Origin of the sequence: Pseudomonas sp. S34, assembly GCF_009866745.1 — a bacterium.
Lineage (GTDB): Bacteria > Pseudomonadota > Gammaproteobacteria > Pseudomonadales > Pseudomonadaceae > Aquipseudomonas > Aquipseudomonas jessenii.
This window is the reverse complement of the sequence record NZ_CP019398.1, coordinates 459,304-689,989: the sequence shown is the minus strand read 5'-3', so window position 1 is coordinate 689,989 and position 230,686 is coordinate 459,304. Positions and strand designations below refer to the sequence as shown.

Annotated in this window: 187 protein-coding genes, 2 tRNA genes, 2 pseudogenes and 1 riboswitch (2 of these 192 running past the window's edge); of the genes and pseudogenes, 98 read left to right on the top strand and 93 right to left on the bottom strand. The window is 60.4% G+C overall.

Annotation, left to right across the window (positions count from 1 at the left end):
• The 7 genes from PspS34_RS02970 to PspS34_RS02940 all read left to right on the top strand — a co-directional run.
• Positions 1 to 371, top strand: partial view of a DUF3426 domain-containing protein gene (locus PspS34_RS02970; RefSeq protein WP_154861084.1) — the 3' end only. The gene continues 883 nt to the left of window position 1, outside the view; the window shows 371 of its 1,254 coding nt (coding positions 884-1,254); its start codon lies beyond the left edge, outside the window; it ends in the stop codon at positions 369 to 371.
• 184 nt (positions 372 to 555) lie between these two features.
• Positions 556 to 1,566 (top strand): tRNA dihydrouridine synthase DusB, encoded by a 1,011-nt coding sequence (dusB, locus tag PspS34_RS02965; protein ID WP_057712163.1) that lies wholly within the window; start codon positions 556 to 558, stop codon positions 1,564 to 1,566.
• On the top strand, positions 1,563 to 1,883 hold the full coding sequence (fis, locus tag PspS34_RS02960) for a DNA-binding transcriptional regulator Fis (RefSeq protein ID WP_015093301.1): 321 nt from the start codon (positions 1,563 to 1,565) through the stop codon (positions 1,881 to 1,883). The genes dusB and fis overlap by 4 nt, the downstream gene beginning before the upstream one ends.
• A gap of 82 nt (positions 1,884 to 1,965) precedes the next feature.
• The gene (gene purH, locus PspS34_RS02955; RefSeq protein ID WP_102669203.1) at positions 1,966 to 3,573 is read left to right on the top strand and encodes a bifunctional phosphoribosylaminoimidazolecarboxamide formyltransferase/IMP cyclohydrolase; all 1,608 of its coding nucleotides are present in this window, start codon (positions 1,966 to 1,968) and stop codon (positions 3,571 to 3,573) included.
• A gap of 156 nt (positions 3,574 to 3,729) precedes the next feature.
• Positions 3,730 to 5,025, top strand: a complete 1,296-nt coding sequence (gene purD / locus PspS34_RS02950) for a phosphoribosylamine--glycine ligase (protein ID WP_090452915.1) — start codon at positions 3,730 to 3,732, stop codon at positions 5,023 to 5,025.
• A gap of 100 nt (positions 5,026 to 5,125) precedes the next feature.
• Positions 5,126 to 7,903 carry a hybrid sensor histidine kinase/response regulator gene (locus PspS34_RS02945; RefSeq protein ID WP_154861085.1) on the top strand — a complete coding sequence of 926 codons (2,778 nt, stop codon included), beginning with the start codon at positions 5,126 to 5,128 and terminating at the stop codon, positions 7,901 to 7,903.
• A 65-nt stretch (positions 7,904 to 7,968) separates the two neighbouring features.
• A complete protein-coding gene (locus PspS34_RS02940; RefSeq protein ID WP_150813560.1) occupies positions 7,969 to 8,565 on the top strand; it encodes a MarC family protein in 597 nt (198 codons plus the stop codon).
• Between the two features lie 206 nt (positions 8,566 to 8,771).
• On the opposite strand, the gene PspS34_RS02935 is transcribed toward PspS34_RS02940, so the two are convergent.
• From PspS34_RS02935 to cobG, 5 genes are all read right to left on the bottom strand, one after another.
• Positions 8,772 to 9,617, bottom strand: a complete 846-nt coding sequence (locus PspS34_RS02935; protein ID WP_154861086.1) for a hypothetical protein — start codon at positions 9,615 to 9,617, stop codon at positions 8,772 to 8,774.
• 186 nt (positions 9,618 to 9,803) lie between these two features.
• On the bottom strand, positions 9,804 to 11,513 hold the full coding sequence (gene cobJ / locus PspS34_RS02930; protein WP_154861087.1) for a precorrin-3B C(17)-methyltransferase: 1,710 nt from the start codon (positions 11,511 to 11,513) through the stop codon (positions 9,804 to 9,806).
• Positions 11,513 to 12,244, bottom strand: a complete 732-nt coding sequence (locus PspS34_RS02925) for a precorrin-2 C(20)-methyltransferase (protein ID WP_154861311.1) — start codon at positions 12,242 to 12,244, stop codon at positions 11,513 to 11,515. The genes cobJ and PspS34_RS02925 overlap by 1 nt, the downstream gene beginning before the upstream one ends.
• Entirely contained in the window at positions 12,244 to 12,870 is a 627-nt protein-coding gene (locus PspS34_RS02920) for a precorrin-8X methylmutase (protein ID WP_057712171.1), read from the bottom strand. The genes PspS34_RS02925 and PspS34_RS02920 overlap by 1 nt, the downstream gene beginning before the upstream one ends.
• Positions 12,863 to 14,170 (bottom strand): precorrin-3B synthase, encoded by a 1,308-nt coding sequence (gene cobG, locus PspS34_RS02915; protein WP_154861312.1) that lies wholly within the window; start codon positions 14,168 to 14,170, stop codon positions 12,863 to 12,865. Before cobG ends, PspS34_RS02920 begins: the two co-directional genes overlap by 8 nt.
• Positions 14,171 to 14,472: 302 nt before the next feature.
• Between cobG and PspS34_RS02910 the strand changes: the two genes are divergently transcribed.
• From PspS34_RS02910 to PspS34_RS02870, 9 genes are all read left to right on the top strand, one after another.
• Entirely contained in the window at positions 14,473 to 15,120 is a 648-nt protein-coding gene (locus PspS34_RS02910; RefSeq protein ID WP_154861088.1) for a hypothetical protein, read from the top strand.
• Positions 15,121 to 15,258: 138 nt separating this feature from the next.
• Positions 15,259 to 16,470, top strand: a complete 1,212-nt coding sequence (gene cbiE, locus PspS34_RS02905; RefSeq protein ID WP_154861089.1) for a precorrin-6y C5,15-methyltransferase (decarboxylating) subunit CbiE — start codon at positions 15,259 to 15,261, stop codon at positions 16,468 to 16,470.
• Positions 16,463 to 17,560 (top strand): cobalt-precorrin-5B (C(1))-methyltransferase, encoded by a 1,098-nt coding sequence (locus PspS34_RS02900; RefSeq protein WP_154861090.1) that lies wholly within the window; start codon positions 16,463 to 16,465, stop codon positions 17,558 to 17,560. The genes cbiE and PspS34_RS02900 overlap by 8 nt, the downstream gene beginning before the upstream one ends.
• The gene (locus tag PspS34_RS02895; RefSeq protein WP_150813565.1) at positions 17,557 to 18,273 is read left to right on the top strand and encodes a cobalt-precorrin-6A reductase; all 717 of its coding nucleotides are present in this window, start codon (positions 17,557 to 17,559) and stop codon (positions 18,271 to 18,273) included. The genes PspS34_RS02900 and PspS34_RS02895 overlap by 4 nt, the downstream gene beginning before the upstream one ends.
• 201 nt (positions 18,274 to 18,474) lie before the next feature.
• Positions 18,475 to 18,777, top strand: a complete 303-nt coding sequence (locus tag PspS34_RS02890; RefSeq protein WP_150813566.1) for a type II toxin-antitoxin system RelE/ParE family toxin — start codon at positions 18,475 to 18,477, stop codon at positions 18,775 to 18,777.
• A gap of 3 nt (positions 18,778 to 18,780) precedes the next feature.
• Positions 18,781 to 19,071 carry an addiction module antidote protein gene (locus PspS34_RS02885; protein ID WP_057397803.1) on the top strand — a complete coding sequence of 97 codons (291 nt, stop codon included), beginning with the start codon at positions 18,781 to 18,783 and terminating at the stop codon, positions 19,069 to 19,071.
• Between the two features lie 97 nt (positions 19,072 to 19,168).
• A complete protein-coding gene (locus PspS34_RS02880) occupies positions 19,169 to 19,567 on the top strand; it encodes a DUF2946 domain-containing protein (RefSeq protein WP_150813567.1) in 399 nt (132 codons plus the stop codon).
• 47 nt (positions 19,568 to 19,614) lie between these two features.
• Positions 19,615 to 20,094: a copper chaperone PCu(A)C gene (locus tag PspS34_RS02875; RefSeq protein WP_150813568.1), complete on the top strand. Its 480-nt coding sequence runs from the start codon at positions 19,615 to 19,617 to the stop codon at positions 20,092 to 20,094.
• Positions 20,095 to 20,115: 21 nt separating this feature from the next.
• Entirely contained in the window at positions 20,116 to 20,559 is a 444-nt protein-coding gene (locus tag PspS34_RS02870) for a DUF2946 domain-containing protein (protein WP_150813569.1), read from the top strand.
• A gap of 46 nt (positions 20,560 to 20,605) precedes the next feature.
• Here PspS34_RS02870 and PspS34_RS28430 read toward each other — a convergent pair.
• Positions 20,606 to 20,695, bottom strand: a pseudogene (locus tag PspS34_RS28430) (DUF4381 domain-containing protein); the annotation flags it as partial.
• 56 nt (positions 20,696 to 20,751) lie between these two features.
• On the opposite strand from PspS34_RS28430, the gene PspS34_RS02865 reads away from it, so the two are divergent.
• The 5 genes from PspS34_RS02865 to PspS34_RS02845 all read left to right on the top strand — a co-directional run bounded on the left by PspS34_RS02865 (position 20,752) and on the right by PspS34_RS02845 (position 27,268).
• A complete protein-coding gene (locus PspS34_RS02865; protein ID WP_154861091.1) occupies positions 20,752 to 22,869 on the top strand; it encodes a TonB-dependent copper receptor in 2,118 nt (705 codons plus the stop codon).
• A 111-nt stretch (positions 22,870 to 22,980) separates the two neighbouring features.
• Positions 22,981 to 24,360 (top strand): PepSY domain-containing protein, encoded by a 1,380-nt coding sequence (locus PspS34_RS02860; RefSeq protein WP_154861092.1) that lies wholly within the window; start codon positions 22,981 to 22,983, stop codon positions 24,358 to 24,360.
• A 156-nt stretch (positions 24,361 to 24,516) separates the two neighbouring features.
• Entirely contained in the window at positions 24,517 to 25,305 is a 789-nt protein-coding gene (locus PspS34_RS02855; protein WP_154861093.1) for an ABC transporter ATP-binding protein, read from the top strand.
• The gene (locus tag PspS34_RS02850) at positions 25,302 to 26,261 is read left to right on the top strand and encodes an ABC transporter substrate-binding protein (RefSeq protein ID WP_154861094.1); all 960 of its coding nucleotides are present in this window, start codon (positions 25,302 to 25,304) and stop codon (positions 26,259 to 26,261) included. Before PspS34_RS02855 ends, PspS34_RS02850 begins: the two co-directional genes overlap by 4 nt.
• Positions 26,258 to 27,268: an iron ABC transporter permease gene (locus PspS34_RS02845; RefSeq protein ID WP_154861095.1), complete on the top strand. Its 1,011-nt coding sequence runs from the start codon at positions 26,258 to 26,260 to the stop codon at positions 27,266 to 27,268. Before PspS34_RS02850 ends, PspS34_RS02845 begins: the two co-directional genes overlap by 4 nt.
• A gap of 23 nt (positions 27,269 to 27,291) precedes the next feature.
• Here the strand turns inward: PspS34_RS02845 and PspS34_RS02840 are convergent, their stop codons facing one another.
• On the bottom strand, positions 27,292 to 30,654 hold the full coding sequence (locus PspS34_RS02840) for a hypothetical protein (RefSeq protein ID WP_154861096.1): 3,363 nt from the start codon (positions 30,652 to 30,654) through the stop codon (positions 27,292 to 27,294).
• A 279-nt stretch (positions 30,655 to 30,933) separates the two neighbouring features.
• On the opposite strand from PspS34_RS02840, the gene urtA reads away from it, so the two are divergent.
• From urtA to ureC, 11 genes are all read left to right on the top strand, one after another.
• Positions 30,934 to 32,199, top strand: coding sequence for an urea ABC transporter substrate-binding protein (gene urtA / locus PspS34_RS02835; RefSeq protein WP_007996683.1), 1,266 nt, complete (start codon positions 30,934 to 30,936; stop codon positions 32,197 to 32,199).
• Between the two features lie 161 nt (positions 32,200 to 32,360).
• The gene (urtB, locus tag PspS34_RS02830) at positions 32,361 to 33,863 is read left to right on the top strand and encodes an urea ABC transporter permease subunit UrtB (protein WP_150813576.1); all 1,503 of its coding nucleotides are present in this window, start codon (positions 32,361 to 32,363) and stop codon (positions 33,861 to 33,863) included.
• Positions 33,863 to 34,942 (top strand): urea ABC transporter permease subunit UrtC, encoded by a 1,080-nt coding sequence (urtC, locus tag PspS34_RS02825; RefSeq protein ID WP_154861097.1) that lies wholly within the window; start codon positions 33,863 to 33,865, stop codon positions 34,940 to 34,942. The genes urtB and urtC overlap by 1 nt, the downstream gene beginning before the upstream one ends.
• Complete coding sequence (gene urtD, locus PspS34_RS02820) at positions 34,939 to 35,808, top strand: urea ABC transporter ATP-binding protein UrtD (protein WP_154861098.1); 870 nt, start codon at positions 34,939 to 34,941, stop codon at positions 35,806 to 35,808. The genes urtC and urtD overlap by 4 nt, the downstream gene beginning before the upstream one ends.
• A 134-nt stretch (positions 35,809 to 35,942) precedes the next feature.
• Positions 35,943 to 36,641, top strand: a complete 699-nt coding sequence (gene urtE, locus PspS34_RS02815) for an urea ABC transporter ATP-binding subunit UrtE (RefSeq protein WP_154861099.1) — start codon at positions 35,943 to 35,945, stop codon at positions 36,639 to 36,641.
• Between the two features lie 161 nt (positions 36,642 to 36,802).
• Positions 36,803 to 37,642 (top strand): urease accessory protein UreD, encoded by an 840-nt coding sequence (locus PspS34_RS02810; RefSeq protein ID WP_154861100.1) that lies wholly within the window; start codon positions 36,803 to 36,805, stop codon positions 37,640 to 37,642.
• A gap of 157 nt (positions 37,643 to 37,799) precedes the next feature.
• Positions 37,800 to 38,102, top strand: coding sequence for an urease subunit gamma (gene ureA / locus PspS34_RS02805; RefSeq protein WP_123367600.1), 303 nt, complete (start codon positions 37,800 to 37,802; stop codon positions 38,100 to 38,102).
• A 9-nt stretch (positions 38,103 to 38,111) separates the two neighbouring features.
• Complete coding sequence (locus PspS34_RS02800) at positions 38,112 to 38,645, top strand: GNAT family N-acetyltransferase (protein ID WP_150813580.1); 534 nt, start codon at positions 38,112 to 38,114, stop codon at positions 38,643 to 38,645.
• A 6-nt stretch (positions 38,646 to 38,651) separates the two neighbouring features.
• Positions 38,652 to 39,185, top strand: a complete 534-nt coding sequence (locus PspS34_RS02795; RefSeq protein ID WP_150813581.1) for a GNAT family N-acetyltransferase — start codon at positions 38,652 to 38,654, stop codon at positions 39,183 to 39,185.
• A complete protein-coding gene (locus tag PspS34_RS02790) occupies positions 39,185 to 39,490 on the top strand; it encodes an urease subunit beta (protein WP_154861102.1) in 306 nt (101 codons plus the stop codon). The genes PspS34_RS02795 and PspS34_RS02790 overlap by 1 nt, the downstream gene beginning before the upstream one ends.
• Positions 39,491 to 39,631: 141 nt before the next feature.
• A complete protein-coding gene (gene ureC, locus PspS34_RS02785; RefSeq protein WP_150813583.1) occupies positions 39,632 to 41,332 on the top strand; it encodes an urease subunit alpha in 1,701 nt (566 codons plus the stop codon).
• A gap of 66 nt (positions 41,333 to 41,398) precedes the next feature.
• On the opposite strand, the gene PspS34_RS02780 is transcribed toward ureC, so the two are convergent.
• Positions 41,399 to 46,657, bottom strand: coding sequence for a DUF6543 domain-containing protein (locus PspS34_RS02780; protein ID WP_154861103.1), 5,259 nt, complete (start codon positions 46,655 to 46,657; stop codon positions 41,399 to 41,401).
• 248 nt (positions 46,658 to 46,905) lie between these two features.
• Here PspS34_RS02780 and PspS34_RS02775 point away from each other — a divergent pair, with 248 nt between their 5' ends.
• Positions 46,906 to 48,033: a HAMP domain-containing sensor histidine kinase gene (locus PspS34_RS02775; protein ID WP_154861104.1), complete on the top strand. Its 1,128-nt coding sequence runs from the start codon at positions 46,906 to 46,908 to the stop codon at positions 48,031 to 48,033.
• Between the two features lie 181 nt (positions 48,034 to 48,214).
• Here the strand turns inward: PspS34_RS02775 and PspS34_RS02770 are convergent, their stop codons facing one another.
• Both PspS34_RS02770 and PspS34_RS02765 read right to left on the bottom strand, forming a co-directional pair.
• Positions 48,215 to 48,520: a chaperone modulator CbpM gene (locus PspS34_RS02770; protein WP_154861105.1), complete on the bottom strand. Its 306-nt coding sequence runs from the start codon at positions 48,518 to 48,520 to the stop codon at positions 48,215 to 48,217.
• Positions 48,521 to 48,547: 27 nt separating this feature from the next.
• Complete coding sequence (locus PspS34_RS02765; RefSeq protein WP_159389507.1) at positions 48,548 to 49,495, bottom strand: DnaJ C-terminal domain-containing protein; 948 nt, start codon at positions 49,493 to 49,495, stop codon at positions 48,548 to 48,550.
• 298 nt (positions 49,496 to 49,793) lie between these two features.
• Here PspS34_RS02765 and PspS34_RS02760 point away from each other — a divergent pair, with 298 nt between their 5' ends.
• Positions 49,794 to 51,068 (top strand): Hsp70 family protein, encoded by a 1,275-nt coding sequence (locus tag PspS34_RS02760; RefSeq protein WP_008001051.1) that lies wholly within the window; start codon positions 49,794 to 49,796, stop codon positions 51,066 to 51,068.
• Positions 51,069 to 51,204: 136 nt separating this feature from the next.
• Here the strand turns inward: PspS34_RS02760 and PspS34_RS02755 are convergent, their stop codons facing one another.
• The 4 genes from PspS34_RS02755 to PspS34_RS02740 form a co-directional block, all read right to left on the bottom strand.
• Complete coding sequence (locus PspS34_RS02755) at positions 51,205 to 52,218, bottom strand: hypothetical protein (protein ID WP_056725372.1); 1,014 nt, start codon at positions 52,216 to 52,218, stop codon at positions 51,205 to 51,207.
• Between the two features lie 249 nt (positions 52,219 to 52,467).
• Positions 52,468 to 52,776 carry a PsiF family protein gene (locus tag PspS34_RS02750; RefSeq protein ID WP_057712202.1) on the bottom strand — a complete coding sequence of 103 codons (309 nt, stop codon included), beginning with the start codon at positions 52,774 to 52,776 and terminating at the stop codon, positions 52,468 to 52,470.
• Between the two features lie 90 nt (positions 52,777 to 52,866).
• Entirely contained in the window at positions 52,867 to 57,288 is a 4,422-nt protein-coding gene (locus tag PspS34_RS02745; RefSeq protein WP_223510937.1) for a DUF6543 domain-containing protein, read from the bottom strand.
• A gap of 110 nt (positions 57,289 to 57,398) precedes the next feature.
• Complete coding sequence (locus PspS34_RS02740; RefSeq protein WP_154861106.1) at positions 57,399 to 58,181, bottom strand: helix-turn-helix transcriptional regulator; 783 nt, start codon at positions 58,179 to 58,181, stop codon at positions 57,399 to 57,401.
• A gap of 97 nt (positions 58,182 to 58,278) precedes the next feature.
• Between PspS34_RS02740 and PspS34_RS02735 the strand changes: the two genes are divergently transcribed.
• Positions 58,279 to 59,166, top strand: a complete 888-nt coding sequence (locus PspS34_RS02735; protein WP_150813589.1) for a DMT family transporter — start codon at positions 58,279 to 58,281, stop codon at positions 59,164 to 59,166.
• A gap of 114 nt (positions 59,167 to 59,280) precedes the next feature.
• Here the strand turns inward: PspS34_RS02735 and PspS34_RS02730 are convergent, their stop codons facing one another.
• The 3 genes from PspS34_RS02730 to PspS34_RS02720 form a co-directional block, all read right to left on the bottom strand.
• Positions 59,281 to 60,171 carry a triacylglycerol lipase gene (locus tag PspS34_RS02730; RefSeq protein ID WP_154861107.1) on the bottom strand — a complete coding sequence of 297 codons (891 nt, stop codon included), beginning with the start codon at positions 60,169 to 60,171 and terminating at the stop codon, positions 59,281 to 59,283.
• Positions 60,172 to 60,267: 96 nt separating this feature from the next.
• Positions 60,268 to 60,573 (bottom strand): multidrug efflux SMR transporter, encoded by a 306-nt coding sequence (locus PspS34_RS02725; RefSeq protein WP_046039891.1) that lies wholly within the window; start codon positions 60,571 to 60,573, stop codon positions 60,268 to 60,270.
• Positions 60,574 to 61,212, bottom strand: a complete 639-nt coding sequence (locus tag PspS34_RS02720) for an NAD(P)H-dependent oxidoreductase (RefSeq protein ID WP_154861108.1) — start codon at positions 61,210 to 61,212, stop codon at positions 60,574 to 60,576.
• Positions 61,213 to 61,321: 109 nt separating this feature from the next.
• Between PspS34_RS02720 and PspS34_RS02715 the strand changes: the two genes are divergently transcribed.
• From PspS34_RS02715 to PspS34_RS02705, 3 genes are all read left to right on the top strand, one after another.
• A complete protein-coding gene (locus PspS34_RS02715) occupies positions 61,322 to 62,236 on the top strand; it encodes a LysR substrate-binding domain-containing protein (RefSeq protein WP_174245500.1) in 915 nt (304 codons plus the stop codon).
• Between the two features lie 215 nt (positions 62,237 to 62,451).
• Entirely contained in the window at positions 62,452 to 63,231 is a 780-nt protein-coding gene (locus tag PspS34_RS02710; RefSeq protein WP_154861109.1) for a hypothetical protein, read from the top strand.
• An 87-nt stretch (positions 63,232 to 63,318) separates the two neighbouring features.
• Positions 63,319 to 63,993, top strand: a complete 675-nt coding sequence (locus PspS34_RS02705) for a hypothetical protein (protein ID WP_154861110.1) — start codon at positions 63,319 to 63,321, stop codon at positions 63,991 to 63,993.
• A 69-nt stretch (positions 63,994 to 64,062) separates the two neighbouring features.
• Here the strand turns inward: PspS34_RS02705 and PspS34_RS02700 are convergent.
• Positions 64,063 to 66,126, bottom strand: a pseudogene (locus PspS34_RS02700) (AsmA family protein); the annotation flags it as partial.
• A 387-nt stretch (positions 66,127 to 66,513) separates the two neighbouring features.
• On the opposite strand from PspS34_RS02700, the gene PspS34_RS02695 reads away from it, so the two are divergent.
• From PspS34_RS02695 to PspS34_RS02665, 7 genes are all read left to right on the top strand, one after another.
• Positions 66,514 to 66,984: a hypothetical protein gene (locus tag PspS34_RS02695; protein ID WP_057712211.1), complete on the top strand. Its 471-nt coding sequence runs from the start codon at positions 66,514 to 66,516 to the stop codon at positions 66,982 to 66,984.
• Between the two features lie 172 nt (positions 66,985 to 67,156).
• Positions 67,157 to 67,789, top strand: coding sequence for a TetR family transcriptional regulator (locus PspS34_RS02690; RefSeq protein WP_057712212.1), 633 nt, complete (start codon positions 67,157 to 67,159; stop codon positions 67,787 to 67,789).
• A 267-nt stretch (positions 67,790 to 68,056) separates the two neighbouring features.
• Entirely contained in the window at positions 68,057 to 68,557 is a 501-nt protein-coding gene (ureE, locus tag PspS34_RS02685; protein ID WP_154861112.1) for an urease accessory protein UreE, read from the top strand.
• A complete protein-coding gene (locus PspS34_RS02680) occupies positions 68,554 to 69,228 on the top strand; it encodes an urease accessory protein UreF (protein WP_154861113.1) in 675 nt (224 codons plus the stop codon). The genes ureE and PspS34_RS02680 overlap by 4 nt, the downstream gene beginning before the upstream one ends.
• A 23-nt stretch (positions 69,229 to 69,251) precedes the next feature.
• Positions 69,252 to 69,866 (top strand): urease accessory protein UreG, encoded by a 615-nt coding sequence (gene ureG / locus PspS34_RS02675; protein WP_090452850.1) that lies wholly within the window; start codon positions 69,252 to 69,254, stop codon positions 69,864 to 69,866.
• A gap of 29 nt (positions 69,867 to 69,895) precedes the next feature.
• Positions 69,896 to 70,468 (top strand): HupE/UreJ family protein, encoded by a 573-nt coding sequence (locus tag PspS34_RS02670; RefSeq protein ID WP_150813599.1) that lies wholly within the window; start codon positions 69,896 to 69,898, stop codon positions 70,466 to 70,468.
• Between the two features lie 187 nt (positions 70,469 to 70,655).
• On the top strand, positions 70,656 to 71,789 hold the full coding sequence (locus PspS34_RS02665; protein ID WP_154861114.1) for an AGE family epimerase/isomerase: 1,134 nt from the start codon (positions 70,656 to 70,658) through the stop codon (positions 71,787 to 71,789).
• 99 nt (positions 71,790 to 71,888) lie between these two features.
• On the opposite strand, the gene PspS34_RS02660 is transcribed toward PspS34_RS02665, so the two are convergent.
• The 10 genes from PspS34_RS02660 to PspS34_RS02615 all read right to left on the bottom strand — a co-directional run bounded on the left by PspS34_RS02660 (position 71,889) and on the right by PspS34_RS02615 (position 83,031).
• Positions 71,889 to 72,794, bottom strand: a complete 906-nt coding sequence (locus tag PspS34_RS02660) for a cation transporter (RefSeq protein ID WP_154861115.1) — start codon at positions 72,792 to 72,794, stop codon at positions 71,889 to 71,891.
• A 172-nt stretch (positions 72,795 to 72,966) separates the two neighbouring features.
• Positions 72,967 to 73,737, bottom strand: a complete 771-nt coding sequence (locus tag PspS34_RS02655) for an SDR family oxidoreductase (RefSeq protein WP_150813602.1) — start codon at positions 73,735 to 73,737, stop codon at positions 72,967 to 72,969.
• A gap of 297 nt (positions 73,738 to 74,034) precedes the next feature.
• Positions 74,035 to 74,283 (bottom strand): hypothetical protein, encoded by a 249-nt coding sequence (locus PspS34_RS02650; RefSeq protein WP_154861116.1) that lies wholly within the window; start codon positions 74,281 to 74,283, stop codon positions 74,035 to 74,037.
• 296 nt (positions 74,284 to 74,579) lie between these two features.
• Complete coding sequence (locus PspS34_RS02645) at positions 74,580 to 75,296, bottom strand: ABC transporter ATP-binding protein (RefSeq protein ID WP_057712220.1); 717 nt, start codon at positions 75,294 to 75,296, stop codon at positions 74,580 to 74,582.
• Positions 75,293 to 76,165 carry an ATP-binding cassette domain-containing protein gene (locus PspS34_RS02640; protein WP_090452841.1) on the bottom strand — a complete coding sequence of 291 codons (873 nt, stop codon included), beginning with the start codon at positions 76,163 to 76,165 and terminating at the stop codon, positions 75,293 to 75,295. The genes PspS34_RS02645 and PspS34_RS02640 overlap by 4 nt, the downstream gene beginning before the upstream one ends.
• Entirely contained in the window at positions 76,162 to 77,445 is a 1,284-nt protein-coding gene (gene livM, locus PspS34_RS02635) for a high-affinity branched-chain amino acid ABC transporter permease LivM (protein ID WP_090452840.1), read from the bottom strand. Before livM ends, PspS34_RS02640 begins: the two co-directional genes overlap by 4 nt.
• 3 nt (positions 77,446 to 77,448) lie before the next feature.
• The gene (locus PspS34_RS02630; protein WP_007979705.1) at positions 77,449 to 78,363 is read right to left on the bottom strand and encodes a branched-chain amino acid ABC transporter permease; all 915 of its coding nucleotides are present in this window, start codon (positions 78,361 to 78,363) and stop codon (positions 77,449 to 77,451) included.
• Positions 78,364 to 78,603: 240 nt separating this feature from the next.
• Complete coding sequence (locus tag PspS34_RS02625; protein WP_008048115.1) at positions 78,604 to 79,737, bottom strand: ABC transporter substrate-binding protein; 1,134 nt, start codon at positions 79,735 to 79,737, stop codon at positions 78,604 to 78,606.
• Positions 79,738 to 80,099: 362 nt separating this feature from the next.
• Positions 80,100 to 81,383, bottom strand: coding sequence for an FAD-binding oxidoreductase (locus PspS34_RS02620; protein ID WP_057712223.1), 1,284 nt, complete (start codon positions 81,381 to 81,383; stop codon positions 80,100 to 80,102).
• Between the two features lie 157 nt (positions 81,384 to 81,540).
• A complete protein-coding gene (locus PspS34_RS02615; RefSeq protein ID WP_102669255.1) occupies positions 81,541 to 83,031 on the bottom strand; it encodes an aldehyde dehydrogenase family protein in 1,491 nt (496 codons plus the stop codon).
• A 174-nt stretch (positions 83,032 to 83,205) separates the two neighbouring features.
• Here PspS34_RS02615 and PspS34_RS02610 point away from each other — a divergent pair, with 174 nt between their 5' ends.
• The 3 genes from PspS34_RS02610 to nadE all read left to right on the top strand — a co-directional run bounded on the left by PspS34_RS02610 (position 83,206) and on the right by nadE (position 86,382).
• Positions 83,206 to 84,117: a LysR family transcriptional regulator gene (locus tag PspS34_RS02610; protein WP_150813606.1), complete on the top strand. Its 912-nt coding sequence runs from the start codon at positions 83,206 to 83,208 to the stop codon at positions 84,115 to 84,117.
• A 206-nt stretch (positions 84,118 to 84,323) separates the two neighbouring features.
• Complete coding sequence (gene pncB / locus PspS34_RS02605) at positions 84,324 to 85,550, top strand: nicotinate phosphoribosyltransferase (RefSeq protein ID WP_090452834.1); 1,227 nt, start codon at positions 84,324 to 84,326, stop codon at positions 85,548 to 85,550.
• 4 nt (positions 85,551 to 85,554) lie between these two features.
• Positions 85,555 to 86,382: an ammonia-dependent NAD(+) synthetase gene (gene nadE, locus PspS34_RS02600; protein WP_057712227.1), complete on the top strand. Its 828-nt coding sequence runs from the start codon at positions 85,555 to 85,557 to the stop codon at positions 86,380 to 86,382.
• A 174-nt stretch (positions 86,383 to 86,556) separates the two neighbouring features.
• On the opposite strand, the gene azu is transcribed toward nadE, so the two are convergent.
• On the bottom strand, positions 86,557 to 87,003 hold the full coding sequence (gene azu, locus PspS34_RS02595; RefSeq protein WP_057712228.1) for an azurin: 447 nt from the start codon (positions 87,001 to 87,003) through the stop codon (positions 86,557 to 86,559).
• 344 nt (positions 87,004 to 87,347) lie between these two features.
• Here azu and PspS34_RS02590 point away from each other — a divergent pair, with 344 nt between their 5' ends.
• Together PspS34_RS02590 and PspS34_RS02585 are read left to right on the top strand one after the other, a co-directional pair.
• Positions 87,348 to 87,935, top strand: a complete 588-nt coding sequence (locus PspS34_RS02590) for a TIGR00730 family Rossman fold protein (protein WP_057712229.1) — start codon at positions 87,348 to 87,350, stop codon at positions 87,933 to 87,935.
• Between the two features lie 68 nt (positions 87,936 to 88,003).
• Positions 88,004 to 88,183: a hypothetical protein gene (locus PspS34_RS02585; RefSeq protein ID WP_057712230.1), complete on the top strand. Its 180-nt coding sequence runs from the start codon at positions 88,004 to 88,006 to the stop codon at positions 88,181 to 88,183.
• Between the two features lie 224 nt (positions 88,184 to 88,407).
• Here the strand turns inward: PspS34_RS02585 and PspS34_RS02580 are convergent, their stop codons facing one another.
• The 11 genes from PspS34_RS02580 to rnr form a co-directional block, all read right to left on the bottom strand.
• Positions 88,408 to 89,298 (bottom strand): transglutaminase family protein, encoded by an 891-nt coding sequence (locus PspS34_RS02580; RefSeq protein ID WP_154861117.1) that lies wholly within the window; start codon positions 89,296 to 89,298, stop codon positions 88,408 to 88,410.
• Positions 89,298 to 91,784: a circularly permuted type 2 ATP-grasp protein gene (locus PspS34_RS02575; protein ID WP_154861118.1), complete on the bottom strand. Its 2,487-nt coding sequence runs from the start codon at positions 91,782 to 91,784 to the stop codon at positions 89,298 to 89,300. The genes PspS34_RS02580 and PspS34_RS02575 overlap by 1 nt, the downstream gene beginning before the upstream one ends.
• Positions 91,785 to 91,872: 88 nt before the next feature.
• On the bottom strand, positions 91,873 to 95,148 hold the full coding sequence (locus tag PspS34_RS02570) for a transglutaminase family protein (protein ID WP_154861119.1): 3,276 nt from the start codon (positions 95,146 to 95,148) through the stop codon (positions 91,873 to 91,875).
• Positions 95,149 to 95,533: 385 nt separating this feature from the next.
• Positions 95,534 to 97,837, bottom strand: a complete 2,304-nt coding sequence (locus PspS34_RS02565) for a YgiQ family radical SAM protein (protein WP_008048090.1) — start codon at positions 97,835 to 97,837, stop codon at positions 95,534 to 95,536.
• A gap of 194 nt (positions 97,838 to 98,031) precedes the next feature.
• A complete protein-coding gene (dnaB, locus tag PspS34_RS02560) occupies positions 98,032 to 99,429 on the bottom strand; it encodes a replicative DNA helicase (protein ID WP_007915846.1) in 1,398 nt (465 codons plus the stop codon).
• Positions 99,430 to 99,552: 123 nt separating this feature from the next.
• Positions 99,553 to 99,999 (bottom strand): 50S ribosomal protein L9, encoded by a 447-nt coding sequence (gene rplI, locus PspS34_RS02555; protein ID WP_007973276.1) that lies wholly within the window; start codon positions 99,997 to 99,999, stop codon positions 99,553 to 99,555.
• A gap of 19 nt (positions 100,000 to 100,018) precedes the next feature.
• Positions 100,019 to 100,912, bottom strand: a complete 894-nt coding sequence (locus tag PspS34_RS02550; RefSeq protein WP_056725445.1) for a hypothetical protein — start codon at positions 100,910 to 100,912, stop codon at positions 100,019 to 100,021.
• 36 nt (positions 100,913 to 100,948) lie between these two features.
• Complete coding sequence (rpsR, locus tag PspS34_RS02545; protein ID WP_002551829.1) at positions 100,949 to 101,179, bottom strand: 30S ribosomal protein S18; 231 nt, start codon at positions 101,177 to 101,179, stop codon at positions 100,949 to 100,951.
• Positions 101,180 to 101,207: 28 nt separating this feature from the next.
• Entirely contained in the window at positions 101,208 to 101,630 is a 423-nt protein-coding gene (gene rpsF, locus PspS34_RS02540; protein ID WP_008048087.1) for a 30S ribosomal protein S6, read from the bottom strand.
• A 318-nt stretch (positions 101,631 to 101,948) separates the two neighbouring features.
• Complete coding sequence (gene rlmB / locus PspS34_RS02535) at positions 101,949 to 102,716, bottom strand: 23S rRNA (guanosine(2251)-2'-O)-methyltransferase RlmB (protein WP_007973273.1); 768 nt, start codon at positions 102,714 to 102,716, stop codon at positions 101,949 to 101,951.
• On the bottom strand, positions 102,713 to 105,340 hold the full coding sequence (gene rnr, locus PspS34_RS02530) for a ribonuclease R (RefSeq protein WP_159389506.1): 2,628 nt from the start codon (positions 105,338 to 105,340) through the stop codon (positions 102,713 to 102,715). Before rnr ends, rlmB begins: the two co-directional genes overlap by 4 nt.
• A 225-nt stretch (positions 105,341 to 105,565) precedes the next feature.
• Here rnr and PspS34_RS02525 point away from each other — a divergent pair.
• The 5 genes from PspS34_RS02525 (at position 105,566) to PspS34_RS02505 (ending at position 108,755) form a co-directional block, all read left to right on the top strand.
• Positions 105,566 to 105,652 (top strand) — tRNA-Leu (locus PspS34_RS02525).
• A gap of 167 nt (positions 105,653 to 105,819) precedes the next feature.
• Positions 105,820 to 105,906 (top strand) — tRNA-Leu (locus PspS34_RS02520).
• Positions 105,877 to 106,161: a hypothetical protein gene (locus tag PspS34_RS02515; RefSeq protein WP_159389505.1), complete on the top strand. Its 285-nt coding sequence runs from the start codon at positions 105,877 to 105,879 to the stop codon at positions 106,159 to 106,161. The genes PspS34_RS02520 and PspS34_RS02515 overlap by 30 nt, the downstream gene beginning before the upstream one ends.
• An 18-nt stretch (positions 106,162 to 106,179) precedes the next feature.
• Entirely contained in the window at positions 106,180 to 107,190 is a 1,011-nt protein-coding gene (locus tag PspS34_RS02510; RefSeq protein ID WP_154861122.1) for an extracellular solute-binding protein, read from the top strand.
• Positions 107,190 to 108,755 carry an iron ABC transporter permease gene (locus PspS34_RS02505; protein ID WP_159389504.1) on the top strand — a complete coding sequence of 522 codons (1,566 nt, stop codon included), beginning with the start codon at positions 107,190 to 107,192 and terminating at the stop codon, positions 108,753 to 108,755. The genes PspS34_RS02510 and PspS34_RS02505 overlap by 1 nt, the downstream gene beginning before the upstream one ends.
• Before the next feature lie 120 nt (positions 108,756 to 108,875).
• On the opposite strand, the gene PspS34_RS02500 is transcribed toward PspS34_RS02505, so the two are convergent.
• From PspS34_RS02500 to PspS34_RS02445, 12 genes are all read right to left on the bottom strand, one after another.
• A complete protein-coding gene (locus PspS34_RS02500) occupies positions 108,876 to 110,810 on the bottom strand; it encodes a methyl-accepting chemotaxis protein (protein WP_150811890.1) in 1,935 nt (644 codons plus the stop codon).
• A 150-nt stretch (positions 110,811 to 110,960) separates the two neighbouring features.
• Positions 110,961 to 112,250: an adenylosuccinate synthase gene (locus PspS34_RS02495; protein WP_154861124.1), complete on the bottom strand. Its 1,290-nt coding sequence runs from the start codon at positions 112,248 to 112,250 to the stop codon at positions 110,961 to 110,963.
• Between the two features lie 54 nt (positions 112,251 to 112,304).
• Positions 112,305 to 113,492 carry an ATP phosphoribosyltransferase regulatory subunit gene (locus tag PspS34_RS02490; RefSeq protein WP_007973265.1) on the bottom strand — a complete coding sequence of 396 codons (1,188 nt, stop codon included), beginning with the start codon at positions 113,490 to 113,492 and terminating at the stop codon, positions 112,305 to 112,307.
• Between the two features lie 312 nt (positions 113,493 to 113,804).
• Entirely contained in the window at positions 113,805 to 114,674 is an 870-nt protein-coding gene (gene hflC, locus PspS34_RS02485) for a protease modulator HflC (RefSeq protein ID WP_007973264.1), read from the bottom strand.
• On the bottom strand, positions 114,674 to 115,849 hold the full coding sequence (gene hflK, locus PspS34_RS02480) for an FtsH protease activity modulator HflK (protein WP_057712240.1): 1,176 nt from the start codon (positions 115,847 to 115,849) through the stop codon (positions 114,674 to 114,676). Before hflK ends, hflC begins: the two co-directional genes overlap by 1 nt.
• Before the next feature lie 96 nt (positions 115,850 to 115,945).
• Positions 115,946 to 117,247, bottom strand: coding sequence for a ribosome rescue GTPase HflX (gene hflX / locus PspS34_RS02475; protein ID WP_057712241.1), 1,302 nt, complete (start codon positions 117,245 to 117,247; stop codon positions 115,946 to 115,948).
• Positions 117,248 to 117,259: 12 nt separating this feature from the next.
• Positions 117,260 to 117,520 (bottom strand): RNA chaperone Hfq, encoded by a 261-nt coding sequence (gene hfq / locus PspS34_RS02470; protein ID WP_003221112.1) that lies wholly within the window; start codon positions 117,518 to 117,520, stop codon positions 117,260 to 117,262.
• Between the two features lie 93 nt (positions 117,521 to 117,613).
• Positions 117,614 to 118,585, bottom strand: coding sequence for a tRNA (adenosine(37)-N6)-dimethylallyltransferase MiaA (miaA, locus tag PspS34_RS02465; protein WP_150812098.1), 972 nt, complete (start codon positions 118,583 to 118,585; stop codon positions 117,614 to 117,616).
• A complete protein-coding gene (gene mutL / locus PspS34_RS02460; protein WP_174245499.1) occupies positions 118,585 to 120,483 on the bottom strand; it encodes a DNA mismatch repair endonuclease MutL in 1,899 nt (632 codons plus the stop codon). Before mutL ends, miaA begins: the two co-directional genes overlap by 1 nt.
• A gap of 8 nt (positions 120,484 to 120,491) precedes the next feature.
• Positions 120,492 to 121,919 carry an N-acetylmuramoyl-L-alanine amidase gene (locus PspS34_RS02455; RefSeq protein ID WP_202982170.1) on the bottom strand — a complete coding sequence of 476 codons (1,428 nt, stop codon included), beginning with the start codon at positions 121,917 to 121,919 and terminating at the stop codon, positions 120,492 to 120,494.
• Between the two features lie 3 nt (positions 121,920 to 121,922).
• A complete protein-coding gene (gene tsaE, locus PspS34_RS02450; RefSeq protein WP_007973252.1) occupies positions 121,923 to 122,393 on the bottom strand; it encodes a tRNA (adenosine(37)-N6)-threonylcarbamoyltransferase complex ATPase subunit type 1 TsaE in 471 nt (156 codons plus the stop codon).
• A complete protein-coding gene (locus PspS34_RS02445) occupies positions 122,381 to 123,880 on the bottom strand; it encodes an NAD(P)H-hydrate dehydratase (protein WP_154861125.1) in 1,500 nt (499 codons plus the stop codon). Before PspS34_RS02445 ends, tsaE begins: the two co-directional genes overlap by 13 nt.
• Positions 123,881 to 123,943: 63 nt before the next feature.
• Here PspS34_RS02445 and queG point away from each other — a divergent pair, with 63 nt between their 5' ends.
• On the top strand, positions 123,944 to 125,023 hold the full coding sequence (gene queG / locus PspS34_RS02440; protein ID WP_057712246.1) for a tRNA epoxyqueuosine(34) reductase QueG: 1,080 nt from the start codon (positions 123,944 to 123,946) through the stop codon (positions 125,021 to 125,023).
• On the opposite strand, the gene PspS34_RS02435 is transcribed toward queG, so the two are convergent.
• Both PspS34_RS02435 and orn read right to left on the bottom strand, forming a co-directional pair.
• A complete protein-coding gene (locus PspS34_RS02435; protein ID WP_154861126.1) occupies positions 125,005 to 125,616 on the bottom strand; it encodes a trimeric intracellular cation channel family protein in 612 nt (203 codons plus the stop codon). The genes queG and PspS34_RS02435 overlap by 19 nt on opposite strands.
• A 194-nt stretch (positions 125,617 to 125,810) precedes the next feature.
• Positions 125,811 to 126,353, bottom strand: coding sequence for an oligoribonuclease (orn, locus tag PspS34_RS02430; protein WP_008035288.1), 543 nt, complete (start codon positions 126,351 to 126,353; stop codon positions 125,811 to 125,813).
• A gap of 107 nt (positions 126,354 to 126,460) precedes the next feature.
• On the opposite strand from orn, the gene rsgA reads away from it, so the two are divergent.
• The 5 genes from rsgA to PspS34_RS02405 all read left to right on the top strand — a co-directional run bounded on the left by rsgA (position 126,461) and on the right by PspS34_RS02405 (position 130,368).
• Entirely contained in the window at positions 126,461 to 127,492 is a 1,032-nt protein-coding gene (gene rsgA / locus PspS34_RS02425; RefSeq protein ID WP_007978809.1) for a small ribosomal subunit biogenesis GTPase RsgA, read from the top strand.
• A gap of 206 nt (positions 127,493 to 127,698) precedes the next feature.
• Complete coding sequence (locus PspS34_RS02420) at positions 127,699 to 128,106, top strand: TIR domain-containing protein (RefSeq protein ID WP_154861127.1); 408 nt, start codon at positions 127,699 to 127,701, stop codon at positions 128,104 to 128,106.
• 2 nt (positions 128,107 to 128,108) lie between these two features.
• Positions 128,109 to 129,068: a caspase family protein gene (locus PspS34_RS02415; RefSeq protein ID WP_154861128.1), complete on the top strand. Its 960-nt coding sequence runs from the start codon at positions 128,109 to 128,111 to the stop codon at positions 129,066 to 129,068.
• Entirely contained in the window at positions 129,068 to 129,559 is a 492-nt protein-coding gene (locus PspS34_RS02410; RefSeq protein ID WP_102669283.1) for a toll/interleukin-1 receptor domain-containing protein, read from the top strand. Before PspS34_RS02415 ends, PspS34_RS02410 begins: the two co-directional genes overlap by 1 nt.
• Positions 129,560 to 129,933: 374 nt before the next feature.
• Entirely contained in the window at positions 129,934 to 130,368 is a 435-nt protein-coding gene (locus PspS34_RS02405) for a hypothetical protein (protein WP_154861129.1), read from the top strand.
• 109 nt (positions 130,369 to 130,477) lie between these two features.
• Here PspS34_RS02405 and motB read toward each other — a convergent pair whose 3' ends face one another.
• On the bottom strand, positions 130,478 to 131,518 hold the full coding sequence (gene motB / locus PspS34_RS02400) for a flagellar motor protein MotB (protein WP_154861130.1): 1,041 nt from the start codon (positions 131,516 to 131,518) through the stop codon (positions 130,478 to 130,480).
• 3 nt (positions 131,519 to 131,521) lie between these two features.
• Positions 131,522 to 132,373: a flagellar motor stator protein MotA gene (motA, locus tag PspS34_RS02395; RefSeq protein ID WP_015093220.1), complete on the bottom strand. Its 852-nt coding sequence runs from the start codon at positions 132,371 to 132,373 to the stop codon at positions 131,522 to 131,524.
• Between the two features lie 167 nt (positions 132,374 to 132,540).
• Between motA and PspS34_RS02390 the strand changes: the two genes are divergently transcribed.
• Genes PspS34_RS02390 through asd form a run of 3 tightly spaced genes read left to right on the top strand, consistent with a single transcriptional unit; the run spans position 132,541 to position 135,815 of the window.
• Positions 132,541 to 134,079 (top strand): HDOD domain-containing protein, encoded by a 1,539-nt coding sequence (locus PspS34_RS02390; RefSeq protein WP_154861131.1) that lies wholly within the window; start codon positions 132,541 to 132,543, stop codon positions 134,077 to 134,079.
• Positions 134,080 to 134,120: 41 nt separating this feature from the next.
• The gene (locus PspS34_RS02385; RefSeq protein WP_150811899.1) at positions 134,121 to 134,936 is read left to right on the top strand and encodes a rhodanese-like domain-containing protein; all 816 of its coding nucleotides are present in this window, start codon (positions 134,121 to 134,123) and stop codon (positions 134,934 to 134,936) included.
• 18 nt (positions 134,937 to 134,954) lie between these two features.
• A complete protein-coding gene (gene asd, locus PspS34_RS02380) occupies positions 134,955 to 135,815 on the top strand; it encodes an archaetidylserine decarboxylase (RefSeq protein ID WP_154861132.1) in 861 nt (286 codons plus the stop codon).
• Between the two features lie 121 nt (positions 135,816 to 135,936).
• On the opposite strand, the gene serB is transcribed toward asd, so the two are convergent.
• Positions 135,937 to 137,151 (bottom strand): phosphoserine phosphatase SerB, encoded by a 1,215-nt coding sequence (gene serB / locus PspS34_RS02375; RefSeq protein WP_057395688.1) that lies wholly within the window; start codon positions 137,149 to 137,151, stop codon positions 135,937 to 135,939.
• A gap of 135 nt (positions 137,152 to 137,286) precedes the next feature.
• Between serB and PspS34_RS02370 the strand changes: the two genes are divergently transcribed.
• Positions 137,287 to 138,804, top strand: a complete 1,518-nt coding sequence (locus PspS34_RS02370; protein WP_154861133.1) for an AhpA/YtjB family protein — start codon at positions 137,287 to 137,289, stop codon at positions 138,802 to 138,804.
• A gap of 252 nt (positions 138,805 to 139,056) precedes the next feature.
• Here the strand turns inward: PspS34_RS02370 and PspS34_RS02365 are convergent, their stop codons facing one another.
• The 9 genes from PspS34_RS02365 to PspS34_RS02325 all read right to left on the bottom strand — a co-directional run bounded on the left by PspS34_RS02365 (position 139,057) and on the right by PspS34_RS02325 (position 148,489).
• On the bottom strand, positions 139,057 to 139,770 hold the full coding sequence (locus tag PspS34_RS02365) for a PqiC family protein (protein WP_102669292.1): 714 nt from the start codon (positions 139,768 to 139,770) through the stop codon (positions 139,057 to 139,059).
• A 175-nt stretch (positions 139,771 to 139,945) separates the two neighbouring features.
• The gene (gene parC / locus PspS34_RS02360) at positions 139,946 to 142,213 is read right to left on the bottom strand and encodes a DNA topoisomerase IV subunit A (RefSeq protein WP_057396215.1); all 2,268 of its coding nucleotides are present in this window, start codon (positions 142,211 to 142,213) and stop codon (positions 139,946 to 139,948) included.
• 7 nt (positions 142,214 to 142,220) lie between these two features.
• Positions 142,221 to 142,745: a TIGR02281 family clan AA aspartic protease gene (locus PspS34_RS02355; protein ID WP_057712259.1), complete on the bottom strand. Its 525-nt coding sequence runs from the start codon at positions 142,743 to 142,745 to the stop codon at positions 142,221 to 142,223.
• Positions 142,742 to 143,731: an esterase-like activity of phytase family protein gene (locus PspS34_RS02350; RefSeq protein WP_154861134.1), complete on the bottom strand. Its 990-nt coding sequence runs from the start codon at positions 143,729 to 143,731 to the stop codon at positions 142,742 to 142,744. The genes PspS34_RS02355 and PspS34_RS02350 overlap by 4 nt, the downstream gene beginning before the upstream one ends.
• Positions 143,731 to 145,635: a DNA topoisomerase IV subunit B gene (gene parE, locus PspS34_RS02345; RefSeq protein WP_090452794.1), complete on the bottom strand. Its 1,905-nt coding sequence runs from the start codon at positions 145,633 to 145,635 to the stop codon at positions 143,731 to 143,733. The genes PspS34_RS02350 and parE overlap by 1 nt, the downstream gene beginning before the upstream one ends.
• Before the next feature lie 50 nt (positions 145,636 to 145,685).
• A complete protein-coding gene (locus tag PspS34_RS02340) occupies positions 145,686 to 146,294 on the bottom strand; it encodes a YqiA/YcfP family alpha/beta fold hydrolase (protein ID WP_090452792.1) in 609 nt (202 codons plus the stop codon).
• Between the two features lie 206 nt (positions 146,295 to 146,500).
• Positions 146,501 to 147,316: a 3',5'-cyclic-AMP phosphodiesterase gene (gene cpdA / locus PspS34_RS02335; RefSeq protein ID WP_057712263.1), complete on the bottom strand. Its 816-nt coding sequence runs from the start codon at positions 147,314 to 147,316 to the stop codon at positions 146,501 to 146,503.
• 112 nt (positions 147,317 to 147,428) lie between these two features.
• Positions 147,429 to 147,881: a DUF1249 domain-containing protein gene (locus PspS34_RS02330; RefSeq protein ID WP_007977461.1), complete on the bottom strand. Its 453-nt coding sequence runs from the start codon at positions 147,879 to 147,881 to the stop codon at positions 147,429 to 147,431.
• Entirely contained in the window at positions 147,872 to 148,489 is a 618-nt protein-coding gene (locus PspS34_RS02325; RefSeq protein ID WP_150811903.1) for an NUDIX domain-containing protein, read from the bottom strand. Before PspS34_RS02325 ends, PspS34_RS02330 begins: the two co-directional genes overlap by 10 nt.
• Before the next feature lie 224 nt (positions 148,490 to 148,713).
• Between PspS34_RS02325 and PspS34_RS02320 the strand changes: the two genes are divergently transcribed.
• Positions 148,714 to 149,460, top strand: a complete 747-nt coding sequence (locus PspS34_RS02320) for an RsiV family protein (protein WP_154861135.1) — start codon at positions 148,714 to 148,716, stop codon at positions 149,458 to 149,460.
• On the opposite strand, the gene cytX is transcribed toward PspS34_RS02320, so the two are convergent.
• Together cytX and thiC are read right to left on the bottom strand one after the other, a co-directional pair.
• Positions 149,429 to 150,721, bottom strand: coding sequence for a putative hydroxymethylpyrimidine transporter CytX (gene cytX / locus PspS34_RS02315; protein WP_154861136.1), 1,293 nt, complete (start codon positions 150,719 to 150,721; stop codon positions 149,429 to 149,431). The two genes, PspS34_RS02320 and cytX, sit on opposite strands and share 32 nt — an antisense overlap.
• A 167-nt stretch (positions 150,722 to 150,888) precedes the next feature.
• Positions 150,889 to 152,778, bottom strand: a complete 1,890-nt coding sequence (thiC, locus tag PspS34_RS02310) for a phosphomethylpyrimidine synthase ThiC (RefSeq protein ID WP_008063536.1) — start codon at positions 152,776 to 152,778, stop codon at positions 150,889 to 150,891.
• Positions 152,779 to 152,943: 165 nt separating this feature from the next.
• Positions 152,944 to 153,049: riboswitch (TPP riboswitch) on the bottom strand.
• 205 nt (positions 153,050 to 153,254) lie between these two features.
• Between thiC and PspS34_RS02305 the strand changes: the two genes are divergently transcribed.
• Positions 153,255 to 154,694 (top strand): TolC family outer membrane protein, encoded by a 1,440-nt coding sequence (locus tag PspS34_RS02305; protein ID WP_154861138.1) that lies wholly within the window; start codon positions 153,255 to 153,257, stop codon positions 154,692 to 154,694.
• A 118-nt stretch (positions 154,695 to 154,812) separates the two neighbouring features.
• On the opposite strand, the gene waaA is transcribed toward PspS34_RS02305, so the two are convergent.
• Both waaA and PspS34_RS02295 read right to left on the bottom strand, forming a co-directional pair.
• On the bottom strand, positions 154,813 to 156,090 hold the full coding sequence (gene waaA / locus PspS34_RS02300) for a lipid IV(A) 3-deoxy-D-manno-octulosonic acid transferase (protein ID WP_154861139.1): 1,278 nt from the start codon (positions 156,088 to 156,090) through the stop codon (positions 154,813 to 154,815).
• 11 nt (positions 156,091 to 156,101) lie between these two features.
• A complete protein-coding gene (locus PspS34_RS02295) occupies positions 156,102 to 157,004 on the bottom strand; it encodes a LysR family transcriptional regulator (protein ID WP_174245498.1) in 903 nt (300 codons plus the stop codon).
• Positions 157,005 to 157,107: 103 nt separating this feature from the next.
• Here PspS34_RS02295 and PspS34_RS02290 point away from each other — a divergent pair, with 103 nt between their 5' ends.
• The 4 genes from PspS34_RS02290 to PspS34_RS02275 all read left to right on the top strand — a co-directional run bounded on the left by PspS34_RS02290 (position 157,108) and on the right by PspS34_RS02275 (position 160,624).
• Positions 157,108 to 157,440 carry a multidrug efflux SMR transporter gene (locus tag PspS34_RS02290; RefSeq protein WP_150811907.1) on the top strand — a complete coding sequence of 111 codons (333 nt, stop codon included), beginning with the start codon at positions 157,108 to 157,110 and terminating at the stop codon, positions 157,438 to 157,440.
• A gap of 201 nt (positions 157,441 to 157,641) precedes the next feature.
• Complete coding sequence (locus tag PspS34_RS02285; protein WP_057712272.1) at positions 157,642 to 158,817, top strand: FAD-dependent oxidoreductase; 1,176 nt, start codon at positions 157,642 to 157,644, stop codon at positions 158,815 to 158,817.
• Positions 158,814 to 159,626, top strand: coding sequence for an aldo/keto reductase (locus PspS34_RS02280; protein WP_057712273.1), 813 nt, complete (start codon positions 158,814 to 158,816; stop codon positions 159,624 to 159,626). The genes PspS34_RS02285 and PspS34_RS02280 overlap by 4 nt, the downstream gene beginning before the upstream one ends.
• A gap of 32 nt (positions 159,627 to 159,658) precedes the next feature.
• On the top strand, positions 159,659 to 160,624 hold the full coding sequence (locus PspS34_RS02275) for a hypothetical protein (RefSeq protein ID WP_057712274.1): 966 nt from the start codon (positions 159,659 to 159,661) through the stop codon (positions 160,622 to 160,624).
• A gap of 181 nt (positions 160,625 to 160,805) precedes the next feature.
• Here PspS34_RS02275 and hldE read toward each other — a convergent pair whose 3' ends face one another.
• Both hldE and msbA read right to left on the bottom strand, forming a co-directional pair.
• Positions 160,806 to 162,230, bottom strand: a complete 1,425-nt coding sequence (gene hldE, locus PspS34_RS02270; RefSeq protein WP_090452776.1) for a bifunctional D-glycero-beta-D-manno-heptose-7-phosphate kinase/D-glycero-beta-D-manno-heptose 1-phosphate adenylyltransferase HldE — start codon at positions 162,228 to 162,230, stop codon at positions 160,806 to 160,808.
• A 210-nt stretch (positions 162,231 to 162,440) separates the two neighbouring features.
• Positions 162,441 to 164,243, bottom strand: coding sequence for a lipid A export permease/ATP-binding protein MsbA (gene msbA, locus PspS34_RS02265; RefSeq protein WP_057712276.1), 1,803 nt, complete (start codon positions 164,241 to 164,243; stop codon positions 162,441 to 162,443).
• Between the two features lie 154 nt (positions 164,244 to 164,397).
• Here msbA and PspS34_RS02260 point away from each other — a divergent pair, with 154 nt between their 5' ends.
• Positions 164,398 to 166,260 (top strand): bifunctional O-antigen ligase/aminoglycoside phosphotransferase family protein, encoded by a 1,863-nt coding sequence (locus PspS34_RS02260; RefSeq protein WP_154861140.1) that lies wholly within the window; start codon positions 164,398 to 164,400, stop codon positions 166,258 to 166,260.
• Positions 166,260 to 167,483, top strand: coding sequence for an acyltransferase (locus PspS34_RS02255; protein WP_154861141.1), 1,224 nt, complete (start codon positions 166,260 to 166,262; stop codon positions 167,481 to 167,483). The genes PspS34_RS02260 and PspS34_RS02255 overlap by 1 nt, the downstream gene beginning before the upstream one ends.
• Positions 167,484 to 167,549: 66 nt before the next feature.
• On the opposite strand, the gene PspS34_RS02250 is transcribed toward PspS34_RS02255, so the two are convergent.
• The 15 genes from PspS34_RS02250 to glnE form a co-directional block, all read right to left on the bottom strand.
• Positions 167,550 to 168,434 carry a glycosyltransferase gene (locus PspS34_RS02250; RefSeq protein ID WP_102669306.1) on the bottom strand — a complete coding sequence of 295 codons (885 nt, stop codon included), beginning with the start codon at positions 168,432 to 168,434 and terminating at the stop codon, positions 167,550 to 167,552.
• Positions 168,431 to 169,585 (bottom strand): glycosyltransferase family 4 protein, encoded by a 1,155-nt coding sequence (locus tag PspS34_RS02245; RefSeq protein ID WP_154861142.1) that lies wholly within the window; start codon positions 169,583 to 169,585, stop codon positions 168,431 to 168,433. The genes PspS34_RS02250 and PspS34_RS02245 overlap by 4 nt, the downstream gene beginning before the upstream one ends.
• A complete protein-coding gene (locus PspS34_RS02240; RefSeq protein WP_154861143.1) occupies positions 169,582 to 171,024 on the bottom strand; it encodes a PIG-L family deacetylase in 1,443 nt (480 codons plus the stop codon). The genes PspS34_RS02245 and PspS34_RS02240 overlap by 4 nt, the downstream gene beginning before the upstream one ends.
• Before the next feature lie 8 nt (positions 171,025 to 171,032).
• Positions 171,033 to 171,929 (bottom strand): GNAT family N-acetyltransferase, encoded by an 897-nt coding sequence (locus PspS34_RS02235; RefSeq protein WP_102669307.1) that lies wholly within the window; start codon positions 171,927 to 171,929, stop codon positions 171,033 to 171,035.
• Positions 171,929 to 173,059 carry a glycosyltransferase gene (locus tag PspS34_RS02230; protein WP_057712282.1) on the bottom strand — a complete coding sequence of 377 codons (1,131 nt, stop codon included), beginning with the start codon at positions 173,057 to 173,059 and terminating at the stop codon, positions 171,929 to 171,931. Before PspS34_RS02230 ends, PspS34_RS02235 begins: the two co-directional genes overlap by 1 nt.
• Positions 173,043 to 174,800, bottom strand: a complete 1,758-nt coding sequence (locus PspS34_RS02225) for a carbamoyltransferase (protein WP_150811915.1) — start codon at positions 174,798 to 174,800, stop codon at positions 173,043 to 173,045. Before PspS34_RS02225 ends, PspS34_RS02230 begins: the two co-directional genes overlap by 17 nt.
• A 166-nt stretch (positions 174,801 to 174,966) precedes the next feature.
• Positions 174,967 to 175,302 (bottom strand): YceK/YidQ family lipoprotein, encoded by a 336-nt coding sequence (locus tag PspS34_RS02220; protein WP_154861144.1) that lies wholly within the window; start codon positions 175,300 to 175,302, stop codon positions 174,967 to 174,969.
• A gap of 239 nt (positions 175,303 to 175,541) precedes the next feature.
• Positions 175,542 to 176,993 (bottom strand): lipopolysaccharide kinase InaA family protein, encoded by a 1,452-nt coding sequence (locus PspS34_RS02215; protein WP_154861145.1) that lies wholly within the window; start codon positions 176,991 to 176,993, stop codon positions 175,542 to 175,544.
• A complete protein-coding gene (locus tag PspS34_RS02210) occupies positions 176,993 to 177,745 on the bottom strand; it encodes a lipopolysaccharide kinase InaA family protein (RefSeq protein ID WP_057712286.1) in 753 nt (250 codons plus the stop codon). Before PspS34_RS02210 ends, PspS34_RS02215 begins: the two co-directional genes overlap by 1 nt.
• Positions 177,742 to 178,476, bottom strand: coding sequence for a lipopolysaccharide kinase InaA family protein (locus PspS34_RS02205; protein ID WP_154861146.1), 735 nt, complete (start codon positions 178,474 to 178,476; stop codon positions 177,742 to 177,744). The genes PspS34_RS02210 and PspS34_RS02205 overlap by 4 nt, the downstream gene beginning before the upstream one ends.
• Entirely contained in the window at positions 178,476 to 179,282 is an 807-nt protein-coding gene (gene rfaP / locus PspS34_RS02200) for a lipopolysaccharide core heptose(I) kinase RfaP (RefSeq protein ID WP_057712288.1), read from the bottom strand. Before rfaP ends, PspS34_RS02205 begins: the two co-directional genes overlap by 1 nt.
• Complete coding sequence (locus PspS34_RS02195) at positions 179,283 to 180,404, bottom strand: glycosyltransferase family 4 protein (protein WP_102671102.1); 1,122 nt, start codon at positions 180,402 to 180,404, stop codon at positions 179,283 to 179,285.
• Positions 180,404 to 181,465 (bottom strand): lipopolysaccharide heptosyltransferase I, encoded by a 1,062-nt coding sequence (waaC, locus tag PspS34_RS02190; protein ID WP_154861147.1) that lies wholly within the window; start codon positions 181,463 to 181,465, stop codon positions 180,404 to 180,406. The genes PspS34_RS02195 and waaC overlap by 1 nt, the downstream gene beginning before the upstream one ends.
• 1 nt (position 181,466) lies before the next feature.
• Entirely contained in the window at positions 181,467 to 182,501 is a 1,035-nt protein-coding gene (gene waaF, locus PspS34_RS02185; protein ID WP_154861148.1) for a lipopolysaccharide heptosyltransferase II, read from the bottom strand.
• A 216-nt stretch (positions 182,502 to 182,717) separates the two neighbouring features.
• On the bottom strand, positions 182,718 to 185,657 hold the full coding sequence (gene glnE / locus PspS34_RS02180) for a bifunctional [glutamate--ammonia ligase]-adenylyl-L-tyrosine phosphorylase/[glutamate--ammonia-ligase] adenylyltransferase (protein WP_154861149.1): 2,940 nt from the start codon (positions 185,655 to 185,657) through the stop codon (positions 182,718 to 182,720).
• A 383-nt stretch (positions 185,658 to 186,040) separates the two neighbouring features.
• Between glnE and aceE the strand changes: the two genes are divergently transcribed.
• The 5 genes from aceE to msrA all read left to right on the top strand — a co-directional run bounded on the left by aceE (position 186,041) and on the right by msrA (position 196,131).
• Positions 186,041 to 188,686, top strand: coding sequence for a pyruvate dehydrogenase (acetyl-transferring), homodimeric type (gene aceE / locus PspS34_RS02175; protein ID WP_057712293.1), 2,646 nt, complete (start codon positions 186,041 to 186,043; stop codon positions 188,684 to 188,686).
• Positions 188,687 to 188,697: 11 nt separating this feature from the next.
• Positions 188,698 to 190,665, top strand: a complete 1,968-nt coding sequence (gene aceF / locus PspS34_RS02170) for a dihydrolipoyllysine-residue acetyltransferase (RefSeq protein WP_154861150.1) — start codon at positions 188,698 to 188,700, stop codon at positions 190,663 to 190,665.
• 274 nt (positions 190,666 to 190,939) lie between these two features.
• Complete coding sequence (locus PspS34_RS02165; protein ID WP_154861151.1) at positions 190,940 to 192,334, top strand: alkaline phosphatase D family protein; 1,395 nt, start codon at positions 190,940 to 190,942, stop codon at positions 192,332 to 192,334.
• A gap of 234 nt (positions 192,335 to 192,568) precedes the next feature.
• Entirely contained in the window at positions 192,569 to 195,262 is a 2,694-nt protein-coding gene (locus PspS34_RS02160; RefSeq protein WP_150811923.1) for a GGDEF and EAL domain-containing protein, read from the top strand.
• 218 nt (positions 195,263 to 195,480) lie between these two features.
• Entirely contained in the window at positions 195,481 to 196,131 is a 651-nt protein-coding gene (gene msrA / locus PspS34_RS02155) for a peptide-methionine (S)-S-oxide reductase MsrA (RefSeq protein ID WP_090452759.1), read from the top strand.
• A gap of 110 nt (positions 196,132 to 196,241) precedes the next feature.
• On the opposite strand, the gene rlmJ is transcribed toward msrA, so the two are convergent.
• Entirely contained in the window at positions 196,242 to 197,081 is an 840-nt protein-coding gene (gene rlmJ / locus PspS34_RS02150; protein WP_057712298.1) for a 23S rRNA (adenine(2030)-N(6))-methyltransferase RlmJ, read from the bottom strand.
• A gap of 178 nt (positions 197,082 to 197,259) precedes the next feature.
• Complete coding sequence (gene putP / locus PspS34_RS02145) at positions 197,260 to 198,744, bottom strand: sodium/proline symporter PutP (protein ID WP_057712300.1); 1,485 nt, start codon at positions 198,742 to 198,744, stop codon at positions 197,260 to 197,262.
• 461 nt (positions 198,745 to 199,205) lie between these two features.
• On the opposite strand from putP, the gene putA reads away from it, so the two are divergent.
• Positions 199,206 to 203,156 (top strand): trifunctional transcriptional regulator/proline dehydrogenase/L-glutamate gamma-semialdehyde dehydrogenase, encoded by a 3,951-nt coding sequence (putA, locus tag PspS34_RS02140; RefSeq protein ID WP_150811925.1) that lies wholly within the window; start codon positions 199,206 to 199,208, stop codon positions 203,154 to 203,156.
• Positions 203,157 to 203,412: 256 nt separating this feature from the next.
• Complete coding sequence (locus tag PspS34_RS02135) at positions 203,413 to 205,215, top strand: acyl-CoA dehydrogenase (RefSeq protein ID WP_154861153.1); 1,803 nt, start codon at positions 203,413 to 203,415, stop codon at positions 205,213 to 205,215.
• Between the two features lie 140 nt (positions 205,216 to 205,355).
• On the opposite strand, the gene PspS34_RS02130 is transcribed toward PspS34_RS02135, so the two are convergent.
• The gene (locus tag PspS34_RS02130) at positions 205,356 to 207,293 is read right to left on the bottom strand and encodes a methyl-accepting chemotaxis protein (protein ID WP_102671116.1); all 1,938 of its coding nucleotides are present in this window, start codon (positions 207,291 to 207,293) and stop codon (positions 205,356 to 205,358) included.
• A 340-nt stretch (positions 207,294 to 207,633) separates the two neighbouring features.
• Between PspS34_RS02130 and PspS34_RS02125 the strand changes: the two genes are divergently transcribed.
• A complete protein-coding gene (locus PspS34_RS02125; RefSeq protein WP_154861154.1) occupies positions 207,634 to 208,413 on the top strand; it encodes a hypothetical protein in 780 nt (259 codons plus the stop codon).
• A 125-nt stretch (positions 208,414 to 208,538) separates the two neighbouring features.
• On the opposite strand, the gene PspS34_RS02120 is transcribed toward PspS34_RS02125, so the two are convergent.
• Positions 208,539 to 208,841, bottom strand: coding sequence for a cell division protein ZapA (locus PspS34_RS02120; protein WP_154861155.1), 303 nt, complete (start codon positions 208,839 to 208,841; stop codon positions 208,539 to 208,541).
• Positions 208,838 to 209,068 carry a hypothetical protein gene (locus tag PspS34_RS02115; RefSeq protein ID WP_090452750.1) on the bottom strand — a complete coding sequence of 77 codons (231 nt, stop codon included), beginning with the start codon at positions 209,066 to 209,068 and terminating at the stop codon, positions 208,838 to 208,840. Before PspS34_RS02115 ends, PspS34_RS02120 begins: the two co-directional genes overlap by 4 nt.
• A gap of 369 nt (positions 209,069 to 209,437) precedes the next feature.
• Between PspS34_RS02115 and PspS34_RS02110 the strand changes: the two genes are divergently transcribed.
• From PspS34_RS02110 to trxC, 5 genes are all read left to right on the top strand, one after another.
• Entirely contained in the window at positions 209,438 to 211,063 is a 1,626-nt protein-coding gene (locus tag PspS34_RS02110; protein WP_102671119.1) for a methyl-accepting chemotaxis protein, read from the top strand.
• A 282-nt stretch (positions 211,064 to 211,345) separates the two neighbouring features.
• Complete coding sequence (locus tag PspS34_RS02105) at positions 211,346 to 213,088, top strand: potassium/proton antiporter (RefSeq protein ID WP_154861156.1); 1,743 nt, start codon at positions 211,346 to 211,348, stop codon at positions 213,086 to 213,088.
• 34 nt (positions 213,089 to 213,122) lie between these two features.
• Positions 213,123 to 216,491, top strand: coding sequence for a mechanosensitive channel MscK (gene mscK, locus PspS34_RS02100; RefSeq protein WP_154861157.1), 3,369 nt, complete (start codon positions 213,123 to 213,125; stop codon positions 216,489 to 216,491).
• Between the two features lie 48 nt (positions 216,492 to 216,539).
• Positions 216,540 to 218,003 (top strand): YdiU family protein, encoded by a 1,464-nt coding sequence (locus PspS34_RS02095; RefSeq protein ID WP_154861158.1) that lies wholly within the window; start codon positions 216,540 to 216,542, stop codon positions 218,001 to 218,003.
• A 73-nt stretch (positions 218,004 to 218,076) separates the two neighbouring features.
• Complete coding sequence (trxC, locus tag PspS34_RS02090) at positions 218,077 to 218,511, top strand: thioredoxin TrxC (RefSeq protein ID WP_154861159.1); 435 nt, start codon at positions 218,077 to 218,079, stop codon at positions 218,509 to 218,511.
• Positions 218,512 to 218,640: 129 nt separating this feature from the next.
• Here the strand turns inward: trxC and PspS34_RS02085 are convergent, their stop codons facing one another.
• Positions 218,641 to 219,411: a ParA family protein gene (locus PspS34_RS02085; RefSeq protein ID WP_015093167.1), complete on the bottom strand. Its 771-nt coding sequence runs from the start codon at positions 219,409 to 219,411 to the stop codon at positions 218,641 to 218,643.
• A 355-nt stretch (positions 219,412 to 219,766) separates the two neighbouring features.
• Between PspS34_RS02085 and PspS34_RS02080 the strand changes: the two genes are divergently transcribed.
• From PspS34_RS02080 to PspS34_RS02025, 12 genes are all read left to right on the top strand, one after another.
• A complete protein-coding gene (locus PspS34_RS02080) occupies positions 219,767 to 220,492 on the top strand; it encodes a beta-ketoacyl synthase chain length factor (protein ID WP_090452742.1) in 726 nt (241 codons plus the stop codon).
• The gene (locus PspS34_RS02075) at positions 220,468 to 221,280 is read left to right on the top strand and encodes a lysophospholipid acyltransferase family protein (RefSeq protein WP_154861160.1); all 813 of its coding nucleotides are present in this window, start codon (positions 220,468 to 220,470) and stop codon (positions 221,278 to 221,280) included. Before PspS34_RS02080 ends, PspS34_RS02075 begins: the two co-directional genes overlap by 25 nt.
• Positions 221,258 to 221,533: a phosphopantetheine-binding protein gene (locus PspS34_RS02070; protein WP_090452740.1), complete on the top strand. Its 276-nt coding sequence runs from the start codon at positions 221,258 to 221,260 to the stop codon at positions 221,531 to 221,533. Before PspS34_RS02075 ends, PspS34_RS02070 begins: the two co-directional genes overlap by 23 nt.
• Before the next feature lie 9 nt (positions 221,534 to 221,542).
• A complete protein-coding gene (locus PspS34_RS02065) occupies positions 221,543 to 221,797 on the top strand; it encodes an acyl carrier protein (protein ID WP_007992314.1) in 255 nt (84 codons plus the stop codon).
• Positions 221,794 to 222,339, top strand: a complete 546-nt coding sequence (locus PspS34_RS02060) for a hypothetical protein (protein ID WP_090452738.1) — start codon at positions 221,794 to 221,796, stop codon at positions 222,337 to 222,339. Before PspS34_RS02065 ends, PspS34_RS02060 begins: the two co-directional genes overlap by 4 nt.
• Positions 222,336 to 224,015 (top strand): acyl-CoA synthetase family protein, encoded by a 1,680-nt coding sequence (locus PspS34_RS02055; RefSeq protein ID WP_154861161.1) that lies wholly within the window; start codon positions 222,336 to 222,338, stop codon positions 224,013 to 224,015. Before PspS34_RS02060 ends, PspS34_RS02055 begins: the two co-directional genes overlap by 4 nt.
• A 146-nt stretch (positions 224,016 to 224,161) precedes the next feature.
• On the top strand, positions 224,162 to 224,896 hold the full coding sequence (locus PspS34_RS02050) for a glycosyltransferase family 2 protein (RefSeq protein WP_159389503.1): 735 nt from the start codon (positions 224,162 to 224,164) through the stop codon (positions 224,894 to 224,896).
• Positions 224,893 to 225,834: a glycosyl transferase gene (locus tag PspS34_RS02045; protein ID WP_154861163.1), complete on the top strand. Its 942-nt coding sequence runs from the start codon at positions 224,893 to 224,895 to the stop codon at positions 225,832 to 225,834. The genes PspS34_RS02050 and PspS34_RS02045 overlap by 4 nt, the downstream gene beginning before the upstream one ends.
• On the top strand, positions 225,815 to 227,359 hold the full coding sequence (locus PspS34_RS02040) for an aromatic amino acid ammonia-lyase (RefSeq protein ID WP_057712318.1): 1,545 nt from the start codon (positions 225,815 to 225,817) through the stop codon (positions 227,357 to 227,359). Before PspS34_RS02045 ends, PspS34_RS02040 begins: the two co-directional genes overlap by 20 nt.
• Positions 227,352 to 227,777, top strand: coding sequence for an acyl-CoA thioesterase (locus PspS34_RS02035; RefSeq protein ID WP_057712319.1), 426 nt, complete (start codon positions 227,352 to 227,354; stop codon positions 227,775 to 227,777). The genes PspS34_RS02040 and PspS34_RS02035 overlap by 8 nt, the downstream gene beginning before the upstream one ends.
• Positions 227,774 to 228,478 (top strand): outer membrane lipoprotein carrier protein LolA, encoded by a 705-nt coding sequence (locus PspS34_RS02030; RefSeq protein WP_154861164.1) that lies wholly within the window; start codon positions 227,774 to 227,776, stop codon positions 228,476 to 228,478. Before PspS34_RS02035 ends, PspS34_RS02030 begins: the two co-directional genes overlap by 4 nt.
• Positions 228,462 to 230,686 carry the 5' portion of an MMPL family transporter gene (locus PspS34_RS02025; protein WP_154861165.1) on the top strand. The gene runs 115 nt beyond the window's last position, so the window shows 2,225 of its 2,340 coding nt (coding positions 1-2,225); its start codon is at positions 228,462 to 228,464; the stop codon falls past the right edge of the window. Before PspS34_RS02030 ends, PspS34_RS02025 begins: the two co-directional genes overlap by 17 nt.

The window sequence follows — 230,686 nt, the reverse complement described above, 5'->3', positions numbered from 1 at the left end:
GCCCGTGGTTCCAGCAACTGTGCCCGCAAATCGGCTGCACCGTGCCCTCCAAAGTCGACATCGCGAAAATCAAAAGCAGCAATCTGGTGGTGCGCAGCCACCCCGAGTTCAATGGCGCCCTGGTGGTCGATGCGATCATCTATAACCGCGCGCCCTTCTCCCAGCCCTTCCCGCTGCTGGAACTGCGTTTCGCCGACCTCAATGGCCATCTGATCGCCAGTCGTCGCTTCAAGCCTGGCGAGTACCTCAATGGCGATCTCGAAGGCATGGCGGAGATGCCTCCGCAAACGCCGATCCACATCGCCCTGGACATTCTCGACCCAGGTGCCAAGGCCGTGAACTACAGTCTGAGCTTCCACTCTCCGGAGTAAAACGCTTCGTTACTCCCGGATTAACGCCGGCTTTCTGACTGCTCCAGGCAAACCAAACCACGGGTAATAACAGAATAACTGTTCAGAATTTGTTCAATTCAGCCTTTATCCAGTCATCGAGAGCGGGTATCATGCCAACCCTTTTTCGAACTCTCATGATCCGGCCCCACAACAGGGAAGTCCTATGTCGGCGGTACGCATCGGCCCATACACATTACATAACAGCTTGATTCTCGCCCCCATGGCGGGTGTCACCGACCAGCCCTTTCGTCAGCTGTGCAAGCGCTTGGGCGCGGGACTGGTCGTCTCGGAAATGGTCACCAGCGACATGAGTTTGTGGAACACCCGCAAGTCGCGCATGCGCATGATCCACGAAGGTGATCCCGAGCCACGCTCGGTACAGATCGCCGGTGGGGACGCGCAGATGCTGGCGGACGCCGCCCGTGCCAACGTTGAAATGGGTGCGCAGATCATTGATATCAACATGGGCTGTCCGGCAAAAAAAGTCTGCAACAAGGCTGCCGGTTCCGCACTGTTGAAGGATGAACCCCTGGTAACCGAGATCCTGCAGGCCGTCGTGGCTGCGGTCGATGTGCCGGTTACCCTGAAGATCCGGACCGGTTGGGACCGGGACAACAAGAACGGCCTGACGGTGGCGAAGATCGCCGAACAGGCAGGCATTACGGCGCTGGCGGTGCATGGCCGCACCCGTGCCGACCTGTACACCGGTGAAGCCGAGTACGACACCATTGCCGCAATCAAGCAGGCGGTGTCGATTCCGGTCTTCGCCAATGGCGATATCGATTCGCCAGAAAAAGCCCGGTACGTGCTCGACGCGACCGGTGCCGATGGCCTGTTGATTGGCCGGGCTGCCCAGGGGCGGCCATGGATTTTTCGCGAGATCGACCATTTCCTGCGTACCGGCGAGAAACTCCCGGCGCTGGAACTGATCGAGGTGGAACGCATTCTGCTAGAGCATCTGGCTGCCCTGCACGCCTTCTATGGTGATGTGATGGGCGTACGCATTGCTCGAAAGCATGTGGGCTGGTATCTCGCAACCCTGCCGGGCGCCAGGGAGTTTCGCGCCCACTTCAATCGTTTGGATGGTACGGATGCACAATGCGCCAACGTTCGGGCGTTTTTCGCCGAGCGTTACAAGAGCCTGACAGGGGACGGAGAGTGGGTGGCCGCATGACGATGATGACCGAGACTTTAGTGAGTGGAACAACACCCGTGAGCGACAACGTGAATTTGAAACAGCACCTCAATACGCCAAGCGAAGAAGGTCAGACCCTTCGCGGGAGTGTCGAGAAGGCGCTGCACAATTATTTCGCCCACCTTGAGGGCGCTGCCGTCACGGATGTGTACAACCTGGTGCTCTCCGAAGTCGAGGCTCCCCTGCTCGAGTGCGTGATGAACTACGTCAAGGGCAACCAGACCAAGGCCAGCGAGATGCTCGGGCTTAACCGGGGCACGCTGCGCAAGAAACTCAAGCAGTACGATTTGTTGTAAGCATTCAATCAAACCAGAAAGGCGCCCGCGTAAAACCGGTCGCCTTTTTTGCTGACTTCCTTTGCTTTTGATGGAAATTGAGATGACCGACCAGACTACCCGCCTGCCGATCCGCCGCGCCTTGATCAGCGTTTCCGACAAGACCGGGATCCTCGAATTCGCCAAGGAGCTTGAAGCCCTGGGCGTCGAGATCCTCTCCACCGGCGGGACGTTCAAGCTGCTGCAGGACAACGGCGTTGCCGCAGTGGAAGTCGCGGATTACACAGGCTTCGCGGAAATGATGGACGGCCGGGTGAAGACCCTGCACCCGAAAATCCACGGCGGGATCCTTGGTCGTCGCGGTATCGACGACGCCATCATGAACGAGCACGGCATCAAGCCGATCGACCTGGTAGCGGTCAACCTGTACCCGTTCGAAGCCACCATCAACAAGCCAGGCTGCGACCTGCCGACCGCCATCGAAAACATCGATATCGGCGGCCCGACCATGGTCCGTTCCGCCGCCAAGAACCACAAGGACGTGGCCATCGTGGTCAACGCCAGCGATTACGCCAGCGTCCTGGAAAACCTCAAGGCCGGTGGCCTGACCTACGCCCAGCGTTTCGACCTGATGCTCAAGGCCTTCGAGCACACCGCCGCCTACGACGGCATGATCGCCAACTACATGGGCACCGTGAACCAGTCGGCCGACACCCTGAGCACCGAAGGTCGCAGCGAGTTCCCGCGCACCTTCAACAGCCAGTTCATCAAGGCCCAGGAAATGCGCTACGGCGAGAACCCGCACCAGAGCGCGGCGTTCTATGTTGAAGCCAAGCCTGCCGAAGTTGGCATCGCCACTGCGACCCAGCTGCAAGGCAAGGAACTGTCGTACAACAACGTGGCCGACACCGACGCCGCGCTGGAATGCGTGAAGAGCTTCGTCAAGCCGGCTTGCGTGATCGTCAAGCACGCCAACCCGTGCGGCGTGGCTGTCAGCCCTGATGCCGAAGGCGGCATCCGCAAGGCCTACGACCTGGCCTACGCCACCGACACCGAATCCGCCTTCGGCGGCATCATCGCCTTCAACCGCGAACTGGACGCCGAGACCGCCAAGGCCATCGTCGAACGTCAGTTCGTCGAAGTGATCATCGCTCCGTCGGTCAGCGAAGAGGCCCGCGCCATTGTCGCTGCCAAAGCCAACGTACGCCTGCTGGCCTGCGGCGAGTGGTCGGCTGACCGCGCTGCCGCCTGGGACTACAAGCGCGTCAACGGTGGCCTGCTGGTACAGAGCCGCGACATCGGCATGATTGGCGCCGACGACCTGAAAGTGGTGACCAAGCGCGCACCGAGCGAGCAGGAAATCCATGACCTGATCTTCGCCTGGAAAGTTGCCAAGTACGTGAAGTCCAACGCCATCGTCTACGCCAAGAATCGCCAGACCATCGGTGTCGGCGCCGGCCAGATGAGCCGCGTGAACTCCGCGCGTATTGCTGCTATCAAAGCGGAACATGCCGGTTTGCAGGTAGCCGGTTCGGTGATGGCTTCCGACGCCTTCTTCCCGTTCCGCGACGGTCTGGACAATGCGGCCAAGGCAGGCGTGACTGCCGTGATCCAGCCAGGCGGCTCGATGCGTGATGCTGAAGTGATTGCAGCTGCCGACGAAGCCGGCATCGCCATGGTCTTTACCGGCATGCGCCACTTCCGTCACTAAGTACGACGATCAACTGTGGGAGCGGGCTTGCTCGCGAATGCAATCTGTCAGCGACATTGATGTTGACTGACACACCGTTTTCGCGAGCAAGCCCGCTCCCACAGAAAAGCGGCTCCAGTGCCGCCTCCAGAATTAGCGTCATCCGAGGTTTTTGAAATGAATGTTTTGATCATTGGCAGCGGTGGCCGTGAACACGCCCTGGCCTGGAAAGTGGCTCAGGATCCGCGCGTGCAGAAGGTGTTCGTGGCTCCGGGGAACGCCGGTACCGCCATCGAAGCCAAGTGCGAGAACGTCGCCATCGACGTACTGGCGCTTGAGCAACTGGCAGACTTTGCCGAGAAAAACGTTTCCCTGACCATCGTTGGCCCTGAAGTGCCGCTGGTTGCCGGTGTTGTAGACCTGTTCCGCAGCCGTGGCCTGGACTGCTTCGGTCCGACCGCTGGCGCTGCGCAGCTGGAAGGCTCGAAAGCCTTCACCAAGGACTTCCTGGCTCGCCACAAGATTCCGACTGCCGACTACCAGAACTTCACCGAAATCGAGCCGGCCCTGGCTTACCTGCGTGAAAAAGGCGCTCCGATCGTGATCAAGGCCGATGGCCTGGCCGCCGGTAAAGGCGTGATCGTCGCCATGACCCTGGCCGAAGCCGAAGACGCCGTGCGCGACATGCTGGCGGGCAATGCCTTTGGCGATGCGGGTTCGCGCGTGGTCATCGAAGAGTTCCTGGACGGCGAAGAAGCCAGTTTCATCGTCATGGTCGACGGCAAGAACGTCCTGCCGATGGCCACCAGCCAGGACCACAAACGCGTCGGCGACGGCGACACCGGTCCAAACACCGGCGGCATGGGTGCTTACTCCCCGGCGCCAGTGGTCACCGCCGAAGTGCACAAGCGTGTCATGGATCTGGTGATCTGGCCGACCGTGCGCGGTATGGCCGAGGAAGGCAACGTCTACACTGGTTTCCTGTACGCCGGTCTGATGATCGACAAGGCTGGTAACCCAAAAGTCATCGAATTCAACTGCCGCTTCGGCGACCCTGAGACCCAACCGGTGATGCTGCGCCTGCAGTCGAGCCTGGTGCTGCTGGTCGAGGCTGCTCTGGCCCAGGCGCTGGACAAAGTAGAAGCGCAATGGGATCCACGCCCGAGCGTCGGCATCGTGCTTGCCGCTGGCGGCTATCCTGGTGACTACGCCAAAGGCGTGGCCATCAAGGGGCTGGATGCAGCCGCCGCACTGGAAGGCAAAGTCTTCCACGCCGGTACTGCGCTCAAGGACGGTCAAGTCGTAACGGCCGGCGGTCGGGTGCTTTGCGCAACGGCCATGGGTGCCAGCGTTGACGCTGCACAGCAGCAGGCCTACAAGCTCGCGGCTTCGATTGACTGGGAAGGCTGCTTCTATCGCAAGGACATTGGCTACCGCGCCATTGCCCGCGAGCGTGGCGAAAATCAGGAATAAGGTAAACACCGCGCCAGGCAATGAACACCGTTTATTGCCTGGCTATTCCGGCGCCGCGCATCGTTATATTCTGGCATCAACCTAACGAAGGGATTTCGCCGTGCGCTGGCTCAGGATTGCCATAAGCTTGACCGTCACTTTGCTGACCTTGCTCTGCATGCTACCGGCCCAGGCCGCGCAAGGCAGTGGCTGGGCGGTATTGCTCGACGAACAGGGCGACCTGCAACTGAGCGACATCCGTTCCGCACGTTACACCAATCAATTCAGCCCTATCGAACTCGACCGCATTACCGCCGCCGAACCCGATGGCGCGTTATGGTTGCGATTCAAGCTTGCACCGGGCAAACATGAACAGTTGCTGCGCGTGTTCGCGCCTGACCTGCGCCAGTTCAACATGTACGTACTGGACGGCGACAAGCTGATCGATCAATCCAGCACGGGCAACGAACACCCCCAATCCGAGCGACCATTGCCCAGCAGCGACTTCATGCTGGCCCTGCCGCAAAGCGACACCCCCCTCGACGTATACCTGCGACTGGCCTCCGACCACCAGTTACGACCCTACATCACCCTGCAGTCAGCGATCATCTCGGCCGCCAACCAGAACCAGACGCTGATTTATGGCCTGCTGTTCGGTTGCATCGCCATGCTGATCCTGCACAACCTCATCCGCTACGCCTACACCCGCTCGCACAGCGCCCTCTGGTTGGCGACATGCGAAGGGCTGTTGATGCTCAGTCTGCTGTTGTTGCTGAATCTCGCCGGCCCCTGGCTGCCGGACTGGCATGCACTGCAAACGCCAGGGGCTTACCTGGCATTATTAATGACCGCACCCTGCGGCCTGATGCTTGCCTATCGTTTCTTCGCCCCGCTCGGGCCACATCCGCTGAACCGGTTGCTGCTTGGCGAGGTCCTGCTGATCACCGCCTGCGGCCTGATGCTGCTGTTCGTCAATACCTTGCCGCTGAACTTCATTACCTACGGCCTGGTCGCCCTGGCTGGCCTGACCATGCTGTTCATCAGCGCCTATCACTGGCAAAAAGGTTATCGCCCGGCTCGCCTCTTCGTGGCGGCCATGGTGGTGTTCAACCTCGGGACACTGGTCATCCTGCCTGCTCTGTTGGGGCTGACCCTGATCGAACCCCATGGCCTGATCACCACATTGCTGGCGTTCATCTGCATCAGCGGCCTGTTGATGAGCATCGCACTGAGCGAGCGCCAGCGACGCATCACCGAAGACCGCTTCAGCATCAGTCGTGACCTGGCGGCCAGCAACGCCGAGATCAACGCCAAGGCCGAGTTCCTGGCGAAAATCAGCCATGAAATCCGAACCCCGATGAACGGCGTCCTCGGCATGACCGAACTGCTGCTGGGCACACCGCTATCGGTCAAGCAACGCGACTACGTACAGACGATCCACAGCGCCGGCAACGAACTGCTGACACTGATCAACGAAATTCTCGACATTTCCAAACTCGAGTCCGGACAGATTGAACTGGACGACGTGCAGTTCGACCTCAACGCGCTGATCGAAGACTGCCTGAGCATCTTCCGCGCCAAGGCCGAGCAGCAAAACGTCGAGTTGATCAGTTTCATCCAGCCGCAAGTGCCGCGGGTGATCAGCGGTGACCCGACACGCTTGCGCCAGACGCTGTTGAGCCTGCTTGAAAACGCCCTGAAAAAAACCGATGAAGGCGAAATCCTGATCGTCGTGGCGCTCGACGAGCGCAACACCAAACCACGCCTGCGTATCGCCGTGCAGGACAGCGGCGAGCCCATGGACGCCGAAGAGCGCGACGCCCTGATGCACGCCGAGCTGCACAGCCGGCATTTTCTTTCAGCCACCCAACTGGGCGGCAATCTGGGGCTCGTGATTGCCCGTCAGCTGATCCGCTTGATGCAGGGGGAATTCGGGATCAAGAGCGGCAACAACCAGGGCAGCACCCTGTGGCTGACCCTGCCGCTGGACCCGGATCGCCTCGAACACCCGACCTCCGACCTCGACGGCCCGCTGCAAGGTGCGCGGGTATTGGTGGTGGATGACAATGACACCTGTCGCAAGGTGCTGGTGCAGCAATGCAGCGCCTGGGGCCTGAACGTCAGTGCCGCATCTTCCGGCAAGGAGGCGCTGGCCCTGCTGCGCACCAAGGCTCATTTGCGCGATTACTTCGATATAGTCTTGCTGGACCAGAACATGCCCGGCATGACCGGCATGCAACTGGCGGCCAAGATCAAGGAAGACCCGAGCCTGAACCATGACATCCTGCTGATCATGCTCACCGGCATCAGCAACGCACCGAGCAAGATCATCGCGCGCAACTCCGGGATCAAGCGCATCCTGGCCAAGCCGGTTGCCGGCTACACCCTCAAGACCACTCTGGCCGACGAACTGACTCAGCGCAACAAAGGGCTCGTCGCGACCCAGCCCGTGCCAATCGGCCCGATGCTGCCGGTCAAGGTCCCCTGCGACTTCCGCATTCTGGTGGCTGAAGACAACAGCATCTCGACCAAGGTGATCCGCGGCATGCTGAGCAAGCTCAACCTGCAACCGGATACCGCCTGCAACGGCGAAGAAGCCCTGCAGGCGATGAAAGCCCAGCGTTACGACCTGGTGCTGATGGACTGCGAAATGCCGATCCTCGACGGCTTCTCGGCCACCCAGCAATTGCGTGCCTGGGAAGTCGGCAACCAGCGGGTTCGCACCCCTGTGGTGGCGTTGACCGCCCATATCCTTGCCGAACATAAAGAGCGTGCGCGCCAGGCTGGCATGGACGGACACATGGCCAAGCCGGTGGAACTGTCGCAGTTGCGCGAACTGATCGAACACTGGGTCGCCCAGCGTGATCAGCAGAAACGCACGACGACCCCAACGTCCTGAGCCGACAGACTTCGCAACCCCTGATAGACTCCCCCTCGACTTCCCTCGCCAGTGAGCCCGGCACCATGCTCCATGTGTTGTTCAGCGTTTATCTGAAGATGCTGGTGCTCTATAGCCCATTCTTCGTGTTGTCCTGCTTCATCAGCCTGACCCGTGGTTATTCGCGCAAGGAACAGCGTCGGCTGGCCTGGAAAGTAGCGGTCGCCACCCTGGTCTCCAGCGTTCTGCTGTACTTGTTCGGCCGAGTGATTTTCAGTGTGTTCGGCATTACCGTGGACGCCTTTCGTATCGGTGCCGGTAGTGTGCTGTTCATCTCGGCGCTGGGCATGGCACAAGGCAAATCGGCGGTACAGACCGACAATGTGCAGCAGGATGTCACCATCGTTCCACTGACCATCCCGCTGACAGTCGGCCCCGGCACCATCGGTGCCTTGCTGGTGATGGGCGTGAGCCAGCCGCACTGGGACGACAAGCTCACGGCCATTGTCGGCATTGCCCTGGCCAGTTTTACCGTGGGCGTGGTGCTGTTCTTGTCCAGCCGCATCGAACGGATTCTCGGCGACCAGGGGTTACAGATCGTCAGCCGATTGATGGGGTTGTTCGTGTGTGCACTGGCGGCACAGATCATCTTCACTGGGGTCAGGGGCTACCTGGTACCTTGAACATCAAGCACTCCGATTCTGGCCAATCGTGGGGCCAGAGGACTCGAAGCATCCAGATGTCGCCGTGTGCCTCACCGCTGTACGGCGTCTGCTTCGTACTCCTCGCAATCCCCATGGACGCAAACCGGGTAACCCTTCCCCCTCAACATCCCTACATGTTTCAAACAGACCAGAGACAATCAGCCTCTGACCCGGCTTGATTGAATTCACTGCCTGCGACGCACAAATCTTTTAGCCAACACTTCTTTCCGATTCTGCGCCAGGATAAATTCGACATCATCTTTCACTTCGGCGTAAGCAGAAGGATTGAAGACGAGAAAGTTGGAGCCCTGGTAAATATCGAGACTTGCAATTTTCAGATCCAAAAACAAAACCCCACCACCCACTTGATCTCCGACATGATTAACGGATGAAAACGAAACCATAACCAATCCGCTCTTCGTTTGTTCGCAAGGCAGCAAGGCCAGCTTCACACCCTTGGCCTTAGTAACTTCATAGTTGAAAACCTTGATTGTCTCAGGCTCTTTTTCCAATGCTGACAATGTGCTGTCTGCGACGGCACTTAACACGGTTGCACCAGGAATAGCAGCTTTTACCGCTTCAACGCCCGCCTGGATAATAGTGCTGACAACATTCCTCATTGTCCCGCTGCCAGACCTCTTTTTGTATTCGATGCTCGCGTTGATGGGAACAGAACACCCCATATCCTCCATACACTGGAGAAAGGCTCGGTGCCAAGCGGCGGGGCTATGACTCTCTTTAGTCTCGCGATCGGCCTCCAACTTCGAAAACTTTATGAGATTTTCGATAATCGTCATATTTTCAAGCGAAATATTGTCGCCATAACCAATGAGCGTATTACCCAAAACCAAAGCATCCAGTTCCCTGGTAGGACTTGAATCGCCCAACGCCTTAAGTGAACTCGACGAGGTGGTCGACATTAATGCTTTTGCACGAGGAACACTGTTCAACAACGCCTTTGACCTGGCAAGACGCGCCTTCCCAATTTCGGTGCATTGCTTGTGAGTAATAAAACCTTCCACGACTTCCATATCGGACAATTCCTTTTAAGTTCGTTTAAGTCTCCAACAGAGACAAAACGAATCTAAACCACTCCAACTCCGTCATCAAACCCGATTAAATGTCGACATATGTAAGCATCCATCAACCTTCACAAACGTGCAGCAATTGTCGAGCCATTCGGCTCGAACAACACTGCACTGAACCTTGATATTAACCTAGTTGATATCGCTTAATTTATCACCATAACTACGCGGCGTATAAACCCACGGCATTCCTTGCGAACGATGAAACACACGAGTCGTGGATGAACCAATCAACACCATGGTCCGCATGTCGACCTGGTCTGGAGTCAATTGAGAGAGGGTCGTCACGCGCAATGTCTGCCCCGGGCGTCCGACATCACGCCCAAGCACGACTGGCGTTCCAGGTGCGCGATGTTGGGCGACGATCTCCAGCGCACGCCCCAATTGCCAAGGTCGGGAACGTGAGATCGGATTGTAGAACGCCATTGCCAGATCAGCTTGCGCTGCCAGATCCAGACGTTTTTCAATGATCGACCAGGGTTTGAGGTTGTCCGATAGCGACAGAACACAGAAATCATGACCCAGCGGCGCACCGGCCTGAGCAGCCGTCGCCAGGGAGGCGGAAACACCCGGCAGAATTTCCAGATCGACGTTGTGCCACTGGACGTCGGTGGACTCGTGCAGCGCTTCAAGCACAGCCGCGGCCATGGCGAAAACCCCGGGATCGCCTGAAGAAACCACCACCACCGAACGCCCCTGGGCCGCCAGTTCAAAAGCGTGGCGGGCACGCTGCATCTCTTCGCGGTTGTCGGTGCAATGCAGCACCTGATCGTCGCGAAACGGACCGGCCATACGCACGTAGGTTTCGTAGCCCAATACATCGTTGGCGCGGGCCAGTTCAGCCTTCACAGCCGGCACCATCAGTTCTGCAGCCCCCGGCCCAAGGCCGATCACCGCCAGCCGTCCACGCGGACGGCCGATCTGCAACGGGTCCAGCGGCTGCTCTGCTATCGCAATGGCAACAGTGTCGTTACCAAGCATGGAAACGGGCTGACCCATGGCAGTACGCAGACGCTCGCCAAGCACCTTCCCTGCATGGGCAAAGCGCAACGGCACGCCCAATTCAAGCGCTGCCTCACGCAACGCCGCGCTGGCCATTTCGGTATCGGCGGCCAACAGGCAAGCCAGCGACTGCACGGCGATTCTTGCCTGATGCAATGCCTCGCGCACCGCTCCCGCGACGTTCACCAGGCCAGCGTCCACGGCGACCACCACATTGCGCGGGTAGATCAACAACTCGTTGGCCGCGGGTGTCCGTTCGGCATGACTGACATGCACCGCCAGTCGGGCCTGCGCATCTTCGGGCAACTGCGCCTGCGCCAGCCACGGAGCCTCACCCTCAATGCGCACCGTTTCGCCGGCGAGCAAATCGGAAACGAAACGCTTGCCCAACTCCAGATCACCAAGGGCATAGCCACTGGGCGGGTTGAGCAGGCACGTGCCGAAACGCAACTCGCCGCTGGTGGTGATCGCCGCCGCGACTTCCAGCGCGGCGGCAATCTCCCGCGCCATCACATTTACCCCACCAAGACCACCCAGCAGTGGAACCACTGCGCTGCCGTCTTCGGCTACCGCCAACACCGGTGGTTCGACGCCTTTTTCCAGCAACAAGGGCGCCAGCGTGCGGATCACGATCCCGGCCGCGCACAGGGCAATGATCGGCGTGCCCTGTTGATAGAGTTCGCGCAGGGTCGCACCGAACTCCTGATAGACCCGATCCGCGCCTTCGACCCGTTCGGCCAAGCCATGGATCAGGGCGTCGGGATACACCTGCTGAATACTACGCGCGGTGGCGAGGCTGCCATTGCCAAGAATGACAATCGCCGGAACTGGACGGGTCATCAGCCTTGCCACCTTTCACCAGGAACGATGATCAACGAGAAGTACGGCGAGGACATCGGCTCGACCTGATCCAGCGGCACGATCTTCTGATTGGCCATGGTCGCGCGCTCGACGTACAACGCGCGCTCGGCCAGGCCGAGTTCTTCCAGCACTTGGCGAACCTTGGGAAAGTTGCGCCCAAGCTTCATGATCACCGCCGCATCGGCATCGGCCAGGCGACGCTTGAGTTCGTCATGCGGCAACACACCGGACAACACCGACAGACTCTGATTGCGATACACCAGCGGCGCACCGAGCACCGAGGCCCCGCCGAGCATCGAGCACACACCTGGCACGACTTCGGCCTGATAACGCTCGGCGAGTCGGTCGTGCAGGTACATGTAGGAGCCGTAGAAGAACGGATCGCCCTCGCAGATCACCGCCACGTCGCGACCGGCATCGAGATGCGTCGCCAATTCGTCGGCTGCGTCATCGTAGAAGTCGCTGATCACTTGCTCGTAGGACAACGGTGCCGGCAAGGCTTCGGTGGTCACCGGGTACACCAGCGGCAACAAATTCTGCGCTTCCTGCAGATGCGCCTCGATGATGCCGAAGGCGTTGCCTTTCTTGCCCTTGGCCACGAAGTACGCCACCACTGGGGATTCGCGCAGCAAGCGCAGGGCCTTGATGGTAATCAGTTCCGGATCACCGGGACCGACGCCGAGGCCGATCAAACGTCCAGGTTGCTGCATCATTCGATCTCCGTGGCGAGGGCATTGACGGCGGCGGCGGCCATGGCGCTACCGCCCAGGCGACCCTGCATGATGACAAAAGGCACGCCACGGCTGTCAGCCGCCAGCGCGGCCTTGGATTCGGCGGCACCGACGAAGCCCACCGGAAAACCGAGGATCAGCGCCGGTTTTGGCGCACCGGCGTCGAGCATTTCCAGCAAGTAAAACAGCGCCGTCGGAGCGTTGCCGATGACCACCACGCTGCCTTCCAGATGCGGGCGCCACAGTTCCAGCGCAGCGGCTGAGCGGGTGTTACCCAAATCACGAGCCAGTTCCGGAACACTCTCGTCGCGCAAGGTGCAGATCACCGGATTGTTCGCCGGCAACCGCGCACGGGTCACGCCTTCGGAGACCATCCGCGCATCGCACAAAATCGGCGCGCCGGCCGCCAGCGCATCACGCCCGGCCTTGCCCGCACCTTCGGAAAACTGCAGGCCGTCGATGGCCTCGACCATGCCGCAGGCGTGAATGACACGGACCGCGAGTTTCTCCAGATCGTCCGGGATTCGGTCGAGGTTGGCCTCGGCGCGAATGATCGCGAAGGAGTTGCGATAGATCTCCTGACCGTCGCGGATGTAATCAAGCATCAAGGGGGCTCCGTGAGCGGGCGTCGAGCAGGGCCGCGACCGCTTCAATAGTAAGGTTGCGTGCGTGCAGTGCGCCAAAACCCGGCTGCGCTGCATCGCGAAAATAGAGGTCGTAGTGACCGTGGGCGACGGCCAGTAATGTGACAGGCGCCGTATGCGCGGCGGCGCAGGAGCGCGCGCACCCGCTCAAATGGACACTCGGCGTTTGTCCGTGACGTTGCAGCAATGTCGCCAGTTGCAAGGCATCACCCTTGGTCTCGGCCAGGCTTTTACCGCAGCCGTTTGAGCCGGTGCAGGCAATCAACCGGGACAATGGCAGATCGGCTTCGCACTGCAAGCCCAGACATTGCAATTGCCGAATGACCTCAGCGGCGTTTTCCGTGCGGACATTGGGCAACAGCAGGCTTTGCCAAGGCGTGAAGCGCAGACTGGAATCACCGAACTCCCGCGCCAGTTGTGCCACACCCCGCAGCATCGCCGGATCGAGTCGCCCCAGCGGCGGGACGGCTCCCATATAGACAACACCGGACTCGGCCTGGGGATGGGCACCCATGTGCAAATCACTGGAGCCCGAAACCCGTTGCCAACCGATAACGGCCTGCAGCGGCACTCGCTCAGCCAGTCGAAGCACAATGCCCCCGATCGGGTACTCGGCCAGCAAATGGCGCATTCGCGTCTGCTCGGGGCGCGCCAGTTCAAGGAACAACTCAAGGACCGCGACTACCAGCGCGTGCCCGTCAGCCAGTGCAACCGAACCGGCGGGGCTGTCCGTCGGACATCCCGCCAGACCGAACGCCAGCCGTCGCTCGCCGTCTTGTTCAAACGCCGAGAGCCACAGGTCATGGGGATGCTCGAGCATCGTCAGGTCTTCACCGCCATCAAGCTGCACGGCGAACTTGGCACTGAGGTCGTGGAACGCTTCCTGGTTTTGCAGTGTGGCGAGGATCTGCCCGGCCAGCGGGCGGGTGTCGAACAGCATGCGCCGATCGATCCCGGCACCGGGGCTGAGCATCAGGTTGCGCACATCGTCGCCAGCCGCCGTACGCGGCCCCAGATCGGCGGCCAGCAGGCTGTCGATCAATGCCGCTTGCTCGTTGCCAATGCCGCGGATCTGCAGGTTGGCCCGGTTGGTCGCCTCGATCGCTCCGCTGGCATATCGCTCGGAGGCATCGGCCACAGCGATTGCCTGGTGCGCACGGATGGCGCCACCGTCGAGTTTGATCCGGCAAATACCACCGTCCAATGCCTGGACGACACGCAACAACCCGGGACAGGCGGAAGGGCGCAAGCGGTTGGGTATCTGACGTGACTTCACAGGACGACCGGTACAAGACGAAGGACAGCATTATGCCTGCTTTGTCCGGCCTGATGAAAAGCCCTGGCAGGTTGACGACGAAAAGCGCGTGATCCCCAGCCCAGGCTTTTCGCCTCAAGACTGAATCGCCATCGCAAGTTCTGATTGAACACTCAGTGAAAAACGCTAACAGCAAGAATCAATTCAACCAACCAGACATATTTAAACCACACACCAACCCTTGTACTTTTCACCACAACCCGAATTAAAACAACGGCAAAAAACCAGCTATTTCAAGGGAACAAAAAATGATATATGAAAAAACAACTGGAATATTGACTGCCCACAACCTTATTTCATGCATCGAAGAAATTTCATTGCAGGATTACGACGACTTCACCCATTGCACACAAATAGCCACCCAGTCCGCAGACAGGGTTGGCAGTCGCTTCGCCGACTCGACAACGTGGCTGAATGAATACGTTGCGACGTTGAATTTTTTCGGCTGGTCTGTCTTTCAGGATGCCATCTTCACCCGCACTCAACACTCCGTTTCGAAAAGCATTGCCGAGTTTCTGGTCCAAAGCGCTCAAACCATGCCGGACAGCAGGCAAGGGAACGCTATGATTGACACACTCGACGCATTGAAACCCAACCAGCCGGCGCTTTATTCACTGGACCAACAAAGTTCCCTGGGAGAGCGCTTTCAAGTAATACCCACACGCTACGACTCAAAGGGGTTTCTTGAAATTGCAGTCTTTAATCTTGAGTTAGTTACCACGATCAAAAAAAGTAGTTTTCTATTCTGGAACATGGAAGATCACGCTGCAAAAATCATCCAGCAACGTGCTTATCTTAAACTGGACAAAAACATACTCGAAAGCAAAAGATCGCTCATCGAACGCAAGCGGCTCGAAATCAGAATGAAGAGATTCGACCTGAAAAAGAACCATTAACTGGATAAGCCCTGATCACGTTTACAGACACCAGCGACAGGCGAACTCAATCCACACCGCGCTATGATGCACCACCGCACAGGTCGACACAGACCGGCAGCGTGATGATTTGGCTTCGATTGATAGAAGAGGAACAGCATGACCCCCTGGCTGACAGTGGTAGGCATTGGAGAAGAAGGCTTCAAGGGGCTTGGCAAAAATGCCCGACACGCTCTGCTGAACGCTACGCGGATCATTGGCGGTCAACGGCAACTGGACTTGTTGCCAGCCTGCATCTGCGGCGTACGGCAATTGTGGCCCAGTCCTTTCGCCCTTGACCCGGTTTTGGCGAAACAGGGAGAACCCGTTTGCGTCCTGGCCAGCGGTGATCCGATGTTTTTCGGGGTGGGAGCCAGTCTCTCCCGACATTTATCCAGCGATGAAATGCTTGTTCTGCCCGCTCCCTCTTCCTGCTCGCTCGCCGCGGCGCGAATGGGCTGGCCTTTGCAGGAAGTGGTCACGTTGTCGGTGGTTGCCCGCCCCGTCGCCGCACTCAACGCGCAATTGTCCAGTGGCGTGCGCTTGCTGGTGTTGAGTAACGACGGCCGCAGCCCCGCCGCCATCGCCGCACTGCTGCGTGAACGTGGTTTCGGCCCGAGCCGGATAACGGTGCTCGAACATTTGGGCGGTGAAGCCGAGCGACGTGTCGACGGCATCGCCAATGACTGGACCGATCCTGTGATCGCCGACCTGAACCTGATCGCTATCGAGTGCATCGCCGAGCCGAACACGCTACGCCTGTCGCGACTGGCCGGCCTGCCGGACTCCGCCTTCAGGCACGACGGCCAACTGACCAAGCGCGATGTGCGCGCCATCACCCTCGCGCGCCTGGCCCCGATCCCCGGCGAACTGTTGTGGGATGTCGGCGCCGGCAGCGGTTCGATCGGCATCGAATGGATGCGCGCCCACCCCGGTTGCCGCGCACTGGCCATCGAGGCAGATGCGGGCCGACAAGCGTTGATCGAACACAACCGCGATGCCCTCGGCGTTCCCGGCCTGCAACTGGTTCGCGGCAGCGCGCCGCAGGCACTGACCGGGCTGGAGCGGCCGGATGCGATTTTCATCGGCGGCGGCGTCACCCGCGAGGGCGTGCTCGATACCTGCTGGGCCGAACTCAAACCCGGTGGCCGGCTGATTGCCAACGCAGTCACACTGCAAAGTGAAATGACCCTGATGGCCTGGCGCGAGCAACACGGCGGGGAGCTGACGCGAATTCATATCGCCCAGGCCCAACCGCTGGGCGACTTCGACACCTGGCGCCAGGCCTTGCCGATTACCTTGCTGGACGTGACGAAGCCCTTCGATGCGTGACGAAACCGCCGAACACCCCGCCCCTCTGCGCAGCGGCCTGACCACCGGCAGTTGCGCCACGGCCACCAGCCTCGCCGCCGCGCGTCTGCTGCTGGCTGGTACATCGGCCGATGCGGTGGAAATCGTGTTGCCCAAGGGCAAACAGGTGCAGATGCGCCTGGAGTTCTGCCGCCTCACCGACGACGGCGCCGAATCGGGAACCCTCAAGGACGCCGGTGACGATCCGGACGTGACCCACGGTGCCCTGCTCTACTCCCAGGTGCGCCTGAGCAGCGAACCGGGGACGCGCTTCAAGGCCGGTCGCGGCGTCGGCACCGTGACCCGGCCCGGGCTGGTGCTGGGAGTCGGCGAGCCCGCGATCAACCCAGTGCCGCGCAAAATGATCAGCGAACACCTGGCCCGACTGGCTGACGAGCTCGACTACAGCGGCGGTTTCGAGGTCACGGTCAATGTCGAGAACGGCGAGGCACTGGCACTGAAAACCATGAATCCGCGCCTGGGCATTCTTGGCGGTCTGTCGATCCTCGGCACCAGTGGTATCGTCCGACCGTTTTCCTGTGCGGCCTACATCGCCTCGATCCACCAGGGCATCGACGTGGCGAAAACCAACGGTTACCTGCACATCGCCGCCTGCACTGGCAACGCCAGCGAAGACACCATGCGCCGGGTCTACAACCTGCCGGAAATCGCCCTGATCGAAATGGGCGACTTCGTTGGCGCCGTGCTCAAGCACCTGCGCAAAGTACCTGTGGATAAACTCAGCCTGTGCGGTGGTTTCGGCAAGATCAGCAAACTGGCGGCCGGGCACATGGATTTGCACAGTCGTCATTCGAGCATTGACCTGCCGCAACTGGCGTTATGGGCGGCGCAGGTCGGCGCCGATGCGGCGTTGCAGCAGAACATCCGCGAGGCCAACACCAGCCAGCAGGCACTGGCCATGGCCGCCGCAGCCGGGGTTGCCCTGGGCGATGCCGTCTGTCAGCACGCCCTGGATTTTGCCCGCAGCGTGGTGCCTGCGCAGGTTCAGGTGGAAGTCTTCGCCATCGATCGCCAGGGCGGGATCGTTGGCCATGCGGGAGCCTTTCAATGAAGCGCATCCTCTTGCTCGGCGGCGTGACCGAAGCCATGGCCATTGCCCGCACGCTGGGACCGCAGCACATCTACAGCCTGGCCGGCGTAGGTCGGATACCAACGGATCTGCAATGCCAGGTTCGCGTCGGCGGCTACGGCGGCACCGAGGGTCTGGCGCAATTCATTCGCAAAGAAGGCATCGATCTGCTGCTCGATGCCACTCACCCCTACGCCGCCCGAATCAGCCAGAACGCCGCGACTGCCGCACGCTTGAGCGGCATTCCCTGCTGGGCGCTGCGGCGTCCGGCCTGGCAAGCCCAGGCGGGTGATGACTGGCGGGAAGTCAGCGATTGGGCCGGACTGATCGACGCCCTGAAGCCCTTCCGTCGACCGCTGTTCACCCTCGGTCGCGAGCCCCTGCAACACCTGGACGAAATTCCAGCGGAACAATTCTGGACCCTGCGCGCACTGGATGTGTATCCGGGCAACGAGCGCTGCGAAGTGATTGGCGCACGTGGGCCCTTCCTGATCGACGATGAACGCGAGTTGTTCGAACGGCGAAACATCGACGTGCTGATCAGCAAGAACAGCGGCAGCACGGCGACCGAACCGAAACTGGAAGTCGCACGTGAACGTGGGGTGCCGGTGATTGTCTTGAAGCGGCCGGTGTTGCCCGACGTGGATCGTGAATTCCTCTCGGTGGCGGATATGCTGGATGTCCTATCGATGTAGGACTGTTCCTGAGAGTTGCTAAATCCAGCGATTGCGCTGGCAATAAACTCAGACGCAGCTGGCTATCTACTCTACGACCGCATTCCTATAGTTCGCCTCCTCCTGAACCGATCAAGCGCACCCGACATCCACGGGGATGAATGGCCTCGCCCAAAAGAAAGTGACGCTTGCCACCCTGTATCCCAAGGAATACGATTAAATATGGTCGAATTTGAGCGATCCCGAGTATTTGCTGACTGGCTCAACTCGCTGAGGGACACCATTGGCAAAGCTCGAATAATCGCGAGACTCCGGGCAGCCGAGTATGGAAATTTTGGTGATTGTGAATCTGTAGGTGCTGCGGTGTATGAGATGCGCGTTCACTACGGCCCAGGCTACAGGTTGTACTTCACTCGCAGAGATGAGGTGATTTACTTGCTGTTGATCGGGGGTGACAAGTCGACTCAAAAACGAGATATCAAACGTGCTATTCAAATGGCACACAATATCGGTAATGAGGAGTAAATCATGGCCGAACAATTTACCCGTTTTGATGCCGCCGAGTTTCTCAAGACACCGGAAGAAATGGCGGCTTATCTGGATGCCTGCTTTGAAGAGGATGCTGGAGACGGCGTGCTGATACGTGCAGCGCTCAACGATATCGCCCGGGCAAAGGGCATGACACAAATAGCCCGTGATGCCGGCTTGGGGCGCGAGAGTCTGTACAAGGCACTGAGCAGTAGTGGCAATCCGGAATTCGCGACTATCATGAAGGTTATGAAAGCCTTGGGTCTGCGTTTGCACGCCATCGCTGTCTGATGCTGCGACACCACACCGCACGCCGCCTTTTTACTTATCGGCCCTGATCAGGCTAAATAGCCCGCGCCTGATCGCCCACCCAAACGGATTTTGTCCCATGTCCCGACACCGGCTCGCAATTGCCTGGATAGCCTGCTTCGCAGTGCTGTTCAACATGCTCGCCATGCCGATGTCCGGAGCGATGGCGCAAACGGCGAAGTCATCCGCCGAACAGTTGTTGTGGGGCAGCTTCTGCAGCTCCAGCGGCACCAGGATAGTGGCGATTTCCATCGGCGACCTTGAACAGAAAGCCCCGCAAAGCGACGATCATTCCAACATGCAGCATTGCTGGTGCTGCTCGGGTTCCGCGCCATTGGTGGCGTTGCCGGGGCATACGCCACAACTGTATTTCGCGCACTTCGAGTCCAACCGAAGCCTGCCTGCCACCTCTCTGGAAAGCCCGTCACCGCGCCAGCAATGGCCGAGTCTCAACCCCCGCGCGTCCCCTCTGGTGTGATTTTTTCTCGCAATTGACTGCGTTTTAAATCGTTCCGGAGAATTGCCATGTTGAACAAACTCGTCGTTCTGGCTGCGTTGCTGCTGCCTGCCTGCTTTGCCAATGCCCACGAATACAAGGTCGGCACACTGGAAATCGCTCATCCGTGGTCCCAGGAGTTGCCGCCCAATGCGCCCACCGTTGCGGCGTATTTCGTGATCAACAATCAAGGCAAGACCGCCGACCGCCTGCTCAGCGTCGACACCCCCATTGCGGACGAAGCGCAATTGCATGAGCACGTGATGCAAGGCGACATGATGAAAATGCAGCACGTACCGAGCGTGGAAGTGCCCGCCGGTGGTGAGGTCACTTTCGCACCTATGGCCTATCACGTGATGTTGCTGGGCCTCAAGGACCGCAGTCTGCTCACTGACGGCAAGCGCTTCCCCATGACGCTGCACTTCGAGAAGTCCGGTGACGTGACGGTCGAAGTCGCGGTGCAGAAGCAGGCGCCGGACGCCATGCAAGAACACAAGCACGCGCCATAACCACCCGCGCTGAATACGCCCATGCGCCCGCTTAGCGCCAGGTCATCCAGGTCACGCAATCAGGCATTGAGCCTGACACGTGGCAGCTGGATCAGCCTGTTTGCCATGCTGATGATCTTTATCGGTCCGCTGATTTCTCAGTCGATGCCGATGGATTCGCGCGCCATGTCGATGAACATGCCTACGGGTATGAGCATGGACATGTCGGCGATGGAGCATGCCGACCATGGCACGCAAGCCACCGCCGAGCATTGCCCGCCGGCCCCGGGGCACCATGTGCTGTGGGAAAAATGCGGCTATTGCAGCCTGCTGTTCAATTGCCCGGCGCTGACCGGTGGCGTGTCTTTCGCCAACTTCGTCATCCCGCCCGTCAACACCTTCACCACACCCTCTGCGCGCCAGGGCCATGCCCGGCCAACCTTCTTCCCCGGCGCCCGTACCCGCGCCCCGCCCGTCGTCGCGTAAACACTCACTTCTGATTTCACACGGTCCGCAAGACAGCCAAAGCAACCTGTGGGAGCGAGCTTGCTCGCGAAGAGGAAGTGTCAGTCAACGTTGATGTCGTCTGGCACACCGCTTTCGCGAGCAAGCCCGCTCCCACAGGGACAGCCTCAGGCTGCCGGCCGTGTCGTTTACGACTGTTCGATGGAAATTGTCATGTCCAGGTTTTCCGCTGTCCCGTGCTTGAGCCCTGCCCAAGCCTCTTATGCCCTGAACGAATCCGGTGTTCGTTTCAGACACGCCACCGCCATCCTGTGCGGTGCATTGCTGGCGCCTTCTGCGCTGGCCGATGATCATGCCGGTCACACCGAAGAACTGAGCCCGACGGTGATTACCGCCGTTGCGCCCAGCTCGCCCCTGACCATCGTCACCAACCCCAAGGACCCGCGCCAACCGGTGCCGGCCAGCGATGGCGCCGATTACCTGAAGACCATCCCCGGCTTTGCCATGGTGCGCAATGGCGGTACCAATGGTGACCCGGTGCTGCGCGGCATGTTCGGCTCGCGGCTGAACATCCTCACCAACGGCAGCATGATGCTCGGTGCCTGCCCGGGCCGGATGGACGCCCCGACCTCCTACATCTCACCGGAAACCTACGACAAGCTCACCGTGATCAAAGGCCCGCAAACCGTACTGTGGGGACCGGGTTCCTCGGCTGGCACTATCCTGTTCGACCGCGAGCCGGAGCACTTCGGCGAACTCGGCACACGGGTCAACGCCAGCGTGCTGGCCGGCTCCAACGGCCGCTTCGACAAACTGGTGGACGCTGCCGCCGGTGGACAATCGGGTTATGTGCGGGTCATCGGCAACACCGCGCACTCCGACGACTACCAGGACGGCAACAACGACACCGTGGCGTCGCGCTATGACAAATGGAACGGCGACGTGGCCGTCGGCTGGACGCCGAACACCGACACCTTGCTGGAGCTGACCGCCGGCCGTGGCGATGGTGAAGCCCGCTACGCCGGGCGCGGCATGGACGGCTCGCAGTTCCTGCGCGAAAGCCTTGGCCTGCGCTTCGAGCAATCCAACATCGGCGAGGTACTGGATAAGGTCGAGGCGCAGGCCTACTACAACTACGCCGATCACGTGATGGACAACTACACCCTGCGCACGCCGTCCGGCACCGGGATGATGGCCGGCCCCATGGCCTCCAACGTCGACCGCCGCACCCTCGGCGCCCGGGTCAAGGCCACCTGGCGCTGGACTGATGTGCAACTGATCAGCGGCATCGACGCGCAGACCAACGAACATCGCCAGCGCGGCGCCATGGGCGTCGACACCTACAAGGACCTGCCGTACACCAAGGATGCCGACTTCCATAACTACGGAGTCTTCGGCGAATTGACCTGGTACGCCGCCGACCGTGACCGCCTGATCAGCGGCGCGCGCCTGGACCGCGCCTCGGCCAAGGATTATCGGCAGACCACCGGCTCGGGCATGATGACCCGCCCGAATCCGACCGCCGACGACACCCGCGCCGACACCCTGCCGAGTGGTTTCATCCGCTATGAACATGACCTGGCCGACAGCCCGACCACCCTGTATGCCGGCCTTGGTCACTCCCAGCGGTTCCCGGATTACTGGGAGCTTTTCTCTCCCAAGTCCGGCCCCGCCGGTTCGGTGAATGCCTTCGACTCGATCAAACCGGAAAAAACCACCCAGCTCGATTTCGGCCTGCAATACAAGACCGAAGACCTCGAAGCCTGGGCCTCGGCTTACGTCGGGCAGGTGCGCGATTACATCCTGTTCAACTACACCCCGACAATGATGGGTACGACCTCGCAAGCCGAAAACATCGACGCGCGAATCATGGGCGGCGAACTGGGCGCCGCCTACAACTTCACCGACAACTGGAAAGCCGACGCGACCCTGGCCTACGCCTGGGGCAAGAACAGCAGCGATGGCAGTGCATTGCCGCAGATGCCGCCGCTGGATGCGCGTTTCGGCCTGACCTACAGCGAAGACAACTGGAGCGCCGGCGCACTGTGGAGAGTGGTCGCCGCACAAAACCGTATCGACCAGAACAAGGGCAACGTGGTCGGCAAGGACTTCGACAAGACGCCGGGCTTCGGCGTGTTCTCCCTCAACGGTGCCTATCGGATCAACAGCAACTGGAAGGTCAGCAGCGGCGTCGACAACCTGTTCGGCAAGGCTTACGCCGAGCACTTGAACCTGGCCGGCAACGCCGGTTTCGGCTACCCCGCCAATGACCCGCAAGCCATCAAGGAACCGGGGCGCACGCTCTGGACCAAGGTGGACATGAGTTTCTAAAAGCTTCGCGAGCAGGCTCGCTCCTACAGGGGAGCGAGCCTGCTCGCGATCGGTTGCGCAGCAACCGCCAAAACAAACAACTAAAAGATCCAGCCAAGCGGAGCACACGTGATGAAACAGCCCAAAGTGAATTTCTACAACCTGGCCTGGCGCTGGCATTTCTATGCCGGATTGTTCGTTGCGCCATTCATGGTGATGCTGGCGTTGACCGGCACCGTCTACCTGTTCAAACCGCAGCTCGACTCGCTGATGTACAGCAGCCTGCTCAACGTCCCGGCCGGTCATCACACCGTCCCGGCCGACGACCTGCTGACACGGGTGAAAACGGCTTACCCACAAGGTCAGGTCACCCAGTACCTGCCGCCGGTCAATGCCGAGCGCAGCGCGCAGTTTGTCGTGCTCAACGATGAAAAGGAGCTGAACGTTTTCGTTGATCCGTACCACGGTGACATCCTCGGTGAACAAGATGCCAAGAAGAACCTGCAAGCCATCGCCCGGTCGATTCACGGCGAGCTGATGATCGGCACCGTTGGCGATCGGCTGATCGAACTGGCCGCCGGATGGGGCGTGGTGCTGGTGGTGTCCGGCATTTTCCTGTGGTGGCCGCGCGGTCAGGCGGCAGGCATTTTGTGGCCACGCCTGAACAGTCGAGGTCGCGTATTGTGGCGCGACCTGCACGCGGTCACCGGGTTCTGGGGCGCGTCCCTGCTGCTGGTGATGCTGCTTAGCGGCATGACCTGGACCGGTTTCTGGGGCAAGCAATACGCCGAAGTGTGGAACGTGTTCCCGGCGGCCATGTGGGATGACGTGCCGAAGTCCGACGTCGAGGCACGCAGCCTCAACACCGCCACCCGCCAGACCGTGCCGTGGGCCATGGAAAACACCCCGATGCCGATGTCCGGCGACCATGCCGAGCACATGGCCCACGACGGCGCAGCGGCCGGTCCGGCATCGCCGACCATCCGCCTGCAGGACGTACAAAACATCGCCAGAGAGCGCAAAGTCGAACCGGGCTACAGCATCACCCTGCCGACCACCGCGACCGGAGTGTTCACCATCGCCGTATTCGCCGACGACCCACGCAATGACGCCACGCTGCACATCGATCAGTACACCGGCAAGGTCCTGGCCGATGTACGCTTCGAGCAGTACGGCACCGTCGCCCGCGCCACGGAAATCGGCGTGATGCTGCACGAGGGCAAGATGTTCGGTGTGTTCAATCAGATCGTCGTGTTGCTGATCTGCCTGATGATTTTGCTCAGCGCGGTCAGCGGCGTGGTGATCTGGTGGAAGCGCCGTCCGCAAGGAAAACTCGGCGTGCCGCCGCTGCGCCATGACCTGCCAAAATGGAAAACCGCGATGGTGATCATGTTCGCCCTGGCAGTGGCCTTCCCGTTGGTGGGTGCTTCTCTGGTGGTGGTGTGGGTGCTCGATCGCGTGCTGCTGTCGCGCTTTACCCGGCAAACTGAGTCGGCTTCATCTTCATCTTGAAACAGGCGAGATGCGCCGGGCGAAAGGCACTGTAAACTCCCCGCGCATCACCTCAGCCCCATCGCGAGCAAGCTCGCTCCCACAGGGATTGCGTAAGACCTGTGGGAGCGGGCTTGCCCGCGATGGGGCCATCAGCATCACCTCAAGAGTCACTGCATGACCTCGCTGAATCTGACAAACCTTGCCTGGTCCCCACTGGGTCACGGCCATTGCCACCACCAATTCCAGCTGCGTGACGCCTCGCTACACGTGGCCGCCGGTGAGTTCGTCGGGCTGATCGGCCCCAACGGCAGTGGCAAGACCAGCCTGTTGCGGTGTGCCTGGCGCTTCAATCAACCGGAAAGCGGCGAGGTCAGACTCGATCACCAGAACGTCTGGAAGCACTCCTCGCGCTGGTGCGCGCAACGCATCGCCGTGGTGTTGCAGGAGTTCCCTGATGCCTTCGGCCTGACTGTCGAGGAAGTGGTCGCCATGGGCCGCACGCCGCACAAAGGCTTGTTCGATGGCGACACCCTTGAAGACCGCGACCTGGTCAATCAGGCCCTGGAATCCGTCGGCCTCAAGGGCTTCGAAGACCACGGGTTCGCCACTCTCTCCGGTGGTGAAAAACAGCGGGTCATCCTCGCCCGCGCCCTGGCCCAGCAACCACAACTGCTGATCCTTGACGAGCCGACCAACCACCTCGACCCGCGTTATCAGCTTGAGCTTTTGAAGTTGGTCAAGCGCTTGAATATCGGCACCCTGGCGAGCATCCACGACCTCAATCTGGCGGCGGCTTTTTGTGATCGACTGTACGTGATCAACCATGGTCGTATCGTCGCCAGCGGCACGCCAAAAGAAGTCCTGACCGCTGCGCTGCTGCGCAATGTATTCGGCGTCCAAGCACTGATCGATGAACATCCACTGCACGGCTACCCACGAATCACCTGGATAACCCAACCATGACTTTGCGTTCCCTGCTGCGTTCCTGCCTCTCTCTCGCGATGCTGCTGGGCAGCACCCAGGCATTGGCCGAAGCCACCCGTTACCCGCTGACAATCAAAAGCTGCAACCGCGAAGTGACCTTCAAGCAGGCACCAAAACATGCGCTCAGCCACGACATCAACATGACCCAGATGATGCTCGCCCTCGGCCTCAAACCACGGATGGCCGGTTACAGTGGCATCAGTGGCTGGAAGGCCGTGACGCCCGAGATGCAGAGCATTCTCGAAGGCCTGCCGGAGCTGGCGGCCAAGTACCCGTCGGTGGAAACCCTGCTCGATGCCAACGTCGATTTCCTCTTCGCCGGTTGGGACTACGGCATGCGCGTCGGTGGCGATCTCACGCCGCAAACCCTGCAGCCGCTGGGCATCAATGTGTATGAACTGACCGAGTCCTGCGCCTTCGTGATGAAGCGCCCTGCCGCGACCCTGGAAGACACTTACAACGACCTGCGCAACCTCGGCAAAATCTTCGATGTGCAGGACCGCGCCAACGCGCTGATCGCCGACATGCAGAATCAGATCGCAGAGATCGGCAAGAACCTGCCGGCAGAAAAGCCGCGGGTTTTTCTCTACGACAGCGGCGAAGACCGCGCCATGACGTCCGGGCGCCTCGGCATGCCGCAAGCGCTGATCGATGCCGCTGGCGGGCACAACATTCTCGATGATGTCGACGCGAGCTGGACCCGGGTCAATTGGGAGACCGTGGTCGAGCGCGATCCGCAGGTGATCGTGATCGTCGACTACAGCGAAATCACCGCAGAGCAGAAGATCCGGTTCCTGCAGAATAACAAGGCGCTGCAATCGGTGGACGCGATCAGGAACCAGCGTTTCATCGTCATCCCTTACGTGCAGGCCACGCCGGGTATCGACAATGTGCTGGCAGCGGCAACCCTCGCCAAAGGTTTCCACGGCGAATGATCAATCGTCGTTTTGCGCTGCTGCTGATCGCCCTGGGCGCCGTGCTGCTGGTGTCGTGCGTAGTGTCGCTGGGCTTCGGCCCGGCCCGGGTGCCGGTGGACGTGGTGTGGCGGATCCTGCTGCACAAGCTGTTCGGCATCGGCGCGCAGGACTGGAGCGCCGGCCAGGATCACATCGTCTGGCTGATCCGCGTCCCGCGCATGTTGCTCGGCGCTCTGGTGGGCGCCGGCCTGGCACTGATCGGCGCGGTGCTGCAAGCAGTGACACGCAACCCGTTGGCGGATCCGCACCTGCTCGGCGCCACCTCCGGCGCCACACTCGGTGCGGTGATTGTGATATTGCATGTCGGCGAAATCGGCGGCCTGCTCACGTTGCCGATCGCCGCGTTCATCGGAGCATTGCTGAGCATGCTGGTGGTGCTGATGATCGCCAGTCGCCACGGGCGCCTGGACAGTGACCGGTTGCTGCTGTGCGGCGTGGCGGTCTCGTTCGTGATGATGGCGATCGCCAATCTGCTTCTGTTCATGGGCGACCATCGCGCCAGTTCCGCCGTGATGTTCTGGATGCTCGGCGGCCTCGGCCTGGCACGCTGGGAGCTGCTCACGCTGCCGGCACTGAGTGTGTTGCTCGGACTGGTCCTGTTGCTCGGCATGGCACGACCGCTGAACGCATTGATGGCCGGAGAACAGACCGCCGTCACCCTGGGCCTGAATGCCCGTGCGGTGCGTCTGCGAGTGTTCGTGATCGCTTCGCTGATGACCGGAGTGCTGGTGTCGATCAGCGGCTCCATCGGCTTTGTCGGGCTGATGGTGCCGCACATTGCGCGTCGACTGGTGGGGGCCGAACATCGTCGGTTGCTGCCGGTTTGTCTGTTGCTCGGCAGCGTATTCCTGATGTGGGTCGATGTCGCTGCCCGCACGCTGATCGCCCCGGAAGACTTGCCTATCGGCGTTGCTACCGCGGCGATTGGCGGGCTGTTCTTTATCGGCCTGATGCGTCGCTGCTGACGTAGTGCACGAACTGTGCGCAGTTACAACTCGTCGCGCTGAAACCTGACCGGTGCCAGTGGCGACTGGAGTCGAACGACCTTCCAGTCTTGACCCAACCGCCCCGTGCGATTCCAGAAATGGGCCGCCTGCAATACCCGCAACTCGCCGGTTTCAGCCAGTTTCGAAATGAAGTCTGCCATCGACAATTTCGTTACCCACCGACCGTCGACGAAATCGATCTGGCGGGTCAGCAGCAACTGCTTTTCTGCCTGTGTATTTTCGGGTACGTACTTGATCAGCGCACCATGGGGCGTCGAGTAGTAGTACGCACTGATGTTGAAGCCTTTAGCCTTCAAGGCATGAGTATGAAGCTGCATCAGCATCGGCGAAGTGAAGCTGCTGTAGACCTGCTCTTCATCGGCTGCCAGAGGAGAGACACCCGACAGGTAGAGCTGATGGCTCGCCATCAGTTTATAGCCAGGCGCAAAGCGGGGGGCTTCATTTCTGCGGCTGGTATCAGGATCCGTGAGCGTGCGGAAGATCCGACCGAGGCCGGCAAGGCTGTCATCCGTTTGCGGCAATGGCTCCAGTCCGCAATAGGAATAGGTATCGGGTTTGGCCACTATGGCGCTCTCGTAGGTGGTCACCTGCGTGTAGGCGCTTCCCGCGCGCCGTTGAATGTAGCTGGCAGCATCGTCGGGATGATGGAATATCGGCCCCATGGGCAGTTCGGGTTTCCAGCTCCAGAGCTCCTGCTCGGACATGCCCGGATGACGCGGTTGCCAGTATCGCGCCACATACCCCTTCGCCCAGCAATCACTGGATACCAGAACCTCCAGTCTCCCGGCCTTGACCATGCGCTGGATGTAATCGCCCAGAGTGAAGGTGCGCAGGCGGATATTACGCAGGTCGGCATGCGCCTGTTCAAGCGAGCCAAAAGCGCTTCGGGCACTCGCCGACTGACTGGCCGCGTCGGGTGGTACCCCTGGTGTGTAGTAGACTTTTTCAAATTGCAACAGTGCACCATCGGCACAAGAAAAATAAATCGGTCTGTAATCATTGCTGATCCTCGCCCTTGCCAATACCTGATGCACTGCCATGGGCGAGAAGAAAAAGCTCCCGAACTCGTCATCACCTGCGTCTTTCTCCTGGCGCGCGGCGCATAGATAAACACTTGAAACGATGTAACCCGATGGCAATTGCCCTTCGGGAAAGACGCGGTCATATGCCAGTGCCGAGTCCTGCACCGCCACCGGCAAAGTGCTGTGATAAGTGCCAAGGCGCTCGTTGTGCAATATGAACCCAAAACCGGGGGCCGCACGTTCGCCCGCCTGCTCATGGGCAAACCGGGCTGCGGCGGACTCTTGAGCAAACATCGGACTGTAACGCGGCTCGCTGCTCGCCTTGGCATACGAATGTGTGCCGGGCTCCACAAGAGCGACATCGAGCCGATCGACCATACGTGGCCCCCCCCAGGCCGGACTGCCGACCACTACCTGCAAATAGCCATTCCTTGCCAGCGAGTCAATCCAGTCGACCGGGCTCAAATCCCCTTCATGGATACGTTTCCTGATCCACTCCGCGTCCAGGTCGTGGGGCAGGTTGCCGAAACCGTTCAGCGCGTTGGCCAGATCGGCATGGAACTGCCTCCAGGTCCCGCAACGGTAACGGATCACCGAACCATCCGGCCCGAACAGGTATTCGTCCAGATACCGCCCGCCTCGCTTGAAAGCGGTGTATACAACCTTGACCGAGAGCATGTTGAGGTACAGTTGCCTCTGCTTTTCTTCCAGGATCACCGGCACAGTCCGGCTCTGGCGCGAACGGTAACGGCCGACGATGGAACAACCGGCAGGAAAAAGCCCCGCGCCGATGCTTACATCCGGGAAGATCCACTCCACAGCGAAATCCTCATGGAGCGCAATCACTGGTTGAGTGGCGACAAACAAGCCGTCCGGACGCTTCAGTACCAGACCGCCATAGACCCTGTCGGTGTCAGCCGGAATTTGGGAGCGCGCGGACAACACCGCATCATTGGCAGTCGCGAAGGCCGCGCTCAACTGGCATCGCTCCAGATTCTGGGCGGGACGCCAGTTGGTGTCGACCACGCCTTCCCTGTCCCACACAGCATTGGTATGCAAGACGCTCAGTGCGCCACTGTTGGCCACCACCTTCACAAAATCGCTGGGGCTAAGTTTTCCGCTGGCCAGGTTGGACTGAACATCATCCAGCCCCATGTTCGGTGTAGCGTTATCGAATAGCTTGCTGTTCGTGCGCATGACGTACTTGAGCAGTGCACCGTCCTGCGTGCCGATATAAGTCGGGATCACGCCGGGCCCTTCAACGACGAGTGGTCGTCGGGAGTCATACACCGCAACGAACAGATCTCTGGGCACGATGAAGTGCCTGGCCAGCCACTCACGATTGGGACGGGTATGGGTGACACGCTGGCGCGAATAAAAACAGGAGTGGCGCTTAAAGGATTCCGGCGCGACCAGTTCCGAGAAGTCGTGGGTCAAGGAAAAAAGACTGCTACGAGAAAACAACTTGTCGCGAACACCATTGACCGCGACAAGCTCCGTCGCGACGTACTCTTCCTTGCCCTGCTGCTTGAGGATAAAGCCGAACCAGGTCTGTTCCTGGTCGGTCTGCCCCCTCATTCGGGAGAAACGGTCCTGCGCGGCTTCATCCGCCGAGGAAAAAATTGCGCTGTAGGCCACCTGTTGCGGCACCGGCCGTTCGCCAAGCGTCGGTAACGGACTCCACTGACCGGTCACCTTGCCCCGGTATCCCCATGGCGCGTTGTCGAGGACGATCCGCAATGTGCCTGCCTGCGCCACCTCCCGGACGAATTCGACCGGCAGGATGCTGCCCTGCTCAAGGCCTTGCGCCAGAGCCCCCGGGTTAGTCGGAGTGCCAAGGCGTTGCAACAGGCTCTGCCAGCCTGCACTGTCTTCCTCGAACCACAACAGACTGTCTTCAGCCCCGGACAAATAGGCCGGGACACCTGACGCGACGATATGGAACAACTCGTGAATGCTAAACATCTGCAAGCTCACGGTCGCGTCCATGCGCGACCACTTCAGGCGCCGTATCTGCGCCGCATCGAGGGTCGACAGCGCCTGATGCGAGTAGAACCAACTGTCTAATTGATGATTGGCCGGATAGACCGGCCGCCCTCGTCCGTCCACCGCAAACAGCTGAGTTTCCAGCAAGTGGTCCCCGGCCTCGACCGGTTCGGTGACGACAAATCTCTGTGCGCCGCGCTTGAAAATCATCGCGACAAACTTGCGGTCACGTCGTTGGCCGATCTGTTCGTGTGCATACCGAGCCGCGTCATCGGCCGAGAGAAATTCGCGGCTCATCTGAGGCACGGCATTGTTCGGGGTTTTGTTCTCATCCATGAAAGTGCTCCAACCTGAAAACAGACTTAAGTGAGCGCTCAGGTTATCCAGCGCAAAAATCCCGGGGTGGTACATATGTATATCGCCAGGCACCACTTGGGCGCACAGCCGTGCCCTGCTCGGCATTGCGCGCCCGAGCATGGTGCGGCGCGCAGGGTTCGTCCGCCGGAGATCGCTCTGAATTGACTGTTTTCACCCTTAGGCACAGCCCTTGCTAAAGACCCTTCAGTCGTCCGCATCTGCCAACCATAAAAACTCAATGTTCATGGAGATCGCACAATGAAGCGTCGCAGTTTGATCAAGGCTTTCACACTCTCGGCATCCATTGCCGCGATGGGCATGACCTGGACTGTCCAGGCCGCCGAGACCATCAAGGTCGGTATTCTGCATTCGTTGTCCGGGACCATGGCGATTTCCGAAACGTCGCTGAAAGACATGGCCTTGATGACCATCGACGAGATCAACGCCAAGGGCGGCGTGAACGGCAAGATGCTTGAGCCTGTGGTGGTCGACCCGGCGTCTAACTGGCCACTGTTCGCCGAGAAGGGGCGTCAGTTGCTGACCCAGGACAAGGTCGCCGTGGTGTTCGGTTGCTGGACCTCGGTGTCGCGCAAATCGGTGCTGCCGGTGTTCGAAGAACTCAACGGCCTGTTGTTCTACCCGGTGCAATACGAGGGCGAAGAGATGTCGCCGAACGTGTTCTACACCGGCGCCGCGCCGAACCAGCAAGCGATCCCCGCCGTTGAATACCTGATGAGCGAAGAAGGCGGCAGCGCCAAACGCTACTTCCTGCTCGGCACCGATTACGTCTACCCGCGCACCACCAACAAGATCCTGCGTTCGTTCCTGCATTCCAAAGGTGTGGCCGACAAGGACATCGAAGAGGTCTACACCCCGTTCGGTCACAGCGACTACCAGACCATCGTCGCCAACATCAAAAAGTTCTCGGCGGGTGGCAAGACAGCCGTTATCTCCACCGTCAACGGCGATTCCAACGTGCCGTTCTACAAAGAGCTGGCGAACCAGGGCCTGAAAGCCACCGACGTTCCGGTCGTGGCGTTCTCGGTCGGCGAAGAAGAATTGCGCGGCATCGACACCAAGCCACTGGTGGGCAACCTCGCGGCGTGGAACTACTTCGAATCGGTCGAGAATCCGGTGAACAAGAAGTTCGTCGATGACTGGAAGGCCTACGCGAAGAAACACAACCTGCCAGGCGCCGACAAGGCCGTGACCAACGACCCGATGGAAGCCACTTATGTCGGCATCCACATGTGGGCGCAAGCGGCGGAAAAAGCCAAGTCTACCGACGTCGACAAAGTCCGCGAAGCCCTGGCCGGCCAGACCTTTGCCGCGCCGTCCGGCTACACGCTCACCATGGACAAGACCAATCACCACCTGCACAAGCCGGTGATGATCGGCGAGATCCAGTCTGACGGTCAGTTCAACGTGGTGTGGCAGACCGAAGGACCGATCCGCGCCCAGCCGTGGAGCCCGTTCATCCCGGGTAACGACAAGAAGCCGGAGTATGCGGTGAAGAGCAACTGAGCCACTGGGTGTCGGTTCCAGGCACGGTGCCTGAGGCCGACACAATTCCCTGTGGGAGGGACCTTGCTCGCGATGAGGGCGGCACATTCAGCATCACTGTGACTGAACCACCGCTATCGCGAGCAAGCTCGCTCCCACATTGATCGCGTAAGGCCAATGACATGCCCACTGCCCTCTACCGCTACATCCTTGCCCTCGCGCTGCTACTGCCGATGGCCACCCATGCCGGCGACGCCGAAGACTTCGTCGCCGCCAATCCCGTGCAGCAAGCCAGGCTGCTGGAAGCCTGGGCCGCGCAGCCAGATCCGGCCCGCATCGAATTGATCAACGCCCTGCAACAAGGCGAGTTGACCATCGACGGGCAGCCGAAAACCCTGCGCCTGAACAACCGCCTGCGGGGTCTCATCGATACGGCCCTGGCCAGTCATCAGCTGCTCGCGGCCGACGCCAAAATTCGTCTGGCCGCCGCACAGCAATTGCAGAAAAGCGCCAAACCCGCGCAGCTGAAATTCCTCGACCAGCAACTGGCTGGTGAAAAAGATGAAGGCGCCCACGCAGCCCTCAGCCTGGCCCTGGCCAATCTGCAACTGGTCGACGCCGATCCGGCCGTGCGTCTCGCCGCCGTGCGTCTGCTCGGCGAAACCGGTGATCCACTGGCCCGTACCCGACTCGAAGGCCTGCTCGATCCCGGGGTCGAAACTGACGCCAACGTACGCACCGCCGCCGAGACCAGCCTCGCCCAGGTCAAACGCAAGCTGCTGGTAGGCGAGATGCTCGGCCAGGCATTCAGCGGTATGTCGCTGGGCTCGATACTGCTGCTCGCCGCACTCGGTCTGGCGATCACCTTCGGCCTGCTCGGCGTGATCAACATGGCCCACGGCGAGATGCTGATGCTCGGTGCCTACTCGACCTACGTGGTGCAACTGATGTTCCAGCGCTTCGCCCCGCAGGCCATCGAGTTCTATCCGCTGATCGCGCTACCCGTGGCGTTTTTCGTCACCGCGGCCATCGGCATGGCGCTGGAGCGCACGGTGATTCGCCACCTCTACGGCCGTCCGCTGGAAACCCTGCTCGCCACCTGGGGCATCAGCCTCATGCTGATCCAGCTGGTACGCCTGGTGTTCGGCGCGCAGAACGTCGAAGTCGCCAACCCCGCGTGGCTGTCGGGCGGGATTCAGGTGCTGCCCAATCTCGTGCTGCCGTACAACCGCATCGTCATCATTGCCTTTGCGCTGTTCGTGGTGGTGCTCACGTGGCTGCTGCTGAACAAGACACGCCTGGGTCTCAACGTGCGCGCAGTCACCCAGAACCGCAACATGGCCGCCTGTTGCGGCGTGCCCACCGGGCGCGTGGACATGCTCGCCTTCGGCCTCGGCTCGGGCATCGCCGGTCTCGGCGGCGTAGCTCTGAGCCAGATCGGCAACGTCGGCCCGGACCTCGGCCAGAGCTACATCATCGACTCGTTCCTGGTGGTGGTGCTCGGTGGTGTCGGCCAGTTGGCCGGTAGCGTGCTGGCCGCATTCGGCTTAGGGGTTGCCAACAAGATTCTCGAACCGCAGATCGGTGCCGTGCTCGGCAAGATCCTCATCCTCGCGCTGATCATTCTGTTCATCCAGAAACGTCCGCAAGGCCTCTTCGCACTCAAAGGACGGGTGATCGACTGATGAACCAGCCCCTGATGCTCAAGGCCACACAAAAGGCCGGCCCGAAAATCACGATTGCCGTCGGCGCGGTGATCCTCGCTCTGCTGCTGGCGTTACCGCTGTTGTCGCTGTTATCGCCGGACAACACGCTGCACGTTTCCGCTTACACGCTGACGCTGGTGGGCAAAATTCTTTGCTACGCCATCGTCGCACTGGCGCTCGATCTGGTGTGGGGTTACGCCGGCCTGCTGTCCCTCGGCCACGGCCTGTTCTTCGCCCTCGGCGGCTATGCCATGGGCATGTACCTGATGCGCCAGGCCTCGGGCGATGGTTTGCCGGCGTTCATGACGTTCCTGTCGTGGACCGAAATGCCGTGGTTCTGGACCGGTACCAGCAGCTTCCTCTGGACCCTGTGCCTGGTGGTTTTGGCGCCGGGGTTGCTGGCCTTGGTGTTCGGCTTCTTTGCCTTCCGTTCGCGGATCAAGGGCGTGTACTTCTCGATCATGACCCAGGCCCTGACCTTCGCCGGCATGTTGTTGTTCTTTCGCAATGAAACCGGCTTCGGCGGCAACAACGGCTTCACCAACTTCCGCACGATTCTCGGCTTCGGCATCACCGAGCCAGGCACCCGCGCGGTGCTGTTTTTCGCCACGGTGCTGTTGCTGGCGGCGAGCCTGTACATCGGCTGGCGCCTGGCGCAGAGCAAATTCGGACGAGTACTGACTGCGCTGCGCGATGCAGAGAACCGCCTGATGTTCTGTGGCTACGACCCGCGCGGGTTCAAGTTGTTTGTCTGGGTATTGAGCGCGGTGTTGTGTGGCCTGGCCGGTGCGCTGTACGTGCCGCAAGTGGGGATCATCAACCCGAGTGAGATGTCGCCGACCAACTCCATCGAAGCCGCGGTGTGGGTGGCGCTGGGCGGGCGCGGCACGTTGATCGGTCCGTTGCTCGGAGCCGGTGTGGTCAACGGCATGAAAAGCTGGTTCACCGTAGCGTTCCCCGAGTACTGGCTGTTCTTCCTCGGCGCACTGTTCATCGTCGTGACCCTGTACCTGCCCAAGGGTGTGATCGGTCTGCTGAAAAAAAGAGGTGAATCATGAGAGTCACTGCGACAGCTGAATTCATGCTCGAACCAGCGTTTTTTCCTGTGGAGCCCAACAAGGACGCCGGCAGCAGCCGCGATGCCATCGGTCTCGGCCAACGCGCCGGCAAAGGCCTGAACACCCGCCACGGCACCATCCTGACCCTTGAAGACATCAGCGTCAGCTTCGACGGCTTCCGCGCGCTGAACAATCTGAACCTGTACATCGGCGTCGGCGAACTGCGCTGCATCATCGGCCCCAACGGCGCGGGCAAGACCACCCTGATGGACGTGATCACCGGCAAGACCCGCCCCAGTCACGGCAAGGCCTGGTTCGGCGAAACCCTGGACCTGACGCAAATGAGCGAAGTGCAGATCGCCCAGGCCGGTATCGGCCGCAAGTTCCAGAAGCCCACGGTGTTCGAAGCCTTGAGCGTGTTTGAAAACCTTGAGCTGGCGCAGAAAACCGACAAATCCGTTTGGGCCAGCCTGCGGGCGCGCTTGAGCGGCGAGCAGAAAGACCGCATCGCCCAAGTACTGGATACCATTCGCCTGACCTCGTCGGTCAATCGCCCGGCCGGCCTGTTGTCCCACGGCCAGAAACAATTCCTGGAGATCGGCATGCTGCTGATGCAGGACCCGCAATTGCTGCTGCTCGACGAACCGGTCGCGGGCATGACCGACGCCGAAACCGAATTCACCGCCGAGCTGTTCAAGAGCCTGGCCGGCAAGCACTCGCTGATGGTGGTGGAACACGACATGGGCTTCGTCGGCTCGATTGCCGACCACGTCACGGTGTTGCATCAGGGCAGCGTGCTGGCCGAAGGGTCGCTGGAGCAGGTGCAGGACAACGAGCGGGTGATCGAGGTGTATCTCGGTCGCTAAACCTGCAAACACCTATCCAACTGTGGGAGCGAGCTTGCTCGCGATAGCGGTGTATCAGTCAACAACAATATTGAGTGTGCCGATGCCATCGCGAGCAAGCTCGCTCCCACAGGGGATCTGAGGAGAGTCTGGAAATGCTGCAAGTCGAAAAGCTGCACCAGTACTACGGCGGGAGCCACATCCTGCGCGGCCTGACGTTTGACGTGAAGGTCGGTGAAGTCACCTGCCTGCTCGGGCGCAACGGTGTGGGCAAGACCACGCTGCTCAAATGCCTGATGGGCCTGCTGCCGGCCAAAGAAGGCGCGGTCAATTGGGAAGGCAAGCCAATCACCACGTTCAAGCCGCACCAGCGAGTGCATGCCGGTATCGCCTACGTGCCACAGGGCCGGGAGATCTTCGGCCGCCTCACCGTGGAAGAGAACCTGCTGATGGGCCTGTCGCGCTTCCCCGGCAGCGAAGCGAAGGAAGTGCCGGCGTTCATCTACGAGCTGTTCCCGGTGCTGCTGCAAATGAAGCAGCGCCGGGGCGGCGACTTGTCCGGTGGCCAGCAACAGCAACTGGCGATCGGTCGTGCACTGGTCAGCCGCCCTCGCCTGCTGATCCTCGATGAGCCCACCGAAGGCATCCAACCGTCGGTGATCAAGGAGATCGGCGCGGTGATCAAGAAACTCGCAGCCCGTGGCGACATGGCCATTCTGCTGGTTGAGCAGTTCTACGACTTCGCCGCCGAGCTGGCCGATCAATACCTGGTGATGTCCCGGGGCGAAATCGTGCAACAGGGTCGCGGCGAGAATATGGAAGCTGAAGGGGTGCGCGGGCTGGTCACGATCTGAGCTTCTGTCCACAGCGGGCTCGAAGCACCATTTTGTCGCACCATCTTCCACGCCGCGCCCCCAACTGGTGCGCGGCGACGTTCAACGGCGCTCTCCTTCCAGTGATGCCCTGCGGCACAGCCTTTGCAACCCTCCTGAGGACCTCTCGATAAGCACTGACCATGACTCTTCCTGCATCCGGCGTTTTGTTTACCCCCAGTTGGCATGCCGAACTGGAACTGGGCTACGCCCGGTTCGACAACACCACCCGCCCGGTCCAGCGCCGTCACAAAGGTCCGTTGCGGGTGCAAAAGCACCTTTACGCCGAAGGGCCTGAAGTCTGCCAGCACATCATCGTCCACCCGCCCGGTGGGATTGCCGGCGGTGATCGACTGGACATTTCGGCCAGCGTCGAGCGTGATGCCTGGGCACAAATCACCAGCCCCGGCGCGGCAAAGTGGTATCGCGCCGCCGGCCCCGCCTATCAGCAGCTGAAGTTGAAGGTGGCGGCCGGTGCGACACTGGAATGGTTGCCCCAGGAGACGATCATTTTCAGTGCGGCGCAGGCTGAACTCAGCACCGGGATTGACCTTGAGGGAGATGCCCGTTTGTTCTACTGGGACGTCGTGGCCCTGGGCCGTCCGGCCAGTGGCGAACGCTTCGACCTTGGGCACTTCCAGGCGCAACTGGATATCCGCCGCGACGGCCAGTTGCTCTGGCACGAACGCCAGCGCATTGTCGGGGCTGACGGTTTGCTGGACTCGCCGATTGGGCTGGATGGGCATTCGGTGTTTGCGACATTGCTGGTGACGGGTGAAATTGATAGCGAACTGCTGGAGCGCTGCCGCTCGCTGAGCCATGACGTGCGCGGGGATCTGACGCAGTTGCCGGGGTTGCTGGTTGCCCGATGCCTGGCCAGTGAGGCGCTGTTGGCGCGAGGCTGGCTTATCGACTTATGGCGATTGTTGAGACCGGCGTTATTGGGGCGCGAGGCCGCGCCACCACGAATTTGGAACACGTGAAATACGATTCAATGTGGGAGCGGGCTTGCTCGCGAAAGCGGTGTGTCAGGCGACATACGTGTTGAATGAAGGTCCGCGTTCGCGAGCAAGCCCGCTCCCACAGGGGTCTGTGCAAGCAGATCCCACTCTTTTTAATCTGCCCGGATGGATGTCTACGATGGACCTGACCCCACGCGAAAAAGACAAGCTGCTGATCTTCACCGCCGGCCTGGTGGCCGAGCGACGTTTGGCTCGCGGCGTGAAACTCAATTATCCGGAGGCCATGGCCTACATTTGCGCCGCGCTGCTTGAAGGCGCCCGCGACGGCCAGACCGTGGCCGAGCTGATGCACTTCGGCACCACTTTGCTGAGCCGCGAACAAGTGATGGAAGGCATCCCGGAAATGATCCCGGAAATCCAGGTCGAGGCCACGTTCCCCGACGGCACCAAACTGGTCACCGTCCACCAACCCATCGCCTGAGGCCGCGCCATGACCTACCACATCCGCGATGCCGTGCATGCCGACCTGCCAGCCATCCGTGACATTTACAACGACGCGGTACTCAACACCACGGCGATCTGGAACGAGCAGGCGGTCGACCTCGGCAACCGCCAGGCCTGGTTCAGCGCCCGGCAATCCCAGGCTTATCCGATTCTGGTGATTGTCGATGCCGACGACACAGTGCTCGGATACGCCTCGTTCGGCGACTGGCGACCTTTCGACGGTTTCCGTCACACCGTCGAGCACTCGGTCTACGTGCGCAGCGACCAACGCGGCAACGGCCTCGGTCCGCAACTGATGGAAGCACTGATCGAGCGCGCCAAAGGCTGCGGCAAGCACGTGATGGTCGCCGCCATCGAAAGCGGTAACGCCGCCTCCATTCGCTTGCATGAGCGCATCGGTTTTATCACCACCGGGCAAATGCCGCAGGTCGGCACCAAGTTCGGTCGCTGGCTGGACCTGACTTTCATGCAATTGACCCTCGACCCCGGCGCGCAGCCGCCCAGCATCAACCAGGAGTAATGCCCGATGAACGCCGCCCAACTGCGACGCGTCAACGTCGAAAGCTTTGCGCATTATCGCCAGGGCCTGATCGACCTGCTGCTCGATGCCGTCGGCTATGGCGCCAGTGTCGGCTTCATGGCTGACCTTGATGCGGCCCAGGCCCACGCCTGGTTCGATGAAGTCCAGGACAACCTGAACAAAGGCAGTGTGCTGCTGTGGGTGGTGGTCAAGGACGAGCAGGTACAGGCCAGCGTGCAACTGAGTCTGTGCCAGAAAGCCAACGGCCTGAACCGCGCCGAAGTGCAGAAGCTGCTGGTGCGCGAGCATGCGCGGCGTCGCGGTCTGGGCCAGCAACTGATGAGCGCTCTGGAAGCGGCTGCCCTGCAGCAAAAACGCGGCATGCTTTACCTCGACACCGAAGCCGGTTCGCCCGCCGAGGACTTCTACCAATCGCTGGGCTATACCCGCGCCGGTGAAATCCCCGACTACGCCTGCGACCCAAGCGGCCGCTACAAGCCGACCGCTCTCTATTACAAGATTCTCCAAGGAGCCCATTGATGATTCCCGGTGAATACCAGATCCAGCCCGGCGAGATTGAGCTCAACGCCGACCGGCGCACGATCAGCCTGAAAGTGGCCAACAGTGGTGATCGGCCGATCCAGGTGGGCTCGCATTACCACTTTTTCGAAACCAATGACGCCCTGAACTTCGACCGCGCCGCCAGCCGCGGCATGCGCCTGAACATCCCCGCCGGCACCGCCGTGCGTTTCGAGCCGGGGCAGAGTCGCCAGGTCGAACTGGTCGATCTGGCGGGGCATCGTCGGGTGTTTGGGTTTGCCGGGCACATCATGGGTGACCTCTAAGTAATGCGATGTCCCCACTGACGCCTTCGCGAGCAAGCCCGCTCCCACAGGGGAACGCGATCGAATGTGGGAGCGGGCTTGCTCGCGAATCTGTGAGCGAAGCGAACAGTCTCAAACTAAATTGAATTCCAGGGCGAACGAATGAAGATTTCCCGTCAAGCCTACGCCGATATGTTCGGTCCCACCGTCGGCGACAAGGTGCGTCTGGCCGACACCGAGCTGTGGATCGAAGTGGAACAGGACTTCACCACTTACGGCGAAGAAGTGAAATTTGGCGGCGGCAAAGTCATCCGCGACGGCCAGGGCCAAAGCCAGCTGCTCGCCGCCGAAGTGGTCGACACGGTGATTACCAACGCACTGATCATCGATCACTGGGGCATCGTCAAAGCTGACGTCGGCCTCAAGGACGGACGGGTCGCCGGCATCGGCAAGGCGGGCAATCCGGACGTGCAACCGAACGTGACCATCGCCATTGGCGCCAGCACCGAAGTCATCGCTGGCGAAGGCATGATCCTCACCGCCGGCGGCATCGACACCCACATCCACTTCATCTGCCCGCAGCAGATCGAAGAGGCATTGATGAGCGGCGTCACCACCATGATCGGTGGCGGCACCGGACCGGCCACCGGCACCAATGCGACCACATGCACCTCCGGGCCGTGGCACCTGGCGCGCATGCTCCAGGCCGCCGATGCCTTCCCGATGAACATCGGCCTCACCGGCAAAGGCAACGCCAGCCTGCCCGAGCCGTTAATCGAACAGGTCAAGGCCGGTGCCATCGGCCTCAAGTTGCATGAGGACTGGGGCACCACGCCGGCGAGTATCGACAACTGCCTGAGCGTGGCCGACCGGTTCGACGTACAGGTGGCGATCCACACCGACACCCTCAACGAGTCCGGTTTCGTCGAAGCCACCCTCGCCGCCTTCAAGGGCCGCACCATACACACCTATCACACCGAAGGTGCCGGTGGCGGTCACGCGCCGGACATCATCAAGGCCTGCGGCTTTGCCAATGTGCTACCCAGCTCCACCAACCCGACACGGCCGTTCACCCGCAACACCATTGATGAACACCTGGACATGCTGATGGTTTGCCACCACCTCGACCCAAGCATTGCCGAAGACGTGGCCTTCGCCGAAAGCCGCATTCGCCGCGAGACGATTGCCGCCGAAGACATCCTCCACGACCTCGGCGCGTTCTCGATGATCAGCTCCGACAGCCAGGCCATGGGGCGGGTCGGCGAAGTCATCACCCGCACCTGGCAGACTGCCGACAAGATGAAAAAACAACGCGGGCCGCTACCCGGCGATGGTGCAGGCAACGACAACTTCCGCGCCAAACGCTATATCGCCAAGTACACCATCAACCCGGCGATCACCCACGGCATCAGCCATGAAGTGGGCTCGGTCGAAGTGGGTAAATGGGCAGACCTGGTGCTCTGGCGCCCGGCGTTTTTTGGCGTGAAACCGACGCTGATTCTCAAGGGTGGTGCCATCGCGGCCAGCCTGATGGGCGACGCCAATGCCTCGATCCCGACGCCACAACCGGTGCACTACCGCCCGATGTTCGCCAGCTACGGAGGTTCGCTGCACGCCACCAGCCTGACCTTCATCAGCCAGGCGGCGCAGGATGCAGGCTTGCCCGAAGCCCTGGGTTTGAAAAAGAAAATCGCGGTGGTCAAAGGCTGTCGCGACGTGCAGAAAACCGACCTGATCCACAACGACTACCTGCCGAACATCGACGTCGATTCGCAGACCTATCAGGTCAAGGCCGACGGTGTGTTGCTATGGTGTGAGCCAGCGCAAACCTTGCCGATGGCCCAGCGTTATTTCCTGTTCTGAGCCGTTTGTTGCACCACACACAAAGGCCTCGCACCCAGGGTGTCGAGGCCTTTGTTTTTTCCGTGATTATTGATCGGCCCCAACCCGCAGCCGGTCCAGCCTGGCCCGCGTCATCGCTTCTCGGGTCAGGTTTTTCAGCTGCTGCGTGATCTGTCGGTCAATGTCATCCATGGCTTGACCATACGCCTCTTCAGTCATCAGCCGGCCATCCGCAAAGTCAGTTTCAGGTTTGTCCAATTCGCTGCACAGCCCCTTGATTTCCAACTCCACTGCAGCCTTTTCCTCGGTGGTGAGCCGCGTACCTTCGGCCCTGCGCTGCAACGCATCCTGCAAATCGGTGGTGGCGTCGATCCGGCGTTTCAAGCCATTCAATTCCTCGCTGTAAGTCGATTCCAGCCAGGACTTCCAGAGCGGTTGCTCAAAGACCCGGTCGATCAGCAGATCACCCTCCTCCAGCGCCTTGATCCGCTGGAGCGCTGCCTCGATCATCTCTTTGCTGACCTCGGCGATGCTGCGAAACTGCATGCCCCGTGCCTGCCACGGCAAATCCAGGCGCTGCGCCAGATCGGTCATGTAGGCCAAGTGCACTTCCACTTCATCGATAGTGCCGGTCACTTCGCCATCGGCACCGGCCCGACGGAACTGTTCTCCCTTCGCCAATCGCTCAGACACCCGGTGACGGGCGATGGCGCCGAGTTCATCGAGCCGGGATTTACCCAGGGCCAGCTCAAGCAATTGCGTCTCGACCAGATCCACGCGCACGAGGGCGTAGGCCTCGTGAACCATCACCTGCACGCCCATGGCATTGAACAGTTGCGTCCCGCCATCCACGCATTCGGTGGGGGTTGCGGCTTCGTTGAACAACTTGATGCGCAGTTCAGTGTCGCTGGCCATGGCCTCAAGCATGCGCCAGACCTTGGCCGTAAGCTCTGCCTGATAGGTGCCTCCGGCCTTGAAGTCGGCGGATTGGGTGAGCCTGCGGATTTCGTTGAAGAACGGCACTGAATCGAATTCATCCTCGACCGCGTTCCAGACTTCCTGTTTTGCCTGCCATTGCCGCTCAGACATGCCCGTCGCCCAGTCTGAACTGTCGAGTACGCCAAGGGGCGGATAAGGACGCTCCGGGTCCATGCCGACCGACTCGATGTAAGACTTCAGGGTGTCGAGATTTTCCGGCGAAATCCAACGCGGATCCCGGCTGATCACGGTGCGCGCCAGCAACTCTGCGCGAAAGGAACCGGGCGCGACGTCGGGTATCCGGTTGATCGGGTTAGCGCTCAGATCAAGATAGATAGCGCGCGGTCGCGACTGCGAAAACAGCCCGACAGGCCAGCTGTCCAGCCCTGTTTCGCGCAACAAAAGCACCTGTAAATGCGGCATTCGGCTGATGTTTGGAATGAGCTTCAGGGGGTTACCACTCAAGCGCAGGGACGTCATGCGCGTCAGATTCTTCAGGCGATCTACCGCCACTGCATCCAGTTCAATTTTATTGCCGTCAAGAAACAGGTGGGTGAGATGACGCATGTCCCCCACCGCTTGCGGAACGGCCGTCAGCAGATTGTCTTGCAGATTGAGGTAGCGCACCTGATGGAACGAGTCGAGGAACGACATGTGTCCGGAGCGCAACTGCCCACCGCGCAAGCTCAGGCTGGTGACATGATCGAACTTGGCCTCCAGCCTCGGCAAGGTTTCCAGCAGCTGGCTCAATTTGGGAATGTTGTCCAGTTTCAACGCTTGGGGCCGCACGATGCCGGAAGCCTCGATGCCCTCCGGCCCGGTGCGCTGCCAGCATTGCCTGAGCGCTTTGTAGATGTTGTTTCGCGCATGCCACTGCGCCACGCCCGCCGGGCTTAAACGAAAGGACTCGGTCGGCGAGTTCATCCAGCGTTGCATGGCGTGGTTCAACTGGTTGAACTCGGCCTCAAGCACCGCCAGTCCTTCATGCGCCGCACCTTCGCCCTGACCGAAGTCCGCCAGCAGCGTCTCGACCTCCTCCGAGGTAAAACCCGGATACAGTGCGCGAGCCCGTCGCCGCAAGCCCATGCCGCGCGGGACCTGTTGCGCATAACCCGGCATACCGCCGCGCAAGCGCATGACGCTCGGGTCGTAGGACGGTTTGAGCAAGGGGTTGTCGCGCAGGATCGGCTCGAGCACAGCTCGATCCAGTGGCTTTTTCTTTACCGCCTGCTCAAGGCCTGCCGCGTCATGGATTTCAAAACCCAGGGCGGCGCGCTCGGTGTCGGGCAATGCGTGCAGCACGGCGGCATATAGATTGTCCGCGCCATGCAGGTGTTGATCGCCTGCGTCCCGCGCTTCATATCGGCCATTTTCACTGCGGATCAACACTTTTCGGGTAGGCGCGTCGTCCGGGCCGATGCTGTCGTGCAACGTCCCTGAAAAAGAACGTTCGCGAATTTCCAGACGCAGATCCGAGGGCCAGCCCGACAGGGCTGCCAGAGAGCGCAGCTCCAGGCGCTCGGTGTCGGTGTTGTGCAGCTCGCCGAGGTACAGGCCTTCATACGCTCGCGCCACTCGCAGCTGGTGCGCCGCTTCCCAGGCCTGTTGGGACAACCTCAAGGGCACGCGCTGTTTCTCGGCCCAATGTTGCAGGTCCGAAGGGTGTGCTTGCTCCACAAGCGCTTGCGCCACGCTGGTGGAAAGCGACGACTCGTGCCCCTTGAGCAAGCTCACACGGGGATCGTCTGCACGCTCCCGACGCTCGTACAACTTGTCGAACAAACGCCTTTTGCTGCCCCGCGCCTGCTCGGCCAGGCGATCGCGCAAGGCCTTGGTGCGCGCCGTTTGGTCTCCGGAAAACCACTGCCCCAGCATCTCGCGAAGGGCCTGCTCATCCAGAAACCCGACCACACGTGCAGGCAGCGCACCGGCGAGTAGATCCTGCCAGGTCATCTGCAAGGTATCGGTGGGCAACGCGTCGGCATAGCCCTCCTTGATCGCCGCCCCCGACAGGCCCGGCCCCTGGAACACTTCGATGGCCTTGCCCTCGGGCCAGCCCGGCAACTCAGTCATGAAGCGCACGGCAAGATCGGCCCATTCCTGGCCGACCCGGTCGGCCAGGATCTGTTCTGCGCAAGCTTCGGCGTCGGCGTACGCCTTGAAGCGCTTGAGGGTATCGGTCAGCAGCGCGGGCGGGGTTTCGTGCTCCACATGCAGCCGGCGCAATGCATTTTCGTGAACGCCACTGACGGTCAGGATCTGCTCCAGTGTTTCATCGGTGAATCCATCCACCGAAGCGCCCAGACGCTTGAGCAATTGACGCCGATCCCATTCCAGCGGTTGATCGAGTTCAGTTTTCCACAGGCCGGCACCGTTGTGCTCCAGCAAGGGCTGATAGGCATCGGCTCGCGAAGGGTGTTGCAGGCGATGCTCGCCAGTGTTCGGGTCCTGTTTGACTTCGTAGCATTTGTCGTCGAGGCGCAGCAGGTCCTGATCCTGGTGCCGGTACAAGCCTTTTTCACCGACGACGCCATCCTTGGGCAAGGTGACCGATTGTTGATACGGCGTCAGGTCCGGATTCCACAACCGCTGCTTGCCGGCGACTTCCACTGGCTTGAGCCCTTCGACAAAGGGCGAAACCTTGATCGGCGTCAACTGACCGCCTGGTAACCCGTGACCGGCGCCCATCAGCGCCAACTGCGCAAAGTTGATCAGCACACCATTGAAGTAGGCAGAGGCCTCTTCCTTGTCGCCTTTGCTCCAGTCTTCGATGCCTTCGGCCACTTCGGCGAGCATCTGCGCAATCATGATGCCCAGCATCGCTTCGCCCAGACCGGGCACCAGCATCGCGGCGAAATTGAACAGGTTCCAGCCAATGTTCAGGTAACTGGTCAGGCGTTTGAAGCGGGCGCTGGCGTCTTCATCGTCGGTCGGCACCGCGATGCGTCGGGCATCGGCGACGGCCTTGTCTCGGCGCTCAACGAACAATGTCACCCACAGGTCGCCCGTGATCTGATTGGTAATGGGCTCTGCATCGGGATTCTCGACCGCCGTTTCACGCCACCATGGCCCCATGTCCAATGGCTCGCGTTGCTGCCAGGTAAACGTCTTCAGACGTTCGTTGACCCGGCTGAAAAACAGCCCCTTGTCCTTTTGCGCCACGAACCGGCTGAAAAACGCCTGGTACTGCGTGTCTCGCAGCTGACCGATCAGGGTTTTCATGAACGCGGCCAGCGAGGGGTACTCCTTGAGCGGATGTTGCGGATCATCCGGTACATAGGCGATCACGTGGCCGGACAAACGACTTTGATGGTAGATGTCGTCGCGGCGCAAAAGCTCATCGTTGAGCCCCTGGGGCCCATTGGCGAAAAACGCCTGCAGCAATTTGAACCGCTCGTACTCCGCACCAGGCAATATCGAGAGGCGCTGCGACCATTCGCTCCAGAACTTCACTGAGTCGGGGGTCAAGGCATCGATCGCCTGCTTGATCTGCGACGGATCGCTGACGGCACTGAACAGCACGATGCCCGTCAACCGAAAGCCCATCAGCGACAATCGGTGGCTATGCAGCGGCCGGTCGTACAGCGTGGTATCGGCCTTGCTCTCGCGTATCTGCCCGAGTTTGCCGTAGGCATGGTCGCTGATATCGCCTTTCAATCGGGCGACCAGTGACGCCACCTGAAAAGCGGCTTTTTCACTGGCCACCGACTCGTCCTGCAAGGCGCGTCGCGCTTCAGTTGTGGTCGGCAGCAGGATGGATTTGATATGCCGCTGGTACTGTCCGCCAATGTCGAGGCTGCGGCACATCGATGCAAACCTGGGCAAGGGAATCGCGGTCTCAAGCGCGAGGCTGCCGCGCTCATCCTTGCGATAGATACCTGAGCTGCTGCGCCAGGCGTCTTCGGTAGTTTCTGCCTCCTCGAAATTGTGCAACGCCGCTTCCAGCAACGTGGACTGTCGAACGCGACTGGCCCCGGTATCAATGACAAAGGCAATTTTACTGGGTACTTCAAGTTGCACGCTGAGCGCGTCGATGTTTTCCACGGCCTTGAAGTTCGCCTGCATCGACGCATTGAGCAGCGGTGTGGCGAAGGCATTGATGTCGTGTTGCAAATCGCCCAGGGACTTGTCCAGCACGCCTTGCAAGCGTCCTTGTTCTTCAATCAACTCCTTCAGATATTGACGGTCGACTTCCCGTGCCGCGCTGTACCACTCGGGCATCTCAGGCCTTGGTTTTCCGAGGGTTTTCATTCTCGACATCGACGCCTTTTTTATCGCGTCGGGTATGGCGCCGAGTACACGATCGTAATGAACGCCGTTGTTTGGGGCGGGCGTTTCCAGCGAGCTGCTTCCATGCAAATCAGACACTGTTTTTTCACCTTGATGGCTGGGTTGGAGCTAACAGACTTATCCACCCACGCCTGAAACAAAAGTCCAAATTACTGTTGGGCCAAGGCTGAAAAAAGGCCCGCAAGGTTCGAAAATCAAGGAGCCATCGATAGATATGTACCACCAGAAATGCCTCCGGTTATGCCGCTGCATGAGCGGTCGTGTTTTTTCCGGCAAAGGGACTACTATTCGAATCGCTGTCCCCGATTCATGCTTAGGTAACCGCCATGCGTCTTTCCGAATTCATCGTGTTACATGTTGATCGCATCGTCGATGAGTGGGAGCAGTTCGCCATAACCATCACCCCGGCCGCCGAAACCATGGACAGCGCTGCCTTGCGCGACCATGCCCGGTCGATCCTGCTGGCCTCGGCGCGGGACATGTGCAAACCCCAGACACCTGCCGAACAGGCGGCCAAGGCGCGCGGCGAAGGACCGGAGAAAACCCCCAGCCTCGACGAGGCCGGTGCCAGCCACGGCGAACTGCGCCATACCGTGGGTTTTGATCTGGTGCAAATGACCAGTGAGTTCCGTCACTTGCGCGCCTGTGTCATCCGCCTGTGGGTCAACAGCCTGCAATCGCCTGACCTGGTCTACTTCCAGGACATGATCCGCTTCAACGAAGCCATCGATGAAGCCCTGGCGGAGTCCACGGCCACTTATGCCGAGCAGGTCAATCGCTCTCGGGACATTTTTCTGGCGATCCTCGGCCACGACCTGCGCGCGCCCCTGCAGGCGGTGAGCATGTCCACCGAACTACTGCTGCGCAAAGCCGTGCTCGATGGTGATGCGCTCAAGTGCGCGGTCAATATCCAGCGCAGTACCAGGCACCTGGCGGTGATGGTCGGGGACTTGCTGGAACTGGTGCGCAGCCGCCTGGGCAAGCGTCTGCCGATCGAGCCGGCGCCCATGGACCTGGCCGAAGCGGCGCGCGAAGCGATTGCCCGGGCCAGTGCCGGTCAACCGGAATGCGAACCGACCCTGGATGTACAGGGTGACACACGTGGCACCTGGGACCTGCGCCGGCTCGATCAGATGCTGCAGAACCTGATCGGCAATGCCTTGCAGCATGGTTCAAGCAAACGCGAGGTGAAGTTGACTCTCAAGGGTGAGACCGACAGCGTCCGACTGACAGTGCACAACGACGGAGCCCCGATCCCCTCCGATGCGATCCCGACCATTTTCGACCCGCTGGTGCGCAGCGCCAGCGAAGAGCTCGGCGAGCCTACTACCAGCCTTGGGTTGGGGTTGTTTATCGTTAAGGAAGTGGTCGACGCCCATGAAGGGACGATTGAAGTCAGCTCCGGCGAGATTGATGGCACGACGTTTACCGTGGTGTTGCCCAGAAAGGTCTGATGCTTTTGTGGTAAAGGGGCTTGCCCCCGTTCGAGCGCGAAGCGGTTGCAGAATCGGCGAATGTTGTGTGTCAGGCGATTGGCTGTGAATGGCTTTTGGGGCTGCCTCGCAACCCAACGGGGCGGTGCGGCGGCCCGACAAGCCCCCTCGCCACAAAATCAGTGTTTGTGCTTGTTGGAAATCATTCCACCACCAACCGCCCCAATCGCTGCTTGAGCATGCGGTTCTCGGCCCGCAACTGCTGGACTTCTTCAAGCAGGTCCAACGCCAGGGCCACCCCTTCCCATTCCAGGTCCAGATCGCGCCGCAGCTTGGCGGCGCGTTTGGCCAGGGTCAGTTCGTAATCGGTGAAGAGCCAGTCCTTGGGCACGCTGCCCTGAGGTTCGAGGATGCCGTGCTCGACGATTTCGATCACGTAGACGTCCGACAACTCGGTCGCCTCACAGAATTCGGCCATGTCCAGTTGAACGATCAGGGGACTGCTCATAGTCAGTGACTCCTCGGTTCCAAGGGATCAGAAATGCTCTCGCGGGTCGAAAGCGGCTTTTTTCGCCAGCTCCTGCCACAGGGCCTTGATGTCCTCGTCGGATTTCTTCGGCATCACGGCCTTCAACTGCACGAACAGGTAACCGCGCTCACCGGCCTTGTTCATCAGGCCATGGCCCTTGGCGCGCATGCGCTGGCCGTTCTGGCTGCCGGCCGGGACCTTGAGGTTGATCTTGCCGGTGAGGGTCGACACGGCGACTTCAGCGCCCAGCGCCAGCTCCCACGGTGCCAGTGGCAAGGTGATGATCAGGTTCTCGCCTTCGACGTCAAACTTCGGGTGCGGTGCAAAACGGATCGTCAGGTACAGGTCGCCATTGGCCCCGCCGCCCACGCCCGGAGCGCCCTGCCCCTTGAGGCGAATGCGCTCGCCGTCGCTCACACCGGCCGGAATCTTCACGTTCAGGCTTTTGCTGGTGTTGCTCACATGCTGGCCGGCCGCGTTGTACTGAGGTACCTGGAAGGTCACCTTCTTCGACTCGGTCGACAGCGTTTCTTCGAGAAAAACCCCAAGCTCCATTTCCACGTCCTGCCCTCGACGTCCGGTGCTGCGACGCGACTGTCCACCACCACCAAAACCTGGCCCACGGTTACCGAAGATCGAACTGAAGAAGTCCGAAAAATCGCCCGTGTCCTGGCCACCGCCACCGAAGCCACCACGGCTCTGCCAGCCCGGAGGTCCCTGGAACGGTTGGCCGTGCTGGCCATAGCGCCGCAAGTCATCATATTCGGCACGTTTGTCGGCGCTTTTCAGCGCTTCATAGGCTTCCGAGGCATCCTTGAACCTGGACTCGGCATCCTTTTCCTTGCTGACGTCGGGGTGGTATTTGCGCGCCAGCTTGCGATAGGCGGCCTTGATCGCCTTGTCGTCTGCGGTCGGCTCCACACCGAGAATCTTGTAATAGTCTTTGAAGTCCATCGAGGGAATCACCATCCGTTATCAGAATCGCGCCGCAGGCCACAGCATGCGCTTGTTTGCAGCCATTGGTTTGACCGATCTCAAGTTTGTGACCGGGCGGCGCAGCAGAAGTTTATCGGCAGCAGGCGGGGCTTCTTGCGAGCACTCCCGCGGCTGTCCGGTTGATGCAGGGTAGTTTGGGGGGGATGCCTCATCTTTCAAGGCATTGTCTGCGAAGAATTAGCAGATAACCGGCCTTCGAATCTGGCGCGCTCTGGCATACACTGCGCGGCCGTTTTTTAACCGGAACCTGAAAGACATGAACAACGCATCTCCAGCCCGTGCCTTGGGTATCGACTTTGGCACGTCCAACTCCACTGTCGGCTGGCTGCGCCCCGGCGTGGAAACGCTGATCGCGCTGGAGGACGACAAGATCACCCTGCCGTCGGTGGTCTTCTTCAACATCGAAGAACGTCGCCCGGTGTACGGCCGGCTGGCGCTGCACGAGTACCTGGAAGGCTACGAAGGCCGCCTGATGCGCTCGCTCAAGAGCCTGCTGGGTTCCAAGCTGATCAAGCACGACACCAGCGTCCTGGGCACGGCGATGCCGTTCAAGGACCTGCTCGGGCTGTTCATCGGCCAGCTCAAGAGCCGTGCCGAAGCGTCCGCTGGTCGGGAGTTCGAAGAAGTTGTACTGGGCCGCCCGGTGTTTTTTGTCGACGATGACCCGATGGCCGACAAGGAAGCCGAAGACACCCTGGTAGACGTGGCGCGCAAGATCGGCTTCAAGGAAGTCTCGTTCCAGTACGAGCCGATTGCCGCCGCGTTCGACTATGAGTCAACCATCGAGAAAGAAGAGCTGGTACTGATCGTCGACATCGGCGGTGGTACCTCCGACTTCTCACTGGTGCGCCTGTCGCCGGAACGTCGGGGTGTGGATAACCGCCACGAGGACATCCTCGCCACCGGCGGTGTGCACATCGGCGGAACCGACTTCGACAAACAGCTCAGCCTGCAAGGCCTGATGCCGCTGTTCGGCTACGGCAGCCGTATGAAGAGCGGCGCCTACATGCCGACCAGTCACCACATGAACCTGGCGACCTGGCACACCATCAACTCGGTGTACTCGCAGAAATCGCAACTGGCCCTGGGCAGCATGCGCTATGACATCGAGGACACTGGCGGCATCGATCGCCTGTTCAAGTTGATCGAACAGCGCGCCGGACACTGGCTGGCCATGGAAGTGGAAGAAACCAAGATCCAGCTGACCCACGCCGACAATCGCCACGTGCCGCTGGATCGCATTGAAGCGGGCTTGAGCGTGGACCTCAGCCGTGCGCTGTTCGAGTCAGCCATCGACAGCCTGCTGGAGCGGGTGCGCAACAGCGTCACCCAACTGCTGGCAGACGCCGATGTGCGGGTCGATCAGGTCGATACGGTGTTTTTCACCGGTGGCTCGAGCGGGATTCCAGCGCTGCGCAACAGTGTTTCGGCGATGTTGCCGAAGGCGCGGCATGTGGAAGGGAACATCTTTGGCAGTATCGGTAGCGGTCTGGCGATCGAGGCTGCAAAACGCTACGGTTCGATGGACTGATCCAAAATCTTTGGTGCGCCCTTCGCGAGCAAGCCCGCTCCCACATTTGACCGTATTCCATCTGGAGGAACTCGGTTGAATGTGGGAGCGGGCTTGCTCGCGAAGGGGCCAGCTCAGTCAACAAAGATCCAGCGGATCAAACCATCCCCACCTGCTTCAACTCACTCTTCAGATACGCGTAGTAAATCGGTCCCGCCACCACCCCCGGCAGGCCGAACGCGGCCTCGAACACCAGCATCGCCAGCAGCAACTCCCACGACTTGGCACTGATCTGCCCGCCGACGATGCGCGCGTTGAGGAAGTATTCGAGCTTGTGGATAACAATCAGGTAACCCAGCGCCGCCACAGCGACCCAGATCGACAACGACAAACCGACGATGGTGATCAGGGTGTTCGACATCAGGTTGCCGATCACCGGCAGCAGGCCGAGCAGGAACGTCAGCACGATCAGGGTTTTTGTCAGCGGCAGCTTGATACCGAACATCGGCAAGATCACCGCCAGGAAAATCCCGGTGAAGACGGTGTTGAGCAAGGAAATCTTGATCTGGGCGAACACGATGTTGCGAAACGCCTGGACCAGCAGGTGCAGACGTTCGAACAACGCCGCGGCCAGCGGTTTGCGCTTGGTCAGGTCCGGCACGCGCTGCAAGGCAATGATCGCCCCCAGCACCATGCCGATCAGCAAGGTCACGAACATGTGCGCCGCGTCCTTGCCCACCAGTTGCAAATCACTGAGGTGTTTGCTGACCCATTCGCCAATCGCCACGCGGAACTCCGCGGCACTGGCCGGCAGATAGGCGTCGATGAACGGCGGCAATTGCCCACGCGCGCGGTCGACCACTCCCATGAACTTGTCGAGGGATGCGCCGGGGTTTTCCGCCTCGTGCAGCAGGAAGCTGAAGGCACCGGCAAAGATCAGCGACAGCACGCTGACAATCAGAGTCCCCAGCAACGCCACCGCCAGCCAGCGCGCACGCCGGCCTTCGATCAGCCGTTGCAGTTGCGGGGTGAGCATGTTGACCAGTTCGAACACGAGCAACCCGGCGAGCAGGCTGGGCAGCAAACGCAGCGGCAGGACCAGCAGCAGTCCGCCAAAAATGATGACCCAGCTGATGACCAGCAAGACTTGACGCTGAGAAAACGTTGGCATACAGCCTCAAAAACGAACGGCGTAAAAAGGATTGGCAGTCTGCCAGCGATCCGGTGCGAGCACTAGGGATTGTGTGGGGCGACCTTAGTGGTGGTTCAGGATTTCTTGCAGCACCTTCTGCGGCCCCATTGTCGGAGCGCCGCCCGGAGCAGGCTCGCTCCCACAGTGGAACTGAGTACACCGGACAAATGTGGGAGCGAGCCTGCTCGCGATGGGGCCAGCTCAGCCACCACTGTCCTTGAGTCGATCTTATTTCTTCTTCAGGCAATCACTCATGAACGCCTTGCGCTCATCACCCTTCAAGGCTTTTGTGGCCGCATCGGCATTGCAGGTTTTCATTTTCTCTTGCTGCGGGGTCAAGGCTTTGCCGGCACCGTTGGCCGCCGGGGTGGCCTTGAGACAATTGCTCATGAAGGCTTTGCGCTCATCGCCCTTGAGGGTTTTTGCAGTCGCCTCGGCGTTGCAGGTGGTCATCTTGTTCTGTTGGTCTGTGGCGGCGAAGCTTTGGGAACAGAGCAGCAAACCTATCATCAACAAAGGGGCACGCATTATCTTCATGGAGTTTTCTCCGTGTCGCCGCATCGAGAGATGCGGCCTCCACGAGGAGTGTAGTCAAGCCTTGTTACACCTTCCTCCAGACATAAACGATCATTGCGCCGGGGACTCAGCCGCAGACTCTTCAGCCAACACATCCTTGAATGCCTGCTTATAGCCCGCAAAGGCTGAAATCCGTTTTTCGATCACGGATACGGGCAATCGCTCGAACGACACTCCGACTTCCCCCGACAAACCAAATTGTGTTCCCAATAGCTTTAATGAGGTGAATTGGGCATAAGCCCCCGACTTGTACAGTTTGTTCATTTTTATTTGCCTGAAGGTGTTGTCCCGGGAAACCTCCGGCAACTCCGCCCGTCCCGCCGGCACGTCGTTGATAAAGGCAAAGTCTGCGCTGGCGGGGCCGGGCTCAAGTGTTGCAATGGCCGGCAGTTCGAACTTGAAATAGCCCTTGTCTGCCGTATGGGCGGTTGGGAACTCCGGCCACGAATCGGCAACCACCAGTTGCTTGAGATCGGTCAAGTCATCGCCAATAACCACGTACTGATGATCGAATGCGGTGGCTTTGACGAGGTGGATCCGCGAGGTTCTCGGTTGGCTGGCCAGCAGAGCGAAGGTCACCTTGGAGTTTTCCGAACAATTGCCTCCCTTGATTTCAATGGCTTTACGCGCATGTTCGGCGATAGACATCCGTGCAGTGAATTGACCTTCCTGCAGATCCAGTCCTCGCAGCCCCTTGATTTTCGCGATCGCCGAACCACCCCTTTCCCAGATGCTCGGCAACTGGTTGCCCGATAACGGCAACAATTCCTTGGCCCGATAGATGGCGCGCTGTGCCTGGCGCAAGTTGGCCATGACCCGGGGCGTCACTACGGTCGGCTGCGCTGCCGCCGAAACGCCCGAATCCAGATCACCCGCATAGCGCTGTAATGCAGCCCAAGGCTCACTGGGCGGCATGTTATTTTCCCTCACTGCACGTTGCAGCGTCTGATATTCGTCGAGACGCCCGGTTTGCTCGAGATTGCGCGCACTGGCGCCCAGATGGCGCTCGGAGTCCGTGAGCACCACTAAACCGTCCTTAGTGAACAGCCGTTGGATCAACGCGTCGAACTGTTCAGGCGACATCAGTTTTTTCAGATCGGGCAACACCTCAATGCTTTGGACCGTGCGCAGATTGGCCTCGTAGCCCTCGGCGTTCGCCTTCAAGAGTCCATCCCCGAGCGCGTACTGGCAATCGAGCGGCAAACTGTCAACCATCAACTTCAGGCCGCGCAGGTAGTTGTATTGTTCAAACGCAGGGATGCTGGGATGGAAGGCGCCACTGACAAGCTCCTTGCAGTATTGCGCGACGACTTGCAACTGCGCTAACTCCCCCTTCAAGGTGGGAGCCCCCCCACGCAGGCGCATGATCGCCGGATCGAACGTCGGAATTTTCAACTCCGGCAAACCGGAAAGAACACTTAACAGCCTGTAGGGTTTCAGCGCATGGTCGCGCAATGCCGCCCTCAAGACCGGTCCCTGACCGATATGAATCTGCAACGCATCACGCTCGGCATCGGGTAATGCCTGCAAGATCGAGGTGAACAAATCACTGCCCGAATGCAGGGCATTGCCTTGCTCGTCACAAGCCTGGAACAACCCGTTTTCGCTTAAGACGAGCGTACGCCGGATGGCGGCATCCTCGGGGCCGATGCTGTCCAGTTGTCGGCCATCGAAACTGTAGTGACGCAGCTCGATCCTCACATTGGCATTCCAGCCAGGCAGGTTTTCCAGGGAATGCAACGCCAAGGCGTCGAAGTCCGGATTTTCGACCGAGTCCAGATAAAAACCCTCGTACGCACGGCTGATCCGTACGTCCCTGAGCGCCCAATCGGCGCACCCTTGCAGTCGCTCGGGAAGCCTGCGCAGCTTAAGCGCCTGCAACTCCTCCGGGCGCGCCAACGCGACCAGCTCTTGTGCAACGACACCGGGCATTCCTGGAACCTCGCCCTGGATGAACCTTGCCTCGGCACTGACGGCTTGCCCGACATCTCGGTAACGTTTTTCGAACAACGAGGCCTTGCGCCGCTCTGCCAATTGCGCGAGTTGCCCCCTCAAACGCATGGCATTTTGTGTGCGGCTGCCGATCGGTGCATCAGGCTCGTCACCCAGCAGTTGCCGGGTCTCGGCATCATCGAGAAGCAACAGCAAGGTGTCGATCAGGTCGGTATCCGCCAATTGGTCCGTAGAGAAAGAGACAGGTTCGTCATCGGCCCCGATGGCGTACAGCACTCGTCCATCGGCCCCCTTGAGTTCAATCGCTCTGCCGGGCCACAAGCCGTCCAGCAGTTGAAACTGCCAGAGCGGGTCGGCCTGCAAATAGTCCTGTGCACGGGTGCTGCCGATGTTTTGGATGAAGGTGTGGATATCCCGGTCGATCCTGAACCGGGTCACCGTATCGCTCAGCAAAGGGATTGCCCGTTCGTTATCGGCGTACATGCGTACCAACGCACCGATATCGGCACGGCTGACTGTGCGAATGTCGCCGAACTTGTCGGTCAACCCCTCCACCGACGGACCGAGTCGCTTGATCAGCGCATCGGCATCCCAGGTGTGAGGTGTTTCACCCTCGATTACAAAAGCGCCGGTGCCGTTACTCTCCGCCACCGGCTGATAGGCCTCGGGACGGGTCGGATGCTGAACCCGGTGCTTGCCGGTTTGCGGATCGAACTTGAGTTCGAAATGATCATCGTCCAACGACAGAATCTGCCGGCCCTGATGCTGATGCAGACCGTAAACGTCAGGTTTGGAATCCGTCGCCAGACGCAGGTTTTGTTGCCGGTACGGCTGCAGATTTTCCCCCCATAGCCGCTGCTCACCGTTTCTGAGCGTGACTTGACGGGCGCCTTCGAGGAAGGACGACAACCTGGGCTTCACCACTTGAGTGGCGATAGCACCGCCCACGGCAAACGTGCCCAACTGAATCAGGTTTTCAGCGACGCCGACCAGATGCTCCGCCGCTTCAATGTACTCGCCCTGGGCGAGTTCAACGACACCTTCCACGACCCCGTCTACTAGTTGATAGGCGATATACCCCAGCATGAGCTCCCCGAGCACCGGGACAAAGGGGGTCACGACGAGCAAGGCAACCTGCATGATGTCGAAGAGCATTTTTTCCAGGTTTTCGACCCACGCCCAACGTGCGGCGCTGTCCGCATCGGCGGTGATCACGGCCAGCGCGCGCCCGTCGGCAAAAATCTTGTCAACTTGCTGCTGATAGAGATAAACCCACGGATCGCCGTTATAACGGTTGACGGTATCGTTTTCGAACGATACCGCGGCTATCCGCAAATCGGGGCGATCGACTTGAGTTTCGCGCCAGGCAGGCAGATTGGAGCCCGGTTGTGTGCCGTGGTAAGTGATTTCCCACAGTTTCGCGTTGAGCGCGGCGAAGAAATGACCACGCTGGCATTGATCCACGAATCGACTGAAAAACGCCTGATAGCTGCGCCGGGAAGCGCCGGATGCCTGATCGTTACCCCGTAGCTGGCGAGTCAGTTCGAGCGCGAACTCGGCCGTCGAGGCATACTCTTTCAGCGGATGCTCGGGATCGTGCGGTACGTAGGCAATGACGCGCCGGACATTCGCACCGGGGATATCGAGATCGGCGGCGATCAGTACAATCCCGGTCAGACGGGTGTCGAGCATGCTCAAGTGGTAGAAACGCACGGGAGCGCCATCCCACACCAGTCCCTTTTTACCCAGGACCATGTTCAACACGGTCAGGTAGGCCGGTGCCCCGATGTCCTTCTTCATCAATGCCAGATGTGCTGCAGCTTTCATGGCGCTTTTCTGACTGGCGACGATCCGGTGCTGCACCGCCTCCCGAGCCATGGCACCTTCGGGAGCCAGATAACTTTCCAGATATTTTTTATATTGGGACCCGATATCCAGAGTTCGACACAGCGTCTTGAACTGCTCGATCGTTATTCCCAACTTCTTTATTTCAAACCGCCCGATTTCGTCGGGCTTAGTAATAAATGCAGAGTCGCTGGTAAATACTTCGCCCTCGGCAAAATTTTGCAGCGACGCGCTAAGTAACGAGACAGTTCGACTGCCGACACCGCCGGTGACATTGAATGCCCAGGCGGATGTTTTAGCCGGAAAATACAACCGCAGAAAAATTTCACGAACATCGACCACTACACCGAATTGCTTCTTGAGGGCGTTGGTCAGCAGTGGCTGGGCAAAGGACTCGGCATCTTGCAGCTTCCCGAGCATCCGGTCGACCTGGCTCTGCGCCTGCCAACTGAGCTTTGTGGCTTCTTTCGCTGCCACATGTTGCGTGTGGGACGCCGTTTTGCTCCAGGCGGGAATAACTTTGGGTGTGTTGCGTAAATCACCCATCCGCTGAAGAGAGGAATCGACAATCCAGTCGGGAATGGCGCTTTTGATAAAGTTGTAGTGAGTACTGTGCTCTTGTTCTACATCGGGATAGTCTGGCCTACTCGCAGACTTCAACAACAAATTTTTCACAATTATTACTCGCAAACTTAGAGAGAGAGGTTCAAAGCCTACAGCGTCCCAATTCTGTTCCCATGAAGTTTGTTTCGGATAATGCCGTATGAAAATTCTTAACGAGTGCGTTAAAACTTCTTGTTGCGTCGATAGTAGTCGGGCGTGCACCCGGCCTGACGCTGGAACATCGCGATAAACGCCGAACCGGTGCTGTAGCCCATGTCGAAGGCGATTTCCTGAATGCTGCGATGGTTGTCCAGTGCTTCAATCGCGGCCAGGAATCGCAGACGCTGGCGCCACTCACCAAAACTCATGCCCAACTCGCGGACAAACTGCCGCGCCAGGGTCCGTTCACTGACGTGAACCTGCGCCGCCCAATGCGCCAAGGGCCGGTTGTCACCGGGTTCGGCTTGCAGGGCCTCGCATATGCCCAGTAGTCCCGGTGTGCTGGCATAGGGCAGGTAACACTCATGCACCGGCGCCTGTTGCAACTGATCCACCAGAACCTGAGCCAGGCGTTTATCCGCGTCCTGCTCGGGAATCTTGACGTCACGGACGGCGAAGTCCTTGAGGATCGCCTTGAGGATGTCACTGATGGCGAGCGTGCAGGCCTGTTGTGGCAGATCCTCGCAGACCGCCGGCGCCAGGCAAACGGCACGGTAGTTGATCGGCTGGTGGCTGTAGAAGCTGTGCTCGATTTCGGGGGGCACCCACACCGCGTATTGCGGCGGCGAGAGGAAACGGCTGCCGTCGACGTCCATGTGCAACACCCCGTGGGCCGCATACTCCAGAGTGCCCCAGGGATGACGGTGCGCTGCGGCGAATTCGTGGGTATTGAAATCGGCGTAGCGGAAGTACACCGCCGAAGGCAATTCGCTGAAATCCAGCAGATCGATGTGTTTACTGCTCATGCTGTCCGTCATCAGGGGCCGGTTGTCTGGATCGAAGTATAGGCTTGCATCCAGACAAGCGGATAATTGCCCTTCATTAACGTTCTGGTTTTTCCCGATGCAATACGCTTATCCCCTGCTGGCCATTTTTATCTGGGCCGGCAACACCGTGATCACCAAAATGTCGGCCGGGGCGATCTTCCCCGCCGAGATCGGCTTCTACCGCTGGCTGCTGGCCGGGTTGCTGTTCACGCCCTTCATGCTCAAACCGGTGCTCGCCCATTGGTCGCAGATCCGCCCGAAACTAGGCAAGATCTTTGTCCTCGGTGTTCTCGGCATGGCGGTCTATCAAAGCCTGGCGTACTTCGCCGCGAGCCTGACCTCGGCTACCAACATGGGCATCATCCTGTCGCTGATGCCACTGATGTCGCTCGCCATGGCGATCATCAGCCTCGGCCAGCGCCTGACCATGGGTGCCCTGGCCGGTGCGGTGCTGTCGTTTGCAGGTGTCCTGGTGGTGGTGTCGGCCGGCAGCCTTGGCACATTGCTCGAACACGGGGTCAACCTGGGCGACGCGATGATGCTGATCGCCACCCTGGCCTACGCGGTCTACAGCACCCTGTTGAAAAAGTGGCAACTGAAACTGCCGCCGCTGGTGCTTCTGTACCTGCAGGTACTGGTGGCCGTGGTGGTGCTGTTCCCGCTGTTCATCGTCTCACCGAAAGTCGGCCCGACCCTGCAGAACATTCCACTGGTGCTGTACGCCTGCCTGCTGGCTTCGATGGTCGCGCCGCTGGCGTGGATGCAGGCCGTGGTGCGTTTGGGACCGAGCCGGACCACGCAGTTTTTCAATTTGCTGCCGCTGATTACCGCATTGATTGCGGCGGTGGTGCTGCATGAGCAACTGGCGATGTATCACCTGGTGGGCGGGGTGTTGACCTTGGGTGGGGTGATCGTTTCCGAGCGTTGGACGACGGTGTTGGGGCGCAAGGTCAGTGTTGCCTGATCTGACGCCATCGCGAGCAAGCTCGCTCCCACAGGTGTTGTGTCGAACCCGTCTGTTGCGAACGACCGAAAACCTGTGGGAGCGTGGCTTGCCCGCGATGAACGATAACGCGGACTAGAGCCCGGCCGCAGCTAACCGCGCCGCATGCTCGACAAACAACCGGATCGGCTCAGCCCCCTTGCCCACCAGCCCCAGCGACTGGTTGACGATATCGAAGTGATCCAGCGGATACTCATCGCCAATCACCGTGCCCAGGTGCGAGCTGTAGCGCCCGACCATGCCGTCGCAATGCCCGGCTTCGCGGACGAAGGTTTTAGCGAATAACCGACAGCTGCGGTTGGTGCCATCCAGCAGGTTGCGCCCGCGATCGGTAATGCCCGGTTGCAAGGTGCCGGACCAGGAGTAATAGCGCACGCCGTTGACCTCCTCCGGCCCATGACCGCCCCAGGTGTCGGGCAGCCCCTGTGGATAACGCTGGTTGAACAGCGCGACGCCAGCGCTGGTGAGGGAGTGATGGGACGCACGGATATCCACCGGCAGCTTCGGCCCCCGGTAACCGGTATCCAACAACCCCATCAGCGCGCCGACGATCCGTAGCAAAAAGCACAGCAGACGACCACGGACGCTCTCGTGGGGATAATGTTCGTGCAGGTAATCGGCGAGCTCCGAACCGTGGTTCGGCCCCGCCACCGAGGTCACCGATGCCACCAGGTCCGGGCGCTTGGCCGCTGCATAACGGGCGGTCAGCGAGCCCTGGCTATGGCCGATCAGGTTGACCTTGTCGGCCCCGGTTTCCCGCAGGATTTCTTCGATACGCGCCAGCAATTGCTCGCCGCGCACTTCGTTCGAATGAAGCGGCGAGACCTGCACCGCGAACACCACCGCTCCGCCGTGGCGCAACGCCTCGACGATCCCGTACCAATACGGATAAAGCACCAACCGGATGAACCCGAGCATTCCCGGGACCAACACCAGCGGGTAGCGCGGGGCAGAACCTTGCGACATGGGCGGACATCCTTGTAGTCGGGCGGTGACGCAAGGCTGGATGCAAGACATCCGCCAAGCATCACCAGCGAAGATGACAAGTCTATGTCATCCGCCCTACTTCAACCCTACCACGCCCGCCACGATCAGCCCGACCGAGACCAGCTTGATCACGGTCAGGCTTTCACCCAGCAGCGCGAAACCGAGAAACACCGTGCCCAGCGAACCGATGGCGGTCCAGATCGGGTACGCAATGCTCACCGGCAGCTCGCGCATGGCCAGGGTCAGAAAATAGATCCCGCCCACAGCGGCCACTACGGTGACCAGCGAAGGCCAGAGCCGGGTGAAGCCCTCGGCGTACTTCATGCCCATGGCGAAGGTGACTTCGAACCCGGCGGCGACCAGCAGAAACAGCCAGGCCATCTAGAACTCTCCGGCCAGCGCCAACAAGCACTGCTCAGCCTCGGCGGCAGAGATTTGAAAGCTGCGCTCGGCGGACTCCTCGCCCTCGGCAGCCACTACGGTGACGTCCGTGATGCCAATGAATCCAAGCACCGTACGCAGTAGCGTGTCGGCATGGTTCATGGCTTCCAGCTCGCCGCCCGGGCCAAAACCGAAGCCGCCACGGCTGGTGATGATCAGGGCTTTTTTGCCCTGCACCAAAGGTTGGTACTGGGCCACGCCATTGTCCAGGGTGTGATCGAAGGTCACCCCCACCCGCACGATCTGATCGATCCAGGCTTTCAAGCCGCTGGGGACGCTGAAGTTGTGCATCGGCGTGGAAATCAGCAACACATCGTGGCCCAGCAGTTCGCCGACCAGCTCGTCGCTGAACGCCAGGTCGGCCTGCATCGACAGTGGCCGGGCATCGGGCTCGGGGTAAAACGCGGCGGCCACGAATGCCTCGTTGACCGGCGGTATCAGCGCCCGACCGACTTCGCGCCGGGTCAACTGCGCGTGTGGATGACGGGCCTGCCAGGCCGCCAGAAACACTTCGGCCAAACGCCGGGAGTGCGAACGATCACCACGGGGGCTGGCATGAACGGCAAGAATTTTACTCATCTGTCTCTCCTCAGGGCTAAACTCAAACGGCTTGTGGTTTGCAGCTTGAAGCTCACTACCGTCCTAGCTCAAATGAGCAGAAATCAGTCTGGATGAATCCATTTCATCCATGGAGTGTTCAATGTTCGCCTCGTTGCCGCTGACCGCCCTGCGCGCGTTTGAATCCGCCTCACGCCTGCTGAGCTTCAAGGCTGCTGCCGAAGAACTCTCGGTGACGCCGACGGCGGTGTCCCATCAGATCCGCTCCCTGGAGAGCTGGCTCGGCGTGCCGTTGTTCGAGCGCCTGCCACGCCAGGTGCGCCTGACCGAATGCGGCGAACGGCTGTTCCAGAGCCTGCATGGGGCTTTTCTGGAAGTGGCGCAAAGTGTCGATACACTGCGTCCGCAACGCAGTGGCGCCAGCCTGACGGTTTCCACCACCGCCGCCTTCGCCGCCCTGTGGCTGGTGCCACGGTTGGGACGTTTCTACGCCCGACACCCGAATGTCAACGTGCGCCTCGATACCCACTGCGAAGTCATCGATCTGCATCAGGACGCCAGTGTCGACCTGGTGCTGCGCTACAGCCTCGATGATTACCCCAACCTGTACGGCCAGTGCCTGTTCGATGAGTCCTTTGGTGTCTACGGTTCGCCTGAACAAGTGGCCCTGGCGTCGAGTCGCACCCCGACACTGATCAGCGTGCGTTGGCACAACTCCAAACTCTATGCCCACGGCTGGGAGGCCTGGTGCGCTCGCTCCGGCGAAACCTGGCTGAGCGGTCGGCCCGCCGTGCGCGAATACGACGAAGAGCATTACGCCCTGCAAGCGGCGATTGCCGGCCAAGGCCTGGTGCTGGCAAGCAATATTCTGGTGTCGGAAAGCGTGGCCAGTGGTCTGTTGTTGCCGTACCGGGGGGAAATCCAGGTCGATGGAGCCGGCTACAGCGCACTGTGCGTGCCGGGGCGTGAGCGACATCCACCGGTGCGGGCATTCTTTGGGTGGTTGCGTGAGGAGGCGTTGGCATCCGGTCATTCGTTGCGATGAACCCTCATCGACTGCCGATGTAAATAACGACAGTAACAATAGTTACCAGACACCAAACATACTGACCACGAAATAAATCAGACTAACCTCCACCGCCCAAACAACAACGCACGACACTCATCAAGTTACAACTACACCATGGACTACCCCCTCCAAAACCTTATATTCAACTGACAGACAAGAGGTCTGTAAAACATATTAAGGACTGAACAACCATGCACATTGAACAACAACTTGAATTTCTGGACAGCCTGCCCGCCCTGCCTGCTCGACGTGTTACCGACTCTCAAGTACTACCGACCATTCGAAACTTCTCCGCAGACGTTCCACTCGATCCCAATAAGGAAAGCGGCACCGTCGGCCCGGACATGATGAATATCTATGTAGCCGGCGTGTCAGTGCAAAATCGCGAAGATGTCGACAACTGCAAGCTACTGATGCAAAACGCAGCATCACAAAAATACGACATGGTTAAAGAGTTACATCAGTGGTACAACTTTTACACAGAAGGCCTGCGCAGCCTCGGATGGACGATCAACAAGATTCACGCTCAGGACAAAATCATTAAAAGAACCGGCCTTACGATGGACGCCGTCGCCTTTGATATACTTCAGAGTCTGGTCGGAGCAAACGCTCCACGCTTGGCAGCGCTGGCTGGCAAAGCCGTGGAGGGAGTGAAAGGTGAGGACGGTCTGATCCAGATCTACAATCGTAACGCTCAAAAAGGATATGAGGCGACATTTGATATTTCCCCGGTCTGGCAAACCCGGGAAGGCTCTCCGATGATGATCCTTAGCTGTACAAGTGTGGATGTCAGGGAAAGTACTCGCGGTATTCTTTGGTGGAAATCGACAACTAAATCCACCGCCGTAAAATCACAGGCAACTCCGGTTTACCTCAACACTCAAATCTATGCGCGAGTGCGCAACAAAGTGCTTGAGAAACTGGGTAAAGCTGCTGACGACTACCTCGACACGATCCCGGGTTTTCAGTAACACCTAAACTTCATACTAGAACTGGGACCGATCACTACTGACGGCCTCAGCGCCACACTTACCTTACTTTATTCGATTGAGATCAACATGAAATCATTATCATCCGAGACTTACATCGTCGACGGCAACATCACACTTTTTTTAGGCGAGCACTCCGAGCAATTTAAAAAAGACGTGTTGCATTCCAGTCTACTGGGAAATTTACTCGCTGACAGCACTCCAGGCAAGTGGTTTACATCGTACAGAACCGTACTGGACAAGTTCTACTGGGCACTTAATGGCTTCAAGAATTACGCTCTTCCAAAAAAATCGGCCAGTTTCTTCAGCATTGCCTCCACCGCATTGGCTGACGCATTACAAAAAGAGCAACTGCAACAACTAGGCAACGCACTTTCAAACATTGCGCAACTACCCAGCGAAGCACCTGCCCGCAAGGCACTCCTGAACAGAATTCAAAAAGAAATCGCGACCAGCCACGGAGAAGGATCGCTTACTGTGAGCACATTGTTGACGATCGTCTGCGAAAACAAAAAAAACATCTCCCTTCAAATGTCCTTCGAAACAACTCGCCCCGTGGACATCACCTTTCTTAGGCAGCCGCTCCCTGAAACGGTCATGCAGGGCGATATTGAAACCAGCTTATGGACCACCTATTTGTCCGAAGACAAGTACGCCAAAATCAGAAATCAGGTTGTCGGCAAACTTGGCAGCAAGCCTCAGACTCACTTGTTCCAAATCCTTGAACCAGCTCCAGCATACTGAGCCCACCTTGAAAAGCCTGCGGCATGCCGCTTTCCGGCATTCAAGAGGTCCTAGCCGCAGGTCTTCAGTTTTCACCGTCTTCGGCGCCTTGCCCGCCTTCATCTGCTCCAGCAACGGCGCGCACTGGTTCGGCTCGCCGCCACTCGGCGCTATCAGCGCCAACAACCCTGCCGCCGGTGCGGCGATCACGCCCAACGCGACCATCCCGGCTCCACGCAACATCAACGGCACGGCCTTGACCCCGGCATCGGGCTTGATGAACTTGCCCCGCACGTACAGCGGCGAACGCAACGAAATCAAACGCCAGCCCTTTGATTCCGGGGTGATGGTCAGGTCCAGTTGTTCGGTCGCCATGTTCGCCGTGCCATCGATGTAAACAATGGCGTTCTCGGTGTCGAACACAAACAAGCGGGTACTCGCCAGGCCGGACTGGATGCCGAAGTCGGCGGCGGCGCAGTTGATCTTCACTTCCTTGTCGCCAAAGATCTTGCCGACCACGTAGTTGCCGACGTTCAGCCCGGCCAACTCCATCAACTCGCGACTGATAGCGCCATCGTTGATCAGCATTTTCAGATTGCCATTGGCGCTGCCCAGCAGTTTAGCCACCGAATTGCCGCGCCCGCTGATATCACCGTCGCCGTTGAGTTCGCCGAAACTGGTTTTCATCGGTTCAAAGCCGGGGAACAACTGCTTGAGCTTGAAGCCTCGCGCCGTGAGTCTGGCATGGCCCTCCAGCGGATCGGTGTGGCCGTTCAGGCGAATCTGCGCATCCAGCTTGCCGCCGGCCACGCCGAAACGCAGCGGCTCGAGGCTGAGCACGCCATCGGTGAGTACCAGATGGGTATAGAGATCGTTGAACGGCAGTTTTTCGCTGTGCACGATGCGCTTGCCGGTGAACTCGACATCGGCGTCCATATCGCGCCAGCGATCGGTCTTGAACTCTTCGACCGGCAGCACTTTGTCCGCCGGTTGTTTGCTATCACCGCCTCGGGCCTTCTGCTCGGCGTTGGAGTCGGCACCAATCAGCGGTGCCAGGTCAGCGAACAGCAATTGATTGGACAACAGCGAACCGCTGAGCTTCGGTCGTGGCTGGCTGGCCACGTAGGTCAGGTTGCCATGGATGTCACTTTCACCGATCTTGCCGTTGAATGCTTCATAGTGGAATACCGCGCCACCCGGCTCGTGTAACTTGGCGATCAGATGGCCGTCGGTGGCATAGGGTGGCGTATCCGGCAGGATCACACCGGTCAGCGGGTAGAGATTGCCCAGGCTGGTACCGGCCAGTTTCAGGCGCAGGTCCAGGGCGCCGAGGTTCAGCGGATCGGTCAGGGTGCCGGCCAGTTCGACGCTGGAATCGGCGATTTTTACCTGTGCCTGAAGCGGAAACGGCCGTGCCGCGTCCTGCAACGCCAACAGCCCGCCAATCTTACCCTGGCCCGCGAGCTTCTGGCCGTGGTACTGGCCGTTGACCTTGAGGGCGAATGCATAGTCCTGGGGTGACGAACCCTTCTCCTGCGCGGCTTTCGCCGCTTTGTCGCCGACGATATCGCTGAACGGAATCGGCTTGCCCAATGGATCGATCAGTACGTCGAGTTGGGTCTTCAGGTTCTGGTCGTCGAGGGTGACATGCCCCTTGTCAAAGCCGATCGCTCCGATATCCACCACCCAGCTCGCAGGCTCGGCGTCCGGATCCTTTGGGTCGAATTTGAAGGTCCAGTTGGCGCGCCCGTCAGCCAGGCGTTGCAGGTGGGCATTGGGCTCGGTGAGATCGATACGCGGGATCACCACCCGCTGCGCCAGCAATGCCAGGGGTGAAATACGCAGTTCCACCCGTTTGAGGGTGATCATCTGCGGCTGTTTCGACCAGTCGGGATTGCCCAGGCTCAAGTCTTCGGCCACCACATGAGGCCACGGTACCCAGGCGCGCCAGCCGCCTTCATCGGACTCGGGTTGCCAGACCACCGACAGATTGCCGTTGATGGCGAAAGCGCGGTGCAGCTCTTCGGAAACTTTGGCGTTGAGCGGCGCTTTGATCCGGTTCCAGTCGAAGAACACGATGATCAGCACCAGCATCACCAACAAGGTAAGGAAAGTGGAAAGGGTCCAGACCAACGTCTTTTGAGTGCGCGTCATTGCACAGGGCTCCTGATACGACCGAGCGCCCCGACTGCGACGCACATGTGAAACGGTGAGCCGCAAACGGCTCGCCATGCAAACTACGACTGATAAAAACCCGGCAGGTTTAATCGAAAGACCGATTTCGCCGATTTCGTCCAGTCCAATACTGACCAGCTGGTCGATCTGCGTTACCGGACCTGCACTTTTGCACAACACAGGTGGGTCGAAAACACCCACAAAAGTGCAAGACAACTCGCCGGAAACGCCCGGCCTAGGGCCTCCGCAGCAAACAATCAATTCCGTTGATTATTACCATTGCGTTTATGAACTTTCATATCGATTTATCGAGAGTAGCATTGCTCTCGTGCCCACTTATTCGCACCCCCACGGAGCAAAACAATCATGAAACGCCAACTACTGCTTAGCCTTACACTTTCGATGCTGGCCAGCACTGCCTTTGCCCTGCCAGCGGCTGACCAGGCCACCCCACAAGTGAAACAAGACCACTCGGTGTTCAGCCAGACCGTCGCCGCCGATGGTTCCGACCGCACCCCACAAGGCCAGACCCTTGCCGAAGGCGGTAATGATCGCCTGAAAGAAAAAGGCCTGATCACTCAGGATGGCTCGGACCGTACTCCACAGGGCCAAACCCTGGCTGCCGATGGTTCCGATCGTACCCCACAAGGCCAGACCCTTGCCGCTGATGGTTCCGACCGTACTCCACAAGGTCAAACCCTGGCTGCTGATGGTTCCGACCGTACTCCACAAGGCCAGACCCTTGCCGCCGACGGTTCGGATCGCACTCCACAAGGTCAAACCCTTGCTGAAGGCGGTGGTGACCGCGTGATCGAACGCAACAGCGCCGTGAGCTAAGCTTCATGGCCGCCTTGAAAAAAAGCCCAATCCCCGGATTGGGCTTTTGAATTTTCATAGGCCCGCTTGATAGATGCCACACTTCCCCGCGTGATCCCCCCACAGTCGTTCGACGCCAGCAAAGCCGATTTGCTAGAGTGCGCCGCGTCCCTGTCCAGAAAACGCCCTTGCGATGCTGCCCCGCGCCGAACAGAAACAACAAACCCGTAACGCCCTGATGGACGCTGCCCGGCGCCTGATGGATGGCGGCCGAGGATTCGGCAGCCTGAGCCTGCGCGAAGTCGCGAAAACCGCCGGCATCGTACCGACTGGTTTCTACCGCCATTTTGCCGACATGGATGAATTAGGCCTGGTACTGGTCAGCGAAGTCGGCCAGACATTCCGCGAAACCATTCGTCTGGTACGACACAACGAATTCGTGATGGGCGGCATCATCGATGCCTCGGTGCGGATCTTTCTCGACGTGGTTAGCGCCAACCGTTCGCAGTTCCTGTTTCTTGCCCGTGAGCAGTACGGCGGTTCAGTGCCGGTGCGCCAGGCCATCGGCCGTTTGCGTGAAAACATCAGCTCGGACCTGGCGGCGGATTTGTCACTGATGCCGAAACTGCAGCATCTGGACATCGCCGACCTGAGCGTCATGGCGGATCTGATCGTCAAGAGCGTGTTCGCCACCCTGCCGGACATCATCGATCCGCCAGCCGAAGCCTTGCCAGAGCACCTGACGCCCCAGGCGAAAATCACCCAGCAGCTGCGGTTTATCTTTATCGGCCTCAAGCATTGGCAAGGGCTTGGAAGTACCGAATAAACCTGTGGGAGCGGGCTTGCTCGCGAAGAACGATAACGCGGTGTGCCTGAAAGACCGTGGCGCCGCATTCGCGAGCAAGCCCGCTCCCACAATGATGTGTATCGCCTCAACTTGGTGCGCAAACCAAAAACAACGCACCAACTTCAACCAAAAAACTCACTCCATCGATACAAATCTCACGTCTCCTTCAGCCATTTCCTACACATCATGTCGATTGGCAAGCCCCTTGCTCTAGCCTGAGCATTGTCCATTGCTGGAAGCCTTCCGATGCTGGTGATTCATCGCAGAGTCGACCCTCAACCCGTTTGGGCCGCCGAACTGCACCTGACGTTCGAAGCCCGCAGCAAAAGCCGATTGCGCTGTTTCAGTGCCGAGGGCGAAGACGTCGGGTTGTTTTTGGAGCGCGGCCAGCCGCCGTTGCGTGACGGCGAATGCCTGCAAGCCGAAGACGGGCGAATCGTGCGTGTCTGCGCCCGCCCCGAACAATTGCTGCACGTCACCTGCGCCAATGCCTTCGAACTGACTCGCGCGGCCTATCACCTGGGCAATCGCCATGTCGCCCTGCAGGTCGGCGACGGCTGGTTGCGCCTGCTCGACGATTACGTGCTCAAGGCCATGCTCGAACAACTCGGTGCCGTTGCCGTGAACATCGAGGCGCCATTCCAGCCGGAACATGGCGCCTACGGTGGTGGCCATCATCATTCGCGTCACGGCGATGAAGACTTCAACTACGCGCCGAAACTGCACCAGTTCGGCGTACGCACATGAACCCGGCCTGGGCGCTGTTGCGCCTGGCCAGTCCGCAATTGCCGATTGGCGGCTACAGCTACTCCCAGGGGCTGGAAATGGCTGTGGATAACGGCCGTGTTCACGACCCCGACAGTGCGCGACGCTGGATCAGCGATCAGTTGCTGCTGAATCTGGCACGCTTCGAAGCACCCTTGCTGCTCGCCCATTGCGTGGCCGCCAGCGAGGAAAACTGGGACGAATTGCTGCAACGCTGCGAGGAACACCGCACCAGCCGCGAAACCCGCGAGCTGCATCAGGAGAGCCGGCAGATGGGCTACTCGTTGCAGCAATTGCTCAATGGCTTGCCGGAGCTCGACGCCCCCGCCCGCGCCTTCCTCGAACAGCGCAGCGAGCCACATCTGGCCCTGGGTTGGGCGCTGGCCGCGCGCGCCTGGCAGATCAGCCCGCGGGACGCCCTGGCCGCATGGCTCTGGAGCTGGCTGGAAAACCAGTTGGCGGTGCTGATGAAGACCCTGCCCCTGGGTCAGCAAGCCGCCCAACGCCTGACCAGCGAACTGTTGCCGCTGCTTCAACAAGCTCAACAGAACGCCACTCAAATCGATCCCGATCATTACGGCAGCGCCGCTTTCGGCCTGTCCCTGGCGTGTATGGGCCACGAGCGCCAGTACAGCCGTCTGTTCCGTTCCTAGGGCCATTTATTTTGGAGAATCACATGAACGCACAACCCCTGCGCGTCGGTATCGGCGGCCCGGTCGGCTCCGGCAAAACCGCCCTGACCCTGGCCCTGTGCCTGGCCCTGCGCGAGCGTTACAACCTGGCCGTCGTGACCAACGACATCTACACCCGCGAAGACGCAGATTTTCTGGTGCGCAACGAAGCCCTGGCACCGGAGCGCATCATCGGCGTGGAAACCGGCGGCTGCCCGCACACGGCCATCCGCGAAGACGCCTCGATCAACCTCGAAGCCGTGGATCAGCTCAACCGCCGTTTTCCGGGGCTGGACCTGATTCTCGTAGAGTCCGGTGGCGACAACCTCTCCGCGACCTTCAGCCCGGAACTGTCCGACCTGACCATCTACGTGATCGACGTCTCGGCCGGCGACAAGCTGCCACGCAAGGGCGGGCCGGGAATCTGCAAATCCGACCTGCTGGTGATCAACAAGATCGACCTGGCACCTCTGGTCGGCGCCTCGCTGGAGATGATGAACAGCGACACCCAACGCATGCGCAACGGCAAACCCTTTGTCTTCAGCAATCAGAAAACCGGCCTGGGCCTGGAAGAGATCATTGCCTTCATCGAACGCCAGGGTTTGCTGACCGCGGCCTGATCACGACTTATCAACAAGGAAGCTTATCCATGACACTCAAACGCATTCTCGCCGCCCTGGCCCTGCTGCTGACTCCGGCCCTCGCCTTCGCCCATCCGGGACACGGCGACAACGGCTTGATCGCCGGTATCAGCCACCCACTTGGCGGTCTCGATCACTTGCTGGCAATGCTCGCGGTCGGCCTGTGGGCAGCACAGCAGCAAGGCGCCGCACGCTGGGCGCTGCCGTGCGCCTTTGTCGGCACTATGTTGATTGGCGGGCTGTTGGGTTTTGAAGGATTGAACCTGCCGGCACTGGAGAGCGGGATTGCCGCTTCCGTGTTGGCTTTGGGGCTGGCGGTTGCCTTGGCAGTGCGTCCACCGTTGGTGATGGCGGTGGGTGCGACGGCGTTGTTTGCGCTGTTTCATGGTGTCGCGCACGGGCTGGAACTGCCGGAAATGTCGAGCCCCTGGACCTACGCCGCAGGCTTTGTTGCGGCGACGGCGGTGTTGCACGCGGCGGGTTATGCGCTGGTGCGGGTGCTGCCGCAGGCCGCAGCGCCCCTGGTGCGACTGGCGGGCGCGGCTTCGGCGGCGACTGGAGTGTGGTTGCTGGCAGGTTGACTCTCTAGTGTCTGACCCGGCCTCTTCGCGGGCAAGCCCGCTCCCACATTGGAATGCCTACACCTGTGGGAGCGGGCTTGCCCCGGGCGGCGTTCCGACGAAGGCGGCCTGACAGACACAGCCTCTCTCAGGCCAGCCTCTCTGCTAACATGTCGCGCAATCGCCCCTGCCGTGACGACGCCAGCCAATGCCGCCTGTTTCCCGCTCTGCCTCTCAGCCTGAACTGACCGCCCTGTTCGCCTCGGTGCAACAGCATTTCCTGAACGTCATCGTGCCGCTCTGGCAAGGTCCGGGCTGGAACGCCGATATGGCGTTGCCTTATGAGGCGCTGGATGCCAAACACCAACCGCTGCCACCGCAACGCTACCGGGCCATGGCCTGTGCGCGGCAGTTGTATCTGTTTGCCAGCCTGATCGGTCAGGTGCCGGGCGCCGAAGAGCGTGCCGCCGCGTTGTTCCGCTCCTTGCAGCGGCACTTTCACGATGCCGAGCACGGCGGCTGGTTCTACAGTGTCGATGCACAAGGTGCGCCGCTGGATCAGCGCAAGGATCTCTACACCCACGCCTTCATCCTGTTCGCCTGCGCCCATTACTGGGACAAGGTCCGCGAGCCGCTGGTGGAGTCGGTGCTCAATGCCTCGCTGGAAGTGGTCGCGCAGCGTTTCGCCACGGACGACGGTCTGTACGAAGCCACGCTCGACCGCGACTGGGCATCGCTGGGCAGCGGCCCTTTGCAAAATCCGCTGATGCACCTGGCCGAAGCTTTCCTCGCCACCCTGTCGGTGCGTGACGACCTCGACGTGCAACAGGCGCTCGTCGGGTTATGCACAGCCATGCACGCGCGCTTTATCGATCCGCAGCACGGCGTGTTGATGGAAAAACCGCTGGGATCTGTGGATAACTGGTTTGAACCGGGGCATCAGTTCGAGTGGTATTTCCTGTTGGAATCCTCGGCGCTGTTGCGCAATTCGACGCTGCATGCCGATCTGGAGCGGGCCTTCGCCTTTACCGAGCAAGCGGGCGTTGATCAGCGGACTGGCGCCGTGCGGGCGATGCTCGATTTCGCACCCGATGGCGGCACCCGGGACGCCACGCAACGCATCTGGGCCCAGGCCGAGTACCTACGCGCATTAACGCTGCGCCCGGACAGCGAAGCGGCTGTGCTGCGTCAATTGCAGGCATTGCAGCAGCGCTCGCTGCATGCCGACGGCTGGTACGAATGCCGTGACGAGCACGGAGAAGTCAGCCGCCGCGACATGCCATCGACCACGCCTTATCACCTGGCGACCTGTTATCGCGGGTTGGCGGAATATCTCGGCTGACTGTTCGGCCGCTTTCGCGAGCAAGCCCGCTCCCACAGGTTGCATACAATCCCTGTGGGAGCGGGCTTGCTCGCGAATGACCTCGAAGAGGTCGCCTTGTCACTCAATCCACTTGCGGTCCCCGGTAAAGCTGATGGTCAGCCATCGTGCAGCATCCGGCTCGCCAAGCTTTGTGGAGATTTCCTCGCGCAAACTGTCCAGTTGCCCCACACCGTCCAGCCAGTAATCCTTCGGCAATACGATGTGAATCTCGATAAAACAGGCTCTGCCGTGTTTCTGCACGTAGGAAATGTAATCGTCGAAACCATGCTCGGCCTTCGCCACTTCCATCACCTGACGCACCTTGTCGTCCAGTTGATCCGGGACGATCCCCAGCACATCGCGCAAGGCCGGCCCGAGGATTTTGAACGCCGGGGGGAGCATGCCCAAAGCCAGCAAAATCAGGATCATCGGGTCGACATACACCGCCCACTTGTCGTAACCCTGAGTCTTGAGCAGCAGTGCGATCAGGAAACTCACCAGCAGTCCCGCCGACAGCATCGCGTCCACCAGCCAACTGATGTTGTCGAACTGGATCAGCGATGAGTTGAGCGTGCGATTGCGTTGGCGGACGTAGAAGAAATATATGAGCTCAACGACAGTGAAGAAGGCCGCGTAGAAAATCACCAGACCGAGTTCGACTTCGCGACCACCACTGATGATGCCGAACACACCGTTGAGAAAGGCATAAACGGCCACCAGGAATATGAAACTGCCTTCGATCACCAGCACCATGGGCTCCAGGTGCCAGGAACCGAACTGAAAGCGCTGGTTGCTTTCCTTGGCGATCAGCCGGGCGGTGATCAGCATCAGGACCTTGATGAAGGCCGCGATCAACGAAAAGAAGCCATCGAACAGAATGGATTGGGCGCCCGAAACAAAACCGGTGATGATCCCGGCGAATGTCACGGCGAGCATCAGGAAGGTCGATTGTTTGAGCAGCGCCTGCTCGCCACGATTACTCACTTGATCTCCTCGGATACCTCTAGACCGCCGGGTGCGGCGGATTGCTTGAGGGAGGAGTCTAGCTGATGTCCGGATTTATCCGCTCCGGCCCCTTCGCGAGCAAGCCCGCTCCCACATTGGATCGCGGTCTAATGTGGGAGCGGGCTTGCTCGCGAAGAACGATGACTCGGTATTAAGCCTTGCCACCACTGCGATCAATAGCAAACCCGGCCCAGGTCTGGCTCACCGGCATCAGCTCCAGGCTGTTGATGTTGATGTGCGCCGGGGCATTGAGCACCCAGAAGATTGTCTCGGCGATGTCCTGCGGCTGAATCGGCTCGGCGCCAGCGTAAGTGGCGTTGTAGCGCTCCTGGTCACCGGCAAAACGCACCAGCGAGAACTCGCTCTCGCACAGGCCCGGCTCGATGTTGCTGACCCGTACGCCCGTGCCTTGCAGGTCGCAGCGCAGGTTCACGGAGAACTGTTTGACGAACGCCTTGGTCGCGCCATACACATGGCTGCCCGGGTACGGGTAGTTGCCGGCGATGGACCCCAGGTTGACGATACCGGCACCACGACCGTGGGCGATCAGGCGCGGCAACAGCAGACGGGTGCTGTACATCAGGCCTTTGACGTTGGTATCGACCATGGTGTCCCAGTCGTCCAGGTCACACTTGGGCGCCGGATCAACCCCCAGGGCCAGCCCGGCGTTGTTGATCAACCCGCGCAGTTTTGCAAAGGATGGCGGCAGATTGGCAATCGCCTCCTCCATGGCCTTGCGATCACGCACATCGAGCACCAGGCCATGGACTTCGGTCTGCTTCGACAGCTCGGCGCACAACGCATTGAGGCGCTCTTCACGACGGCCAGTCAGCACCAGTTTCCAGCCGGCCTCGGCAAAACGACGGGCACAGGCTTCACCAAAACCGGAGGTCGCGCCGGTAATAAACAGGGTGTTGGACATCGTGTTCTCCTTGCTTCGGCTGATCGCCAGCCATTGGAATAGAAAATCAGCAGGCAGCATGCCCGGCCTTGTTCACAGCGGCAACCACCGTTCAATCTGTTCAAAAAACGCTCAATCCCGGCAACCCCTTGACCAGCGTGGCCTACAGCCATGTGCGCGCACGTTATCCACAGGCCGGTCCACAGTCTTTGGGGGCAAGTGGAAAAGCTGCAAGCCGCTATCCACAAGGCTTTGCGCGGGGTTTTGAAACTTTTTTGCTTGACCCTCAACCGCCTGCTGTGTAGCCCTTGGCCATTTTCATGACTGACGGGTCAAACCGGCGATGGCGCCAAGCCAGTAACCACGGCCTTCAGCCGAGTCTTTCCAGAGTTTAGTCACAGACTTATCCACAGGCTTGTCCACGCCGATTCCATGCATTTTCATCCCGAACAAAAAGGTTGACAAAGCGACCTGCAAGCTGCGCAAAAACACTTGATCAAAAAACAACCGCACCTCTGCAAGCCACGGTTTAAAAGGCCTGCAGCCAGCTACTCCCACGTTATTCACAGCCGGTTCCACAGCAAACGGGGACAAGTCAAAACCGTGACAAAACAACTATTTGCAGCGGCTTTATGTCGCGCTTTACGAGCTTGGGAATATTGTTTTCCACAATTTCCTGAATGCACGCCGCAGCCCTCCTGTGGGAGCGGGCTTGCTCGCGAAGACGGCGGCACAGCTTGCATCGTGGAGACTGACACACCGCTATCGCGAGCAAGCTCGCTCCCACAGGGTTCAGTGGTGTTTTGAAGATGTAAAAAAGCCCCGGCGATTGCGCGCCGGGGCTTGTGTACAACCACTGAAACTCAGTGCCCGCCGAGATAGGCGCTACGCACATCCTCGTTGACCAACAACTCTTTGCCAGTGCCGGTCATGCGGATTTCGCCGTTGACCATCACATAAGCCCGGTCAGACAACCGCAGGGCGTGGTTGGCGTTCTGCTCCACCAGGAAGATGGTCATGCCGGTCTTAGCCAGTTCCCGCAGGGTGGCGAAGATCTGCTTCACCACGATCGGCGCCAGGCCCAGGCTTGGCTCATCGAGCAGCAACAACTTGGGCCGGCTCATCAGGGCCCGGGCGATGGCGAGCATCTGCTGCTCGCCGCCGGACATGGTCATCGCCCGCTGGGTACGCCGCTCTTCGAGCCTGGGGAACAGCTCGAACATGCGCTGCATGTCCTCCTTGGCGTACTTGTCGCCAATGGGGATAGTGCCCATCAACAGGTTTTCTTCGACTGTCATGTCGGGGAACACCCGCCGCCCTTCCGGCGATTGCGCAATGCCGTTGGAGGCGATGTAGTGGGACGACTTGTGGGTAATGTCCACGCCCTGATAGAGGATCTGCCCGTCCGCCGCCCTTGGCTGGCCGAAGATCGACATCAGCAGGGTCGACTTGCCGGCACCATTGGAGCCGATCAGGCTGACGGTTTCCCCTTCGTTGATGTGCAGCGAGACACCTTTAAGGGCCTGGATCGGCCCGTAAAACACGTCCAGTTCCTTGAGCTCGAGGATGGGTTTACTCATACCACCTCCTCTTCTTCCGCGCCCAGATAAGCGGCGATCACTTTCGGGTCGTTGCGGATGTCGTCGGGGCCACCCTCGGCGATGACGATGCCGTGGTCCAGCACCACAATGTGGTCGGAGATACTCATAACCATGCCCATGTCGTGTTCGATCAGCACCACGGTCAGATCGTGCTCGTCGCGCAGCAGCCGGATCATCGCGCTCAGCGCTTCGGTTTCCTGAGGGTTGAGGCCGGCGGCCGGTTCGTCGAGGCAGATGATCTGCGGACGGGTGCACATGGCCCGGGCGATTTCCAGGCGGCGTTGCTGACCGTAGGACAGCTCACCGGCCAGGCGGTTGGCGCAGTCCACCAGATCCACCACTTCCAGCCAGTAGAACGCGTGGTCCAGCGCATCGCTTTCGGCCTTGCGGTAGCCCTTGGTGTTGAGGATGCCGGCGAGCATGCTGCGATTGACCCACATGTGCTGGGCCACCAGCAGGTTTTCCAGCACCGACATTTCCTTGAACAGGCGAATGTTCTGGAAGGTCCGTGCCAGGCCGGCGCGGTTCACCAGGTGGGTGCCGCCGAACATCTTGTAGCGCATCCGGGTGATGAAGCTTTTTGGCGAAACGAAGTCGGTCGGCTTGAACGATTCGCCGAGCAACTGGATGACATTGGTCTGTTGCCCACGCACGTTGAGTTCGATCTTGCCGCCGGAGGCCTTGTAGAACCCGGTCAGGCAGTTGAACACGGTGGTCTTGCCGGCGCCGTTGGGGCCGATCAGGGCGAAGATCGAGTTGCGCTTGACCTTCAGGCTGACATCATTCAACGCCTTGATGCCGCCGAAGTGCATCATCAGCTTTTCTACACTGAGTACGACTTCGCTCATGGCGCTACTCCTTTACGCGGGGTCACACCGGTACGGCTGATCCGAATCAGGCCGCGCGGTCGCCAGATCATCATCAACACCATCAGGATGCCGAACAGCAGCACGCGGTACTCGGCGAAGCCACGCAGCAGCTCCGGGGCGACGGTCAGCACGAAGGCTGCAATTACGACGCCTATGGTCGAACCCATGCCACCCAGTACCACGATGGCGAGGATCAGTGCCGATTCGAAGAAGGTGAACGAGGTCGGGTTGACGAAGCCCTGGTAGGTGGCGAAGAACACCCCGGCCAGACCGGCCGTCGAGGCGCCGATGGTGAACGCCGATAGCTTGACCAGCACGTGGTTCAGACCCATGGAGCGGCAGGCGATTTCGTCTTCGCGCAGGGCTTCCCAGGCGCGGCCGACCGGCATGCGGGTCAGGCGATGCTTGATGTGCAGCACGGCCAGGACCACCAAGAACAACACGGCGTAGATGAAGTAGTACTTCACGTCGGGGTTGTAGGCGATGCCGAAGAACTCATGGAAAGGCACCCCGCCCTCTTTCGCCCTTTTTCCGAACTCGATGCCGAAGAAAGTGGGCAACGGCGCTGCCATGCCATTCGGGCCGCCGGTCAGGGTCAGCCAGTTATTGAGGATCAACCGAATGATTTCACCGAAGCCCAGGGTCACGATCGCCAGGTAGTCACCGTGCAGGCGCAGCACCGGGAAACCGAGGATGCAACCGGCCAGTCCGGCGGTAATCGCCGCCAGCGGCAACACCGTCCAGAAGCCCAGCCCAAGATACTGATAACCGAGCGCCAGGCCGTAGGCACCGATGGCGTAGAACGCCACGTAACCAAGGTCGAGCAGGCCGGCCAGGCCGACCACGATGTTCAGCCCCAGCCCCAGCAGCACGTAGATCAGCCCGAGGATGACCACGCCCAACAGGTACGAGTTGGAGAAAAACGGGAATACCACCGCGATAACAATCATCAGCGGGATGATCCAGCGCAGCCGGGATTTGTAATCAGGTGGCAGTACATGGACCCCGGATCCGGTGGTTTCAAATCCCTCGAGGATTCTCAGGCCCTTGGGGGTTTGCAGGAACAGGCTAAGGGCAAAACGGCCGGCCATGACGATGGCGACAATCCAGGCCACCCGGGTCGCTTCCAGGTTGAAGCCGTAGCCGTCGAGGACTACGCCGACAATCGGGCCGAACACAATCAGGGCCACCAGGCCGGCAAGAATCGCGTCAACCAAGCTTCTTTTGAGATCAATGGTTTTTTTAGTGGTTGAAGACATCGCTTACACCTTCGACACAAGAGGACGGCCGAGCAGGCCTTGGGGCCGAAAGACCAGAACGAGAACGAGCAGCGAGAAGCTGAAAACGTCTTTGTAGTCCGAGTTCACCAGACCGGAAAACAGCGACTCGGAAATCCCGAGAATGATCCCGCCGAGCATCGCGCCGGGCAGTGAGCCAATCCCGCCGAGCACCGCGGCAGTGAACGCCTTGATCCCGATGATGAAGCCGGCATAGAAGTCGAATGTGCCGTAGTTCATGGTGATCAGCACGCCGGCCAGGGCCGCCATCGCTGCACCGATGATGAACACGTAGGAAATCACCCGATCGGTGTTGATCCCCAGGATCGAAGCCATCTTGCGGTCTTGCTGGGTTGCACGGCACATGCGGCCGAGCTTGGTGTACTTGATGACGTAGGTCAGCAGGCCCATCCCGACGAACGCTGCAACCAGAATGAAGACCTTGGTGTAGGTCAACTGAACGAAACCGGTACCGATATCAACGCGCCAGGCACCCGAGAGCAAAGTCGGAACGCCTTGTTGCTTCGCGCCCTGGGAGATCTGTGCGTAGTTTTGCAGGATCAGAGAGATACCGATCGCACTGATCAGCGGTGCGAGTCGAGTGGAGTTACGCAGGGGTTTGTAGGCGACACGCTCGATGACCCAGCCATACACCGCCGTGACGACGATGGTGAAGATCAGTGTGCCAAGCATCAGCAGCGGGAAAGATTCGATACCGAAGTAAGCCAGCAGAGCCAGACTGATTGCCGCGAGGTAAGCGGAAATCATGTAAACCTCGCCGTGAGCGAAGTTGATCATGCCGATGATGCCATAGACCATTGTGTAGCCGATGGCGATCAGGCCATAGACCGACCCGAGGGTCAGGCCGTTGACCAGTTGCTGCAGGAAAATACCATCCATAACGCAATCTCACGCAATGAGAACCTGCACATGTGGCTGTGCGGTTCCTCTAAGGAAAATACAGATATACGTCGGAGCAATGTCAGCCACGATCAGGCAGGCCACCACGGCCCCCTGTAGGAGCGAGCTTGCTCGCGATTGCGGTTTAACATTCAACGAATGAGTTGCCTGCCAGTCCGTCATCGCGAGCAAGCTCGCTCCCACAGGGGAACCGTGGGGTTCACCCAATTGAGTCAGCCCTTACTTCTGTTTTTCCAGCTGGTGGTATTTGCCATCCTTGTCCCACTGGTAAACCACGTAGTCGGAGATTTTCAGGTCGCCCTTGCTGTCCCAGGTCTTCTCGCCCATGACGGTCTTGACCGGGTTCTTCTTCAGCCATGCAGCCGCTTCTTCGCCCTTGTTGGACTTGGCGCCGTTGAAGGCTGCTGCCAGGGTCTGGACCGAAGCGTAGGCGTACAGGGTGTAGCCTTCAGGCTCGGTACCGGCCTTGCGGAAGGCGTCTACCACGGTCTTGCTGTCTGGCAGCAGACGTGGGTCGGCGCCGAAGGTCATCAGCACGCCGTCAACGAATTGCGGGCCACCAGCGGTGGTCACCAGCTCGTCGGTCACGATGCCGTCGTCGGACATGAACTTGACGTCCTTGAGGCCTTGTTCACGCAATTGACGCACCAGAGGACCGGCTTCCGGGTGCAGACCACCAAAGTAGACGACGTCAGCGCCGGCGCCGCGGATCTTGGTCACGATGGTGCTGAAGTCTTTCTCGCCACGGGTCAGGCCTTCATACAGCACAGGCGTTACGCCGCGCTTGACCAGTTGAGCCTTGGTAGCATCCGCCAGGCCCTGGCCGTAGGTGTCCTTGTCGTGCAGCACGACAACTTTCTTGCCCTTGAGCACGTCGACGATGTAGTCGCCGGCCACGATGCCTTGCTGGTCGTCACGCCCGCACATACGGAACATGGCGCTCAGGCCGCGCTCGGTAACGGCCGGGTTGGTGGAACCCGGGGTGATGGCGATGATGCCCGCTTCGTCGTAGATCTCGGAGGCCGGAATGGTCGAGGAAGAGCAGAAGTGACCGACTACGCCGGCGACTTTCTGGTTGGTCAGATCCTTGGCGACCGTCACAGCCTGTTTCGGTTCGCAGGCGTCATCGCCCTTGACCAGTACGATTTTTTCCCCGTTAACCCCGCCAGCCGCGTTGACCGCATCGGCCGCGGCCTGTGCACCCTTCATGTACTGTTCGCCAAATGCCGCGTTGGCGCCCGTCATTGGTCCCGCTACGCCGATCTTGATGTCAGCCTGAGCAAACGCAGAAACACCCAGCGCAGTTGCCACTGCGAGGGCCAGAAAGCCTTTCTTGTAAAACGTCTGGGACATGAGGTGGTGCTCCATGGTTTTTTTAATTGGCACTGCGACTTCACTGAATGCTCAGAGCAAGGGCCGTGCCATCGGTTTTTTATTCTGAAAAAAGTCGCTGCTTTCTTGTTATTTCGACTGTTTCGGTCCCATTTTCATTGGGCGTGCAACCGTCTAAACCGCGGAAGGTAAAACCATTTTTTATTTGAGGCGCAACCCGACTGCGCCATCATTGCAACCGCGGCTTTAAACAACGTGCAACCAGCCTGTAACAACGTGCGTCACCGAAGTGCACACTGCTGGTGCGGAACTGCTACAACCCGCACCACTACAGGCTAGCCGCAGATCGAAAAAGCGCCGCCTCCCACTGCAAAAATCAACATTCAGATCACGATCCGCAGGCACTGGCCTGCGTGATACAGCGAGAATCCCGCCTCATACAGACAGCTGCGCAACCCCACCCCGGCCAATGGCTGCATGGGTGCAAAGGGAATCGGTAGCGCTTGAGGATTTCCGTTACACAGGTAATCGGCAAAGGCCTTGCCGACCACCGTGCCCGTGGTCACGCCCCGGCCGTTGTAACCGGTGACTGCCACCAAACCGGGCGCTGGTTCGAACAGGCGCATCAAATGATCGGGGGTGAAGGCGATGCAACCGGTCCAGGTGCACTCCCATTCCACCGGCTTGAGGTACGGGAAATAGTGTTGCTGCACGCGGTCGGCCCAGGCCTTGAGGAACCAGGCCGGTTTCTGATTGCCATTACCGAGACTGCCAAGCAGCAGGCGACCGTCTTTGTCTCGACGGATACTGCTGAGTACTTGGCGGGTGTCCCAGGAACCTTGGCCACCGGGCAGAATTTGCCGGGCGGCTTCTTCGGTCAGCGGCACCGAGGCCACCTGATAGTAATAACCGGGGAAGAAATTGCGCCGCAATTCCGTCCAGTCGCCTTCGGTGTAGGCATTGGAGGCAATCACCACTTTCTCGGCCATGACCGAGCCCTGGGCAGTCTGTACTGACCAGCGCTGCCCCTGACGTTCGAGTCGGGTGACCGGGGAATGATCGAACAATTGACCGCCCAGCCCGATGGCCGCTTTGGCCAGCCCCGTGGTGTAGGCCATCGGGTTGAGTGTGCCGGCGCGGCGATCGAGCAATGCCGCGGCGATCTTTTTCGTGCCGGTGGCTTGCTCGCAGGCCTGACCGGTGAGCAGCTCTACGGGCGCACCGCGACGCTTCCATTGTTCTTCACGACTGCGCAAGTCGGCCTCGCCACGGGCGTTGTGCGCCATGTGCAGCGTGCCTTCGCGGCGCAACTGGCAATCGATGTTGTACTTGTCCACAAGGCTGAACACCAGGGATGGCGCCGCCCCCAGCATGCGGTTGAGCTGGCTGCCAACCGCCTCGCCAAACCCGGCTTCGATCTCGTCCGGGGGAATCCACATCCCGGCATTGACCAGCCCGACGTTGCGCCCGGAACCACCATGGCCGGCGCGATGGGCCTCCAGCACGCAAACAGTCTTGCCTTGCTCCAGCAGATGCACCGCCGCCGACAAACCGGTAAACCCGGCGCCGATGACGCAGACATCCACCGTGACCTCACCCTTGAGGGCCGAATTGTCCGGCCTTTGCGGCGTCAGTTTTTCCCACAGACACTCTTCGCGTAACGGCATTGCCAGACTCCGAAAATGAAACCTAACCACCCACACAAATCAGTGTGGGAGCGGGCTTGCTCGCGAAAGCGGTATGTCAGTCACCATTAATATCGGCTGACAGATTGCATTCGCGAGCAAACCCGCTCCCACAGGGGATCACTGTTCGACACGAGACTTAGTCGAACGTAATCCCCTGCGCCAACGGCAACTCCAGCGAATAGTTCACGGTGTTGGTCTGGCGGCGCATGTAGCCGCGCCATGCATCGGAGCCGGACTCACGACCGCCGCCGGTTTCTTTCTCGCCACCAAACGCGCCGCCGATTTCCGCGCCGCTCGGGCCGATGTTGACGTTGGCAATGCCGCAGTCGCTGCCCACCGCCGACATGAACTGCTCGGCTTCACGCACGTCGGTGGTGAAGATGCACGAGGACAGGCCTTGTGGCACGGCGTTGTTCAGGCGCAGGGCTTCCTGGAAATCGCTGTAGCCAACCACGTACAGGATTGGAGCGAAGGTTTCGTGGCAGACCACATCGCTTTGCTCCGGCATTTCGACGATAGCCGGCGACACGTAATAGGCATTCGGGAACTTGTCTTGCAGCTGACGCTCACCGCCAAACACCCGGCCGCCCTCACTCAAGGCCTGCTCCAGCGCATCCTGCATGTTGTCGAAGCTTTGCTTGTCGATCAGCGGGCCGATCAGGTTACCTTCCAGCGGATGGCCGATACGCACTTTCGAGTACGCGGCTTTCAGGCGGGTGACGATTTCTTCTTTCACCGACTCATGGGCGATCAGGCGACGCAGGGTGGTGCAGCGCTGACCGGCGGTGCCGACGGCGCTGAACAGAATCGCGCGAACGGCCATGTCCAGATCGGCGCTCGGGCCGAGGATCATCGCGTTGTTGCCGCCCAGTTCGAGGATGCTGCGGGCAAAACGCGCGGCGATTTTCGGCGCCACTTCACGGCCCATGCGGGTGCTGCCGGTAGCGCTGACCAGTGCGACACGCGGATCATCGACCAGGGCTTCGCCGGCATCGCGACCGCCAATAATCACCTGGCTCAGGTGCGGTGGTGCATCGCTGAAGTTCTTCAGCACGCGATCGAACAGCGCCTGGCAAGCCAGTGCGGTCAGTGGCGTCTTTTCCGACGGTTTCCAGATCACCGGGTTGCCACAGACCAGCGCCAGCGTGGCGTTCCAGGCCCAGACCGCCACCGGGAAGTTGAACGCACTGATCACCCCGACAACGCCCAGCGGGTGCCAGGTTTCACGCATGTGGTGGCCAGGACGCTCGGAGGCGATGGTCAGGCCGTACAACTGACGGGACAGGCCGACGGCGAAGTCGCAGATGTCGATCATTTCCTGAACTTCACCCAGGCCTTCCTGGGTGATCTTGCCGGCCTCCCAGGACACCAGCTCGCCGAGGTCGGCCTTGTATTCACGCAGGATGTCACCCAGTTGCCGCACCAGCTCGCCACGGCGCGGTGCCGGAACCTTGCGCCATAGTTCGAACGCATGATCTGCGCGACTGATGTGTTGCTCGACTTCAGCAGCGCCTTCCCAGTTAACGGCGGCGATCCTGCTGCCATCGATCGGCGAATGCACCGGCACTTTGCCGTTCTGGTACAGGGCCGGATTCACACCTAGACGATCAAGCAATGCGGCAACCATGGGTCACTCCTCAAGCAAAAGACAGAACACGTGCAGCCGGAAAATCACGGCTGATCAGACCTGTAGTTTTAGCTGCCCGGAGGTTACTCAACAAACGACCTTTAAGAGAGATATCATTCCGTTTATTCATGCTGTGCATTGCTGGCAATAAGAAACAAGAACCAAGGACCGCCCATGCTGAATAAACGCTACTTGCCATCGATCGCTGCATTGCAGTGCTTCGAGGCCGTCACCCGGCATTTGAGCTTCACCCGGGCCGCCGAAGAGTTGAACCTGACCCAAAGCGCCGTGAGCAAACAGGTCGCGCAACTCGAAGAGCTGTTGCAGCACCTGCTGTTTCGCCGGGTGCGCCGCCGCCTGCAGATGACGCCGGCTGGCGATCTGTACCTGGTTGAGGTGCGAAAAATCCTCACGCAGGTCGAGATGTCGACCCATTACCTGCGTTCCTACGGTGGCGAAACGGAAGTCCTGCGGGTTTCGACGCCCCCCACTTTCGGTGCACGCTGGCTGGTGCCGCGCCTGAAAGGCTGGCGCCTGCGGCATCCGTCGATCCACCTGGACCTGTGCAGCGAGCAGGAAGCCGACGACCTGCTGCAAGGCCGCAGCGACCTGGCGTTCTACTTCGGCCAGGGCTCACGGCCCGGCACCGAATGCCTGAAGCTGTTCGGCGAAGAGCTGGTGCCGGTGTGCGCCCCGGGCAGCCTGCCGGACACACCGTTTACCGATCCGACGCAACTGACTGACCTGGTCCTGCTGCAAAACGCTTCCCGCCCCCAGGCCTGGCATGACTGGTTCGACCATCAGGGCTACCACACCGAGCACAGCTACCACGGCCCGCGCTTCGAAACCTTTTACATGTGCATCCGCGCCGCCCAGGTCGGCTGCGGCGTGGCGCTGTTACCCCGTTTTCTGGTGGAAGAGGAACTGGCCGACGGCAAGCTGGTCATTCCCTGGCAGCATGCAATGCCCAGCACCGACGCCTATTACCTTGCGTACCCGGAACACTCGGCAGAAGTGCCCAAGGTGCGGGACTTTGTGAAGTGGATGCTGGAGCAGATCGATAGCCCGGAGATGTCGCAAATTTAGGGTTGCACGCAGTACCTGTGGGAGCGGGCTTGCTCGCGAAGACTGAGTATCAGGCAGCATCACTGCTGGATGTGAAACCGCTTTCGCGAGCAAGCCCGCTCCCACAGGGGTCTGTTGTGATCCAAAAAACTGCTGGCAATCCTGCCCAGTGATATGCGCCACTAGCGCCACTGATCAATACCGCTGCAACGCCGGAGATTCCCGTTATGAGCGAGAGTGTATTTGCCGATCGCATCGTGCAGAACCTGCTCGACACCGACTTCTACAAGCTGACGATGATGCAGGCGGTGCTGCATAACTACCCGAACGTCGAAGTCGAATGGGAGTTTCGTTGCCGTAACGGCGAGGACCTGCGCCCGTACCTGGCGGAAATCCGCTTCCAGATCGAGCGCCTGGCCGAACTGAGCCTGAGCGCCGACCAGTTGAGTTTTCTGGAACGCATCAGCTTCCTGAAGCCGGACTTCCTGCGCTTTCTCGGGTTGTTTCGCTTCAACCTGCGTTACATCCACACCGGCCTCGAAAACGGTGAACTGTTTATCCGCCTGCGGGGCCCCTGGCTGCATGTGATCCTGTTCGAAGTGCCGCTGCTGGCGCTGGTCAGCGAGGTGCGCAACCGCTATCGCTACCGCGAAGTCGTGTTGGAACAGGCCCGCGAGCAGCTCTACCGCAAGTTCGACTGGCTGAGCGCCAACGCCAGCAGCGACGAATTGTCAGAATTGCAGGTGGCCGATTTCGGCACCCGTCGTCGCTTTTCCTACCGCGTGCAGGAAGAAGTGGTGAATGTGCTCAAGCACGATTTCCCCGGACGCTTCGTCGGCACCAGCAACGTTCACCTGTCCCGGGAGCTGGACATGAAACCCCTGGGCACCATGGCCCACGAATGGATCATGGCGCACCAGCAACTTGGCCCGCGGCTGATCGACAGCCAGATCGCCGCACTCGATTGCTGGGTCCGTGAATACCGTGGCCTGCTGGGGATTGCCCTGACCGACTGCATCACCATTGATGCCTTCCTCGGCGATTTCGATCTGTTTTTCGCCAAGCTTTTCGACGGTTTGCGCCACGACTCAGGCGATCCGGTGGTTTGGGCGGAAAAAGCCATCGCCCACTATCACAGGCTCGGCATCGACCCGATGAGCAAGACGCTGACTTTCTCCGACAGCCTGACCCTGCCCAAGGCTCTGGAGATATTCCGGGCGCTGCGCGGTCGGATCAATGTCAGCTTCGGCATCGGCACCAACCTGACGTGTGATATTCCGGGTGTCGAACCGATGAGCATCGTGCTTAAAATGACCGCCTGCAACGGCCAGCCGGTGGCGAAGATCTCCGACGAGCCAGGCAAGACGCACTGCAAAGACCCGAATTTCGTCGCTTACTTGCGACACGTTTTCCAGGTTCCTGCCGCCCTTTCAAGTACATCAAGCAAGGAGTGAATTCATGCAAGCCGTACAGCGTGAGATTGCTGAACAGCTCAAGGTCCAGCCGCCATTCGCCGACGAAGCCGCCCTTGAGGCCGAAGTCGCCCGGCGGGTGACCTTCATTCAGGACTGCCTGGTCAATTCCGGGCTCAAGACCCTGGTACTGGGCATCAGTGGTGGTGTCGACTCCCTCACCGCCGGCCTGCTGGCCCAACGGGCCGTCCGTGAACTGCGCCAGCGCAGCGGTGATGCCGCCTACAAATTCATCGCCGTGCGCCTGCCCTACGAAACCCAGTTCGATGAACACGACGCCCAGGCTTCAGTGGATTTCATCAAGCCGGACGAGCGCCACACCGTGAACATCGGTCCGGCGGTCAAATCACTGGCCAATGAAGTGGCGGCCTTCGAAGGCAAACATGCGGTGTCGGTGGACTTCGTGCTCGGCAACACCAAGGCGCGCATGCGCATGGTCGCCCAGTACACCATCGCCGGTGCGGCCCATGGCCTGGTGATCGGCACCGATCACGCGGCGGAAGCGGTGATGGGTTTCTTCACCAAGTTCGGTGACGGCGCCTGCGACCTGGCGCCACTGAGTGGCCTGGTGAAAAATCAGGTCCGCGCCATCGCCCGCAGCTTCGGCGCGCCGGAGTCGCTGGTGGAGAAAGTCCCGACCGCCGATCTGGAGGACCTGTCGCCCGGCAAACCGGACGAAGCGTCCCACGGCGTGACCTATGCCGAGATCGATGCGTTCCTGCACGGCAACCCGGTGCGCGAGGAAGCGTTCAGGATCATTTGCGACACCTACAACAAGACCCATCACAAGCGGGTGATGCCGTTTGCGCCTTGAGGCGTGAGTGAATGAAAAAGCCCGCTGAGGAGTGATCCCCAGCGGGCTTTTCTTTGGCCAAAACATGCGTTGATGCTTCTGGCCCCTTCGCGAGCAAGCCCGCTCCCACAGGTACGGTGGTGGCCCTGTGGGAGCGTGGCTTGCCCGCGATGAACGATAACGCGGTGGTCAGTCTTACTTCAGGGTCACGGTGCCTTTCATCATCGAGATGTGGCCCGGGAACGAGCAGAAGAAACCGTATTTTTCATTGGCGTCGAGCTTCGACACGTCAAAGGTCACCGAGTCGGTTTCCTTGGCGCCGATGATCTTGGTGTGGGCGATCACGCGGGCGTCGCCTTCCTTCAGGTAGTTCTTGTCGATGCCGGCGCTCAGGCCGTCGGTGGCGATCGGCTGCATGTCGGCTTCTTTACTCAGCACCCAGTTATGGCCCATGACGTTCTTCGGCAAGCTGCCGGAATGCTTGAGTTCCACGGTAAACGTCTTGCAGCTCTTGTCGATTTCAATAGCCTTCGTGTCGAAAGACATCTGGTCGGTGGAGTCGACGGTGACTTTGCACTCTGCAGCCATCAATTGGCTGCTGGCCAGTGTCAACAGGGATACCGCAACAAGTTTGGCAAACATGGTGAATCTCCAAGGCAGGGTTAAGGAAATCGCGAATAAACAGAAGACTGCCTGAAAACTTCGCAAGTTCATATGACTTGAATCAAAAATTGTATACAACTTTCGCGCTATGGCACCGATGCGAAATATCTACCGGCCAAGTGTCTGGCCCGGGCCTATCATCAGGCCGTCCCCATTCAAATGGAATGTCTGTCATGTCGATCAACAGCTTGTTGTGCAGTTTGCTGGCCGCCTACGCCTGCGGCGCCAGCGGCACGTACGAAACCCCGGAACACCAAGTCTAGCCCTTGGAGTGCCGCGCGCCTGCCTTTACTCTGTGGCCCTGATCGACCAAGGAGCAAGGCATGTCTTTAACATCCGTTTGTGTATTTTGTGGTGCCAGCACCGGCACCAACCCGGCTTACCGCGAAGCAGCCGTGGCCCTTGGCCGGGCGTTGGCCGAGCGCAAGCTGACCCTGGTGTATGGTGGTGGCGCCGTGGGCTTGATGGGCATCGTCGCCGATGCGGCCCTGGCGGCCGGCGGTGAAGTGATCGGCATCATCCCGCAAAGCCTCAAGGACAAGGAAATCGGCCACAGCGGCCTGACTCGCCTGGAAGTCGTCGATGGCATGCACGCGCGCAAGGCGCGGATGGCCGAGCTCAGCGATGCCTTTATCGCACTGCCCGGCGGCCTTGGCACCCTCGAAGAGCTGTTCGAAGTCTGGACCTGGGGCCAACTCGGCTACCACGGCAAACCGCTGGGTTTGCTGGAAGTGAATGGTTTCTACAGCAAATTGACGTCTTTTCTTGATCACATCGTCGGCGAAGGCTTCGTTCGCGAGCAGCACCGTGACATGCTGCAAGTGAGCGAATCGCCGCAAACCCTGCTCGATGCTCTGGATGCCTGGCAACCGTCCATAGCGCCAAAATGGGCCGAGCAAAAACCCAGCTAACGGCTCGGCACCGATACAGGGCAGAATATGCGCCGCTCAACCTCACCTTCGACCCCAGAGGATCGCCCATGGCCAAACCTAATTATTCCTTCGCCAAACGTCAGAGAGACTTGGCCAAGGAGCAGAAGAAAGAGGAAAAGCTTCAGCGCAAGAAAGCTACAGCTGAAGAAGCGACACTGAACCCTGAGGGTGAAGTGGCGGCAGAAGACGATGTTGATGCACCGAAAGACTCGGCGCCCGACGCCTGAGAACCTCCGGGCCGGTTGATCTGATCACGCCCACCGGATCTGTGTCCAGGGTTGGCAGCTTTGCTGCCGACCCTCACAGGCCAGTCTGAAACACCCCTATCCAGAAACCACTGCACATCCCCTGTGGGAGCGGGCTTGCTCGCGAAAGCGCAGTGTCAGGCAACATCCTTGTTGAATATGAAATTGCTTTCGCGAGCAAGCCCGCTCCCACATTTTGATCCCTGTTACTCCAGTGGCATCACCGTCACCCGAACTTCCGGGTCGTGGTTCCCTCCCCCAAGAATCACCCCCCGCAACGGCGACACATCGGAAAAATCCCGGCCCCAGGCCAGGGTGATGTGCTCCAGTGCCGGCTGCACATTGTTGGTCGGATCGAAATCCACCCACCCCAGCACCGGGCAAAACACTGACACCCAGGCATGGGAGGCGTCGGCACCGATCAGTCGTGGCTGGCCCGGCGGTGGCTGGGTCAGCAGGTAGCCGCTGATGTAGCGCGCGGCCAAGCCCCGGGAGCGTACGCAGGCGAGCATCAGGTGGGCAAAGTCCTGACATACCCCGCGCCGACGCTCCAACACTTCTACCAGCGGCGTCGCCACCTGAGTCGCTTCGGCATCGAAGGTAAATTCGCTGAAGATTTTCTCCATCAACGCCTGAACGCCGAGCAACAGCGGCCGCCCCGTCGGGAAGCAGCTCTCGGAAAATTCGACGAAGTTGCGCTTTAGATGCACGTAAGGTGATTCGAAGCGGTAACGGCAGGCTTCAAGCAATTCGGGCGACAACGGCTGGCTGCTGTAAGTCAGCGCGCTACGGGTGTCTTCCCATGCGGGTGAAAGATTGAAGTCCAGCACGGGCCGGGGAAGTACCTCGATCGTGAGGCTGGCATTGACCAGCAGCTCATCATGAGGACGTTCAAACGCCAGCCGGGTCAGCGGATTGCCGAATACATCCAGTTCATCGCGGCGCGAGGTCGGCTGCGGACTGATCTGCAATTGCCGGTCGGTGCAGCGCTGCCAGGCACAAGGCCGCGGCCACAAATGCGCCAGTTGCTGGGCCAGGGACACCGGGCTGTCGTAGTGATAATGGGTGTCGTGGAAAATCTGGTAGTGAGCGCTCATCAGACGGACACCGTGCGCTGGCTGACATCATCGACATGGGCGAAATGCCGCAGCGCCAGGCGATCGGAAACCTGCCCGCTGGCGTCGGCGATCTCTTGCAGCAGCGCGGCCAGCCCCTCGATGGCAGCGCGAACACTCGCGTCGCCGAACAGCGGGTTTTCCAGGCAGCCCAGATCGAATCGCGCCAGACGCTCGACCAATTGCGGCAGCGCTGCTTCACGCGGCACGCCAAAGTCATCGTTGAGGCGTTTGAGTGTGCGGGTCACCAGTTTCAATTGGAACAACACGGCGTGAGGGTTCTGCTCGTCGAGCAATAGCAGGTCGAGCACCGGGATCAGCTGCGCCACCGCCAGGTATCGAGAACGGTAAGTGATGCTGCTGTTGCCCAGCTCCAGCAACCACTCCAGCCCGGCCTGATCGAAAACCCCGGCGCCCCGCAGGAACGCCGCCAGGCTGCCGCTGAGAAATTGCAGGCGTTCGATTCGCCGACCAATCATCAGGAAACGCCAGCCTTCATCCCGGGTCATGTCGTCCAGGGCAAAGCCGGACAGCGCCGCCAGGGACATCACCAGACGATTGAGAAAATCCAGCAACTCACCGAAATCCGGCTCTTCGGTTTCCAGCTCCATGGCTTCGCGCTGCAACTCCACCAGCGCCTGCCAGTTTTCCCGCGAGAGCTTGCCGCGCACCTGCGAAGCAGCCCACTGCAAGCGTTGCAGGTTGGAACGCAGACTGAACGGCCAGTCATCGCCGAGCAGCGCCGCCAACAGGCGTTCCGGCAACTCGCCCTCCTCGGGCAGCAACATCAGCCGTTCGCCGAGGTCCACCGCTGCCTGCAGGGCTTGCGGGTCGTCGCCGTCGACATAGCGCGCCAGCATGATGCGCAGTAAACGGGCGCTGTCGTCGCAACGCTCGCAATAACGACCAAACCAGAACAGGTTTTCCACCACCCGCGACGGCAAGTACGGATCGCGCCGCACCAGGTCATGCACACCGATGTTGCGTTGGGCCTTCCATTGTTCGCCGCTCGGCGCACGATCGCCCAGCACCCAGGTGTCTTTACTGGCGCCGCCGCGCTGCATCGACACCACTTCGGCATCGGCTTGGGCGGCGACCCGGGTCAAGCCACCGGGCAGTACCCGATATCCCTCGCGGCTGGCCACTGCATACACGCGCATGCCGATGGCACGGGGTTGCAGTTGACCGTCTTCGGCTTGCCAGATCGGCGCCTGGGACAATTGCGCAAGTTCTTGCGCCACATAGGCATAAGGACGCGCCTGCATGCGCTCTGCGAGCTCGTTGCGCTGCTTATCACTCAAATCACGGCCAAATACCGGTGCAAAGCTCTGGGACGGAAACGCCGGTTTGATCAGCAGCTCTGGAAGTTTCTCCAGGGCCTGGGCCAATACCGGCGCTTCGCCGCACCACCAGGTGGCGATGGACGGCAGGATCAGTTCTTCGCCGAACAGGAATTGATTGATCTTCGGCAGGAAACCCAACAGACCAGGCGACTCCAGCACACCGCTGCCGAGGGCGTTGGCCACCAACACCCGCCCCTGCCGCACAGCCTCAAGCAGCCCCGGCACACCAAGGGCCGAGTCGGTACGCAGCTCCAGCGGGTCGCAGAAATCATCGTCGAGCCGGCGCATGATCGCGTGGACCCGACGCAGGCCACTCAGGGTCTTCAGGTAGACCGTGGCATCGCGCACCGTCAGGTCGCCGCCCTCCACCAGCGGATAACCGAGCTGACGAGCCAGATACAGATGTTCAAAATAGCTTTCGTTGAAACGCCCCGGTGTCAGCAGCACCACCAACGGTGCGTCTCCGTCACTCGGGGCCTGACGGACCAGGGTTTCCTGCAAGGTGCGGAAGAACCCGGCCAGGTGCTGCACTTTCAGATCACGGTACAGCTCGGGAAAGGCCCGGGACACAATCGTGCGGTTTTCCAGCGCATACCCGGCTCCTGAAGGCGCCTGGGTACGATCCGCCGTCACCCACCAACGGCCATCGGGTGTGCGCGCCAGATCCACGGCATACAGATGCAGAAAGGCTCCGTCAGGCGGACTGATGCCCTGACAGGGCCAAAGGAAGTTGTTGTGACCGAACACCAGCTCGGCGGGCAGCAGACCTTCGGCGATCAGCCGTTGCGGACCGTAAAGGTCAGCCAGCACGGCATTGAGCAACCGCGCCCGCTGAGCGATGCCGGCCGACAACTGTTGCCACTCCTCAGCCGCGATGACATGGGGCAGCAGGTCCAGCTCCCACGGCCGGTCCGCGCCCTTGGGGTCGGCATAGACGTTATAGGTAACGCCGTTTTCCTGAATCTGCCGGGTCAGCAGGGCCTGACGCTGCACCAGTTGTGCCGGCGTGCTGCGTTGCAACTGTTCGAACAGCCGGCGCCAGTGCGGGCGCACGGCGCCACTGTCGTCGAGCAGTTCGTGATAGGTGCCCGCCGTCAGCGGGTAGCGGTCTAGCAGGTCAGGCATGGAAAGCTCGGCAGACAGCAATGAACGGTCAGACTAACGCAGGCTCGTGACGCCCGGATATACGAAAAATCCGAGCGTCGCGTACGGTTTAGAAACGTCGCAAATCGAGTGTCATCGGCAACTCGTCGCTGATTTCCAGATTGGGTACAGGAAACTTTCCCGGCGTGTGTCCGATGCGGAAAAAGCGCGCCATTCGCCGGCTCTCCGCTTCGTTGGCATTCACCGGCAAACTGTCGTAGTTGCGCCCGCCCGGATGGGCGACGTGGTACTGGCAACCGCCCAGCGAGCGCTGCATCCAGGTGTCGAGCAGGTCGAACACCAGGGGCGCGTGGACCGCAATGGTCGGTTGCAGGCAGTTAGCCGGTTGCCAGGCACGGAATCTCACGCCCGCGACGAATTCGCCTACACGCCCGGTGGGCTGCAATGGCACCGGAATGCCGTTGCAGGTCAGCAGATATCGCTGGGGCGGCAAGCCGCTGAGTTTGACCTGCAAACGCTCCAGCGAAGAATCCACGTAGCGCACCGTACCGCCCATGGCGCCCTCTTCGCCCAGCACGTGCCAGGGCTCGAGCGCCTGGCGCAGTTCCAGCGCAATGCCGCTGACGGCGTAGTCGCCAACCTTGGGGAAGCGGAATTCCAGATGCGCGGCGAACCATTCGGCCCGCACCGGATAACCGGCGGCGTTGAGGTCGACGATGACATCGGCGAAGTCTTGCTCGATAAAGTGCGGCAACAGGAAGCGATCGTGCAGCTCCGTGCCCCAGCGCGCCAGTTTCGGCGGCGCATAGGGCTCGCGCCAGAACCGCGCAACCAGCGCCCGCAGCAACAATTGTTGCGCCAGGCTCATGCGCGCATGGGGCGGCATCTCGAACGCACGTAGCTCCAGCAATCCGAGGCGCCCGGTGGCACCGTCCGGCGAATAGAGTTTGTCGATGCAGAACTCGGCGCGGTGGGTGTTGCCGGTTACATCGATCAGCAGGTTGCGCAGCAGTCGATCCACCAGCCATGGCGGACACTCCTCACCCGCTTCAGGCATCTGCGCGAAGGCGATTTCCAGCTCGTACAAGGCATCGTTGCGCGCCTCATCGACCCGCGGCGCCTGGGACGTCGGGCCGATGAACAATCCGGAAAACAGGTAGGACAGCGACGGATGGTTATGCCAGTAGCTGATCAGGCTGCGCAGCAGATCCGGGCGACGCAGAAACGGCGAGTCCCCCGGTGTCGCGCCACCCAGCACGAAATGGTTACCACCGCCCGTGCCGGTATGGCGGCCATCGATCATGAATTTTTCAGTGGTCAGCCGAGTCTGGCGCGCTTGTTCGTAGAGGAATTCGGTGCGTTCGACCAGCTCATCCCAGGTCGCGGACGGCTGCACGTTGACCTCGATCACCCCCGGATCCGGGGTGATGCGCAAGTTGCTCAGGCGTGGATCGCTCGGCGGTTCATAGCCCTCCAGCAACACCGGGCACATCAGCTCTTGCGCGGTGGCTTCGATGGCGGCGACCAGCTCGAGGTATTCCTCGACCCGTTCCAGCGGCGGCATGAACAGGTACAAACGGCCTTCCCGCGCCTCGGCACAGAGCGCCGTGCGGGTCAGCCAGTCGGCGGATTCGTCGAACTTCGGTGTGCGCTCCTGCACCTTGGCAGTCTCGCCCTGGCTTTGCAGTTGCGCGGTATCGGGCAGCGGCGGGAAGTCTTGATTCGGGTCCCGTGGATGAATAAACGGATATTCAGCCGCTTTCACCCACGGCTGCGAACCCAGCGGCAAGCGATAACCCAGCGGCGAGTCCCCCGGGACCAGTCGGCAGTGCTCGTCGCGCAGATACCAGCGGCCACTCTGCCACTGATCGCCCTTGGCGGTGCGCGCCAGCGGAAGTACCTGGCCGATGACCTTGTCCAGGCCTTGACTGAAGACCTTGCGCAGACGCGCACGCTCCAAAGGTTCTTCCAGGCGCGAATCTTCGGCGCTGACGTTTTGCGGCAACATCCCCTCGCGCCAGAGGTAATAAAAATTGTCTTCGTAGGCTGGAAACACAAAGCGTATCGGAATGTTCAAGCGCTCGGCCACGCTTGCCAGAAAACACCCGGCCAATACGCCATCGGCACCGTAGTCTTCCTGCTCATCGGCGATCAGCGCGCTGTTGTGCCAGATCGGCACGCCGTCACGGCGCCAATAGCAATTGAGCGACCAGCGCGGCAGCTGCTCGCCGGGGTACCACTTGCCCTGCCCGAAATGCACCAGCCCCTTGGGCGCGTAGTGTTTACGCAGGCGCTGGAACAGTTCGGCGGACAGCCGCCGTTTATCCGGCCCCAGTGCCGCGGTGTTCCACTCGGCGCCGTCCGGGTCATCAATGGACACAAAGGTCGGCTCGCCGCCCATGGTCAGGCGTACATCGCCTTCCAGCAGATCGGCATCGATCTGCCGGCCCAGGGTTTGAATCGCCTGCCACTGGTCGTCGGTGTAGGGCTTGGTGACCCGTGGTGCTTCCCAAATCCGCTCCACGGACATTTCGTGGCTGAATTCGCACTCGCACGGTTCCACCAGGCCACTGATCGGCGCCGCAGAGGACGGATCGGGACTACAGGCCAACGGAATATGTCCTTCACCAGCAAACAGCCCGGAGGTCGCATCCAGGCCGATCCAGCCGGCACCGGGCAAGTACACCTCGCACCAGGCGTGCAGGTCGGTGAAATCCACTTCGGTGCCGGACGGGCCGTCGAGACTTTTGACGTCGGCGGTCAACTGGATCAGGTAGCCCGACACGAAACGCGCCGCCAGTCCGAGGTTGCGCAGCAGTTGCACCAGCAACCAGGCGGAATCGCGGCAGGAACCTGAGGCCTGGTCGAGGGTGTGCTCAGGTGTTTGTACGCCGGGCTCCATGCGGATCAGGTAGTCGATGTCTTCGCTCAAACGCTGGTTGAGCGCGACGAGAAAGTCCACGGCGGGTAACGGTGTGCGGTCGATGCCGTCCAGGTAGGCCTTGAACTTCGGCGTCAGGGGCAGGGTTTCCAGGTACGGCGCCAGCTCCTTGCGCTCATCCGCGGCATAGGTGAAGGGGATTTTTTCCGCGTAGGGTTCGAGGAAGAAGTCGAACGGATTGAAGATCGCCATTTCGGCCAGCAGATCGACTTCGATTCGCAACTCTTCGGTTTTTTCCGGGAACACCAGCCGCGCCAGGTAATTGCCCTGAGGGTCCTGCTGCCAGTTGATGAAGTGCTGTTCGGGGGAGACTTTCAACGCATAGGACAGAATCCGCGTGCGGCTGTGGGCGGCGGGACGCAGGCGAACGATCTGCGGGCCGAGTTCGACAGCGCGGTCATAGCGGTAATGCGTGACGTGGTGCAATGCGACATGAATCGACACGGCGTGCCTCCTGCGAGCCTTGAGCGTATTGGAAAGCGCGCAAGACTTATGCCATCCAGCAATGCTGGCGCTTTCTTCGGTTGCCTGAGGCAGTACAGCACCAAAATCGGGCGATGCGCAGAATTGGCTTGCAAGAGTTGCACGTATTTGTGGCGTTCAGCTGCATAGTCGCCGCCAAACCCGGCCTCTTCGCGGGCAAGCCCGCTCCCACAGGGATCTGCTGCGAACACACAATCGCGGGCAACCTCGAACACTGTGGGAGCGGGCTTGCTCGCGAAGAGGCCAGTTGCCACACCCCACTTTCAGGCTGTGATACAGCCTTTACTCCTCCAGAAACGCAAAACGCCAACCCGAAGGTTGGCGTTCTGTTCAGTTCAAGCGAGGCTTAGCGCGGCACGACCGGCTTGCGGGTCGGCTTTGGCCCTTTGCCTTTGGCCGCATCCTTGCGTTCCTTGGCCGCCTGCTGGTTGCGGGCGAACGCCGCAGCCTTGGCCTGTTCGCGCTTGTCCCACGGGTTGCCGCCATCGCTGGCACGCGGTGGCAGGCCGGTGTGCTGGGTCAGGATCTTGGTGGTCTTTTCCCCTGCAACCTTATGGCTGCCCGCCGGCGTCGAGTTCTTGCGACGGGCGCTCTGGTAGCTGTCAGTCGACGGCTGATGCAAAGGAATCAACTGGTTCTTGCCCGGCCCGATCAGGTCGGCGCGGCCCATGCGGGTCAGTGCCTCACGCAGCATCGGCCAGCCTTTCGGGTCGTGATAACGCAAGAACGCCTTGTGCAGACGACGCTGCTCCTCGCTCTTGACGATGGTCACCGCGTCACTCTTGTAGGTGACCTTGCGCAGCGGGTTCTTGCCCGAGTGGTACATCGCGGTGGCGGTGGCCATCGGCGACGGGTAGAACGCCTGCACTTGGTCGGCACGGAAGCCGTTGCCCTTGAGCCAAAGGGCCAGGTTCATCATGTCTTCATCGGTGGTGCCCGGGTGGGCGGCGATGAAGTACGGAATCAGGTACTGCTCCTTGCCCGCTTCCTTGGAGTACTTCTCGAACATGCGCTTGAACTTGTCATAGCTGCCGATGCCCGGTTTCATCATCTGGTTGAGCGGACCTTCCTCGGTGTGTTCCGGGGCGATCTTCAGGTAGCCGCCGACGTGGTGGGTCACCAGTTCCTTGACGTACTCCGGCGATTCGACCGCGAGGTCATAGCGCAGGCCGGAAGCGATCAGGATCTTCTTCACACCCGGCAATTCACGGGCACTGCGGTACAACTGGATCAGCGCCGAGTGGTCGGTGTTCAGGTTCGGGCAGATGCCAGGGAACACGCACGATGGCTTGCGGCACGCGGATTCGATTTCCGGGCTCTTGCAGGCAATGCGGTACATGTTCGCGGTCGGGCCGCCGAGGTCGGAGATCACCCCGGTAAAGCCCGGAACCTTGTCACGAATTTCTTCGATTTCGCGAATGATCGACTCGTGGGAACGGTTCTGGATGATCCGGCCTTCGTGCTCGGTGATCGAGCAGAAGGTGCAGCCGCCGAAGCAGCCACGCATGATGTTCACCGAGAAACGGATCATGTCGTAGGCCGGGATTTTTTCCTTGCCATACGCCGGGTGCGGAATGCGCGCATAAGGCATGCCGAACACGTAGTCCATTTCTTCGGTGGTCATCGGAATCGGTGGCGGGTTGAACCAGACGTCCACTTCGCCGTGCTTCTGCACCAGTGCACGGGCGTTGCCCGGGTTGGTTTCCAGGTGCAACACGCGGTTGGCGTGGGCGTAGAGCACTGCGTCATTACGGACCTTTTCCACCGACGGCAGACGAATCACGGTCTTGTCGCGGGTCATGCGCGGGCTGGCCAGGATCTGCACGACCTTGGCTTCCTGCGGATCGTCAACCGGACCTTTTTCCTGCTCGATGGCGCAGGCCTGGGTGTCCTGGGTGTTGACGTACGGGTTGATGATCTTGTCGATCTTGCCCGGACGGTCGATACGCGTGGAGTCGACTTCGTACCAGCCTTGCGGTGTGTCACGACGGATGAACGCGGTGCCGCGCACGTCGGTGATGTCTTCGATCTTGTGACCGTAGGACAGGCGCTGGGCGACTTCGACAATCGCACGCTCGGCGTTACCGTACAGCAGGATGTCGGCGCTGGCGTCGATCAGGATCGAGTTGCGCACACGGTCCTGCCAGTAGTCGTAGTGGGCGATGCGGCGCAGGGACGCTTCGATGCCGCCGAGCACGATCGGCACGTGCTTGTAGGCTTCCTTGCAGCGCTGGCTGTAGACCAGGCTGGCGCGGTCCGGACGCTTGCCGGCCAGGCCACCCGGCGTGTACGCGTCGTCGGAACGGATTTTCTTGTCCGCTGTGTAGCGGTTGATCATGGAGTCCATGTTGCCGGCCGCGACACCGAAGAACAGGTTCGGCTCGCCGAGCTTCATGAAATCGTCTTTGGACTGCCAGTTCGGCTGGGCAATGATCCCGACGCGGAAGCCCTGGGACTCCAGCAGCCGGCCGATGATCGCCATGCCGAACGACGGGTGGTCGACGTAGGCATCACCGGTGACGATGATGATGTCGCAGGAATCCCAGCCGAGCTGATCCATCTCCTCCCTGCTCATGGGCAGGAACGGCGCTGGCCCGAAACATTCGGCCCAGTACTTGGGATAGTCAAATAACGGCTTGGCTGCTTGCATGTCGATAACCGGTGTTGGCTTTCATTGAATTTCGCGGGCGCGGAATATAGCACAAATTTTGACCAATTCCGACGGCCATGGTCGGAAATTGCGCACAACCCATGTGGGAGCGGGCTTGCTCGCGAAGGCAGTGTGTCAGTCGACATAGATGTTGCCTGACACACTGCCTTCGCGAGCAAGCCCGCTCCCACAGGTTATTCGTCATCGTCGAAGTTATAGCTACCCGGCGCCAGGTTCTCGAAGCGGGTGTACTTACCGATGAAGGCCAGGCGGATAAAGCCGATCGGCCCGTTACGCTGTTTGCCGATGATGATTTCGGCGATGCCCTTGTGCTCGGTCTCCGGGTGATACACCTCGTCGCGGTAAACGAACATGATCACGTCGGCGTCCTGCTCGATCGCTCCGGATTCCCGCAAGTCGGAGTTCACCGGGCGTTTGTTTGGCCGTTGCTCCAGGGAACGGTTGAGCTGCGAGAGCGCCACCACCGGACAGTTGAATTCCTTGGCCAGGGCTTTCAGGGATCGGGAGATCTCGGAAATCTCGTTGGTCCGGTTGTCACCGCTGGAGCCCGGGATCTGCATCAGTTGCAGGTAGTCGATCATGATCAGGCCGACATCGCCGTGTTCACGCACCAGACGGCGGGTCCGGGCGCGCATTTCCGACGGGCTGATGCCGGCGGTATCGTCGATGAACAGCTTGCGGTCGTTGAGCAGGTTGACCGCCGAGGTCAGGCGCGGCCAGTCGTCATCTTCCAGCTGGCCGGAACGGACCTTGGTCTGGTCGATACGCCCCAGGGAAGACAACATACGCATGATCAGCGATTCACCTGGCATCTCGAGGGAGTAAACCAGGACGGCCTTCTCGCTGCGCAACACGGCGTTTTCCACCAGGTTCATCGCAAAGGTGGTTTTACCCATGGATGGACGGCCAGCGACGATGATCAGGTCGGACGGTTGCAGGCCGCTGGTTTTCTCGTCGAGGTCGGTGTAGCCGGTGGACAGGCCGGTGATGGCGTTGTCGGTGTTGAACAGGGTGTCGATGCGGTCGATGGCTTTGGTCAGCAGGTCGTTGACGCCCACCGGGCCACCGGTTTTCGGTCGGGCCTCGGCGATCTGGAAGATCTGCCGTTCAGCCTCGTCGAGAATCTCGGCGGCAGTGCGACCCTCAGGGTTGAACGCGCTGTCGGCGATTTCGGTACTGATACCGATCAGCTGGCGCAACGTCGCCCGTTCGCGAACGATCTGCGCATAGGCCTTGATGTTGGCGACGGACGGGGTGTTTTTCGCCAGTTCACCGAGGTAACCGAGGCCACCGACTTGCGAAGTCTGACCTTCCTTGTCCAGTTGCTCGGACAGGGTCACGACATCGATCGGCATGTTCTGATCGGCCAGCTTGGCGATCGCACGGAAAATCAGGCGGTGGTCATGTCGATAGAAATCGCCGTCGGAGACTTGATCGAGCACGCGTTCCCAGGCGTTGTTGTCCAGCATCAGACCACCGAGCACGGCCTGTTCGGCCTCGATGGAGTGCGGCGGCACCTTCAGGGCGGCGGTTTGCAGATCGTATTGCTCGGGAGCGGAGATATCGTTCATGGCCACTTGTGTTTTGGGTGATGAAAAGCAGGGGGTTCAGAAAGACAAAGGGCACGACCTGTAAACAGGATCGTGCCCGATGTTACCGGCAAGCACCCGAGGGTGCCAGCCGACAAGTGCTGCTTAAGCTGCTACCACGACAACGCGTACGGTGGCTTCAACTTCGGCGTGCAGGTGCACGGCTACGTCGAATTCGCCTACGTTGCGGATGGTGCCGTTCGGCAGACGAACTTCGCTCTTCTGCACTTCAACGCCGGAGGCGGTCAGTGCGTCAGCGATGTCGTGAGTACCGATCGAACCGAACAGCTTGCCTTCGTCGCCAGCGGTGGCAGTGATGGTCACTTCCAGCTCGGCCAGTTGGGCAGCGCGGCTTTCAGCCGATGCTTTGCGATCTGCTGCAGCTTTTTCCAGCTCAGCGCGACGCTCTTCGAACGCAGCCAGGTTGGCTGGGGTCGCAGCGGTAGCTTTGCCGTAAGGCAGCAGGTAGTTACGACCGTAACCAGCCTTAACGTTCACTTTGTCACCCAGGTTGCCCAGGTTGGTGACTTTTTCCAGAAGGATCAGTTGCATGTGAAAATCCTCTTAACTTTTAACCTTCACCGTTCGCGTTATCGGCATCTTTCGGTGCCGAACGACCGCGAAAATCAATCAGGCTGTCGACGATGGCCAGGACCACCAGCAACGGATAGATCAGTTGCATGAACAGCAACAGCGTCACGTACAACCCCACCAGCCAGAACCTGGCCAGTCGCTTCTGCGCCACCAGCCCGTGAATCAGGGCCAGCCCGGCGAACACCAGCGGTACGCTGCACAACGGCGTCAACATGGCCATCTGTGAACCGAGATTCGGCCCCAGAAGCATGCACGCCAGCAGCAACATCGCCGGCAACAGCGGGATGCGGATGGCGCGAAACTCGCGACCAAAACCGCCCGGGTTGTACAACAACGCCTGCCAGTAACGCCCGACAAGCAGGCTCAGCAAGCTGACGATTTGCAACAACGCCGCAATCAGGCCGGTCAGGACCGGTGCAATCAGGGACGCGAAACGCGCTTGTTCGTCTACCGACAACTTCTGGTAGACATCACCGAGTAGCGACGGCATGACTTTGATCAAAGCCTGCGCCAGCATCTCGATCTGGGGAGCAAAAGCTGTCCCCAACACCACTGAAAACACCACTCCCATCGCTATGCTGACCAGCAGCACGCGGTTCCAGGACTCGCTTGCGCGCAAAACCAACGCAAGGCTCGCAGACCCCAGCAGCACCAGAAGTGCCCGTGGGTCGTCGGAGTAAAGCCACCAGGCCAATGCCGGCAGCAGTCCCAGAGCAAGAACGCCCAGGGCGTCCCGCAATCCGCGCCGCAGGAGCACAAGGCATCCGGCGGCAGCACCCAACCAATACAACAACGGCAATGCCGCGCATCCAGCCACTACCAGAGTGGCCTGCATACGGCCGCGCATGATGAACTCAGCTATGGCCCGCATGCATTCAATCCTTTGCTACGTGTCGACTGCCCGGTCTCAGCGGCCGTGGCTGTCGGTGTAGGCCAGCAGGGCCAGGAAGCGGGCGCGCTTGATAGCGGTGGCCAGCTGACGCTGATAACGAGCTTTGGTACCGGTGATGCGGCTTGGAACGATTTTGCCGGTCTCGGATACGTAGGCTTTCAGAGTGTTGAGATCTTTGTAATCGATCTCTTTCACGTCTTCAGCGGTGAAGCGGCAGAATTTACGACGACGGAAGAAACGTGCCATGTAATTGGCTCCTTAAAAGGTCCGTGGATTACTCGTCAGCGTTATCGCTGTTGTCGCTGTCATCACTATCAGCGCTTTCAGCGCCTTCGTGCTCAGGACGGTCGCGACGCTCACGGCGCTCACTGCGGTTTTCTTCAGCCTTGAGCATCTCGGACTGGCCGGTAACGGCTTCGTCGCGACGGATGACCAGGTTACGGATCACTGCATCGTTGTAGCGGAAGTTGTCTTCCAGCTCGGCCAGGGCCTTGCCGGTGCACTCAACGTTCAGCATCACGTAGTGAGCCTTGTGAACATTGTTGATTGCGTAGGCCAGTTGACGACGGCCCCAATCTTCCAGACGGTGGATTTTGCCGCCGTCTTCTTCGATCAGCTTGGTGTAACGCTCAACCATGCCGCCGACTTGCTCGCTTTGATCCGGGTGGACCAAAAAGATGATTTCGTAATGACGCATGAATGCTCCTTACGGGTTGTAGCCTGCCGCTCAAAAGCGGTCAGACAAGGAGTGAATGACACTTATGGACTTGCGGACGCTAGACACGTTGGTGCCTGCCATCACAGCAAGGGGCGCAATTGTAGAGAAGGGGCGAGGGAGGCGCAAGGTAATTGGCGATTATTTGAACAGTCCGTTCGAACCACCAATCTTCAACATAACGCATAACCAATGTGGGAGCGGGCTTGCTCGCGAATGCGGTACTACATCCAACATCTTTGCTGAATGTTACTCCGCTTTCGCGAGCAAGCCCGCTCCCACATTTTGATTGCGTCGAGCTTAGGACTTCTTGGCAGCAGCCTTGGCTTTGACACTGCGCTGACGCTGCGCTTCGAACAGGCAGACACCCGTCGCCACGGAAACGTTGAGACTGCTGACGCTGCCGGCCATCGGCAGGTTGACCAGGTAGTCGCAATGCTCGCGGGTCAGGCGACGCATGCCCTTGCCTTCGGCACCCATGATCAGGATGGTCGGGCCGGTCAGATCCTGGTCATACAGGCTGACCTCAGCTTCACCGGCCGTGCCGACAACCCACAAGCCGCGCTGCTGGAGCTTTTCCAGAGTGCGCGCCAGGTTGGTCACGGCAACCAGCGGAATCACTTCCGCCGCACCGCAGGCGATTTTTCGTACAACCGGAGTCAGGGTCGCCGACTTGTCCTTCGGCACGATCACTGCCAGCGCGCCCGCCGCATCGGCGGAGCGCAGGCAGGCGCCGAGGTTGTGCGGATCGGTCACGCCGTCGAGCACCAGCAACAACGGTGCGCCGTCGGTGCGATCGAGCAGCTCGTCGAGCATCGCCTCACCCCAGACCTGGCTCGGACTCACGTCCGCGACCACACCCTGGTGCACGCCTTCAACCCAGGCGTCCATTTCACGGCGCTCGGCCTGGCCGACCTGCACCCGGTTTTCGTTGGCCAGTTCGATCAGCGTCTGGACCCGAGGGTCATTGCGACCTTCGGCCAACCAGATCTGCTTCACGCGTTTCGGGTGGTGACGCAACAACGCTTCTACAGCATGTACGCCGTAGATCTTTTCCAACTGACTCATGGCTTGGCCTTAGGTTTACGCGCCCCACCACTCTTGGCTGGAGCCGAGCCCGCTTTTGGCGGGCCTTTACGATGTTTGCTCGGTTTGGCTGGCTTGCCGCCGACAGCCTTGTCAGGCGTCGACCGACTGGTCTTTCCCCCAGACGCCGCTTTACCGCCGCTTTTCGCACCGGCGAGCAACGCCTGTTTCATTTCACGACTTTTGCGCACTTCGGCGTTTTTCGCCGCCGCATCGCTCGGGCGATAGGCCTCTACAGCCTTTTCCTTGGCAGGACGACGACCGGTTTTCGCCGGGGCCGGTTCTGCTTCGACTTTCGCAGCGGGTGCCGTGCTTTCGGTACCACGCTTCTTGCGGCCGATCGGCGCGCTGATGGTTTTCTCGGCCATCTCGAAGTCGATCTTGCGTTCGTCGAGGTCGACGCGCATGACACGCACTTCCACGGTATCGCCCAAGCGGAAGCTGCGACCGGTACGCTCACCGGCCAGGCGGTGGTGCACAGGATCGAAGTGGTAGTAATCGCCCGGCAGCGCGGTGACGTGCACCAGGCCTTCGACGTAGATATCGGTCAGTTCGACGAACAGGCCAAAACCGGTCACGGCGGTGATCACACCCGGGAACGACTCGCCAACGCGATCTTTCATGAACTCGCACTTGAGCCAGTTCACTACGTCGCGGGTCGCTTCGTCGGCACGGCGCTCGCTCATCGAGCACTGCTCGCCGAGTTGCTCCAGGGCCGCTTCGTCGTACGGATAGATGCGCGCTTTCGGAATGGTCATCGCACCGGCACGGCGAACGTGCGGGGTGTTCTGCTTCGAATGGATCACGCTGCGAATCGCCCGGTGCGTGAGCAAGTCCGGGTAGCGGCGAATCGGCGAAGTGAAGTGGGTGTACGCCTCGTAATTCAGGCCGAAGTGGCCCTGGTTGTCGGCGCTGTAAACCGCCTGGCTCAACGAACGCAGCATGACAGTCTGGATCAGGTGGAAATCCGGACGATCCTTGATGCCGGCCAGCAGTGCCTGGTAATCCTTCGGCGACGGACCATCCTTGCCTTTGTGCAGGGACAGGCCGAGCTCGCCGAGGAACGCGCGCAGCTTTTCCAGGCGCTCCGGTGGCGGGCCATCGTGAACGCGATACAACGCCGGAATTTCGTGTTTCTTCAGGAATTCGGCGGTGGCCACGTTGGCCGCCAGCATGCACTCCTCGATCAGTTTGTGCGCATCGTTGCGCACGGTCGGACGAATTTCGGCGATCTTGCGCTCGGAACCGAAGATGATCCGGGTTTCCTGGGTTTCGAAATCGATCGCGCCACGTACGTGACGGGCCGCCAGCAACACCTTGTACAGCGAGTACAGCTGCTTGAGGTGCGGCACCACGTCGGTGTATTCACCGCGCAGCTTGCGCCCTTCGGTGGCTTTCGGCGTTTCCAGCATCGCGCTGACCTTGTTGTAGGTCAGGCGCGCATGGGAGTGAATCACCGCTTCGTAGAAGCAGTAGTCGGTCATTTCACCGGACTTGGAGATGGTCATCTCGCAAACCATGGCCAGGCGATCGACTTGCGGGTTCAGCGAGCACAAACCGTTGGACAGCTGCTCAGGCAGCATCGGAATCACGCGCTCGGGGAAGTACACCGAGTTGCCGCGAACCTGCGCTTCGGCATCCAGCGCCGAACCGAGTTTCACGTAGCTGGATACGTCGGCAATCGCCACGTACAGCTTCCAGCCGCCCGAGAACAGGCGCAGCTTGCCCGGACGGGCTTCGCAATAGACCGCATCGTCGAAGTCGCGGGCATCTTCGCCGTCGATGGTGACGAACGGCAGATGACGCAGGTCGATGCGCTTCTCTTTGTCTTTCTCTTCGACTTCCGGCTTGAGCTTGCCGGCTTCCTTGAGCACGGCGTCAGGCCAGACGTGAGGAATGTCGTAGGTACGCAGGGCAACATCGATTTCCATGCCCGGCGCCATGTAGTTGCCCACGACTTCAACCACGTCGCCTTGCGGCTGGAAGCGTGGCGTCGGCCAGTGAGTGATCTTCACTTCGACGAACTGACCGATCTGCGCGTTGGCGTTACGACCCGGCGTCACCAGCACTTCCTGCTGGATCTTCGGATTGTCCGCAACCACGAAACCGATGCCGCCCTCTTCGAAGTAGCGGCCGACGATGGTTTCGTGAGCGCGGGACACCACTTCGACGATCATGCCTTCGCGGCGACCACGACGGTCCAGGCCGGATACCCGGGCCAGGGCACGGTCACCATCGAACACCAGACGCATCTGCGCCGGGCTCATGAACAGGTCGTCACTGCCGTCGTCCGGCACCAGGAAGCCGAAGCCGTCGCGGTGACCGCTGATGCGACCCAGGATCAGGTCAAGCTTGCCCACCGGTGCATAAGTGCCGCGACGGGTATAGATGAGTTGAGCATCGCGCTCCATGGCGCGCAGACGGCGGCGCAGGGCTTCGATCTGGTCTTCTGTGGTCAGACCAAACTCTTCGACCAGTTGCTCGCGGTTAGCAGGCGAACCTCGATCAGCAAGGTGCTGAAGGATCAGTTCGCGGCTAGGAATAGGGTTTTCATATTTTTCCGCTTCACGAGCGGCCTCGGGATCGAGGGACTGCCAATCGGCCATTAGAGAGTTTTCACCTTGTCTATATGCGGGTTAGTTTGGCATAGGCGTAATGAAACGGGAAATTTCAAGCTAAGACGACCCATCTAAAGCCCTGTATCGACACCTCAAAGCTGAATTGCAGACCGTTGGTGAATTTTTTCAGGTTTTTTTGAGGCCGGGGGTTTACAGTTAAAAAGACGCTCCGTATAGTGCGCGCCATCGACGACGGACAACGTTGCCGATACTGCCCAGATGGTGAAATTGGTAGACACGCCAGCTTCAGGTGCTGGTGACCGCAAGGTCGTGGAAGTTCGAGTCTTCTTCTGGGCACCAATTTCGAGCTTGAGATTAGTTCAATTTCAAGGCTCACACAAAAACCCGCGAAAGCGGGTTTTTGCATTTTTGACCACTGGTTTATTAATTTTAAAATCAGGGGTTTACAGATCAAAACGCTCTCCGTATAGTGCGCCACATCAACAGCGGCAACGCTGAAGATGAATGCCCAGATGGTGAAATTGGTAGACACGCCAGCTTCAGGTGCTGGTGACCTTACGGTCGTGGAAGTTCGAGTCTTCTTCTGGGCACCAATTCAAATTCAAGGTTACGACCTTGGATTTCACAAAAACCCGCGAAAGCGGGTTTTTGCGTTTCCGGGGTTTAAAAACACGCCTCCTCCCCCTGTAGGAGCGAGCTTGCTCGCGATGGATGTACAGGCGACGCATTTCTCCAGACACCCCTCGTTTTCGTTCACGCCCATCGCGAGCAAGCTCGCTCCTACAGGATTTATCGGCGCATTTGAGAAACAATATCGTTTATCATTGTTACAAGTTTTTGCAATGTGACAGTGAGGAACCCTGCGAATGATGTTTCGAAATACCCTGCGCCGCGGCCTGATCACCACCCTCCTCGGCCTGGCACTCGCCACTCCCCTCACTCAAGCCGCCGATCCGGTTGCCCTGACCCTCTACAACGGCCAGCACAAAGAAGTCGGCGACGCGGTCGCCAAGGCCTTCGAAGCCAAGACCGGGATCCACGTCAACGTGCGCAAAGGCAGCAGCAACCAGCTCGCCAGCCAGATCGTCGAAGAAGGCGATCGCTCCCCCGCCGACGTGATCTACACCGAAGAATCGCCACCCCTGAACAAACTCGGCGAACAAGGCCTGCTGGCCAAAACCGATGACACCACACTGGCCGTTCTGCCCAAGGAATACGTCGCCGGTAACGGCACCTGGATTGGCGTGACCGCCCGGGTGCGCGTCGTTGCGTTCAACCCCAAGCTGATCGATGAAAAAGACCTGCCGACCTCGGTGATGGAATTCTCCGATCCGAAATGGCAAGGCAAGGTCGGCTTCGTACCCACCAGCGGCGCCTTCCAGGAGCAAGCGGTCGCGATCATCAAGGTGCACGGCATGGACGCAGCCGAAGAGTGGCTGACCGGTCTGCGAGCATTCGGCAAGACCTACAGCAACAACATGGTTGCGCTGAAAGCGGTGGAAAATGGCGAAGTCGCCACCGTACTCGTCAACAATTACTACTGGTTCGCCCTGCAGCGTGAAAAAGGCCAGCTCGACTCGAAACTGCATTACTTCAGCGGTGGCGATGTCGGCGGACTGATCACGGTTTCCAGTGCTGCGGTGCTCAATTCCAGCAAACACCCCAAGGAAGCACAGCAGTTGCTCGCCTACATGGCCAGCGAGGAAGGCCAGCGCGTGATCACCCAGACCACCGCCGAATACCCGCTGCACAAAGGCATGGAGTCTGATCGCGGACTCAAGCCATTCAGCGAGTTGCAAGCGCCGAAAGTCACGCCAGCCGACCTCGGCAATGCCGAAGAAGCCCTGGACCTGGAACGTGACGTTGGCTTGAACTGATGAGCGCATCGCTATCTGCCACCAGCCTGCGCAGCAACAACGCACCCCGCCGCAAGCGTCCACCGATAGGGTTGATGTTGCCGGTCTTGCTGCTGGTCGTCCTCAGCTTCCTGCCGCTGGCCTATGTCGGACTCAAAGCCTGGCAAGCAGGTTGGGCAGAAGCACTGCATTTGCTATGGCGACCTTATGTGTTCGGCTTGCTGCGCAACACACTCGCATTGATGATTGGCGTCACCATTGTTTGCGGGGTGATCGGCTTGTCGCTGGCCTGGTTGCTCGAGCGCAGCAATCTGCCGGGCCGACGACTGTGGGGCGTGATTCTCTGCCTGCCGTTTGCCGTACCGGCCTTTGTCAGCAGCTTCACATGGGTTTCCCTCAGCGCTCATTTCGAAGGGCTCGGCGGTGCGATCCTGGTGATGAGCCTGTCCAAGTATCCGTTGATCTTTCTGCCCGTGGCGGCAACCTTGCGCAATCTCGATCCGTCCCTGGAAGAGTCGGCTCGCACGCTGGGGCAAAATCGCTGGGGCGTGTTCTTTCGCGTCACCCTGCCCCTGCTCTGGCCTTCGCTGCTGGCGGGTTCGTTGCTGATTGCCCTGCACATGCTGGTGGAGTTCGGCGCCTTGTCGATCATCGGCCTGCAAACCTTCACCACGGCGATCTATCAGCAGTTCGAGTTGGAGTTCAGCAATGCCAACGCGGCGATGCTCTCCGCCGTACTGCTGATGTTGTGCCTGGCGCTGCTGTGGCTGGAGCTGCGCGTGCGCGGCAAGGGTCGACACGTGCGCACCGGACAGGGTGCGGCGCGACGCGCGGAACAGGTTCAACTGGGACCCTGGGCTGTGGCGGGACAGCTTTATTGCCTGTTGATGGCAATCATTGGCAGCGGGATTCCGCTGGGGATGCTGGTCTACTGGTTGGCGGTAGGAACATCGGCAGCCTTTCCCGTAGCGGCAATCGGCGAAGCATTGCTGTCGTCCCTCGCTCTGTCGCTGGGTGGCGCTGCTCTGTGCCTGGTGCTGGCGGTGCCGGTCGGCCTGCTGGTCGTGCGCTACAAAGGCCAACTGGCGATCTGGGCCGAGCGCCTGCCCTATCTGCTGCACGCGCTGCCGGGGCTGGTTATTGCCCTGACCCTGGTGTATTTCGCCCTGCACTACGTGCCGATGCTTTACCAGACTTCGGCATTGCTGCTGATCGCCTATGCCCTGCTGTTTCTGCCGCTGGCCCAGGCGCCGATCCGCACCGCCCTGAACAAGGCGGCACCGCAGCTTGAGGAGGCGGCGCGCACACTGGGAGCCTCGTCATTCAGTGCCTTCTGCCGAGTGACACTGCCGATTATTTTCCCGGCGCTGGGGGCGGCTTTTGCCCTGGTGTTCCTGGATGCGATGAAGGAGCTGACGGCGACCTTGCTGCTGAGCCCCACCGGACTCAATACACTGGCGACGGAAGTCTGGGCGCATACCGCGAATGTGGAGTTTGCGGCGGCGGCGCCTTATGCGGCGTTGTTGATATTGGTGTCAGGGTTGCCGGTCTATTTGCTGACGACCCGGATGTATCTGAGTCGCTGAAACCGCTTTCGCGAGCAAGCCCGCTCCCACAGTGGTCCTCTGTCGAACACAAATATGATGTTCACAAAGAGCCAATGTGGGAGCGGGCTTGCTCGCGAAGGGGCCGGCACCAACAACCGATCAAGCCCTGAACTGCCCCAGGCTCGCCTTCAACTGCGCCGCCAGACCATCGAGCACCTTGCCGCTCGCCGTAGTCTCCACGACAGCTTGCGCCGCTTTCTCGGCCTGGGCATGAATGGTCTGCACCCGCCCCCGAACTGCCTGCGCGCCCTGCGCCTGATGCGCTGCAGCCTGGGTAGCCAAACCGATCGCCGCATGGACCTGCTCGACGGATGCCTGCACCGACTGCTGCAACCGCGCACTGTCACGCAGCACCAGCAAACCCTCACTGGCCTGACGCCCGGCCTGACCAATCGCCGCCACCGCCTCACGCGCACCTTGCTGCAAGGCCACGATGTGCGCCTGAATATCGCCGGTGGAGCTTTGCGTCTTGCTCGCCAGCGCCCGCACCTCATCGGCCACCACGGCAAACCCGCGCCCGGTCTCGCCGGCACGCGCCGCCTCAATCGCTGCGTTCAGCGCCAGCAGGTTGGTCTGCTCGGCGATGCCGTGAATCACCGTCAGCACCACCTCAATTTGCTCACTTTGCTGCGCCAGGCGCTCGATCACTTGCGCGCCAGTGTTGACCTGACCCGCCAACTCCTCGATCAGGCTGCCGACTTTCGCCGAGGTCCGGGTGTTTTCGTCGGTGGCCTGACGAATGTCCACCACCTGCTTCAGCGCCGCCTGCATGGCATGGCTTTCCGACTGCGCCTCATCAGCCATTTGCGACAAGGCGCGCAAACTCTCCGCCACCTCGTCGCGCTGCATGCCAGCCGCCGCGTCCGCACCGGCGTTGCGCAAGGTCATGGCGCCGATCTCCACGCCGGTACGCTGGGCGACATCCCCCGCCTCACGCACGATCGGCTGCAACTTATCCACAAAGCGATTGACCGCCGAGGCCATGTCGCCGATTTCATCCTTGCTGTTGATCTGCACACGTTTGGTCAGATCACCCTCGCCCGCCGCCAGGTCATCCATGGCAACGATCAGCATTTTCAGGCGATTGACCACTCGGCGACCGAGCACCACCGCCAACAACAGCAGGACACCGAAGCCCACCACCGCCAGACACACGCCGATGCGCCAGCGCAATGTCGTAGCAGCCTCCTGCACGGTGCTGGTGGTATTGGCCTTCATCTCCGCCGCCGTGGACTGCGCCGACTGCAGACGCGAGCGCATGGCCGTTGCGCTGTCAGCAGCCGCACCCTTGAGGCTGTCGCCCACCAGTTGATCGCTGCTGGCGATCAACGCCGAGAAGCGCTTGTCGAGGGCCGCCAGATCAGTCTCCACGGAAGCCGTCGAGACCCCCATCAGGACCTTGCCGATTTCTACGCCGTTAGGATTGATCGGGGCCTCGATGTAGAACACCGAAGGATCGTTCTTCGCCGCATCCAGTACCTTGTCCAGCGCACGCTCGCCCTGGCCTTTTTCCAGCAGCGCCTTGTTGATCGGGTTTTCCCGATTGAGGTAGCGCGTCAGGTGCTGACCGGTGGCGTCGTCATACACCACGAACAGCACATTGGGATTGCGCTGGGCCCGGCGGGCGAACTCGGAAAGTGTCGGAATGTCGTTGTCCCACATGGCGCGAGGCGCGACGGAAGCCAGAAGCTGTGCCATGTCGCTGGCGGAGTCCTTCAGGTCCTTTTCCAGGGCCGAACGCAATTGCGCCTGCTCCTGCTCAAGACGCGAGGACAAACCGGCGGTCAGGCGCTGACGCGTACTGGTAGAGAGACTGTCGAGGCTCGATGTGACTTCGCGTCCCGCCTGCTCAAGCTCAGCGGAAAGCTTTTGACTGTCCGCGCCCAGGCGCAGGCCCAGATCGGCTTCCAGCGCGGTCACCGTGCTCCGGGTCAGAGCGACAGCTACCAGCACCTGCACCAAAAGGGCGATACCAAGGGTAACGAACACGGGCCGCAACAAACGGCTCTGTAACAATGAGAGAACGGCCGACACTTGATATCCCTCTGCAAAAGCGCCATTAAATTGATGGCACGCCAAAAGTGACGTTTTAGGCAAAGCTAATAGCAAAGGTCATGCCGTCCAGCAGGCATAAACGACAAAGGCCCCAATTAAGGGGCCTTTGTGTTTTACATCAACGACTTATCAAGCAAACGGATGGCGCAGGACGATGGTTTCGTTGCGATCCGGGCCCGTCGAAATAATGTCGATCGGCGCGCCGATCAGCTCTTCGACGCGCTTGATGTAAGCACGGGCGTTAGCTGGCAGCTCTTCCAGGGTTTTGGCACCCACGGTCGATTCGGTCCAGCCCGGCACTTCTTCGTACACAGGCTGCAGGCCCACGTAGCTGTCAGCATCAGTCGGGGCAACGGCCTTGCCTTCTGCATCTTTGTAGCCGACGCAGATGTTGATGCTTTCCAGACCGTCGAGTACGTCCAGCTTGGTCAGGCAGATGCCCGAGATGCTGTTCACATCGATAGCGCGACGCAGGATAACGGCGTCGAACCAGCCACAACGACGGGCACGGCCGGTAGTCGCGCCGAACTCGTGACCTTGTTTAGCCAGGTGCGCGCCGACTTCGTCGAACAGTTCCGTCGGGAATGGACCCGAACCTACACGGGTGGTGTAAGCCTTGGTGATGCCCAGGATGTAGTCCAGGAACATAGGGCCGACACCCGAACCGGTAGCAACGCCGCCAGCGGTGGTGTTGGAACTGGTCACGTACGGGTAGGTACCGTGGTCGATGTCCAGCAACGAACCTTGGGCGCCTTCAAACATGATGTCTTTGCCAGCACGACGCAGGTCGTGCAGCTCGGCAGTCACGTCCAGCATCAGCGGCTTGAGCAGCTCAGCGTAGTCTTTGCACTCGGCCAGGGTCTTGTCGAAATCGATGGCTGGCTCTTTGTAGTAACCAACCAGCATGAAGTTGTGGTAATCCACCAGTTCACGCAACTTGTCTTCAAAGCGCGGCATGTTGAGCAGGTCGCCAACACGCAGGCCACGACGTGCAACCTTGTCTTCGTATGCCGGGCCGATGCCACGACCGGTAGTACCGATCTTCAGCTCGCCACGGGCCTTTTCACGGGCCTGGTCCAGCGCAACGTGGAAGGACAGGATCAGCGGGCAGGACGGGCTGATACGCAGGCGCTCGCGCACCGGTACGCCCTTCTCTTCCAGCTTGGTGATTTCCCGCAGCAGAGCGTCGGGTGCAACCACCACGCCGTTGCCGATCAGGCACTGCACGCCTTCGCGCAGCACGCCCGACGGAATCAGGTGCAAGACGGTCTTCTCACCGTCGATCACCAGGGTGTGGCCAGCGTTGTGGCCACCCTGGTAGCGCACTACGGCGGCAGCATGTTCGGTCAGCAGATCAACGATCTTGCCTTTGCCCTCATCACCCCATTGGGTGCCCAGGACTACGACATTCTTACCCATAACACTTGTCCTCATTCGCGCAAACTTGGTGCCGGCGGCAGCCGGCAGGAAAACTCAAGAAGCCAGTGGCGATACTTGCCAAAGCCCGTTCTGCTGAATCAATTGCCGGTCGCAGTCCGCTTCACGGGCGGCGGCCAAAGGTTGTCCAGGCAATGCCTGAACGACACGCTGACCCTCACTGCGCAACTGGCAAACCTGCTGCCAGAGTGCCGCATCCGTACTGTCAGGCATCCAGATACCGCCAGACGGTAGCTCGATCTCAGCACGCCCCAGGGTCACCAGGGTTTTCAAATCGGTGGAGAAGCCGGTCGCCGGACGGGCGCGACCGAAGTCGGCGCCGATGTCGTCGTAACGACCGCCCTGGGCAATGGACTGGCCAACACCCGGTACGAACACAGCGAACACCACACCGGTGTGGTAGTGGTAGCCACGCAGCTCGCCCAGGTCGAAATACAGCGGCAGCTCAGGGAAACGCACGGACAGCCGCTCGGCAATCGCCAGCAAGTCGTCCAGCGCTGCCAGAACAGGGGCCGGCGCCTTGGCCAGACGCTCGCGGGCCGCAGCCAGCACTTCACGACCGCCACACAGGTCGACCAACGCCCGCAGCATGCCCGATAGATCGGCAGGCAAGCCTTCGGTCAAGGTAATGACCTCGTCGATGGCCTTACGTTGCAAGGCATCGAACAACTGCTGCTCGACTTCACCGGACAAACCGGCCGCACGGGCCAGGCCGCGATAGATGCCAACATGACCGAGGTCCATGTGCACATCCGGCACATCGGCCAGTTGCAGCATGGCCAGCATCAGGCTGATGACTTCGACGTCGCTGCTCGGACTGCCGTCGCCGTACAACTCGGCACCCAGTTGAATCGGGCTGCGCGAGGACGACAGGGCGCGAGGCTGAGCGTGCAGGACACTACCGGCATAGCACAGGCGGCTTGGGCCTTCACGACGCAGGGTATGCGCATCGATGCGCGCCACTTGCGGCGTGATGTCGGCGCGGAAACCCATCTGACGGCCCGATTGCGGGTCGATGACCTTGAAGGTGCGCAGATCCAGGTCCTGGCCCGCGCCGGTCAGCAGGGATTCCAGGTACTCGATATGGGGAGTCACGACAAACTCGTAACCCCAGCTCTGGAACAGATCCAACACCTGACGACGCGCGACTTCAATACGCGCAGCTTCCGGTGGCAGTACTTCTTCGATGCCATCTGGCAGAAGCCAGCGGTCTACCGTTGCCATTACGCCTTCCCCTATCTCCGGGCGACCAGCCTGTCGGCGAGCCTTGAGTGAAGCAGAAAATGGTCGGCTTGCGCACAAACCACGCGCATGAGCGACGGAGCGAAAAGCCCTTCTACCGGCTTCGCCAACCACTTTCCTCGAAAAACTGTCGAGCCAATCGGCCCGGCATCTGCTTGAACACAGCAATCAAACATGCAGACGCAAAAAAGCCGGGAATTTCCCGGCTGCCGCATCATACACACGTTTTCCCAAAGGATCACCCCGCCAGAGGTTTTAGCCGCCCGGCGGGGGATAATTCAGGTCAACGCCGTATCAAGGCTTGGCTTTTTCCAGGTAATGGAAGAAGTCGCTGCTTGGGTCGAGGACCATGACGTCGGATTTGTTCGCGAAGCTTTCACGGTAGGCGCGCAGGCTACGGTAGAACGCGTAGAACTCCTGATCCTGACCGTAGGCCTTGGAGTAGATCGCAGCAGCCTGGGCATCGCCGTCACCGCGAACCTCTTCGGATTCACGATAGGCTTCAGCCAGCAGCACGCGGCGTTGACGATCGGCGTCGGCACGGATGCCTTCGGCCAGTTCGTTACCCTTGGCGCGGTGCTCGCGAGCTTCACGCTCACGCTCGGTGCTCATACGCTCGAACACACTGCGGTTCACTTCTTTCGGCAGGTCGATGGTCTTGACCCGAACATCGACCACTTCGATGCCCAGCTCTTTCTCGGCCATCTTGTTCAGCGATGCCGTGATATCAGCCATCAGCGCATCACGCTCACCCGACACCACTTCGTGCAGGGTGCGCTTACCGAACTGGTCACGCAGGCCCGATTCCAGACGACGGGAAAGACGCTCGTCGGCGATCTGCTTGAGGCCGGAAGTCGCGGTGTAGTAACGCTCTGCGTCCTTCACGCGCCACTTGGCGTAGGCATCGACCATCACGGCTTTCTTTTCCAGCGTCAGGAAGCGTTGCGTCGGTGCATCCAGCGTCATCAGGCGTGCGTCGAATTTACGCACCTGGTTAACGTAGGGCACTTTCACATGCAGGCCTGGCTGAACATCGGTCTGGACCACGCGACCGAACTGCAGCAACACCGCACGCTCGGTCTGAGCCACGATGTAGAAGCAGTTCCAGGCAGCGATCGCCACGACGACGCCGACAATAAGGGCGATCAGCGATTTATTGCTCATCAGCGACTCTCCCTGGTACGTGCTGGCTGTTGCTGCAGATCAGCTGCCGCACGCGCATTCGCTTCATTGCTGGTGGCTGCCGCACTGCTCACCTGGGTGCTGGTGCTGCGACCACTTTCGACCATCTTGTCCAGAGGCAGGTACAACAGGTTGTTCTGGCCGTTCTTGTTGCCGGTCACGAGAACCTTGCTGGTGTTGGTGAAGACTTCCTGCATGGTGTCCAGATATAGACGCTGGCGGGTGACTTCAGGGGCCTTGCGGTACTCGGCGACCAGCTTGGTGAAGCGATCGGCCTCACCCTTGGCGCGCGAGACGGTCTCGTCACGGTAACCATTGGCATCCTCAAGGATGCGCTGGGCCTGACCACGAGCTTCCGGCACGACGCCGTTGGCATAGGTTTCGGCCTGGTTGCGCGAACGCTGTTCGTCTTCCCGGGCACGGATCACGTCATCGAAGGCTTCCTGGACTTCGCGCGGTGCCGCTGCGCTCTGTACGTTGACCTGGGTGACGGTGATACCGGTGCGATAGGTGTCCATGAAGCGTTGCAGACGCTCCTTGATCTCGCTGGCCATCAACTCACGACCTTCGGTCAGTACCTGGTCCATCGCGGTGGAACCCACCACATGGCGCAAGGCGCTGTCGGTCGCGTGCTGCAGGCTGATTTCCGGCTGATCGACGCTCAGCACGAAATCCTGCAGGTTGCTGATCTTGTACTGCACGGTCAGCGGCACTTCGACGATGTTCTCGTCTTCGGTCAGCATCTGGCCCTGCTTGGTGTAGGCACGCTCACGCGTGACGTTCTCCATGTACTTCTTGTCGATCGGCGGGAAGTAGATGTTCAGGCCCGGACCCACGGTCTCGTAGTACTTGCCGAAGCGCAGCACCACAGCTTGCTCCTGCTCGTCGACGACATAGACCGCGCTGTACAGCCAAACGGCCGCCAACACGACCAGACCGATGCCGAGCAGGCCGCCAAAGCCGCCACTCTTGCCCGGACCACCGCCGTCGTCGCCACCACGTTTCTTACCACCACCGAACAAACCGTTCAGGCTTTCCTGCAGCTTTCGGAAGGCCTCGTCGAGATCCGGTGGCCCCTTGCGGTCGCCGTTGTTACGACGCTTGCCACCCCAAGGATCCTGATTATTCGAGTTGCCACCCGGCTCATTCCAAGCCATAGCGCTCTCCATCTGATAAAGCAAAGACGCACCCACGGCGCGCCGACCAATGCTACAGAATGCCTGTCACCACGGCACAACCGCTTTCTCAGGCTTTTATTGCAAAGTGTGTTGCTCGATGAACTCCATCGGTTGCAAACCTTCGCGACTCACCAGCCGATTCAATTCGGCCCGTGGCAAACGAACGGCCAGCAAGCTGATGCCTTCGTCATCGTGTTCTTCCTTTTGTACCGCACCGAGTTCGAAAAACTGCGCACGCAGTCGAGCAAATCGGTTCGGCAAGCGCAAGGTACCAACAAACAACTCATCGCCAAGCAACTCGGCCACGGCCTGCTTGAGCAGATCAAGACCTGTGCCATCTTTCGCCGAAAGCCAGACCCGCTGCGGTTTGCCATCGGCATCGCGCTGGATCTGCGGCTCCACGCCCTCGAGCAAATCGAGTTTGTTATAGACCTCCAGGATCGGCAAGTCTTGAGCCCCGATCTCTCCAAGAACCACCATGACCTGTTCAATCTGGGCCATGCGCTCAGGCTCATGGGAGTCGATCACGTGCAGCAACAGGTCGGAGTTGCTCGACTCTTCGAGCGTAGCCCGAAATGCCTCGACCAGCTTGTGTGGCAAGTGACGAATGAAGCCCACGGTGTCAGCCAGCACGATCGGGCCGAGGTCATCGAGCTCGAGCCGGCGCAAGGTCGGGTCGAGGGTGGCGAACAACTGGTCAGCCGCAAAGACGTCGGAGTCGGTCACCGAGTTGAACAGCGTCGATTTGCCGGCGTTGGTATAACCCACCAGCGAAACCGTCGGAATGTCAGCCCGTTTGCGGCCACGGCGCGATTGTTCACGCTGGCTGCGGACCTTTTCCAGGCGCCCCTTGATCTGCCGCAGGCGAACCCGCAACAGGCGCCGGTCGGTTTCCAGTTGGGTTTCACCCGGACCGCGCAGGCCGATACCGCCTTTCTGCCGTTCAAGGTGAGTCCAGCCGCGAACCAGCCGCGTACTCATGTGCTCAAGCTGGGCCAGTTCGACCTGGAGCTTGCCTTCATGGGTGCGGGCGCGCTGGGCGAAAATATCGAGAATCAAACCCGTGCGGTCGATCACACGACACTCGAAAATACGTTCGAGGTTACGTTCCTGACTGGGCGTGAGGATGTGATTGAAAATCACCAGATCGACCTGTTCGGCCTGGACCAGGTCGCGCAACTCTTCGACCTTGCCGCTGCTGATCAGGGTTTTGGCGGTTGGCCGATGACGCGGCACGTTGAAAAACGCGACGGTCTCGGCGCCAGCCGAAATTGCCAACTCCTGAAACTCCTGCGGATCTTCGCGCGCCTCAGGGTCCTGACCATCCAAGTGAACGAGAATGGCTCGTTCACCACCACCGTGGCGCTCAAAGAACAAAGGAGACTCCTATCAGGCGTTACCTGGCTCAGCATCACCTGCATCGGATTCGGTTGCGCTAGGCAGACGAATTGGACGAACCGGCACCACTGTAGAGATGGCGTGTTTGTAGACCATCTGGCTGACGGTGTTTTTCAGCAGGATAACGAACTGGTCGAAAGACTCGATCGTGCCTTGCAGCTTGATACCGTTGACCAGGTAGATGGACACCCCAACTTTCTCTTTACGTAAAGTATTCAAGTAAGGGTCTTGTAGCGAATGCCCTTTTGACATGTGCCGCACTCCTTTAAGGATTCAATATAAAAAATAGGTAATCAGATGGCTTTGGCCGTCACACCCCCAAGGATAGACGGCAATTGCAAGGACTCAGCTCAATATGGAGATGGTCCCAAGGTATTTCAAGGCGCGCGGCAGATTGTCGCAATCCAGACTGTCCAGCCAATGCAGATCAGTCCAACTGCGCAGCCAGGTGAACTGGCGTTTCGCCAATTGGCGCGTGGCAATGATCCCACGCTCCTGCATCTCGGCTGACGTCAGCTTGCCATCCAGGTAGTCCCAGACTTGGCGATAGCCTACTGCACGTATAGACGGCAACCCGGTATGCAGGTCTCCTCTATTACGCAGGGCTACGACCTCGTCAATGAATCCCTGTTCCAACATTAAAGTGAATCTTTGTTTAATTCGCTCGTGCAGTACCTGGCGATTTGCCGGAGCAATGGCCAAGTTCGCGACAGTATAGGGCAATTGTTGCAGTCCCGAAGCGGCTGCTTCAGTACTTTGCGCAGATTGTTGCAAACGCAGGGCGGTCATGCTTTGACCGCTGACACGATAAACTTCCAGTGCTCGACTCAATCGCTGGGGATCGTTCGGATGTATTCGAGCCGCGGACTCCGGATCGATCACCGCCAATTGTTCGTGCAAGGCTTGCCAGCCAAGGCGCGCAGCCTCTTCTTCGATTTGCGCACGGACCTCGGGATCGGCGGCCGGCATATCTGCCAGACCTTCAACCAAAGCCTTGTAATAGAGCATGGTGCCGCCCACCAGCAGCGGAATTTTTCCCCGTGCGGTGATATCGGCCATGGCTTCCAGGGCGTCACGGCGGAAATCCGCAGCCGAATAGCTCTCGGCCGGGTCGAGAATATCGATCAGACGATGCGGATATTGCGCCAGCAGCTCTTTGGAAGGCTTGGCGGTGCCAATGTCCATGCCACGGTAGACCAGCGCCGAATCGACACTGATCAACTCGCAAGGCAGGACCTTGGTGAGCTCGATGGCCAGGTCGGTCTTGCCGGCGGCGGTCGGGCCCATCAGGAAAATCGCAGGTGGGAACTGGCTCATCAACGACCGCGCAAGAACAGTTTGTCCAGATCGTCCAGGCCCAGTTGGGTCCAGGTCGGTCGGCCATGGTTGCATTGACCACTGCGTTCGGTGTTTTCCATGTCACGCAGCAGACCGTTCATTTCCGGCAGGGCCAACCGCCGATTCGCACGAACCGCGCCGTGGCAGGCCATGGTCCCGAGCAATTCGTTCAGGTGCGCCTGAATGCGGTCGCTGGTGCCGAACTCCATCAGGTCAGCCAGGACGTCAGCGACCAGCCGGTTGGCTTCGGCCTGCTTGAGCAGTGCCGGAATCTGCCGTATCGCCAGGGTTTCCGGGCCCAGACGCTGCAATTCAAAGCCCAGGCGCTGGAACCAGGCGACATGCTCCTCGGCGCAATCGGCTTCACGCTGACTGACGGCCAGGGACTCCGGCACCAGCAACGGCTGGCCGCTCAGGCCTTCACTGGCCATCGCCACCTTCAGACGCTCATACATGATCCGCTCGTGGGCGGCGTGCATGTCCACCAGCACCAGGCCCTGAGCGTTTTCCGAAAGAATGTAGATGCCCTTGAGTTGTGCCAGCGCATAACCGAGCGGCGGGATGTCGTCCTGCCCGGCCGGCAGCGCGACGGCATTGGCCTCGGGCAGCGGTGCAAAAAACTCGCGATAGGCGGCCTGCGCTTCGGCGACAGGTGCACCGGACTGCGGTCGCGGCGTGTATTGATATTGATAACCCGCGCCAGCCCCCGAACCCGCCGGCGTATTGAACGACGGCTGAGCCTGAGGCTGTTCCAGCAGCGCATTGGCGGCCAGGCGCATTTCGCCCTGGGGTCCGAATTCACCAGCTTCGAGGCCGGTAGGCCGGACGATGGCCGTGGCAACCGGCGCCGCCAGTTGATCGTCGGGGCGCACATCGCCCAAGGCGCGATGCAAGGTGCCGTAGAGGAAGTCGTGAACCATGCGCCCTTCACGGAAGCGCACTTCGTGCTTGGTCGGGTGCACGTTGACATCGACGCCGGTCGGATCGACTTCGAAAAACAGCACGAAGGTCGGGTGCCGACCATTGAACAGCACGTCGCGATAGGCCTGGCGTACCGCGTGGGCCACCAGTTTGTCCCGCACGGCACGGCCATTGACGAAGAAATACTGCAAATCGGCCTGGCTGCGGTTGAAGGTCGGCAGGCCGACCCAGCCCCAAAGATGCAGGCCGTTGCGCTCGATTTCGATCGGCAGTGCCTGCTCCAGGAAACCCGGCCCGCAGATCGCCGCCACGCGCCGGGCACGGGCCGCATCATCATGGGCCTCGTGCAGGCTGAGGATGGTCTTGCCGTTATGGCGCAGATGGAACGCCACATCGAAGCGCGCCAGGGCCAAGCGCCTGATCACTTCTTGCAGGTGATCGAATTCGGTTTTTTCGGTCTTGAGAAACTTGCGCCGCGCCGGCGTGTTGAAGAACAGGTCGCGCACTTCAACCGAAGTGCCCACCGGGTGGGCCGCAGGTTGCACACGGGGCGCCATGTCACGGCCCTCGGTCTCTACCTGCCACGCCTGATCGGCGTCGCGGGTGCGGGAGGTCAAGGTCAGGCGCGCGACGGAGCTGATCGATGCCAGGGCCTCGCCGCGAAACCCCAGGCTCATGACCTGCTCGAGGTCTTCCAGGTTGCGGATCTTGCTGGTGGCGTGACGGGCCAGGGCCAACGGCAGGTCATCGGCGGAAATGCCACTGCCATCGTCGCGCACCCGCAGCAGCTTGACGCCGCCCTGCTCCACATCGACGTCGATGCGTTTGGCGCCGGAGTCGAGGCTGTTTTCCAGCAGTTCCTTGATCACCGAAGCCGGGCGCTCGACCACCTCACCCGCCGCAATCTGGTTCGCCAGCCGCGGGCTGAGCAGCTCGATGCGAGCGCTGTTGTTCACGACCTGATTCATTCTTTGGCCGCCAGTTCAGTGCCCGGAATGGTCAAGTGTTGACCAACCTTGAGTTCATCGCTCGACAGGTTGTTGGCGCTGCGCAGGGTGGCCGGCGCAACCTGATAACGAACGGCGATCATCGCCAGCGTCTCGCCAGGGTTTACCCGATGGTCACGTGGACCTTGGGCGATTTTTCCGGAATCACGCAGCCAGGCAATGTAAGTGCCTGGCGGCGGGTTCTGCTGGAAGAACTGGCGCACGCCGCTGCTGATCGAACGCGCCAGCGCCTGTTGATGGCTTGACGCAGCAAGCTTCGAGGCTTCGTTGGCGTTGGAGATGAACCCGGTTTCCACCAGGATCGACGGAATATCCGGCGACTTCAGTACCATGAACCCGGCCTGTTCAACCCGCTGCTTGTGCAGTGGCGTGACCCGACCGATGTTGCTCAAGACTTTCTGGCCAACGTTCAGGCTGGAGGTCAGGGATGCCGTCATCGACAAGTCGAGCAGCACGCCGGCGAGCATGCGGTCTTTGTCATCGAGGCTGACGTTGCCGGCACCACCGATCAGGTCGGAGCGGTTTTCGCTGTCGGCCAGCCAACGGGCGGTCTCGGAGGTCGCGCCGCGATCGGACAGGGCAAATACCGAGGCACCGAAAGCGGCGGCAGAAGGCGCGGCGTCGGCGTGGATCGAGACGAACAGGTCGGCGCCTTTCTTGCGGGCGATTTCGGTACGGCCGCGCAACGGAATGAAGTAGTCGCCGGTACGGGTCAGTTCGGCACGGAAACCTTTCATGCCGTTGACCTGGCGTTGGGTTTCGCGGGCAATCTGCAGCACCACGTCTTTCTCGCGCTGGCCTCGGGAGCCGGAAGCCCCCGGATCTTCGCCACCGTGACCGGCGTCGATCACCACAATGATGTCGCGTTTGCCGGCCGGGGCTGGCGGCAATTTGATTGCAGGCTCCGCAGGCGTGACCGGCACGGCAGGCACCGTGGCGACCGACGGTGTCGGCGCAGGCGGTGGCGCGGCGTCGGCGGCGTTATCGAACAGGTCGACCACCAATCGGTTACCGTACTGAGCGTTCGGCGCCAGGGAGAAGCTTTTCGGCGTCACGGCCTTTTTCAGGTCGATGACCACCCGCAGGTCCGTCGGCGTGCGCTGGGCCGAGCGCATGGCGGTAATCGGGGTGTTCGAGGTGTTGACGTTGAGCGGCGCACCGAGGGTAGCGCCATTGATGTCGATGACCAGGCGGTCCGGAGCCGTCAGGGTAAAGACGCTGTGTTGCACCGGGCCGGTCAGGTCAAACACCAGTCGCGTGTTGTCCGGTGCCCGCCACAGACGAACACTGTTGACCTTCGAATCGGCCACAGCGTCGACGGTCACCGCCAAGAACAACACCCCTACGGCAGCCACCAACGCGCGAAAGCGCATACCTAACCCCATCATCTATTTGGATTCCAATGCCAAAGCGGCACACCAGGCCTCGCCACGCGAGCCCTGGGATAAAATTTTCAGCGAACGCCCGCTGTCTTGCGGGCTAATGGTAATGGTCAGGTCAGGCTTTGGCAAAAAGCCTGCACCTTTATCGGGCCATTCGATCAGACACAGGGCATCGTCTTCGAAGTAGTCGCGGATACCGAGGAACTCTAGCTCTTCCGGATCGACCAGACGGTACAAATCAAAATGGAAGGCGCGAATGTCGCCGATCTCGTAGGGTTCGACCAGGGTGAAGGTCGGGCTTTTGACTGCCCCGACATGTCCCAGACCGCGAATAATGCCTCGGGACAACGTGGTTTTGCCCATCCCCAGGTTGCCCTCAAGGAAGATCAGGCCATGGCCTTGGGTGATTCGGGCAATGCGTGCGCCAAAGTCGCTCATGGCCTGTTCATCGGCCAGGTACAGGGTTACTTCAGACACGGTGCTTGCTCCTCCAACAACTGACGAATGGCTGGGATCAGATCACTGGCCGCCAGCCCACGGCCCAATTTTCCTTGTTGCTCGCCGGCATTGGCGTGCAGCCAGACCGCCAGGCAGGCCGCGTCGAACGGCTCCATGCCCTGGGCCAGCAATGCGCCGAGCAAACCGGCCAGCACGTCGCCCAAACCGGCGGTGGCCATGGCCGGGTGCCCCTGATGACACAGCGCCAGACGTCCATCGGGATGGGCGATCAGGCTGCTGGCACCTTTCAGGACGACGACAGCTGTATATTTTTTACTCAATGCATGGGCTGCGGCGGGACGGTCAGACTGAACGTCGGCAGTGCTCACCCCAAGCAAACGTGCCGCCTCCCCCGGATGCGGGGTAATCACGCAACCCTTGGGCAGATCGACCTGTCCACCCGCCAACAGATTCAAGGCATCGGCATCCCAGACTTGCGGCAAAGGCGCATTGGCCGCAGCCGACAGCAGGCTGCGCCCCCACCCTGCCTGACCCAGGCCCGGCCCGACCACCAGCACCGATACCTTCTCAAGCAACCCCATCAGTTGATTGGCCGACGACGTGCCCAGCACCATGGCTTCCGGAATTCGAGAAAGCGCTGGCGAAACGTGTTCCGGACGGGTGGACAGCGAAACCATGCCCGCACCGCTGCGCAGAGCACTTTGTGCACTCAGCAAAATTGCCCCACCGTAACCGCGATCACCGCCAATGAGCAGCACATGGCCGAACTTGCCTTTGTGGGATGCCGGTGCCCGGGACACCAGACGCGGCAGGTTAGCGATACACAAGCGCCGAGCCGTGAACGCAGTACCGCTCAGCAACTGCGGATCAGCCTGCAGATCGTTGAACACCAACTCACCCGTCACATCCGCGGCATCACCGGTGAACAACCCCACCTTCAAACCAATGAACGTGACCGTCAGGTCGGCATGCACTGCATGACCAAGGATGCGCCCCGTATCCGCGCACAACCCCGACGGAATATCCACCGCCGCAACCGGCAGTCCGCTGGCATTGATCGCGGCGATGGCGCTGACATAGGGATCACGCACGTCACCATTCAGACCGGTGCCAAGCAAAGCATCCAGCACAATGCCGCGCAATCCGGATTGTGCCGTCCAGGGCTCGATGAGCACATGTTCAGACACCGCCTCGGCATGGGCCGACGCCGCATCACCCTGCAAGCGCTGCGGATCACCCACCGCCAGCACCCGCACCGACCAACCGGCACGCTGGGCCAGTACGGCCACCAGGTACCCGTCGCCTGCGTTGTTGCCATGTCCGGCCAGCACGTTCAGCTCGTTTGCTGTCGGCCACTGCCGCACCAGCGCCCGCCACGTCGCCCGCGCCGCGCGCTGCATCAATTCGAAGCCCGCCGTGCCGGCTGCGATCAGGCTCGCGTCGAGCGCTCGCACCTGGGCGGCGCTATACAGCACGTCGGGTAATTCATCTTTAGTGTGCGGCATGCGTCTTCGGGCTCCGATGTCTGGCAGAATTATACGCATCTCAGCCCCGGTTTCTCTCGTCTCATGCCCGCTATTACCACAGATCTGCCCGCCCTCGCCCAATCCATCAAGGACTGGGGCCGCGAGCTGGGCTTTCAGCAAGTCGGCATCAGCGGTCTCGACCTGGCCGAGCATGAGCAGCACCTGGAGCGCTGGCTCGAAGCCGGCTACCACGGCGAAATGGATTACATGGGCGCCCACGGCAGCAAACGCTCGCACCCCGAAGAGCTGGTGCCGGGCACTTTGCGCGTGGTGTCCCTGCGCATGGACTACCTGTCCGGCGACACGCAGATGGCAAAAATGCTCGCCCAACCGGAAAAAGCCTACGTCTCGCGTTATGCCCTGGGTCGCGATTACCACAAGCTGATCCGCAAACGCGTGCAACAACTGGCGGAAAAAATTCAGGCGCAGATCGGCCCGTTTGGCTACCGCGCCTTCGTCGACAGTGCCCCGGTGCTGGAAAAAGCCATCGCCGAACAGGCGGGGCTTGGATGGATCGGCAAAAATACCCTGGTCTTGAACCGCAAGGCCGGCAGTTACTTTTTTCTCGCCGAACTGTTCGTCGACCTGCCGCTGCCGGTCGACCCGCCCCATGCCACCGAACACTGCGGGCGCTGCAGTGCCTGCCTCGACATCTGCCCGACCAACGCCTTCGTCGGCCCCTATGTGCTGGATGCCCGACGCTGCATTTCCTACCTGACCATCGAACTCAAAGGCGCGATCCCTGAAGACCTGCGGCCACTGATCGGCAACCGCGTGTTCGGTTGCGATGACTGCCAGATTGTCTGCCCGTGGAACCGCTTCGCCCGCCCCTCCGGTGAAAGCGACTTCAAGCCGCGGCACAATCTGGACAACGCCGGGCTGGCGGAACTGTTCATGTGGGATGAAGAGAAATTCCTGAGCAGCACCGAAGGCTCGCCGCTGCGCCGGACGGGCTATGAAAACTGGTTGCGCAACCTGGCGGTAGGCCTGGGCAATGCGCCTTCAACGATTCCGGTGCTGGAAGCGCTGAAGGCGCGACGGGAACATCCTTCGGAACTGGTACGTGAACATGTCGCGTGGGCGTTGCGGCAACACGCCGAACGTCAGGCTTCGTCGTTATAGACGAACTTGGGCATTTCCCAATGAAAACGGATCGCCAGCAAGCGCAGCAGAAAACCGCCGAACAAGGTGATCAGAATCGATTGTTCATCGGGTAATTGCAGATAGATGCAGAGCATGTAGCACCACGCCGCGGCGAACGAAACGCTGGCATAAAGCTCACGTCGGAAGATCAGCGGAATATCGTTGCAGAAAATGTCCCGCAGGATGCCGCCGAAGACGCCGGTGATCACGCCGCTAACGGAGGCGACCAACATGCCATGGCCCATTTCCAGGGCGGTGATGCAGCCGATCAGGGTGAACGCCACCAGGCCCATGGCGTCGAGCGCCAGGAACAATGAGCGCAAATGCCGCATCCAGCGGGCCGTAAACACTGTGATCATCGCGGCTGCCGTGGTCAGCACCAGATATTCCGGGTGTTTGACCCAGGTCAACGGGTAGTGCCCGAGCAGCACATCGCGCACCGACCCGCCACCCAGCGCCGTGACGCAAGCGATCAGCACCACACCAAACCAGTCCATACCCCGCCGGCCGGCAGAGAGGGCGCCAGTCATGGCTTCGGTGGTGATGGCGATCAGGTAGAGCATCAGCAGCATAGTGGCGGTCCTTGCAGAAAGGCGCGCAGTCTACTCAGTTCACCCTGGCACCAAAAGAGGGCGCCTGAGATTCGCTCCAACCATCCAAGGTGACTGAACTGACGCCATCGCGAGCAAGCTCGCTCCCACAGGTGCAACGTTGCACCTGTGGGAGCGAGCTTGCTCGCGATGGGGCCGGAACGGACGACCGTGAATCAGAATTTGATGAAATGCTTGCGGTAGTGCTGCAGCTCAGCGATCGATTCGCGGATGTCGTCCAGAGCCAGGTGCGTGCTGCCCTTCTTGAAGCTGTCACGCACATCCGGTGCCCAGCGCGCAGCCAGCTCTTTGAGGGTCGACACGTCGAGGTTGCGGTAGTGGAAGAAGCTTTCCAGGGATTTCATGTGGGTATAAAGGAAGCGACGGTCCTGGCAGATGCTGTTGCCGCAGATCGGCGACTTGCCCTTCGGCACCCACTTCTCCAGGAAGGCGATGGTTTCGGCTTCGGCTTCGGCCATGCTGATGCGGCTGTCGCGAACCCGCTGGGTCAGCCCGGAACCGCCATGCTGACGGGTATTCCACTCGTCCATGCCGGCAAGGATTTCGTCGCTGTGGTGAATGGCGATCACCGGGCCTTCGGCCAGGGTGTTCAGGTCACTGTCGGTGACGATGGTGGCCATTTCGATGATGACGTCGGTGTCCGGGTTCAGACCGGTCATTTCCAGGTCGATCCAGATCAGGTTCTGTGGGTTTTGCATGTGTCGGCTCCTAGGCAATGCTGCGCAGTTTAGCCTAGGCCGGTGGCCGGGCGTGCTAAACTCGCGGCCGTTTTACCTAATCGCTGCATTCTTGATACGGAACACCCATGGCCAAACGCCAACTCAATCGTCGTCAAAACTGGCGCATCGAAAAGATTCAGGGCGAACGCGCTGCCCGCGCCGCCAAACGCGAGTCCTCGGCCGTCGAGGCACTTGAGGGCGGCGATCTGGGCCCGGAACAGCACGGCCTGGTGATCGCGCACTTCGGTGTACAGGTCGAGGTCGAGGCCCGCGACGGCGAACTGGCCGGCCAGGTATTCCGTTGCCACCTGCGCGCCAACCTGCCGGCGCTGGTGACCGGCGATCAGGTGGTCTGGCGTGCCGGCAACCAGGGTATCGGCGTGATCGTGGCGCAACTGCCACGCAACACCGAGCTGTGTCGCCCGGACAGCCGTGGTCAGCTCAAGCCGGTTGCGGCCAACGTCGACATGATCGTCATCGTGTTTGCACCGCTGCCCGAGCCCCATGCCAACCTGATCGACCGCTACCTGGTGGCGGCCGAGCATGCAGGCATCAAGCCACTGTTGCTGCTGAACAAATTCGACCTGATCGACGAAAACAACGCTCCTGCACTGAATGCCTTGCTCGCCGTATACCGCACCCTGGGCTATCCGGTGCTGGAAGTGTCGGCGCACCACGGCAACGGCATGGAGCAATTGCAGACACAGCTGGACGGACGCATCAGCGTATTCGTCGGCCAGTCCGGCGTCGGCAAGTCGTCGCTGGTCAACAGTCTGCTGCCGGATGTCGAAACCCGCGTCGGCCCGTTGTCCGAACTGTCCGGCCAGGGCACCCACACCACCACTACCGCGCGGTTGTTCCACTTCCCCGGTGGCGGTGAGTTGATCGACTCCCCGGGTATCCGCGAATTCGGCCTGGGCCACGTCAGCCGTGCCGACGTCGAAGCCGGCTTCATCGAGTTCAACGACCTGCTTGGCACCTGCCGTTTCCGTGATTGCAAGCATGACCGCGAACCCGGTTGCGCCCTGCTCAAGGCCCTTGAAGACGGCCGCGTGCAGCAACAACGGATGAACAGCTACCGCTCGATCATCGCCAGTCTGCCGGAAAACGGCTACTAAACAGACGTGCCGACCACCCTGCCTTCAGCGGGGTGGCCGGCGGCTGGATCTTCCCCCCCCCCCCCGCTTAAACATCAGACCTTTCTGTAAGACCTATGCACGCTCGCTTGTAGGGCATTTCTCTTTCCGCACCGTCCCCTTGTAGCCGCCCTGTATTCGCCTAAGTTCTAGCCCTCTTCGCACTCCAGCGACTCCGAGGGACACCTATGCAAACCTACCACCTGTTCATCAGCCACTCGTGGAACTACTCCGACGCCCACGACAATCTCGTGCGCCTGCTCAACGCCAAGCCTGGCTTCACGTACAAGAATTTTTCGGTTCCACCGGACAACCCGATTGTCGGCGCGAAAACCGACAAACAACTTGAGGAGGCCATCGAAAACAAGATTCGCCCGTGTTCGGCGGTGTTGATCATGGCCGGGATGTACTCCACCTACAGCAAGTGGATCAACAAGGAAATCGAAATCGCCAAGCGCATGGGCAAGGTGATCATTGCGATCAAGCCGTTCGGTGCCGAGCGCATTTCCACGGTGGTACGTGACGCGGCACATGCCGAATGTGCGTGGAACACCAACAGCATCATCAGCGCGATTCGCGAGCATACGGCGGTGTAACCATGCGCAAGGGACTGTTTATCGGCATCAACGACTACACCCATGTGTCGCGCCTGAGCGGTTGCAGCAATGACGCCATGGCCATGGCCTCCGTGCTGAAAACCGACGCCAATGGCGATCCTAACTTCAAGAACATCGTACTGACTTCCGCCGAGGACTTCCTGAGCAGGGAAAAACTCGAAGACCAGATCCGCGAGCTGTTTTCCGGTGACTGCAACGTCGTGCTGCTGTACTTCGCCGGTCACGGCAGCTTCGACACCGACACCGACGAAGGCATGTTGATCCCGCAGGATTACAAGAGCGCCAAGGACGGGATTCGCCTCAGCGACATCCTCAACTGGGCGAGCAAGGCCACCAAGATCAAAAACAAAGTGATCATTCTCGATTGTTGCCAGAGCGGCTCGGCCGGCGAACTGCGCGCCTTGCGCAGCGAAGGCAGCGTGGTCGGCGAAGGCATGACCATTCTGACCGCCTGTAAAAAGGAAGAGCCGGCGATGGAGGGCATGCAGCACGGCGTGTTCACCGGATTGCTGCTCCAGGCCCTGCACGGCGGAGCCGCGAACATCCTGGGCAAGATCACCCCCGGCAGCCTCTATTCGTTTGTCGACAATGCCCTTGATGCCTGGGAACAGCGTCCGGTGTTCAAGACCAATGTCTCGCAGTTCATTTCCCTGCGCGAAGTGTCACCGCTGATCCCCAAGGAAATCCTGCGCAAACTCCCCGAATGGTTTGCCGAAGCAGAGTCGGTGTACCCCCTCGCCCCCAGCTTTGAGCCCACCGAGCCCGAGTTCAACCCGGAACAGGGCGAGGTCTTCGCCCAGTTGCAAAAGTGCAACCGCCACAGCCTGGTCGAACCGGTGGACGCCGAACACATGTATTACGCCGCCATCCACTCCACCGGCTGCCGCCTCACCGCCCTCGGCGCCTATTACCGCGAACTCGCGATCAAGGGACATTTCTGATGCCAGTGTTTATCAGCTACCGCCACATGGACCGCGCCCACGCGATCAACATCAACACGCGCCTGATGCAGGCCAACATCAAGACCTATCTCGACGTACTGGATGCCGAATCCCAGACCACCGACGACATCACCGGGGTGATCACCCGCAACATCAGCGAATGCACACACCTGCTGGCAGTGGTGTCGGAGAAAACCGCACTGTCCTGGTGGGTGCCGTTCGAAATCGGCGAAGCGACCATCACCAACCGGCGCATCTGCTCGTTCAAGACCGGCCCGACAGAGCTGCCGCTGTACCTCGACAAATGGCCGAAGCTGACCAGCGACCGGGACATCGAGTTCTTCATCGATGCCTATCGCAACGAGTCGATGCTCAAGCGCTCGATGTCACTGGATTCTGTGACCGGTAGCGAGTCGGTGCGTAGCGTTAACAGGACTAACGCTGATCGATTCCACACGGATCTCAAGTCCAGGATTATTCGTGGCTTCTGAGTTGCCCACCTAAAAAACCATATCGCCAGATATGGTTTTTTGGCACTGCAAAACGAGCCTTCACCTTTTAGTTACTTGAGTCATGAAACTGCCGCAAAATCGAAGCCTTTTATTCAATAAAAGAAAATCACTTAGAGCCAATGAGCAAACTAAAGCTATTGCTTATTATCCTTAGCTCTAAAAACCTGTCAGATATGACAGTAGATCAAAGCAAAAAAAACACTGACCATATTGCCTGAGGCTGAGCACTTGAAAAGTTCGGATGGAGCGATAACCCCGACAATTCACCGCGCTTTCTTCTCTGAGGTTTTACGAGCAGAGGTTGACTGATCACAGCCAGCCTGGCTGACACCTTCAACACCGAGAACCTATATATGAATATTAAAAAACCAGCTCAGAAGCACGATAAACAACCAATGAACGGGAAGGTAGCTGCAGTGATGCGACTGGTAAACGCAGAACGCACATTCGACTCATTTATTTTGTATGGCGATAGCAACTCGGAGCATCGTTACATTAACGCGTCATCCCAAAATAGCGACTACATTTTGTTCAAAATCCCGGCAAGCTGGGGACTGGGCCCTCATGATTTAAAATCGCACCCTGGGGTTATTATATTTGAGCCCTCTGCGGGGTTTCCGAACGATTGGCCGTGGAGTGCACAACGAGGGGAAATATTTATTACTGACATTAGCGATAAAAACTTTGAAGGCCGGTTTGTTTGTTATGAAAGCGCTGACGATAGTGAGGACAAACCTGGATTAATAGGTGGAAACTTTAAGATAGATTTCACTTCAGCCAATAAATAACTTATATTTTTATAGAGTCCGCATTCACACACAGTGCACCCTGCTGAAAAAATGCCCGTATCGCTAGATGCGGGCATTTGTCTTCCGCGCGAGATCTATGGCAGGGAAATCACTGCTTCACGGCCGGAGCACCGGGGCCACCCGTTTTCGGCGCTGGATCATCGAACAGGTTCAACCGTTCACGAAGCTCGTGCGCCGGCAGCGGTTCCTTGTCCGCCGGCAACGCGTTCGGGTCGACCGGTGCAGCCGGTGCGGCTCCCGGCGCAGCCGAACCTTGCGGTGCATCTGGAGCCGGCTCCGCGCCTTGCGAACCTTCGATGGCACGCTGGGCTTTCTTGGTCAGCACCACGATGTCGATACGGCGGTTCACCGGGTTGAACGGATGCTCGCGATCGAACAGGGCCGACGAGGCATAACCGACCACGCGCGCCACCTGCGCATCCGGATAGCTGCCCGCCACCAGCGCACGTCGTGCGGCGTTGGCACGGTTGGCAGACAATTCCCAGTTACCGAAATCACCGGTGCCGGTGTATGGCTTGGCATCGGTGTGGCCGCTGATACTGATCTTGTTCGGCACCGCCTTGATGGTGTCGGCCATGGCCAGCAGGATGTCTTCGAAATACGGCTTCAAGCGAGCAGAACCTGAATCGAACATCGGGCGGTTTTCCGCGTCCATGATCTGGATTCGCAGGCCGTCCGGCGTGATTTCGAACAGGATCTGATCCTTGAACTTCTGCATCTGCGGGTTTTCTTCGACCTTGTTCTGCAGTTCTTGCAGCAACAGCTCGAGGCGCTCTTTTTCGACCTGCTCGGCCATGCCTTCGACCTGATCGGTATCGATGGTGACCTTGTCCGGCTGCGGCTGGGACTTCACCTCGGGGTTGAGAGTGTTTTCCGGCGCCAGGGTCGGCGTGCCGCCCAGATCGATGATGTAGGGCGTGCCACTTTCGGAAAAGCCGATCGGGTCCTTGAAGTAACCGGCGATGGCAATTTTCTGCTCCGGCGTGGCGGTGGACAACAGCCACAACACCAGGAAGAACGCCATCATCGCCGTGGCGAAGTCGGCGAAGGCGATTTTCCACGCGCCCCCGTGATGCCCGCCGGCGATGCGCTTGACGCGCTTGATGATTATCGGCTGGTTATTTTCCATGGCTTAACGACCGCGAACCGCTTGTTCCAGCTCGGCGAAGCTTGGACGGTGCGCCGGGTACAGGACCTTGCGCCCGAACTCCACGGCCAGCGATGGCGGCATGCCGGAAGCCGAAGCCACCAGTGAGGCCTTGATGGCTTCGTAGACGTTCAGCTCTTCCTTGGCATCATGGGCCAGGGAATGGGCCAGCGGGCCGAAGAAGCCGTAGGCGGCGAGAATACCGAAGAAGGTACCCACCAGTGCCGCACCTACGTGCAGGCCGATGGACTTCTGGTCGCCTTCACCCAGCGAAGCCATGGTCACCACGATACCCAGTACCGCCGCGACGATACCGAAACCGGGCATGGCGTCGGCGATGCCGTTGACCGCGTGGGATGGGTGTTCGAGGTCTTCCTTGAGGCTGAACAGCTCCATGTCGAACAGGCCTTCCAGCTCGTGGGGAGCCATGTTGCCGGAAGACATGATGCGCAGGTAATCGCAGATGAACGCGGTCATGCGCTCGTCCTTGAGTACCGTCGGGTACTTCGCGAAGATCGGACTCGCAGCGGCATCTTCGATGTCGCCTTCGATGGCCATCATGCCTTCGCGACGGCTCTTGTTGAGGATCTCGTAGATCAGGCCCAGCACTTCAAGGTAGAAGGCGTGGTTGAAACGTGAACTGAACATGCTCAGGGACTTCTTGAGCACGTGCATCGTCATGTAGCCGGGGTTGGCCTGCAAGAAGGCGCCGAGGGCAGCACCGCCAATGATCATGACCTCGAAAGGTTGTATCAGGGCGGCAATCTTGCCGTGGGAAAGCACGTATCCGCCGAGCACGCTCGCGAATACGACGATGATGCCGATAATTTTAGCCATAGGTTAGGAGAGCACTTACTGAGTCGGGTTCAAGGTCATATTCGGAAGTTAAAAAATCTCTTCTTCTACTTATCGGCAAAACTGCGCCAGACTATAGCCCGTTCAGGCGAAAAGCTAATTTGACCCCCTCCGGGCACAGGTAATGTTGACGATGATCGCCTCCCACCATGGTTAACGAAACGAACGTTCCAACGCCAAAACCAACGACCCTCGAAGGCTGGGTCAAGCTGCTCGATGGCGTACGTCTTCCCGTCCCGCAAGCCAGCCATGACCGTGTCTGCAAGGCCATCCGCGATAATCGCAGCTCGCTGCGCGACATCGCCGACCTCATGCAAGGCAGCCCGGCCCTGGCCTTGAGCGTGATTCGCGAAGCCAACCGGCATAACCATGGCAGCATGACCGAGCCTGCGGAAAACCTTGAAATTGCAATCAACCGCCTCGGTTTGAAGCGCACCGAAGAGCTGCTCGCGCGGCTACCCGCCGAACCCGAGCTCGAGATTCCCAAAGCCCTGCGTCAGTTGCAGATGATCAGCCAGCACGCCACGCAACAGGCCAACGGTTTTTTTGCCAGCCGCCTGGCGCGCCTGTGGCAGGACATCCACTGGGGCAGCCTGCTGTTTCTTTCGCCCCTGTGGCCGCTGGCGCTAACCCATCCGAAACTGCTTGAAGACTGGGAGCTGCGGGTCATCCATAAAGGCGAGTCGGCACGCAAAGTCGAGCAGCAACTGTTTGGCGTACGCCTGCTGGATATCGGCCAGGCGCTGGTGGAGGTCTGGCGCTTGCCGATCTGGGTGCAGCAAGGCTATCGATTGCTGCTCACCGAGCAGCGGGAACTGGTGAAAGTCCTGCGCATCGCCCGTGACAGCGACCATCCACTGCGCCAGCAGAATCGCCTCGATGACGATCCGACCCTGCGCCGCTGGCTCAATCAACCGGCCAATACAGTGCTGCTGGCCAATGGACTGGCGCTGTCGGCGCAACACGCCTGGGACAGCCCCCACAGCGAGCGCTGGCAGTACCTGACCAGCCTTTACCTGCAAATGCCGATGGACGAACTGCAGCAGCAATTGCACCAGCAAGCCGCCAACAGCGCACGCCAACACGCCATGCCCGACCTCTGGCACCCTGCCGAGTCGCTGATCTGGCCGTGGGGCATGAACCGTGTCCACGCAGGCTTGCTGCCGGCAGCGGCACCTACCGCCGAAGACCTGGCGAAGTGGCGCAAGCAATGCGCCGAGTTGCTGGTCGAGCCGAGCCGTTTCACCAACGCCATGCACCTGACCATCGCCGCCCGTGACGCCCTCGTGGCCTGCGGCATGCGCCGGGTGATGATCCTGATGGCCGATCGCACCCACACCAACCTGCGCGTGCACCAGACGGCCGGCCTGTCGAAGGAAGCGGCCGGGTTGAATTTCGTGGTCAGCCAGAGCAACGTGTTGCAACGCCTGCTCGCGCAGCAGGCCCAGGTGCGCCTGACGCCTGCCAACAACGCGCAATTCTCGGCCCTGTTGCCCAATAGCCTGCGCTCGCAGTTCAGCGGTGAACACTTGCTGCTGCGTTCGCTGATCAACAATGGCCGGGTGATCATGATCGTCGTGGCGGATCAAGGCGGCGGGCCGTTTTCGGAAATTTCCGTACAGGCCTTCGGCAAAACCGCACAGTGCATCGAGAAAGCCCTGCACAGCTTTAGCCACCGCGGCCAATAAGCTGCGTTACAATCCTCCCTTTTGTGCTCTGGAGACCTCAAATGTCTGACTTCTCTGGCTTGCCGCTGGTGATCGAGCCGAGCGACTTGCTCCCTCGCCTCGACGCCCGCGAACTGATTCTGGTGGACTTGACCAGTGCCGCCCGCTACACCGAAGGGCACATTCCCGGCGCGCGCTTTGTCGATCCAAAGCGTACGCAGCTCGGCCAGGCCCCCGCCCCGGGGCTGATGCCCCCGCAGGCAGCACTCGAAACGCTGTTTGGTGAGCTGGGGCACAACCCCGATGCGGTCTACGTGGTGTATGACGACGAAGGCGGCGGTTGGGCCGGACGCTTCATCTGGCTGCTGGATGTCATCGGCCACAGCAAGTACCACTATATTGACGGTGGCCTGACAGCCTGGCTGGCAGCAGGCTTGCCCATGTCGATCCAGATCCCGCCGCACGTGGGCGGTCCGGTTGCGTTGACCCTGCACGATGAACCCACCGCCACCCGCGAGTACCTGCAAAGCCGTCTCGGCGCCGCCGACCTGGCAATCTGGGATGCGCGCGGGCCGCTGGAGTACTCCGGCGAGAAAGTCCTGGCAGCCAAGGGCGGACACATTCCCGGCGCGATCAATTTCGAATGGACCGCTGGCATGGATCGGGCACGCCAGCTGCGCATCCGCACCGACATGCCGCAGATCCTCGAACAACTCGGGATCAGCAAAGACAAAGAAGTGATTACCCACTGCCAGACACATCATCGTTCTGGTTTCACCTATCTGGTGGCCAAGGCTCTCGGTTATCCGCGGGTCAAAGGCTACGCCGGCTCCTGGGGCGAATGGGGCAATCATCCCGATACCCCGGTAGAAATTTAAGATTTTTAAGGACCGTTAATGAACAAGCGTCTGTTTCTCCTCGGCCAGTACCTGCTGCCCCACAACTTGCTCTCGCGACTGGCCGGCTGCATCGCCGAATGCCGCGTGCGCTGGTTCAAGAATGCCTTTACCGCCTGGTTCGCCAAGCGTTATCAGGTGGACATGTCCCAGGCGCTGGTCGAAGACCTGACCGCCTATGAGCACTTCAACGCGTTCTTCACCCGCGCACTGAAAGACGGTGCCCGTCCGCTGGACGAAACCCCGGGCGCGATCCTCAGCCCCGCCGACGGCGCGATCAGCCAGCTCGGCCCGATCGAGCACGGCCGCGTGTTCCAGGCCAAGGGCCACAGCTTCAGCGTGCTGGAACTGTTGGGTGGCGATGCGGCAAACGCTGCGCCGTTCATGGGTGGCGACTTCGCGACCATCTACCTGTCGCCGAAGGACTACCACCGCGTGCACATGCCGCTGGCCGGCACCCTGCGCGAGATGGTCTACATCCCGGGTCGCCTGTTCTCGGTCAACCAGACCACTGCTGAAAACGTTCCGGAATTGTTTGCCCGCAACGAGCGCGTGGCGTGCATTTTCGACACCGAACGCGGCCCGATGGCCGTGGTACTGGTGGGCGCGATGATCGTGGCCTCGATTGAAACCGTGTGGGCCGGTCTGGTGACACCGCCGAAGCGCGAGCTGAAAACCTTCCACTACGACGAAGCCGCACGTGCGCCGATCCACCTGGAAAAAGGTGCGGAACTGGGTCGCTTCAAACTGGGTTCGACCGCCGTCGTGCTGTTCGGGCCGGATCAGGTGAAGTGGGCTGAAGAAATGACCGCCGGTACAGCGGTGCAGATGGGTCAGGGCATGGGCTCACCAAAAGCCTAAAGACCGAGCTGCATACCTGTGGGAGCGGGCTTGCTCGCGAAAGCGGACTTACAGTCAACATAGATGTTGAATGTGATGACGCCTTCGCGAGCAAGCCCGCTCCCACATTGATTTGCGGCGCTTAGAGCTGCCCGTCGCGATCGCGGAAACCCAGCAGGTAGAGCACACCATCCAGCCCCAAGGTGGAAATCGCCTGCTTGGCCGACTGCTTGACCAGCGGCTTGGCCCGGAACGCCACGCCCAACCCGGCAATTGCCAGCATCGGCAAGTCATTCGCACCATCGCCGACCGCAATGGTCTGCTCCAGGCGCAAGCCTTCCTTGTGTGCCAGTTCCTTCAGCAAATCCGCCTTACGCTGTGCATCGACAATCGGCTCGACCGCCACGCCGGTGACTTTGCCGTCGACCACTTCAAGTTCGTTGGCGAACACGTAGTCGATACCCAGCTTGGCCTGCAATTGCTTGGCGAAGTAGGTGAAGCCGCCCGACAGGATCGCGGTCTTGTAGCCCAGGCGCTTGAGTTCGGCGAACAGGGTTTCTGCGCCTTCGGTCAGGCGCAGCGAGGCACCGATGGAGTCCAGCACATTGACGTCCAGACCTTTGAGCAAGGCCAGGCGCTCCTTGAAGCTGGCGCGAAAATCCAGCTCACCGGCCATTGCCCGCTCGGTGATTTCCGACACTTTGTCGCCGACGCCGGCCGCCTTGGCCAGCTCATCGATCACTTCGGCTTCGATCAGCGTTGAATCCATGTCGAACACCGCCAGGCGACGGTTGCGACGGAACAGCGAATCTTCCTGGAAGGCGATGTCGACGTTCAGTTCCTGGGCGACGCTGAGGAATTCGGCACGCAGCGCCTGCGGATCAGCGGCCTCGCCACGCACGGAAAACTCGATGCAGCCCTTGCCCTTGTCGGCCGGGGTGTCCAGCGGCATGCGCCCGGACAGGCGATCGATGTGGTCGATGTTCAGGCCATATTTGGCGGTAATCGAGCTCACGGCCTGCAACTGCCCGGCTGTCACCTTGCGGGTCAACAGGGTCACAATGTGGCGCTTTTTGCCCTGATTGCCGACCCACTGCTGGTAATCCTGTTCGGACACCGGCGTGAAACGCACTTGTTGATCGAGTTCATAGCCCTTGAACAAGATGTCCTTGAGCACGGACTTGCCTTGCTCGGTGTCGGGAATTTCAACCAGGATGCCGAACGACAAGGTGTCGTGGATCACCGCCTGACCGATGTCGAGAATGTTCACACCACCCTGGGCCAGAACGCCGGTAATGGCCGCAGTCAGACCCGGACGGTCGACTCCCGTGATGTTTATCAGGACGATTTCGCGCAAGGCGCACCCCCGCAAGTGGAAAAAAACCGCATTCTACCCACTTTCAGTGACCATCGGGCACCGTGAGCGCTTTGACGGTCTAGGGCCTGTCGCTATACTGCGCGTCAACTTCACGGACAAAAGAGCCGAGCTCAAGTGAACCGGCCCACGCCAGTAAAAACCGACAACTTCTTCCTGCTGATCTTCCGGGCACTGCGCCACCGCCGTGTACCGATTGCATTGCGCATCGCCAGCCATAACGTGATCCTGGTCGCCCTGGCTCTGGTCATCTATGCCGGTGTGATGGGCCTGCAGTTCAAGCAGGCCATGCACGAGCAGGCGGATGCGCTGGGCGAAAGCCTGACTACGCAGACGGCCACCTCGGCCACCGAGCTGTTGGTGTCCAACGACATCCTCAGCCTCAACGTGCTGCTCAACAACCTGACCAAGAACAAGCTGGTGGCCCACGCCGCCATCTACAGCCCGGACAACCGCATCCTTGCCGAATCAGGCCAGCGTCCCAAGCATGGCCTGCTGGGCGAAGCCGAGGGCATGTACCAAAGCAAGATCACCTTCCAGGACGTGACTGCCGGGCAATTGCGCATCAGCCTGGACATGGACCAGTTCCAGCAGCCGATGACCATCAGCCTGCAAAGCATGGGCATTCTGAGTGCAATCCTGCTGGCCCTGTCCCTGGCCCTGAGCCTGCGCATGGGGCGTTATCTCTCCACGCCGCTGCTGCAATTGCGGGTGTGGCTGCGCAATATCGATGAATTCACCCCGGCCACCGACCGCCAGGACGAAATCGGCGACCTGGCGCGCCAGCTGCACGCCAACTTCGCCCCGGAACCGGCCCCTGTGCCAGAACCGGAACCGGAGTTCGACGACATGGATGACGAGGCCGACCCGGCCTTCGAAGTCCGTAACCTGCGCGATCCGAGTTTCGACGAGAGCCGCCCGGTAGCGGCGCTCAAACCAGCGCCACGACAGATCGTCAGCACCGTTGAAGACGACGATGACGAAGACCCGTTCGCCGATCTGCGCGACGAGTCGCTGGACAGCACCCCACAACCGGCGATTCGCAAAGCCACGCCGAGCGTGCCGCAACACAGCGCGGTACTGGCGGTGCAACTGGGCTCCCAGGAGCAACTGCGACGCCTGCCGCGGGCGCGTCTTGAAGAACTGCTCGAGCGCTATCGCGATTGCCTCGACCAGGCAGCTTCCCTGTATCAGGGCGAAGTAGAGACCTTGAACGATGGCAGCACGCTGATGCTGTTCCACACCGAAGACAGCGGTGACGATTACCTGACCAACGCCATTTGCTGTGGCGAACTGCTGCGGGCCCTGGGCCACCAGTTGCAGATCGAAGTCGCGGACAGTGGCATCACCCTGCAATTGCAGCTGGGGCTGACCCTGGGCGACGAACTGTTTGGCCTGAGCCAGATCGACTTGCTGCTGACCGACCCTGCCCAGGACGCCCTGGCCCTGTCGCAACACAGCCGCAACCTGCTGCTGGTGGAGCGCAAGATCAGTGACGACGTGTTGATTCGCCAGCGCGCGCGGATCCGCCCGATCGCCAGCCCTGAAGGTGCGTGCTGCGTGGAACGGTTGATGGAGCCGTATCCGTCGATGCTTGAACGGCAATTGGCGCGGATGCATGAGCGTCGCGCTTAAGCCTTAACCTCGATATGAAGAAGCCCGCAGATGAGTGATCGTCTGCGGGCTTTTTTGTCGCCTGTTCTGGCCTCTTCGCGAGCAAGCTCGCTCCCACACTTGATCCGGGTTAGCCCAAGGGTGTGCTCACTGAAGATCCCCTGTGGGAGCGGGCTTGCTCGCGAAGAGGCCAGAACAGGCGCTAGATATCTCCAACCTGTAAAAACAACAAAGCCCGCATCAATGCGGGCTTTGTATGGATTCAGTCCACACTTAGAAGCGGAACACTTCCATATCCGTACGAATAGGCGCGGCCATCGGGATCTTCGGCTGCTTTTCCTGTTCTACCGCAGGTGCTGCCGCCTTGGCTGCCGGCTTGCGTGGGGCTTCGGCGATCGGCGGCTGATTGGCCAGGGGCTTGAGCGCCACCGACAGTTGTTCGGCCAGGCGTTGCAACAACACACCCTGTGCCTGGACCTGAGCCGCCGTGGTACCGGCATGCTGTTCCTGCAAATGGATGATGCGGTTGTCGCGGACCTGCCCGCGACGGTCGATCAGGCGCCATTGCGCATCGAGGATCGCCGGTTGTTTTTCACCCGAATCCAGGCGCGTGATGGTCAGCAGCACCTGAACGTCCGGGGTGAAGCCCAATGTCGCCGGGGCCAGCACTACGCGCTGACTGTCCAGGCGACCCGCGACCTGGCGCAGCAGTAGCTGATCGATATCCGACGAAAGGCTGCCAGCCCAACGACCGTCGGTCGAGGCTTGCAAGCTGCCATCGGGCTGACGCTGCAACAGGGTTTCGCGTTGCAGGTAGTCGGCCACGGTGACCGGCCCCAACAATACCGCCATGCCCGCGTTCTGTGCGGGCTGAACCGGACTACCAGCGTCCAGTTGATACAACGACACCGGCTGGTGAACGCTGCAACCCGCCAGGCCAAGAACGCCGGCGAGCAAAAGAATAAAAGGAAGGCGCAGAGCAGTCATCGTCCCATCCAGGTGGTCGCTAAAAGGCTGACCACAGTGAAAATACTCAATAAATATGAAGAACGCGCGGCAACGCCGGCGCTTGAAAGGCCATATCATCCGTGAATATGCGTTCCGACTCCAGCGTAAAGCGCCGAACTACGGGTTAATTCGTAGTTCGGCGCTTCTAAGTCGCCTAATTGAGGTTTTCGACGAGCAGCGCGTCTACCCTCTGGAAGCCACGCGGCAACTTGTTGCCACGACGACCACGTTCACCCTTGTAGTGTTCGAGATCGTCCGCTTTCAGTGACAAGGTACGTTTCCCGGCCTGCAACACCAGTGTTGCACCGTCCGGCAATACCGCGATGTCCGTCACATACTCTTCACGACTGGCCACTCGCTCACCGGGAATCCCGATGATCTTGTTGCCTTTGCCTTTACCTAATTGTGGCAGGTCGCTGATTTTGAAGATCAGCAGGCGACCTTCGGTCGTCACCGATGCCAGCCAGTTCTGCTCACGATCGGCCACAGGACGCGGCAGCATGACCTTGGCGTTGTTCGGCAGGCTCAACAGGGCCTTGCCCGCCTTGTTCTTGGCCTGCAGGTCTTCACCCTTGACCACGAAGCCGTAGCCGGCGTCGGAGGCGATCACGTACAGCGCATCGTCTTCCGGCATCAGCACGCACTCGAAACTCGCCCCTGGCGGCGGCGTCAGGCGACCGGTCAGCGGCTCGCCCTGGCCACGGGCCGACGGCAAGGTGTGGGCGGCCACCGAATAACTGCGGCCCGTGGAGTCGATAAACACGGCAAACTGGTTGGAGCGCCCGGCTGCCAGTGCCTTGAAGCCGTCCCCGGCCTTGTAGGAAAGCCCGGTGGCGTCGATTTCGTGGCCTTTGGCGGAGCGAATCCAGCCTTTTTCCGACAACACGACCGTCACTTTCTCGTTCGGCAGCAGGTCGTGCTCGGTCAGGGCCTTGGCTTCGGCGCGCTCGACAATAGGCGACCGGCGGTCATCACCGTAGGTTTCAGCGTCCTTGATCAGTTCGCTGCGCACCAGTTTTTTCAACTTGGCTTCGCTGCTGAGCAGGGCTTGCAGCTTGGCTTGTTCCTTGAGCAGTTCATCCTGCTCGGCACGCAGCTTCATCTCTTCCAGTCGCGCCAACTGACGCAGACGGGTGTCGAGGATGTAGTCGGCCTGGATTTCGCTCAGGGCGAAGCGTTCGATCAGCCTGGCCCGTGGCTGCTCCTCGGTGCGGATGATGTGGATCACTTCATCCAGGTTGAGGTAGGCAATCAACAAACCGTCCAACAGGTGCAGGCGACGCTCGACCTTGTCGAGGCGGAATTGCAGGCGACGACGCACGGTCTGCACCCGGAACTCCAGCCACTCGACCAGCAGCGCCCGCAGGTTTTTCAGCTGCGGCTTGCCGTCCAGGCCGATGATGTTGATGTTGACCCGGTAGCTCGACTCCAGCTCGGTGCTGGCGAACAGGTGCTGCATCAGCGCATCGTGGTCGAAGTTTTTCCGTGCGCCCGGAATGATCACGATCCGGCACGGGTTTTCGTGGTCGGATTCGTCACGCAGGTCGGCAATTTGCGGCGCCTTGGACGGCTTGGCCTGCATCATCGCGGCGATCTGCTCCAGCACCTTGGCGCCCGAGACCTGATGCGGCAGCGCGGTGACGATGATGTCGCCGTCTTCGATGTGATACACGGCGCGCATGCGCACAGAACCGCGACCGGTTTCGTAGATTTTCAGCAGGTCGGCGCGCGGGGTGATGATTTCCGCTTCGGTCGGGTAGTCCGGGCCCTGGATGTGTTCACAGAGCTGTTCGACCGTGGCCTTGGGCTCATCGAGCAAACGCACGCACGCCGTGGCGACTTCCCGCAGGTTGTGCGGCGGCACGTCGGTGGCCATGCCCACGGCGATACCGGTGGTGCCGTTGAGCAGGATGTTCGGCAGGCGGGCCGGCAACACCAGCGGCTCGTCCAGCGTACCGTCGAAGTTCGGGCCCCAATCCGCCGTGCCCTGGCCCAGTTCGCTGAGCAGCACTTCGGAATAACGCGACAGCCGCGCTTCGGTGTAGCGCATGGCGGCGAAGGACTTGGGATCATCCGGCGCACCCCAGTTGCCCTGGCCGTCGACCAGCGTATAGCGATAGCTGAACGGCTGGGCCATCAGCACCATGGCTTCGTAGCAGGCCGAGTCGCCGTGGGGGTGGAATTTACCGAGCACGTCACCGACAGTACGTGCCGACTTCTTGTGCTTGGAATCAGCGTCCAGCCCCAGCTCGCTCATGGCGTAGACGATACGCCGCTGTACCGGTTTCAGGCCGTCGCCGATATGCGGCAGGGCACGGTCCATGATCACGTACATGGAGTAGTTGAGGTAGGCATTTTCGGTGAAGTCAGCCAGTGACCGGCGTTCTACACCGTCCAGGCTGAGATCAAGGGAGTCGCTCATGCGGGCCTCATCGGTTCGTTGTCTGGCGCAGCAGCATGGTGCCACCGCGCTGGGTAAATTCAAGTTTGTTCAGTGCGCTCATGCCGAGCAACACTTGATCGCCATGCAGCCCCGGGGCCACCAGTGCGCGTACATCCCGCAGCACGATGTCGCCCAGCTGCAGCCGCTCGATACGGGTGCGATAGCCCTGGCTCAGGCCATTGGCCGTGCTCAGGGTCACGCCGAATCCTTCTTCCAGCTTCAAACGCTTGGCCAGGTCCGCCGGAATCGACACATCTGTCGCCCCGGTATCGAGCATGAAGTCCACCGGATGGCCGTTGATCTGACCGCTGGCGACAAAATGCCCCTGCGCATTGCTCACCAGTTTCACCTCAATGAAACCCTCGCCCTGCTCCGAGCTGACCACCACGTTCGGATTTTGCTGACGCGCTTCCCACTGGCCGAAAAAACGCGTGGCCAGAAACAACGCGGCACACCAGGCCAGTACCATAAACACCCGGCCGATGCGCTGCCCCGGGCTTCGTTGTCTCATGACTTGGCACTCCAGCCACCTTCCGGTGCAGCAAAACGCCAGACTACCGGACGGACTTCGCCATCGGCGCGAGCACCGTTGTTGTTGTCGATACCGATCCAGGCACCGTCAGCGTCCACTACCAGCGCTTCCGCGAGGCCATAATCCTGTGGATAACGCCGATTTTCCTGCAATGCCTCTTCGGCAAACGACCAGCAACGCTCGACCTTGGCGGTCAGCGCATCTCGGCGGCAGACCTCGAACGCATTGCGCTCCAGGGTAAACAGCTTGCCGTTGAACAATGACAGATCGGCAAAATCCCGAGGCATCGCTCTGGCGTGGGGAAACTGTGCGGGTTGCATTTCATTCCCGGCTTCACTCAGCAGCACGCATCCACCATCGCAGTCCCACACCGATTGCTTGCGCTTGATCAGCAGCAACCCGCGGTTCTCGCGCTCGGCAGCCAACCACAACTGGTCACCTTCAGGATTGATTGCCAAGCCTTCGAACAGTGCATTGAAGCGCAACAACATGCCTCTGGCCCGGGCTTCGCGCGCCATGAGCGGCGAAATCTTCAGCCAGGAAGTCGGCCCGGTTGGCGGTATTTGCAACACCGCTGCATGGGATTCGCTGACCACGTAACGATTGCCGGCGCGGTCACAGGTGATGCCTTCGAAATCCAGATTGCCGCCACGCACGAACGAAGCGGCCCAGGTCCGCGAACGCAATCCCCAGGGCAACCCGCTGTCAGGTACTTCAGGTACGCCGATGCCCACGGCCTGTGCGCGCCAGACGTTGGCCCGGGTATCGAGACGATAGATCTGATCATCGTCACCGTCGGAGACCGTCCACAGCTCCTTGCCGCACTGGGCCAACCCGGACAGGTTGCCGCCGCGCATGCCATCGACGGCATGCTCGGACAACAGACGCAGTTGCGGTGTCGGTTCGCCAGACACCGTCATTGAGGTCAGCAGCAACGCACACGCCAGGGCAAAGCCCAAGCGCATCAGCCCAGCACCTCGGCCAGGTTGCCCTTGGACTCCAGCCAGGTCTTGCGGTCACCGGCACGCTTCTTCGCCAGCAGCATGTCCATCATCTCCGAGGTAGCCTCGAAATCTTCCAGGGTCAACTGCACCAGACGCCGGGTGTTCGGGTCCATGGTGGTCTCGCGCAACTGCGGCGGGTTCATTTCGCCCAGACCCTTGAATCGGGTGACCTGCGGCTTGCCGCGCTTCTTCTCGGCCACCAGGCGATCGAGAATCCCGTCGCGCTCGGCTTCATCGAGGGCGTAGTAGATCTCTTTGCCCAGGTCGATGCGGTACAACGGCGGCATCGCGACGTAAACGTGACCGGCATCGACCAACGGGCGGAAATGCTGGACGAACAAGGCGCACAGCAAGGTCGCGATGTGCAGACCGTCGGAGTCGGCGTCGGCGAGGATGCAAATCTTGCCGTAGCGCAGCTGGCTCATGTCCGCCGCGCCCGGATCGACACCGATGGCCACGGCGATGTTGTGCACTTCCTGGCTGGCCAGCACTTCGCTGCCGTCGACTTCCCAGGTATTGAGGATCTTGCCGCGCAACGGCAGGATCGCCTGGAACTCCTTGTCCCGCGCCTGCTTGGCCGAACCGCCGGCGGAATCACCTTCGACCAGGAACAGCTCGGAACGCATCGGGTCCTGTCCGGCACAGTCGGCCAGTTTGCCCGGCAGCGCCGGGCCTTGGGTAACGCGTTTGCGCTCGACCTTCTTGCTGGCCTTGAGGCGACGGCCGGCGTTGTTGATCGCCAGTTCCGCCAGCAACATGCCGGTTTCCGGGTTGGCATTGAGCCACAGGCTGAACGCATCCTTGACCACACCGGAGACGAACGCCGCCGCTTCACGGGACGACAGGCGCTCCTTGGTCTGCCCGGAGAATTGCGGTTCCTGCATCTTCATCGACAGAACAAAGGCGATGCGTTCCCAGACGTCTTCCGGTGCCAGCTTCACACCACGCGGCAGCAGGCTGCGGAATTCGCAGAACTCGCGCATGGCGTCGAGCAGGCCCTGACGCAGACCGTTGACATGGGTACCGCCCTGGGCCGTCGGGATCAGGTTGACGTAGCTTTCCTGCACCGCATCGCCGCCTTCCGGCAGCCACAGCAGCGCCCAATCCACGGCTTCCTTGTTACCGGCAAAAGCGCCGCAGAACGGTTCGTTCGGCAGGCGCTCGAATTCGCTGACCGCATCCACCAGATAGGAACGCAGGCCGTCTTCGTAATGCCATTCGACTTTCTCGCCGGTGGCCTTGTCTTCAAAACTGACCAGCAAGCCCGGGCACAGAACGGCCTTGGCCTTGAGCACGTGCTTGAGGCGGCTGATGGAGAATTTTGGTGAGTCGAAGTATTTCGGGTCCGGCGCAAAGAACACGCTGGTCCCGGTATTGCGCTTGCCGACAGTACCGACGACTTCAAGCTCGGTGGCCTTGTAGCCATCCTTGAAGGTCATCTGGTATTCGTTGCCGTCACGTTTTACACGCACCCGCACTTCGGTGGACAAGGCGTTGACCACGGAAATACCCACCCCGTGCAAGCCGCCGGAGAACTGGTAGTTCTTGTTGGAAAACTTGCCACCGGCATGCAGCTTGGTGAGGATCAACTCGACGCCCGAAACACCTTCCTCGGGGTGAATGTCCACCGGCATGCCTCGGCCGTCATCGCTGACCTCCAGGGAATGGTCGGCATGCAGGATCACCTGCACCGATGTGGCATGCCCGGCCAAGGCTTCGTCGACACTGTTGTCGATGACTTCCTGGGCAAGGTGGTTCGGCCGACTGGTGTCGGTGTACATGCCGGGGCGTTTGCGCACCGGGTCGAGGCCCGAGAGGACTTCGATGGCGTCTGCGTTATAAGAGCTAGCGCTGGGAGTGGCCATGGGGTCTCGTCGTCAGTGTTCGGTGAAAAAAGAATTCATGGGGCTATCGCTCACAGTGCGGTGAAATCGATTGCCTGATACAAATCGGCGCCAATGCCGGCAAAACTCAACATGGCCGGCAATTGCCCGGCAAAACCCTGGAAACTGTGGTCGCCGCCGGCCTGGATACGCAAGGCGCATGCCCGGTAATACTGCTGGGCGAGGCGATAGTCCAGCGTTTCGTCAGCCGTCTGCAACCATACCTGATAACGCTGTGGATCCTGGGGCGCCGGCACTTCCAGTTCGGCCAGGGCCACCACGTGGTCGTGGGTCATTTCCCAGGTCTCTTCGGTATACAGGTTTTTCTGCGTCCCCAGAAAGCCGTCGAACATCCGGTGCGGGCTGACGGCAGGGTTGATCAACAGGGCTTTCAAGCCATGGCGCTCGGCAAGGTGAGTGGCATAGTAGCCGCCGAGCGAGCTGCCGACCAGCAGTGGCCGCCCCAGCTCGGCAATCGCCTGCTCCAGCTGCTCGATAGCCTGGCGCGGGTGATGGTGCAATGCCGGAACACGCAGGTGTTCGCTCAGGCCCAGACGCTCCATCACCTCGACCAACTGACAGGCCTTCTTCGACAACGGCGAGCTGTTGAAGCCGTGGATATAAAGGATCGAACCGGACATTTGAGCTCCCTGTGCGTCGGCTAAAGAGGCGGAGTTTACAGGGACTCGGGGAATCGGGGATATCCACAGAATCCACGGTGTCTGTGTAGACGCCTTCGCGAGCAAGCCCGCTCCCACACTGGACCTGCGTCGGTCACAAGCTCCCCCTGTGGGAGCGGGCTTGCTCGCGAAGGGCGCGACTAGGTTTTCCAGAAAAAATGAAAAAATCAGTAGCCGTTGGAACCGTAATCCACAGTGAAATCAAACCCGGTAACCCGCTCCACCCCGGTTTCCAGCCGCCCGTCGGGCAGCAGTCGCAACCAGCGATAGCCCGGCGCCTGTTCCCCGACCTTGAAATCTTCGCTGCCCGGCTCGAACTGGATGCAGGTAGAGGGCGAGGCGATCAAACGTACGCCGTTGCGCATCCGGTCGATTTCCTGGTGCACATGCCCCCACAACACCGCACGTACCTGCTCGAAGCGATCCAGCACGGCGAACAGCGCCTCGGGATTGCGCAAGCCGATCGGTTCCATCCATGCACAACCGATGGACACCGGGTGATGGTGGAAGCACACCAGATGATGGCGCTCCGGCGCTTCGCTCAACGAGCGGGCGAGCAACTGCAGCTGTTCATCCTGCAAATAACCCGGCACCGAGCCTGGCACCGCCGAATCGAGCAACGTGACCCGCCAGTTGCCGATATCCACCACCGGTTCGAGCAAAGCGCTCTGCACCGCCGCCTCGGCCATGATCTGCGGCTCATCGTGATTGCCGGGAATCCAGCGCGCCGGCGCATCGAGCTGACGCGTCATGTCGCGAAACTGTTGGTAGGACTCCAGCGTCCCGTCCTGGGACAGATCACCCGTGGCCAGGATCAAGTCAATCCGCGGCTGTTGCGCGCGCACCAGTTCGATGACCTTTTGCAGGCTGTCGCGGGTGTTCATGCCCAGCAACGCGCGGTCCGCTTCGGCAAACAGGTGACTGTCGGAGAGTTGCACCAGCAACGCCGGATCGGCGGTGGTCAATGTGGATACGCTCGGCAAGGCGTTCTCCCAGGGCGTGATCACGGGGATGGGTAAGTGCCGCAATTATGCTGGGGGATGACCGAAAGGGGAAACTGTTGAACCTGACACAGTTCACAACTGCGTTGCTCGTTTAACGGACAACTTCGTACTCATGCCCCAGCGCCAGGCAATGGCTCAGCCACTCGCCCAGAAACATGTTCAGCTGGGCCTTTTCGTCCGGCTGGTGCATCGAGGCGTTCGGGTAAGGATAGATGCCGCGAAAGCGTCGTGCATGTTCGGCGCTGACCACTTCGGCCATGCGCGCGTCGTGATAGACCTGCACTTCCAGTTGCGGCACCGGCAGCCAGGGCAGGCTGTGTTCCTGACGCACTTGCAGGGTCGTGGTGTAGGGGCAGGTCAGCAGGACTTCCAGGGCCAGCACACCGAGCATCTGGTCGCCATGGGTCACGGCGATGCGCCGCGCGGCGGGCTCGCTGCGCATGTCCGGCAGCAGTCGCATCAAGCGCGCGTAGTTCGCCTCGCAGGACGCTTGCAGCCCCACCAGGTCCACCCGATAGCGATCGCGCAGCTTGTTTACGACCATAACCCCCTCACTTCAACGCGGTTCAAAGCCAGCCATTGCAAGGCAATGATGCTCGCCGCGTTGGCAATACGCCCGTCGCGCACGGCTTGCAGGGCATCGTCGAAAGCCCAGACCGTGACGCGGATGTCTTCTGCCTCTTCCTCCAGCCCATGCAGGCCGCCAACCCCGGTAGTGTCGCAACGCCCCAGGTACAGATGCACGAATTCGTTGCTGCCGCCCGGCGATGGAAAGTATTTGGTCATCGGCCAGAGCGCCCCGATTTCAAGCCCAGCTTCCTCCTGCGCTTCGCGGTGAGCAACTGCTTCCGGCACTTCATCCTTGTCGATCAGACCAGCGACCAGTTCGATCAGCCACGGGTTGTCGGTCTTGCCCATGGCGCCGACGCGAAACTGCTCGATCAGCACCACTTCATCGCGTTGTGGATCGTAAGGCAGCATGCATACCGCGTCATGGCGAACGAACACTTCACGATTGATCTCGCGACTCATGCCCCCGGCGAACAATTCGTGGCGCAAGTGCACGCGTTCGAGTTTGTAGAAGCCCTCGTAGCACTTTTCGCGCCGCACGATATCAACGGCGGTCGGAATGGCGTTGGCAAAATCCGTCATGACTATCCTCTTTTACTGCAAATCCTGTTCGAGGCTGCTTTTTTCCTGGGCCTCGACTTCGCGCCATCCTAACGCGCCCGTGACGTTTGATGCAGCCCCTTTCCCGTCAGCGGGATGGACGGTGAGGGCGAAACCCACTCTAATTAGCTTAGTGGCGAACTGACTGCTTTGTTGAGAGTCGAAGCCGGTAACTTTTTGCCTTCCCTGTTTCAGAAAGGACGCTCATGTCGCTTTTCAAAATCGCCTCCGTGGCCGCTATCGCCCTGACCCTGGGCGCTTGCGCGAGCCTGTTCCAGCCCAACTACCGGACGCCGCTGGAAACCACCCGCGACGCCTCCGAGCAACTCAAGCCCGGTTGCAGCAACCCGGATTGCCCGCTGGTCAACATCGACACCCTGCACTTCCCGGACGAGCCTGCACTGGACGGCATCATCGAAAAGCGCCTGCTGCAAATGACCCGCACCTCGCCCGACGCGCCGATCGCCCCGACCCTGGCGGCCTATCGCGAAGAGTTTTTGCGCACCGCCGGACCGCGCTTCAGCAGCTATCTGCAGGCAAAGGTACGTGAGCAGCATGACGGCTTGGTGATCGTCGAATTGTCCAGCTACCTGGACACCGGCGGTGCCCATGGCACCCCAGGTCGAGGGTTCATCAACTATTCACGCCAACAGCATAAAGTGCTGACGCTGTCGGACATGCTGGTGCCTGGGCAGGAAGACGCGTTCTGGAAAGCCGCGCAAGTGGCACACAACAGCTGGTTGATCAGCACCAAGCTCGATCAGGAACCGGAGTTCGTGAAGAGCTGGCCGTTCCAGAAAACCCGGAACGTGGCGCTGACCTACGGCGGGGTAATCCTCAAATACGAAACCAGCACCATCGCGCCTTACGCGCTGGGCCATGTCGAACTGAAGATCCCCTACCCTCGCCTGAACGGCATCATCAAGCCCGAGCTGTTTCCCGGCCGTAACTGAAGGCCCGACCCAGCACTAGCTGGAGCAACCCTGCCACTACCAGTGCCGGCAGGGTTGCGCCGACATCCGGATACAGGTTGGCCAGCAAGTGATAGGTGCTGACCCCGCCCAGCCAGGCGAGCAGCGCCGGCCAGCGCAACGCGGCTGACGCCACCTGGCCACTGCGTTTGCGCAGGATGAAGTGATCCACCAGCACTACGCCGAACAACGGCGCAAACACCGAACCGATCAGCAGCAGGAAGTTCTGGTACTGGGCCAACGGCGCCAGCAGGGCAATCAGCGTGCAGATAACGCCGATGGCCAACGCCAGGTGCTCGACTTTGGCGCGCAACAGAATCCCGCTGGACACCGCCGCCGAGTGAATATCGGCAAAGGCGTTTTCCGATTCATCCAGCAGAATCAACAACAGCGGAATCCCCAGGCCGGCGCCGGCCAGCGCCAGCAGCAAGGCATTGACTTCACCGCTCGGCGCGAACGCCAGGGTGTAGGCCACGCCCAGGCTCATCAGCCAAAAATTGCCGATGAAGAAACCGATGGCGGTGCCGCCGAAGACGTTTTTCGCCCGTTTGCCGAAGCGCGAGTAGTCGGCGATCAGCGGCAACCACGAGAGCGGCATGGCAATGGCGATGTCGAAACCCACGGCGAACGGCATCGAACCGTCACCGGCCTGGGCCCACAATGCGGCCAGGTCAGCCTTGGCGAACAGGTTCCAGGTCAGCCAGACACACGCGGCCAGCAGCAGCCAGATGCCCCATTTGCGCAGGATCTGGCGCACGAAAGTCAGCGGACCGCTGACCGCGAGCAAGGTCGCCAGTGCGCCGAAGAACAGCGTCCACAGCACGGGATTGGACAGCAGGCTACCTTCGTTGAAGGCCTTCGCGCCCAGCAGGCTGGCAGCATCGCGCATGACGATGATTTCGAACGAACCCCAGCCGATCAATTGCAGCAGGTTCAGTACCGCCGGCAGGCTTGCGCCTTTGGCGCCGAGGCTGAGTTTGAGTGCGGCCATCGACGACAGGCCGGTGTCGCTACCGATCACGCCGACCGCCGCCAGCAGCAGAACGCCGACCAGGGTGCCAAGAAAAATTGCCAGCAACGAACCGGACAGGCCAAGGCCCGGCGCGAGCAATGCACCAGTCTGCAGGACCATCAGGCCGATACCGAGGGAGAACCACAGGGAAAACAGATCGCGGCCGCCGAATACACGCTTGTCGGTCGGCACCGCGATATCGGGGGAGTAAGTGCTGGGTTGAATGCTCAAGGGTGTTATCTCAGAGGAATATGTTTTGTCATTGAGAGTTTCGCTGTCTGATCTGGCGCTTTCGCGAGCAAGCCCGCTCCCACATTGGTCCTGCGTACACAGGTCGAATGTGGGAGCGGGCTTGCTCGCGAAGGCGGCGCCACAGGCACCGCCAATCCAGGATCAGATCAAACTTTCTGATACAGCTGACTGCCTTCCTGCTTGAAGCGCTCGGCCTGTTCGGCCATGCCTTGGGCGACGTCCACGTCGACCGCTTCGATCCGCTGGTTGGCCGCATACTCGCGGACTTCCTGGGTGATCTTCATCGAGCAGAATTTTGGCCCGCACATGGAGCAGAAGTGCGCCACCTTGGCCGAATCCTTCGGCAGGGTTTCATCGTGATACGAACGCGCGGTGTCCGGATCGAGCCCCAGGTTGAACTGGTCTTCCCAACGGAATTCAAAACGCGCCTTGCTCAAGGCATTGTCGCGGATCTGTGCGCCCGGATGCCCCTTCGCCAGATCGGCGGCATGCGCGGCGATCTTGTAGGTGATGATCCCGGTCTTCACGTCATCCTTGTTCGGCAGGCCCAGGTGCTCCTTCGGCGTCACGTAGCAGAGCATCGCGCAACCAAACCAGCCGATCATCGCCGCACCGATACCGGAGGTGATGTGGTCGTAGCCTGGCGCGATGTCGGTAGTCAGCGGGCCAAGGGTGTAGAACGGCGCCTCGTCGCAGCATTCGAGCTGCTTGTCCATGTTCTCTTTGATCAACTGCATCGGCACGTGGCCCGGGCCTTCGATCATGCACTGCACGTCGTGTTTCCAGGCAATCTTGGTCAGCTCGCCGAGGGTCTCCAGTTCGCCGAACTGCGCTTCGTCGTTAGCGTCGGCAATCGAGCCCGGACGCAGGCCATCGCCCAGCGAGAAGCTGACGTCGTAGGCCTTCATGATTTCGCAGATGTCTTCGAAATGGGTGTAGAGGAAGTTCTCTTTGTGGTGCGCCAGGCACCACTTGGCCATGATCGAACCGCCACGGGAGACGATGCCGGTCACGCGCTTGGCGGTCATCGGCACGTAGCGCAATAGCACGCCGGCGTGGATGGTGAAGTAGTCGACGCCCTGCTCGGCCTGCTCGATCAGCGTGTCGCGGAACAGCTCCCAGGTCAGGTCTTCGGCCACACCGCCGACTTTTTCCAGGGCCTGGTAGATCGGCACCGTACCGATCGGCACCGGCGAGTTACGGATGATCCACTCGCGGGTTTCGTGGATGTGCTTGCCCGTGGACAGGTCCATGACCGTGTCCGAACCCCAGCGAATGCCCCAGGTCAGTTTCGCCACTTCTTCTTCGATGGACGAACCCAGTGCACTGTTGCCGATGTTGCCGTTGATCTTCACCAGGAAGTTACGGCCGATGATCATCGGTTCCAGTTCGGTGTGGTTGATGTTGGCCGGAATGATCGCGCGGCCACGGGCGATTTCGTCACGGACGAATTCCGGGGTGATGATTTTCGGCACACTGGCGCCGAAGCTGTGGCCGGCGTGTTGCTGGTCCAGCAGGCCGGCGGCGCGGGCCACTTCCAGCTTCATGTTTTCGCGGATGGCGACGTATTCCATCTCGGCGGTGATGATGCCTTTGCGCGCGTAGTGCATCTGGCTGACGTTGGCGCCAGGCTTGGCGCGGCGCGGGTTGTTGACGTGGGCGAAGCGCAGCTTGGTCAGCTCCGGATCGGCAAGTCGCTCCTGGCCAAAATTCGAACTCAGGCCGCTCAGGCGCTCGGTGTCGCCACGGGATTCGATCCACGGCGAACGCACATCGGCCAGGCCTTTGCGCACATCGATGATCACATTGGGGTCGGTGTACGGGCCCGAGGTGTCATACACCACCACCGGTGCGTTGACCTCGCCACCGAAGTCGGTCGGCGTCACGTCCAGGCTGATTTCGCGCATCGGCACGAGGATGTCCGGGCGAGTGCCCTGAACATAGATTTTTTGCGAGCGGGTAAACGGCTGAACCGATTGCTGATCGACCTTGGCCGAATCACTCAGGTTGGTGGCGATTTTTGCTTTTGTAGTCATCACGGGCTCTCCAGACACACATCCAGGCAGTGGATTTTTGTCGGAGCGAACCTGTAAACGAATGGACGCACGGGCGCTGGGAAAACCAGCTGTGCTGTGCTCAGTGCTCGAGGGGTGTTCGATTGTCGAACAACATCCCGGACGAAGCACAAGAGGACTCGCCGGGTGACGAGAAATCTTGTTCCCTACGCAGGCGCTAACCTGATCAGGTTCAACGGGATCCGAAATTATTCGATCTCAGCCTCAAAGCAAGGCACCCCGACAAGAACCCGGCCAGTCTAGACACAACTGGCAAAGAACGCCAACCCCACGGCAAACACCATGATGAATGGCGTAATTACACGCAGTATCAGGATTGTTGCCGTCCGAATGCACAACTACACTCGCTACGCTGAGCCGCGCATTGACGCTGTCAAAGCAGGGCCTTAGCCTTGGCGCTCAAATTACCTCTGTAATATCAATTCTAGGGATCGTCTATGCTGCGCAAACTCTCACTGGCCCTCGCCGTGTCTTGTGCGTCCAACGGAATGGCCTGGGCAGCAGATGTGCCCTTATCGGCCAAGACGGACCTGGTCAGCGTGTATCAAGAAGCCGTCAACAACAACGCCGACCTGGCGGCTGCCATCGCCCAATATGGCGCGCAGAAAGAAGTCGTGCCCCAGGCCCGCGCCGGGCTGCTGCCGAACCTCTCGGGCGGCGCCAATGTTTCCGAGGTGCGTACGTCGCTCGATCAACCTTCGGGCACGACCAACCGCGACGCTCATTCCTACCAGGCCACCCTGGCGCAGCCGCTGTTCCGCGCCGATCGCTGGTTCCAGTTCCAGGCCGCCAAGGAAGTCAACGAACAGGCCGCCCTGCAACTCTCGGCGACCGAGCAAAACCTGATCCTGCAAACCGCTGACAGCTATTTCAACGTGCTGCGCAGCCAGGACAACCTGGCTTCGACCAAGGCCGAAGAAGCGGCGTTCAAACGCCAGCTCGATCAATCCAATGAGCGTTTCGATGTCGGCCTCTCGGACAAGACCGACGTATTGAACTCACAGGCCAGCTACGACACCGCTCGCGCCAACCGCATCGTTGCGCAGCGCCAGGTGGACGACGCCTTTGAAGCATTGATTACCCTGACCAACCGTCAGTACAACTCGATCTGGGGCATCAGGCATGACTTGCCGATCCTGCCGCCAGTACCGAACGACGCCAAGGCATGGGTCGAAACCGCGGGCAGGCAGAACCTCAATCTGTTGGCCAGCAACTATGCCGTCAGCGCCGCCGAGCAAACCGTCAAGCAGCGCAGGTCCGGGCACTTGCCAACGCTTGACGCGGTCGCCAAGTACGAGAAAGGCGACAACGATGCGCTGGGCTTCAGCAATCCGGTTCCCTTGGGCCAACCCTACGGCGGCAACGTCGAGCAAACGACCGTGGGCCTGCAACTGAACATCCCGATCTACAGCGGTGGCCTGATCAACTCCCAGGTGCGTCAGTCCTATGCACAACTGGACCAGACCGAACAGCAACGCGAATCCCTGCGCCGCAGCATCGTGGAAAACACCCGCGACCTGCACCGCGCGGTGAACACCGATGTCGAGCAGGTACAGGCGCGCAAGCAATCGATCATCTCCAACCAGAGCGCGGTGGAAGCGACTGAAATCGGCTATCAGGTGGGTACGCGAAACATCGTCGACGTGCTGGATGCGCAGCGCTCGCTCTACACCTCGGTGCGCGACTACAACAACACCCGCTACGACTACATCCTCGACAACCTGCGCTTGAAGCAACAGGCCGGCACGTTGAATCCGGGGGACCTGCAAGTCCTGGCACGCTGGCTCAACCCGAACTACAACCCGGACAAGGACTTCCTGCCTCCGGATCTGGCCAAGGCGGCAGAGGAGCAGTTGAAAGCGCGGCCTGATCAGTAAAAGCAAAAGCTTCGCGAGCAAGCCCGCTCCCACATTGAGCTGCTGTCGTACACAAAACCTGTGTTCACAGAAGATCCAATGTGGGAGCGGGCTTGCTCGCGAATGAATACAACTCGGTCTAACGCTCGATCAACCGCCCCAACCCATCCAGCAACCGCTGCAACGCCCCCTGATTGGTGCGCATCACCGTCAACCCGGCCTCAGCCATGCGCTGCGCATCTCGCGGCAGTTCGAACAGTCGCTGCACCGCCACCGCCAGCCCTTCGGCATCTTCCACTTCCTGCAACGCCCCGGCACTGCGCAACTGCGCGGCGATTTCGAGGAAGTTGAAAAGATGCGGACCGCTCAACACCGGTTTAGCCAGGGCCGCCGGCTCCAGCAGGTTATGCCCGCCATTCGGCACCAGGCTGCCACCGACAAATGCGCTGTCCGCCAGGGCGTAGAGAAACAGCAACTCGCCCATGGTGTCGCCCAGCAGCACTGAAGTATTCGCACTGACCGCTTCGCCGCTGGAGCGCCGGACCGTGGCAAACCCTTGTTGCTGGCACAACCCGAACACCGAATTGAAGCGCTCAGGATGACGCGGCACCAAAATCAGCAGGGCATCGGGGTGACTGGCCAACAACTGACGGTGGGCCGCCAGCACCACCTCGTCTTCGCCGTCATGGGTACTGGCCGCGATCCACACCGGTCGTGCCAGCGCCTGCCATTGCCCGCGCAGCTCAACGGCGCGCTCCAGCAGTTGCGGGTCGATGGTCAGGTCGAACTTGATCGACCCGGTCACTTCGACGGTTTCCGTCCGCGCACCCAGGTCGCGCAAGCGCTGGGCCTCGGCTTCGGTCTGCACCGCGAACAGGCTCATCTCGGCCAGCATCGGCTGGGTCAGCCTGGGGAACCGGCCGTAACCTCTGGCCGAACGCTCGGACAGCCGCGCATTGGCCAACGCCACGGGGATTCCGCGCTTGGCACATTGATGGATGTGGTTGGGCCACAGTTCGGTTTCCATGATCACCGCCAGTTTCGGCTGGACCCGATCAAGGAAGCGCCGGGCAGCGCAAGGCAGGTCATAGGGCAGATAGCAGTGCTGGATGCGCGGCTCATTGGCGAACAGTGCATGGATGCGTTCCGAACCGGTCGGGGTCATGCAGGTCACGGTGATCGGCAGATTCGGATAACGCGCCAGCAAGGCGCGAATCATCGGTGCGGCCGCAATGCTTTCGCCCACCGACACGGCGTGCACCCAGATGCCGCCCGGTTTCATCGTCGGCATCCCGTAGGAAAAGCGCTCGCCGATGCGCCTGGCATACGCCGGCGCCTTGCGCGCGCGCAGCCAAAGCCGAATCGCTACCAATGGCAGCCCCAGATAAAACAGCGCGGTGTAGAGAGTTCTATTCATGGCGGCGGAGTTTATCGGCTTTTTTCGCCTATCGTCTGCAAGTGCACGGCAAAACGTTCGGCGAGCCAGCGCGCGGCCGGACCGAGCGGTTCATCCCGGCGCCATACCAGTTCCACCACCAGGGCCGGCGGGGTCCATTCGCTGACCAGTTCGACCATCTGGTTCTGATAGGTCGGGTACTGCACCACGTGGCGTGGCAACCAGGCCCAGCCGAGGCCGCGCACCAGCCATTCGGCCATCACATAAAAGCTGTCGGCGCGCCAGACCTGCGGGCTGGCCGGATCACTGCCGGGATAAATGCTCGACTCTGTGGACATCAGCAACTGCCGATGTTGCGCCAGTTGCTGGCCGTCCACTGTGCCCTTGCACGCCAACGGATGATCCTTGCCGCACACCGTGACCATTTCCACGCTGCCCAGCACCCGCCGCTCAAGTGCCTCGGAAATCTGATCGTGAAAGAACAGCAACCCCAGATCGGCGCGCCGCTCCACCAGCTTGCGCGCGACATCGCCTTGGGCGGCGCTGGTCAGTTGCACTTCAAGGCTGGGGAATTTTTCCGCCAGGGCTTCGAAGCTTTCGATGATCGGCTGATAAGGCATCGCCTCATCCTGTGCCACACGCAGTCGAGCTTCCTGCCCGCGCATCATCGCCAGCGCCCGGCCATTGAGCCGTTCGCACTGGCGCAACACTTCCCGCGCTTCGTCCAGCAAAGCCGTGCCGGCTTCAGTGAGTTTCGGCTGACGGCCGCTGCTGCGGTCGAACAGGCTGACGCCCAGGTCTTCTTCCAGCAACGCTATCGAACTGCTGACTGCCGACTGCGCCTTGCGCTGATCGCGCGCCACAGCAGAAAACGAACGCTGCTCCGCTACGCTCACAAACAACCGCAGCTGCTCCAGATTCCATTGCATGCTCATGGCTCAACCCATCTCTCAAACAGATAGGTAATGACTTTACCGCATCTGGCGAATCTCTAGAATGCCGACCTCAGAGAGCAACACTTCACACGAGGATTGACCCATGACCGCTTACTACTACCTGGCCATTGCCATCTGCGCCGAAGTGATTGCCACTGTTTCGATGAAAGCGGTCAAAGGCTTCAGCACCCCGCTGCCACTGGTGCTGGTCATCGTCGGTTACGGGATCGCCTTCTGGATGCTGACCCTGGTGGTGCGCAGCGTTCCGGTGGGCGTGGCGTACGCCGTGTGGGCCGGCATGGGAATCGTGATGGTCAGCGTCGCGGCCCTGTTTATCTATGGGCAGAAGCTGGACGTGCCGGCGATGATGGGGATGGCGCTGATTGTGCTGGGTGTCGTGGTCATCCAGCTCTTCTCCAAGACTGCCGGGCACTAGAGCTCGAAACACGATCCCCGGTGGGAGCGAGCTTGCTCGCGATGACGGCATGGCATTCAGCATCAATGTTGACTGACCCACCGCTATCGCGAGCAAGCTCGCTCCCACAGGGTTACTCGTTGGCTCGAGAGCACTGGCGTCAGCCCCTCCAATCTTCGAGTCTGTATACTGCGCCCTCGTCTTGAACACAGAGGTCGCCGAATGCCATCCGTTATTTCCACCGACGTGCTGATTGTCGGCGCTGGTGTCGCCGGCCTCTGGCTGAATGCACGCCTGCGTCGCCAGGGTTTTTCGACCGTGCTGGTGGAAAGCGCCAGCCTCGGCGGCGGGCAGAGTGTCAAGTCCCAGGGCATCATCCACGGGGGCGCCAAATACGCGCTGCATGGCGCCCTGACCGGTGCCTCGGAAGCCATCGCCGACATGCCGCGCCGCTGGCGTGAAGCCTTGGCTGGCGACGGCGAACTGGACCTGTCCGGGGTGCGACTGTTGTCCGAAGCTCATTACCTCTGGTCCCCTGGCACCCTCGCCGGCAACCTCACCAGTTTCTTCGCCAGCAAAGCCGTGCGCGGCCGCGTCGATCAGGTCAAGGGCGAGCAATTGCCGCCAGCCCTGCAGGACAAACGTTTCAAGGGCAAGGTCTATCGCCTGGCGGAACTGGTGGTCGACGTGCCAAGCCTGATCCAGCGCCTGGCCGACCTGGCCGGAGATGGCTTGCTCGCCGGGCAGAAGATCGAGCCGCTGCTCGAAGGCGGCGTGCTGGTCGGCCTGAAGGTGGACGAGCGCGAGATCCGTGCCCAACGCATCGTCCTGAGCGCCGGCGCCGGAACCGCGGCATTGCTTGAAACGCTGGGCCTGAGCCAGCCCGCCATGCAGCGCCGCCCGTTGCACATGATCATCGCCAAGGGGCCAAGCCTCAAACCGCTGTACGCCCACTGCCTGGGTGGTGGTACCAAACCGCGCATCACCGTGACCACGCACCCGGCGGCGGATGGCCAATGGGTCTGGTACCTGGGCGGCGATATCGCGGAATCCGAAGGCGTGACCCGTGAGCCCGCCGAGCAGATCGCCACCGCACAGAAAGAACTAGGTCAATTGCTGCCATGGATCGACCTGAGCACAGTGCAATGGGCCACCTTGCGCGTGGATCGCGCCGAACCGCTGCAATCAGGCCTGACCCGTCCCGACAACGCCTTTGTGGCCGAGGAAGGCCGACTGCTGGTGGGCTGGCCGACAAAACTCGCCCTGGCACCGGACTTCGCCGACCGCGTGATCGCCAGCCTGACCCGCGACGGTATCCAGCCAAGCCATCCGGCAGCACTGCCTGAACTGCCAAAGCCGCCGATGGGCGTACCGGCCTGGGAGCAACTGCTGCCATGAGCCAACCGACCCTGCACGACCTGCATCGCCCGTTGGGCAGCACCGGCCTGCTGGTTTCCCCCCTGGGCCTGGGCACCGTGAAACTGGGCCGCGACCAAGGGGTGAAGTACCCCAACGGCTTCCAGATTCCCGATGACGATGAAGCACGCAGGCTGCTCAAACTCGCCCGCGACCTGGGCATCAACCTGATCGACACCGCCCCGGCCTATGGTCGCAGCGAAGAACGCCTCGGCCCGTTGCTGCGCGGTCAGCGTCAGGATTGGGTGATTGTCAGCAAGGTCGGCGAGGAGTTTGCCGACGGCCAGTCCCGTCACGATTTCAGCGCCGCACACACTCGAATGTCGGTGGAACGCAGCCTGCACCGCCTGGAAACGGACTTCATCGACCTGGTGCTGGTGCACTCCGATGGTAACGACCTGGCGATCCTCAATGACTGCGAAGTCTACGACACCCTCGCCGCGCTCAAGGCCGAAGGCAAGATTCGCGGTTTCGGGTTTTCCGGCAAAACCGTCGACGGTGGCCTCAAGGCACTGGAGCAAGGCGATTGCGCGATGGTCACCTACAATCTGAACGAACAAAACGAGAAGGCCGTCATTGACTATGCTGCTGCACACGGCAAAGCCATTCTGGTCAAGAAAGCCCTCGCCAGTGGTCATGTCTGCCTGAGTCCGGGCGTGGATCCGGTGCGCGCCAGTTTCGAGTTGTTGTTTGAACATCCGGGTGTTGCCAGTGCTATTGTCGGGACCATCAATCCGCTGCACCTCGCCCACAATGTCGCGACCGTTGCCCAGGTCCTACGTAGCCACTGACGCCGCTCACGCGGCCTTAAGCAGGAGCCGACATGTCGCGTACGCTCATCAGAAAGAACCCGAGCAACTTCAAGACCCTGCCGTTATTCGTCGAAGCGACCCCCGAAGGCCTGGCTTATCAGAGCGTCGGCAGGCCGCTGAATTTTTCCCAGACTCTGCAACGTCGTCGACCGGTGACGGTCGGCGACAGCGAACGGTTTGCCCTGGAGCTGGCCAACCTCGGGGTTTCGGTGCGCCTGACCCTGCATTGGCAGAATCGCGACTATTGGGTGCTGGTGCGCCAACGCCGGCAGGACCGTGGCGATGTGGTGCTCAAGCTGATCTCCGGTTACGTGCCCGCCCATGAACTGAATCTGCCCTTGCACACGGCGATCCAGGAGATAGCCGAAGAGTGCCTGCTGGAAACCCCGGAAGGCTGGCTCGGTGGTCGGTTCAACGACACCTGGCTGCCAGCGCCCTACTCGGCCGCCCTGCATTACCGTGAAGCCCTGCCGTTTCGCTTGTCGCCACTGTCTGGCTCGGCGCGACCGGTACGTTGCGCCAACCTGATGCTGATGGAGCGTCCGCGGGCTTACGTGCATTTGCCAACGGCGTCACTGCAACTGATCTACGACTTGCGCCTGGACGTTCCCAAGGAAGCCAAATCCCTGAGCCTGTTCCATGTCGATGAACGACTGGAAGGCGATCAACTCGTCGCCCGCCTCGACCGCAAGCGCCCCGATCTGTACTTGATGCCCTTGCAGGACGGCCACCCGATGGCTGAGCTCTACACCTTGAAAAAGGATCAGTTGTGTCCCGCCAGCACGCGCGGACTGTACCTGGCCGAGAGTTTTGCCCGACAGGAAGGCTGGCTGGTTCGCGACGAGCGAATTCGCTGGAAGGACTGGGTGAGGCAGCAGGGCCTGACCCCGCCGGGGAAGGATTCGGGCCTGGCGCGGTTACGCGGGAAGGCCAAGCTGTTGCTGAAGAAAATAGTGCCGCGTAAAGCGGCACGATAGGAAGATCACGTGGATTTTTGTGGCGAGGGGGCTTGCCCCCGTTCGGCTGCGAAGCAGTCGGAGAACCCGTGCATGCGGTGTACCTGATACCCCGCAGTTGCAGGTTTTAGGGTCGCTTCGCAACCCAACGGGGGCAAGCCCCCTCGCCACAGCAAGCCCCCTCGCCACAGGTGGCCGCAGATTATTCAGACTTGCGGATCTTCTCGACAATCGCGGTGGTCGAGCTGTTTTCCACCAGCCCCAGCACTTTCACGGTACCGCCATAGGCCGTCACGATGTCCGCGCCGACCACCTGGTCGATGCCGTAGTCGCCGCCCTTGACCAGCACGTCCGGCTTGACCGCGCTCAGCAGGTTTTCCGGGGTGCCTTCCGAGAAGCTGATCACCCAGTCCACCGCACCCAGGCCAGCCAGTACGGCCATGCGCCGGTCGACACTGTTGATCGGACGGCCTGGCCCTTTCAGGCGGCTGACCGATGCATCGTCGTTGATCGCCACGATCAGGCGATCACCCTGAGCCCGCGCCTGCTCCAGATAGGTCACATGACCGGCGTGCAGGATGTCGAAGCAACCGTTGGTGAACACGATCCGCTCGTTGTGCGCGCGGGCATCATCGACCGCCAGCAACAGCTGCTCAAGGCCCAGCACTCCACGCTCGGAACCTTCCTCGCGCTGAATCGCACGACGCAGTTCAGGCGCACTGATGGCCGCCGTACCGAGCTTGCCGACCACAATACCGGCCGCCAGGTTGGCCAGGGCCACCGCGTGGGGCAACTCCTCACCCGCAGCAATCGCGGCCGCCAGGGTGGAAATTACTGTGTCGCCGGCACCGGTCACGTCAAACACTTCACGGGCCCGGGCCGGCAAGTGCAGCGCTGGATGATCCGGGCGCAGCAAGGTCATGCCGTGCTCGCCACGGGTCACCAGCAAGGCACCGAGGTCCAGGTCGTGCATCAGTTGCGCGCCCTTGCTCACCAATTCGTGCTCATCGGCGCAACCACCGACGATGGTTTCGAATTCGTTGAGGTTTGGCGTGATCAGGCTCGCACCACGGTAGATCGAGAAATCCTTGCCCTTGGGATCGGCCAGCACCGGAATGCCGCGGGCGCGGGCAGCCTGGATCAGCGCCTGATGGTTTTTCAGCGCGCCTTTGCCGTAGTCGGACAGCACCAGCACCTTGATGCCTTCGAGCAACTCATCGACCTGCGCGGCCAGCGCCAGCGCGTCGGTGGCGAAGGGTTCTTCGAAGTCGATGCGCAGCAATTGCTGGTGACGGCTCATGACCCGCAGCTTGACGATGGTCGGCTGGTGCGCAATGCGCTGGAAGATGGCCCGCACGCCGGCGCCCTTGAGGCTGTTGACCAGGCTGTTGGCGGCTTCATCGTCGCCGGTGACACCGACCAGCGAAGCCGGAGCCCCCAAGGCGGCAATGTTCAAGGCAACGTTGGCAGCACCGCCCGGGCGGTCTTCGATGTGATCGACCTTGACCACCGGCACCGGTGCCTCAGGAGAAATCCGTGAGGTACCACCATGCCAGTAACGGTCGAGCATGACATCGCCGACCACCAAGACAGGGGCTTGATCGAATCGCGGCATGGACAACTTCATGGTGCAACCCACATACAGAATGAACAGGGGCGCGATATTAACACAGGGTTGGTGTCGGCTAGTGCGGTGGCTGCAACCGGATGATTCGCCAACATTTTTTGCTCATTTTTTGAGCAATAAACCCGCTAGGCGAAATCAACAAAGTCACGGTAGTGGCTGACCGGTTTCGACGGGAGTGCGAAAGGGCGAGCCAGGCTCGCCCTTTCGGGGTCAGGCGATGTCTTCGGCCGGGGCGTCGAGGCCCATCGCGTTGAGGCGCGAGTAGTAGCCGTTTTGCGCCAGCAGTTGTTCATGGGTGCCGCGCTCGACGATTTTCCCCTGATCCATGACCAGGATCAGGTCGGCCTTCTCGATGGTCGACAGGCGGTGAGCGATCACCAGCGTGGTGCGACCTTTCATGACCTGGTCCAGGGCTGCCTGAATATGCCGCTCGGACTCGGTATCGAGCGCCGAAGTCGCCTCATCGAGGATCAGCAGCGGAGCATTCTTCAACAGTGCCCGGGCAATCGCCAGGCGCTGGCGTTGGCCACCGGACAGCAGCACGCCGTTTTCCCCGACCTGGGTGTCCAGGCCTTCAGGCAATTGAGCGATGAAGTCCATCGCGTAGGCATCCTTGGCCGCCTTTTCAATGTCTTCACGGGGTGCGCCAGCCAGGTCGCCATAGGCGATGTTGTTGGCCACGGTATCGCTGAACAGGGTCACGTGCTGAGTCACCTGGGCGATATGCCGACGCAGGTTCAACAGCTTGTACTGTTCCACTTCGACGCCATCGATCAGGATTTCGCCCTTGTCGTGGTGATAGAAACGCGGAATCAGGTTGGCCAGGGTCGACTTGCCGCTGCCCGAACGTCCCACCAAGGCCACCATTTGCCCGGGCTCGACCGAGAAACTGATATCATTGAGCACCTGACGCTCGGTGTCAGGGTAGGTAAAGCTGAGGTTGCGCACATCCAGGCGACCGCTGACCACATCACGCTCGACGGTGCCGGTATCGACTTCAGGCTGGACATCCAGTTGCTCGAAGATACTTTCAGCGCCGGCCACGCCCTTCTGGATGGTCGAGCTGACTTCGGACAGCTGGCGAATCGGCTTGGGCAGCAGGCCAGCCAGAGTGATGTAGGCCACCATGTCGCCGGCCGACGCATCGCCCCGCAGGAACAGCACCAGGAACATCAGCACGGCCATGGCGGTGTAGATCACCAGTTGCAGCAACGGCGTGTAGATGGCGCCGGTGCGGGTCATGCGCAATTGCTTGTCGGTGTTGCCCTGGCTGGCATCGAAGAAGCGTTTCTCTTCGTACTTTTCACCGCCGAAGCTGCGCACCACGCGATAGCCCTGGATCGTTTCGGACGCCACATGCGTCACGTCCCCCATGGCCAGCTGGATTTTCTTGCTCTGCTTGCGGAATTTCTTGCTGGCCGTGCGCACCATGAGGGCGATCAGCGGCAGGATGGCGACCATGACCAGCGTCAGGCGCCAGTTCATGTACAACAGCGAGGCAAACAGGAAGATCACCGTCATGCCTTCACGGATTACGACCTTGATCGCATCTGTTGCCGCCCCCGTGACCATGGTCACGTTGAAGGTAATACGTGAAATCAGGTGCCCCGAGTTATGCTTGTCGAAATACCGGTTTGGCAACACCAGCAGGTTGTTGAACAACTGGACCCGCAAGTCATGGACCAGGCCCAGGGAAACCTTGGCCAGGAAGTAGTTGCCCAGATACGACCCCAACCCCTGCCACGCGGCGATCAGGATGATCAACAATGGCACCGCCTGCAGCAGTTGCAGATCCCGCAGGTAGGGCACTGTTGGAAACAGCACCGCTTCAGGATTGGATAGACCGTCGACAAAGTACTTGAGGATGTAGCCCAGCATTGGCTGTGTCGAAGCGAAAATCAGAAAACCGACGATGCTGATCAGAAACAGGCTGATATACGGCCGGACATAGCCGAGCAGGCGGAAGTAGATTTTCAAGCTCGATGGGCTTGCGCAGAGACTGGAGTCGGTCATATCACGCGAATGTCGATGAAAAGGACGCTGACTTTACCACAGCTTCCCCAGGGTTCTGGCAATCGCATACAGTCTGTGTATTGTGGCGCGTCAAATAGCCACCCGATGTCCCTGCCTTGGTATGGTCGCTCAATTCAGGAATAAGTTACCCAGCATGCAATTAAACGTTTTGAACAGCACGTCCAACAGAATCTTCGATTTCATTTGTTTGTGGATCCTTCCGCTCGGTTATCTGTTGCTGCTTTGTGCGCTGTTTTTCCTGCCGGGGCGCAGTGTGCATCACAAGCTTTATTATGGCCTGTTCAGCATTCCGGCACTCTTTGCACTGTGCCTGCGGCCGCGGCTCGGCAAAGAGTTGCTGCGCGAGCCGATCGTCATTGCAGCCCTGCTATTTATGGCGTGGGCACTGCTCAGCCTGTGCTGGAGGCCAGACGACGACATCGACTTTGGCCAGTTCAAACCGCCATTGCACACCTTGTTGCTGTTCGTTGGCTGCTACCTGCTGGTGCGCTTTCGCAGCGAAATCATCCAGCCCCTGCTGTTCTGCGCCGCGACGGTGGCACTGGTCATCTCTGCCTACAACCTGTACAGGTTCGACCAGATCTACCAACCGGAAATGCGCTTGATCGGTGTAGGCGCATTCGACAATCCACTGCTCAGCTCCCACGTTTTCGGCTTTTTTTGTACCTATTGGCTGAGCCTGAGCATGACCTGCAAGCGACGCCAGGTACTTTGGCTGAGCGTACCGGCGATGGCGATCATGTTTGCCGCAGTGCTGGCCACCGGCTCCAGGACCCCACTGGTTGCACTGACGCTGGCGGCGCTATGGCTGTGTTTCATCTGCTGGAATCGACGCTCGGTCTTCATGCTTGGCGCCATGTTCTTCGCCGGTACGGCGACTTTCGCGTTGTTTGCGGACAAAATCTTCGAAAGAGGCAGTTCCTTCCGCATCGAGCTCTGGCAATTGACCCTGAACCGGATCGCTGAACACCCATGGATCGGGCACGGTTACAACGCCGCACTGAGACTGGACCCCGGCGTAGGCTACAACCTTCAGGAACCCCATAGCTTTGCCCTGGGCGTGCTCTACTACGTCGGCATTATCGGCCTGCTGCCATGGCTGTTCTTTGTTGTATGGAGCTTCATCAGCAGCCGGCGCCATCGTGTGCAACCGCTGTTTATCATCGCCTCAGCCTGGCTGGCCTTCGGTATCGGTGCAGGCCTGACTGAAGGTGGCGGGATCATCTCTCGCCCCAAGGAGCACTGGTTCCTGCTATGGATCCCCTTGGCGCTGATTGCCGCATTGAGCATCAATCAACGTGCCCGGCGCCTGCTGGACACGCCGATCAAGACGGCGACACCAAGCGCCCTGCAACAGCTGACTGCCGATGCCAGGGTCATCGAAGAGGATGGTCTGGGCCCCAAGGTCCTGCGCCTGACCGATGGCAGTTTTCTCAAGCTGTTCCGTCGCCGTCGCTGGTATACCTCGGGCAGTTTCACGCCCTACTCCGATCGGTTTGCCGTCAATAGCGTGCAACTGCGCGGCATGGGCATCCCGACACCGCACATCCTCGACCTTTACCGGTTCGAAGACGGCAGCACCGCCGTGCATTACTCCCCGTTGCCAGGCAACACGCTGCGCCAGATCCTGCAAGGCATCACCGCCCCGGCGGTGCGCCAGGCACTGGTGGAGCGCTTCGGTAAATTCATGGCTCAACTGCACCAGCAAGGGGTCTACTTCCGCTCCCTGCACCTGGGCAATGTGCTGGTGCTGGAGGACGGCGAGTTCGGCCTGATCGACCTGGCCGACCTGCGAATTTACCCCTCGGCATTGAGCCCTTCCCTGCGTCGGCGTAATCTGCGCCACATGCAGCGCTATGCATCGGATCGGCATTGGTTGTTCGAGGATCACTTCGAAGCACTGCTGCTGGGATACGCCGCGACGGCTTCGAAAGCCGACGTGGATAATTTGCACAGGCACGTGCTGGCCGGTAGTCCTCCGGCCCAGGCTCACTGATGACAGAAACCAACCCGCTTATCGCGATGGCGGCCTACCTGCTCGCCATCGCGACCGCTGCGCTACTGTTGCGCAGCGTGCCGAAAATCCCCCGAGAGCTGGAGCATTGGGGCGAAAGCCGCTTTGCCGGCATCGACGGCTTACGCGGGTATCTGGCCTTCGGCGTGTTCGTGCACCACTCGATCATTACCTGGATCTTTCTGAAAACCGGCGTGATCGACTTTCCACCGAGCAACTTCTACTCGCAGCTCGGCCAGGGTAGCGTCGCCCTCTTTTTCATGATCACCGGCTTTCTGTTCTGGAACCGCTTGCTCACCCACGGACGGCAGCACGACTGGCTGGCATTTGCGGTATCCAGGCTGTTTCGCCTCTACCCGCTCTACCTGCCGCTGATGTTGACCGTGTTTGTCTGTGTGTTCTATTTGCAGGACTGGGAACTCAAGGACTCCGGCACCCAACTCATTGGCCAGACCCTGGCCTGGCTGATCTTCGACCGGCCAGACGTCAACCAGTACCACCAGACCGGCATGCTGATCTCCAACGTCACCTGGACGCTGGGGTACGAGTTGTTTTTCTACCTGGCCCTGCCACTGGCCGCCATGGTGTTCATTTATCGCGGCGGCTGGATGCAGACGGTGCTGTGCCTGATCGGCATCTATATCCTGTACCAGGTGGTCGGCTGGGAACACTCGCTGAAGAAGCACTTCCTGGCCAGCTTCCTCGGCGGCATCGCTGCGGCGTACTGGATTCGCCGTCCACAATGGGTCGCCTGGAGCCTGTCTCCACTGGCGGGCATCGTCGCCCTGCTCGCGCTGGCGATCGCCTTTACGGCGTTCAACCGGGCATTCAACCTGGGGGCGCTGCTGCTGCTTTCACTGTTCTTTGTGATCGTGGCGTCCGGCAATACCTTGTTCGGTGCCCTGAGACCACGCAGCATCCGCTGGCTGGGGGAAATCAGCTACAGCACGTATCTGCTGCACGGTTTCGTGCTATGGGTACTGGTGCAGCGACTACCGCCGATATTGCACCTTGATGTCCGGCAAGCCTGGGTCTTCCTGCCGTTGCTGGCCGTGTGCAGTTGCCTGCTGATCATCATCAGCAGCCTGACTTACCTGTACATCGAAAAGCCCGGTATCAATGCCGGCAAGAAAACCCTGCACTGGTTGCGCCAGAACAGGAAGCCGAGGAAAGAACTTCCGGAGGAAACAGCTCAACAACGTTGAGCCGTTTCCGGGGCATGCCTGCGAGGACAATGCCCCGCCTTCCCCCCCTTGAATCCAGCCTCCGGCTCAGTCTTTCTCCAGCCGTGAGAAATACATCCGGCCCAGTCCACGCCAGGTTTTCTTGTTCCAGGCCTTGAACGGAATCTGCGCCAGCAACTCCCGCGCCAGCTTGCGATCACGGTTGGCGGTCTTGAGGAACATGGAATTGAGGAACTTGTAGCGCACCTCGTCATACAGCGGGTGATCGCTGAAGAGCGCGTAGGTGCGCAGGATGCTATCGATCATGAAGCGGTGGTTCTTGTAGGAGTTGGTGGCGTGCTTGCGATAGCGCGCCATCAACACATTCAGACCATCGATGAAGTAACCGGCATGGGTCACCTTCAGCTCGATCAGCAAGTCTTCCAGGCGAATGGTCGGGTCGAAACCGCCCACCTTGTCCAGCGCTTCGCGGCGGATCATCAGGGTAGGCGCCGGAGGATAGGGCTTGCGCTCGAGGAACATGTCGTCGAAATCCAGACGACGGAACGGCACATCCCGACGCTGGCGCTTCTCGGGGTAGAGATTGCCGTCGGCATCGATCAGTTCGATGTTACCGGCGCAAATGCCGACCTCGGGCTTGCCCTCCATATGCGCGACCTGAGTGGCGATTCGCTCCGGCAGCATGATGTCATCCGAACCGAACGGCACGATCAGGCTGCCCTTGGCCCGGGCAATTGCACCGTTGAGGGTGTTGGTCAGCCCCTGGTTTTCCTGAACCCGGAAGTCGAAGCCATGGATGGCCTGCAATGCCTTGATCCGCTCGACGCTGTCATCCTTCGAGCCGTCGTCGACCACCAGCAACTCGATGTTCCGATAGGTCTGGTTGAGGACGCTGAGAATGCTTTCCTCGATGTATGGGGCATGGTTGTACGACGCGATGATGACTGTGACGATGGGTTGCGCGTCGTTCATGGCTGCTCCTTGCGGGCCTGTTCCAGGCCGGAATCGATCAGATTGAGGTATTCGCGACGGAACTCCTCAATGTCATGGTGTTGCTGCAGATAACGGAAGGACTGCTCGCCCTTGGCCTTGAGCTCGTCATCCGAAAGGCCAAGATAAGTGTCCAGCGCCGCCTGCAGCGTCGGCACATCCTTCGGCGTAATCGCCAGGCCACCGGCCCCCTCGATGAGCGGCAACATGGCCGGCACGTTCGAGGCGATCACCGGCAAATGCCCGCTCATGCCTTCGAGCAGCGCCAGCCCGAGGCCTTCGGCCAAAGAAGGCATGGTCCAGATGTCGAAAGCTCGAATGTACTGCAGGGCAATTTCCTTGAACCCCAGCAAATGGGCGCGACCGCTGAGGCCGAGGCGGTCGATTTCCGCGGCCAGACGCGACTCTTCGCGGCCGGCACCAATGATCGCCAGTTGGGTATTGGGGTACTTGTCCTTGAGTGCCGCGAAGGCCTGCAGCAAATAGATATGGCCCTTGACCGGCACCAGTCGCCCCAACGCACCGATCAGCCGCACCGACGGATCGATGCCCAGCATTTCACGGGCCTTTTCACGACTGTGTTGCAGACCTTCGGCCTGCTCGATGTCGATGGCATTGGTGATGGCATAGGTATTCTGATCGGTGAAGCCACAGTCACAGTCCAGCAGATACTGTTTCACCGCCGGCGACACGCCGACGAAGCGCCAGTGACGATCGATCAGTCGCTGGGTCTGGCGGCGCCGGTAAAAACGGTCGTACTCGCCAAAGCCGTGGGAAATGCCGATGCACAACGGCACTTTCAACCAGCGGTTGAGCGCCAGCATCATGTTCACCGGCTTGAAGCGGTTGCAGATCACCACATCGAATTTTTCCCGACGGCAGAACTTGTACAGCTGCCACATGGCCCGCAGGCGCATGCCCTTGAGAGATTTGTCGGAAAATTCGAAGTACACCGAACGGTCGGCTTGGCTCACTGCTTCGCCCGGCCCGGGTTTTCCGCGCAGAAACGCGGCGGTCACTTCATAGCGATCACTGGGCAGGGCCTTGACGATTTGCTCCGCGAGGTCGGCGAAATCATGGGCTTTGACATTGTAGTCAGGCTGCAGCTGCAAGACCTTTGACCGCTGACTCATAACTCTCCCCGCTGAGAAACATTGCCTGGTGTGTGCTTGATGGACCACAAAAGCTCGTGGCGCCGGACGGCCTTGCGAAAGAATTCGTTCTGGCCATAGCTGGACGGCAACCGGCCGGCCAACAAACGTTGTATCAACCGACGCAAGCGACGCTTGAACGGCATCGCCGATTGCAGGTCGTGCATCATGCCCAACGCCATGGCCTTGTCTCGCTGCTGCTCCAGCGGCAAGGGCAGGCAATAAGGCTGCATCGGCTGGGCCGGATCGAAGGCTGGCGGCAGGGCGATGCCATCACCGGTATCGCCCATCGGCCAGCGGTCGTTGTCGTGCAGGTGGTTGGCATAGCCCAATAGCGTGGTCGGCTGCCAGTCCAGGCCTTGCAAGGCTTCGAGAACTGCCGCCTGGGCGCAGACATGGTCGGGATGCGGATCGAGGGTCGGATGCGGCAGGACGATGACCTCGGGGCGGGCCCGCAGCAGCAACTCACGCAGATCCGCCAGCAGATTGTTCCAGGTCGGCGCGCCATCGGCATCGCCCGGTAGCGTGAAAGGATTCAACTGACGGAACAGCCGGGTATCGTCCAGGTCCGCTTCCCGCGATCCCGCGGTCACCGCAGGCGCGGCCTGCATGCTCGCCAGTTGCAGGCAGAAATAACCCAGTTGTACGCAGCGGGCCTCGGGTACACCGGCCCAACGTGGCACGGTGATGCTGTCCCAGGTGCGCAGGCGGCCTTTCAAGCGGGCCGCATCGACCTTGTTCAGTCCCATCTGCCGGTAGTGTTCGGCTTCGATTTCGCCCGCTGTCAGCGTGACGATCCAGGTTTCGTCGGCCTGGCTGTACAAACCGTAGGCTGCCAGCTCGGCATCATCGGCGTGGGGCGCGATGACCATCACCCGTTGACGCCGATAATCCGGATGTTCCAGTGCCCACAGCACAGGCTCACCGAACACACGACAGAAACGCCCGCGCAAGCGCAGCTCACCACGCGACAGCGCCTGAGCCTGACCACTGAGATTGAGGTAACGCAGGCCGTTTACGCCTCGTTCGAAGGTTTGTCGGTCAGGGTTTTCGCCCCCCGCCAACTCGACCACTGGATCGATAAAACGTCCCAGCCAGGTGCTTTTCACCCGCAGCGCCAGCACCAGCGTCGCATCGTCGACCAGCATCACGCCCTCGTCCAGCCGCAAATGTTCACCGTTCAGGTGCACCTTGGGCTGGGGCGTGTAGGGGGGAAAGCTGTACTGGTAATCGTCTTTCGGTGAGTAGAACAGGTGGTCGGCAAACCAGGCTTCGTGGGCAACCCAACCCAGAACCGCCAGCACCAGCGGCAACCACCAGGCCACCAGTACACCCATGACGATCAACAGCACCAGCGCAATCAGCAGGCCGATACGTTTGTTGCGCCGATGGCGCTTGAGCAGTTGCTGTTTGCGGCTCATGGTTTGGCTCATACGGTGAAGACCGGCACAGGGTTGCACCAGCGATCCTTGTATTCACGGTCGGCGCGACCGAAGGAAAAGCGCAACGGTTTGTCCTGCGCCCGGGCATGCTCCCAGGCGCTTTGCGTATTGATGAAGCTCAATACGCTACCGGGGCTGAATTCGCGGGTTTCGGGGTCAACGCCGCCGTTGATGTACTCGACACTGATCCATTCCGGCGCTTCGACGCGGTACACCAGTTGAATCGCAATCGGCGCATCGTTGAGGAAGATCACCGAACCGATCAGCAACTCGCGCAGCAGCTCGAGGACTTCGGCCATGCGCGCAGCGCCGGTGGCCGGGAACCCCCAACGACGCTGGAACAGATCACAGTAGATCGCCGCCAATTCAGCGCTGGAAAATTCGCCGACCGGACGCACCACACCGCCCGCCTCTTCCAGCAGACGCAATTCGCGGCGCTGGTTGTAGCGAAACTTCTTCGACAGCTCTTCCGGGGTACGGGCCATGGCCAGTTGTTCTGCCTGCAACTTCATGCCGCTGAAGCGGGTTTCGTTGAGTGCCGACAAGTAGCGTGCACGATGGCGCAGAGGGGCCTGAACATCAGCGGCGGCCGGTAAAATCAGCTCGGCATTGCCGAGATCGAACAGGCCTTTTTTGCCGTTGCGCTTGAGCACATCCTTGGACAGCGCCACATCGCGGCCCCAGGTCGGGATCGCGGCCTTGACTTCGCCCTGTTGCTCCCAGGCCAGGTATCGCACCGGGATGCCGGCAAGATCCGCCAGACGTTCGACCACCAGAGGGTGAGTCGCGACGCTTCCGCCAAATTGCTGCCAGGCTTTTGCGTAGGTAGAGGCGTCAACGGGCGACCAGCCACGTTCGCGCCAGCCTTGGAATCGGTTGAGCATCAGCCCCTCGGTGCCAGATCGGTAACTTGCGGCAGACGCCAGAAGGTGTCGCGCACCGCACGGTCGGAGAAACGCTCACGCAAGCGATCGAGCATCATCTCGGCGCATTGACGGCGCTGTTGATCATCCATACCCGCCAAATGTTGCAGGCCTTGTGCAAGGTGTTCAGCATCGCCGAGCGGGAACAGAATGCCCACGCCTTCGACCACTTCCTTCGCCCCGCCACACGCTGTGGCGAGCAAGGGTACGCCAGCGGCCATTGCCTCCAGCAGCACCATGCCGAACGGTTCGTGATCGGAACTCAGGGCAAATACATCAAAGGCGCGGAAATAATTGCGCGCGTCCGGCACCTGACCGAGGAACAGCACCCGATCACCGATACCCAGCTCCCGAGCCAGCTCCTTGAGATCCTGCTCCAGACGCCCCTTGCCGAGAATCACCAGTTGGCTGTTGCCCGGAAGCCCCGGCAACGCCGCAGCAAAACCGTGCAGCAGAGTAGCCTGATCCTTGTCCGGGTGCAGTCGGCCAACGTTGCCGACAATCCACGCATCAGCCGAGAGACCGAGGGTTTCCCGAGCTTCGCGAGCGGAAACCTGACTGGCTTGCAGCGCAGGCACGTCAATGCGGTTGTAAAGGGTTTGAATACGCGTCGCCGGCCATTTCGGCAGGCATTGGCGCATGTCGTCGCGCACCGCATCGGACACACCGAGCAGGCTCAGACGCTTGCGGAAAATATGCGCGAACAGTTTGCGCGTGCCGCGCTTGTAATCGTCAAACGCGTGGTGCACGCCAATCACCGGCAACGAAGTGCCGAGCAAGGCGATGTAGATCGGCTTGAAGCGATGGGCGATGCAGAAACTGAAGTTGCGCGACGCGGCGATCTTGCGCAGATCGCCGATGGCACCCAGCTTCAGGCCGCGAATGGCCTTGGAGCTGTATTCCATGAACAACACTTCATCGGAAGCACACGCTGCGGCCACCTCGCTATCGGCAGCCCCGGTCAGAAAGACCGTGGTCACCCGATAACCGGTGCCCGCGAACAGACTGGCGTACTGCCGTGCGCAGTCCAGGAACGGCCCGTCATAGCCGTGGCAGAACTGCAGCACATGGCGTTCAGCCGAGCGAGTCATAAGCGTTTGCGCCCTCTTTGACCACCAGGATGTCTTCCATGATCAGGTACTGCAGATCGGAGCCGAAGAACATATTCAATGCATCGGTCGGCGAGCAGATCATCGGCTCGCCACGACGGTTGAGCGAGGTGTTGAGCGACACGCCGTTGCCGGTGAGCACTTCCAGCGCTTTCATCATGTCGTAGTAGCGCGGGTTATATTCGCGCTTGAGCACCTGGGCCCGGGAGGTGCCGTCTTCGTGGACGACTTCCGGCACGCGGGTTTTCCACTCTTCAGCCACTTCGAAGGTGAAGGTCATGAACGGAGCCGGGTGATCGATCTTGATCATCTGCGGCGCCACGGTGTCGAGCATCGACGGGCAGAAAGGCCTCCAGCGCTCGCGGAACTTGATCTGGTGGTTGATGCGGTCGGCCACGCCCGGCACGCTTGGGCAACCGATGATCGAACGCCCGCCCAGTGCACGCGGACCGAACTCCATGCGGCCCTGGAACCAGGCCACCGGGTTGCCATCGACCATGATTTTGGCGATCTGCTCCGGCATGTTGTCGAGCTTGCGCCAGGTCGGCTTGTTCTCGTGACGGGCGCATGCGGCAATCACGTCTTCGTTGCTGTACGACGGGCCGAGGTAGACGTGTTCCATCTTCTCGACCGGCACGCCGCGGGCGTGGGACACATAGGCTGCCGCGCCGACTGCGGTACCGGCATCACCGGACGCCGGCTGTACGAACAGCTCTTTGACGTCGTCGCGGGCGATGATTTTCTGGTTCAGCTTGACGTTCAACGCACAGCCACCGGCATAGGCCAGTTTGCCGGTTTCCTTGAGCACGTCGCCCAGGTAGTGGTCGATCATCTGCAGCGCAATCTTTTCGAACAGCGCTTGAATGCTGGCGGCGTAGTGGATGTAAGGCTCGTCGGCGATGTCGCCTTCGCGCTTTGGACCCAGCCACTCGATCAGTTTCGGCGAGAAGTAGTAACCCTTGCCCTTTTCTTTGTAGCGACGCAGGCCGATGACGTTGGCGTAGTCGGTGTTGATCACCAGTTCGCCGTTTTCGAACGAAGCCAAGCGCGAGAAATCATATTTGCTGGCGTCGCCGTACGGCGCCATGCCCATGACCTTGAACTCACCGTCGAGCATATCGAAACCGAGGAACTCGGTGATCGCGCCATACAGGCCGCCGAGGGAGTCCGGATCGAAGAATTCCTTGATCTTGTGGATCTTGCCGTTTTCGCCATAACCGAAGAAGGTCGTGGCGTACTCGCCCTTGCCGTCGATGCCCAGGATCGCGGTTTTCTCTTTGAAACCGGAACAGTGATAAGCGCTGGAGGCGTGGGCAAGGTGGTGCTCGACCGGCTCGATCTTGATCTTCTTCGGATCAAAACCCAGCTGCTCCAGGCACCAGACGATCTTGTTGCGATAGCGCTTGTAGCGACGATTGCCCATCAGGATCGCGTCGAGTGCACGGTCCGGGGCGTACCAGTAACGCTTGGCGTACTGCCAGCGGGCCTTGCCGAACAGACTGATCGGTGCGAATGGAATCGCGACCACGTCAACGTCGGACGGCTTGATACCGGCCTGTTCCAGGCAGAATTTCGCCGATTCGTAGGGCATGCGGTTCTTTGCATGTTTATCGCGTACGAAGCGTTCCTCTTCAGCCGCCGCGACCAGCTTGCCGTCGATATACAGGGCTGCGGAAGGATCATGGCTAAGGGCGCCGGACAGGCCAAGAATCGTCAATGCCACAGGGGTCTAGCCTCTTTAGTCTGCATGCAGGCGCAAGCGCCTCAAAAATTAATGTGCCCTCGCAATGAGCGAGAGACAGCTAAAGGGCGGGATTATAGCGTAAAAGCGGCGGCAAACCTCTAGCCGCAAGCGGCACGCAACCACGGCCGGGACCTCACGGCATTTTTTATCCGCGCGCAGGCCGCCAATAGATGGCGATACTGCCGTCCACGCTTTGCCGGTAAATCGTGTACGGCAAGACAACGGTATCCAGCGCGCCAGACACGGCCAGGTCCACCAATACGAGCGGCACAAGGACACCCGTAGGGTCTGGCGGTGCATTCAAGACACAGAAGTCGTAGGCGAGGCCGCTGTAGACCCGTGGAATGGATTGGCAATAGGTCTTTTGCCGACGCAGCCCCTGCGCGGCTTGGGCTTCATCCTGCAGGACGGTGGCGGCGGTCCCGCACCCCGTTAGCGACACTGATAAAACACCCGCTGAAACTGCCATTTTGATCGTCACAGCCTACCCTCCGAGAACGTCAGGCAAACTAGCATCCGGGCGATTTGGGCCACAGTTCATGACTTCCCAAGATCGCGTAGGACGGTTCACAAGAACTTGTCGCCCTTCTCGGCTGGCAGTTCCGGCCCCTTCGCGAGCAAGCCCGCTCCCACATTAGCTCTCCAGCGAACACAATATTTGTGGGCGACATAGATCAACTGTGGGAGCGGGCTTGCTCGCGAAAGGACCGAAGGTCCGATTCAGCCCGCGCTGGAGATGTCTTTGGGAAGACGCTGATCGATGACCTGATAAAGGGCACTGCCCTCAGGCCAATTGCGCATGAACCGCGCGCGATCCCTTGCATACGCTGGGGAGAAACTACCGAGGGAGCCGTGCTGGCACATCGAATCGAGGTCGATCAACGCCCAGCGATCCTGCTGCCAGAACAGGTTATGCCCCTTGAAGTCGCCATGGCTGATGCGTAGACGAATCAACTCGGCGAACAGATGATCCAGTGCCGCCAGCTCGGCTTCCGGTGCATCACCACGCTCCACATACGGCGCAAAACGCTCGATGATGTCCGGCCCCGGCAGGTACTCGGTGATCAGGTAAGCCCGGCTACGCAGCCACAGGAAACGCTTTTCCAGCAACGCCAGCGGCTTGGGCGTGGCAATCCCGAGGAACGCCAGGCGGTTACCTTCGCGCCATGAATGCCAGGCCCGGCTCGGGCGCCAGAAGCGCTTGAGCCAGTGGGCAAAACCCTTGATGTTGTAGCGCTTGATCACCAGCGTGCGGCCATCCACCTCGACCTTGCCGACGCTCGCCGCACCGCCGGTCTTGTACAGGTGCCCTTGATCGAGCAAGGCATCGGCCTGCTCCAGCACAGGCACCATCGACGGCACTTCCTCGCGGCGAATCGCCCGTAACCCGAAGGCTCCGCGCTGGACGCTGAACAGCGTGCACTCGCGGCCGACCTTGATCAGGAAGTCCTTGAGGCGCCAACTGCGGACCTTGTCGATCTGCTTCTGCAACGCCTCCATGGGCAAGGCGTGTTCGCCGTTGCTAAGCAGGTAATACACCAGCAACTCTTCAATGAAGGGTTCAATCGACTTCGGCAACTGGGCGAAGAACACCCCGAGGTTTTCCAGGACCTTCTGCCGGGACAGCGGCTGACCAGCTGTCTCGCAGCAGATACCTGCGCCATCGATCAGGTACAGGCGACCACCCTGACGCAGCAAATTGTCCAGGTGCAGGTCTTCCTGCCACAGGCCCTTGCGATGCATCTGTCCGATCGCGCCCAACGCCTCGGCCAACACCGCCCCTTGCCCATCGGACAGTACGGGCTGCTGCTCCACCTGTTTCCAGGTGTCGCCCAGGCTTTCGGCATGCTCAAGGAAATCAAACAGCAGCCAGCCACCCTCGCCGTCCTTCAGGCCATCGGCCAACAGCTGCGGCGTGGTCAGCCCCTGGGCAGAGAGCAGGCGCACGCCATCCAGTTCACGCTGAAAATGCCGTGCAGCCTTGTTGCCGACCAGCAATTTGGCCAACACCGGCCGGCCACGCCAGACGCCAGCACCGACATAACGCTGCCCCGGCAACACCCGCAACAGGCTCAGCAGTTGCAGCTCGGCGGGGCCGGCGGCGTCGGCCAACGAAACGCTCAGCGGCAAAACGGGAGTGCGGCCTGCGGTCTTCAGTTCGGATAAACGCATCAGCGCGGCCTCTTTTGGCTACGCCGCGCAGTCAATCGCTGCAGCCAGCTATCGATCAGCGAGCTGTCCTGCGGCTGATCCAGATAGGCGGCCAGCAATTGCCGCAGTTGCGACTCGCCCCACTCGGGCGCACGGCGCGTCAGCGGCTCCAGGTCCTTGATTCGGTCACGCTGCCCGTACAGCAGCGGCCGGGTCTTTTCCAGGTCGATCAATTGAGCCTGATAGCCGTTGCCGGTGGCGCGCATGAAAATGTGCTTGGGATAGAAACACCCATGCACCTGGCGTGCGGCGTGCAGCTGCCGGGCCAGTTCGCCACTGGCCTTGAGGATTTCCGAGTGCTGCTCAGGGCTCAATTGAGTCCAGCGCTGCAACAGCGAGTCGAGGTCGTCCCAACCGTCCAGGGCACGGGTCAGCAGGATCGCGCGGACCTCGCCATTGACCTTGCGCTCCCCGTAGAACACCGCTTCGAGCGCCGGAATGCCCATCTTCCGGTAACGGGAGATGTTGCGAAACTCGCGAGCGAAACTCGGCTCGCCGAACGGTGCGCGCAAGGTGCGGGTCAGGTAGTTGCTTTGACGCTTGAGGTAGAAACCATGACCTTCCAGATCCAGCCGAAACACGCTGCTCCAGCCGCCGCCAACGGTGTTGGGTTCGTCCACCGCATCGAGCTGTTTGGTCCAAAGTGCCTCGAACGTGCCGAGGCCATGGCGCTCAAGCAGCGCACGGTCTTCAGCGGCCAGAAAGTCAGTCATTCGCGTCCCTCGAAAAATCTCACCACGTGCCGGATGCGTTTTTTGTCCGCAGCGTTGAGCCGGGTCCGGTTGCGGTATTGCAGGTAAAAGCGCAGGCGCTGTGTAGCCGACAATTGATATTTGGCGACCTTGTCCAGGCACGCCAGATCCTTGGTAATACGGTACTTGAGCCAGAAACCGCGCCAGAAATCGCCGTTGGGGCAATCGATCAAAAACACTCGAGCCTGATCGTCGATCAGCAGGTTGCGCCACTTCAAATCATTATGGGTGAAGCGGTGGTCGTGCATGGTCCGGGTGTATTGGGCCAGCTGACGACTGACGGTATTGACCCAGGCGCGGTCCGCCAGCTTCGGGTCGTGGCGCTCGGCCAGTGCCGACAAGTCCTCGGTACCCGGCAGCTCCCGGGTAATCATCGCGCCGCGAGCGTAGGCCGCACCGCGCCGCTCCAGCCCCCAGGCCACCACTTCGGCAGTGGGGATACCCCACTTGGCAAAGCGCTTGAGGTTCTGCCATTCCATCTTCACCCGAGGCTTGCCCAGGTAACGCCGCAAGCCTTTGCCGGCGCCCACATACCGTTTGACGTAATAGTTGACGCCATTGCGCTCGACACGGATGACCTCCGAGAGCGCGTCACGGGTCAAACGCTCGCCTTGCAGCGCAAACACAGCCTCGAGGCTGCCGAAGTCATCGGCCAGCTCGCTGTAGGCCGGTTCCAGCTTCCAACCCGACATCAGAGCGCATCCCCGTATCGCTGTTTACGCTCGTAGAGCTTGTTGGCCTTGCCGTCGAGCCATGCCAGCAAAGCTGCCTCTTCACACAGGATCTGTCGTATCGGTTGCTGGAAATAGCCTTTGAGGAAGCGCAGCTTGTCGCGGCGGGTCAGGCCGATGTCCAGCGCGGAAAAGTACAGGGCAGCCAGGTCCTTGTTGCGCCAGCGTAAGGTGATCGCCGGACGGGTCTGGGCACGGTGCAGGTCGATCACCGAAAGCTTGAAGTCGTCGGCGGTCACCGGTTTGTCGGTGTGCAGCAGGAAATGGCAGATGTAGCAGTCGCGGTGGTTGACCCCGGCGCGGTGCATCATGCCGGTCATGCGCGCGACTTCGGCGATCAGTGCGCGCTTGAGTTTTGGCTCCGGTGGCTGTCGGGTCCAGTTGATGCTGAAATCTTCCAGGCTGACCGTCGGCGCCAGCTCTTCGGTGACGATGAACGAATGTTGATCGGCCGGGTTACGGCCCTTCTCGCCATACGCGACGGCGGTCATGGTCGGCACGCCGACTTCCTGCAGTCGCTGAATCGCCTTCCACTCCTGACCGGCACCCAGTACAGGAAGCTTGGCCGTCAGCAGGTTCTTGAATATTTCGCCCCAGCCGATGCCACGGTGGATTTTCACGAAAAACCCGTTGCCGTCGACTTCCGTGCGTAATGTCCGGCGTGCTTCCAGCTCGCGGTACACCTCGCCCTTGAGCCCCTCGACTTCGGCGAACGGGTCGCGTCCGGCCCAGAGGCTCTTGAACGGTTCAGCCAGCATCAACTTCATTTAAGCGTGCTCCGCCAGAATCACATCCGCCGCGTGCTGCGGCATGCTGTAGAGGTCGGCCGTTTCGGCGAAGGCCAGACCATTGCGGCTCCAGGCCGCCCTTGCTTGAGCGTCGTTCAACATGCCGGTCAGGTACTGCGTCAGCTGTGCCTGATCGAACGGTTCGTCCAGCACCAGGCCAGCATCGGCCTCGGCGATGTAATGGGCGTAACCGCACACCGCGCTCACCAGCACCGGCAAGCCGGCCACCAGGGCTTCGAGCAGCACGGTGCCGGTATTCTCGTTGTACGCCGGGTGGATCAACAGATCGGCACCCAACAGGAAACGCGGAATGTCACTGCGCCCTTTGAGGAACGTGACGTTGTCGCCCAGCCCCAAGGTCGCGCTCTGCATCTGGAATAACTTGGGGTCATCCTGGCCAATTACAAACAGCCGGGTGCGCTTCTTAAGATCAGCGGGCAATGCCGCCAGCGCCTTGAGGCTGCGATCGACGCCCTTGGTCTTGAACCCGGAGCCGATCTGCACCAGCAGCAGTTCATCGTCCTTGAGATTGAATTCAGCGCGGAACCCGGCACGAATTTCATCGGCATCGGCCGGCCGACGACGATCCTGGGCGATACCCGGTGGCAGCAGGTGAAAGCGCTCCAGCGGCGTGTCGTAATGCTTGATGAACAGCGGTTGCTGGACCTCGGAAATCATCAGCACTTCGGTCTTCGCCTCTTTGGCAAACACCGCCCGCTCGTATTCGGCGAAGTGGCGATAGCGGCCCCAACGGCGATACAGCGAGTTACGCAGGTTCTGCGCCTTGTCTTCGAAACAGCCGTCGGCGGCGTAGTAGACGTCCAGGCCCGGCATCTTGTTAAAGCCGATCAGGCGGTCGACCGGGCGCTTGGCCAGGTCCGCGTCCATCCATTCGCTGAGCTTTTCGTTGCGCCGATGGTTGAAGAACGCCTTGACCGGCGCCACCAACACTTCGAAACCCGGCGGTACGTCACCTTCCCAAATCAGCGTGTAGACGCGAATCTGATGGCCGCGCTTCTGGCACTCCAGGGCGATTCGCATGAAATCGCGCTGCAAGCCGCCAAATGGAAAATACTTGTACAAGACAAATGCCAATTGCATCAGCGCAGCTCCTCAGCCATTAACAACGTGCTCAGTCGGCTCGCGACACGCTCGGGATTCAGACGCGTGAAGCACAACGGCCACTCGCGTTTCAGGTCAAACTGACGGGCATCTTCAGCCGTCGGTTGATAAGTGCATTTCTTTTGCAGGCACGGCGCACAAGGGAAGTCGCTGGCCAGGTGAATCTGCACCTTGCCATAGGCGCCGGTCAGGCCCGGGTTGGTCGGGCCGAACAGCGACAGCGTCGGCACATCCAGCGCGGCGGCCAGATGGCCCAGGCCGGTGTCCACCGCCACGCAGGCCTGTGCGCCCGCCAGTACCTTGCCGACACCGGCCAGGTTCAGTTTGGGCAATACCTCGGCGTGTTTGAAACCGGCTGCGATGCGCTCGGCCCGGGCTTTCTCCAGCGCATTGCCCCACGGCAGTTTCACCCCTACGCCCAGGTAACCGACCCGCTCGGTCAGCTCACGCCAATAGGCTTCGGGCCAGTGCTTGGTGTCCCAGGTGGTGCCGTGCAGAAACACCACGTACGGATTCTTGCGCGGCAATTCCACCAGGCGCTCGATATTCAGTCCGTAGTCGCCCAGGCCTTTGGGCAAGTCATAGCCCAACGCAATGGCGAACAACTGACGCACTCGCTCCACCGCGTGCTGCCCGCGGGCAACGGCCAGGCGTCGATCGTAAAAGCGCGCAGCGATGGGTTCGCGTGCAGAGTTTTTATCGAGGCCGGCCACCGGCGCCTTGACGTAACGGGTCAGCCAGGCGCTTTTCAGCAGGCCCTGGGCGTCGATCACCAAGTCATATTTCGTGGCGCGAACGCTTTGCTTGAAGCGCCTCCACTCACCGCTCTTGATGGTCTGCCAGATGTTTTTGCGCCAGCGACGTATCGCCACCGGAATCACCTTGCCCACCGCTGGATGCCAGGTCGGGATCTCGGCAAAGCCTTCTTCCACCACCCAGTCGAATTTGATGCCGGGGATCGCCCGCGCCGCGTCGGTCAACGCCGGCAACGCATGAATGACGTCGCCCAGCGAAGAAGTCTTGATCAACAGAACCCGCAAGCTATTTGACCTCGACCGGAGTGCCTTGCAACCGCTGCAGGGCTTCGTTCACCGCTTGCGGCATGAGTTGGCGCAAGCAGTTGTAATGGCCGAAACGGCAGGTGCGGTCGAAGCATGGACTGCACTCGATGCCCAGGCGAACGACTTCGACGTGCTCGGCCAACGGTGGCGTGAAACCTGGCGACGTCGAGCCGTAGACTGCCACCAATGGGCGATTCAGGGCGGCGGCAACGTGCATCAGGCCGGAGTCGTTGGACACCACCGCATCGGCGCAGGACATCAGGTCGATGGCTTCGGCCAGCGAGGTGCCGCCGCTGAGGTTGACCGATTCTTCACGCAGGCCGGGAATCAGCCGCGCGCGGATGTCTTCGCCTACGGCGTGGTCGTTTTTCGAACCGAACAGCCAGACTTGCCAGCCTTCGCGGATCTTCGTTTCGGCAACCTTGGCGTAATGCTCGGACGGCCAACGCTTGGACTCACCAAACTCGGCGCCGGGGCACAGGGCCAACACCGGGCGATCGAGGGTCAGGCCGAACTTGGCAAGCGCCGCTTCGCGTGTAACCGGGTCGATCTGCAGGCTCGGACGTGGATACGGCTTTGGCAACTCAACGCCCGGCTCGTAAGCCAGGGCCATGAACCGCTCGATCATCAGAGGATAACGATCCTTGTCCAGCGTGCGCACGTCATTGAGCAGGCCATAGCGAAACTCGCCACGCCAGCCGGTGCGCTTCGGGATCCCGGCAAAGAACGGCACCAGCGCCGACTTCAGGGAATTGGGTAACAGGATCGCCTGGTCGTACTGGCCAGCCAGGGATTTGCCGATGCGCCGACGCGTTGCCAGTTCCAGGACACCGTGACCGAGCGGAAAGCTCAAGGCCTGGCGAACTTCGGGCATGCGCTCAAGAATCGGCCGGCTCCACTCGGGGGCCAGCACGTCGATTTCGCATTGCGGGTGGCGTTGTTTCAGACACTGGAAAAGTGTCTGCGCCATCACCATGTCACCGACCCAACTGGGCCCAACGATCAGAATTTTCATGTGGTTTCCATAAACGAACCGGGGAGGCCTACGCCTCCCCGCCTCGAAAATTCTACAGAACAACGCAAGTCTACTGTAGAAGCGAGCTTGCTCCGGGCGGCGATCCGACGATGAACCTGAAACCCCTCAGGGTGTCAGGCTCGCCGCGTTATCGTTAACGACCATCGCGAGCAAGCTCGCTCCTACAGGGAATATTGGCGTATCAAATATCCCGTTTCAGCTTAGCCCCAGCTCACGCCAGATCCGCATGACCTGCCGCCGTTCGTCCGCGAACTGATCGCCCGGAATCACCCCGGGGTCCTTCTGCAAGGCCTGCCGGTGGGCGGCGGAACGGTACGCTTTATACGCTTCACGCAACAGGCTGGCATCTTCGACGGGCATCAACCCTTCATGCTCCAGCTCTTCCAGAATGCGGATGTTGTCCGTCCAGCGTAGCAATGGCGGGTGTGTTTCGGACCACGCCAGGGCCGCGTATTGCACCATAAATTCAATATCGACGATACCTCCGGCGTCCTGCTTGATATCGAACGGCGCCGTGGCTTCGAAGGCATTTGCCCCGGTGCCGGCCGCGGTGCTCTTGCTGCCGAGGTTATCGCGCATCTTGGCGCGCATCTCGCTGACTTCCTGGCGCAGGGTCGGCAGATCACGTGTTTTGCCCAATATCGTGGCACGGACTTTCTCGAAGGCCTGGCCGACATCCTGACTGCCCACCAACACCCGCGCGCGCACCAATGCCTGATGCTCCCAGGTCCAGGCCTCGTTTTCCTGATAGCGGGCAAACGCACCCAGGGAACTCACCAGCAAGCCCGACGCCCCGGATGGTCGCAGACGCATGTCCACTTCATACAACTGTCCGGAGTTGGTCTGTGCCGTCAGCAAGTGAATGATCCGCTGCCCCAATCGGGTGAAAAATTGCGCGCCATCGATGGATTTGGCTCCATCGGTTTCAGCCTGTGGATCGCCATCGTGGATGAACACCAGGTCCAGGTCCGAACCATGCCCGAGTTCCAGGCCGCCGACTTTCCCATAACCGACAATGATGAAGCCGGGATCGCACAAGGTGCCATCGGTGCGCAGCGGCGTGCCGTACTTGGCCACGGTTTGCCGCCAGGCCAGTGCCAGCACTTGCTCCAGGATCGCCTCGGCGAGCCAGGTCAGGTAATCGCTGACTTTCATCAGCGGCAGGCTGCCGGCGATTTCCGAGGCGGCCACTCGCAAGCGGTGCGCCAGCTTGAAATGGCGCAGAGCTTCCATTTGCTGTTCGAGGTCGTCCTCGGGAATCCGTGTCAGGCGCTCGCGCAACTCTGCCGCCAGCTCTGGCGCCAATGGCGGTTTGAACAGCCGGCCTTCGTTGAGCAATTCGTCGAGCAGCAGCGGGAAGCGGGTGATTTGCTCGGCGATCCACGGGCTCGCCGCGCACAGCGTCAGCAAACGCCGCAACGCACTGGGGTTCTCGGTCAACAGCACCAGGTACGCGGAACGACGGGCCACGGCTTCGACCAGCGGCAACACCCGTTCCAGTACCAGATCCGGATTGTCATGTTCCACGGCCTGTGCCAGCAAACGCGGAATAAAAGCATCGAGACGTTCGCGACCCAGACGCTGCATCGCCCTCAATTGCGGGCTGCCGCGCAAGCCAGCCAGGGCTTTCAAGGCTTTTGGGGCATCCTTGAAACCACCCTCTTCCAGTTGACGGCAGGCGGCCTCATCGTCCTGGGCCTCTTCCCACAGCGGCAACCACTCACCGCCGACCACCACTTCGCTTTCGGCGCCCTGTTCTTCATCGGGATCGGCGATCACCTGCCCGAAGTGCCAGGCCACTCGGCCGCGCCAATACATCAGTTGTTCGTGGAACGCCGTCCAGTTCGCGAAGCCCAGCATAAAGGCAATGCGCGCCTGATCCTGCTCGCCATCGGGCAACATTTGCGTCTGGCGATCGGCAATCGCCTGAATCGCGTGTTCGGTGTAACGCAGGAATTCGTAACCTTCACGCAGCTCGCTGATCACGTTCGGCGGCAGGTACCCCTGACCTTCCAGCGTGCTCAATACCTTTAATAGTGGGCGCTGCTGCAAGCTCAGATCGCGGCCGCCGTGGATCAACTGGAACGCCTGGGCAATAAACTCGACTTCGCGAATACCGCCGGAACCGAGCTTGATGTTGTCGGCCATGCCCTTGTGCCGCACTTCCTGCTGGATCAGCTGCTTCATGGTGCGCAGCGCTTCGATGGCGGAAAAGTCGAGGTAACGCCGGTAAACGAATGGCCGCAGCATCTCTTGCAGTTGCGCGCCGGCTACTTGATCCCCGGCCACCACCCGCGACTTGATCATCGCGTAGCGTTCCCAGTCGCGCCCCTGGTCCTGGTAATACTGCTCCAGCGCGTTGAAGCTCAGCACCAGCGCGCCCGCCGAACCGTAGGGACGCAAACGCATGTCGACGCGAAATACAAAGCCGTCGACGGTCATCGGGTCCAGGGCCTTGATCAGCCGCTGGCCCAGACGGATGAAGAACTCCTGGTTATCCAGCGGGCGTTTGACGCCAACTGTTTCGCCACCCTCGGGATAGGCAAAAATCAGGTCGATGTCCGATGACAGGTTCAGCTCCACGGCACCGAGCTTGCCCATGCCGAGAATGACCATCTGCTGCGGCTCGCCGCTGCGCCGCCCGGTCGGCACGCCGAACTGCTGGCAATGCCGCACGTACAACCATTGATAGGCCTGATCGATGCTGGCATCGGCCATGTCCGAAAGGTCGCGGCAGGTCTGGATCAAATCGGCCTGGCGGGTCAGGTCGCGCCAGATGATCCGCACCTGATGGCGTGCACGCTGGCGGCGCAAGGCGCGGCCAAGCTGATCATCGGTCTCGGCCACGTTCGCGGCGGCCGCGATCTGCCCGCACAACTCACCGGGAGCGAAGCCGCGGTCCAGTTCGCCGGATTGCACCAGCCCCAGCAACATCAAAGGGTCACGAACACACTGTTCAATCACGAAATCGCTGGCGGCGGTGACGCGGGCAAATTGCGCCCAACGTTCCGGCGTCCAGGCGGACAACCCGTGGTCATCGTCCAGAGCGGCGACGGCAGCCCGGAACGACTGCTCGGCACGGGTGACAAACGGCAGGAGAATGGCGGGCAGTTCGGCAAGCGAGGGGAGGCTCATGGTCTATCCTTGATCGGCGTGCAACGGGCTGCATGTAGTGGTTTTCGAAAACCCACTACCTGAGGGAGTGTCGAACAAAAGTTAGAAATAGCTGAAATTTCTTTTATTTTGGCAGCCAGCATCAAGCTTTTACCTTTTGTAGTTGGAAAAAGACCAACCTTAACGATTATTCTCACAACGCAGCCGGGGGCCACAAGCCGCTCTTCTGTAGTTTTACTACTCGTATATACATTAGACGGGCTGAAATGCCGGATGATTTGTAGTAAAACTACACGCCGCCGGAACAACCTGTCGGCAATCCAAGAATTCATAACGTCTGCCCACAAGGCCAGTCGCTAACTCAGGCAACCGATTCTGGTAGCCTTTCCGCCCTGGAGCAAGCCATGCAAGACCTCGATCCCGTCGAAACCCAGGAATGGCTGGACGCCCTGGAATCGGTTCTCGACAAAGAAGGCGAAGACCGTGCTCACTATTTGATGACCCGTATGGGTGAACTGGCGACCCGCAGCGGTTCGCAGTTGCCTTACGCCATCACCACGCCTTACCGCAACACCATCCCGGTAACCCACGAAGCACGCATGCCTGGCGACCTGTTCATGGAACGCCGCATTCGCTCGCTGGTACGCTGGAACGCGATGGCCATGGTAATGCGTACGAACCTGAAGGATTCTGACCTCGGCGGTCACATCTCCAGCTTCGCCTCCAGTGCGACCCTGTATGACATCGGCTTCAACTACTTCTTCCAGGCCCCGACCGAAGAACACGGCGGCGACCTGATCTACTTCCAGGGCCACACCTCGCCAGGCGTTTACGCCCGCGCATTCATGGAAGGCCGCATCACCGAAGACCAGATGAACAACTTCCGCCAGGAAGTCGACGGTCAGGGCCTGTCGTCCTACCCGCACCCTTGGCTGATGCCTGACTTCTGGCAGTTCCCGACCGTATCCATGGGTCTGGGCCCGATCCAGGCGATCTACCAGGCACGCTTCATGAAGTACCTGGAACACCGCGGTTTCATCCAGCCAGGCAAACAGAAAGTCTGGTGCTTCCTGGGCGACGGCGAGTGCGACGAGCCGGAATCCCTGGGCGCTATCTCCCTGGCCGGCCGCGAGAAGCTGGACAACCTGATCTTCGTCATCAACTGCAACCTGCAGCGCCTCGACGGCCCGGTTCGCGGCAACGGCAAGATCATTCAGGAACTCGAAGGCGTGTTCCGCGGTGCTCAGTGGAACGTGACCAAAGTCATCTGGGGCCGTTTCTGGGACCCACTGCTGGCCAAGGACGTCGACGGCATCCTGCAACGCCGCATGGACGAAGTCATCGACGGCGAGTACCAGAACTACAAAGCCAAAGACGGCGCGTTCGTACGTGAACACTTCTTCAACACGCCAGAACTCAAGGCGATGGTCGAAGATCTGTCCGACGACGAGATCTGGAAACTCAACCGTGGCGGCCACGACCCGTACAAGGTCTACGCGGCGTACCACGAAGCGGTCAACCACAAAGAACAACCGACCGTCATCCTGGCCAAGACCATCAAGGGTTATGGCACCGGTGCCGGCGAAGCGAAGAACACTGCGCACAACACCAAGAAAGTCGACGTCGACAGCCTGAAGTTGTTCCGCGACCGCTTCGACATCCCGGTCAAGGACGATGAACTGGAAAACCTGCCATTCTTCAAACCGGAAGAAGGCAGCGCCGAAGCCCGTTACCTGAGCGAGCGCCGTACCGCACTGGGCGGCTTCGTACCTCAGCGTCGCGCCAAGAGCTTCAACATCCCGACCCCGCCACTGGAAACCCTCAAGGCGATCCTGGACGGCTCGGGCGACCGCGAAATCTCCACCACCATGGCCTTCGTGCGGATCCTCGCGCAACTGGTCAAGGACAAGGAAATCGGTCCACGCATCGTACCGATCATCCCGGACGAAGCCCGTACCTTCGGTATGGAAGGCATGTTCCGTCAGCTGGGCATCTACTCCTCCGTCGGCCAGCTCTACGAGCCAGTCGATAAAGACCAGGTGATGTTCTACAAGGAAGACCAGAAGGGCCAGATCCTCGAAGAAGGCATCAACGAAGCGGGCGCCATGAGCTCCTTCATCGCTGCCGGTACTTCGTACTCCAGCCACAACCAGCCGATGCTGCCGTTCTACATCTTCTACTCGATGTTCGGCTTCCAGCGTATCGGCGACCTGGCCTGGGCCGCTGGCGACAGCCGCACCCGTGGCTTCCTGATTGGCGGCACCGCCGGCCGTACCACCCTGAACGGTGAAGGCCTGCAACACGAAGACGGTCACAGCCACCTGCTGGCCGCGACCATCCCGAACTGCCGCACCTACGATCCAACCTACGGCTACGAGCTGGCGGTGATCATTCAGGACGGCATGAAGAAGATGACCGAAGAGCAACAGGACGTCTTCTACTACATCACCGTGATGAACGAGTCGTACCAGCAGCCAGCCATGCCGGCCGGTGCCGAAGAAGGCATCAAGAAAGGCATGTACCTGCTCGAGGAAGACAACCGCGAAGCGGCGCACCACGTTCAGCTGATGGGCTCCGGCACCATCCTGCGTGAAGTCCGTGAAGCAGCGAAGATCCTGCGTGAACAGTTCAACGTCGGCGCCGACGTGTGGAGCGTTACCAGCTTCAACGAACTGCGTCGCGACGGCCTGGCCGTTGAGCGCACCAACCGTCTGCACCCTGGCCAGAAGCCTAAGCTGAGCTATGTGGAAGAGTGCCTGAACGGCCGTCAAGGTCCGGTCATTGCCTCTACCGACTACATGAAACTGTTCGCCGAGCAGATCCGTCAGTGGGTACCGTCCAAGGAATTCAAAGTCCTGGGCACCGACGGTTTCGGCCGCAGCGACAGCCGCAAGAAACTGCGTCATTTCTTCGAAGTAGACCGTCATTTCGTGGTGTTGGCAGCCCTGGAAGCACTGGCTGACCGTGGCGATATCGAACCTAAAGTGGTGGCTGAAGCCATCGCCAAGTTCGGGATCGACCCGGAAAAACGCAACCCACTGGACTGCTGAGGAGAGATTCTGTGAGCGAACTCATTCGCGTACCTGACATCGGCAGCGGTGAAGGTGAAGTAATTGAACTGTTTGTGAAGGTCGGCGACCGTATCGAAGCCGACCAGAGCATCCTGACACTTGAGTCGGACAAGGCGAGCATGGAAGTGCCTGCGCCGAAGGCCGGTATCATCAAGAGCCTGAAAGTGAAGCTGGGCGATCGCCTGAAAGAAGGCGACGAACTGCTGGAGCTGGAAGTCGAAGGTGCCGCTGCTGCGGCTCCTGCGGCTGCCGCACCGGCGGCCAAGGCTGAAGCCAAACCGGCTGCTGCACCTGCCGCCGCTCCTGCTCCTGCTCCTGCTGCGCCGGCTGCTGCCAGCGTTCAGCAAGTGCACGTGCCGGACATCGGTTCGTCGGGCAAGGCCCAGATCATCGAGATCCAGGTCAAGGTCGGCGACACCGTCGCGGCTGATCAGTCGCTGATCACCCTGGAGTCCGACAAGGCGAGCATGGAAATCCCGTCGCCTGCCGCTGGCGTGGTCAAGGCCATCAGCGTCAAGCTCAACGACGAAGTCGGCACCGGCGACCTGATCCTGGACCTGGAAGTGGCGGGTGCTGCTGCACCGGCTGCTGCTCCGGCCCAGGCTGCCGCTCCGGCACCCGCCGCTGCACCTGCTGCTGCCGCAGCCCCGGCCGCTCCAGTGGCCGACAGCGTTCAGGACATCCATGTTCCGGACATCGGTTCGGCGGGCAAGGCCAAGATCATCGAAGTCCTGGTCAAGGCCGGCGACACCGTTGTGGCCGACCAGTCGCTGATCACCCTGGAATCCGACAAGGCGAGCATGGAAATCCCGTCGCCAGCCGCTGGCGTGGTGGAAAGCGTTTCCATCAAGCTCGACGACGAAGTCGGAACCGGCGACCTGATCCTGAAACTGAAAGTCAAAGGCGCCGCTCCTGCTGCACCTGTTGCTGCGACCGCACCTGCCGCTGCTGCTCCGAGCGCTCCAGCTCCAGCCGCTGCTGCTCCGGCTGCCGCTGCTCCTGCTGCTGCCCCGGTTGCTGCTCCAGCCAAGCCAGGCGCCAAAGTTCACGCCGGCCCTGCCGTGCGTCAACTGGCCCGCGAATTCGGCGTCGAGCTGAGCGCCGTTGGCGCCAGCGGCCCGCACGGTCGCATCCTGAAGGAAGACGTGCAGGTTTACGTCAAAGCCATGATGCAGAAGGCCAAGGAAGCACCGGCCGCTGCTGCTGGCGCAACCGGTGGCGCGGGCATCCCGCCGATTCCGGTCGTGGACTTCAGCCGCTTCGGTGAAATCGAAGAAGTGCCGATGACCCGCCTGATGCAGGTCGGCGCCGCCAACCTGCATCGCAGCTGGCTGAACGTACCGCACGTGACGCAATTCGACTCGGCGGATATCACCGAGCTCGAAGCGTTCCGTGTTGCCCAGAAAGCCGTTGCAGAGAAGGCCGGCGTCAAGCTGACCATCCTGCCGTTGCTGCTCAAGACCTGCGCGCACCTGCTCAAGGAACTGCCGGACTTCAACAGCTCGCTGGCGCCAAGCGGCAAAGCGATCATCCGCAAGAAATACGTGAACATCGGCTTCGCCGTCGACACCCCGGATGGCCTGCTGGTACCGGTCATCAAGAACGTCGACCAGAAGAGCCTGCTGCAATTGGCCGCCGAGGCTGCTTCCCTGGCTGAAAAAGCCCGGACCAAGAAACTCTCGTCGGACGAGATGCAAGGTGCCTGCTTCACCATTTCCAGCCTCGGCCACATTGGCGGCACCGGCTTCACGCCGATCGTCAACGCGCCGGAAGTGGCGATCCTCGGTGTTTCCAAGGCAACCATCCAGCCAGTCTGGGACGGCAAAGCCTTCCAGCCGAAACTGATGCTGCCGCTGTCGCTGTCCTACGATCACCGTGTGATCAACGGCGCCGCTGCTGCACGCTTCACCAAGCGTCTGAGCGATCTGCTGGGCGACATCCGCACCATGCTCCTGTAACACCGACCGGCCCTCCTTCTCCGGAGGGCCTGTTGCGTTCCACGTTTCCGAGCGCCACGCTCGTACCTCAACCCCGCCAATTTGGCGGGGCTTTTTTTGCCTGAAGTTATTACTTAAAACGTCTTCCTACATTTGTGGCTGATACCGCCCACAACTCGAGTCCATTTCTGCCAGATATTTTTTCGGGCCAAATAACTAGTCTTAGCTGGAAGACTACTTATTACATCCGAAACAACCATCTGACTAATTCATTAGCAGCCGAATGGACTCAAATATGTTCAAACCAACTGTCGGCCCGATTATTGGCCACACCACAACTAATCACGCGCGTATTTTTTTGCGCGGTGAACACAACAAAAACACTTTGGTATTTGCTGGCATTCGTTATAGACGACAAGGCGAAGATCACTGGTCAAAAGGTAACTTTGCGAAACTCGAACCCGAGCATGACATGTGCGAAGTCTTTGCACTAAACAACCTGCTCGCCGACTCCGACTATGAATATCAGGCCGGGTGGTTCAGCCCGACGGGGCCGGCGCACACCGTCGACACGGTGAAGGAACTCCCGCTGCAATGGCCACGGCAGGTTTATCATTTGCGTACCCGCTCCAGCCAGGCCGGCCTGCCAAGAGCCTACATTGTCGGCTCCTGCCGATACCTGCGCATGACCGCAGGCATCGCATTCGCCCCTCACTTGGGCGACAGAATCTTCGCTTCAATTTCACGCTTGGTGGAGCAAGCCAGTCCTCCCGTCAGTGCGCTGGTGATGACGGGTGACCAAATCTATGTCGATGACTTGAACATCATTGCTCCTGATCGGGAACTCAAGGAAATCCTGCAAAAATATCGCGTGGCGTTTTCGCAGATAAATATCGCCAGCCTAATGTCCAGCCTGCCCACTTACATGATCCTTGACGACCATGAAATAGAGGACAACTGGCCCGCCAACAAGAGCAAGTCCGATGACTACTTATATGCAAACGCAATCAGAGCCTATGAGTTATATCAGGCCAGCCATAGTCCAGCCCATGCACTAACCGATGATGGACTTATCAATAAACGATTGGACAAATACTGGTATCAATTTACTGAAGGTGATATCGAATGGTTTGTTACCGACAGTCGAACCCGACGCAACCTGTCGGCCACTGACCGACGCATTCTCGACGCAGCCCAGGAACAAGCCTTGTGCGACTGGCTGATCCACAGCCCGGCGCGGGTCAAATTCGTGGTCACCAGTGTCATGTTCTACCCTGATCGCAAACGCACGGATGATGACGCCTGGCAGGCCTTTCCAGAACAACGGCTACGGTTGCTGGAGACCATTCGCACACACCGCATCAAGAATGTCTTCTTCATTTCCGGCGATGTCCACGGCTCGCTGACCAGTCGGCTGAGCCACAGCGAGGATGCGGACTTCGAGGTCCACACCATCGTCTCGTCACCGCTGTGCAACAGCAAAATGCTGCCCTATGCCACGACCGCCACATTCGTCCTCGATCACCCCCTGGCCCGCACCGCCGCAGGCGACTATCGACATGAACTGACCAGCAAGGTGATCAGCCAGGATAATTTTGCACACCTGGTCGTCGATGCCGGGCAGCTTCAGGTGAATTTCCACGACCGGGAGGGCAAGCATTTGCAGTCCATTGGCATCCCGATTCGCTGACCCGGAAACAGATCGCAGTCACTGGCAATACTTGCAAAACTGCGATTTTTCAGCGACTGGCAATACTTTTTGCCACCGACTGAAGAAAACTTGTCGTCTGCCGACATATTCTTATAGCACTTGGCCTTCATCTCTCTTGTCAGTCGGTGTCGCAATGATGCAACCTTGCCGCAGGCAACAGTAAAGAGGGCGAGAGCCCAGCGCGTTCAGCATATTCGAAGCGAGTTTCCCTCCATGAAAAGCCAGCCCGATGCCGCCAGCCGTATGGTGGCCGAGGTAGTGACGCAGTTGCCTGTGCCCTCGCGGCTCGGCATGCTGCGTTTCGAACGGCTTAATGAACCCAGCTGGGCGCTGCTGTTTCTCGATCCCAATTGCGAACGCCAGTTCGGCCTGCCAGCCGTGGAACTGTGTGCGCTGGTGGGCTCGCCCTACGCCAGCCTGATGGAGCCGCTAGCGCGCTATCAACTGCACGACGCAGTCCAGCAACAGCTGACTGAAAGCCCGCACTACCTGATCCGCTATACCCTGCACACCGCCGCTGGCTCCCTGACTCTGCTGGAGCTGGGCGAAGCCTACAAACAACACAATCGACACCTGTTGCGCGGCTACCTGCTGGTCATCGACGGCCTGTTCGAGGATGACCCGTTGCAACCGGCCATGGACCTTGAAACCCAGAACTCGCGCCTGCAAATCGCCCTGGAACTCAATCAGCGCACCCAGCAGGAGCAACTGCTGCATCTGGAGCGGGTGCGAGCCCAGCAGGATCTGATCCTGCTGCTCACCCGTCAACGCTACAGCAGCAACAACTCCTTGCGCGAAGCCGCCGAGCTGATCACCCGCAGCGCCTGCGACATCTACGAAATCGACAGTGCCAGCCTGTGGCACCTTGAAGGCTCGATGCTGGTGCCGATCTCGGCCTATCACCGCACGAATCAGGAATACCTGCTGCCGCAACCGATCGACGTCAGTCTTTTCCCCGATTATCTCGACGCCCTGCACACCGGCCGCGCCATCGACGCCCATAACGCCATGCGCGACCCACGCACCCGGGAGATGGCCGAAAGCCTGCGCCCGCGGGACGTCAACGCAATGCTCGACGCCAGTATCCGCGTCGATGGCCAGGTGGTCGGCGTTTTGTGCCTGGAGCAAACCGGGGCAACCCGCGCCTGGCAGTCGGATGAAATCGCGTTCGCCGGAGAACTGGCGGACCAGTTTGCCCAGGTCATCAGCAACCACAACCGGCGAACCGCCACCAGCGCCCTGCACCTGTTCCAGCGCGCGGTCGAACAAAGTGCCAACGCCTTTTTGCTGGTCAACTGCGATGGCGTGGTGGAATACGTCAACCCGAGCTTCACCGCGATCACCCAATATTCCACCGAAGAAGTGCACGGTCAGCGCCTGTCAGAACTACCGGCCCTGGAGAACCTCAGCGAACTGCTGTTCGATGCACCTTCGGCGCTGGCCAAGAGCAACAGTTGGCAAGGTGAATTCAAGAGCCGCCGGAAAAACCTCGAACCCTACTGGGGCCAATTGTCGATCTCCAAGGTTTACGGCGACAACCGCGAGCTGACCCACTACATCGGCATCTACGAAGACATCACCCAGACCAAGCTCGCCCAACAACGCATCGAGCGCCTGGCCTACACCGACAACCTGACCAACCTCGGCAACCGCCCGGCGTTCATCCGCAACCTCGATGAACGCTTCGCCCGGGACAGCGACGCGCCGATCAGCCTGTTGCTGGTGGACATCGACAACTTCAAGCGGATCAACGACAGCCTCGGCCACCAGACCGGCGACAAACTGCTGATCAGCCTGGCCCGGCGCCTGCGCAACAGCCTGATCCCGAGCGGCAGCCTGGCACGCTTCGCCAGTAACGAATTCGCCGTGTTGCTGGACAACAGCGACCTCACGACGGGCCAGCAAGTGGCCAACCAGTTGCTGGCGACCCTCGACAAACCGATGTTCGTCGACAACCAGTTGATCAGTGTCACCGGCTCCGTGGGCCTGGCCTGCGCGCCACTGCACGGGCGTGACCCGCAAACCCTGATGCGCAATGCCGGGCTGGCGCTGCACAAGGCCAAGGCCAACGGCAAACATCAGGTGCAGGTGTTCACCGAAGCGCTGAACGCCGAGGCCAGCTACAAGCTGTTCGTCGAAAACAACCTGCGCCGCGCCCTGACCCAGAACGAACTCGACGTGTTCTACCAGCCCAAGCTGTGCCTGCGCAGCGGTCGCCTGCTGGGGATGGAAGCCCTGCTGCGCTGGGACCATCCGGAAAAGGGCATGATCCGCCCGGATCAGTTCATCAGCGTCGCCGAGGAAACCGGGCTGATCATTCCGATCGGCAAGTGGATCGCCCGCCAGGCCTGCCGCATGAGCAAAGCGCTGACCGCCGCCGGCCTGGGCAACCTGCAAGTGGCGATCAACCTGTCGCCCAAGCAGTTTTCCGACCCGGACCTGGTGGCCTCCATTGCCAACATCCTCAAGGAAGAAGCCCTGCCGGCGCATTTGCTGGAGCTGGAGCTGACCGAAGGCCTGCTGCTGGAGGCTACCGAAGACACCCACTTGCAGCTCGACCAGCTCAAGCGCCTGGGCCTGACTCTGGCCATGGACGACTTCGGCACCGGTTACTCGTCGCTCAGTTACTTGAAAAAATTCCCCATCGACATCATCAAGATCGATCGAAGCTTTATCCACGAAATCCCGGACAACCAGGACGACATGGAAATCACCTCCGCGGTGATCGCCATGGCCCACAACCTGAAACTCAAGGTCGTGGCTGAAGGCATCGAAACCGCCGAGCAGTTGTCGTTTCTGCGCCGCCACCGCTGCGACGTCGGCCAGGGCTACCTGTTCGACCGCCCGATCCCGGGCAACGAGCTGATCGACAAGCTCAAACGCTACCCGCGTGGCCCAATCGCCTGACAGACACAGAACCTGTGGCAGACATAAACTCTGTGGCAGGCAAAAAACCTGTGGGAGCGAGCTTGCTCGCGATAGCGGTGGACCAGTCAGCCCCCATGACACCGACACACCGCTATCGCGAGCAGGCTCACCCCTACAGGGGTAGTGCGTATCGGGCAGGTATTGGGCACACTGACAGTCTGTTTATTTACAACCCAACCTGACTGAGAGGACTGATCATGGTTCTGCGCTCGGAAATTCTGGTGAACAAAAACGTGCTCCCTACTAAAGAACAAGCTCTGCCTGGCCGCGAAACCGCGATGACCCTGCCTGAAAAGCACTTTGTGTTTAAAGACACCCCCTTGCTCGGCCCGTTCTTCGAAGATGTCGACTTCGCGATCTTCGGCCTCGGCTGCTTCTGGGGCGCGGAACGCCGCTTCTGGCAGCGTGAAGGAGTGGTCAGCACCGTGGTCGGCTACGCCGGCGGTTTCACGCCGAACCCGACCTACGAAGAAGTCTGCTCGGGCCTGACCGGTCACGCCGAAGTGGTGTTGGTGGTGTACGACAAGGCCAAGGTCAGCTACGAAGGACTGCTGGCGATGTTCTGGGAACTGCACAACCCGACGCAAGGCATGCGCCAGGGCAATGACATCGGCACCCAGTACCGTTCGGTGATCTACGCCACTAGCCCGGAACAACTGGACGCGGCGCTCAAGAGCAAGGAAACCTACCAGGCCGAGCTGTCCAAGGCCGGTCTCGGTGAAATCAGCACCGAAATCGACCAGGCCCCGACCGTCTACTTTGCCGAGACGTATCACCAGCAGTACCTGGCGAAAAATCCGGAAGGCTACTGCGGCATCGGCGGTACCGGCGTGACCTGCCCGATCTGACAACTGACTGTATGAGCGAGCCCGCTCGCGAAAAACCAAAGGACGCCGCTGGGCATCCGGTTTTACGCGTTAACGTTCACGACCTTCGCGAGCAAGCTCGCTCCTACAGATCAACTCTCGGCAATCAACCAGTCCATCCGCCACCCACCCTGGGTCTGCCCAAGCTTCTCGGACAACCACGGCAGCAGCTCACGCAATTCTTCCTCCAGCCCCCACGGCGGATTGGCAATCGCCAACCCGGAACCGTTCAGGCTGTTGGGCGTATCCAATGGATGCACCAGCAACTCCACCCGCAACAACTTCGGCGCACCGGTACCGGCCAGGTCCTGATAGAAGCGGCGCAGCGCGCGCTGATCCTTCACCGGGTACCAGATTGCCGCCACGGTCTGACGCATCCGGCCAATCGCTTCCTTCAATGACGCGGCACAGCGCTGCATCTCATCGAGCTTCTCGAACGGCGGATCGATCAACATCACCGCACGTTTCTCCGGCACGGGCAGCAAGGCCCGGGACACGTGCCAGCCTTCACCCAGGTGAACCTTGACCCGGCGATCACCGGCCATGTTGTCCTTGAGCAGCACGCCATCTTCCGGGTGCTTCTCGTTGAGCAACACACGATCCTGCGGACGGGTCAGGCGCCGCGCCAACTCCGGCGACCCCGGGTAATAGCGCAACTGGCCATCCGGGTTCATCTCGTGCAGCACCTGCATGTAATCAGCGGTCAGGATCGGCAGATCCGGCTGATCCCACAAACGCGCAATGCCTTCCAGGTACTCACCGGTACGATTGGCCTGATCACCCTGAAGGTCATACAGACCGATGCCGGCGTGGGTATCGAGATAGGCAAACGGCTGCTCCTTGCGCGACATCAGAGCGATGAGGCGGGTCAAGGTCAGGTGTTTGAACACATCGGCGTGATTGCCGGCATGGAAGGCGTGACGATAATTCATGGCTGCTCCTGCGAAGGCCGGGAAGTTTACCTTTTACCGGCCGGCAAGTCAGGGGTTCGCGGCTGAGCGGGTCAGCCGCGGAGAACACTGCAGTGAAAATGCAAAAAAATGGCCCGCGTCCAAAAGGACGCGGGCCATTTTTTTCAAGTCATCGGGTCAGCGCATGCACTCATCCCGATCACTTGTTCAAGCGATAATCGGCCTCAGCAGCCGCAAAACGCTGGAACATGCCGGCAGTCGGCGTGCCCATTTTGCTGACGAAGTAGATCGCCAGGCTGGCGAAGATGAAACCAGGGATGATTTCGTACAGGCCCAGCAGTTCGAAGTGTTTCCAGACGATCACGGTGATCGCGCCGACCAGGATACCGGCCAGTGCGCCGTTGCGGGTCATGTCTTTCCAGATCACGGAGATCAGCACGACCGGACCGAATGCGGCACCGAAACCGGCCCAGGCGTAGCTCACCAGACCCAGTACACGGTTTTCCGGGTTGGACGCCAGGGCGATCGCCACCAGGGCAACCAACAACACCATGGCACGGCCGACCCACACCAGTTCCAGCTGCGAAGCGGACTTACGCAGGAAGGTCTTGTAGAAGTCTTCGGTCAGGGCGCTCGAGCACACCAGCAACTGGCAGCTCAGGGTGCTCATGACGGCAGCCAGAATGGCCGACAGCAGGATACCCGCGATCCATGGGTTGAACAGGATCTTGGCCAGTTCGATGAACACACGCTCGTGGTTCTCGGTGACTGCGCCAGCCACGTCCGGGTGCGCCGAGAAGTAGGCGATACCGAAGAAGCCGACTGCCACGGTGCCGCCCAGGCACAGGATCATCCAGGTCATGGAAATGCGACGGGCGTTGGCGATCGATTTAACCGAATCGGCAGCCATGAAACGCGCCAGGATATGCGGCTGGCCGAAGTAGCCCAGACCCCAGCCCATCAGCGAGATGATGCCGATGAAAGTGGTGCCCTTGAGCATGTCGAAGTTGCTTGGATCTTGCGCTTCGATGGCCAGGAAAGTGGTGTCGACGCCGCCGGTGGCCAGCAACACGATAACCGGCGTCAGAATCAACGCGAAGATCATCAGGGTGGCTTGTACGGTATCGGTCCAGCTCACGGCCAGGAAACCACCGATAAAGGTGTAGGCAATCGTCGCCGCAGCACCGGCCCACAGCGCAGTCTCGTAGGACATGCCGAAGGTGCTTTCGAACAGACGGGCACCGGCCACGATGCCGGAAGCGCAGTAGATGGTGAAGAACACCAGGATCACGACCGCGGAGATGATCCGCAGCAGGCCGCTTTTGTCTTCGAAACGGCTGGCGAAGTAGTCCGGCAGGGTCAGTGCATCACCGTTGTGCTCGGTCTGCACACGCAGACGGCCGGCGACGAACAGCCAGTTCAGGTAGGCGCCGACGATCAGGCCGATGGCGATCCAGCTTTCGGAAAGGCCGGACATGTAGATTGCGCCGGGCAAGCCCATCAACAACCAGCCGCTCATGTCGGAGGCACCGGCGGACAGTGCGGTCACGACGCTGCCCAGGCTACGACCGCCCAGAATGTAGTCGGAAAGGTTGTTGGTGGAGCGATAGGCCATCAAGCCGATCAGCACCATTGCTGCGATGTAGATCACGAACGTGATCAGGGTTGGATTGCTTACGCTCATTAAGTTACGCCCTGGCTTTGTTTTTATGTAGCTGCGGCTGGTGAACCGCTCGCAAACGCATACGTTTGACAGACGATCCGGATTCCCGCGCATTTATGACTGATGTTTCCCCAGGAAAGCCATCAGCCGGAGCACCCGGGTTTCGACCGGGTTGCACCTTGGGCGCGAATGCTATTCAACAAAGCAAATAAGGTGCAACCAGTTTCTTGAGAATAAGTTGCACCCAGTCGGAAATAAATTTCAAACCCGGTTTTTTGCTCCTTTTCGGAGCAAGAACGAGGGCCAACCACCCTAAAAAGCACCAAGCAAAGGCAGCACCGCCGTACCAGAATTTATTTCCTGACGAGCTGCGTAATATTCCGACAAAAAAAGGGTTGCACCCGGTTGCACCTCAACAGTCGCACGGCTAATCTTGCCGCCAGCTGATGCCACGCAGTCGTGGCAAACATGAGGATAAAAACATGGCTACCACCACCCTTGGGGTCAAACTTGACGACCCGACCCGCGAACGCCTCAAGGCCGCCGCGACCTCGATTGATCGCACACCGCACTGGCTGATCAAGCAGGCAATCTTCAATTACCTGGAAAAACTCGAGGGTGGTGCAACCCTGTCCGAGCTGAACGGTTCGACCAAGGATTTCGACGACTCCGTCGACGCGCCTCTGGATCACGCCCACCAGTGCTTCCTTGAATTCGCCGAAAGCATCCTGCCGCAATCGGTACTGCGCGCGTCGATCACCGCCGCCTACCGTCGCCCTGAGCCGGAAGTCGTGCCGATGCTGATCGAGCAGGCTCGCCTGCCGGCACCGATGGCCGAAGCCACCAACAAACTCGCCGCCTCGATTGCTGAAAAACTGCGCAACCAGAAGAGCGCTGGCGGCCGTGCCGGCATCGTCCAGGGCCTGTTGCAGGAGTTCTCCCTGTCGTCCCAGGAAGGTGTGGCGCTGATGTGCCTGGCCGAAGCGCTGCTGCGCATCCCGGACAAAGGCACCCGCGACGCCCTGATTCGCGACAAGATCAGCACCGGCAACTGGCAGCCGCACCTGGGCAACAGCCCGTCGCTGTTCGTCAACGCCGCCACCTGGGGCCTGCTGCTGACCGGCAAACTGGTGTCGACCCACAACGAGGCTGGTTTGACGTCGTCCCTGAGCCGCATTATCGGCAAGAGCGGCGAGCCGATGATCCGCAAGGGCGTCGACATGGCCATGCGCCTGATGGGCGAGCAGTTCGTGACCGGCGAAACCATCGCCGAAGCCCTGGCCAACGCCAGCAAGTTCGAAACCAAAGGTTTCCGCTATTCCTACGACATGCTGGGTGAAGCCGCACTCACCGAGCACGACGCACAGAAGTACCTGGCCTCGTACGAACAAGCCATCCACTCGATCGGCAAAGCCTCCCACGGTCGCGGGATTTATGAAGGCCCGGGCATCTCGATCAAGCTGTCCGCCCTGCACCCGCGTTACAGCCGCGCCCAGTACGAGCGCGTGATGGACGAGTTGTACCCGCGCCTGCTGTCGCTGACCCTGCTGGCCAAGCAATATGACATCGGCCTGAACATCGACGCCGAAGAGGCCGATCGCCTGGAGCTGTCACTGGATCTGCTCGAGCGCCTGTGCTTCGAGCCGCAACTGACTGGCTGGAACGGCATTGGTTTCGTGATCCAGGCTTACCAGAAGCGTTGCCCGTACGTGATCGACTACGTGATCGACCTGGCTCGCCGCAGCCGTCATCGCCTGATGATCCGCCTGGTAAAAGGCGCGTACTGGGACAGCGAAATCAAGCGCGCCCAGGTCGAAGGCCTGGAAGGCTACCCGGTCTACACCCGCAAGGTGTACACCGACGTGTCCTATATCGCTTGCGCCCGCAAGCTGCTGTCGGTACCGGAAGTCATCTACCCGCAGTTCGCCACGCACAACGCCCACACCCTGTCGGCCATTTATCACATCGCCGGTCAGAACTATTACCCGGGCCAGTACGAGTTCCAGTGCCTGCACGGCATGGGTGAACCGCTGTATGAACAGGTTGTAGGCAAAGTTTCCGAAGGCAAGCTGAACCGTCCGTGCCGCGTGTACGCCCCAGTCGGCACCCACGAAACCCTGCTGGCCTACCTGGTGCGTCGCCTGCTGGAAAACGGCGCGAACACTTCGTTCGTCAACCGTATTGCCGACCAGTCGATTTCGATCCAGGAACTGGTGGCCGATCCGGTAGCCAGCATCGAGCAAATGGCGACCGTGGAAGGTGGTTTCGGCCTGCCGCACCCGCGCATTCCGCTGCCGCGTGACCTGTATGGCTCCGAGCGCGCCAACTCCAGCGGCATCGACATGGCCAACGAACATCGTTTGGCATCCCTGTCCTGCGCGCTGCTCGCAACCGCACACAACCACTGGAAAGCGGCGCCGATGCTCGGTTGCGCTTCCAGCAGCGAAGCCCCGGCACCGGTCTTGAACCCGTCCGATCTGCGTGACGTGGTCGGCCATGTGCAGGAAGCGACCGTCGAAGACGTCGACAACGCGATCCAGTGCGCCCTCAACGCTGCACCGATCTGGCAGGCCACGCCGCCCGCCGAGCGCGCCGCGATCCTGGAACGTGCCGCCGATCTGATGGAAGCCGAGATCCAGCCGCTGATGGGCCTGCTGGCCCGCGAAGCCGGCAAGACTTTCGCCAACGCCATCGCCGAAGTGCGTGAAGCCGTGGATTTCCTGCGTTATTACGCGGTGCAGGCACGCAACGATTTCACCAATGACGCTCACCGTCCGTTGGGCCCAGTCGTATGCATCAGCCCGTGGAACTTCCCGCTGGCGATCTTCAGTGGCCAGGTGGCTGCTGCATTGGCCGCTGGTAACCCGGTATTGGCCAAGCCTGCGGAACAAACGCCGCTGGTCGCCGCTCAGGCCGTGCGCCTGATGCTCGAAGCCGGCATCCCGGAAGGCGTGTTGCAACTGCTGCCGGGCCGTGGCGAAACCGTCGGTGCCGGCCTGGTCGGCGACGATCGCGTCAAAGGCGTGATGTTCACCGGCTCCACCGAAGTCGCGCGCTTGCTGCAACGCAACATCGCCGGCCGCCTGGACAGCCAGGGTCGTCCGATTCCGCTGATCGCCGAAACCGGTGGCCAGAACGCGATGATCGTCGACTCCTCGGCACTGACCGAACAGGTTGTGATCGACGTGGTGTCCTCGGCGTTCGACAGCGCCGGCCAGCGTTGCTCGGCTCTGCGTGTACTGTGCTTGCAGGAAGATTCCGCCGACCGCGTCATCGAAATGCTCAAAGGTGCCATGGCTGAAAGCCGTCTCGGCAACCCTGAGCGTCTGTCCGTGGACATCGGCCCGGTGATCGACGCTGAAGCCAAGGCTGGCATCGAGAAGCACATCCAGGCCATGCGCGACAAAGGTCGCAGCGTGTACCAGGTGGCCATCGCCGACGCCGAAGAAGTCAAACGCGGCACCTTCGTGATGCCGACACTGATCGAACTGGAAAGCTTCGACGAACTGCAGCGGGAGATCTTCGGCCCGGTGCTGCACGTGGTTCGCTACAAGCGCAAGGACATCGATCAACTGATCGGCCAGATCAACGCTTCCGGCTACGGCCTGACCCTGGGCGTGCACACCCGCATCGACGAGACCATTGCCAAGGTGATCGACAACGTCAACGCCGGTAACGTCTACGTCAACCGCAACATTGTTGGCGCAGTAGTAGGCGTGCAGCCATTCGGCGGCGAAGGCCTGTCGGGTACCGGCCCGAAAGCCGGCGGCCCGCTGTACCTGTACCGCCTGCTGTCGACCCGCCCTGCGGATGCGATCGAACAATCCTTCGCTCGCGGCGATGCTGCCGCAGCACCGGACCTTCGTCTGCGCGACGCCATGAGCAAGCCGCTGACCGCCTTGAAAGCCTGGGCCGACAACCACAAGTTCGCCGACCTGAGCACCCTGTGCGTGCAGTTCGCCGCACAATCGCAAAGCGGTATCACCCGCCTCCTGGCCGGCCCGACCGGCGAACGCAACAGCTATGCGATCCTGCCACGGGAACACGTGCTGTGCCTGGCGGAAGTCGAAGGTGATCTGCTGACGCAACTGGCGGCGGTATTGGCTGTCGGCGGTTCGGCGGTATGGCCGGAAGCTGACATGACCAAGGCCTTGTTCGCACGCCTGCCGAAGGACATTCAGGCGCGCATCAAGCTGGTTTCCGACTGGAACAAGGACGAAGTGGTGTTTGATGCGGTTCTGCATCACGGCCATTCCGACCAGTTGCGTGCAGTGTGCCAGCAGGTTGCCAAGCGTGCCGGCGCCATCGTTGGGGTTCAGGGCCTGTCGCAGGGCGAAACCAACATTGCGCTGGAGCGTCTGGTGATCGAGCGTGCGTTGAGCGTCAACACCGCTGCGGCGGGTGGTAATGCCAGCCTGATGACTATCGGCTAACACCGATACGCCAGGCAGCCGCAATGGCTGCCTGGCAATCAAATCCCTGTGGGAGCGGGCTTGCTCGCGAAAGCGGACTGTCAGTCAACTTAAATGTTGAATGTGGCGACCTCTTCGCGAGCAAGCCCGCTCCCACATTGGCTTTGTGGCGCCTGCAAAGCCTCTGCTCTGCCCAATTATCACGCTCATCAATCATGCTATTCAGCATAAATTCACAAGCCTAGACTCGGTCCACTCCAATAAAAGGTAGGCCGCCATGTCCGAGACGTTGCTCAGTTCCCGTAATCTGGCTTTCGAGCTGTATGAAGTCCTTGATGCCGAGGGCCTGACCCAGCGTGAGCGTTTCGCCGAGCACAACCGCGAAACCTTCGATGCGGCCATCGGCACCGCCCGCAGCATCGCCGAGAAATTCTTCGCCCCGCACAACCGCAAGGGCGACGAGAACGAGCCGCGCTACGAGAACGGTCAGGCGATTCTGATTCCGGAAGTGAAACCGGCGGTAGACGCCTTCCTCGAAGCCGGTTTCCTCAACGCCGCGCGCAGTTTCGACGCTGGCGGCATGCAGCTTCCTACGCTGCTGTCCCAGGCCTGCTTCGCGCACTTTCAATCGGCCAACGCGGCTTCGACGTCCTATCCGTTCCTGACCATGGGCGCGGCGAACCTGATCGAGAGCTTCGGCACCGATGAGCAGAAGCGCCGCTTCCTGCAACCGATGATCGATGGCCGCTTCTTCGGCACTATGGCCCTGACCGAACCCCACGCAGGCTCGTCGCTGTCGGATATTCGTACACGCGCAGAACCTGCGTCTGACGGTACCTATCGCCTCAAGGGCAACAAGATTTTCATCTCTGGTGGCGATCATCCGCTGTCGGAAAACATCGTGCACATGGTGCTGGCCAAGCTGCCGGACGCACCGGCCGGGGTGAAGGGCATTTCGCTGTTTATCGTGCCCAAGTTCCTGGTCAACGACGATGGCAGCCTCGGCCAACGCAACGACGTGTTGCTGGCAGGGCTGTTCCACAAGATGGGTTGGCGCGGCACCACCTCCACCGCACTGAATTTCGGCGATAACGGCGAGTGCGTCGGCTATCTGGTGGGCAAGCCGCACCATGGTTTGAGTTACATGTTCCAGATGATGAACGAGGCGCGGATCGGCGTCGGCATGGGCGCGGTGATGCTTGGTTACGCCGGCTATCTGTACTCGCTGGAATACGCCCGCGAGCGTCCGCAGGGCCGCGTGCCAGACAGTAAGGACCCGAACACTGCACCGGTGGCGATCATTCAGCATGCCGACGTGAAACGCATGCTGTTGACGCAAAAGGCTTACGTCGAAGGTTCGTTTGACTTGGGTCTTTATGCGGCGCGACTGTTCGATGACACCACCACGCTTGCGACCGAAGCCGAACGCAAACAAGCCCATGAACTGCTGGATTTACTGACACCGATCGTCAAATCCTGGCCGTCGGAGTTCTGCCTGAAAGCCAATGAACTGGCGATCCAGATCCTCGGCGGCCACGGCTACACCCGCGAATACCCGGTGGAGCAGTACTACCGCGACAACCGCCTGAACCCGATCCACGAAGGCACCCACGGTATTCAGTCGCTGGACCTTTTGGGCCGCAAACTGGCGCAGAACGGTGGCGCGGGGCTCAAGCAACTGATCCGCCTGATCGCCGACGCTGGCGAGCGAGCACAGGCGTTTGATTCATTGACGCCCCTGCGCGAGCCGCTGGAAAAACTGGTTACCCGCTTGCAAACCGTGACCATCGGCCTACTGACTGATCTGGCCCAAGGCAAGGTCAACAGCAGCCTGGCGAACTCGGCGCTGTACCTGAAAGTGTTTGGTCACACGGTGATCGGCTGGCGCTGGCTGGAACAGGCGATTCGTGCCGAGGAAGGTTTGACCAAGGGTAATGCGGCGGATGTGGCCTTCTATAAAGGCAAGCTGCAGGCGGCGCACTACTTCCTTACGTGGGAAGTGCCAGGTTGCCATCATGAGCTGGCAATTCTTGAGGCTCGGGATGATGTGTGCCTGGGGATGCAGGATGAGTGGTTCTGATCAAAGTTTTGTGGTGCTGCTGAAATCCATTCGCGAGCAAGCCCGCTCCCACAGTTGCCGGTGTGAAACATCAATTTTGTGTACACCAGAAAACCTGTGGGAGCGGGCTTGCTCGCGAAGAGGCCCGCACAGGCGAAACATCAGCTCAGCTTGAACCCACCCATCTGCCGCGCCAAATCATCCGCCAACCGCTGCAACGTCTGGCAATCATCCCGACAGGCCCTGACCTCCCCCGCCGTCGCCCGCGCCAGGTCGGAAATCCCCTGTACGTTCCGGTTGATCTCCTCGGTCACCGCCGATTGCTCTTCCGTCGCCGTCGCCACCTGATGGTTCATGTCGCTGATGCGCTCCACTTGCCCGGTAATCGCGGTCAACGAAGCCCCGGTACGCTGGCTGGACTCGACACCCGTGCCGGTCGCGGCTTGCCCGGAATGCATCGACGAAACCGCATTCTCCGCCCCCTGTTTGAGACTGCCGATCATCTGCTGGATTTCATCGGTAGACGCCTGCGTACGCCGCGCCAAAGTCCGCACTTCATCGGCCACCACGGCAAACCCGCGCCCCATGTCCCCGGCTCGCGCCGCTTCGATAGCGGCGTTGAGCGCCAGCAGGTTGGTCTGCTCGGAAATCCCCCGAATCACCGCCAGCACCTGGTCGATCGACGCCACTTGATGGGCCAGTTCACCCACCGCTGTGGCCGCAACGCCGATTTCGTCAGACATGCTTTCGATATGGCGGATCGAGCCACCCACCACTTCCCGTGCCTGCATTGCCTCATCCCGAGCCGTTTGTGATGCGAGCGCCGCATTACCGGCGTTATGGGCGATTTCCTGAACGGTCAGGCCCATTTCATGGACAGCGGTTGCCACCATGTCGGTCATTTCCTGTTGGCGGCCGGAGCGCTCAGCGGTGTTATCCACCACCCGTGCAACCTGGCCGACAGCGGTGCGCAGTCGCTCACTGGTGGTCAGCACTTCACCAATCATGTCGCGCTGGCTGTCGAGAAAGCGATTGAAGCCGCGCGCCAGATCGCCCAGCTCATCGGCGCGACTGGAATCTAACCGGTGGGTCAAATCTCCACCACCGCTACCGATGGCAACCAGTGCCGCTGTTACCTGACGAATCGGCCGCACCAACCCACGGGCCAGCAGCACCACCAGCAACAGACACACAATCGCCACCGCCAGGCCGATACCGCTGCTCATCCACATGGCGCGTCGGGCTTCGGCGTAGATCTGCGATTGCGGCACTTCGGCCACCAGCGTCCAGCCGAGATCGCGCAAAGGCAGACTCAACGCGAGAAAGTCTTCGCCATCACGCTGGAAGCTGCTGTTGGTGGCAGTTTTTTGACCCATGACCGCTTGCGCAGCTGACTCGCCAATCTGCTCGACCAAGGTACGCTTACCGCTGAATTGCGCCTCGGGATGAACCTGGATCAAACCGTCGGAACGCACGAGATAGACCTTGCCGCGCTCACCGAAGCTGAAGTTGTGGATCAGCTCCGACAGCTCTTTCATGCTCAGGCCAAGCCCGGCAACGCCCACGACTTTACCGGCCTGCTCGACTTTGAGGTCGATGAACAGCGCCAATTCTCCGGTGGCCGTGTCGTTGTCGATATTGAGGGTGCGCGGCTGGTTGCTGTCGAGGAACGAGTAGAACCAGGCGTCCTTGGGATTGGAACGACTGAGGGTGCGGTCCAGGCCTTTTTCGGTAATGTAATGGCTGGACGCGGTGCCGATGATCAGCGCGGTAAAGGCTTTGTGCTCGGCGCGAATGCCTTCCAGATACTGCGCGAAGCTGGCGGTCCTGGCGCTGTCCTCACCCCCGGCCAGCCAGTCGCGCACCATGCTGTTGCTGGCGATGTCCTTGGCGGCGGTAAGGGGTTGAACGAGGATCCGCTCGATGTCGTTGCGCATCGCTTCGATGCTCGACGGCAACGCTTGTTCGACCAGATAGCTCTGGGCGAGGCGGTTGACCACCAGGGTATAAATGCCAACCACAATCAGGATACTGACCAGCAGGGCGGTGCCCATGCTCAGGATCAACTGCCATTGAATACTGCGTCGCCAGAACTGCATGGAGCACCCCCAAAGAATAAGAGGCTGAAACACTGCAACAGCCGTGCCGATTGTATACAAACCAACCGACAATCTATTCTTTGGTTGTGCGCAAAGCCGATCAGGCCTGATTGATCGTCTTGGAAATCACTTCAACCGTGGCGCTGACTTACGTCTGATTACGGTCAGTCACCATCCAGTACCAGCATACGAAATGAGAAAGATAAATCGATTAACCTGTCATTTGTAACAGGTCACAGATCGACTTTTGCCCCTTATGATCCGTACCTCAAATACGGAAGTTTGAGATTCAAGTTCTAACACACCATCAACGGGCAAGCGTAACCTGAGGACAATTCTCATGACAACTAAAATTGAGATCACATCAGAAAAAATCATGCCGCAGAATGATGCAATTAGATTCGCCGATGTTGGAGACCACTTCGATTTAGACGGCGGAAGAGAAAACTATATTGTAAAATCTAAAACCTTCAAAGCAAACTTCGAACCAATCCACAACTTTCCAAGAGACATAACAATCAAGTTAATTTTAGAGCGCGCAGAATCAACATATGAGCTGGAAACATCAGTTATTAACTCAACACTTGAGAGACCACCTGCTATAATTGGCGACATTTGCATCACACCTCAAGGTACCTTTAAACTCATTAGCCAAGCCTTTATGATTCGCACTAATGGCCTCTATTTCCCTAACTGGCACTTCGATGCGGTTAACGAGGCTGCTGATTCACTTAACCCTGAACATCAAGATGATCCTGAAGCTGACGATCCAATCTGGGTAACCCTAAATGAATCAATTAAACTTTCCCACCCCGGAAATTCTTACAATTTTAACATCCCAAACAACCCACCGACATATATGGCACGCTCCAAAAAGTTCATTAGCCATAAAATGGACGGGAGCGAATGGAGCATCGAGACGATTGTAGAAGCTGCGGGACATCAGGATATTCAGCTAAATACAAACGTTGAGGCCCGACTAGGTATTTTGCCTTATGCCAAATCCGGCGATATTGTACTAAACGCAGACAATAATCTTTACAAAGTCGAATTTAAACTCTTCAGTCGAAGCCCTTCATCGCACCTCTATTCTTTCGGCTTAGGATTAGAAAATATTTGATCGACAATAATGATGACAAATCAAGAGAGGGAGGCTTACCGCCTCCCTTTTGAACATGCCGATTAATGAAGAAAATTACTCCCGAAAAGCCCTCGCTGAATACCCTCGAAGAAAAAGTCCTCCTGTCAACCTTGGCCTATTGTTCTAGCAATCGTCTCAACCGTGGCGCTGACTTGCTCTTGGTAACGGTCGAGGTCGAGCTTGTGCTGTTTCTGCATTTCGATCTGCTGGGAGCACAGATTCATCGCCGCCAGCACCAGCAATCGGTCACCGATCAGCGTCGGGTACTTCCTCTTGGTTTCGGCCAGGGCTGCCTTCAACATCATCGCGGCGTCCAGCAGGGTCTGTTCTTCCCCGGCCGGTGCCTTGATCGAATAGTCCTCCCCCAGGATCGAGACGACTTTTACCCCTGCGGCGTTGTAACTCATGCGCTGACAGGGCCTGCGCTGACGCGCTCAACCAGGGCCTGGATGCGAGCCGCCGTGGCGCCTTGCTTCTCTTCCTGCTCCATCAGGTTCAGTTGCAGGCTTTCATTTTCATCCTTGGCCTGGGCCAGTTCTGCGGTCAGGGTCTGGTTGGTGCCGAGCAACGTCTGGTTCTGTTGCACCAGGTCACTGACCAGTTGTTCCAATTGGCTTAGGGATGCTTCCAACATTTTGATTTTCCGGGCTTTTTCAAAGGGCGCGTACGATAAAGAAAAGTCACCCTGGATGCCAGGGTTATACAGGCGCAAAGCCTTGATTTTGCTGACAAGTGACCTTTCTCGCGAACTGTAGAGACTGTGATACCCCGATCTGGTTCCTGCACTTCGTCGCCCGCCTATGCAGGAGCGAGCTTGCTCGCGATGGACGTGAACGATATCGCGCCCTGTCTGAATGATTGCGTTGTCCATGCGTTTTTCGCGAGCGGGCTCGCCCGGTCGCAGTAAAAACGCGCAAGGACTCAAGACTTCAGTCCGGCGACCGATAAGCCATCCATACAGCAGCCTCAGCCCCGCGCGGATGCGCTCTTCTCGGTGATTGCCATGTCCCTTCGTAATATGAATATCGCCCCTCGGGCGTTCCTCAGCTTTGCCCTGATTGGCGGCTTGATGATGGTTCTGGGGGTGTTTGCCTTGAATCAGATGAGCAAGATCCGCGGCGCGGCCGAGAACATCACCAACAACAGTGTGCCGAGCATCAAGAGCCTGGACGACTTCACCCAGCTCACCTTGCGCCTGCGCGTGCTGTCCTATCGCTTGCTGGTGAACCGCGAGCCTGATGTGCAGCAGAAAACCATGGAACTGCTGGAGACGCGCAACCAGCAGATTCGCACGGCCCAGGCAACCTACGAAAAGCTGATCGCCAGCCCGCAGGAACGTGCGACCTACGATCAATACGTACAGCTGCTGGGTCAATACCGCCAGATCGAAGACCGGATGAAGACCCTGTCGCGCAACAATCAGGTCGATGAATTGCGCAGCCTGCTCAACACCGATTTGCTCAACAACTCCGAAGCGGTCAACACCGTGTTGAACCGCCTGCTGGAGATCAACACCCAGCAGAGCCACGACACCAACCAGCAGTCGGCGGATCAATACGATTCGGCGTTCAACCTGGTAATCACCCTGTTGGTGATCGCCACCGCCTTGACGCTGCTGCTCGCCTGGTTGCTGACCAACAGCATCACCCAACCGATCGCCAATGCCCTGGGCGCCGCCGAACAGATTGCCGAAGGCAACCTGACGCGCCCGATCACCGTTGACGGCCAGGATGAAGCCGGCCGTTTACTGCTGGCCATGTCGAAGATGCAGGAAAAACTGCGCGACACACTGCAGCGCATTTCCGGCTCGGCCACGCAACTTGCGTCTGCCGCAGAAGAACTCAACAGCGTCACCGACGAAAGCGCCCGCGGCCTGACCCGGCAGAACAACGAAATCGAACAGGCTGCCACCGCAGTCAACGAAATGACCAGCGCCGTGGAAGAAGTCGCGCGTAACGCGGTCAGCACGTCCGAGGCCTCGAAGAACGCCACCACATCTGCCGGTGACGGCCGTGACCTGGTGCAGGAAACCGTCAGCGCCATCGAACGCATGAGCGCCGACGTGCAGAGCACCGCGACCCTGATCGGCGACCTGGCCAACGAGTCCCGTGACATCGGCAAGGTACTGGATGTGATCCGTGGCCTGGCCGACCAGACCAACCTGCTGGCCTTGAACGCCGCCATCGAGGCCGCGCGCGCCGGTGAGGCCGGTCGTGGTTTTGCGGTGGTGGCCGACGAGGTACGTGCCCTGGCTCACCGCACCCAGCAGTCGACCAGCGAGATCGAACGCATGATCGGCAGTATCCAGAGCGGCACCGAGCACGCGGTGGATTCGATGCGCAACAGCACCGAACGCGCCGAATCGACCCTGAACATCGCCCGCGGCGCCGGGATGTCGCTGGACACCATCAACAGCGCCATCGTCGAAATCAACGAGCGCAACCTGGTGATCGCCAGCGCCGCTGAAGAACAGGCACAGGTGGCCCGTGAAGTGGATCGCAACCTGGTTAACATCCGTGACCTGTCGGTACAGTCGGCCACCGGGGCGAATCAGACGAGTGCGGCGAGCAATGAACTGTCGCGCCTGGCGGTAGACCTGAACACCCTGGTTGGGCGGTTTAGCCTTTAACGAGCACCGCTGACTCTGTGGCGAGGGGGCTTGCCCCCGTTGGGCTGCGCAGCGGCCCCTTCCCTGTTAACCGCGTACATCCATTAAATCGCATCTACCGGATTTACGACTGCTTCGCAGCCGAACGGGGGCAAGCCCCCTCGCCACAATGATTTCACCCGGCGTGAAGAATCGCCTGCAAAAAGCTTTTTGACAGCATCACATTTCAACAGGTTAGAATCGCTGGCACGCAGACTGCATGGTCAGTTTGCGCCCGCCTTTCAGCTTTCTGGAGTACTGCCTTTGAATGCGACGACCATCAACAGCCTGTTCTTGATCGGCGCGTTGCTGGTAGGTGCGAGCATTCTGGTGAGCTCACTTTCGTCCCGTCTCGGCATCCCGATTCTGGTGATCATCCTGGCCGTCGGTATGGCGGCCGGTGTCGATGGCGCCGGCATTCTTTTTGATAACTACCCCACGGCTTATCTGGTGGGCAACCTCGCGCTGGCGGTGATCCTGCTGGACGGCGGCCTGCGCACCCGGGTGTCGAGTTTCCGCGTGGCGTTATGGCCGGCGCTGTCGCTGGCGACGGTCGGGGTGTTGATTACCACCGGGCTGACCGGCATGGCGGCCGCGTGGCTGTTCGACTTGAACCTGATTCAAGGCCTGCTGATCGGCGCCATCGTCGGTTCTACCGACGCCGCCGCGGTGTTCTCGCTGCTGGGCGGCAAGGGTCTGAACGAACGGGTAACCGCCAGCCTCGAGATCGAATCCGGCAGCAACGACCCGATGGCAGTGTTTCTCACCGTCACCCTGATCGACATGCTCGCCAGCGGCCAGACCGGCCTGCACTGGAGTTTGCTGACCCACCTGATCCGCGAGTTCGGTATCGGTGGCGTCATTGGCCTGGGCGGTGGCTGGCTGATGCTGCAACTGGTCAATCGCATCAACCTGGCCACCGGCCTGTATCCGATCCTGGTGATTGCCGGCGGCCTGGTGGTGTTTGCGCTGACCAACGCCCTGCACGGCAGTGGCTTCCTGGCGGTATACATCTGCGGCCTGGTGATCGGCAACCGTCCGGTGCGCAGCCGCCACGGCATCCTGCACATGCTCGACGGAATGGCCTGGCTGGCGCAGATCGGCATGTTCCTGGTGCTGGGGCTGCTGGTGACGCCCCACGACCTGCTGCCTATCGCCTTGCCGGCACTGGCACTGGCGCTGTGGATGATTCTGTTTGCCCGGCCACTGTCGGTGATAGTTGGCCTGTTGCCGTTCAAGGCATTCCATGGTCGCGAGAAGGCATTCATTTCCTGGGTCGGCTTGCGCGGCGCGGTCCCGATCATTCTTGCGGTGTTCCCGCTGATGGCCGGCCTGCCCAACGCTCAGCTCTACTTCAACCTCGCGTTCTTTATCGTGCTGGTGTCGCTGCTGGTTCAGGGCACGAGCCTGCCGTGGGTCGCCAAGCTGCTGAAGGTGACGGTGCCCCCGGAGCCTGCACCCATCTCCCGCTCCGCCCTGGAAGTGCACGTCACCAGCGAGTGGGAGCTGTTCGTCTATCGCCTGGGCGCGGAAAAATGGTGCATCGGTTCGCCCCTTCGCGAGCTGAATATGCCCGAAGGCACCCGTATCGCCGCCCTGTTTCGTGGCCAGCAATTGCTCCATCCGTCGGGTAGTACGGTGCTGGAAGTCGATGATTTGTTGTGTGTTATCGGCCATGAACACAACCTGCCGGCCCTCGGAAAACTCTTCAGCCAGGCGCCACAACGGGGCCTCGATCTGCGCTTCTTCGGCGACTTCGTACTCGAAGGAGATGCCCAGCTGGCCGCGGTTGCGGCCCTTTATGGCCTGAAGGTCGAAGGCATCGATCCGGACATGTCCCTGGGTCACTTCATTGCCCAGAAGGTTGGCGGTGCGCCGGTGGTGGGTGACCAGGTGGAATGGAACAACACGATCTGGACCGTGGCCGTCATGGACGGGAACAAGATCGGTAAAGTGGGCGTCAGATTCCCCGAAGGAAGTCGCCCGGGTCCCGGACTCTTCCTCTAAACTGCTTCCACTATCACTTGCTTGACCGGTCTTTATGCCTAATCTGCGCTCCATTTTCGCCGTCGCCCTGCTGGGCTTGAGTCTCTCTGTCAGCACCCTTGGTTTATCGCAAGCGGCGCAAGCGGCCGAACCGCCTTCCAGCGAAGCCGTGCAAGCGAGCCTGGACAAGATCGCCGACCGCAAACTGCCGGAAGCCGATCTGAAGGCCCTGCAATCGGTCCTGCAAGGTACGCTGAGCCAGCTCAACAACAAGCGTGACTACGAGCAGAAGCTGGTCGCGCTCAAGCAGCAATTGAGCAATGCGCCCAAACAGACCATCGAGAACCAGCGTGAACTGACCCGCCTCAAGGCCAGTGCCGTGGTGCCGGTGGCGCAGCGTTTCGCCAAGGAACCGATCCAGCAGCTTGAACAATTGCTCACCGAGCGCTCCACCCAGCAAAGCGACCTGCAAAAGGCCCTGGCCGATGCCAACAGCCTGATCATCACCGCCCAGACCCGCCCCGAGCGCGCCCAGGCGGAGATATCCAGCAGCCAGACGCGCATTCAGCAGATCAACACCATCCTCAAGAACGGCAAGGACGCTGGCAAGACCCTGAGCGCCGAGCAGCGCGACCAGCTCAATGCCGAGTTGGCGGCGCTGAACGCCCTGATCCCGCTGCGGCGCCAGGAACTGGCCGGCAATACCCAATTGCAAGACCTCGGCAACAGCCAGCATGACCTGTTGTCGGAGCGATCCGACCGCCTGGATAAGGAAATCCAGGAACTGCAAACCCTGATCAACCAGAAGCGTCTGGCGCTGTCCCAGGAAACGGTCACCCAGCAATCCATCGAAGCGCAGAAGGCCGGCGGCAGCAGCCTTTTGGCCACCGAAAGCGCGGCCAACCTGAAGCTCTCGGACTACCTGCTCAAGAGCACCGACCGCCTCAACGAAGTCACCCAGCAGAACCTGCAGACCAAGCAGCAGCTGGACAGCCTGACCCAGAGCGATGCGGCCCTGGACGAGCAAATCAACGTGCTCAAAGGCAGCCTGCTGCTCTCGAAGATTCTCTACAAACAGAAACAGGCGCTGCCGCGCCTGCGGCTCGACCGCAACCTGGCCGATCAGATCGCCGACATTCGCCTGTATCAGTTCGAAGTCAGCCAGCAACGGGAATTGCTGAGCAATCCGACCACCTACGTCGAAAACCTGCTGTCGACCCAACCCCCCGAGCAAGTCACGGCGCAGCTGCGCAAAAGCCTGATGGAACTGGCCACCACCCGCGCCGACCTGCTGGAGCGACTCAACCGCGAACTGAGCGCGGTGCTCAATGAATCCATCACCCTGCAACTGAACCAGAAGCAATTGCTCAGCACCGCGCAAAGCCTGCGGGCGACCCTCGATGAACAGATGTTCTGGATTCCCAGCAACAAGCCGCTGGACCTGGAGTGGATTCACAGTGTGCCGGATCGCCTCCAGCGGCAAGTCGATACACTGCCGGTACTTTCAAGCCTGAGCGAACTGACCGACGGCCTGACCCAGCGCCCGCTGCTGTTCCTGCCACTGGCCTTGCTGATCGGCGCACTGCTGTGGCGGCGCAAGAGTCTATACGCGCGACTGAACAAGGTTCACCAGGACATCGGTCACTTCAAACGCGACAGCCAGTGGCATACGCCACAGGCAATTCTGATCAACATTCTGCTGGCGATGCCGGTTTCACTGGGCCTCGCATTGTGCGGGCTGGCCCTGCAAATCGACGCCCGTGGGCAGAACGCCAATATGGGCGCGGCGCTACTGCAAATGGCCGGGGCCTGGCTGGTGTTCTACACCGCGTACCGGATCCTCGCGCCGGGTGGCGTGGCAGAACTGCATTTCCGCTGGGAAAAGCCCCAGGTGGAATTCCTGCGCAGATGGATCCGCCGCCTCGGCATCGTGGTCATGGCACTGGTGACCGTAGTCGCCGTTGCCGAACTGCAACCGGCGGCACTGGCCGATGACGTGCTCGGCATGCCGGTGGTGCTGATCTGCTACGCCTTGATGACCTTGCTGCTCAGCCGCCTGCTCATCAGCAGCCCGACCCACGAAAACGCTTCGCTGTTCCGCAAACTGGTGGGGATCCTGTTCACCGCCCTGCCCGTCGCGTTGTTCGTGGCAGTGTGCTTCGGCTACTACTACACCGCGCTGAAGCTCAGCGACCGCTTGATCAACACCCTGTACCTGCTGATGTTCTGGCTGGTGATCGAAGCCACCTTCGTGCGCGGCCTCAGTGTGGCGGCCCGGCGCCTGGCCTACCAGCGCGCCCTGGCCAAGCGGCTGGCCGCCAAAGAGGCCGGCGATGGTGAAGCCGTGATCGAAGAACCGACGATGGACATCGAGAAGGTCAACGAACAGTCCCTGCGCCTGATCCGCCTGGCGCTGCTCGGTGGCTTCATGGCGGCACTGTATTGGGTCTGGGCCGACCTGATCACGGTATTCTCGTATCTGGACAACGTCACCCTCTACGAATACACCAGCGGTACCGGCGCCAACATGAGCATGGTGCCGATCAGCATCGGCGACATGCTCGGCGCACTGATCATCATCGGCATCACCTTCGCCCTGGCGCGCAACCTGCCGGGCTTGCTCGAAGTGTTCGTGCTGTCGAAGCTCAACCTTGCCCAGGGCAGCGCCTACGCGACCACCACGTTGCTTTCCTACGTGATCGCCGGCGTCGGTTTTGTCTCGACGCTATCGACCCTCGGCGTGAGCTGGGACAAGTTGCAATGGCTGGTGGCAGCGTTGTCGGTCGGCCTCGGTTTCGGCATGCAGGAGATCTTCGCCAACTTCATTTCCGGCATCATGATCCTGTTCGAACGTCCGGTGCGGATCGGTGACACCATCACCATCGGCAACCTGTCGGGCACCGTGAGCAAGATCCGCATCCGCGCCACGACCATCACCGACTTCGATCGCAAGGACATCATCGTCCCGAACAAGACGTTCATTACCGGGCAACTGATCAACTGGTCGCTGACCGACACCATCACCCGGGTGACCCTCAAGCTCGGCGTCGACTACGGCTCGGACCTGGACCTGGTGAAAGAGCTGTTGCTCAAGGCCGCACGCGAAAACCCGCGGGTGCTGAAAGACCCGGAGCCCCACGTGTACTTCCTGAATTTCGGCGAAAGCACCCTCGACCACGAGTTGCGCATGCACGTGCGCGACCTCGGCGACCGCAACCCGGTGCTCGACGAGGTCAACCGCTTCATCAACCGCGAGTTCAAGAAGCAGCACATCAACATCTCGTTCCGGCAGATGGAGGTCTACCTCAAGAACCTGCACGGCCAGGAATACAAGATGGTGCCGATCGAGCCGGAAGCGAAAACCATCGTGCCGATCGTCGACGGCAAGTCGTCGCAACAACCGCCGGCCGCCAAACTCGACTAACCGGCCATTCCCCAGCAGAATGCTCGGACATTCTGCTGGAGCCGGCCCTTGAAAGCCCTCGACGAACTCACTTTCGATAATCGCTTCGACCGCCTGGGCGATGCGTTTTCCGCCCATGTGCTGCCCGAGCCCATCGATAATCCACGCCTGGTCGTGGCCAGCCCCGCCGCCATGGCGCTGCTGGACCTCGACCCGGCCGTGGCCGAAACCCCGGAGTTCGCCGAACTGTTCAGCGGCCACAAGCTCTGGGCCGACGCAATCCCAAGGGCGATGGTCTATTCCGGGCATCAGTTCGGTTCCTACAACCCGCAATTGGGCGACGGTCGCGGCCTGTTGCTCGGCGAGGTGTACAACGAGGCCGGCGAACACTGGGACCTGCACCTCAAGGGCGCCGGCCAGACGCCATTTTCACGCATGGGTGATGGCCGGGCGGTACTGCGCTCGTCGATCCGCGAATTCCTCGCCTCCGAAGCTCTGAACGCCCTGAACATCCCGACCACCCGCGCCCTGTGCGTGATCGGCTCCGACACCCCGGTGTGGCGCGAAAAGCAGGAACGCGCAGCCATGGTCCTGCGCCTGGCGCCGAGCCATGTGCGCTTCGGCCACTTCGAATATTTCTACTACACCAAGCGCCCCGAGCAACAGAAAGAGCTGGGTGATCACGTGCTGGCCATGCACTTCCCGCAGTGCCTGGAACAACCGGAGCCGTACATGGCGATGTTCCGCGAAGTGGTGGAGCGCAACGCCGAACTGATCGCCAAATGGCAGGCCTATGGTTTCTGCCACGGGGTGATGAACACCGACAACATGTCGATCCTGGGCATCACCTTCGATTTCGGCCCATTCGCGTTCCTCGATGACTTCGACGCCAACTTCATCTGCAATCACTCAGACGACCAAGGTCGTTACTCCTTCAGCAACCAGGTGCCGATTGGCCAGTGGAACCTCAGCGCCCTGGCCCAGGCCCTGACGCCGTTCATCAGCGTCGAAGCCTTGCGCGAAACCCTCGGGCTGTATCTGCCACTGTTCCAGGCCCATTACCTGGACCTGATGCGCCGCCGCCTCGGCCTGACCACCGCCGAGGATGACGACCAGAAACTGCTGGAGAACCTGCTACAACTGATGCAAAACAGCGGCGTCGACTACAGCCTGTTTTTCCGCCGTTTGGGTGATCAAACGCCGGAACAGGCCATCACCCGCTTGCGTGATGACTTCGTCGACCTCAAGGGCTTTGACGCCTGGGGCGAGCTCTACGTCGCCAGGGTTTCCCGTGAAGGCACGCTTGATCAAGAGCAGCGCCGCCAGCGGATGCACGCGGTCAACCCGCTGTACATCCTGCGCAACTACCTGGCGCAAAAGGCCATCGAGGCAGCGCAGAACGGCGACTACTCGGAAGTCCGTCGACTGCACGCGGTGCTGAGCAATCCGTTCGAGGAACAACCGGGGATGGAAAGCTACGCCGAGCGGCCGCCGGAATGGGGCAAGCATCTGGAGATCAGTTGTTCGTCGTGAGGCACTGCACGATTGAAAATCTGGAGTCATGTCTCCAGATATGGATCATTCGCTTTCGATTGGACGATTTGTCATGACCGACCCACTCCTCATCCCCTGCCCTCATTGCAACGGCCTCAACCGCATCCCGGCCGAGCGCCTCAACGACCATCCGAAATGCGGGCGCTGCAAGGCCGAAGTCCTGTTGAGCAAACCGTTTGAATTGAAGCAAGGCGACTACGCCAGCCAGATCAAGGGCGATCTGCCGCTGCTGGTGGATGTGTGGGCGGACTGGTGCGGGCCGTGCAAGTCGTTCGCACCGGTGTTCGCGCAGGCAGCCGGGCAAACGGCGGGCAAGTGTCGCCTGGCCAAGCTGGACAGCGAGGCGAACCAGCAGTTGTCGGCGCAGTTGGGGATTCGCTCGATTCCGAGCCTGATCCTGTTCAAGAACGGCCGGGAAGTCGCCCGGCAGAGCGGTGCGTTCCCGTTACAGCAACTGATGAGCTGGTTGCGTAGCCAAGGCATCTGAAACAACACGGAACCCTGTGGGAGCGAGCTTGCTCGCGAAGGCGGGCTGACATTCAAAAGAGATGTCGCCTGATACACCGCTTTCGCGAGCAAGCCCGCTCCCACAGGGGTTCTGTGTTATCAACCAGAATCAGGCGTTTTCCAGTAGATTGTGCAGCTCGACAAACTGCTGGGTCAGTTTGTGCCGCGGGTCGAGATGGATCAGCGGCGTATTGGCCTGGTGGGATTCACGCATGCGTACCGAGCTGGCCAGGTACACCGGCAGCACCGGCAGGCCTTCGGCGATCAGCTCATCGAGAATTTGCTGGGGCAGGCTGGCGCGGGCCTGGAACTGGTTGACGACGATGCCTTCGACTTCCAGGCCTTCGTTATGGTCGTCCTTCAACTCTTCGATTTCCGCCATCAGGCCGTACAGTGCCTGGCGTGAAAAACTGTCGCAATCGAAGGGAATCAGCACACGATCGGCGGCAATCAACGCCGAAACCGCATAGAAATTCAGCGCTGGCGGAGTATCGAGGTAAATCCGGTCGTAGTCTTCGCTCAGTTCTTCAAGCAACTTACGCAGCTTGTTGATCTTGTGCTTGGCTTCAAGCTTTGGCTGCAAGTCCGCCAGCTCGGCGGTGGCGGTAATGACATGGAGGTTATCGAACGGGGTTTCGTAGATGTCGACCTGATTCTTTTTGGAGAACGGCCCGGAAGACAGCGTCTGCTTGAAGAAATCGGCGATGCCCATCGGAATATCGCTACCGGTGAGCCCCGTCAGGTACTGAGTGGAGTTGGCCTGGGCATCGAGGTCCACCAACAGGGTGCGAAAACCCTCGCTGGCACTGACTGCCGCCAGATTGCAGGCAATGCTGGATTTGCCAACGCCACCTTTCTGATTGAACACCACGCGCCGCATGTCAAAACCTCCGTGTATCAAAGAATGACCGAGTGTAGTGGTCCACGGTATGGCTACGCTACCTCACCAGTGCAAGGACTACACAGTCAGTTGCCTTCTCTTGCATGAAAAGCCCTGAGCGCCCCGGCGGTTCGACGCCAGAACCGACAGACGGGGTAATAATTCTGTGAATAGTTGCCAATCATTCAATTTTTGCGAACCTGCCGCTTCATCTTCTGAGCAAAATGTAACCAGCATTTGCTACACGTTCCCGGCACCGGGATAATGCGCGCCACTCGGCGCCAAACGCCACGCAGGGTAAATCTCGGCCCTCGGCCACTCCCCCGCGTCAAGTAAGCCCGTGAGGGTGGGATGAATGTCTGTGATCAACTTCAACATCGCCCAATGGCGCGCCTGGGCCCCGGGGCTTGATAGCGTGTCCGATTGGCAGGCCTGGTGCCGACAACCGGTCGTGCTGCCGGACAGCGATGCCGCTCCCGACGTTTCCTTTCTGCCGGCCATGCAGCGTCGACGGCTCAGCCGTCTGGCGCGCATGGCATTCAGTGTCGGCTGGCCTTTGGCCGAAGGTCGGCAGGATCTGCCATTGGTCTTTGTTTCCCGTCACGGCGAAACGCCCCGCACCGTCGATATTCTCAGTGATCTGGCCGCCGACCAGCCGCTGTCGCCGACCCGGTTCAGCTTATCGGTGCATAACGCGATCATTGGCTTGTGGTCGATCATGCGGGGTGAAACCAGCGAAATGACCGCCCTGGCCGCCGCAGGCGATGGCCTGGAACACGGCATGCTTGAAGCTGCCGCGCTGCTGGCTGAAGGCGCTCGCGCGGTACTGCTGGTGGTCACCGAAGAGAAGCCACCCGAGGCTTACTCGACCTGGATCGACGACGTGCCGTTCCCTTATGCCGTCGGCTTGCTGATCACACCCGGTACCGACTGGCAGTTGTCCCTGAACAGCCCCTCGGATGCGTTGTCCAAACCCCGCTGGCCTCACGCGCTGAATCTGCTGTGTGCGCTGCTCGGTCAGCAAACCACCTGCCAACATGCCTGGAAAAATCGTGTATGGACCTGGCAACGCAACCCATGACCGAGAAAAACCGCGACGCCTATTACTGGCGTTTGCTGGCCACCGCCGCGAGCTTCGCCCTGTTCGGGCTGGGCGGGCTGTGCCTGCGCCTGGTGATTTTCCCTGTGCTGAACTGCCTGCCGGGCGACGCCCGGACCCATCGGCTGCGGGCCCGGCAAACGGTCAGCCGCTGTTTCTGGATTTTTGTGCGTTTCATGGCCCGTACCGGGGTACTGACCTATAACATCGAGGGTGCGGAAAAACTCGGTCGCCCCGGGCAAATGATCATTGCCAATCACCCATCGCTGATCGACGTGGTGTTTCTGATCGGCCTGGTGCGTCACGCCAACTGCGTGGTCAAGCAAAGCCTCTGGGAAAACCCTTTCACCCGCGGGCCGCTGCGCTGCACCGAATACATCAGCAACGACGGCAGCATGGACATGCTCGACGCGGCTGCCGACGCGCTGAAAGACGGTCAGACCCTGATCATTTTCCCGGAAGGTACGCGCACTCAGCCCGGCCAGCCGCCGGCCTTTCATCGGGGCGGCGCGGCAATCGCCCTGCGTGGTGCGAAAATCCTCACCCCGGTCATTATCAAGGTCAGCCCGACCACATTGACCAAAGCCGAACCCTGGTATCGCATCCCCAAGCGGCGCGTGCACTTCAGTTTCCGGGTCGGGGCCGATATAGACCCAAAGACCTTCGCCACGCAGGGGCCGGCTCCGCAGGCCTCGCGCAAGCTCAACGATTATTTGCATTCTTACTTCATCAAGGAGCTCGCCGAAGATGAGCGATCTGAACACCCCTAGCCTGGTGCTGGAAATCAAAGAACTGATCATCGACGCCCTGGGCCTCGAAGACATCAGCGCCCAAGACATCGGCAACGAGCAGACGCTGTTCGGCGAAGGCCTGGGCCTGGACTCGGTGGACGCCCTGGAACTGGGCCTGGCCATCCAGAAAAAGTACGGCATCAAAATCGACGCCGATGCCAAGGACACACGCAACCACTTCAGTAACGTGGCGAGCCTTGCGGCGTTCGTCACCGCAAAACAGGCAGCTTGAGACCGGACCATGCAAACTCGTGACGACATTTTCAACACCCTGCGCGATGCCTTGGTCGAGCTTTTCGAACTGGACCCTGAGCGTGTGAGCCTGGAATCCAACCTGTATCAGGACCTGGAAATCGACAGCATCGACGCGGTCGACCTGATCGATCACATCAAACGTCAGACCGGCAAGAAAATCGCCGCCGAAGAATTCAAATCGGTGCGTACCGTCAGTGACGTGGTCGAGGCGGTCTACCGTCTGGTTCAACCCGCCGCATGAATCGACTGATTGGCCTCGGCCTGCTGCTGGCAGGCCTTTTGTATCCCTTTGCGGTGTATTTCGGCATGGAGCATTTCGCCCCGTGGCAGTTCGGGCTGCTGCTGGGCGGGCTGTGGCTGGCCCGGGCGCTGACCGGCAAACGACGGCCCGGCAGCCTGTGGATGGCAACGGTGGCCATTGTGTTCTGCCTGTTGCTGGCACTGTTCGACAGCCCGGCGCTATTGCGTTGGTATCCGGTGTTGATCAGCAGCTTCATGTTGGTGCTGTTCGGATCGAGCCTGACATTCGGCCCACCGATCGTTGAACGCCTGGCCCGGGTACGCGAGCCGCAATTGCCGGCCGAGGGCATTCGCTATACCCGTCAGGTGACCATCGCCTGGAGCGTTTTTTTTCTTTGCAACGGTTTGTGTGCCGCCGCCCTGACCCTCTGGGCGCCGCTGAGCTGGTGGACGTTGTACACCGGCCTGATTTCCTACGGATTGATAGGCCTGATGTTTGCCATTGAATGGCTCATACGAATAAGGGTACGAGGCCACCCATGAATTGGATAAAACTTGAGCACCTGCTGCTCAAGGCTCAGCCGGAGCGCACCGTAACCACTGCTCCGGCACTGGATCACGCCCGACTGTGCGAACAGGCGCTGCGCCTGGCCGCCGGCCTGCAAGCCCGGGGTGTCCGGCAGATGGCCGTGCACCTTGAGGATGCCGCCGACCTGGCGATTGCCCTGTTCGGCGCCTGGCGTGCCGGGGTCAGTGTGCTGCTGCCGTCCGACCTGCAACCGCAGACCCGCCAACGCTGGTCAGGTGATGTTGATCTGTGGCTGAGCGATCAGCCCGACGATGCGCACCTTGGCGACCTCCAACAGTCGCCGCTTAGTGCCGCCGCGCTGGACCTGGATAACTGCCGACTCAGCCTGTGCACATCCGGCTCCAGCGGCGAACCCAAGCGCATCGAAAAAAACCTGCGCCAACTGGCCAATGAAGTCGAAGCCCTGGAACAGCTGTGGGGCGCTGACCTGGGCCCGGCGTGCATCATTGGCAGCGTCGCCACCCAGCACATCTACGGCCTGCTGTTTCGGGTGCTTTGGCCACTGTGCGCCGGGCGCCCGTTCCTGCGTCGGCAGTTGGCCTTTCCGGAAGACCTGCAACGCGCCAGCCGCGAATACCCGGCCTTCACCTGGGTGGCCAGCCCGGCGCTGCTCAAGCGCATGGGCGACAACCTCGACTGGCCGGCCTTGAGCGCCGTACACCGGGTGTTTTCCTCCGGCGGCGCATTGCCGGTCGAGGCCGCACAGAGCCTGCATGAGCGTCTGGGGCAATGGCCAACGGAAATCTTCGGCAGCTCGGAAACCGGCGGCATCGCCTGGCGTCAGGGCGCGGAACTGTGGCGCCCCTTTGCCGATGTCACGCTGACACAAGACAGTGATGGTGCGCTGCTGATCGCTTCGCCCTACTTACCCGTCGGTCAAATCGAACACACGGCCGATTCAGCGCGCATCGCCATCGATGGTCGCTTCGAGTTGCTCGGGCGACTGGACCGGATCGTCAAACTGGAAGAAAAACGCATCTCGCTGCCGATGCTGGAACAGGCGCTGACGGCCCATGAATGGGTCATCGAAGCTCGGCTCGGCGTCGTTCAGGAAAACCGCGCCTCCCTGGGGGCGTTGCTGGTGCTGAGCGAGGCCGGTTTGCATGTGCTGCGCAATCACGGTCGACGCAGCCTCACCGAGCAATTGCGCCAGCACCTGAGCCAACACTGCGAAGCCCTGGCCCTGCCAAGACGCTGGCGCCTGCTGCGACAACTGCCACTGAACGCTCAGGGCAAACTGCCCCAGGCCGACGTCGACGCCCTGCTGTTGGCGCCGCGCCCCAAAGCGCCCGAGGTGCTGGAGCAAGTCGAAAGCAATGGCGAGTGGAGCCTGCAACTGGCCGTGCCACCGGACCTGGCCTATTTCAGCGGTCATTTCCCCAAGGCGCCGGTGTTGCCTGGCGTGGTGCAGGTGGACTGGGCGCTGAGCCTGGGCCAGCAACTGATGAACCTGCCGAAAAAATTCGCCGGCATGGAAGTCTTGAAGTTCCAGCAACTGGTGCGCCCGGGAGACGAAATCCAGCTGCATCTGCGCTACGACCCGGCGCGCGGCAAATTGTATTTCGCCTATCGCAACGAAACCGCCACGTGTTCCAGTGGACGGATCTTGCTGGAGGCAGCGCATGCATAAGTTTGGAGAGTGCTGCGCACTCCTTCGCGAGCAAGCCCGCTCCCACATGGGGTTCGCGGCGTTCACAAATCCAGTGTGGGAGCGGTGGTGCGACGATTCGACTTGCTCGCGAAGCAGACGCCTCGGTCTTTCAGGTGCACACCAACATGCATAGCCCCTGCGCCGTCGTCCCCGTGTACAACCACGAAAGCGCCATCACCACGGTGGTCGATGCCCTGATCGCCAGCAACCTGCCGTGCATTCTGGTGGACGATGCCAGCAGCCCGTCCTGCGCCCGGGTGCTGGATCGCCTGGCCCAGCGTGAAATGGTTTATCTGATCCGCCTGGCCGAAAACCAGGGCAAGGGTGGCGCGGTCATGACCGGTTTGCGCGAAGCTTCGCGCCTGGGTTTCAGCCATGCCTTGCAGGTGGATGCCGATGGCCAGCACGATTTGCAGGACATCAGACGCTTCATCGAACAATCACGCCGCCACCCACAGGCGGTGATTTGCGGTTATCCGCAATATGACGCCAGCGTGCCGAAAGGCCGTTTGTATGCGCGTTACCTGACTCACGTCATGGTCTGGATCAACACCCTGTCATTGCAGATTCGCGACTCCATGTGCGGTTTCCGGGTTTACCCATTGCCGCCGGTCCTGGCGCTGATCGAGTCAGCGAAAATCGGCAAGCGCATGGACTTCGACTCGGACATTCTGGTGCGCCTGGCCTGGCGCAATCAGCCGATGCAATGGCTGCAAACCAAAGTCCATTACCCGCTGGACGGCGTTTCGCATTTTCGGATGTTCCACGACAACGTCCTGATTTCCAGCATGCACACGCGGCTGTTCTTCGGCATGTTGCTGCGCGCGCCAGTGATCCTCTGGCGACGGTGGCGGGCATGAGTTCAGACAAGCAGCATTGGGCCGACCGCGAAGAACGGGGCAGTTTCTGGCTGATGAAGCTCACCGCGTTCGGTGCCAAAGTGCTGGGCCGTCGAGTACTGAGCCCAGTGTTGTACGGCATCGTGTTGTACTTTTTCCTGTTCGGCCGCAGCGCCCGACACAGCGCCTGGCAATACCAGCAACGCCTGGCCGACTGGAGCGGTCGCAGCGAACTGCGCCCGAGCCACTGGCGGGTGTTCGGCCAGTTCATGGCTTTCGCCGATTCCATGCTCGACAAACTCGACGTATGGAACGGCAAGCTGAGCATCGAACAGATCGAAATCATCGACCCGGCGCTGCTGCGCGCCCAGTTGCGCGGCGCCCGCGGGCAAATGCTGGTGGGCGCGCACCTGGGCAATCTGGAAGTCTGCCGTGCACTGGCGGAGCTCGGCGAGAAAGTCACGATGAACGTGCTGGTGCACACCAAGCACGCCGAACAGTTCAACCGTTTGCTGGGCGAAGCCGGGGCGACCAATTTGCGCCTGATCCAGGTCAGCGAACTGGACCCCGGGATCATGCTGCAACTGAGCGAGCGCCTGGAACGCGGCGAGTGGCTGGCGATTGCCGGCGACCGAGTGCCGCTGCATGGCGGGCGCTGCGCGACCGTGGACTTCCTCGGTCATCCGGCCAGGTTCCCCCAGGGCCCGTGGCTGCTGGCCGGCCTGCTGAAATGCCCGGTCAACCTGCTGCTGTGTTTGAAAAAGCCCGACGGCGACTATCGACTGACCATTGAACCCTTCGCTGACGCAATCACCTGGAAGCGCAGCGACCGTGAACAGGTCATTCATCAGTGGGCCTCCCGCTACGCCGAACGCTTGGGTCACTATTGCCTCGAAGCGCCCCAACAATGGTTCAACTTTTACCCTTTCTGGAAGACCGATGACGACGCCAACGCTTGAGCCGGTAACCTTCGGCGAACGCCCTTTGCGCATTGAAGATGTGCTGGCACTGGCCAACCGCAAGGTGCCGACGCAATTGCAAAGCGACCCTGCCTACCGCGAGCGCATCGCCAAGGGCGCGCGTTTTCTGGACTCTCTGCTGGACAAGGAAGGCGTGATCTACGGCGTAACCACCGGCTATGGCGATTCCTGCGTGGTCGCGGTGCCGCTGCATCACGTCGAGGCGCTGCCCCGTCACCTGTACACCTTCCACGGCTGCGGTCTGGGCAAACTGCTCGACGCCCAAGCCACCCGCGCGGTACTGGCGGCGCGCTTGCAGTCGTTGTGCCACGGTGTTTCCGGGGTGCGCGTGGAGCTGCTGGAGCGCCTGCAGGCGTTCCTTGAACACGACATCCTGCCGCTGATTCCGGAGGAAGGTTCGGTGGGCGCCAGTGGTGACCTGACGCCGCTTTCGTACGTTGCCGCCACGCTGTCCGGCGAACGCGAAGTGATGTTCCGCGGCGAGCGCCGGCAGGCTGCCGATGTGCACCGCGAACTCGGCTGGCAGCCACTGGTGTTGCGTCCAAAAGAAGCCCTGGCGCTGATGAATGGCACCGCGGTGATGACCGGTCTGGCCTGCCTGGCGTACGCCCGCGCCGATTACCTGCTGCATCTGGCCACGCGCATCACCGCGCTGAACGTGGTCGCCTTGCAAGGCAACCCGGAGCACTTCGACGAGCGCCTGTTCGCGACCAAGCCACACCCGGGGCAGATGCAGGTCGCCGCGTGGTTGCGCAAAGACCTGGCCATCGACGCGCCGACCGCGCCACTGCATCGCCTGCAAGACCGTTATTCCCTGCGCTGCGCGCCCCATGTGCTGGGCGTACTGGCCGACAGCCTGAACTGGCTGCGTTCGTTCATCGAGATCGAGCTCAACAGCGCCAACGACAACCCGATCATCGACGCCGAGGCCGAGCGCGTGCTGCACGGTGGGCACTTCTACGGCGGGCACATCGCGTTCGCCATGGACAGCCTGAAAAACCTCGTGGCCAACGTCGCCGACCTGCTGGATCGGCAACTCGCGCTGCTGGTGGACGAGCGCTACAACCATGGCTTGCCGAGCAACCTGTCGGGCGCCACGGCCGACCGCGCCATGCTCAACCACGGCTTCAAGGCGGTGCAAATCGGCACCAGCGCCTGGACCGCCGAAGCGCTGAAGAACACCATGCCGGCCAGCGTCTTCTCGCGCTCCACCGAATGCCACAACCAGGACAAAGTGAGCATGGGCACCATCGCCGCCCGGGATGCGATCCGCGTACTGGAACTCACCGAACAAGTGGCGGCCGCTACGCTGCTGGCGGCCAATCAGGGCGTCTGGCTGCGCGGCCAGGCCGAAGATGCACGCCCCCTGCCACCCGCGTTGGCCGCCATGCATGAAGCCTTGGCCAAGGACTTCCCACCGGTCATTGAAGACCGCGCACTGGAAGGCGAATTGCGCCTGTGCCTGCAACGCATCGCCGAACAACACTGGAGGCTGCATGCGTAGCAAGGGATTTCTCTACACCGACACGGAAATCGTCGTACCGTTCTTTGACGTCGACAGCATGCACGTTGTCTGGCACGGCCATTACGTCAAATACCTGGAAGTCGCCCGCTGTGCGCTGCTGGACAAGATCGGCCACAACTACACGGCGATGAACGAATCCGGCTATGCGTGGCCGGTGATCGACCTGCAATTGCGCTACGTGCGCGGCGCGGTGTTCGGTCAGAAGCTCAACGTGCGCGCCAACCTGGTGGAGTGGGAGAACCGCTTGAAGATCAACTACCTGATCAGCGACCTGCAAACCGGTGAGCGTCTGACCCGGGCCATGTCGGTGCAGGTCGCCGTCGACATTGCCAGCCGCGAGATGCAACTGGCCTCGCCGAAGGTCTTTACCGATGCTGTCGAGAAGGCCCTGCCATGATGTTCTGCCATCCCCGTTCCCCTGTAGGAGCGAGCCTGCTCGCGATGGTCGTTAACGATAACGCCGGGTATCTGACACCCCGTGGCGCTCTCAGGTTTTTCGCGAGCAAGCTCGCTCCTACAGTGGTCTGCGTGTTACTGGGTATTCCTGGGCTGGCCAGCGCCTTCGATCTGCAACAGCTCAGCGATCAACTGGCCAGACCCGAGGTGATCCACGGCAATTTCATCCAGGAAAAACACCTGCGCGCCCTGCCCCAGCCGCTGACCAGCAAGGGCACGTTCGTGCTGGCAAAAAACCACGGACTGTTATGGCTGTTGAAAACGCCCTTGCAACAGGACTACCGCATCACCGCCAAAGGCATTGCCCGACGTGACGGCAGTGTTTGGCAAATGCTGCCGGGCAAAAGCGCCGGTGCCGAGCAGAACCGTTTGTTCCTCGCCGTGCTGCAAGGCGATAGCAGTGGCCTGCAACGGGATTTCGAGCTGTCCCTGAGCGGCGACGCGCAGAACTGGAAGCTCACGCTGCTGCCACGCTCGATGCTGCTCAAGCAAGTGTTCAACCGGATCAACATTACCGGCGCAGAACTGGTACACAGCATCGAACTGCTCGAGACCCAGGGCGACAGCACGTTGTTGCGCATGCAGGACAGCACCAGCACCCAACCGTTGAGCGACGCGGAGCAGCATGACTTTGCCGAGTGAACGGTGGTTGCCACGGCTGTTTCTGATCCTGCTGCTGGCAGTACTGGCGCTCGCCGGTTGGCAATGGCGTGACGGCGCGCCGCTGTCGGCCAACCTGATGGATCTGGTGCCCGGCACAGCGCCCGATGCTCTGGAACTGCGCGCCGAACAACGCATGCAAGAACCGCTGAACCGCGAAATGCTGGTGCTGGTCGGCCACAGCGATCGCCAGCAGGCCGTCGCCATGGCGCAGACACTCGGCGAGCAATGGCAGGCCAGCGGCGTGTTCGAAAAGGTCCAGTGGACCCTGCAAGCCGACTTGCCGGCGCTGCGCACGCAGTTGCTGCAAGGTCGCCTGGCGATGCTCCAGGCGGCGGACCGACAACTTCTGATCGAGCACCCCGACACTTTTATCCAGCAGCGGGTGCAGGCGTTGTTCGACCCGTTCAACGGTTACAGCCTGGTACCGAGCCAGGACGACTGGCTGGGCCTGACCGGGCGCATCCAGAACAGCCAGCCGCAACGTGGTTCGGTGCAACTGGACATCGGCAGCGGCGCCCTGGTCGCCGATGCCGATGGCAAGAGCTGGGTGCTGCTGCGCGCGCGCACCACCGGCAACGCCTTCGACATGAACCTGCCGCTGCAAGTGGCCGACCTGCTCAAGCACAGCCGCGAAGAAGCCGCCCGGCACGACGTGCAACTGCTCGCCGCCAGCGGCCTGTTGTACGCAGCCAGCGGGCAGCAGCAGGCCGCCCGGGAAATGACCTGGGTCGGCGGCGGTGCCACCGTGGGGATTTTATTGCTGCTGCTGTTGGCCTTCCGGCGCTGGCGCGTTTTGCTGGCCTTCGTGCCGGTGCTGGTGGGCATGCTCTTCGGTGCGGTGGCCTGCGTGGCGTTGTTCGGCCATATGCACGTGATGACCCTGGTGCTGGGTTCGAGCCTGATTGGTGTCGCGGTCGACTACCCCCTGCATTACCTGTCCAAGAGCTGGAGCCTCAAACCCTGGCGCAGCTGGCCAGCCCTGCGCTTGACCCTGCCGGGCTTGACCCTGAGCCTGATCACCAGCGGCATCGGTTACCTGGCCCTGGCCTGGACCCCCTTCCCGGCGCTGACCCAGATTGCCGCGTTCTCTGCCGCAGGGTTGCTCGGCGCCTATTTGTCCGCCGTGTGCCTGCTGCCGGCATTGCTCAAGGGCGTAGACCTGCGCCCGGCGCACTGGCCATTGCGCGTTTGCGAGTTTTTGCTGGGGTGTCGTGAAGCGCTGCTCAAACAGCTGAAAACGCCAGTCTTGCTGGCGCTGCTGGTCGCCTTTTGCGTGGGCGGCCTGTTGCAGCTGAGCAGCAAAAACGACATCCGCCAGTGGATCAGCGCACCGCAACAATTGACCGACGAAGCCCAGGCCATTGCCCGAATCACCGGCTATCAACCCACCAGCCAGTTCTTCCTGATACGCGCCGCCAATCAGCAGCAACTGCTCGAACGCCAGACCGCTCTGAGAGAACGACTGGATCAATTGACAGGCCTGGAAAAGCTCCAGGGTTATCTGTCGCTCAATCAACTGGTCAGCCCGCCGAACGAACAGCAACAGGTACGCGCAGCGTTGAGCAAACTGTCTTCGTTCTGGCAACCCTTGCTCGAAATCGGCGTACCGGTCGAGGCGCTGCAAGCCGAGCTGACGAAGCTTCAGGCATTGCCGACCGTGGACATCGAAGCAGCGCTCAGCGGCCCGTTGGCAGAACCCTACCGGGCCCTGTGGCTGGGGCCGACCGAAGACGGCGTGGCGGCAATGGTCAGCCTGCAAGGCATCAACAACACGGCCCTGCTGCGGCTCCAGGGCGAGGATTTACCCGGCGTGACACTGGTGGATCGACTGGGTGAATTGAACAACGTCTTCGCGGCCACCCAAATCAGTGCCGCGGAACTGAAACTCGCCTCCTGCGTGTTGATCGTGCTGGTGCTGATCCTGCCATTCGGCCTCGGCGGCGCGTTGCGCATCGTGTCCCTGCCCCTGCTGGCGGCGTTGTGCAGCCTGGCCAGCCTCGGCTGGCTGGGGCAGCCGCTGACCCTGTTCAGCCTGTTCGGCCTGCTGCTGGTGACGGCGATCAGCGTCGATTACGCGATCCTGATGCGCGAACAGGTCGGCGGCGCAGCCGTGAGCCTGCTGGGCACCCTGCTGGCGGCATTGACCACCTGGCTGTCGTTCGGCCTGCTGGCGGTATCGAGCACCCC

Bases quoted from the DNA above. Each gene is read 5' to 3' on its own strand.
- miaA (WP_150812098.1), bottom strand. From the start codon at position 118,585: ATGAGCCAGTTCCCACCTGCGATTTTCCTGATGGGCCCGACCGCCGCC.
- PspS34_RS02135 (WP_154861153.1), top strand. From the start codon at position 203,413: ATGTCCGAGACGTTGCTCAGTTCCCGTAATCTGGCTTTCGAGCTGTAT.
- nadE (WP_057712227.1), top strand. From the start codon at position 85,555: ATGCAAGCCGTACAGCGTGAGATTGCTGAACAGCTCAAGGTCCAGCCG.
- PspS34_RS02455 (WP_202982170.1), bottom strand. From the start codon at position 121,919: ATGGGGTTAGGTATGCGCTTTCGCGCGTTGGTGGCTGCCGTAGGGGTG.
- asd (WP_154861132.1), top strand. From the start codon at position 134,955: ATGAACAAGCGTCTGTTTCTCCTCGGCCAGTACCTGCTGCCCCACAAC.
- PspS34_RS02680 (WP_154861113.1), top strand. From the start codon at position 68,554: ATGAACCCGGCCTGGGCGCTGTTGCGCCTGGCCAGTCCGCAATTGCCG.
- PspS34_RS02620 (WP_057712223.1), bottom strand. From the start codon at position 81,383: ATGCCGTTACGCGAAGAGTGTCTGTGGGAAAAACTGACGCCGCAAAGG.
- PspS34_RS02855 (WP_154861093.1), top strand. From the start codon at position 24,517: ATGACCTCGCTGAATCTGACAAACCTTGCCTGGTCCCCACTGGGTCAC.
- pncB (WP_090452834.1), top strand. From the start codon at position 84,324: ATGAGCGAGAGTGTATTTGCCGATCGCATCGTGCAGAACCTGCTCGAC.
- PspS34_RS02630 (WP_007979705.1), bottom strand. From the start codon at position 78,363: ATGGATGGTATTTTCCTGCAGCAACTGGTCAACGGCCTGACCCTCGGG.
- msrA (WP_090452759.1), top strand. From the start codon at position 195,481: ATGGTTCTGCGCTCGGAAATTCTGGTGAACAAAAACGTGCTCCCTACT.
- thiC (WP_008063536.1), bottom strand. From the start codon at position 152,778: ATGACTACAAAAGCAAAAATCGCCACCAACCTGAGTGATTCGGCCAAG.
- PspS34_RS02290 (WP_150811907.1), top strand. From the start codon at position 157,108: ATGACCGCTTACTACTACCTGGCCATTGCCATCTGCGCCGAAGTGATT.
- PspS34_RS02935 (WP_154861086.1), bottom strand. From the start codon at position 9,617: ATGGAAGTCGTGGAAGGTTTTATTACTCACAAGCAATGCACCGAAATT.
- PspS34_RS02045 (WP_154861163.1), top strand. From the start codon at position 224,893: ATGAGTTCAGACAAGCAGCATTGGGCCGACCGCGAAGAACGGGGCAGT.
- purD (WP_090452915.1), top strand. From the start codon at position 3,730: ATGAATGTTTTGATCATTGGCAGCGGTGGCCGTGAACACGCCCTGGCC.
- PspS34_RS02325 (WP_150811903.1), bottom strand. From the start codon at position 148,489: ATGACGGATTTTGCCAACGCCATTCCGACCGCCGTTGATATCGTGCGG.
- PspS34_RS02705 (WP_154861110.1), top strand. From the start codon at position 63,319: ATGAAATCATTATCATCCGAGACTTACATCGTCGACGGCAACATCACA.
- mscK (WP_154861157.1), top strand. From the start codon at position 213,123: ATGCCTAATCTGCGCTCCATTTTCGCCGTCGCCCTGCTGGGCTTGAGT.
- PspS34_RS02670 (WP_150813599.1), top strand. From the start codon at position 69,896: ATGACACTCAAACGCATTCTCGCCGCCCTGGCCCTGCTGCTGACTCCG.
- PspS34_RS02355 (WP_057712259.1), bottom strand. From the start codon at position 142,745: ATGAGACAACGAAGCCCGGGGCAGCGCATCGGCCGGGTGTTTATGGTA.
- livM (WP_090452840.1), bottom strand. From the start codon at position 77,445: ATGTCTTCAACCACTAAAAAAACCATTGATCTCAAAAGAAGCTTGGTT.
- rnr (WP_159389506.1), bottom strand. From the start codon at position 105,340: ATGGCCGATTGGCAGTCCCTCGATCCCGAGGCCGCTCGTGAAGCGGAA.
- PspS34_RS02640 (WP_090452841.1), bottom strand. From the start codon at position 76,165: ATGAGCGAAGTCGTACTCAGTGTAGAAAAGCTGATGATGCACTTCGGC.
- PspS34_RS02740 (WP_154861106.1), bottom strand. From the start codon at position 58,181: ATGAGCAGTAAACACATCGATCTGCTGGATTTCAGCGAATTGCCTTCG.
- PspS34_RS02385 (WP_150811899.1), top strand. From the start codon at position 134,121: ATGTCTGACTTCTCTGGCTTGCCGCTGGTGATCGAGCCGAGCGACTTG.
- PspS34_RS02415 (WP_154861128.1), top strand. From the start codon at position 128,109: ATGCGCAAGGGACTGTTTATCGGCATCAACGACTACACCCATGTGTCG.
- PspS34_RS02750 (WP_057712202.1), bottom strand. From the start codon at position 52,776: ATGAAGATAATGCGTGCCCCTTTGTTGATGATAGGTTTGCTGCTCTGT.
- PspS34_RS02110 (WP_102671119.1), top strand. From the start codon at position 209,438: ATGTCCCTTCGTAATATGAATATCGCCCCTCGGGCGTTCCTCAGCTTT.
- PspS34_RS02790 (WP_154861102.1), top strand. From the start codon at position 39,185: ATGATTCCCGGTGAATACCAGATCCAGCCCGGCGAGATTGAGCTCAAC.
- PspS34_RS02210 (WP_057712286.1), bottom strand. From the start codon at position 177,745: ATGACTGACTTTCTGGCCGCTGAAGACCGTGCGCTGCTTGAGCGCCAT.
- PspS34_RS02065 (WP_007992314.1), top strand. From the start codon at position 221,543: ATGCAAACTCGTGACGACATTTTCAACACCCTGCGCGATGCCTTGGTC.
- hldE (WP_090452776.1), bottom strand. From the start codon at position 162,230: ATGAAGTTGTCCATGCCGCGATTCGATCAAGCCCCTGTCTTGGTGGTC.
- PspS34_RS02070 (WP_090452740.1), top strand. From the start codon at position 221,258: ATGAGCGATCTGAACACCCCTAGCCTGGTGCTGGAAATCAAAGAACTG.
- aceE (WP_057712293.1), top strand. From the start codon at position 186,041: ATGCAAGACCTCGATCCCGTCGAAACCCAGGAATGGCTGGACGCCCTG.
- PspS34_RS02075 (WP_154861160.1), top strand. From the start codon at position 220,468: ATGGACCTGGCAACGCAACCCATGACCGAGAAAAACCGCGACGCCTAT.
- PspS34_RS02940 (WP_150813560.1), top strand. From the start codon at position 7,969: ATGCTCCATGTGTTGTTCAGCGTTTATCTGAAGATGCTGGTGCTCTAT.
- PspS34_RS02040 (WP_057712318.1), top strand. From the start codon at position 225,815: ATGACGACGCCAACGCTTGAGCCGGTAACCTTCGGCGAACGCCCTTTG.
- PspS34_RS02655 (WP_150813602.1), bottom strand. From the start codon at position 73,737: ATGTCCAACACCCTGTTTATTACCGGCGCGACCTCCGGTTTTGGTGAA.
- PspS34_RS02205 (WP_154861146.1), bottom strand. From the start codon at position 178,476: ATGTCGGGTTGGAAGCTGGAACCGGCCTACAGCGAGCTGGCCGATGAC.
- putP (WP_057712300.1), bottom strand. From the start codon at position 198,744: ATGAGCGTAAGCAATCCAACCCTGATCACGTTCGTGATCTACATCGCA.
- purH (WP_102669203.1), top strand. From the start codon at position 1,966: ATGACCGACCAGACTACCCGCCTGCCGATCCGCCGCGCCTTGATCAGC.
- PspS34_RS02085 (WP_015093167.1), bottom strand. From the start codon at position 219,411: ATGCGGCGCGTGGTGTTCAATCAGAAAGGTGGCGTTGGCAAATCCAGC.
- PspS34_RS02305 (WP_154861138.1), top strand. From the start codon at position 153,255: ATGCTGCGCAAACTCTCACTGGCCCTCGCCGTGTCTTGTGCGTCCAAC.
- PspS34_RS02320 (WP_154861135.1), top strand. From the start codon at position 148,714: ATGTCGCTTTTCAAAATCGCCTCCGTGGCCGCTATCGCCCTGACCCTG.
- PspS34_RS02565 (WP_008048090.1), bottom strand. From the start codon at position 97,837: ATGCAAGCAGCCAAGCCGTTATTTGACTATCCCAAGTACTGGGCCGAA.
- PspS34_RS02240 (WP_154861143.1), bottom strand. From the start codon at position 171,024: ATGAGCCGCAAACAGCAACTGCTCAAGCGCCATCGGCGCAACAAACGT.
- PspS34_RS02445 (WP_154861125.1), bottom strand. From the start codon at position 123,880: ATGCCGCACACTAAAGATGAATTACCCGACGTGCTGTATAGCGCCGCC.
- PspS34_RS02580 (WP_154861117.1), bottom strand. From the start codon at position 89,298: ATGAGCGCTCACTACCAGATTTTCCACGACACCCATTATCACTACGAC.
- PspS34_RS02505 (WP_159389504.1), top strand. From the start codon at position 107,190: ATGAGCGCATCGCTATCTGCCACCAGCCTGCGCAGCAACAACGCACCC.
- PspS34_RS02080 (WP_090452742.1), top strand. From the start codon at position 219,767: ATGTCTGTGATCAACTTCAACATCGCCCAATGGCGCGCCTGGGCCCCG.
- PspS34_RS02245 (WP_154861142.1), bottom strand. From the start codon at position 169,585: ATGAGTCAGCGGTCAAAGGTCTTGCAGCTGCAGCCTGACTACAATGTC.
- putA (WP_150811925.1), top strand. From the start codon at position 199,206: ATGGCTACCACCACCCTTGGGGTCAAACTTGACGACCCGACCCGCGAA.
- PspS34_RS02115 (WP_090452750.1), bottom strand. From the start codon at position 209,068: ATGTTGGAAGCATCCCTAAGCCAATTGGAACAACTGGTCAGTGACCTG.
- PspS34_RS02260 (WP_154861140.1), top strand. From the start codon at position 164,398: ATGCAATTAAACGTTTTGAACAGCACGTCCAACAGAATCTTCGATTTC.
- ureA (WP_123367600.1), top strand. From the start codon at position 37,800: ATGGACCTGACCCCACGCGAAAAAGACAAGCTGCTGATCTTCACCGCC.
- PspS34_RS02165 (WP_154861151.1), top strand. From the start codon at position 190,940: ATGTTCAAACCAACTGTCGGCCCGATTATTGGCCACACCACAACTAAT.
- PspS34_RS02665 (WP_154861114.1), top strand. From the start codon at position 70,656: ATGCCGCCTGTTTCCCGCTCTGCCTCTCAGCCTGAACTGACCGCCCTG.
- PspS34_RS02645 (WP_057712220.1), bottom strand. From the start codon at position 75,296: ATGAGTAAACCCATCCTCGAGCTCAAGGAACTGGACGTGTTTTACGGG.
- PspS34_RS02405 (WP_154861129.1), top strand. From the start codon at position 129,934: ATGAATATTAAAAAACCAGCTCAGAAGCACGATAAACAACCAATGAAC.
- hflK (WP_057712240.1), bottom strand. From the start codon at position 115,849: ATGGCTTGGAATGAGCCGGGTGGCAACTCGAATAATCAGGATCCTTGG.
- queG (WP_057712246.1), top strand. From the start codon at position 123,944: ATGCCCGCTATTACCACAGATCTGCCCGCCCTCGCCCAATCCATCAAG.
- urtB (WP_150813576.1), top strand. From the start codon at position 32,361: ATGCCCACTGCCCTCTACCGCTACATCCTTGCCCTCGCGCTGCTACTG.
- rlmB (WP_007973273.1), bottom strand. From the start codon at position 102,716: ATGAGTCAGTTGGAAAAGATCTACGGCGTACATGCTGTAGAAGCGTTG.
- rsgA (WP_007978809.1), top strand. From the start codon at position 126,461: ATGGCCAAACGCCAACTCAATCGTCGTCAAAACTGGCGCATCGAAAAG.
- rfaP (WP_057712288.1), bottom strand. From the start codon at position 179,282: ATGAAGTTGATGCTGGCTGAACCGTTCAAGAGCCTCTGGGCCGGACGC.
- PspS34_RS02275 (WP_057712274.1), top strand. From the start codon at position 159,659: ATGTCGCGTACGCTCATCAGAAAGAACCCGAGCAACTTCAAGACCCTG.
- ureG (WP_090452850.1), top strand. From the start codon at position 69,252: ATGAACGCACAACCCCTGCGCGTCGGTATCGGCGGCCCGGTCGGCTCC.
- PspS34_RS02295 (WP_174245498.1), bottom strand. From the start codon at position 157,004: ATGAGCATGCAATGGAATCTGGAGCAGCTGCGGTTGTTTGTGAGCGTA.
- PspS34_RS02610 (WP_150813606.1), top strand. From the start codon at position 83,206: ATGCTGAATAAACGCTACTTGCCATCGATCGCTGCATTGCAGTGCTTC.
- PspS34_RS02895 (WP_150813565.1), top strand. From the start codon at position 17,557: ATGAAGCGCATCCTCTTGCTCGGCGGCGTGACCGAAGCCATGGCCATT.
- urtD (WP_154861098.1), top strand. From the start codon at position 34,939: ATGAGAGTCACTGCGACAGCTGAATTCATGCTCGAACCAGCGTTTTTT.
- PspS34_RS02285 (WP_057712272.1), top strand. From the start codon at position 157,642: ATGCCATCCGTTATTTCCACCGACGTGCTGATTGTCGGCGCTGGTGTC.
- urtE (WP_154861099.1), top strand. From the start codon at position 35,943: ATGCTGCAAGTCGAAAAGCTGCACCAGTACTACGGCGGGAGCCACATC.
- PspS34_RS02720 (WP_154861108.1), bottom strand. From the start codon at position 61,212: ATGAGTAAAATTCTTGCCGTTCATGCCAGCCCCCGTGGTGATCGTTCG.
- PspS34_RS02130 (WP_102671116.1), bottom strand. From the start codon at position 207,293: ATGCAGTTCTGGCGACGCAGTATTCAATGGCAGTTGATCCTGAGCATG.
- dnaB (WP_007915846.1), bottom strand. From the start codon at position 99,429: ATGAACGATATCTCCGCTCCCGAGCAATACGATCTGCAAACCGCCGCC.
- rplI (WP_007973276.1), bottom strand. From the start codon at position 99,999: ATGCAACTGATCCTTCTGGAAAAAGTCACCAACCTGGGCAACCTGGGT.
- PspS34_RS02735 (WP_150813589.1), top strand. From the start codon at position 58,279: ATGCAATACGCTTATCCCCTGCTGGCCATTTTTATCTGGGCCGGCAAC.
- PspS34_RS02910 (WP_154861088.1), top strand. From the start codon at position 14,473: ATGATATATGAAAAAACAACTGGAATATTGACTGCCCACAACCTTATT.
- PspS34_RS02350 (WP_154861134.1), bottom strand. From the start codon at position 143,731: ATGCGCTTGGGCTTTGCCCTGGCGTGTGCGTTGCTGCTGACCTCAATG.
- rlmJ (WP_057712298.1), bottom strand. From the start codon at position 197,081: ATGAATTATCGTCACGCCTTCCATGCCGGCAATCACGCCGATGTGTTC.
- rpsR (WP_002551829.1), bottom strand. From the start codon at position 101,179: ATGGCACGTTTCTTCCGTCGTCGTAAATTCTGCCGCTTCACCGCTGAA.
- cbiE (WP_154861089.1), top strand. From the start codon at position 15,259: ATGACCCCCTGGCTGACAGTGGTAGGCATTGGAGAAGAAGGCTTCAAG.
- hflC (WP_007973264.1), bottom strand. From the start codon at position 114,674: ATGAGCAATAAATCGCTGATCGCCCTTATTGTCGGCGTCGTCGTGGCG.
- ureE (WP_154861112.1), top strand. From the start codon at position 68,057: ATGCTGGTGATTCATCGCAGAGTCGACCCTCAACCCGTTTGGGCCGCC.
- motA (WP_015093220.1), bottom strand. From the start codon at position 132,373: ATGGCTAAAATTATCGGCATCATCGTCGTATTCGCGAGCGTGCTCGGC.
- PspS34_RS02840 (WP_154861096.1), bottom strand. From the start codon at position 30,654: ATGGATGAGAACAAAACCCCGAACAATGCCGTGCCTCAGATGAGCCGC.
- msbA (WP_057712276.1), bottom strand. From the start codon at position 164,243: ATGACCGACTCCAGTCTCTGCGCAAGCCCATCGAGCTTGAAAATCTAC.
- PspS34_RS02060 (WP_090452738.1), top strand. From the start codon at position 221,794: ATGAATCGACTGATTGGCCTCGGCCTGCTGCTGGCAGGCCTTTTGTAT.
- PspS34_RS02725 (WP_046039891.1), bottom strand. From the start codon at position 60,573: ATGGCCTGGCTGTTTCTGCTGGTCGCCGCCGGGTTCGAAGTCACCTTC.
- PspS34_RS02845 (WP_154861095.1), top strand. From the start codon at position 26,258: ATGATCAATCGTCGTTTTGCGCTGCTGCTGATCGCCCTGGGCGCCGTG.
- motB (WP_154861130.1), bottom strand. From the start codon at position 131,518: ATGGAAAATAACCAGCCGATAATCATCAAGCGCGTCAAGCGCATCGCC.
- PspS34_RS02875 (WP_150813568.1), top strand. From the start codon at position 19,615: ATGTTGAACAAACTCGTCGTTCTGGCTGCGTTGCTGCTGCCTGCCTGC.
- PspS34_RS02775 (WP_154861104.1), top strand. From the start codon at position 46,906: ATGCGTCTTTCCGAATTCATCGTGTTACATGTTGATCGCATCGTCGAT.
- PspS34_RS02235 (WP_102669307.1), bottom strand. From the start codon at position 171,929: ATGCTCAACCGATTCCAAGGCTGGCGCGAACGTGGCTGGTCGCCCGTT.
- parC (WP_057396215.1), bottom strand. From the start codon at position 142,213: ATGAGCGACTCCCTTGATCTCAGCCTGGACGGTGTAGAACGCCGGTCA.
- PspS34_RS02035 (WP_057712319.1), top strand. From the start codon at position 227,352: ATGCGTAGCAAGGGATTTCTCTACACCGACACGGAAATCGTCGTACCG.
- PspS34_RS02390 (WP_154861131.1), top strand. From the start codon at position 132,541: ATGGTTAACGAAACGAACGTTCCAACGCCAAAACCAACGACCCTCGAA.
- cobJ (WP_154861087.1), bottom strand. From the start codon at position 11,513: ATGACCCGTCCAGTTCCGGCGATTGTCATTCTTGGCAATGGCAGCCTC.
- PspS34_RS02885 (WP_057397803.1), top strand. From the start codon at position 18,781: ATGGCCGAACAATTTACCCGTTTTGATGCCGCCGAGTTTCTCAAGACA.
- PspS34_RS02330 (WP_007977461.1), bottom strand. From the start codon at position 147,881: ATGGTCGTAAACAAGCTGCGCGATCGCTATCGGGTGGACCTGGTGGGG.
- PspS34_RS02615 (WP_102669255.1), bottom strand. From the start codon at position 83,031: ATGGTTGCCGCATTGCTTGATCGTCTAGGTGTGAATCCGGCCCTGTAC.
- PspS34_RS02250 (WP_102669306.1), bottom strand. From the start codon at position 168,434: ATGAACGACGCGCAACCCATCGTCACAGTCATCATCGCGTCGTACAAC.
- PspS34_RS02195 (WP_102671102.1), bottom strand. From the start codon at position 180,404: ATGCAATTGGCATTTGTCTTGTACAAGTATTTTCCATTTGGCGGCTTG.
- trxC (WP_154861159.1), top strand. From the start codon at position 218,077: ATGACCGACCCACTCCTCATCCCCTGCCCTCATTGCAACGGCCTCAAC.
- PspS34_RS02215 (WP_154861145.1), bottom strand. From the start codon at position 176,993: ATGCGTTTATCCGAACTGAAGACCGCAGGCCGCACTCCCGTTTTGCCG.
- PspS34_RS02625 (WP_008048115.1), bottom strand. From the start codon at position 79,737: ATGTCCCAGACGTTTTACAAGAAAGGCTTTCTGGCCCTCGCAGTGGCA.
- PspS34_RS02860 (WP_154861092.1), top strand. From the start codon at position 22,981: ATGAAACAGCCCAAAGTGAATTTCTACAACCTGGCCTGGCGCTGGCAT.
- PspS34_RS02120 (WP_154861155.1), bottom strand. From the start codon at position 208,841: ATGAGTTACAACGCCGCAGGGGTAAAAGTCGTCTCGATCCTGGGGGAG.
- PspS34_RS02125 (WP_154861154.1), top strand. From the start codon at position 207,634: ATGACAACTAAAATTGAGATCACATCAGAAAAAATCATGCCGCAGAAT.
- PspS34_RS02410 (WP_102669283.1), top strand. From the start codon at position 129,068: ATGCCAGTGTTTATCAGCTACCGCCACATGGACCGCGCCCACGCGATC.
- PspS34_RS02280 (WP_057712273.1), top strand. From the start codon at position 158,814: ATGAGCCAACCGACCCTGCACGACCTGCATCGCCCGTTGGGCAGCACC.
- PspS34_RS02880 (WP_150813567.1), top strand. From the start codon at position 19,169: ATGTCCCGACACCGGCTCGCAATTGCCTGGATAGCCTGCTTCGCAGTG.
- PspS34_RS02800 (WP_150813580.1), top strand. From the start codon at position 38,112: ATGACCTACCACATCCGCGATGCCGTGCATGCCGACCTGCCAGCCATC.
- PspS34_RS02230 (WP_057712282.1), bottom strand. From the start codon at position 173,059: ATGACTCGCTCGGCTGAACGCCATGTGCTGCAGTTCTGCCACGGCTAT.
- PspS34_RS02755 (WP_056725372.1), bottom strand. From the start codon at position 52,218: ATGCCAACGTTTTCTCAGCGTCAAGTCTTGCTGGTCATCAGCTGGGTC.
- PspS34_RS02900 (WP_154861090.1), top strand. From the start codon at position 16,463: ATGCGTGACGAAACCGCCGAACACCCCGCCCCTCTGCGCAGCGGCCTG.
- hfq (WP_003221112.1), bottom strand. From the start codon at position 117,520: ATGTCAAAAGGGCATTCGCTACAAGACCCTTACTTGAATACTTTACGT.
- glnE (WP_154861149.1), bottom strand. From the start codon at position 185,657: ATGAGCCTCCCCTCGCTTGCCGAACTGCCCGCCATTCTCCTGCCGTTT.
- fis (WP_015093301.1), top strand. From the start codon at position 1,563: ATGACGATGATGACCGAGACTTTAGTGAGTGGAACAACACCCGTGAGC.
- orn (WP_008035288.1), bottom strand. From the start codon at position 126,353: ATGCAAAACCCACAGAACCTGATCTGGATCGACCTGGAAATGACCGGT.
- PspS34_RS02030 (WP_154861164.1), top strand. From the start codon at position 227,774: ATGATGTTCTGCCATCCCCGTTCCCCTGTAGGAGCGAGCCTGCTCGCG.
- PspS34_RS02695 (WP_057712211.1), top strand. From the start codon at position 66,514: ATGAAACGCCAACTACTGCTTAGCCTTACACTTTCGATGCTGGCCAGC.
- PspS34_RS02810 (WP_154861100.1), top strand. From the start codon at position 36,803: ATGACTCTTCCTGCATCCGGCGTTTTGTTTACCCCCAGTTGGCATGCC.
- PspS34_RS02490 (WP_007973265.1), bottom strand. From the start codon at position 113,492: ATGGCAACGGTAGACCGCTGGCTTCTGCCAGATGGCATCGAAGAAGTA.
- PspS34_RS02760 (WP_008001051.1), top strand. From the start codon at position 49,794: ATGAACAACGCATCTCCAGCCCGTGCCTTGGGTATCGACTTTGGCACG.
- PspS34_RS02340 (WP_090452792.1), bottom strand. From the start codon at position 146,294: ATGTCCGGTTCGATCCTTTATATCCACGGCTTCAACAGCTCGCCGTTG.
- PspS34_RS02890 (WP_150813566.1), top strand. From the start codon at position 18,475: ATGGTCGAATTTGAGCGATCCCGAGTATTTGCTGACTGGCTCAACTCG.
- PspS34_RS02590 (WP_057712229.1), top strand. From the start codon at position 87,348: ATGTCTTTAACATCCGTTTGTGTATTTTGTGGTGCCAGCACCGGCACC.
- PspS34_RS02850 (WP_154861094.1), top strand. From the start codon at position 25,302: ATGACTTTGCGTTCCCTGCTGCGTTCCTGCCTCTCTCTCGCGATGCTG.
- PspS34_RS02865 (WP_154861091.1), top strand. From the start codon at position 20,752: ATGTCCAGGTTTTCCGCTGTCCCGTGCTTGAGCCCTGCCCAAGCCTCT.
- waaF (WP_154861148.1), bottom strand. From the start codon at position 182,501: ATGAAAATTCTGATCGTTGGGCCCAGTTGGGTCGGTGACATGGTGATG.
- PspS34_RS02365 (WP_102669292.1), bottom strand. From the start codon at position 139,770: ATGACTGCTCTGCGCCTTCCTTTTATTCTTTTGCTCGCCGGCGTTCTT.
- PspS34_RS02770 (WP_154861105.1), bottom strand. From the start codon at position 48,520: ATGAGCAGTCCCCTGATCGTTCAACTGGACATGGCCGAATTCTGTGAG.
- dusB (WP_057712163.1), top strand. From the start codon at position 556: ATGTCGGCGGTACGCATCGGCCCATACACATTACATAACAGCTTGATT.
- urtA (WP_007996683.1), top strand. From the start codon at position 30,934: ATGAAGCGTCGCAGTTTGATCAAGGCTTTCACACTCTCGGCATCCATT.
- urtC (WP_154861097.1), top strand. From the start codon at position 33,863: ATGAACCAGCCCCTGATGCTCAAGGCCACACAAAAGGCCGGCCCGAAA.
- PspS34_RS02420 (WP_154861127.1), top strand. From the start codon at position 127,699: ATGCAAACCTACCACCTGTTCATCAGCCACTCGTGGAACTACTCCGAC.
- PspS34_RS02575 (WP_154861118.1), bottom strand. From the start codon at position 91,784: ATGCCTGACCTGCTAGACCGCTACCCGCTGACGGCGGGCACCTATCAC.
- waaA (WP_154861139.1), bottom strand. From the start codon at position 156,090: ATGAATAGAACTCTCTACACCGCGCTGTTTTATCTGGGGCTGCCATTG.
- PspS34_RS02730 (WP_154861107.1), bottom strand. From the start codon at position 60,171: ATGTCGCAAGGTTCTGCCCCGCGCTACCCGCTGGTGTTGGTCCCGGGA.
- PspS34_RS02690 (WP_057712212.1), top strand. From the start codon at position 67,157: ATGCTGCCCCGCGCCGAACAGAAACAACAAACCCGTAACGCCCTGATG.
- PspS34_RS02715 (WP_174245500.1), top strand. From the start codon at position 61,322: ATGGAGTGTTCAATGTTCGCCTCGTTGCCGCTGACCGCCCTGCGCGCG.
- PspS34_RS02920 (WP_057712171.1), bottom strand. From the start codon at position 12,870: ATGCTTGATTACATCCGCGACGGTCAGGAGATCTATCGCAACTCCTTC.
- PspS34_RS02585 (WP_057712230.1), top strand. From the start codon at position 88,004: ATGGCCAAACCTAATTATTCCTTCGCCAAACGTCAGAGAGACTTGGCC.
- azu (WP_057712228.1), bottom strand. From the start codon at position 87,003: ATGTTTGCCAAACTTGTTGCGGTATCCCTGTTGACACTGGCCAGCAGC.
- PspS34_RS02255 (WP_154861141.1), top strand. From the start codon at position 166,260: ATGACAGAAACCAACCCGCTTATCGCGATGGCGGCCTACCTGCTCGCC.
- PspS34_RS02925 (WP_154861311.1), bottom strand. From the start codon at position 12,244: ATGCAGCAACCTGGACGTTTGATCGGCCTCGGCGTCGGTCCCGGTGAT.
- PspS34_RS02435 (WP_154861126.1), bottom strand. From the start codon at position 125,616: ATGCTGCTGATGCTCTACCTGATCGCCATCACCACCGAAGCCATGACT.
- parE (WP_090452794.1), bottom strand. From the start codon at position 145,635: ATGGCCACTCCCAGCGCTAGCTCTTATAACGCAGACGCCATCGAAGTC.
- PspS34_RS02710 (WP_154861109.1), top strand. From the start codon at position 62,452: ATGCACATTGAACAACAACTTGAATTTCTGGACAGCCTGCCCGCCCTG.
- PspS34_RS02765 (WP_159389507.1), bottom strand. From the start codon at position 49,495: ATGGACTTCAAAGACTATTACAAGATTCTCGGTGTGGAGCCGACCGCA.
- PspS34_RS02055 (WP_154861161.1), top strand. From the start codon at position 222,336: ATGAATTGGATAAAACTTGAGCACCTGCTGCTCAAGGCTCAGCCGGAG.
- rpsF (WP_008048087.1), bottom strand. From the start codon at position 101,630: ATGCGTCATTACGAAATCATCTTTTTGGTCCACCCGGATCAAAGCGAG.
- PspS34_RS02550 (WP_056725445.1), bottom strand. From the start codon at position 100,912: ATGCGGGCCATAGCTGAGTTCATCATGCGCGGCCGTATGCAGGCCACT.
- PspS34_RS02050 (WP_159389503.1), top strand. From the start codon at position 224,162: ATGCATAGCCCCTGCGCCGTCGTCCCCGTGTACAACCACGAAAGCGCC.
- PspS34_RS02160 (WP_150811923.1), top strand. From the start codon at position 192,569: ATGAAAAGCCAGCCCGATGCCGCCAGCCGTATGGTGGCCGAGGTAGTG.
- ureC (WP_150813583.1), top strand. From the start codon at position 39,632: ATGAAGATTTCCCGTCAAGCCTACGCCGATATGTTCGGTCCCACCGTC.
- PspS34_RS02795 (WP_150813581.1), top strand. From the start codon at position 38,652: ATGAACGCCGCCCAACTGCGACGCGTCAACGTCGAAAGCTTTGCGCAT.
- PspS34_RS02495 (WP_154861124.1), bottom strand. From the start codon at position 112,250: ATGGGTAAGAATGTCGTAGTCCTGGGCACCCAATGGGGTGATGAGGGC.
- PspS34_RS02870 (WP_150813569.1), top strand. From the start codon at position 20,116: ATGCGCCCGCTTAGCGCCAGGTCATCCAGGTCACGCAATCAGGCATTG.
- PspS34_RS02510 (WP_154861122.1), top strand. From the start codon at position 106,180: ATGATGTTTCGAAATACCCTGCGCCGCGGCCTGATCACCACCCTCCTC.